160 protein-coding genes, 2 tRNA genes and 1 riboswitch (1 of these 163 running past the window's edge) are annotated in these 184,565 nt (G+C 70.3%); of the genes, 67 read left to right on the forward strand and 95 right to left on the reverse strand.

The genetic code is table 11. The features are described 5' to 3' along the window. From ACH34Q_RS11985 to ACH34Q_RS12000, 4 genes are all read right to left on the reverse strand, one after another. Positions 1-6, reverse strand: partial view of an ABC transporter substrate-binding protein gene (locus tag ACH34Q_RS11985; protein ID WP_395982912.1) — the beginning only. The gene continues 966 nt to the left of window position 1, outside the view; the window shows 6 of its 972 coding nt (coding positions 1-6); the start codon lies at positions 4-6; the stop codon falls past the left edge of the window. Between the two features lie 213 nt (positions 7-219). Continuing rightward, complete coding sequence (locus ACH34Q_RS11990) at positions 220-3,819, reverse strand: WD40 repeat domain-containing serine/threonine protein kinase (RefSeq protein WP_395982913.1); 3,600 nt, start codon at positions 3,817-3,819, stop codon at positions 220-222. Between the two features lie 155 nt (positions 3,820-3,974). Further along, entirely contained in the window at positions 3,975-4,316 is a 342-nt protein-coding gene (locus ACH34Q_RS11995; RefSeq protein WP_395982914.1) for a hypothetical protein, read from the reverse strand. A gap of 61 nt (positions 4,317-4,377) precedes the next feature. Further along, on the reverse strand, positions 4,378-6,000 hold the full coding sequence (locus ACH34Q_RS12000) for an ABC-F family ATP-binding cassette domain-containing protein (protein ID WP_395982915.1): 1,623 nt from the start codon (positions 5,998-6,000) through the stop codon (positions 4,378-4,380). Between the two features lie 300 nt (positions 6,001-6,300). On the opposite strand from ACH34Q_RS12000, the gene ACH34Q_RS12005 reads away from it, so the two are divergent. After that, positions 6,301-6,666 carry an MmcQ/YjbR family DNA-binding protein gene (locus tag ACH34Q_RS12005; RefSeq protein WP_395982916.1) on the forward strand — a complete coding sequence of 122 codons (366 nt, stop codon included), beginning with the start codon at positions 6,301-6,303 and terminating at the stop codon, positions 6,664-6,666. Positions 6,667-6,673: 7 nt separating this feature from the next. On the opposite strand, the gene ACH34Q_RS12010 is transcribed toward ACH34Q_RS12005, so the two are convergent. The 4 genes from ACH34Q_RS12010 to ACH34Q_RS12025 form a co-directional block, all read right to left on the reverse strand. After that, the gene (locus ACH34Q_RS12010; protein ID WP_395982917.1) at positions 6,674-7,528 is read right to left on the reverse strand and encodes an SAM-dependent methyltransferase; all 855 of its coding nucleotides are present in this window, start codon (positions 7,526-7,528) and stop codon (positions 6,674-6,676) included. Positions 7,529-7,610: 82 nt separating this feature from the next. After that, positions 7,611-9,125, reverse strand: a complete 1,515-nt coding sequence (locus ACH34Q_RS12015; RefSeq protein WP_395982919.1) for a protein kinase — start codon at positions 9,123-9,125, stop codon at positions 7,611-7,613. Positions 9,126-9,203: 78 nt separating this feature from the next. Further along, entirely contained in the window at positions 9,204-10,202 is a 999-nt protein-coding gene (locus ACH34Q_RS12020) for an LLM class flavin-dependent oxidoreductase (RefSeq protein ID WP_395982920.1), read from the reverse strand. Positions 10,203-10,219: 17 nt separating this feature from the next. Continuing rightward, positions 10,220-10,519: an ArsR/SmtB family transcription factor gene (locus tag ACH34Q_RS12025; protein WP_395982921.1), complete on the reverse strand. Its 300-nt coding sequence runs from the start codon at positions 10,517-10,519 to the stop codon at positions 10,220-10,222. An 81-nt stretch (positions 10,520-10,600) separates the two neighbouring features. Here ACH34Q_RS12025 and ACH34Q_RS12030 point away from each other — a divergent pair, with 81 nt between their 5' ends. The 3 genes from ACH34Q_RS12030 to ACH34Q_RS12040 all read left to right on the forward strand — a co-directional run bounded on the left by ACH34Q_RS12030 (position 10,601) and on the right by ACH34Q_RS12040 (position 11,891). After that, complete coding sequence (locus ACH34Q_RS12030) at positions 10,601-10,738, forward strand: hypothetical protein (RefSeq protein ID WP_395982922.1); 138 nt, start codon at positions 10,601-10,603, stop codon at positions 10,736-10,738. 119 nt (positions 10,739-10,857) lie between these two features. Further along, positions 10,858-11,358, forward strand: coding sequence for a hypothetical protein (locus tag ACH34Q_RS12035; RefSeq protein ID WP_395982923.1), 501 nt, complete (start codon positions 10,858-10,860; stop codon positions 11,356-11,358). Further along, entirely contained in the window at positions 11,358-11,891 is a 534-nt protein-coding gene (locus ACH34Q_RS12040; protein WP_395982924.1) for a hypothetical protein, read from the forward strand. Before ACH34Q_RS12035 ends, ACH34Q_RS12040 begins: the two co-directional genes overlap by 1 nt. Positions 11,892-11,928: 37 nt before the next feature. Here ACH34Q_RS12040 and ACH34Q_RS12045 read toward each other — a convergent pair whose 3' ends face one another. Continuing rightward, complete coding sequence (locus tag ACH34Q_RS12045) at positions 11,929-12,552, reverse strand: TetR/AcrR family transcriptional regulator (protein ID WP_395982925.1); 624 nt, start codon at positions 12,550-12,552, stop codon at positions 11,929-11,931. A gap of 148 nt (positions 12,553-12,700) precedes the next feature. Here ACH34Q_RS12045 and ACH34Q_RS12050 point away from each other — a divergent pair, with 148 nt between their 5' ends. Together ACH34Q_RS12050 and ACH34Q_RS12055 are read left to right on the forward strand one after the other, a co-directional pair. Then, positions 12,701-14,206 carry an LVIVD repeat-containing protein gene (locus tag ACH34Q_RS12050; RefSeq protein ID WP_395982926.1) on the forward strand — a complete coding sequence of 502 codons (1,506 nt, stop codon included), beginning with the start codon at positions 12,701-12,703 and terminating at the stop codon, positions 14,204-14,206. Further along, entirely contained in the window at positions 14,203-14,853 is a 651-nt protein-coding gene (locus tag ACH34Q_RS12055; RefSeq protein ID WP_395982927.1) for a DUF305 domain-containing protein, read from the forward strand. The genes ACH34Q_RS12050 and ACH34Q_RS12055 overlap by 4 nt, the downstream gene beginning before the upstream one ends. A gap of 164 nt (positions 14,854-15,017) precedes the next feature. On the opposite strand, the gene ACH34Q_RS12060 is transcribed toward ACH34Q_RS12055, so the two are convergent. Together ACH34Q_RS12060 and ACH34Q_RS12065 are read right to left on the reverse strand one after the other, a co-directional pair. Continuing rightward, on the reverse strand, positions 15,018-15,491 hold the full coding sequence (locus tag ACH34Q_RS12060) for a hypothetical protein (protein WP_395982928.1): 474 nt from the start codon (positions 15,489-15,491) through the stop codon (positions 15,018-15,020). A 140-nt stretch (positions 15,492-15,631) separates the two neighbouring features. After that, positions 15,632-16,876, reverse strand: coding sequence for a hypothetical protein (locus ACH34Q_RS12065; protein WP_395982929.1), 1,245 nt, complete (start codon positions 16,874-16,876; stop codon positions 15,632-15,634). A gap of 410 nt (positions 16,877-17,286) precedes the next feature. Here ACH34Q_RS12065 and ACH34Q_RS12070 point away from each other — a divergent pair, with 410 nt between their 5' ends. From ACH34Q_RS12070 to ACH34Q_RS12095, 6 genes are all read left to right on the forward strand, one after another. Next, the gene (locus tag ACH34Q_RS12070; protein ID WP_395982930.1) at positions 17,287-18,237 is read left to right on the forward strand and encodes an acyl-ACP desaturase; all 951 of its coding nucleotides are present in this window, start codon (positions 17,287-17,289) and stop codon (positions 18,235-18,237) included. An 84-nt stretch (positions 18,238-18,321) separates the two neighbouring features. After that, positions 18,322-19,932, forward strand: a complete 1,611-nt coding sequence (locus ACH34Q_RS12075; RefSeq protein WP_395982931.1) for an SLC13 family permease — start codon at positions 18,322-18,324, stop codon at positions 19,930-19,932. Positions 19,933-20,307: 375 nt separating this feature from the next. After that, entirely contained in the window at positions 20,308-20,580 is a 273-nt protein-coding gene (locus ACH34Q_RS12080) for a hypothetical protein (protein WP_395982932.1), read from the forward strand. Beyond that, positions 20,570-20,980 (forward strand): TerD family protein, encoded by a 411-nt coding sequence (locus tag ACH34Q_RS12085; RefSeq protein WP_395982933.1) that lies wholly within the window; start codon positions 20,570-20,572, stop codon positions 20,978-20,980. Before ACH34Q_RS12080 ends, ACH34Q_RS12085 begins: the two co-directional genes overlap by 11 nt. Positions 20,981-21,193: 213 nt before the next feature. Further along, the gene (locus ACH34Q_RS12090) at positions 21,194-21,883 is read left to right on the forward strand and encodes a lytic polysaccharide monooxygenase (protein ID WP_395982934.1); all 690 of its coding nucleotides are present in this window, start codon (positions 21,194-21,196) and stop codon (positions 21,881-21,883) included. Continuing rightward, complete coding sequence (locus ACH34Q_RS12095; RefSeq protein WP_395982935.1) at positions 21,880-22,443, forward strand: DUF305 domain-containing protein; 564 nt, start codon at positions 21,880-21,882, stop codon at positions 22,441-22,443. The genes ACH34Q_RS12090 and ACH34Q_RS12095 overlap by 4 nt, the downstream gene beginning before the upstream one ends. On the opposite strand, the gene ACH34Q_RS12100 is transcribed toward ACH34Q_RS12095, so the two are convergent. The 20 genes from ACH34Q_RS12100 to ACH34Q_RS12195 all read right to left on the reverse strand — a co-directional run bounded on the left by ACH34Q_RS12100 (position 22,434) and on the right by ACH34Q_RS12195 (position 43,001). Beyond that, on the reverse strand, positions 22,434-23,546 hold the full coding sequence (locus ACH34Q_RS12100) for a polysaccharide pyruvyl transferase family protein (protein WP_395982936.1): 1,113 nt from the start codon (positions 23,544-23,546) through the stop codon (positions 22,434-22,436). The two genes, ACH34Q_RS12095 and ACH34Q_RS12100, sit on opposite strands and share 10 nt — an antisense overlap. A gap of 38 nt (positions 23,547-23,584) precedes the next feature. Beyond that, positions 23,585-24,097, reverse strand: a complete 513-nt coding sequence (locus ACH34Q_RS12105) for a hypothetical protein (RefSeq protein ID WP_395982937.1) — start codon at positions 24,095-24,097, stop codon at positions 23,585-23,587. An 8-nt stretch (positions 24,098-24,105) separates the two neighbouring features. Beyond that, on the reverse strand, positions 24,106-24,660 hold the full coding sequence (locus tag ACH34Q_RS12110) for a hypothetical protein (protein ID WP_395982938.1): 555 nt from the start codon (positions 24,658-24,660) through the stop codon (positions 24,106-24,108). A gap of 16 nt (positions 24,661-24,676) precedes the next feature. After that, a complete protein-coding gene (locus tag ACH34Q_RS12115) occupies positions 24,677-25,228 on the reverse strand; it encodes a hypothetical protein (protein WP_395982939.1) in 552 nt (183 codons plus the stop codon). An 18-nt stretch (positions 25,229-25,246) separates the two neighbouring features. Next, complete coding sequence (locus ACH34Q_RS12120; protein WP_395982940.1) at positions 25,247-25,741, reverse strand: hypothetical protein; 495 nt, start codon at positions 25,739-25,741, stop codon at positions 25,247-25,249. Then, on the reverse strand, positions 25,738-26,988 hold the full coding sequence (locus ACH34Q_RS12125) for an MlaD family protein (RefSeq protein WP_395982941.1): 1,251 nt from the start codon (positions 26,986-26,988) through the stop codon (positions 25,738-25,740). Before ACH34Q_RS12125 ends, ACH34Q_RS12120 begins: the two co-directional genes overlap by 4 nt. Beyond that, positions 26,985-28,067 carry an MCE family protein gene (locus ACH34Q_RS12130; protein ID WP_395982942.1) on the reverse strand — a complete coding sequence of 361 codons (1,083 nt, stop codon included), beginning with the start codon at positions 28,065-28,067 and terminating at the stop codon, positions 26,985-26,987. Before ACH34Q_RS12130 ends, ACH34Q_RS12125 begins: the two co-directional genes overlap by 4 nt. After that, positions 28,067-29,086 carry an MCE family protein gene (locus tag ACH34Q_RS12135; protein WP_395982943.1) on the reverse strand — a complete coding sequence of 340 codons (1,020 nt, stop codon included), beginning with the start codon at positions 29,084-29,086 and terminating at the stop codon, positions 28,067-28,069. The genes ACH34Q_RS12130 and ACH34Q_RS12135 overlap by 1 nt, the downstream gene beginning before the upstream one ends. Next, entirely contained in the window at positions 29,086-30,171 is a 1,086-nt protein-coding gene (locus tag ACH34Q_RS12140; protein WP_395982944.1) for an MCE family protein, read from the reverse strand. The genes ACH34Q_RS12135 and ACH34Q_RS12140 overlap by 1 nt, the downstream gene beginning before the upstream one ends. Next, on the reverse strand, positions 30,168-31,208 hold the full coding sequence (locus ACH34Q_RS12145) for an MCE family protein (RefSeq protein ID WP_395982945.1): 1,041 nt from the start codon (positions 31,206-31,208) through the stop codon (positions 30,168-30,170). The genes ACH34Q_RS12140 and ACH34Q_RS12145 overlap by 4 nt, the downstream gene beginning before the upstream one ends. Further along, positions 31,205-32,488 carry an MCE family protein gene (locus tag ACH34Q_RS12150; protein WP_395982946.1) on the reverse strand — a complete coding sequence of 428 codons (1,284 nt, stop codon included), beginning with the start codon at positions 32,486-32,488 and terminating at the stop codon, positions 31,205-31,207. Before ACH34Q_RS12150 ends, ACH34Q_RS12145 begins: the two co-directional genes overlap by 4 nt. Then, complete coding sequence (locus ACH34Q_RS12155; protein WP_395982947.1) at positions 32,485-33,330, reverse strand: MlaE family ABC transporter permease; 846 nt, start codon at positions 33,328-33,330, stop codon at positions 32,485-32,487. The genes ACH34Q_RS12150 and ACH34Q_RS12155 overlap by 4 nt, the downstream gene beginning before the upstream one ends. Positions 33,331-33,333: 3 nt before the next feature. Continuing rightward, on the reverse strand, positions 33,334-34,035 hold the full coding sequence (locus tag ACH34Q_RS12160) for an MlaE family ABC transporter permease (protein ID WP_395983070.1): 702 nt from the start codon (positions 34,033-34,035) through the stop codon (positions 33,334-33,336). Positions 34,036-34,115: 80 nt separating this feature from the next. Beyond that, on the reverse strand, positions 34,116-34,649 hold the full coding sequence (locus ACH34Q_RS12165) for a hypothetical protein (protein ID WP_395982948.1): 534 nt from the start codon (positions 34,647-34,649) through the stop codon (positions 34,116-34,118). Between the two features lie 77 nt (positions 34,650-34,726). Beyond that, positions 34,727-35,974, reverse strand: a complete 1,248-nt coding sequence (locus tag ACH34Q_RS12170) for a lipase family protein (RefSeq protein ID WP_395982949.1) — start codon at positions 35,972-35,974, stop codon at positions 34,727-34,729. A 143-nt stretch (positions 35,975-36,117) separates the two neighbouring features. Continuing rightward, on the reverse strand, positions 36,118-37,275 hold the full coding sequence (locus tag ACH34Q_RS12175; protein WP_395982950.1) for a DUF6801 domain-containing protein: 1,158 nt from the start codon (positions 37,273-37,275) through the stop codon (positions 36,118-36,120). Positions 37,276-37,394: 119 nt separating this feature from the next. Continuing rightward, positions 37,395-38,600 (reverse strand): DUF6801 domain-containing protein, encoded by a 1,206-nt coding sequence (locus tag ACH34Q_RS12180; protein WP_395982951.1) that lies wholly within the window; start codon positions 38,598-38,600, stop codon positions 37,395-37,397. Between the two features lie 223 nt (positions 38,601-38,823). Continuing rightward, entirely contained in the window at positions 38,824-39,831 is a 1,008-nt protein-coding gene (locus tag ACH34Q_RS12185; protein ID WP_395982952.1) for a cupin-like domain-containing protein, read from the reverse strand. A 126-nt stretch (positions 39,832-39,957) separates the two neighbouring features. Further along, the gene (locus ACH34Q_RS12190) at positions 39,958-41,316 is read right to left on the reverse strand and encodes a DUF6801 domain-containing protein (RefSeq protein WP_395982953.1); all 1,359 of its coding nucleotides are present in this window, start codon (positions 41,314-41,316) and stop codon (positions 39,958-39,960) included. A gap of 80 nt (positions 41,317-41,396) precedes the next feature. Continuing rightward, the gene (locus tag ACH34Q_RS12195) at positions 41,397-43,001 is read right to left on the reverse strand and encodes a dolichyl-phosphate-mannose--protein mannosyltransferase (protein ID WP_395982954.1); all 1,605 of its coding nucleotides are present in this window, start codon (positions 42,999-43,001) and stop codon (positions 41,397-41,399) included. Between the two features lie 208 nt (positions 43,002-43,209). On the opposite strand from ACH34Q_RS12195, the gene ACH34Q_RS12200 reads away from it, so the two are divergent. From ACH34Q_RS12200 to ACH34Q_RS12230, 7 genes are all read left to right on the forward strand, one after another. Then, on the forward strand, positions 43,210-44,634 hold the full coding sequence (locus ACH34Q_RS12200) for a helix-turn-helix domain-containing protein (RefSeq protein WP_395982955.1): 1,425 nt from the start codon (positions 43,210-43,212) through the stop codon (positions 44,632-44,634). 208 nt (positions 44,635-44,842) lie between these two features. Then, the gene (locus ACH34Q_RS12205) at positions 44,843-46,012 is read left to right on the forward strand and encodes an ABC transporter substrate-binding protein (RefSeq protein WP_395982956.1); all 1,170 of its coding nucleotides are present in this window, start codon (positions 44,843-44,845) and stop codon (positions 46,010-46,012) included. A 10-nt stretch (positions 46,013-46,022) separates the two neighbouring features. Further along, positions 46,023-46,895, forward strand: coding sequence for a branched-chain amino acid ABC transporter permease (locus ACH34Q_RS12210; protein ID WP_395982957.1), 873 nt, complete (start codon positions 46,023-46,025; stop codon positions 46,893-46,895). Further along, the gene (locus tag ACH34Q_RS12215) at positions 46,892-47,830 is read left to right on the forward strand and encodes a branched-chain amino acid ABC transporter permease (protein WP_395982958.1); all 939 of its coding nucleotides are present in this window, start codon (positions 46,892-46,894) and stop codon (positions 47,828-47,830) included. The genes ACH34Q_RS12210 and ACH34Q_RS12215 overlap by 4 nt, the downstream gene beginning before the upstream one ends. Beyond that, complete coding sequence (locus tag ACH34Q_RS12220; protein WP_395982959.1) at positions 47,827-48,609, forward strand: ABC transporter ATP-binding protein; 783 nt, start codon at positions 47,827-47,829, stop codon at positions 48,607-48,609. Before ACH34Q_RS12215 ends, ACH34Q_RS12220 begins: the two co-directional genes overlap by 4 nt. Beyond that, positions 48,606-49,310: an ABC transporter ATP-binding protein gene (locus ACH34Q_RS12225; RefSeq protein ID WP_395982960.1), complete on the forward strand. Its 705-nt coding sequence runs from the start codon at positions 48,606-48,608 to the stop codon at positions 49,308-49,310. The genes ACH34Q_RS12220 and ACH34Q_RS12225 overlap by 4 nt, the downstream gene beginning before the upstream one ends. 122 nt (positions 49,311-49,432) lie before the next feature. After that, on the forward strand, positions 49,433-50,290 hold the full coding sequence (locus ACH34Q_RS12230) for a PaaX family transcriptional regulator C-terminal domain-containing protein (RefSeq protein WP_395982961.1): 858 nt from the start codon (positions 49,433-49,435) through the stop codon (positions 50,288-50,290). Positions 50,291-50,307: 17 nt separating this feature from the next. Here ACH34Q_RS12230 and ACH34Q_RS12235 read toward each other — a convergent pair whose 3' ends face one another. The 8 genes from ACH34Q_RS12235 to ACH34Q_RS12270 all read right to left on the reverse strand — a co-directional run bounded on the left by ACH34Q_RS12235 (position 50,308) and on the right by ACH34Q_RS12270 (position 59,169). After that, positions 50,308-51,048, reverse strand: a complete 741-nt coding sequence (locus ACH34Q_RS12235) for an enoyl-CoA hydratase/isomerase family protein (RefSeq protein ID WP_395982962.1) — start codon at positions 51,046-51,048, stop codon at positions 50,308-50,310. Between the two features lie 35 nt (positions 51,049-51,083). After that, positions 51,084-51,605 carry a gamma carbonic anhydrase family protein gene (locus tag ACH34Q_RS12240; RefSeq protein WP_395982964.1) on the reverse strand — a complete coding sequence of 174 codons (522 nt, stop codon included), beginning with the start codon at positions 51,603-51,605 and terminating at the stop codon, positions 51,084-51,086. 4 nt (positions 51,606-51,609) lie between these two features. Continuing rightward, positions 51,610-53,028 carry a benzoyl-CoA 2,3-epoxidase subunit BoxB gene (boxB, locus tag ACH34Q_RS12245; RefSeq protein ID WP_395982965.1) on the reverse strand — a complete coding sequence of 473 codons (1,419 nt, stop codon included), beginning with the start codon at positions 53,026-53,028 and terminating at the stop codon, positions 51,610-51,612. Position 53,029: 1 nt separating this feature from the next. Further along, the gene (gene boxC, locus ACH34Q_RS12250; RefSeq protein ID WP_395982966.1) at positions 53,030-54,721 is read right to left on the reverse strand and encodes a 2,3-epoxybenzoyl-CoA dihydrolase; all 1,692 of its coding nucleotides are present in this window, start codon (positions 54,719-54,721) and stop codon (positions 53,030-53,032) included. 95 nt (positions 54,722-54,816) lie between these two features. Beyond that, positions 54,817-55,746 (reverse strand): LysR substrate-binding domain-containing protein, encoded by a 930-nt coding sequence (locus ACH34Q_RS12255; RefSeq protein ID WP_395982967.1) that lies wholly within the window; start codon positions 55,744-55,746, stop codon positions 54,817-54,819. A gap of 123 nt (positions 55,747-55,869) precedes the next feature. Beyond that, positions 55,870-57,135 (reverse strand): nitrate/nitrite transporter, encoded by a 1,266-nt coding sequence (locus ACH34Q_RS12260; RefSeq protein ID WP_395982968.1) that lies wholly within the window; start codon positions 57,133-57,135, stop codon positions 55,870-55,872. Between the two features lie 36 nt (positions 57,136-57,171). Continuing rightward, positions 57,172-57,987, reverse strand: a complete 816-nt coding sequence (locus tag ACH34Q_RS12265; protein WP_395982969.1) for an alpha/beta fold hydrolase — start codon at positions 57,985-57,987, stop codon at positions 57,172-57,174. 9 nt (positions 57,988-57,996) lie between these two features. Then, positions 57,997-59,169, reverse strand: coding sequence for an FAD-dependent oxidoreductase (locus ACH34Q_RS12270; protein ID WP_395982970.1), 1,173 nt, complete (start codon positions 59,167-59,169; stop codon positions 57,997-57,999). A 222-nt stretch (positions 59,170-59,391) separates the two neighbouring features. On the opposite strand from ACH34Q_RS12270, the gene ACH34Q_RS12275 reads away from it, so the two are divergent. Both ACH34Q_RS12275 and ACH34Q_RS12280 read left to right on the forward strand, forming a co-directional pair. After that, positions 59,392-60,231: a 2-keto-4-pentenoate hydratase gene (locus tag ACH34Q_RS12275; protein ID WP_395982971.1), complete on the forward strand. Its 840-nt coding sequence runs from the start codon at positions 59,392-59,394 to the stop codon at positions 60,229-60,231. Positions 60,232-60,353: 122 nt separating this feature from the next. Then, a complete protein-coding gene (locus tag ACH34Q_RS12280; protein WP_395982972.1) occupies positions 60,354-61,328 on the forward strand; it encodes an amidohydrolase family protein in 975 nt (324 codons plus the stop codon). A 58-nt stretch (positions 61,329-61,386) separates the two neighbouring features. Here the strand turns inward: ACH34Q_RS12280 and ACH34Q_RS12285 are convergent, their stop codons facing one another. From ACH34Q_RS12285 to ACH34Q_RS12310, 6 genes are all read right to left on the reverse strand, one after another. Next, positions 61,387-62,541: a N(5)-(carboxyethyl)ornithine synthase gene (locus tag ACH34Q_RS12285; protein ID WP_395982973.1), complete on the reverse strand. Its 1,155-nt coding sequence runs from the start codon at positions 62,539-62,541 to the stop codon at positions 61,387-61,389. A 425-nt stretch (positions 62,542-62,966) separates the two neighbouring features. Then, the gene (locus tag ACH34Q_RS12290; RefSeq protein ID WP_395982974.1) at positions 62,967-64,007 is read right to left on the reverse strand and encodes a hemolysin family protein; all 1,041 of its coding nucleotides are present in this window, start codon (positions 64,005-64,007) and stop codon (positions 62,967-62,969) included. Continuing rightward, positions 64,000-65,382: a hemolysin family protein gene (locus ACH34Q_RS12295; protein ID WP_395982975.1), complete on the reverse strand. Its 1,383-nt coding sequence runs from the start codon at positions 65,380-65,382 to the stop codon at positions 64,000-64,002. Before ACH34Q_RS12295 ends, ACH34Q_RS12290 begins: the two co-directional genes overlap by 8 nt. Before the next feature lie 194 nt (positions 65,383-65,576). Next, positions 65,577-66,500 carry a cation diffusion facilitator family transporter gene (locus ACH34Q_RS12300; protein WP_395982976.1) on the reverse strand — a complete coding sequence of 308 codons (924 nt, stop codon included), beginning with the start codon at positions 66,498-66,500 and terminating at the stop codon, positions 65,577-65,579. After that, entirely contained in the window at positions 66,500-66,880 is a 381-nt protein-coding gene (locus ACH34Q_RS12305; protein ID WP_395982977.1) for an ArsR/SmtB family transcription factor, read from the reverse strand. Before ACH34Q_RS12305 ends, ACH34Q_RS12300 begins: the two co-directional genes overlap by 1 nt. A 23-nt stretch (positions 66,881-66,903) precedes the next feature. Beyond that, on the reverse strand, positions 66,904-67,476 hold the full coding sequence (locus ACH34Q_RS12310; protein WP_395982978.1) for a hypothetical protein: 573 nt from the start codon (positions 67,474-67,476) through the stop codon (positions 66,904-66,906). Here ACH34Q_RS12310 and ACH34Q_RS12315 point away from each other — a divergent pair. After that, entirely contained in the window at positions 67,469-67,972 is a 504-nt protein-coding gene (locus tag ACH34Q_RS12315; RefSeq protein ID WP_395982979.1) for a hypothetical protein, read from the forward strand. The genes ACH34Q_RS12310 and ACH34Q_RS12315 overlap by 8 nt on opposite strands. A 131-nt stretch (positions 67,973-68,103) precedes the next feature. Then, a complete protein-coding gene (locus tag ACH34Q_RS12320) occupies positions 68,104-68,856 on the forward strand; it encodes a formylglycine-generating enzyme family protein (RefSeq protein WP_395983071.1) in 753 nt (250 codons plus the stop codon). 8 nt (positions 68,857-68,864) lie between these two features. Here ACH34Q_RS12320 and ACH34Q_RS12325 read toward each other — a convergent pair whose 3' ends face one another. The 3 genes from ACH34Q_RS12325 to ACH34Q_RS12335 form a co-directional block, all read right to left on the reverse strand. After that, positions 68,865-69,629, reverse strand: a complete 765-nt coding sequence (locus tag ACH34Q_RS12325) for a hypothetical protein (RefSeq protein ID WP_395982980.1) — start codon at positions 69,627-69,629, stop codon at positions 68,865-68,867. A gap of 96 nt (positions 69,630-69,725) precedes the next feature. Then, positions 69,726-70,733, reverse strand: coding sequence for an alpha/beta fold hydrolase (locus ACH34Q_RS12330; protein WP_395982981.1), 1,008 nt, complete (start codon positions 70,731-70,733; stop codon positions 69,726-69,728). A gap of 45 nt (positions 70,734-70,778) precedes the next feature. Then, on the reverse strand, positions 70,779-71,831 hold the full coding sequence (locus ACH34Q_RS12335) for a substrate-binding domain-containing protein (RefSeq protein WP_395982982.1): 1,053 nt from the start codon (positions 71,829-71,831) through the stop codon (positions 70,779-70,781). Between the two features lie 66 nt (positions 71,832-71,897). On the opposite strand from ACH34Q_RS12335, the gene ACH34Q_RS12340 reads away from it, so the two are divergent. Genes ACH34Q_RS12340 through fmdA form a run of 3 tightly spaced genes read left to right on the forward strand, consistent with a single transcriptional unit; the run spans position 71,898 to position 73,949 of the window. Continuing rightward, entirely contained in the window at positions 71,898-72,335 is a 438-nt protein-coding gene (locus ACH34Q_RS12340) for a MarR family winged helix-turn-helix transcriptional regulator (RefSeq protein ID WP_395982983.1), read from the forward strand. Between the two features lie 58 nt (positions 72,336-72,393). Further along, positions 72,394-72,669: an FmdB family zinc ribbon protein gene (locus tag ACH34Q_RS12345; RefSeq protein ID WP_395982984.1), complete on the forward strand. Its 276-nt coding sequence runs from the start codon at positions 72,394-72,396 to the stop codon at positions 72,667-72,669. Between the two features lie 32 nt (positions 72,670-72,701). Further along, positions 72,702-73,949 carry a formamidase gene (fmdA, locus tag ACH34Q_RS12350; protein WP_395982985.1) on the forward strand — a complete coding sequence of 416 codons (1,248 nt, stop codon included), beginning with the start codon at positions 72,702-72,704 and terminating at the stop codon, positions 73,947-73,949. Positions 73,950-73,958: 9 nt separating this feature from the next. Here the strand turns inward: fmdA and ACH34Q_RS12355 are convergent, their stop codons facing one another. Genes ACH34Q_RS12355 through ACH34Q_RS12380 form a run of 6 tightly spaced genes read right to left on the reverse strand, consistent with a single transcriptional unit; the run spans position 73,959 to position 80,793 of the window. Next, the gene (locus ACH34Q_RS12355; protein ID WP_395982986.1) at positions 73,959-74,708 is read right to left on the reverse strand and encodes an SDR family NAD(P)-dependent oxidoreductase; all 750 of its coding nucleotides are present in this window, start codon (positions 74,706-74,708) and stop codon (positions 73,959-73,961) included. Then, positions 74,705-75,829 carry an acyl-CoA dehydrogenase family protein gene (locus ACH34Q_RS12360; protein WP_395982987.1) on the reverse strand — a complete coding sequence of 375 codons (1,125 nt, stop codon included), beginning with the start codon at positions 75,827-75,829 and terminating at the stop codon, positions 74,705-74,707. Before ACH34Q_RS12360 ends, ACH34Q_RS12355 begins: the two co-directional genes overlap by 4 nt. Next, positions 75,826-77,013: an alpha/beta hydrolase family protein gene (locus tag ACH34Q_RS12365; protein ID WP_395982988.1), complete on the reverse strand. Its 1,188-nt coding sequence runs from the start codon at positions 77,011-77,013 to the stop codon at positions 75,826-75,828. Before ACH34Q_RS12365 ends, ACH34Q_RS12360 begins: the two co-directional genes overlap by 4 nt. After that, positions 77,010-78,119 carry a homogentisate 1,2-dioxygenase gene (locus ACH34Q_RS12370; protein ID WP_395982989.1) on the reverse strand — a complete coding sequence of 370 codons (1,110 nt, stop codon included), beginning with the start codon at positions 78,117-78,119 and terminating at the stop codon, positions 77,010-77,012. Before ACH34Q_RS12370 ends, ACH34Q_RS12365 begins: the two co-directional genes overlap by 4 nt. A gap of 34 nt (positions 78,120-78,153) precedes the next feature. Beyond that, complete coding sequence (locus tag ACH34Q_RS12375) at positions 78,154-79,404, reverse strand: acyl-CoA dehydrogenase family protein (protein ID WP_395982990.1); 1,251 nt, start codon at positions 79,402-79,404, stop codon at positions 78,154-78,156. A 6-nt stretch (positions 79,405-79,410) separates the two neighbouring features. Further along, positions 79,411-80,793, reverse strand: a complete 1,383-nt coding sequence (locus ACH34Q_RS12380) for a 4-hydroxyphenylacetate 3-hydroxylase N-terminal domain-containing protein (protein WP_395982991.1) — start codon at positions 80,791-80,793, stop codon at positions 79,411-79,413. Positions 80,794-80,993: 200 nt separating this feature from the next. Here ACH34Q_RS12380 and ACH34Q_RS12385 point away from each other — a divergent pair, with 200 nt between their 5' ends. Next, complete coding sequence (locus ACH34Q_RS12385) at positions 80,994-81,605, forward strand: TetR/AcrR family transcriptional regulator (protein WP_395982992.1); 612 nt, start codon at positions 80,994-80,996, stop codon at positions 81,603-81,605. Between the two features lie 45 nt (positions 81,606-81,650). Here the strand turns inward: ACH34Q_RS12385 and ACH34Q_RS12390 are convergent, their stop codons facing one another. Next, positions 81,651-83,216 (reverse strand): class I adenylate-forming enzyme family protein, encoded by a 1,566-nt coding sequence (locus tag ACH34Q_RS12390; protein WP_395982993.1) that lies wholly within the window; start codon positions 83,214-83,216, stop codon positions 81,651-81,653. 111 nt (positions 83,217-83,327) lie between these two features. After that, positions 83,328-83,861: a flavin reductase family protein gene (locus ACH34Q_RS12395; RefSeq protein WP_395982995.1), complete on the reverse strand. Its 534-nt coding sequence runs from the start codon at positions 83,859-83,861 to the stop codon at positions 83,328-83,330. 90 nt (positions 83,862-83,951) lie between these two features. Between ACH34Q_RS12395 and ACH34Q_RS12400 the strand changes: the two genes are divergently transcribed. Further along, on the forward strand, positions 83,952-84,962 hold the full coding sequence (locus ACH34Q_RS12400) for an LLM class flavin-dependent oxidoreductase (RefSeq protein WP_395982996.1): 1,011 nt from the start codon (positions 83,952-83,954) through the stop codon (positions 84,960-84,962). Positions 84,963-85,005: 43 nt separating this feature from the next. Further along, on the forward strand, positions 85,006-85,734 hold the full coding sequence (gene pepE, locus ACH34Q_RS12405) for a dipeptidase PepE (RefSeq protein WP_395982997.1): 729 nt from the start codon (positions 85,006-85,008) through the stop codon (positions 85,732-85,734). Position 85,735: 1 nt separating this feature from the next. On the opposite strand, the gene ACH34Q_RS12410 is transcribed toward pepE, so the two are convergent. The 6 genes from ACH34Q_RS12410 to ACH34Q_RS12435 are packed head-to-tail and all read right to left on the reverse strand — an operon-like array spanning position 85,736 to position 92,213. Next, entirely contained in the window at positions 85,736-86,674 is a 939-nt protein-coding gene (locus ACH34Q_RS12410; protein WP_395982998.1) for a DUF1177 domain-containing protein, read from the reverse strand. A gap of 43 nt (positions 86,675-86,717) precedes the next feature. After that, positions 86,718-87,392, reverse strand: coding sequence for an AroM family protein (locus tag ACH34Q_RS12415; RefSeq protein ID WP_395982999.1), 675 nt, complete (start codon positions 87,390-87,392; stop codon positions 86,718-86,720). Continuing rightward, positions 87,386-88,675, reverse strand: coding sequence for an alpha/beta fold hydrolase (locus ACH34Q_RS12420; protein WP_395983000.1), 1,290 nt, complete (start codon positions 88,673-88,675; stop codon positions 87,386-87,388). Before ACH34Q_RS12420 ends, ACH34Q_RS12415 begins: the two co-directional genes overlap by 7 nt. Then, the gene (locus ACH34Q_RS12425) at positions 88,675-89,766 is read right to left on the reverse strand and encodes a hypothetical protein (RefSeq protein WP_395983001.1); all 1,092 of its coding nucleotides are present in this window, start codon (positions 89,764-89,766) and stop codon (positions 88,675-88,677) included. Before ACH34Q_RS12425 ends, ACH34Q_RS12420 begins: the two co-directional genes overlap by 1 nt. Positions 89,767-89,772: 6 nt before the next feature. Next, complete coding sequence (locus ACH34Q_RS12430; protein ID WP_395983002.1) at positions 89,773-91,422, reverse strand: OPT/YSL family transporter; 1,650 nt, start codon at positions 91,420-91,422, stop codon at positions 89,773-89,775. A gap of 11 nt (positions 91,423-91,433) precedes the next feature. Next, complete coding sequence (locus ACH34Q_RS12435; RefSeq protein WP_395983003.1) at positions 91,434-92,213, reverse strand: IclR family transcriptional regulator; 780 nt, start codon at positions 92,211-92,213, stop codon at positions 91,434-91,436. A 186-nt stretch (positions 92,214-92,399) separates the two neighbouring features. Between ACH34Q_RS12435 and ACH34Q_RS12440 the strand changes: the two genes are divergently transcribed. Beyond that, positions 92,400-93,233 carry an alpha/beta fold hydrolase gene (locus tag ACH34Q_RS12440; RefSeq protein WP_395983004.1) on the forward strand — a complete coding sequence of 278 codons (834 nt, stop codon included), beginning with the start codon at positions 92,400-92,402 and terminating at the stop codon, positions 93,231-93,233. Between the two features lie 21 nt (positions 93,234-93,254). Here ACH34Q_RS12440 and ACH34Q_RS12445 read toward each other — a convergent pair whose 3' ends face one another. The 5 genes from ACH34Q_RS12445 to ACH34Q_RS12465 form a co-directional block, all read right to left on the reverse strand. Next, on the reverse strand, positions 93,255-93,659 hold the full coding sequence (locus ACH34Q_RS12445) for a VOC family protein (protein ID WP_395983005.1): 405 nt from the start codon (positions 93,657-93,659) through the stop codon (positions 93,255-93,257). Between the two features lie 65 nt (positions 93,660-93,724). Next, positions 93,725-94,135: a hypothetical protein gene (locus tag ACH34Q_RS12450; RefSeq protein ID WP_395983006.1), complete on the reverse strand. Its 411-nt coding sequence runs from the start codon at positions 94,133-94,135 to the stop codon at positions 93,725-93,727. 115 nt (positions 94,136-94,250) lie between these two features. After that, positions 94,251-95,033, reverse strand: coding sequence for a TSUP family transporter (locus ACH34Q_RS12455; protein WP_395983007.1), 783 nt, complete (start codon positions 95,031-95,033; stop codon positions 94,251-94,253). Then, the gene (locus tag ACH34Q_RS12460) at positions 95,027-95,596 is read right to left on the reverse strand and encodes a rhodanese-like domain-containing protein (protein ID WP_395983008.1); all 570 of its coding nucleotides are present in this window, start codon (positions 95,594-95,596) and stop codon (positions 95,027-95,029) included. The genes ACH34Q_RS12455 and ACH34Q_RS12460 overlap by 7 nt, the downstream gene beginning before the upstream one ends. Then, complete coding sequence (locus ACH34Q_RS12465) at positions 95,593-96,966, reverse strand: rhodanese-like domain-containing protein (RefSeq protein WP_395983009.1); 1,374 nt, start codon at positions 96,964-96,966, stop codon at positions 95,593-95,595. Before ACH34Q_RS12465 ends, ACH34Q_RS12460 begins: the two co-directional genes overlap by 4 nt. Before the next feature lie 144 nt (positions 96,967-97,110). On the opposite strand from ACH34Q_RS12465, the gene ACH34Q_RS12470 reads away from it, so the two are divergent. The 4 genes from ACH34Q_RS12470 (at position 97,111) to ACH34Q_RS12485 (ending at position 99,733) form a co-directional block, all read left to right on the forward strand. Continuing rightward, positions 97,111-97,380 (forward strand): metal-sensitive transcriptional regulator, encoded by a 270-nt coding sequence (locus ACH34Q_RS12470; protein WP_395983072.1) that lies wholly within the window; start codon positions 97,111-97,113, stop codon positions 97,378-97,380. An 88-nt stretch (positions 97,381-97,468) separates the two neighbouring features. Beyond that, positions 97,469-97,924 carry a hypothetical protein gene (locus ACH34Q_RS12475; RefSeq protein ID WP_395983010.1) on the forward strand — a complete coding sequence of 152 codons (456 nt, stop codon included), beginning with the start codon at positions 97,469-97,471 and terminating at the stop codon, positions 97,922-97,924. A 196-nt stretch (positions 97,925-98,120) separates the two neighbouring features. Then, positions 98,121-98,843 (forward strand): DsbA family protein, encoded by a 723-nt coding sequence (locus tag ACH34Q_RS12480; RefSeq protein WP_395983011.1) that lies wholly within the window; start codon positions 98,121-98,123, stop codon positions 98,841-98,843. Continuing rightward, positions 98,840-99,733, forward strand: a complete 894-nt coding sequence (locus ACH34Q_RS12485; protein WP_395983012.1) for a cytochrome c biogenesis CcdA family protein — start codon at positions 98,840-98,842, stop codon at positions 99,731-99,733. The genes ACH34Q_RS12480 and ACH34Q_RS12485 overlap by 4 nt, the downstream gene beginning before the upstream one ends. A 4-nt stretch (positions 99,734-99,737) precedes the next feature. Here ACH34Q_RS12485 and ACH34Q_RS12490 read toward each other — a convergent pair whose 3' ends face one another. Both ACH34Q_RS12490 and ACH34Q_RS12495 read right to left on the reverse strand, forming a co-directional pair. Further along, complete coding sequence (locus tag ACH34Q_RS12490) at positions 99,738-100,400, reverse strand: response regulator (protein ID WP_395983013.1); 663 nt, start codon at positions 100,398-100,400, stop codon at positions 99,738-99,740. Continuing rightward, positions 100,388-101,503, reverse strand: coding sequence for a sensor histidine kinase (locus ACH34Q_RS12495; protein WP_395983014.1), 1,116 nt, complete (start codon positions 101,501-101,503; stop codon positions 100,388-100,390). Before ACH34Q_RS12495 ends, ACH34Q_RS12490 begins: the two co-directional genes overlap by 13 nt. A 153-nt stretch (positions 101,504-101,656) precedes the next feature. Between ACH34Q_RS12495 and ACH34Q_RS12500 the strand changes: the two genes are divergently transcribed. Then, on the forward strand, positions 101,657-102,787 hold the full coding sequence (locus ACH34Q_RS12500) for an alpha/beta hydrolase (RefSeq protein ID WP_395983015.1): 1,131 nt from the start codon (positions 101,657-101,659) through the stop codon (positions 102,785-102,787). Here the strand turns inward: ACH34Q_RS12500 and ACH34Q_RS12505 are convergent. From ACH34Q_RS12505 to ACH34Q_RS12515, 3 genes are all read right to left on the reverse strand, one after another. Continuing rightward, on the reverse strand, positions 102,784-104,181 hold the full coding sequence (locus tag ACH34Q_RS12505; RefSeq protein WP_395983016.1) for a cytochrome: 1,398 nt from the start codon (positions 104,179-104,181) through the stop codon (positions 102,784-102,786). The genes ACH34Q_RS12500 and ACH34Q_RS12505 overlap by 4 nt on opposite strands. A gap of 135 nt (positions 104,182-104,316) precedes the next feature. Next, positions 104,317-104,673 (reverse strand): roadblock/LC7 domain-containing protein, encoded by a 357-nt coding sequence (locus ACH34Q_RS12510; RefSeq protein ID WP_395983017.1) that lies wholly within the window; start codon positions 104,671-104,673, stop codon positions 104,317-104,319. Positions 104,674-104,745: 72 nt separating this feature from the next. Beyond that, complete coding sequence (locus ACH34Q_RS12515; protein WP_395983073.1) at positions 104,746-105,081, reverse strand: hypothetical protein; 336 nt, start codon at positions 105,079-105,081, stop codon at positions 104,746-104,748. 216 nt (positions 105,082-105,297) lie between these two features. Between ACH34Q_RS12515 and ACH34Q_RS12520 the strand changes: the two genes are divergently transcribed. From ACH34Q_RS12520 to ACH34Q_RS12530, 3 genes are all read left to right on the forward strand, one after another. Beyond that, complete coding sequence (locus tag ACH34Q_RS12520; RefSeq protein ID WP_395983018.1) at positions 105,298-106,113, forward strand: hypothetical protein; 816 nt, start codon at positions 105,298-105,300, stop codon at positions 106,111-106,113. 240 nt (positions 106,114-106,353) lie between these two features. Further along, entirely contained in the window at positions 106,354-107,493 is a 1,140-nt protein-coding gene (locus ACH34Q_RS12525; RefSeq protein ID WP_395983019.1) for an FKBP-type peptidyl-prolyl cis-trans isomerase, read from the forward strand. 384 nt (positions 107,494-107,877) lie between these two features. Further along, positions 107,878-110,490: a transglycosylase domain-containing protein gene (locus ACH34Q_RS12530; RefSeq protein ID WP_395983020.1), complete on the forward strand. Its 2,613-nt coding sequence runs from the start codon at positions 107,878-107,880 to the stop codon at positions 110,488-110,490. Positions 110,491-110,598: 108 nt separating this feature from the next. Here the strand turns inward: ACH34Q_RS12530 and ACH34Q_RS12535 are convergent, their stop codons facing one another. Next, positions 110,599-110,979, reverse strand: a complete 381-nt coding sequence (locus tag ACH34Q_RS12535; protein ID WP_395983021.1) for a hypothetical protein — start codon at positions 110,977-110,979, stop codon at positions 110,599-110,601. Between the two features lie 51 nt (positions 110,980-111,030). Next, a riboswitch (SAM riboswitch) is annotated at positions 111,031-111,146 on the forward strand. Positions 111,147-111,202: 56 nt separating this feature from the next. Here ACH34Q_RS12535 and ACH34Q_RS12540 point away from each other — a divergent pair. The 4 genes from ACH34Q_RS12540 to ACH34Q_RS12555 all read left to right on the forward strand — a co-directional run bounded on the left by ACH34Q_RS12540 (position 111,203) and on the right by ACH34Q_RS12555 (position 117,646). Then, complete coding sequence (locus tag ACH34Q_RS12540) at positions 111,203-112,534, forward strand: aminotransferase class V-fold PLP-dependent enzyme (protein WP_395983022.1); 1,332 nt, start codon at positions 111,203-111,205, stop codon at positions 112,532-112,534. A gap of 179 nt (positions 112,535-112,713) precedes the next feature. Continuing rightward, positions 112,714-116,166 carry an SseB family protein gene (locus ACH34Q_RS12545; protein WP_395983023.1) on the forward strand — a complete coding sequence of 1,151 codons (3,453 nt, stop codon included), beginning with the start codon at positions 112,714-112,716 and terminating at the stop codon, positions 116,164-116,166. Further along, a complete protein-coding gene (locus ACH34Q_RS12550; protein ID WP_395983024.1) occupies positions 116,163-116,531 on the forward strand; it encodes a hypothetical protein in 369 nt (122 codons plus the stop codon). Before ACH34Q_RS12545 ends, ACH34Q_RS12550 begins: the two co-directional genes overlap by 4 nt. 134 nt (positions 116,532-116,665) lie before the next feature. Next, positions 116,666-117,646, forward strand: coding sequence for a hypothetical protein (locus tag ACH34Q_RS12555; protein ID WP_395983025.1), 981 nt, complete (start codon positions 116,666-116,668; stop codon positions 117,644-117,646). Positions 117,647-117,837: 191 nt separating this feature from the next. Here the strand turns inward: ACH34Q_RS12555 and ACH34Q_RS12560 are convergent, their stop codons facing one another. Continuing rightward, positions 117,838-118,659: a TrmH family RNA methyltransferase gene (locus tag ACH34Q_RS12560; RefSeq protein ID WP_395983026.1), complete on the reverse strand. Its 822-nt coding sequence runs from the start codon at positions 118,657-118,659 to the stop codon at positions 117,838-117,840. A 62-nt stretch (positions 118,660-118,721) separates the two neighbouring features. Beyond that, positions 118,722-119,678, reverse strand: a complete 957-nt coding sequence (locus ACH34Q_RS12565) for an endonuclease/exonuclease/phosphatase family protein (RefSeq protein ID WP_395983027.1) — start codon at positions 119,676-119,678, stop codon at positions 118,722-118,724. Positions 119,679-120,837: 1,159 nt separating this feature from the next. On the opposite strand from ACH34Q_RS12565, the gene ACH34Q_RS12570 reads away from it, so the two are divergent. The 3 genes from ACH34Q_RS12570 (at position 120,838) to ACH34Q_RS12580 (ending at position 126,157) form a co-directional block, all read left to right on the forward strand. Further along, complete coding sequence (locus tag ACH34Q_RS12570; protein WP_395983028.1) at positions 120,838-122,532, forward strand: substrate-binding domain-containing protein; 1,695 nt, start codon at positions 120,838-120,840, stop codon at positions 122,530-122,532. Between the two features lie 317 nt (positions 122,533-122,849). Continuing rightward, positions 122,850-124,379: a sigma-70 family RNA polymerase sigma factor gene (locus ACH34Q_RS12575; protein WP_395983029.1), complete on the forward strand. Its 1,530-nt coding sequence runs from the start codon at positions 122,850-122,852 to the stop codon at positions 124,377-124,379. Positions 124,380-124,684: 305 nt separating this feature from the next. Continuing rightward, positions 124,685-126,157, forward strand: a complete 1,473-nt coding sequence (locus ACH34Q_RS12580) for an RNA polymerase sigma factor (protein ID WP_395983030.1) — start codon at positions 124,685-124,687, stop codon at positions 126,155-126,157. 126 nt (positions 126,158-126,283) lie between these two features. Here the strand turns inward: ACH34Q_RS12580 and ACH34Q_RS12585 are convergent, their stop codons facing one another. After that, positions 126,284-127,369, reverse strand: coding sequence for a phosphotransferase family protein (locus ACH34Q_RS12585; RefSeq protein ID WP_395983031.1), 1,086 nt, complete (start codon positions 127,367-127,369; stop codon positions 126,284-126,286). A 540-nt stretch (positions 127,370-127,909) separates the two neighbouring features. On the opposite strand from ACH34Q_RS12585, the gene ACH34Q_RS12590 reads away from it, so the two are divergent. Next, positions 127,910-128,869, forward strand: a complete 960-nt coding sequence (locus tag ACH34Q_RS12590; protein ID WP_395983032.1) for a hypothetical protein — start codon at positions 127,910-127,912, stop codon at positions 128,867-128,869. On the opposite strand, the gene ACH34Q_RS12595 is transcribed toward ACH34Q_RS12590, so the two are convergent. Continuing rightward, positions 128,814-130,193: a PLP-dependent aminotransferase family protein gene (locus ACH34Q_RS12595; protein ID WP_395983033.1), complete on the reverse strand. Its 1,380-nt coding sequence runs from the start codon at positions 130,191-130,193 to the stop codon at positions 128,814-128,816. The two genes, ACH34Q_RS12590 and ACH34Q_RS12595, sit on opposite strands and share 56 nt — an antisense overlap. 67 nt (positions 130,194-130,260) lie before the next feature. Here ACH34Q_RS12595 and ACH34Q_RS12600 point away from each other — a divergent pair, with 67 nt between their 5' ends. From ACH34Q_RS12600 to ACH34Q_RS12630, 7 genes are all read left to right on the forward strand, one after another. Further along, a complete protein-coding gene (locus tag ACH34Q_RS12600; protein ID WP_395983034.1) occupies positions 130,261-130,905 on the forward strand; it encodes a pyridoxamine 5'-phosphate oxidase family protein in 645 nt (214 codons plus the stop codon). A 34-nt stretch (positions 130,906-130,939) separates the two neighbouring features. Further along, positions 130,940-131,539 carry an oligoribonuclease gene (gene orn, locus ACH34Q_RS12605; protein ID WP_395983035.1) on the forward strand — a complete coding sequence of 200 codons (600 nt, stop codon included), beginning with the start codon at positions 130,940-130,942 and terminating at the stop codon, positions 131,537-131,539. Positions 131,540-131,597: 58 nt separating this feature from the next. Next, positions 131,598-131,670: transfer RNA gene (locus ACH34Q_RS12610), tRNA-His, on the forward strand. A 95-nt stretch (positions 131,671-131,765) separates the two neighbouring features. Beyond that, entirely contained in the window at positions 131,766-132,722 is a 957-nt protein-coding gene (locus ACH34Q_RS12615) for a TIGR03557 family F420-dependent LLM class oxidoreductase (protein ID WP_395983036.1), read from the forward strand. A gap of 56 nt (positions 132,723-132,778) precedes the next feature. After that, a complete protein-coding gene (locus ACH34Q_RS12620; protein WP_395983037.1) occupies positions 132,779-133,327 on the forward strand; it encodes a response regulator transcription factor in 549 nt (182 codons plus the stop codon). A gap of 81 nt (positions 133,328-133,408) precedes the next feature. After that, positions 133,409-133,481: transfer RNA gene (locus tag ACH34Q_RS12625), tRNA-Lys, on the forward strand. A gap of 342 nt (positions 133,482-133,823) precedes the next feature. Next, a complete protein-coding gene (locus tag ACH34Q_RS12630) occupies positions 133,824-134,258 on the forward strand; it encodes an NUDIX domain-containing protein (protein ID WP_395983038.1) in 435 nt (144 codons plus the stop codon). 57 nt (positions 134,259-134,315) lie between these two features. Here the strand turns inward: ACH34Q_RS12630 and ACH34Q_RS12635 are convergent, their stop codons facing one another. From ACH34Q_RS12635 to ACH34Q_RS12650, 4 genes are all read right to left on the reverse strand, one after another. Beyond that, positions 134,316-135,089: an MFS transporter gene (locus ACH34Q_RS12635; RefSeq protein ID WP_395983074.1), complete on the reverse strand. Its 774-nt coding sequence runs from the start codon at positions 135,087-135,089 to the stop codon at positions 134,316-134,318. 143 nt (positions 135,090-135,232) lie between these two features. Next, the gene (locus tag ACH34Q_RS12640; RefSeq protein WP_395983039.1) at positions 135,233-136,921 is read right to left on the reverse strand and encodes a tannase/feruloyl esterase family alpha/beta hydrolase; all 1,689 of its coding nucleotides are present in this window, start codon (positions 136,919-136,921) and stop codon (positions 135,233-135,235) included. A gap of 171 nt (positions 136,922-137,092) precedes the next feature. After that, positions 137,093-138,652, reverse strand: a complete 1,560-nt coding sequence (locus ACH34Q_RS12645) for an AMP-binding protein (RefSeq protein WP_395983040.1) — start codon at positions 138,650-138,652, stop codon at positions 137,093-137,095. Between the two features lie 4 nt (positions 138,653-138,656). Further along, entirely contained in the window at positions 138,657-139,649 is a 993-nt protein-coding gene (locus ACH34Q_RS12650; protein ID WP_395983041.1) for an NAD(P)H-dependent flavin oxidoreductase, read from the reverse strand. A 109-nt stretch (positions 139,650-139,758) separates the two neighbouring features. On the opposite strand from ACH34Q_RS12650, the gene ACH34Q_RS12655 reads away from it, so the two are divergent. The 6 genes from ACH34Q_RS12655 to ACH34Q_RS12680 all read left to right on the forward strand — a co-directional run bounded on the left by ACH34Q_RS12655 (position 139,759) and on the right by ACH34Q_RS12680 (position 144,979). Beyond that, positions 139,759-140,946 (forward strand): lipid-transfer protein, encoded by a 1,188-nt coding sequence (locus ACH34Q_RS12655; protein WP_395983042.1) that lies wholly within the window; start codon positions 139,759-139,761, stop codon positions 140,944-140,946. Between the two features lies 1 nt (position 140,947). After that, the gene (locus ACH34Q_RS12660) at positions 140,948-141,403 is read left to right on the forward strand and encodes a MaoC family dehydratase N-terminal domain-containing protein (protein ID WP_395983043.1); all 456 of its coding nucleotides are present in this window, start codon (positions 140,948-140,950) and stop codon (positions 141,401-141,403) included. Continuing rightward, entirely contained in the window at positions 141,400-141,813 is a 414-nt protein-coding gene (locus ACH34Q_RS12665) for a MaoC/PaaZ C-terminal domain-containing protein (RefSeq protein WP_395983044.1), read from the forward strand. Before ACH34Q_RS12660 ends, ACH34Q_RS12665 begins: the two co-directional genes overlap by 4 nt. 18 nt (positions 141,814-141,831) lie before the next feature. Continuing rightward, positions 141,832-142,656: an SDR family NAD(P)-dependent oxidoreductase gene (locus ACH34Q_RS12670; RefSeq protein ID WP_395983045.1), complete on the forward strand. Its 825-nt coding sequence runs from the start codon at positions 141,832-141,834 to the stop codon at positions 142,654-142,656. A gap of 20 nt (positions 142,657-142,676) precedes the next feature. Continuing rightward, positions 142,677-143,918, forward strand: a complete 1,242-nt coding sequence (locus ACH34Q_RS12675; RefSeq protein ID WP_395983046.1) for a TetR/AcrR family transcriptional regulator — start codon at positions 142,677-142,679, stop codon at positions 143,916-143,918. Positions 143,919-144,091: 173 nt separating this feature from the next. Then, a complete protein-coding gene (locus ACH34Q_RS12680) occupies positions 144,092-144,979 on the forward strand; it encodes an alpha/beta hydrolase (RefSeq protein WP_395983047.1) in 888 nt (295 codons plus the stop codon). Between the two features lie 67 nt (positions 144,980-145,046). Here the strand turns inward: ACH34Q_RS12680 and ACH34Q_RS12685 are convergent, their stop codons facing one another. Further along, the gene (locus ACH34Q_RS12685) at positions 145,047-145,307 is read right to left on the reverse strand and encodes an ArsR/SmtB family transcription factor (RefSeq protein WP_395983075.1); all 261 of its coding nucleotides are present in this window, start codon (positions 145,305-145,307) and stop codon (positions 145,047-145,049) included. A 35-nt stretch (positions 145,308-145,342) separates the two neighbouring features. Here ACH34Q_RS12685 and ACH34Q_RS12690 point away from each other — a divergent pair, with 35 nt between their 5' ends. Next, positions 145,343-147,118 (forward strand): DUF262 domain-containing protein, encoded by a 1,776-nt coding sequence (locus ACH34Q_RS12690; protein WP_395983048.1) that lies wholly within the window; start codon positions 145,343-145,345, stop codon positions 147,116-147,118. Between the two features lie 630 nt (positions 147,119-147,748). On the opposite strand, the gene ACH34Q_RS12695 is transcribed toward ACH34Q_RS12690, so the two are convergent. Beyond that, the gene (locus ACH34Q_RS12695; RefSeq protein WP_395983049.1) at positions 147,749-157,204 is read right to left on the reverse strand and encodes a hypothetical protein; all 9,456 of its coding nucleotides are present in this window, start codon (positions 157,202-157,204) and stop codon (positions 147,749-147,751) included. Between the two features lie 48 nt (positions 157,205-157,252). After that, positions 157,253-159,469 carry a CHAT domain-containing protein gene (locus tag ACH34Q_RS12700; protein ID WP_395983050.1) on the reverse strand — a complete coding sequence of 739 codons (2,217 nt, stop codon included), beginning with the start codon at positions 159,467-159,469 and terminating at the stop codon, positions 157,253-157,255. Between the two features lie 654 nt (positions 159,470-160,123). Here ACH34Q_RS12700 and ACH34Q_RS12705 point away from each other — a divergent pair. From ACH34Q_RS12705 to ACH34Q_RS12715, 3 genes are all read left to right on the forward strand, one after another. Next, a complete protein-coding gene (locus tag ACH34Q_RS12705) occupies positions 160,124-160,996 on the forward strand; it encodes a hypothetical protein (RefSeq protein ID WP_395983051.1) in 873 nt (290 codons plus the stop codon). Positions 160,997-161,334: 338 nt separating this feature from the next. Beyond that, a complete protein-coding gene (locus ACH34Q_RS12710; protein ID WP_395983052.1) occupies positions 161,335-164,688 on the forward strand; it encodes a type ISP restriction/modification enzyme in 3,354 nt (1,117 codons plus the stop codon). Positions 164,689-165,417: 729 nt separating this feature from the next. After that, positions 165,418-167,427 carry a TerD family protein gene (locus ACH34Q_RS12715; protein WP_395983076.1) on the forward strand — a complete coding sequence of 670 codons (2,010 nt, stop codon included), beginning with the start codon at positions 165,418-165,420 and terminating at the stop codon, positions 167,425-167,427. 3 nt (positions 167,428-167,430) lie between these two features. On the opposite strand, the gene ACH34Q_RS12720 is transcribed toward ACH34Q_RS12715, so the two are convergent. From ACH34Q_RS12720 to ACH34Q_RS12745, 6 genes are all read right to left on the reverse strand, one after another. Next, the gene (locus tag ACH34Q_RS12720) at positions 167,431-168,714 is read right to left on the reverse strand and encodes an MFS transporter (RefSeq protein ID WP_395983053.1); all 1,284 of its coding nucleotides are present in this window, start codon (positions 168,712-168,714) and stop codon (positions 167,431-167,433) included. Positions 168,715-168,820: 106 nt separating this feature from the next. Then, positions 168,821-169,453, reverse strand: a complete 633-nt coding sequence (locus ACH34Q_RS12725; RefSeq protein ID WP_395983054.1) for a DUF2637 domain-containing protein — start codon at positions 169,451-169,453, stop codon at positions 168,821-168,823. 250 nt (positions 169,454-169,703) lie between these two features. Further along, the gene (locus ACH34Q_RS12730) at positions 169,704-171,374 is read right to left on the reverse strand and encodes a tyrosine-type recombinase/integrase (RefSeq protein ID WP_395983055.1); all 1,671 of its coding nucleotides are present in this window, start codon (positions 171,372-171,374) and stop codon (positions 169,704-169,706) included. Positions 171,375-171,381: 7 nt separating this feature from the next. After that, entirely contained in the window at positions 171,382-171,615 is a 234-nt protein-coding gene (locus tag ACH34Q_RS12735; protein ID WP_395983056.1) for a DNA-binding protein, read from the reverse strand. Next, positions 171,612-172,787 carry a TRM11 family SAM-dependent methyltransferase gene (locus ACH34Q_RS12740; protein WP_395983057.1) on the reverse strand — a complete coding sequence of 392 codons (1,176 nt, stop codon included), beginning with the start codon at positions 172,785-172,787 and terminating at the stop codon, positions 171,612-171,614. Before ACH34Q_RS12740 ends, ACH34Q_RS12735 begins: the two co-directional genes overlap by 4 nt. Continuing rightward, a complete protein-coding gene (locus ACH34Q_RS12745; RefSeq protein WP_395983058.1) occupies positions 172,784-173,626 on the reverse strand; it encodes a hypothetical protein in 843 nt (280 codons plus the stop codon). Before ACH34Q_RS12745 ends, ACH34Q_RS12740 begins: the two co-directional genes overlap by 4 nt. Before the next feature lie 261 nt (positions 173,627-173,887). Here ACH34Q_RS12745 and ACH34Q_RS12750 point away from each other — a divergent pair, with 261 nt between their 5' ends. Continuing rightward, the gene (locus ACH34Q_RS12750; RefSeq protein ID WP_395983059.1) at positions 173,888-174,346 is read left to right on the forward strand and encodes a hypothetical protein; all 459 of its coding nucleotides are present in this window, start codon (positions 173,888-173,890) and stop codon (positions 174,344-174,346) included. Positions 174,347-174,616: 270 nt separating this feature from the next. On the opposite strand, the gene ACH34Q_RS12755 is transcribed toward ACH34Q_RS12750, so the two are convergent. Both ACH34Q_RS12755 and ACH34Q_RS12760 read right to left on the reverse strand, forming a co-directional pair. After that, complete coding sequence (locus ACH34Q_RS12755; RefSeq protein ID WP_395983060.1) at positions 174,617-175,447, reverse strand: hypothetical protein; 831 nt, start codon at positions 175,445-175,447, stop codon at positions 174,617-174,619. Between the two features lie 99 nt (positions 175,448-175,546). Then, the gene (locus ACH34Q_RS12760) at positions 175,547-176,563 is read right to left on the reverse strand and encodes a NucA/NucB deoxyribonuclease domain-containing protein (RefSeq protein WP_395983061.1); all 1,017 of its coding nucleotides are present in this window, start codon (positions 176,561-176,563) and stop codon (positions 175,547-175,549) included. A gap of 92 nt (positions 176,564-176,655) precedes the next feature. On the opposite strand from ACH34Q_RS12760, the gene ACH34Q_RS12765 reads away from it, so the two are divergent. Genes ACH34Q_RS12765 through ACH34Q_RS12775 form a run of 3 tightly spaced genes read left to right on the forward strand, consistent with a single transcriptional unit; the run spans position 176,656 to position 181,063 of the window. After that, positions 176,656-176,904, forward strand: coding sequence for a transposase (locus ACH34Q_RS12765; RefSeq protein WP_395983077.1), 249 nt, complete (start codon positions 176,656-176,658; stop codon positions 176,902-176,904). A gap of 8 nt (positions 176,905-176,912) precedes the next feature. Next, positions 176,913-178,271, forward strand: coding sequence for an SWIM zinc finger family protein (locus ACH34Q_RS12770; RefSeq protein ID WP_395983062.1), 1,359 nt, complete (start codon positions 176,913-176,915; stop codon positions 178,269-178,271). Then, positions 178,268-181,063 (forward strand): DUF6493 family protein, encoded by a 2,796-nt coding sequence (locus tag ACH34Q_RS12775; RefSeq protein WP_395983063.1) that lies wholly within the window; start codon positions 178,268-178,270, stop codon positions 181,061-181,063. Before ACH34Q_RS12770 ends, ACH34Q_RS12775 begins: the two co-directional genes overlap by 4 nt. Positions 181,064-181,069: 6 nt before the next feature. Here the strand turns inward: ACH34Q_RS12775 and ACH34Q_RS12780 are convergent, their stop codons facing one another. From ACH34Q_RS12780 to ACH34Q_RS12790, 3 genes are all read right to left on the reverse strand, one after another. Then, positions 181,070-181,759 (reverse strand): HEAT repeat domain-containing protein, encoded by a 690-nt coding sequence (locus ACH34Q_RS12780; RefSeq protein WP_395983064.1) that lies wholly within the window; start codon positions 181,757-181,759, stop codon positions 181,070-181,072. 502 nt (positions 181,760-182,261) lie between these two features. Continuing rightward, the gene (locus ACH34Q_RS12785; protein WP_395983065.1) at positions 182,262-182,744 is read right to left on the reverse strand and encodes an Arm DNA-binding domain-containing protein; all 483 of its coding nucleotides are present in this window, start codon (positions 182,742-182,744) and stop codon (positions 182,262-182,264) included. A gap of 450 nt (positions 182,745-183,194) precedes the next feature. After that, the gene (locus tag ACH34Q_RS12790) at positions 183,195-184,316 is read right to left on the reverse strand and encodes a hypothetical protein (protein ID WP_395983066.1); all 1,122 of its coding nucleotides are present in this window, start codon (positions 184,314-184,316) and stop codon (positions 183,195-183,197) included. Positions 184,317-184,565: the final 249 nt, after the last annotated feature.

Below are 184,565 nucleotides of genomic sequence, written 5' to 3' on the forward strand. Positions count from 1 at the left end.
CAGCACCGCACACCCTCGTCGCATCCCGATGAGTCCCTTTCGCTCGACGTGCGCCGCCGCCCGCTAAGAGCGTTTCTCTAACTTGAGCGCTTGTCGATGCCTCCCCGGGTCCTACTTCGGCCCCGGCGTGGGCCTGTTCGGGAATGCGCGGAAGCCGTGCCACCCCCGCCCGGGGCGCGGGGGGGGGGGGGGCCACGGCCGAAATCCGGTGCCCTCAGGTCAGCAGGTCTTCCGGTACTCGATCCCGTTGCCCTTGCGCACGTACTCGTTCCACTCCTGCCGGGTCAGCGACCCGGTCTTCTTGCAGAGCGTCTCCTTCAGGAGGCGGGGGCCGACGATGTGGGTGACGAGGCTCGCGTCGTCCTGGCCCACGCTGTGGACGCGGGTGCCGTCAGGACTGAACGCCAGCGACTGGATCACCGTGTCGTAGCTCGTCGTGTGGCCGGTCAGCGCGAGCCCGAGGTGGCGCTGGGTCCGCACGTCCCAGATATCGATCCTGCCCTTGACGTCGGCGGTGGCGGCCAGCCGCCCGTCCGGTGAGATCGCCGTGATCGGGGTCTTGCTCTTCGGCAGCCGGATCGCGTTGCCCTTCTGCTTGAGGGTCCCGGCGTCCCAGAAGATGAGGGAGGTCTGGTCGCCTCCGCCCTCGACGGTGGCCAGGGTGGCCTGCGGGCCGAGCGCCTGTACGGACCGGCCCACCACCAGGTCGCCCGGCGGGATGATCGTCTTGCCGGACGGGAACGCGACCACCCCGAGATCGTGCCCCGCGGTGACCCGGCGGCCGTCCTTGCTCCAGGCGAGCCTCGTGGTCGATTCCATGGGTGTCACGGCGGGTTTCGGGGACCGTGCCTCGCCGAGCCGGCGCCCGGTGGAGGTGTCCCAGAACGCCAGTACGGTCGGCTTGGTGGACGCCACGACGGCCACCGCCTTGCCGTCGGGCGAGAACGAGGGCAGCGGCCTGCCGCCCAGCACCGGCGGACCGGCGTTGAACGTGGCGCGCTTGGTGCGGGCCCGCACGTCCCAGATCTCGACCGTTCCGTCCTTGCCGGGCAGGGCGAGCAGCCGGCCGTCGGGCGAGAGCGCCATCTCGGGCTCGACGGGATGGCCGATGGCGAGCTCGGCACGGCGGGCGCGGGTCGCGGTGTCCCAGATCTGCACGGCGCTGGGGTCGGTGCCCGTGGTCGTGGGGACGCGGACGGCCAGGGTGGTCCCGTCCTGGCTGATCGTCGAGTGGACGCCGAACGGGGAGAACCGGAGCCGCTGGGTGAAGCCGGACACGTCGATCGACCGGATCCGGTTCTCGTGGTCGACGCAGCGCAGGCTCGTCCCTTCGCGGTCGAACCGGGTGCCGTTGCACATGGCGTCGGGCGTGTACTGCAGATGCGGACCCTCGTTGGTGCCGGGCTCGGTGCTCCACATCGTCATGTCCGTGGCGATGTAGTTGCCGTCCCGGCTGAAGTCCAGGCCCTGCCCATCGACGCCCTTGGGGACCGACAGCGTCGTCCGGATCTCCCGGGTCTGCGCGTTGATGACGACGATCGTGTTCTCGGCGCGGGTCGCGAGGAAGCGGCCGTCCGGGCTGAAGGTCGTGTCACGGAGCTGCCGGGCGTCGGCGAACGGGTACTGGTTGGGGCGGTTGTGCATGCCGCTGACCTCCTTACCGGTGGTCAGGTCCCACCAGGCCAGCCGCACGGTCTTCTTGCCGGTCTCCAGCGCCATGACCATGTACCGCTCGTCCTGGGGAAGGGCCGGGCCCCACACGCCGGACTTCCCCTTGGCGCGGAACAGCTCCCGCCCGGTGGCGGTCTCCAGCACCGTGATCTGGCCGTCGAGCGTCTTGATCAGCTTGTTTCCGGTGGGACTGAGCCAGAGCCCGGAGCCCACCGCGTGCTTGTACGGCAGCGGGCTGGCGGTCCCCTTCGCCACGTCCCAGAACGTCATGGTGCCGTCCCGCTGGAGGACGAAGAGCCGGCCGCCGTCGAGGGTCAGGTCCATGCCCATGATCGGCGCGCCCGGGATGCTGATCGTGCGCAGGACCTTCCGGGCGCCGGGGTCGGCGAAGACGACCTTCCGCTGGTCGCGCTTCCAGAAGACGTTCGGGCCGGCGGCCGGCGGCTCGAAGTGGTTCCACGAGCCGTCCAGGCCCGCCGGCCTCCAGATGTCCTGCTCCCACTGCGAGGACAGGGAGAGCAGCGCGTCGTGCGTCTCCGTGGTGTCCGGGGCGAGGGACCCGGCGGCGACGGCGAGGCGGCGCGCGAGGGTGGGGTTGGTACGCCGCATCTGGACGGCCTGTGTGGCGAGCTGCTTGCCCACGGCCGAGTCGCGCTGCTCGGAGACGCGCGCGTTGGCGCTGCTGAGGTTGAAGCTCTGGACGCCCGCCGCGGTGCCGGCGAGCGTGGCGACCAGGAGCAGGGCGGCGAGCGCGGCGGTCACGATGGTCCTGGTCCGGGCCCGGCTGCGGGTCTGCTCGGCCGACGCCTCCAGGAACGCGCGTTCGGCGAGGTTGAGCGTGAGCTGGCGGCGGCCGGTGGACGCCCAGCTCAGGGCCTCGTCCAGGCTCGATCCCTGGAGCAGGTCGGCGGGCTTGCGGCCGTTGGCGTTCCAGCGGCGCGCGGAGTCGGCCAAAGCGTGGTGGCCGTTCAGTCCGTGGCGTTCGGCCTCCACCCAGTCGCGCATGCGGGGCCACGCGCGCAGCAGGGCGGGAGTGCCGATCCCGACGGCCTGTCCTTCGACGTTGCGGAGCAGGCCGACATCGCCGAAGGCCTGCAGCACGCGTTGCACGGTGTTGTGGTCGGTCTCGCCGTCCGCGAAGTCGCCCAACGGGACCGTACAGAGGACGTCGTCGGCGTTGGGACGGGCGACGACCATCCGGAGCAGGATGCGCGGGACGGCCTGCTGCGTGTGCGGATCGAGCTTGCCGTAGACCTGCTCGGCGAGGTCCGGCAGCGACGGCGGCAGCGTCATCGACGGCTGGACGCTCTCGGCGGCGGCCTGCTTGCCCGCTTCGAGCGGGTTGCCGGTCTCGCCGCCGATCAGGCCGACGAGGATGTCCTCTGGGGACGGCCGTTCGGCCGGGTCCTGGCTGAGCGCGGCCTCGACGAAACCGCGGAGCGGCTCGCTCAGCATGCCGGTGTCCGGCCTGGTGGTGGTGATCTGGTGCATCAGCACCGGCAGGGTCTCGCCGTCGAACGGGGGCCTGCCGTTCGCGGCGAACAGCACGACCGCGCCCCAGGCCCACACGTCGACGGCGGGCGTGGCCCGTTCGCCGCGGAACAGCTCGGGCGCCATCCAGCGCGGGGTGCCCTTCAGCTGCCCGGTGGCGCTGCGCGACATCTCGTCGGTCTTGGCGATACCGAAGTCGATCACGCGCGGGCCGTCCGGGCCGAGCAGCACGTTCGCCGGTTTCAGGTCGCGGTGGATCACGCCCGCGCGGTGGATCGACGACAGCGCGGTCGCGATGCCGATCGCGAGCCGGTAGAGCTCGCCGGAGCCGTACCCGCCGTTGTGGTCGACCCAGCCCTGCAGGTCGGGGCCGGGTACGTACTCGCTGACGATGTACGGGGGAAAGTGGTCCAGGTCGGCCTGGATGATCCGGGCCGTACAGAACGAGGCGACGCGCTGGAGCGTCGCGACCTCCTTGCGCAATCCGCTGCGGACCTTCTCGCTGACCGCGTCGGCGTGCAGTGCCTTGACCGCGACTCGATCGCCCTGCGCGTCATAGCCTTCATAGACGACTCCCTGACCGCCGGCGCCCAGTCGCGCCGCCAGCCAGTAGCCGCCGAGCTGTCGAGGATCTCTCTCCAGCAGGGGGGCAACCATGTATTCGCATCCTCGGGGAAGGTGGGCCGGAGTCCGGCCGTCCGGCCATGCCAAAAGAACATTCTTGTCCTTTTGCCACGTACGACGGAAGCCGGGGGAGTGAAGTTCGGTGAACGTCCGGGAAACTCGCCGTACGGGAGGGCCCGGCGCCGCCGTCAGGTGATCCAGCCGCCGGCGCGCGCCCGGTCGAGCACCTGCTCGGCCTCGCGGCTGTCGAGCATCTCCAGGCCGCGGACGGCCCAGAACCGCAGCGACTCGTCCGTGGCCTGGAGCTGCTCGCCGAACACGCCCAGCGCCTTCGGCGACATGGCCTCGGCGATGAGCTCCAGCAGCCGGCGGCGCAGGCCGTGATCGTCCCGCTCCGCCGCGAACGCCGCGATCAGCTCGTCGACGTACGCGTCGGCGTGCTCGCGCAGGAAGTCGAACGCGTCCTCCCGTACATGCGGGTCGGTCTTCCGCATGAGCTGGACGGCTTGATCGAAACGGCGCTGCGACATAGGAGGAGCTTACGAGCAGCCACCGTCACCCGACCGGCGGCACCGGCGGATCGGCGGTCGTTCAGAGCCGGAGCACGGGCCAGGCCGCGGTGTCGCGCAGCAGTTGCCGGTCGTGCGTGGCCAGGACGACCGCGGCACCCGTCGTGCCGAGCGCCTCGGTCAGCTCCCCCACCAGCGTCATCGACAGGTGGTTGGTCGGCTCGTCCAGCAGCAGGACGTGCGGCCGCGCCGCCAGCAGGACGGCCAGGTCCAGCCGGCGCCGCTGGCCGATCGACAGCTCGCTCACCGGCCGGCGCGCGGCGGCCGAGGGCAGCAGGCCGAGGTGCGCGAGACCGAGCCGTTCGGCCTCCGGCAGCTCGCCCGAGGCGACGAGCCGGTTCACGGCCGCGTCGTACACCTCGTGGGCGCGCCGGTGCGATGGCGGCGCCGACTCCTGCGAGAGCAGCCGGACCCGCAGGCCTCGCTTGCGCTGTACGGTCCCCGCGTCGGGCACGAGCGCGCCCGCCAGGGCCGATAGCAGGCTCGACTTGCCCGAGCCGTTGACGCCGGTCACCACCAGACGATCGCCCGCGCGCAAGAGCACCGGCTCCGGCAAGGAGAACCTGCCCCGTACCGACAGCTCCTCGGCCCGCAGCAGCGGGCCCGCCGGCGTGGTGTCGAGCTTGGGCGGCTGGAAGCGCAGCGGCGGCTCGGGCACGTCCATGACATGCGCTTCGAGCTGCTCCTGGCGCCGATGGACCGCCCGTACGAGCGCGGGCGCCCGGGTCGCGCGCGTGTGCTTGCCGGTCCCCTTCTCAGGCCGCCATCCGGTGGACAGCCGGTTCTGCGCGGACGTGAGGTCCTGCGCCAGCCGCCGGCGCTCGGCCTGCTGATCGCGATACTCGTTCTCCCAGCGTTCCCGCTCGGCGCGATACCCGTCCTGGTAGCCGGCGTACCCGCCGCCGTAGACCCGCGGCCGCCCGTCCCGGGTGGGGTCGAGGTCGAGGACCGCGGTGACGACGTCGGCCAGCAGGACCCGGTCATGGCTGACCAGGACCACCCCGCCCGGATGCTCCCGGAGCCGGACGGTCAGGTGGTCCAGGCCGGAGGCGTCGAGGTGGTTGGTGGGCTCGTCCAGGAGCAGCAGATCGTGTCCGGCGCCCAGCAGGCAGGCCAACCGGATCCGGTAGCGCTCCCCCACCGACAGGGCGTCCAAGGGCCGGGTACGGTCATCGACCGCGCCCAGGGCGGCGAGCGAGATCTCGACCCGCCGGTCGGCGTCCCAGGCGTCGATGGACTCCACGGCCGCCAGCGCGGCGGCGTACTCCCGCTCGGCATCGGGACGGCCCTCGGCGAGCGCGAGCGTCGCCGACTCGAACCCGCCCAGCACCGCGCGTACCTGGGCGAGCTCGACGTCGATCAGATCACCCACCGTGCGGCCGCCGCCGGCGGGCATCTCCTGGTCCGCGACGCCCAGGGTGCCGACCCTGTGCACCGTGCCGGAATCGGGGACGAGGGTCCCGGCGAGCACCTGCAGCAGCGTGCTCTTGCCTCGTCCGTTCTCCCCCACGAGCCCGAGCCGGTATCCGGGAGAGACGGTCAGATCGACACCGGTCAGGACCGGCTTGCCACCACGGGCGAGATGCACATCGGTGGCGTTGAGATGGGCGCGCGAACGAGCCCGTTCCACAGTGACGGTGGACATACTTCCTCCACGGCAGGACTCACCGCGCCGGCACGGGCAGGACACGTGGCGACGGGGAATCCGCAAAGAATCGAGAGATGACAGCACAGGTGATCGGCCGCCTCCCCGGGCCCGTCGAAGGGGCTGCACCGGGGCATGATCGGCGGCCGAGGCCGTCACTCTCAGAGGAAGTAGTGGTACTGCATGCAACCAATGTAACAGACGAGGCCGTACATAACGGGCGCCGAGCACCGCGTCGGCGCGATAGGAAGGCACTGAAGAATGGTCGGTACGCCGGCAGGAACAGAAGGAGCGAACGGCGTGAGTGATGCGATCGCACGACTGCGGGAGATCTGCCTGTCGCTGCCGGAGGCGGTCGAGAAACCGTTCGGCGGGCACACGGCCCCCTCGTTCCGGATCCGCGACAAGCTGTTCGCGATGACCAGCGAGGACGGCCTGACGATGATGGTCAAGGCCGGGCCAGGGGTGCAGGAGGCCTTGGTCGCGGACGCCCCGGAACGCTTCTTCGTCCCGGCGTACGTGGGCGGCAAGGGCTGGGTGGGCGCACGGCTGGACGTGGACCAGGACTGGGACGAGATCGCCGAACTCGTCGAGGACAGCTACCGCCTCATCGCCCCCAAACGCCTCGCCGCGCTCGTGGACCGTCCAAGCCCCGAATCGGACTGAGCCGCCGCTAGGGCTTGTACGCCACTCCCGCGATACCGACGCTCGGGACGTCGTCGTTCTCGGCCTGGACCGGGGCGTCCGGTCGCCAGCGGTGCGGGGGCACCAGCCCGGGCTCGACCGGCTCCAGTCCGTCGAAGAAGCCCTTGAGCTGCTCGATGCCGCGCAGGTGATGGGCCACGGCACCGGTCGCCGCGTACTGGCGCAGCGCCTCCACCGCCCGCTCGTCGCTGTCATCGCCGTCCGCGTGCACCAGGTAGCTGCCCGGCGGAAGCGCGTCCAGCAGCGTCCGCACGATCTCGCGGGCCCGCTCGTACGAGGCGATGTGCCCGGTGATCCCCATCAGCATGAGCGCGACGGGCCGTTCGATGTCCAGAAGCTTCCGGGCCCGGTCGATGATGGCGCCGGGGTCGTTGAGGTCGGCGTCCAGGTAATGGCACTCGCCCTCGGGACTGCTGCTCAGCAGCGCCCGCGCGTGGGCCAGCACCATCGGATCGTTGTCGATGTAGACGATCCGGCATTCCGGGGCGACCCGCTGGGCCACCACGTGCGTGTTGTCGACGGTGGGCAGGCCGCTGCCGATGTCCAGGAACTGCCGGACGCCCGCCTCCCCCGCCAGAAACCGCACGGCGCGCCCCTGGAACCCCCGCGAGATGCGGGCCACCTTGGGCTGGAACGGGAAGATCTCGGCGACCCGCGCGCCCACCTGCCGGTCGATCTCGTAATTGTCCTTGCCGCCCAGCCAGTAGTTCCAGATCCGCGCCGAATGCGGCACGCTGCTGTCGATCTCCGGTGGCAGGCCACCGACCTGCGGATCCATGCTCATCATCGCCCACCCGTCGTCCGGAAGCCCAACACCGATCATCAGTGTGCTTTCCGTCCCGGCACCACGCGCCACCCTGGCCACACCCGGCCGCGTACCGGGCGCCCGGTACGGCGGCGGACCTTCAGCCGGGCAGGGCCAGCAGGGCACCGACCGTGGTCTCGTGACCCCAGCCCGGGAGTACGCGGGTCACCGGCGGCAGTTGGGCGAGCAGTGCACCGTGCTCCCGGCGATGCCTCGGATCGGGCGTCTGGAGCGTGAAGCCCGTGAACAGGACGTGCAGTTCCTCGCTGTAGAGCCAGACGCTTCCTCGAACCTGGCTGGGCACGTCGAGCACCGTGAGCCGCACATCGCCGATCTCGAATTCCTCGCCGCGTTTGAGGAGGGTGTCGGGTCGCGCCTTCCGAAGTGCCCTGCGCAGGCTCGGGTCGGCCGTGTGGACGGAGTGCCGGTCGAAGTGGGCGCGCCAGCCCGGCAGGGCGGCCTGGGGCAGGGCGACGTAGGCGTGGGCGGAGACGTTCCGGGCGTTCTGCACATGGACCTCCTCACCGTCGGTGAGGATGACCGCCACTGCGTCCCGGACCCCGACGACCTGGCCGATGGCGTCCACCCGGTACGCCGGGTCGATCACGAAGACCTCATCGTCGTCGCCCACGATGTAGGTGTTGGCCTCGGCTCCGTACCCGCTGGTGACGACCTTCTCGACGCGTGTGCGGCCAGGCCCGTACGGCAGGTGCGGTGGCGCGGGCGCGGCCGGCGGGAACGCCGCCACCTGTGCGGGCGCCGGCCGGGACGGCGGCGTCCAAGAAGGCTGGACGGTGGCGGCCGCGCGCAGCAGATCCGCGATCGTACGGGCACCGGCCGGACGTGCGCCCGGGTCCTTGGCCAGCATCGCGTCCACCAGCCGGTCGAGCTGATCGGGAAGGTCCGGGCGCAGCGACCGGATCCTCGGCGCCGGTTCGAACACGATGCCGCGGACGAGCACCGGGAACGAGTCGGCCTCGAACGGCGTCCGGCCGGTCAGCAGCGCGAAGAGGAGCACGCCCAGCGCGTACAGGTCGGCCCGGAAGTCCAGATCGCCGCCGCTCTCGAACTGCTCGGGCGCCATGTAGGCGGGGGTCCCGATCACCGCGCCGCCGGTCAGGTCGGTGATCTGGCCGGCGTGCCGCGCGATCCCGAAGTCCAGCACCATCACGTGGTCGCCGGCGAGCAGCATGACGTTGGAGGGCTTGATATCGCGGTGCACGACGCCCTGGTCATGGGCCGCCCCCAGCGCGTCCGCCGCCTGCGCCGCGATCCGCAGCGCCCGTTCGACCGGCAGGCCGCCCGGATGCCGCCGGATCACGGCGGACAGGTCGTCGCCGTCCAGCAGTTCCATCACCAGGAACAGCAGCCGCCCGTCCTCGCCGGCATCGTGGATCACCACGATGTTGGGATGCCGGAGCCGGGCGCTGATCTCGGCCTCGCGCTGGAACCGCTGGGCCAGGCGGAGATCGGTGTCCGCCGGCTCGGCGAGCAGTTTGACGGCCACCGGCCGGCTCAGGCGCGTATCGACCGCGCGCCAGACCTCGCCCATGCCACCGTGTCCCAGCGGGGACTCCAACCGGTATCGGTCCGCCAGTACGAGTCCGCTCCGCACCGGTTCACTAACCTGCCGAGTCCCTCCGCGGTCGTTCGGGGCGTACGCCCCCGTACGGCAACCTACCGGCGATCTCGGTCAGCGCAGCGCATCGGCCATCGCGCCCGCGGTCAGCTCCACCGACCGCACCCGGTCGTCGGGGCGCATCGTGTGGTGCGCCAGGATCAGCTCGTCGGCCTGCGCGGACGCGGCGAAGTCCTCCAGGTACGCGCGGACCTCGGCCGGCGTTCCGGCCGCGGTGTACTGGGCCATGGCGGCGAGGTTCCTGCCGTTGGGCGAGACGAGGAACGCGTCGATCTCGGCATCGGTGAAGTCGACGGGCGACGACCTGCCCTGCGACAGCATCATCCGTGTCCGCGACCGCTGGGCGATGGCCTGCTGCTCGACCGCGTCATCGTGGTCCTCGGCCGCGAACACGTTGACGCCGGCGATGACGTACGGCTCGGCCAGCTGGTCCGACGGCTTGAACGTGTCGCGGTAGACCTCCACCGCGCGGTGCAGGGCGTCAGGGGCGAAGTGGGACGCGAAGGCGTACGGCAAGCCGAGCTGCGCGGCGAGCTGGGCGCCGAACAGCGACGAACCCAGAATGTAAAGCGGCACCACGCCGTCCGCGTGCGGCACGACCCGCACACCCCGGAGGGACTTGCCCTCCAGGTAGGCCCGCAGCTCCAGCACGTCCTGCGGGAACGAGTCCGCCGAGGACGGGTCACGGCGCAGGGCCAGCATCGTCGTCTGGTCGGTGCCCGGCGCGCGGCCGAGGCCGAGGTCGATACGTCCCGGGAACAGCGTCTCCAGGGTGCTGAACTGCTCCGCGATCACCAGCGGCGAATGGTTCGGCAGCATGATCCCGCCCGAGCCGAGCCGGATGGTGTCGGTCTGCGCCGCGACATGGCCGATGACGACGCTGGTCGCACTCGAGGCGATGGACGCCATGTTGTGGTGCTCGGCGTACCAGACCCGCCGGTAGCCGCCGCGCTCGGCCGCCTGGGCGAGCGCGACACTGGCGGCCAGGCTCTCGCGCGCGCTCTGGCCGGGCGCGATCAGCGCGAGGTCCAAGAGGGACAGGACTGGGGACATGGGTCACCTTCCGTGCGTCAGAGGACGCGGTGGAGTCGTTCGGTGAAGGCACGGATGCGCTCTTCGTCCCGCCGGTAGTACGTCCACTGCCCGCGCCGGGTCGCCCGGAGGAAACCGGCGCGCTGCAGGATCGCCAGGTGGGCCGACATGGTCGAGGCCGAGGTGCCCGCCTTCTGCTGGAGCAGGCCGACGCACACGCCGAGTCCGGCGGTCTCCACCGGCCCGGCCGGGAAGTTCGCCTCCGGATCCCTGAGCCACTCCAGGATGCGCAGCCGCGTCTCGTTCGCCAGGGCCTTGCACTCGACGAGCACCCGCACCGCCCTTCGTTATTTCGCTAACTAACGAAATTATCCGCTCCCGGCCCCCGTCGCACCGTGACCCTCTTCACAGTGCCGCGCATGACCTCCGCACGGCACCGACCGGAACCACGAGACCTCGAAGGCGCACCGCTGATTCAGAGCTTCTGGGAGTATTTTTTGTGCAGTGTCACCATCGAGATCATCATTGCCCGGGAACCCAAAGATGACTTCTTCTGATGCGTGCAGCAGTTGCGAAAGAGTTCGGTGTCTTGCAGGGACCGCTGATCACGGAGCCGTACGCAATGCCACGTACTGAGAACGGCAGGGTGATGATGCGGTACGGCCGCTCGGGGGTCGTGATCGGCGCGATCGCTCTGGTGGTGGTCAATGTCTTCGCACTGCCATGGGCCATCTGGAAGCCGTTCGTCTCGCCCGCCTCCATCTCCGCCTGTTCGGTCCTTCCCGCCTCGGCGCTGGAGCGGGTCTTTCCCAGCGGCGCCGTCCGTTCCGGCGACGGGCCCGTGTGCTCGGTGGGGCCTGCCGGTCAAGCCGGCGGAAGGCCACGGCTCGAGGTGACACTCATCGGTGACGGGATCGTCGGCGCCGTCCGAGCGCATGAGGACGGCCTGCGCAGGGACGCCGCTGAGCACGTGGTGCGCCCGGTCTCCTCGGTGGGCGACGCGGCCTATTCATGGGTGTCGATCGAATCGTTGGGCGTCTTCAACGCGGAGGTCAACGGCAGAATGGGCGGCCATCGGCTGAGGGTATCGATCTGGGGTCCCGCGGCGGTCTCCGCCGCCGATGCCGAGGCGCTGGCCGTCTCGGTGGCCGGGGCCGTGGCGCGGCAGGTCCGGTGATGAGACGGCCCCTGGTCTTCGAGCGGAAGGACACCCTGATACTGCTGGCCGCGGTGCTGCTGTCCGCCGCGACCCTGAGTGTCCTGGCCTGCGGTTGGTGGGGGGCAAGGGCGGCGCCGTCACCGGCCGCGATCGCCGTCCCCCCTCCGCTGCCGGACCTGTGCCGGGACTTCCCGCATGCGGTACGGGACGATCTGGTGCCGTCCTCCCGGATCGACCACCAGGTCCTCGACCGCAACAGAACGGCGTGCGGCTGGCGTACGGCCGGTACGCGCCCGGTCTCCCTGAGGCTGGAGATCGTCAGGGCCCGGTCCGTGGACGAGGCCAGGCGGGGCATGACGCGCCGGCAGGACCCTGAGGGTGTCCCGCTGCGGGATGTGGGCGATGAGGCGTTCATCCGGCAGGATGCGGGCGCCGTGGAGATCGTGGCCCGCGAGGGGACGCTGGTGCTGACGGCCGATTACTCCGATGGCGGCAAGACGTCGGCCGTCCAGCGGGTCGCCGCTGAGTTGCTGCGGCTCTCGCGCGGATAGGGGCCAAGGCGCTGCCGTTGCCCGGTCCCGCCTCCCGTCACGATGACGCTCTTACCGGTGAGACCGATGGTGGTAGTCCCAGGGCGGGGGCTATCACGTGGTCCACGTAGCCGTGCAGGAAGGCCGTGTCGAAGGTGTCGCCGAAGAAGTCCTCGCCGCCGAGGGCGCCCAGCAGCATGTTCTTGACGTACGGGATGGCCTTGCAGTCGGTGGCCAGTTCGCCGCGGGCGATGCTGCGGGTGAGCAGGGCCTCGAGGGCGAGGAGCCCCGGCTTCACGAAGTGCTCGCGGAAGGCCGCCATCAGGCGGGGGTCGCGGTGGATGGCCTGCGCCATCGCGCGGTTCATCTCGCGGTCCAGGACCGTGCTGCCCGGGAACCGGTCGACATAGGCCTTCAGATCACCGATCAGGGTGCCGGTGTCGATGTGGGCCTGCAGTTTGCCCAGCGAACGCACGGCCGCGATCACCAGGTCCGGTTTCGCTCCCCACTGCCGGTAGATCGTGGCCTTGCTCATCCGGGCCCGCGCGGCGACCGCCTCCACGCTGAACGTTTCGTAGCCCACCTCCCGCAACTGTTCGAGCACTAGTCCGAACAGCTGTGCTTCGCGGTCGGGTGAGATCCGGCTCCTGCGGGTTCGCGCGGCGTTTGTACCAGGCGCCACAAAACCTCCTCGCCAATACTCACCTGGACCTACTTAACAGTTTGCAAGTAGACCCTTACAGTGAGGTGGTCTCTTAAGAGAACGCTAGCGTTTCGCTAGCGGTTCCATCGTACCGACTCGGGACACCCCCACCGCTCGAGGAGTCGCCATGAGGTCCCTGCCCCGTCCAGCCGCCAGCGGCGCGAGCCCCGCCCGTCCACGAAGGTGGGTGGCCGGGGCACTCGCGCTGGCCGCGGTCACCCTGTCGCTCACGGCCGGTGGCATCGAGCGGGCCGCCGCGGGCGCTCCGGTCGACACCACGGTGGCCCCGGCCGACTGCGGTCCCGGGTCCGCACCCGAGACCGGGCTGCAGGGACAGGTCCCGCTGTCCGACCGCACCAGCGGACGCAGCCAGCGGGGCTACGAGTGCAACATGGAGCTGATCAGCCGGTACCAGGGCCAGGGGCAGGGGACGGTCGGCGCCTCGTACGGTAAGTGCCAGTACCTCGGAACGATCCTGCCGAGCGCCGTGACGGCCAAGCGGCCGGGCGTCAACGTCATCGACATGTCCGACCCGCGCAACCCGAAGCTGACCGACTCGCTGCGGAGTCCGGCGACGCTCGCGGGGACGTGGGAGACGCTCAAGGTCCACGAGGGCCGCGGGCTGCTGGCCGCGGTGTCGGTCGGCGCCCTGACCGGCGGGTTCTTCGTCTCGGTGTACGACATCAAGACCGACTGCGCCCATCCCCGGCTGCTGAACGGGATCCGCGGGACCAAGCTGACCATGCCGGGCCTGTTCCCCGGCCATGAGGCGAGCTGGTCGCCGGACGGCCGCACCTACTGGACGACCGGAACGGTCGGCGGCACCATCGCCGCGCTGGACATGACGAATCCGGCGTCCCCGCGCGTGGTCTACAACGGCATCACCGGCCTCGCGAACCATGGCGTCGGCGTCAGCCCCGACGGCAACCGGGTCTACGTCGCCAATATGCCGACGGGCATCATCACGTTCGACGCCAGTGACGTCCAGCGCCGCAAGCAGCAGCCGCAGCTGCGCCGCGTGTCGGAGGTCTCGTGGCCGGACGGCCTGGTCACCCAGCACGCCATCCCGTTCACCGATCGCGGCCGGCCGTACCTGGTGGCCGTGGACGAGCTGGGCTCGGGCGGGGTACGGATCCTGGACATCTCCGACGAGCGCAAGCCCGCGACCGTCCGGCAGCTCAAGCTGGAGATCAACCGGCCCGAGCACGTCAAGCTGCGCGGAGCCGACAACGCCAAGAACGGGATCTTCGGGTACGACTCGCACTACTGCACCCTCGACCGTCCCACCGATCCGACCGCGCTGGCCTGCGGCTGGGCCCAGTCGGGGATCCGGGTCTTCGACATCCGCGATCTGAAGAGCCCGCGTGAGATCGCCTACTTCAACCCGCCCGCGCAGGTCGGCAAGCGCGACCACCTGCGCAACTCCGCGCACGCGTTCGTGCCGTTCGGGGCCTACTTCTCCGACATCCTCGGCGGCTCGCCCGACACGCCGCCCTACTTCGGCGAGACGGACATGACGGCCGACTGGTGCATGTCACCGCCGCGCTTCGACGGCGACCGGCTCTGGGTCTCGTGCGACGACAACGGCGCGCTGCTCCTGCGGTTCACCAACAACGCCTACCCGTTGCGATGAACGCGCGGCGCAACGCCGGCCGGGTGCTCTCGGCCTTCGCGTTCATGGTGCTCGGTGCCGGGGGCGTGATGCTGCTGCCCGATAACGGGCCGTCGCCGGCCGAGGCGCGCGCCTCGGCCGGCGGCGCGGTCGACATCGGCTTCAGCCAGGACATGATCGTGCATCACCAGCAGGCCGTCACGATGGCCCAGGCCGTCCGCGGCCGGACGAGCCCGTCGGTGTCCCAGCTGGCCGCCACGATCGAGCTCAACCAGATCAAGGAGATCGGCCAGATGCAGGGCTGGCTGGCCCTGTGGAACGCGCCCCAGGTGCCGTCCGGCCCGCCGATGACCTGGATGGCCACCGGCGACCGCGGCCATGCCGGCCACCGCGCGACCGGTGGCGCGATGCCGGGCATGGCCTCGCTGCGGGAGGTGGAGGGCCTCGGCGAGGTCAAGGGCAAGGACGCGGACGTCCGGTTCCTGCAGCTCATGATCCGCCATCACCAGGGCGGCCTGATCATGACCGGCGCGGCGGCCCGTACCGCGGCCAACCCGCAGGTACGCGCCCTCGCGACGCGCATGACCGCCGAACAGCACCAGGAGAACGCCGTGATGGCCGGCCTTCTCGCAGCCCTCGACCACCGCCCTCTCGCTCCACCGGCCTGACCCGAGGCGTCTCAGCACCAGCGGGAATCCGCTCGCTCGCTGGTGCGACGCCCTGCCCGGCCCACGTCCTCACCCGAAGGTGGCGCCGCCCGGCACGTCCGGCCAGGCCACGTCATCGACGGGCGGGACGGGCTGGGCCGGGTCGCGTTGCACCAGGCACGTGGTCAGCAACTCGCTTCGGCGGCCTTCCTGAATTCGGCTGGGCTGTAATACGTATCAGGCTGCGTGCCCGTCTTCGATTCGGATGCGTGGGTCAGCACCGCGCCAGAGCGGAGCCGGGACAGGCTCGCCGCCGTCACCGAGGAGCCGCCGAAGGTGTAGGCGCTGTCACTGTCCCCACTTCGCAGCTTGTAGACCTCGCCCGGCGTGAACGCGCCGAACGGTGCGCCCATCCAGCGCCAATCGCCTGGTGGCGCGTGCAAGGGCACCTCGGCGTGGGTCCCCCGCAACTTCGTGCGCGGCTCTAGCCGGAAATTCCGCACTTTCGAGGAGGGCCCCGTGGTGAGCTCGACATGGTCCGGGGGATGCCCCGGGCACCAGGCCAGTACCACCACCGCGCGGCCCGCCGCATCGACGGTGACGCCGACCGCTCCCTTCTTCGCCGGAGAACACCCGGCCAGCGCATAGCCCGCGACCATGACCGTACATACCGCCCATACCGCCCGTACTGTCCCCATGCCTAGCAGACGCCTGCGTCGGGCCGCGGGTTCGCGAAATGGGCGACCAACATGCCGGGCCACCTGGTGCGGAGCCCTCCTGTCCAGCGCGTGCCCGCCCGTCAGGTTCGCTGAAGTGCCCGGAACGCGTCGGTCCACGTGCGGTTCCGCCCCGGCAGACCGCCGGTGCCGGGCAGCACGGTGTACGGGCAGAACAGGCTGTTGAACAGCCACGGGGTCGATTCCGGGCCGAAATCGCGCACCATCGCGGCGTCCTGCGCCACTCCGTAGGTCGCGACCGCCAGCCTCCCGGTCCGGCGGAAGCCCTCGACCTGGTCCCGCAGGAAGTCCTTGCCGGCCTGGAACCACGGGCACGCGGCAAGGAAGTCGTCCCACTTCCGCTGGGTGAACGGCTGGTCGATGGCGTTCCTGACCACCATCCACACGGGCATGCCCCGGTGCCCCGGGTACCGCTCGGCGAAGGCGTCCGGGACCAGATCGCTCAGGTGCTTCTTCCAGAGCAGCACCAGCGAGAACTCGGTGGCCAGGAATCTCTGCTCGGGACGCATCCGGGGCAGGACGTAGTCGAGATAGCGCTGACCGGCCCCAGGGGACGGCAGATGCGGATGGATGTCCACACCCTCGATGGAGGGCGTGTCACGTACGAACCCCATCCAGCGCTCGACGGCGGGCGTCCGTCCTCGGGGCAGGTCGAGGCGGTTCAGCGCTCCCATGTAGAGCCGGGTTCTGCACCTGTTCCCGAAGTGCTCGGCGCGATAGGCGATGACGTGCCGCGCGACGGTCTCGTAGAAGACGTTGAGCCGGGCGTCGCGATCCTCCATGCGGGTCTCGATGAACGGTTCGTTGCCGATCGCCAGGATGTCGACCCGGTCCAGGACGATCGGCAGCACCTTGTCCAAGCGTTCGAGTTCGGCCGTCAACGCGGCACTGCCGGCGGCCGGGAGCGGCCTGCGGGTGAAGGGGAACTTCAACGACAGCACGGTGCCGTATCCCCTGCCGGAGGCCGTCAGCAGCGTCCGGATCACGGGCCGGTCCGCCGGCGGGCCCTTTCCCGCGTCGGGCATGGCGAAGAATCCTCGCAGCCAGGTCGCCGATACCTCCCGCAGCTGGGAGAAATCCATACCGCTCGGATCCCCGTTGAAATTCGCCCCGAGCACACCCTCGGGAGGAGGGGCTGTGACACGGGCGGTTCCTCTTTCCCGCGAGCCGTCATCGTCCCCGTTCAGCGCGACGAATCCGGCCGTGCCCGCGGCGACCAGGCCCACCCCGCCGGCCGCACCGAGCAGGCGCCGCCGCGAGAACGCGTTCCCTCCGCCGGAGCCGCGCGCCCCGAACCGGTCACTCATCACGCACTCCTCATGTCACCGAGTCGATCGGCGAGAGGCCGCCATGCTGACAGCCATGAACGACGCCCCGCAAACGAGCACGGGCCTGCCGGACCTGCGGCCCCTCGGCTGGAACGAGAAGGAAGGCTCCATCGCCACGTGAGAAATCCAGCACAAGGGATCCAGCACAAGGGGACGGGAACGGGCGTCCCGGGTACTCAGGCGCGAGGTGAGCATCTTTCTTGTCGGGCCGGCACAAAGCACAGGGCACCGGAACGCACGTGAGCGACAAGCCACCCCTGTCGCGGGTGACTACGATGACCGGCCGAGGGTGCGTTCACCACGAAGATCACGGAAGGCCGACCGCCGCGGTCCGGCGGGCGTTCTGCCGCGTGCCCCGCCTCATCGTCCTGTGAATGAAGGGGTCGGGCATGTCGATCGCACCTGTTTCCAAGTCCGAGGTGGAGCTGTTCATCGAGCTGGAGCCGACGGTGGAGAAGGAGGTCAACCGGCATATCTCGATGGCGGAGGAATGGTTCCCGCACCAGTACGTCCCGTACAGCGACGGCCGGACCTATTCGGGCGTCCTCGACGGCGAGGGCTGGGAGCCCGGCGACTCGAAGGTGTCGCCCGAGTCCCGTGAGGCACTGCTGGTCAACCTGCTCACCGAGGACAACCTGCCCGGCTACCACTTCGCGCTGCGGAGCGTGTTCGGGCAGGAGGGCCCGTACGGCTACTGGACGAACCGGTGGACGGCCGAGGAGAACAAGCACGGCATCGTCATCCGCGACTACCTGACGGTGACGCGGGCCATCGACCCGGTCGCGCTGGAGCGGGCCCGGATGCAGCACCTCCAGGTCGGCTACGCCATGCCGCACGGGCAGGACATGCTCCGGGGCGCGACGTACGTGGCGTTCCAGGAACTGGCGACGCGGATCTCGCACCGCAACACCGGCCGGGCGTCCGGCGATCCGCTGTGCGAGCAGATGATGGCGCGGGTCGCCAAGGACGAGAACCTGCACATGATCTTCTATCGCAACTTCATCGGCGCGGCGTTCGAGGCCGCGCCGAGCGAGGCGCTGCGCGCCGTCGCCGACGTGGTGACCACGTTCGAGATGCCGGGCAACACCATCGACGGCTTCCTGCGCAAGTCGGTGTCCATCGCCAACGCCGGCATCTACGACCTGCGGCTCCACCACGACGAGGTGCTCCAGCCCATCCTGCGCAAGTGGGGCGTCTTCGACCTCACCGGCCTGGACGCCGAGGCCGAGCAGGCCCGCGAGAAGCTCGCCGCCTACCTGGAGGGCATCGACCAGGCCGCCGCCAGGTTCGAGGAGCGCCGCGCCGCGCGGCTGGCCCGCAAGGCGGCCCGCCAGGCCTGACCGGCACCTCGGGGGCTTTGGAACGCCACGTCACGGGTATCACGGAAATGCCCGTTCGGGGGGTGAGCTCCTAGAGGTGGCCGGATGACCTCCGACGAGACCGTACCGCGCGCCAGAACGGACGTGGCCAAGGCCCTGCTGGGACAGGCCACCTACCGAAGTCTGGGGGAACAGCGGCTCTCCCCCGCCGAGGAACGGTTCGAGCGGGGCCGCCGGACCACGGGGCTGTGGCTGGCACCGCTGGTGACCGCCGCGTTCCTGGTCCTGCCGCTGGACATGCCGCCCTCCCAGCAGACGCTCGCCGGGATCCTGCTCGGTGTGATCGTCATGTGGGTCACCGAGCCGGTCCCGATCCCGGTCGGCGGGCTCATCGGGGTGGCGGCGATCGTGCTGTTCGGGGTCGTCCCGGCGGACGAGGCGCTCGAGCCGTTCGGGTCCACGACGATCTTCACGTTCATCGGGGCGTTCATCCTCGCGCAGGCGATGCTGAAGCACGGCGTCGCGCGGCGGTTCGCCTTCTTCATCCTGTCGCTGCCCGGCGTCGGCGGGTCCACCTTCCGCCTGATCACCGCGTTCGGCCTGATCACCTGCGTGCTGTCGGCGTTCGTGTCCAACACCGCCACCGTCGCGATGCTGCTGCCGACCGCGCTCGGCATGCTGACGGTCATCGCCAAGATGCTGCAGGACCGGGGCATGGTCGCCGAGGACTTCGACCCGGCCCGGCTGCGCGTCGGCGCGGCGCTGGTGCTGATGCTCGCCTACGGCGCCAGCGTCGGCGGCCTGCTCACGCCGGTCGGCAGCCCGCCCAACCTGATCGGCCGCGGGCTGATCGAGGAGGCAACCGGCGAGCGGATCTCGTTCGCCCAGTGGATGCTCACGGCCCTGCCGCTGTGCGCGCTGATGTTCGTGGTGCTCGTCGTCGTCCTGCTCCTGCTCAACAAGCCCGAGATCCGGCGGATCGAGGGCGTGGAGGAGTACATCCGGCACGAGCGCGCCGAGCTCGGGTCGATGTCGCGGGCGGAGAAGAACACCCTGCTCGCCTTCGGCGTCACCGTCGCGCTGTGGATCCTGCCCGGCATCGTGGCGCTCGCCGCCGGCACCGACTCCCCGGTGTACGAGACGTTCAGCGGACGGCTCAACGAGGGCATCGTGGCGGTACTCGGCGCGTCGCTGCTGTTCCTGCTGCCCACCCATTGGGGCCGCCGCGAGACCACGCTCAACTGGAGCGACGCGGCCCGCATCGACTGGGGCACGATCCTGCTGTTCGGTACCGGCATCATCTTCGGCTCGCTGCTGGAGGACACCGGGCTGGCCAAGACCATCGGCAACGAGGCCTCCGGCGCGCTGGGCCTGTCGAGCCTGTTCGCCATCACCGCCTTCGCCGTGGTGCTCGCGATCGTGATCTCGGAGACCACCAGCAACACCGCCTCGGCCGCGGTGGTGGTCCCGATCATCATCCCGATCGCCGTCGCCGCCGGCGTCGACCCGTTCGTCCCCGCATTGGCCGCCACCTTCGCCGCCTCGTTCGGGTTCATGCTCCCGGTCTCCACCCCGCAGAACGCCATCGCGTACGGCTCGGGCGTCGTCCCGATCACCACGATGATCCGGTCCGGCTTCGGCTTCGACATCTTCGGCGCGATCCTGATCATCCTCGGCCTGCCGCTGATGGTCGCGCTCACCGGGATCGGCGGCTGACCCGGCGGCGGACGGCCGTCCTGGCAGGTAGTGGACAGCGACGGACACGCGCCTGACGTGGAGTGGGAGACTGCCGGGCACGGGAGGCACCAATGGGTTTCGGGTTTCGTGTCGGTGTTCCAGGAATGAGCGTGCGGGTCTCGCCACGAGGGGTGCGCACGTCGGTCGGCCCTCGGGTCGCGCGGATCAGCACGGGCGGCGGCGGTACGCGCGTTTCCAGCGGCATGGGACCGTTCTACGCCTCCACCTCGCTCAGCGGCGGGCGCAAGAGGACGACCACGCGGCGCGCCCCGGCGCGGCGGCCCGCCTCTCCTTCGGCTGCGCAACTGGAACGTGCCAGGCGGTACGCCGAACGCGCCCAGCAGGCGGAGCAGCGTGCGGCCGGCCGCCGGATGCGCCGTGGGCGTCCAGGACGCGGTGCTTTCGGTGGTGATGCGGCAGCAGGACCTCGACACCCTGCCCGAGCAGTCCCCCGGCCTCACGCCCAGCGGGCAGCCGACGCTGAAGAAGCTGACCAACCGCGACCGCATGCTGTGGTGGCTCACCATCATGGGCTCCAACGTCATCGCCACCCTCAAGGAGGCGCTCGCCACCGCGCCCGGCATCGCGGCCGCTGCTGACCGGCGCGGACGGGCGCGTGACCGGTGACGAGGACTTCCTCTTCTACAACCACCCCACCGCAGCGCACGGCGCCGCGCGGCTGCTCGGCAAGCAGATCGAGGGGCCGTACAGGGTCGAACGCGCCGCGCTCCATCTCGCCGCGCTGCCCCCGCACGTCCAGCGCGTGGTGGTGTCCATCAACATGGACGTCGACACCGGATTCGGCTGTGACGCCCTGACGCACGCCTCCTTGATGATCGACTGCATCACCGGTGCCTCATGGCGGTTCCCGGCCCCGGCCGGCCCCGATATCAGGGCGATGGTCATGGCCGAGTTCTATCGGCACATCGTCAACGACGGCCCCGTCTGGAAACTGCGCGCGGTGGGGCAAGGCTGGTCCGACGGCCTGAACGGCTTGGCCCGCGCCCACGGCGTACACGTGGACTGATTCGGCCTCCACCCCTTGGCGAGGATTGCCCCTTCCGGCGCCTGTCCTTGTAGCGGTTTGACGATTTTCGAGGCCGCTCGGGCCTGGTCCGGTGCGCCAACTGGGGTGGTCGTCCGGGCGCCTGAGGACGGGTCTTGCCGGACGGTGACGGGCCGGTTAGCGTGATTAATTAATAAGAAACTTTCCTGTCAGCTCCCGCAGGAAGGAAAGACCATGCGCTCCCCCCGCACGAAGGCCGTCGTCGCGGCCGTCACACTCCCGACCGCGTCCGTGGCCGTACTGGTCGCGTCCGCCGGTCCGGCCGCAGCGCACGGCACCATGTCCGACCCGCCGAGCCGCGTCTACGTCTGCAAGAACGAAGGCCCCGAGAACCCGAAGTCGGAGGCGTGCAAGGCGGCCGTCGCCGCCGCCGGAACGCAGGCCTTCTACGACTGGAACGAGGTGTCGCTGCTGGACGCGGGCGGGCGGCACCGGGAGATCATCCCGGACGGCCAGCTGTGCGGTGCCGGCCGGGCGAAGTACCGCGGCCTGAACCTCCAGCGCACCGACTGGCCCGCCAGGCGCGTCTCGCCAGGGCCGCTCACGATCACCTACCACGCGACCGCCCCGCACTCGAACAGCAACTTCGAGTTCTACATCACGCGCGCGGGATGGGATCCCTCCCAGCCGCTGCGCTGGTCGGACCTCGTCCACCTGAGGACGTTCAACGGCCAGAACCCCACCACGTTCACCAAGTGGACGATCGACATCCCGCAGCGCACCGGACGGCACGTCGTGTACTCGATCTGGCAGCGGGTCGTGGGCAGCGCCGAGGCCTTCTACACCTGTTCCGACGTGGACTTCGGTGGAACGAGCCAGGCCGCCGCCACCCCGCCGGCGGACGGCCAGAGCCCGCCGCGATGAAGTACGCGGCCCTGGCGGTGCTCACCGCCGGCGTCCTGCTGCTGCTCGCCCCGTTCGGAGCCGGTCGTTCATCGAACGGCTCCGCCGGGGCGCGCGGCTTCAACGGCACCGACGTGATGTTCCTGCAGATGATGCTCCCGCACCAAGGCCAGGCGGTGAAGGTGGCCCGCCTGGCCCGCCGGCATCCCGTACGGCCCGAGGTCAGGACACTGGCGGCGGCGATCGAGACCACCCAGCGCGGCGAGGCGCGGCGGATCATGGAACGGCTGCGCGCCTGGGAACGCCCGCAGCGCGCACCCTCGGACGCCCACGCCGCGCACGGCGGCGTCGTCCCCGAGACCACCGACGCGGAGATCGAGGCGCTGGACCGTACCCCGGCCGACCGGTTCGAGCGCGCGTTCCTCAACCTCCTGATCGCCCACCAGGACGACGCCGTACAACTGGCCCGCATGGAGACCGGCCGCGGCCAGGACGCGTGGACCAGGCAACTCGCGAGAACCGTCGACCGATCCCGCTCAGCGCAGATCACCCGAATGCTGGCCCTCGTGGGTCAGGGGTAGATCTTGGTGGCGGTGGCGGCTTTGGCTTCGTGGAGCGCGTGCAGGGCCTTGGCCGGGAATCCGCCTTGTACGGGGCGGTCCGGGATCCGGGACGTGTCGGTCAGGGTCCAGCCGCTGCCGCGTTCGATGAGGGAACGGTGCTTGGTGGAGTAATAGTCGGGATTGACCGACACGGCGATGCCGCTCGCGCCGGCGGCCGCGGCCAGCAGGTGGGGGTGGAAGCGGGTCGAGATCCAGGTCTGGCCGGGGCCGGCGGGCAGGCCGTGCTCCCAGATCCCGGCGAACGGGTAGAACCGCATGCCGGGAAAGTGCGGTTCGAGCATGTCGTAGATCGCCCGGTCGGCTCCCGGGATGCCTTCCACGAGGCCCACCCGGTCACCGGGTACGCCCCAGGCGCGCAGGGTGTCGGCCACGAACGCGGCCAATGCGGGCTGGGGCATGTCCAGCAGGTCCGATTGCAGGCACAGCATGACTTCGCGCAAGGGCTCCTGGCGTTGCCAGTACAGGTGCGGGCCGAGGTCCAGGAAGAGGTCGTCGCCTGTGGAGCCGACCGTCGTGGCATCGCCGAGCAGGCCGGCGGACGGCTCGTCCCGTACGTCGGCCAACTCGAAGTGGGCCGCCAGGCCTCGCAGCATGGGCGTGGCGTGGTCGGCGACCGGCCACAGGCCCTGGCCTGTCATCACCGCGCGGCCGCCCGATCGCTGAACGGCGCCCACGGCCGCGGCCAGCAGGCCGTAGTGCTTGGGCCAGATGGCGTTGATGTATCCGCCGCCGATGATGTGGACGATCTCGGCACGCGCGGCCAGTTCGATGCCGGCCGCCCAGCGGGGTGCCATCCCGGGGTTGTGCATCGCGTCCCGTACCCAGCGGGTGAGTCCCCACGGCTCCTCGCCCGGAGCCTCCCAGCACAGCCGCCAGAACGTGTCGGTGAAGCGGGCCTTCGGATGGATGCCGTCCAGCAGCACCGCCGCCGCGCCGGGGCTCGGGCAGTCCAGCCATACCTCGGTCTCCGGGGCGGTCCGGGCCAGATGGCGGAGCCAGAGGGCGGCGATCAGCTCGTCGCCGTAGTTCGGGAACCCGGTCGTACCGACGAGGTAGATCATCACACCAACCGTTCGTGAGCGGCCGAATCCGACGAAGGCTATCCGCGCGGGGCGGTGAAGGTGTCGATGTCGGAGATCTGCCAGCGTCCGGAGCGGCGTACCGCGTCGACCGCGAGCATGGCGGCGGCGTAGGAGGTACGGCCGTCCGAGCCGCGGGTGCTGCGCTGGTCGGCGAAGATCAGGAGGCGGGCGCGGTCGCCCTGGAGCATCTTCACGGCGCCGTCGGTGACGGTGGTGGTGAGGACCAATCGCTCTTGCGGGGCCTGCCGGCGGACGGGGGCGAACATCGCGTCGTACTGCTGGACGGCCTTGCCCACCAGGAGTGTACGGGCGGCGCGTTCGGTCTTCGCGATGTCGGCGTGGTCGTAGGAGAAGACCGTGTTGACGATGTCGGTGACGCCGCCCTTGACCTCGCTTGTACGGGCGGCATCGGCGAGCGCCGCGTTCCGTGCGGCCGGGGCGTCGCGCAGGCTTTCGGCCTGCTGGTGGGACCAGACGGTCATGCCGCCCAGCAGGACCGTCACTGTGGCAAGGACTGCGGGCCACCGCATGGGTTCTCCTATCCGTTCGCGACGGGGGCCTGGCCGAGGGCGCTGAGTTTCCAGCCCGCGGCGGTCCTGGTCAGTTCGCCGATGAGGCGGCTCTGCTTGGTGGCGGGGTCGCCCTTGGGCGGGGTCACGGTGATCGCGATGGCCACGATGACGCGGGCGCGGCCGGCGTGGGTGTCGAGTTCGGTGACGGCGGCTTCGAGGATCCGGGCGCTGGTGATCGTCCGGGCCTCGCCGACCTGGCGTGCGAAGCCGGCCCGGCCCTGCACGATGTCGCGGTAGAGGTCGCTGGTGGCGGAGTCCTGCCAGCTCTTGAGGCTGCGGTCGAGGGAACGGTAGTCCAGGGTGTTGAGGTTCTGGATCGCCTGCTCACCGTCGCGCAGTACCTGGTCGCGGGTGGCGGCGTAGCGCAGTGAGTCGTCGTGTTCCGCCGCGTACCACGACCATCCCGACCACGTGGCGGCGATCGCGGCGATGGCGGCCAGGGCGATCGCCACGGGCTGGACGTTCCGTGGTTTCCTGCGTGTCGCCGGTTCGGGCTTGGCGACTTCGGTCGTGGCGGTCATCGGGGCCTCCTTCGCATCAGCGGGCCTTCAGTTCGGTGATGCGCCACTGGCCGTCGCGGAGCGCCGCCATCACCGACAGCTGGGCCGGGGCGACCGAGCCGCTGGGTTCGCCCGCTCGGGTGGCCGCCTGGTCGAGGAAGACCAGGAGGCGCGCGGTGTCCCCGGTCAGGGTGACCACTCCGGCCCGTACGACGCGGGTGTTCAGGGCGAGGCGCTGCGCCGGTGCCTGCTGCTTCACCTCGGCGAACAGCCGGCGATGGTCGTCGGCGGCCCGGCCCGCCAGGGTCTGCGACGCGGCCCGCTCGGCGCCGGCGGTGTCCTCGGGGGTATAGGAGAAGACCTTCGTCAGCGCGTTGCTCACATCGCCGATGACCTTGGTCGTCGCGTCGGCATCGGCCAGTGCCCGGTTGGAGGAGGACGGGCGGTCGCTCGCGGGCAGCACCAGCAGGCCGCAGGCGGCGAGGACGATGAGCGATGCCAGGGTGAGGCCTGTCCTGCCGCGCCTCTTCTTGACGACCGGGTTCTTGACGACCGGTTTCCGGGCGATCGGTTCCTTGTCGGTGGGCAACGTGGTCCTCCCTGCCGGTCAGCGGGCGCTGACCGGGATCGCCGTGAGCGAGGTGAGCTTCCAGCCGCCGGGCGTGCGGGCCAGCCCGGCCTCGTAGCGCTTGCGCTGTACGGCCGGTGCGCCGTTCGGCGGGGTGAGGCGGATCTGGACGGTGGCGATGAGCCGGGCGCTCCCGGCCCGTACGTCCAGGGCGGTGAGGGCGGCGTCGTCGACCGTGGCCGTCGCGGTCGTGCGGGCCTTGACGATCTGCTGCTCGCTGCCGGGCGCCTCGCGGACGAGCCGTTCGCGCAGCGGCCCCGTCGAGACGTCCTGCCATTGCCGCAGCCCGGCGTCGCTCTGCGTCCAGGTCATGCTGTTGAGCACCGCGACCTGCCGCTGGCCGGTACGGAGCACCAGGTCGCGGGCCTGTCCGATGTCGTCGCCGTCGGCCTGCTCGGCCTGCGAGTACGTCCAGCCCGACCAGGCGAGGAAGGCGAGCGCGGCCACGATCGCCAAGCGGGCGGCCGCGGTCATCCTCCGGCTCCCGTCAGGCCGAGCAGCCCGCGCATGTCCGGGGCCTCCGACGGGGGAAGGGCGGGCAGTCCGAGCGCGCCCGGCAGCGACGATGACGCGTTCCCCATGAGGGAGCCGGGACGGGCCGGTTCCGGGACGCCGCCGCGCGGGGCGTTGGCGGCGCCGCGTACGCCGACACCGCTGGAGGCGGGCATCGTGCAGCGGGCGGCGGTGTTCAGCGGCGGGCCGGACGAGGTGTCCAGGCCGTTGCGGTACGTCGTGCCGCCGTACCCGCTGGTGCACGGCAGCGGCCGGAAGAAGGTCGCCACCATGCCGTAGTTGAGCCGTCCGCTCTCCACCACGGACGAGCCGGCCGCGACGGCTTGGGGCACCTTGACCAGCAGTTCCTCCAGGCCGTCGACGCGGGTGACGAGGAGGTCGGAGGTGGTGAGCAGGTTGGCGACCACCACGCTCAGGGCGGGGTCGAGGTCGCGGACCAGCCCGGCGAACTGTTCGGACGCTCCGGGCGCGGCGGCGATCAGGCGGCGCAGATCGGTATCGGACGCGCGCAGTTGCCGGGCGAGCAGGCCCGCGTCGCGGCCGAACGCCTTCAGCGCCGCGGCCTCCTCGTTCTGGGTCCGCATGACCGTCTCGGCGTCCACGATCAGCCGCGTGGTCGGCTCGGCGTGCCGGTCGGCCTCGCGGATGAAGGCGCCGCTACTGTCCAAGAGGACCTGGAGGTTCTGGCTCTGCCCGTTGAACGCCGTGCCGAGCTCGTCCACCAGCGTCCGCAGCGAGTCGAGCGGAACGGAGCCGGCCAGATCGCTGACGCTCCTCAGCAGATCGGTCACCGGCGCGGGGGTCTGGGTGGCGGTACGCGGGATCCGCGAGCCGGCGGCCAGGTACGGTCCGCCGCCGGCCGCCGGCTGCAGGTCGATGTACTGCTCGCCGACCGCGGAACGGTTGGTCACCGTGGCCGTGCTGCCGGCCGGAATCTTGGGCGCCGACTTCTCGATGCGCAGGTCGGCGACCACGCCGTCGTGCGTCAGGCGCACCGGACCGACCCGGCCGACGGAGACGCCCCGGTACGTGACGTCGGCGTGTTCCAGCAGGCCGCCAGCTTCACCGAGCTCCACCTGGACGATGTAGTCGCCGTCGAAGCCCACGTACCGGCCGAGGTCGGCGTACCGGATGCCGACGAAGGCGAGCGCGCAGACCCCCAGGACCACGAACGCCAGGACCTTGACCCGAATCGCAAGAGTGATCATTGGTCGGGCACTCCTCGGTCGCCGCCGGCGGGCGGCAGGGGCAGCGGCGGCGCGTCCCCGGCGCCCTTCGGCTTGATCGGCGGGACGATCCGCGTCCCGGGAGGCGCGCTCATCGACAGGTAGACGTTGAGGTAGTCGCCCTTGATCGCGGGCAGCACGGCGTCGGTGAACGGGTACGTGAGCAGCACCTGGAGCGACCGGGGCAGGTCCCGGCCCGAGTCCGCCAGCTCGCGCAGGGTCGGTTCGAGGGCCTTGAGATCGGCGATCATGTCGTCCCTGCTCCGGTCGATGGTCACGACCGCGACGTCCGACAGCCGGTCCAGCGACGTGAGCATCCTGACCAGCGCGCCGCGCTGGCTCTCCAGCACCTTGAGCCCGGGGGCCAGGTCGTCCAGGACGGTGCCGATCTGCCGCTCCTGGCCGTTGAGCGTCGCCGACAGCCGGTTCAGCCCGTCGAGCGCGTCGGTGATGCCCTTGCGGTTGCCGTTCAGCGTCGAGGTCAGCGCGGTGACGCGTTCGAGCATCGACCGGATCTGCGGCTCGTTGCCGTTCAGCGCGTGGTTGAGCTCGGTCGTGATCGTGCGGACCTGGTTGAGGCCGCCGCCGTTCAGCAGCAGCGACAGCGCGCCGAAGACCTCCTCGACCTCGGGGTTGCGGTTGGTCCGCGACATCGGGATCACGGCGCCGGCGGCCAGCGTGCCGGTGGCCGTGCCGCCGGGCGGCGGGGTCAGCGCGATGTACTTCTCGCCGAGCAGGTTGGACTGCCCGAGCTGCGCGTACGCGTTGGCCGGCAGCCGCACGCCGCGGTTGACGAGCATCGTGACCTCGGCGGCCCAGCCGCGCGGCGGCAGCGACACCCTGACGACCCGGCCGACCGCGACGTCGTTCACCTTCACCGCCGACTGCGGGACCAGGTTGAGGACGTTCGCGAACTGCGCGGTCACCGTGTACGGGCGATCGCCCACATCGGCGCCGCCGGGCAGCGGCAGGTCCTGGACGCCCTTCATCCCGGGGATGCCGCAGCCGGTCAGGGCCAGCGAGGCGGTGAGGGCGATGGTCGCGTGGAGGGAGCGGCGCATCAGCGGCCTCCCCCGTCCACGGCCGGCAGGGGCAGCGGCGGACCGCCGGGCCTGCTCAGCTCGTTGAGGTTGGCGCGGCCCATCAGCGCCTTGCGGTCCGGGTCGTACGCGTTGAGGACGTTGCCCACGTTGAGCGGCTGTACGTCCAGGGCCTCGGCGAGCGAGCGGCGCTGGTCGACGAGGACCTGCGTGATCGAGGCCAGCTTGTTCACGTTCGACCGGACCAGTGCCCGGTTGTCCTCGATGAACGCCTTCACCTTGCCGAGGGCATCGGCCAGCTGGGTGAGCGCGGCGGCGAGGTTGTGGCGATCCTCGGCGAGGAATCCCGACACCTCGGCGAGCTGCCGTTCCGCCTGCCTGACCTGCCCGTCGTTGTTCCGCAGCATGGTGGTGAACTTCTGCAGGTTGCCGATGGTGGAGAACAGGTCGTCCTGCGAGCCGGTCAGCGTCTTGGCGGCCTTGCCGAACCGCTCGATCGTGGTGCCGAACGCCTCGCCGTTCCCGTCGAGGTTGGCCGCTCCGGTACGGATCGCGTCCGAGAGCGCGCCGTCCCGGTCGAGACCGTTCGGGCCGAGGTCGGCGGCGAGCTTCGTCACCGTGGCGTAGATCGTGTCGATCTCCATGGGGGTGACGGTGCGCTCGACCGGGATCACCGCGCCGGAGGCGAATCGGGGGCCACCGGTGTAGGCGGGCGAGAGCTGCACGTACCGGTCGGCGACCACGCTCGGCGTGATCACCAGGGCGCGCGCGGCGGCCGGGATCTCGATCCCGTGGTCCACTCGCATGGCCACCCTGACCCGGGCGGGCTCCGGCCGGACGGACTCGATCGTGCCGACCTTCACGCCCAGCACCCGGACGTCGGAGCCCACGTGCACGCCGACCGCCTGCTTGAAGTAAGCGGTGACCTTCGGGCCCGGCGCGTCCCGCAGGACGGCCGCCACCGCGCCCGCCAGCGCCAGGACCGCGACCCCGGCGATCAGCACCAGCGCGGGATGCCGCGCCTTGCGAGGGAATCTCATCAGCGACCTCTCGGCTTGGGGGGCATGCAGCCACGTTCCGGTGACGTGCCGGGCGGGAGGTAGTTCCTGGGGACGACGCCGCACAGGTAGCCGTCCATCCACCGGCCGTTGCCGAGCGAGTTGCCGACCAGCCGGGTGTACGGGCCGGCCAGTGACAGCGCCCGGTCGAGGTCGCCCCTGTTGCGTTCGAGCAGGGCGGTGACCTCTTCGAGGGAGCGCAGCGCGGGCCCCAGCTGCCGCTGGTTGTCGTCGATCAGGCCGGACAGCTCGCTGGACAGCCGCTGGGTCCCGACCAGGAGCCCGTGCACGGCGTCCCGGCGCCGCCTCAGCTCGCCGAGCAGCAGGTTGCCGTCCTTGAGCAGCGTCTCGACCTGGGCGCTCTGGTCGGCCATCGTTCCGGAGAACCGGTCGGCGCCGTCCAGGAGCCGCCTCAGCTCCGCGTCCCGGGACGCGATCACCTTCGACAGCGCGGTCACGCCGTCCAGGGCCGTCCGTACGGCCGGGGGCGTGCCCGCGAACGTCGCCGACAGGGTCTGCAGGCTCTTGCCGAGCTGCGCCGAGTCGAGGTCGACGAGCGACTTGCTCAGATCGTCGAACGCGGTGGTCACGTCGTAGGGCGACATCGTCCGGCTCGACGGGATCCGGCGCCTGGGGTCCTGCGGGCCGGTGCCCAGCGGGTCGACGGCCAGGAACTTGTCGCCGAGCACGGTCTTGATCGAGATCGCGGCCGTGCTGGTGTCACCGATCCAGGCGTCCTTGACCCGGAACGACACATCGACCTTCCCGCGATCGAGCTTGACCCCCATGACCTTGCCGACCTTGACGCCGGCGATCCTGACCTCGTTGCCGGGACGCAGCCCGGCCGCCTCGGTGAAGTGGGCCCGGTAGGTCGTACCGCCGCCGATGAGCGGCAGATCGGCGGCGCGGTAGGCGAGGCTTCCGGCGATCAGCAGCAGGGCCAGGCCGACGGCGCAGACCGTGATCGGATTGCGCTCGCGTACCGGGGTCCAGCGCGGCCACCGTGGGCGCCGACGCTCCGTACGCCGCCCTTCCGGGCGCTGCGGATTCCCGCGTCGCCCGGTCATGAGCGGCACCTCGCGGCGGTGATGGCGATCCCGGTCGGCGGCGGGAGCTGCGCGTCCGGGTACTGCTTGTACGTGGCGCCCGTCAGCTTGGCCTCGCACAGGAAGAGGTTCAGCCAGGAGCCGTACGAGCCGAGGCGGCCGATGGCCTGCGTCTTGACAGGGAGCATGTCGAGGAACTTCTCCACGGTGGCCGACTCGTCGGCCAGGTTGTCCGACAGCCGCCCCAGCTGGGCGATGTCCTTCTTGAGCGGTGCCCGGCCGGCCTGGAGCAGGCCGGCGGTGGTGGTGGCGAGGTCGTCCAGGGCACTGACCGCCTCGCCGATCGGGACGCGGTCGGCCGACAGCCCGGAGATGAGGCGGCGCAGGGTGGTGACCAGGTCGACCAGCCGCCCGCTGCGGGCGTTGAGGGTGTCCAGCAGCCCGTTCAGGTTGCCGATGACCTGCCCGATGACCTGGTCCTTGCCCGCGATGGTGCCGGTGAGCGAGCCGACGGTGGCCAGCAGGCTCTCCATCGTCCCGCCCTCGCCCTGGAACACCTGGATGATCGAACCGGCCAGCTTGTTGACGTCGGCCGGTGACAGCGCCTGCATCAGCGGCTTGAACCCGTTGAACAGCTGCGTCAGGTCGAGCGCCGGCCGCGTCCGCTCCAGCGGGATCGTCGCGCCGGGACGCAGCTCGCCCGGCGCTCCGGTGCCCCGGTCGAGTTCCACGTAGCGCTGGCCGACGAGGTTGACGTACTTGATGGTGGCCGTCGCCGTGGCGGGCAGCGCGCGCTGCCGGTCCACCGAGAACCGCACCAGCGCGGTCCGCCGTCCGGTCAGGCCGACCTCGTCCACCCGGCCGATCTGGACGCCGGCGATCCGTACGCTGTCGCCCTTCCGCAGCCCGGAGGCGTCGCTGAACCTCGCCTTGTACGCGACGGTGTCGCCGACGTTGGTCTGCGCGATGCTGACCGCCAGCACGGCGGTGGCGAACACGGTCACCGCCGTGAACAGCAGCGACTTGACCAGCGGTGTGAGCAGGCCCTTGCGGTTCAACGGACCGTCACCTCCCTGCCCCGGTAGATGGGGCCGACGAGCACGCTGCTCCAGTCCGGCAGTGCGCTGGGGACCTCGTTCATGCCGGGCGCCAGCAGCTCGTTGACCAGGCGGTTCTCCTCCGGGGAGTTGAGCAGGCCGAGCCCGCCACGGGCGATCTTGACCGCGCCGGCGCTCTTCGGCCCGGCCGTGGAGGCGGTACCGCCCGTGTACGGGAGCGGGTAGCAGTCAGGCCCGCTCTTGGCCCGGTAGACCGGCCGGTCCTTGCCGGGCAGGTAGCGTCCGCTGGACGGCATCGTCGTGACGTCCACGTGCAGGCCGGGCTGCTTGGTGCCCTTGCCCAGGACCTTGTCCATCTTCGGGATGAAGTCGTTCAGCATGCGCAGCGTGCAGGGCAGCTCGGGCGAGTACTTCGCCAGCAGCTCCAGGCTGGGCCTGCTGTGCGCCGCCAGCCGGATGATGTTCTGGGAGTTCTCCACCAGGAAGTCGCCGAGGTCCTGGGAGGCGGCGGTCACCGACGAGTAGACCGCGCTCAGCTCGGCCCGCTGGTCGGCCAGGGTCCTGCTGGTGTACGTGGCGTCGCTGAGGGCCTGGATGACCTCGGGAACGGCCTCGCCGTAGTTGCGGGTCAGCCGTACCAGCTCGGTGATGTCGCGGTTGAGGGCAGGCAGGGCCGGGTTGACCTTCTTGAGGTAGGCCTCCAGCTCGACCATGCTCTCCCCCAGTTGTGTGCCCCGGCCGTCCAGTGCCTGGGAGATCGCGCTCAGCGTGGTCGACAGCTCGGCCGGCTGGACGGCGGTGAGCAGCGGCATCAGATCGTCCATCACCTCCTGCAGCTCGATCGCGCTGGACGAGCGGTCCTGGCTGATGACGGCGCCGGCGGCGAGGCGCCGCGGGCTGGGCCGCGAGGGCGGGATCAGCGCCACGTACCGCTGCCCGAACAGCGTCGTGGGCAGCATCTGCGCGGACACGTCGGCGGGCAGCAGGTGCAGCTTGTCCGGGTGCATCGCGAGCTTGAGCGTCGCGCCCGACCCGTTCGCGGAGATCTCCCGTACCTCGCCGACCGTGACGCCGCGCAGCTTGACGTCGGCGTACTGGTGCAGCGCGTTGCCCGTCGCGGCGGTGTGCAGCGTCACCATGGACACCTGGGTGAACCGCTTGTCGTACACCGCGATGGACAGCGCCACCAGCAGCGCCGGGACCAGCAGGAAGGCCACGCCGGCCAGCCGCCGCCCGAACATCTGGGCGGTCTCGCCGTTCCTTCGCCGGGCGCCGCTCATCCGGCCACCTTCACCGTCGTCGTGGTGCCCCAGATCGCCAGGCTCATGAAGAAGTCGGTGATGCCGATCAGCAGGATGGACGTGCGGACCGCCTTGCCGACGGCCCGGCCCACACCGGCCGGGCCACCGGCGGCCCGGAAGCCGTAGTAGCAGTGCGAGACGACCACCATCACGCTGAACACGAAGACCTTGAGGAACGACAGCAGCACGTCGGCCGGCGAGAGGAACAGCCCGAAGTAGTGGTCGTAGGTGCCCGCCGACTGGTCGTTCACGAACACCGTGACCAGCCGGGCCGAGACGTACGAGCTGACCAGGCCGACCGCGTACAGCGGCATGATCGCCACGGTGCCGGCCACGATCCGGGTGGTCACCAGGTACGGCAGGCTCGGGATGCCCATGACCTCCAGCGCGTCGACCTCGTCGTTGATCCGCATCGCGCCGAGCTGGGCGGTGAACCCGGCGCCGACGGTGGCGCTCAGCGCCAGCCCGGCCACCAGCGGGGCGATCTCCCGGGTGTTGGCGTACGCGGAGGCGAACCCGGTGAACGCCGCGGAGCCGATCTGCTGCAGCGCCGAGTGGCCCTGCATGCCGACCACCACGCCCGTCGCGAGCGTCATCGCCATCATCACGCCGAGCGTGCCGCCGACGACGCCGAGCCCGCCGCTGCCGAACGCGACCTCCGCCAGCAGCCGCTGGACCTCCTTGAGGTAGCGGCGGATGACGCGCGGCGTCCACAGCAGCGCGCGCGTGTAGAAGATGAGCTGGTCGCCGGGCTGGTCCAGGAAGGCGAACCAGCGGCCGGGACCGCGCGGCCGGCGGCGGCCCAGGAGCGGGAGACCCATCGGTCACCCTCCCTTCGGGGGAACGACCTGCAGGTAGATCGCGGTGAGGACCATGTTCACGAGGAACAGCGCCAGGAAGGCGAACACGACCGCCTGGTTCACCGCGTCGCCGACGCCCTTGGGCCCCTTGCCCGGGTTCAGGCCCAGATAGCAGGCCACGACGCCGGCGATGAAGCCGAAGATCAGCGCCTTGAACTCGCCGACGTACAGGTCCGGCAGCTGGGCCAGGGCGGAGAAGCTCGCCAGGTAGGCGCCCGGCGTCCCGTCCTGCAGGAACACGTTGAAGAAGTAGCCCGCGCTGACGCCGACCACCGAGACCAGCCCGTTCAGCAGCACCGCGACGGCCATGCAGGCGACGACGCGCGGCACCACGAGCCGCTCGACCGGCGAGACGCCCAGCACCTCCAGCGCGTCGATCTCCTCGCGGATGGTCCGCGAGCCCATGTCCGCGCACATCGCCGCCCCGGCCACGCCGGAGACCAGCAGCGCCACCACCATCGGGCTGGCCTGCTGGATGATCACCAGCACGCTGGCCGCGCCGGTGAACGACTCGGCGCCCAGCTGCTTGATCAGCGAGCCGACCTGCAGCGAGGTCACCGCGCCGAACGGGATCGACACCAGCGCCGCCGGCAGGATCGTCACGCTGACGATGAACCAGAACTGCTCGACGAACTCGCGGAACTGGAACGGGCGGCGGAACAGCATCCCCAGGACCGTCGCGGCGAGCTGGAACACCTCGCCGCCCGTCCGGAACGCCTTCGCCGGGACGGTGATCGCGCGGCTGGTCACGAGGTCTTCTCGGCCTGGCAGCCCGGGGCCTTGGCGAACGCGCTGTTCAGCGCCGGGTTCGCCCGGAGGTCTTGCTGCGGCCCCTGGTAGCCGCTGTACGCGGCGAACGCGGCGCCGACCCGCTTGATCGCCCGCTGCAGCGACTTGGCGTCGGTCACCTTCGCCTTGCGCAGCTGCCTGCTGGCGGTGGTGACGGCCGAGCTCGTACTGGTGAGCCGGCCCATGGCGGTCGCGTGCACGGCCTGCCCGCCCGGCACCGGCGGCGCGCCGAGCCCCTGCATGTCCATCGACAGCGTCTTCAGCCGGGCCGAGATGTCATCGAGCATCGTGACGAGGTTCTGCTTGGACTGCACCACGTCGACGGCATCGATCTTGGGTACCGCCAGCGTCTTGCCCTGGTTCAGGACACCGCACGCCTTCCCCGCCCACGCGACCTCGGGGGCCTCCTTGGGCTCGTCCGAGCCGCATCCGGCCACGGAGAGGGCGGCCGACGAGGCCAGCGCGACTCCGACGATCAAACGGCGAACCATTGCGTTCTCCTTCTCTGCTGGGCACTGCTGCGCTGCTGGGCTCTGCTGCGGTCTGCCGGGCTCGCTGCGCCGCCCGGCTAGCAATTCGGGGTGGCGGGCTTTCCGGCGAACCGGTCGGCGATGAACGCCAGGACGTCCTGGCCGCCGCGCTGGATCAGCGTGATGTGGCTGAGGCCGTCCCAGGTCTTCCAGGTGACCTGCACGCCGAGCCGGCAGTACGCGTCGCGCAGCTCCTTGTGCTGCCCGAACGCGACGATCTCGTCGGCGGTCGAGTGGTACTGGAGGACGGGGACCTCGATGGGCTCGGTGCCCGGGGTGTTCTCGGCGACGCGGTCCAGCCAGGCCGTCGTCCCGTACGGGCTCGTCGTCGTGTAGTCCGGGACGGTCTTGCCCGCGTAGTCCAGCAGGAGTTCCAGCGTGCAGGCGTTCTTCTCGAAGTCGGCGAACATGGTCCGGCCGGCGTCGTTGAGGAACGAGTCGAGCTTGAGCTCCGGGTAGGCGTTGTCCATGCCCAGCAGGGAGTAGAGGAGGAACCCGAACGACTCGGCGCCCTCCAGGCCGATCCCCACGGCCGCGAGGTCCGACGGCACCCCGCCGCCGACGACGCCGGTGAGGTTCAGCTCCGGCGCGTACGCGGGCTGCTGCTGACCGGCCCACACCGCCGCGGCGCCGCCCTGGGAGTAGCCGCGGAAGACCGTCTTGGCGTCCTTCGACAGTCCCGTCTCGGGCAGCCGCTGGGCCGCGCGGACGGCGTCGGTGAGGGAATGGCCCATCGACTTGACGATGTAGGTCGTCTCCGGGTCCTTGTGGTAGCCCTCGTAGTCGGTGACGGCGACCGCGTACCCCTGCGCGAGCATGTCGTTCAGGCCGGCCTGCTCGTAGAAGGCGCCCTGGTCGATGAACCGCGACGGCGCGCACCGGAACGCGGGCCCGCTCGTACCGGGGCCGAACCCGACGATCGGGGCCTTCGCGCGGTCGCCCTTCTTCGGGACCAGGACGATCCCGGTCACGGCGACCGGCTTGCCGAGGGCGTCCGTGGACAGGTACATGACCTGCCACGCGTCGGCCAGCCGCCGCGCGGTCGGTGGTCCCGCCTTCGCGGGCCTGGCCCGGATGACGTCCCCCGGCGCACCCGCCGGCAGGGGCGACGGCGGCGTGTAGAAGTCGTCCCCGGGCGGGCCCGGGTCGGTCAGGGCCGCCGGGGCTCCGGACGGTGCCTGCGGGCTCGCGGCCGCCGTCCCCACCGAGACGAGCAGGGCGAGGGCGACGACGGCGGGCGCGACGAGCCGCGCCCGCCGGCGGCCTCGCGTGGTTTCGGCCAGCATCCTGGACCTCCCTTTTCTCAGTCCCGGCCCACGGTGCCCGGGTGTTGACTCGTGGCGTGTTCGCCTGGAACGGCGTGGCCGGAGGCGAACACGCCACGAGTCAACGGAAGCGAACGGCACGGCGAAGGATCGTGGACACCGCACTAGCGCTCCGGTTTCGGGGTGAGCGACAGCTGGACGGTGTTGCCGGGTCCGGCGATGGACGAGCTGAGCAGGCCGGTGAGCGGCCCGCAGTCGGTGAGCGGCGCCAGCTCGTAGGCGCCCTTGACCGTGCCGCCCTTGGCGGGATCGAAGGTGCCATCCGAGGTGAGGGCGATTTCGGACGGCTTCGCGGTCTGGCACTTCTCGCCGCCACCGATCGGGATGGCACCGAACACGGTCAACGACGGCAGCTTCGTGATCACCTGGCCGGCGGTGGTGAGGGTGCCGTTCGCGAACGTCCCGGTGGTCTTGCCCTGGGCCGCGTACGCGATGTCGGCGGTCACCGGCAGGAAGCCGAGGATCTTGAACTCACCCTTGGCCGGGTCCAGTGCCAGGTCCCCGGTGAGCTTGCCCGTACCGGCGTCCAGCGAGGCGTCCAGTCCGCCGCGCAGCGGGACCGTCCAGCCGCCGCCCGCCTTGATCGTGGACGAGCCGTTCAGCGAGTAGGCGTGCGCGCTCGGCTCGCCGCCACCGGGCTCGGTGATGTCGAACGTGGCCAGGACGTTGTTCTGGCCGGGGTTCTGGGTGCACTCGGACTCGAACGTGCCCAGGCCCGTCTCCAGCCCGTCGGCCGCTCGCGGAGTCAGCGTCAGGACGAGATCGCCGACCGTGACCTTCCCGGGGCCCGCCTGAGTGAACGTGAGGTCCGGGGACTTGCCCTTCCCCTGGACCGTGAAGCCGCCCGAGGCGGGCAGCGTCGTCTTGTCGAGGTCGGAGTCCACCCGGACCTCGAGGCCTTCGGGCGCCTCGGGCACCGTCAGCAGCGCGTCGGCGGCGGCGATCCCTTCGAGGGTCACCGAGTGGACCGCGACCAGGCCGCGGGCCGACGCGGCGTTCACCGTCGACACCGAGTCGACGGCGAATCCGGGCATCACCTCGCCGACCTTGACCGACGCGGGAACGTCCGTACTGATCCGTACCTGCACCGGCTGGGGACCGAGCAGGGGGAAGACGCACTGGTAGTCCAGCGGCAGCGTGACCGGGTCGGCCCCGGCCGGGCCCGCGCCCGCGACGCCGGCGAGACCGGAGGCGGTCACGGCCGCGGCGACGGCCATGGCCAGGACGCCCCTGGTCCTTCCTGATCTGTTCTCGATGCTCACGTGCTACCTCCGGGCCACCCGGCGCTCGCCCCGTGCCGGGCCTGTCTGGGGGATGGTCCCCGCCGCACCGGGGTGCGGCGGGGACCACCGTCTTCCGACCGTTCGCTCGCTACCGGGGGCTAGGCCGCCGGCTTGGGCGTGAGGTTGAGGTCGATGGTGTTGCCCTCACCGGCCGTGAAGATGCTGAGGATGCCGGTGAGCGGGCCGCAGTCGGCGATCGCGGACAGCGCGTACTGACCCTTGATCGAGCCGCCGACGTTGGGGTCGAAGAACTTGCCGTCCTCCGACTTGAGCGTGATGTCGGACGGCGTCTTGGTCTGGCACTTCTCGCCGCCACCGATCGGGATGGCACCGAACGCCTTGAACGACGACAGCTTGGTGATCACCTTGCTGGTGGTGGTGAGCTGCCCGTTCTGGTACGTGCCCGTCGTGGCGCCCTGGGAGGCCAGCGCGATGTCCGCGGCCACCGGCAGGAAGCCGAGGATCTTGAAGTCGCCCTTGGTCGGGTCGAGCTTCAGGTCCGCCGTCACGTCGCCGGTGTCCAGGTTCAGGTCGGCCCCCACGGAGCCGGTCAGCGGCGCCTTCCCGTTCGGCGCCTTCACGAAGGTCTCGCCCTTCAGCGTGAAGTCGTAGTGCTCACCACCAGGCGTGGGGGTGGGCGTGGGAGTAGGCGTGGGGGTGGGGGTGGGGGTGTCCGGGACGATGGAGAACGCGGCGAACGGCTCGTCCTGGCCCGGGTCCTTCGTGCAGGTGACGTCCCGGCCGCCGACCCAGACCGGGGAGCCGTCGGCCTTCGTCGGCTCGATGTGCTGCTTCAGGCCGGTGATGGTGATCTTGCCGTCGCCGGTCTGGGTGAACACCAGCTGCGGGGCGTCGCCCTCGGAGATCAGGTCCCACGACTGGTCCCGGGCCTGGGGGATGTCGACCTCGTTGATGACCACGTCGGTGGCCACCTCGAGGTTGGGGTCCTCCGGCACCGAGACCGTGGAGTCGGCCGTGGCGGTGCCCTTGAGCTTGGTCGCCTTGACCGCGAGGAGCCCGTTGTGGATGGCCGGCGTGATGTGCGCGGTCGCCTTGATGTGGAACGGCGGCGACAGCTCCCCGACCTTGATGGTCTTGGGGAAGTCCGACTCGATGTCGAGCGCGAGCGGCTGGTTGCCGATCAGCGGGAAGATGCAGTGGAAGTTCAGCTTCTGGTGGATCGGGTCGGCACTGGCCGGACCCGCCCCCAGAACGCCGAGCAGGGAGATGCCGAGGCCGCCGACGGCGGCCGCGGCCAGCCCTCTCGACGCGCTCTTGCGCCGCTTGCTGTGCGTGGCTTCCATTTTCTGCCTTTCGTGTCGTCCGAACGACCGTTTCTGGCCGGTAACCTACCGGCGGTAAATTTTGGAGTCTTGGGATTCCAATGACAATTTCCGGTGGCGCAGACTCACCATTGTCAGCAAGTCCATATGGCCGAAAAGCGGGCATGCCGGAATGAACTCTCGAACCATGTGCGTCAATCCACCGCGCTAGCCGAAAGGAGAAAATCGCCTAGGCGGTGAACGGTCAGAGATGCTCGTACGTGGTGTACGAGTCGGCGAAATCGTTGAAGCGCAGGAAGTTGGTGAAACTCATCGTGACGCTCGCGTCGAGCCCTTCGACGTAGTGCCACCATCCGATCGGGATGAACAGCAGCTCGCCCGGCTCCAGCGTGCATTCGAGAACCTGCGCCTTCCGCATGGACGGGAAGCGCTCGTAGTCGACCGCGCTCGCGTCCACCTCCGAATAGCAGTGCAGGTTGTTGTAGATGTACGCGGTGTCGTGCAGCGGGACGAGTTTCACCCGTTTGCGGCCGATGACCTGGGCCATGAAGTTGTTGGTCAGGTCATGGTGGTAGGGGGTCTTCGTGCCGGCCGGGCCGAGCCAGAAGAAGCCCTTGTCGGGCGAGCCGGCGTCGAGGTACTCGCCGATCGGCTCGATGTCGGACCACAGCACGTCCAGGGCCTCGCGGTTGCGGGAGGCGTTGTTGGCCGTCATGTAGAAGTCGTTGGAGGACGCCGTCCGCTCGACCAGGTCGACGTAGTCGCCGAACGGCATCAGCCGCTTGTGCCGCGGCCCGTTGACCTCGTAGTTCTCGTCGGACTCGCGGCCGAACTGCACCTCGACCTCCAGGTCGCCGCAGCGGTCCCGCAGGTAGTCGAAGTCCCATCGGGTGAGCGCCGGCCAGGACTTGAGCATGCCGGTGATGATCACCGGCCGGTTGGCGCAGTAGAACTCCTCGAAGAACTCGTCGGCCGGCAGCCGCTCCCAGCGCTCGATCGCGCCGGAGCCGGCGCGCATCCGGTCGAGGCGGCCATAGACGGTCATCGCCCACTCGCGCTTTCGCAGCCGGTTGGCGATGCGCGACCCTCCCTGCACGTAAGGACTCGCCAATGCGCCGGCGACCTCGCGGGCGGCGTCCTCTTCGGAGAATTGCTCCTGCCGAGCCAGCGCCGCCCGGATCACGTCCGGCGGATTACCGAGGAGCAGGTTCTCGGCGATCCAGCGCCGCCAGTCGTCCATCGGATGATCCACGGCCATCCTCCCTTTTCCGCTCTGGCCCGCCAGTCTCCCATCGGGCCGACGGCGAAAATAGAAAGTGAATTGCGGGTGCCACGGCGGACTTCATTGTCTTTTGACAACCGGCCCGGCCGATGGTGCTCAACCGGTGGCGGCGGTACGTTTCGGCGCCGGCAGTACGGGCGGGCATCCCACCCCGACATCGGCGAGGCAGGAGGAACCGAGCGTCACCCTGAGCAGATTGTCCGGGCCGGCGACCGAGCCGTTGAAGACGGGGTCGAGATCCTCGCCCGCGCCGCATCCCCGGAACGCCGGAATGGTGAACTCCCCTTCGAGGAGCCCGCCTTCGAGGATGTTGGGCATCGTGCCGGTCAGCGTGATGTCGGCGGGAATTCTCGTCTCGCAGCGGCGTCCCACGTTCAGCGGCGTGCCGCCGGCGGTGACGTCGGATATCCGGATCGCCATCTTCAGCCGCGCGCTGACCTTCTGGATCCCCGTCCCGTCGTCGATGGCCTCGAACGTCCCGTAGTCCTTCGGGTCCTGGGGGTCGCCGGGGTCCAGGGGCCGCTGGATCAGTTCCATCGTGGCCGTCGTCGGCACGAAGCCGAACGTCAGGAAGGTCGACCGCGAGCGGATGGGACGGACGAACCGCTGCCGTACGGTCGCGCCGGTGTCGGTGAGCGCGAACGCGAGATTGGTCAGCGCGGGCGCCTGGAACTCCGGATCGTTGAGGATCGTCGCGCCGCTGAGCTTCTGGACGTTGGAGAATCCGGACATGTAGACGCAGCCCGAGATCCAGTCATCGGTCGGGCCGGCGTACTTGCCGCACTCCGGCGGTGTCTCGTCGGCTTCCGGTTTCGGCGCTCCGGGCGCCGCGGGGGCCGGTGCGCCTTCGGCCGCCGACACCCCGACGGTGGCCAGCGTCAGCGGCCGCTCCGGGACCGGTTCGCAGGCGATCGCGAGCTTCGGCGGCGCGGTCGCGCCGCCCTCGGCCGTTCGGGGAACGACCGTCAACTCCAGGGCACCGGCGGAGAAGGCGAGATCGCCCGCACCGGGCGCCGTCACCGGAGGTACCTCGCCCGACGCGGCCAGTACCAGGTGCTTGCCGCCAGGGACGGGTGTCGGCGCGGTGGCCAGGCCGTCCCAGCTCGCCTCCGTCGTCTTTCCGTTCTGGCCGGTCAGCGTCCCCAGCCGTACGGTGCCGGTGACGGAGGCGGCCCCGATTCCGGTCAGGTCGGCGACGGCCGCCGCCGGAATCGTCACCTCGGCCGTGATCCGGCCGGGCTGGATCGGCCGGCCCGTCACCCCCTTGTCGGGGAACGCGCCGCGCACGCGAACGCCGGTCGGCTGGTCCCCGGACGGAAAGCGGCACGTGTAGGCGAGGCCGACATCGGCGTCCTGCGCGCGCGCCGTCCCGCCGCCGGACGCCGGTCCGATCAGCAGCGCGCCCGATCCGATGACCGCGACACCGCGCAACGTTCCGCGTAGCCGGAACCTCATGGTCGGTCACCTTTCCTCAAGGGCTGGCTTCCTCAGGGCTGAATTCCTCGGCGGCTGGCGGCGGATGCGGGCCCCGCCGTTCACTTCCAGCCGTGGAACCACATGCGGGCCTGCCAGGCAGGCTCGGAGATGACCTCGGCGCTGAGGATCGGGTAGAAGTACCGCAGGATCACGGCGGCGACGAGCAGGTAGGCCAGTCCCCCGGCCGCCAGCGCCGCCCGTGCGGACGGCGCGGTCCCGTACCGCTCGATGATCCGCTGGTACAGCAGGACGATCGCCAGGACGGCGAACGGCAGCATCTGCAGCGAGTAGGTCGAGTACATGGTCCGGTCGTCGAAGGCGGCCGGGAACCACGGCAGCCAGGTCGCGAGGTAGCCCACCGCGACCGCGGCGATCCGCCAGTCCCGGACGAGGGGCGCGATCGCGAGCAGCGCGAGCAGGGCGGCGGTCGACAGCCACCAGATCGCCGGGTTGCCGAGATCCACCACCTGGCTGACGCATCGGGCGGCGTCACAGCCGTCCTGGCCGAGGGCCGGGTCGCCGCGGTACATGACGGCCGGCTTGCTCAGCAGCGGCCAGTCCCAGGGCCAGGACTGCGCGGGGTTGCCCGAACGCACGCCGCTGTGAAACTCCAGGGTCATGGCGTGGTAGTGCCACAGCGACCTGAGCGGGTTCAGGAACGTTGGCCAGATGTCACTGGCGTGCTGGTCGGCCCAGTACCGCTGGAACCCCGGCAGGCTCCGGCCGAACATCGCCTGCTGCAGGCCGGTGCCCGAGGCGAACCAGCCCCACCAGCCGGCCAGGTAGACGATCGCGGCGACGGCCCAGACCTGCGCGAACGACGGCAGCAGGTCCAGTTTCAGCATGCCGCGCCACGGGCGTGCCACGCCCGCGTCCTTGCGCGCGTTCAGGTCCCACACCAGTGCCAGCAGCCAGAAGGCGGCCAGAACGTAGATCCCGGACCATTTCGTGGCGCACGCCAGTCCGAAGAACACCGCCGCGCCGATCCGCCATCGGTGCCACAGGAAGGGACCGCCGAGGCCCGCGCCGTCCAGCCTCGCGGTCAGCCCGGTCCGGGTCCTGTCCCGATCCACCACGAGGCACGCGAATCCGGCGAGCGTCCACAGCAGCAGGAAGATGTCGAGCATGGCCGTCCTGCTGGACACCAGCCATACGCCGTCCAGCGCGAGCAGCAGGCCGGCGGCGCAGCCCAGCGGGGTGGAGCCGGTCATCCGGCGGGCCGTGCGGGCGAGGATGAGCACCGCCAGGACTCCGGCGGCACCGGCCGCGAAGCGGAATCCGAACGGGTCGGCGCCGAATACGGCGATGCCCGCCGCGATGAGCCATTTGCCCACCGGCGGATGGGCCGACCACAGCCCTCCTCGCCCCAGCCCGGCCTCCGGGTTCCCGGCGAGGAAGAACATGTTGGCGGGCCGGCCCTCGGCGTCGACGTTCCAGTTGCGTTCGACGCCGTACCGCAGGAGCGACCAGCCGTCCTTGGCGTAGTACGTCTCGTCCCAGATGATCGCGTGCGGCGAGCCCAGCCGGTGGAAGACCACGAGGCCGGCGACGGCGGAGACCAGGAGCGGTCCGAGCCAGCCCCAGGGCAGTGCGGCGAGCCGGTCGCGCATGGACGGCACGCACGCCCGCGCTTCCCGCTCCCCGGCCGTCACCGTGGTGGTCACTCGATCCCACCCCCCTTCGTCCCGGTACGCGGTCGGTTCGGTCGTCGCCGCTTCGTCAAGGACCGTAATGAAGGCGACACCCCGGCGAAATCGACAAATCTACGGAGAACCGGCGCGGCGGACTCAGATGTCTGAGCGTGACCGGCCGGGCCGCGAGGATCCGCCGCAGGGGGGCACGGCCACCCGACCAGGAGGGGGACGCTCGGAGGTGCCCCCGTACGCCAGTAGTTCGGTGAGCGTTTCCCTTCGACAATGCTCGCCTTCAAACAAGAACGGCGGCCGACGGCTGAGTGATACTGCGGTTCGGCACGTACCGGAGCGGCTTCTGATGGGAGTGGTGACCATGGTTCTGCCTCCGCTCGACATCCGCGCGTTCTCCAGAATCCGCCCGCAACTCGCCGGCCGGTTGCGTCCGCGCGTGAACCCGCCGGCGGGAACCGTGATCGATGTCACCGCGGATTCCGTGGAAACCATGGAAACCGTGGAAACCGGAATCGCCGACCAGGCGGATCAGATCTCCCGGTCGCTCCGCGAGGGCGCGGTCAAGACCGTGCACCATTTCTGCGATCTGATCGAGGACTCCCGGGACACCACCTGGGAGCGCATGGGCGGCTGGTACGTGGAGACCGGCGGGTGGATGGCGCTGGAAGGCCGCGGGGCCGAGGAATTCCAGCGGCTGCTCTTCAGTTCGGCCCGCGCGGTGTGGCGCGCGGTGAACGATCTGAGCGAGACCGAGTACCACGCGACCACCCTGGACGCGATCGCGAACGCGCAGTTCGTCTTCTTCGACGCGGTCACGGCGGCGTTCAACCTGGGGTACCGGTCGCAGGGCCCCCGGTTCGCCGTCGACCAGCATCGCGACCGCAGGCTGCTGGCGGAGATGCTGCTCGCCGAGGAGCCCGACCTGGAGGCCGTCGCGGCGCTGGCCCGGCAGATCAACTGGCCGCTGCCGCGCACGATCGCGGCCGTCGCGCTCTCCCCCCGCGAGGGGCGCCACCCGCGGCAGTTGATGCTCCCGGGCGAATTGCTGATCCATCCCCATGGCTCGAAACCGTGGTTGCTGCTGCCCGATCCGGAGAGCGTGGTACGGACCCGTCCGCTGGAGCCGATGACGGGCGACTGGATCGTGGCGGTCGGCCCGGCGGTTCCTGTCGGGCAGGCCTTCCATTCCCTCGCCTGCGCGCGCGACACGCTTTCACTCGTCCAGCAGGGAAGCATTCCGGATACCGGGCTCGTCCGGAGTGACGACCATTTCCCGCTGCTCGTCCTATTCCGTTCCAAGGCCATCATCAACAGCACCGCGTCCGAGCGCCTCGCGCCGCTGGACGAGGTCTCCCCCGCACAACGCGACAGGCTCGCAGAAACACTTCTCGCACTGCTGGAGCGCAATTTCAATGCCACCGCGGCGAGCGCCGATCTGCAGCTGCATCCGCAGACCGTCCGTTATCGCCTGCACCAGCTGCAGGGCCTGTTCGGCGATGACCTGCACGACCCGCGGGCCCGCCTGGAACTCCAGCTGATCCTGCATGCCCGGCTCGCCCTGGAGCCGGACCGCCGGCGCGCCCGCGAGGCGGCGCCGCCGGCCCCGGCGCTGCCCGGCGACACTCCGGACCTCAGCCTGTCCTGCCCGTGATCATCCGTCAACAGTCAGCTGGCGGAACGTCGGTCACCTGTAGTTCTTGACACCCGCCATCCTCGCCCTGACTGCTGACTTTCATGGATGAACGCCCGAATATCCGAGCTCGAATTCATTACAAACTCTTGACGCTGCCACGAACTTCTGTAGATCCTTGGCGCACTCCGTCGGCGCGTCACGCCGGCGTCCGACGCAGGGAGCCGCCATGGGTTACCGCTCGATCATCACGGCACTGTCGGCGAGTGCCCTCGTGCTGGCGGGGTGCGGTGGTTCCAGCCTGGGCCAGTCCGGCGGCGGCCAGTCCGGCGGCGAGGTGAAGATCGGGCTGCTGGTGCCGCTGTCGGGCGTGTACGCGCCGCTCGGCGAGGACATGCGCAACGGCTTCAAGCTCTACCTGGACCAGCACGGCGGCAAGCTCGGCGGCCGTACGATCAAGCTCGTCACCGCCGACGAGGGCGCGGGCCCGCAGACCGGCGTGCCCGCCGCGCAGAAGCTGGTGACCCAGGACCAGGCCGCCGCGGTGGTCGGGGTGGTCAACTCCGCGACCGCGCTCGGCCTGCGCGACTTCTTCCACGAGTCCAAGCGGCCGCTGCTGGTGGCCAACGCCGGTGCCGACGACATCACCGGCGCGCGCAAGTCCGACTACGTCTGGCGGACGAGCTTCGCCAACGGCAAGGTCGGGGCCGCGCTCGGCCCCGCCGTCGCCGAGGACGCCAAGGGCGGCGTCTACCTCATCGCCGCCGACTACGCGGCGGGCCGGGAGATGGTCGGCGGGTTCCGCAAGACCTTCGAGGCCGCGGGCGGCAAAGTCGCAGGCGAGAAGTACACCCCGTTCGGCAAGACCCAGGACTACCAGCCGTACCTGTCGGCGATCCGCGCGTCCGGCGCCAAGGCCGTCTACACCTTCTACGCCGGCGCCGAGGCGGTGAGCTTCGTCAAGCAGTACAAGCAGTTCGGGCTTGCGGGCGAGACTCCCCTGTACGGCACCGGCTTCCTGACCGAGGGCGGCGTGCTGGACGCCCAGGGCGAGGCCGCGGTCGGGGTCAAGACCTCGCTGCACTACTCCACCGAGCTGGACACCCCGCGCAACAAGGAGTTCGTGGCCGCCTACCGCAAGGCGTTCAACGAGCCGCCGACGGTGTACGCGGTCCAGGCCCACGACGCGGCGGCCGTACTGGACAAGGCCCTCGCCAAGGCACCGGGCGCCGAGGGCGACGCGCTGGTCAAAGCGCTGGGAGGCGTCGGGCCGATCGACAGCCCGCGCGGGCAGTGGAGCTTCGACGCCGACCACGACGCCCAGCAGAAGTACTACCTGCGCGAGGTCCGGTCCAAGGACGGCACCGTCGTCAACGCGGTCATCCGCGAGCTGAAATAGGCGCCGCGCCATGGACACCTATCTGGTGAGCGTCCTCAACGGGCTGGCGATGGGCTCGCTGCTGTTCGCGATCGCGCTGGGCCTGTCACTGGTGTTCGGCATGATGGACGTGCTCAACCTCGCGCACGGCGCGGTCTACCTGGCCGGCGCGTACGTCGCGGTCGCGCTGGTCGCCGACGGCGCGGGCCTGATGACGTTCGTGCTGGCGGTGCTGGTCGCGGCCGTGGCCGGGGCAGTCCTCGGCGGCGTGCTGGCCGGGCTGACCCGCGCGACCCGGCACCATCTGGACCAGGCCCTGCTCACGCTCGGCGTCGCGCTGGTGGTCGCCGAGCTGCTGTCGATCGCGTTCGGCAACGAGGTCCGTTCCATCGCCGCGCCCGCGCCGTTCGGCGGCGGCGTCTCGGTGTTCGGCGAGACCTATCCGGTCTACCGGCTGATGGTGATCGGCCTCGGGATCGTGCTGGCGATCGCCGTCTACCTCCTGGTGGAACGCAGCGCGCTCGGCTCGGTGATCCGGGCCACCGTCGCCGACCGGGCCATGGTGTCGGCGCTGGGCGTCAACACGGGCCTGGTGCTGATCGGCGTCTTCGCCGGAGGCGCGGCGCTCGCCGCGGCCGGCGGGGTCCTCGCCGGCCCGATCCTGGGCGCCCAGCCCGGCCTGGACGAGAAGGTCCTGCTGCTCGCGCTGGTCGTGGTGGTCGTCGGCGGCCTGGGTTCGGTACGCGGCGCGCTGCTCGGCGCCATCCTGATCGGGCAGGTGCAGGCGCTCGGTACCACGCTGCTCCCGGAGTACGCCTCGTTCCTGATCTTCGCGGCGATGGCCCTGGTGCTCCTGCTGCGCCCGGCCGGCCTGCTTCCGGCCCAGAAAGCGGTGCGCGCATGAGGTCCAAGCAGGCGGTCGTCGTCGCGGTGCTGGCGCTGCTGGTGGCGGCGCCGATGGTTCTGGGTTCCTATCCGGTGACGACCATGACGCGGATGCTGGCGTTCGCGGTGCTGGTACTCAGCGTGGATCTGCTGACCGGTGTCACGGGCCTGCCCACGCTGGGGCAGGCGGCCTATTTCGGGGTCGGGGCCTACACAGCTGTCCTCGTCGGCATTCACATCACGCCGGACGCGCTGGTGCAGGTGCTGGCGGGCCTGGTCATGGGGCTGGTCGCCGCCGCCCTCACCGGCTGGGTGGCCGTCCGCGTGCGCGGGATCGTGTTCCTGATGCTGACCCTCGCGATCGGCGAATCGGTGCATCAGGTGGCCGATACGTGGTCGGCCGTGGGCGGCAGCAACGGGCTGTCCGGGATGCCGCCGATCAGCCTGTTCGGCGGGCCGCCGATACTCGCGGCGGGGTTCGTCTACTGGTGGGTGCTGGCGGTCGCGATCGCGGTGTTCGCCGCCGTGGCGCTCGTCGTCCGCTCCCCGTACGGGCGGACGCTGCGCGGCATCCGCGACAACGAGGCGCGGATGCGCGCGCTCGGGTACCGGCCGGCGCTGGCCAGGTACGGTGTCTTCTGCCTGGCGGGAGCGGTCGCGGGGGTGGGCGGGGCGCTGTGGGTGGCGCAGGCCCGGTTCGTCTCCCCCGGGGATCTGGGCTTCGAGGTCGCCGCGCTCGCACTGCTCAGCGTCGTGATCGGCGGCGCGGGCAGCCTGTGGGGCCCGTGCCTGGGCGCGGCTCTGGTGCTGCTCGTACGGGACAACCTCTCCACTTACATCGGCGGGCACGGACCGCTGGTGCTGGGCCTGCTGTTCATCGCCGTCGTCTTCCTGATTCCACGCGGCCTGGCGGGCATCAAGGGTGCCCGCCGCCGGAAGGAGAGTCCCGCGTGACCCCCCTCTTGGAGTTGCAGGGCCTCACCCGTTCCTACGGCTCGCTCACCGCCGTCGACCATGTGGACCTGACCGTCATGCCAGGAGAACGGCACGCGCTGATCGGCCCGAACGGCGCGGGCAAGTCGACGCTGTTCGCGACCGTGGCCGGAACGCTCCGGGCGTCCAGCGGGCGCGTGCTCCTCTCCGGTCAGGACGTCACGTCCCTGGCCGAGTCCGAACGGGCCAGGCGCGGCATGCTGCGCACCTACCAGCACGCCAGCCTCTTCCTCGATTGCTCCGTTCTGGACAACGTCGCGCTCGCCGTCCAGCGCGTCCATGGGGTGGCGCACCGTTTCGACCGGGCCGCGCGACGCTTCCGGCGTACCGACGCGGAGGCGCTTCGCCACCTGGAGTCGGTCGGGCTGGACGGCCGCGCTCGCGACAAGGTCGCCGCCCTCTCCCATGGCGAACGGCGGCAGCTGGAAGTGGCGATGGTGCTCGCCGCCGAACCGGCCCTGGTCATGTTCGACGAGCCGACCGCCGGGATGTCCGCCGCTGAGACGGAACGGTTCGTGGAGCTGATGGAACGGCTCCCCGAGAGCCTCACGCTCGTCATCGTCGAGCACGACCTGGACGTGGTGTTCCGCCTGGCCGGCCGCGTCACCGTTCTGCATCTGGGCAAGGTGCTCGCCTCCGGGCCACCGGAGGAGATCCGGGCCGACGAGGCCGTACAGAGCGCCTACCTGGGCTCGGCCAGAACCGAGGACCTGTTCGCCGACGCGGGAGGAGCCCCATGACCGATCTGCTGACCGTGCGCGACCTCCGCGCGGGGTACGCGGGCAGCACGGTGCTCGACGGCGTCGACTTCACTGTGCCCGCCGGTGCCGTCGTGGCGCTGCTCGGGCGCAACGGTGTCGGGAAGACCACGTTCATCCACACGGTCATGGGCATGCTGAAGCCGTACTCGGGCAGCGTCCGCATCGGCGACCGCGAGTTCGCCGGGGCGGCCGCGCACACCGTCGCCCGCAGCGGTGTCGCGATCGTTCCGCAGGGCCGCCGCGTGTTCGCGCCTCTCACGGTGGACGAGAACCTGCGCATCGCGGCGCGGGGCAAGGGCGGCGCTTGGACGCCCGCGCGGGTCTACGAGCTGATGCCGCGCCTCGCCGAGCGCCGTACCAACCGGGGCGACCAGCTGTCCGGCGGCGAGCAGCAGATGCTGGCCATCGGCCGGGCGCTGCTGAACAACCCGCGCCTCCTGCTGCTGGACGAGCCCTCGGACGGCCTCGCGCCCGCGGTCGTCGATCAGGTCGCCGAGCTGCTGGAAGGGCTGCGCGGCGAGGGCATCGCGGCCGTCCTGGTGGAACAGGACCTGCACCTGGCCTTCCGCCTCGCCGACGAGGTCGCCGTGATGCGGAAGGGACGCATCGTGCACCGAGGCACCACCGCCGACTTCCGCGGCGACCGCGCTCGGGCCCATGCGCTCCTCGGCGTGGGCTGACCCGTGCGGGCCGCCGGCCCGCCTCTCGCTACGGACAGCTAACGTCTCGTCGCGTACTTGTAGCATGGACTGTTCTCAGCCCTTGATCGATCATCCCTTGCCCGAGGAGTGTCCCCCGCGCCATGCCCGGTGATGACCAGAGCCCTGCGGCAGCGTCGATGACGCGGCGCCAGCAGGCCGGCTCGAAGAGCGCCCAGTCCCTGCTGATGAGCGTGTTCGGCGAGTTCGTGCTGCCGCAGGGCGAGCCGGTGTGGACCTCGACGCTGCTGCACGTGCTGGCCGGGCTGGAGATCGAGGAGAAGTCGGCCCGGCAGGCGCTGACCCGGATGGCGGCCAAGGGCTGGATCGAGTCCGAGCGGGCCGGGCGGCGGGTGCGATGGGCCCTGACCGGGACCGGCCGTACGCTGCTGCGCGAGGGCGCCGAGCGGATCTACTCCTTCGGCCGCGAGCGCGACTCCTGGGACGGGCGCTGGCTCGTCCTGCTGGCCAGCGTCCCCGAGTCCAAGCGCGACCTGCGCCACCAGCTGCGCAACGGGCTGACGTGGGCGGGGCTGGGCAGCCCGATCCCCGGCGTGTGGATCAGCCCGCACGCCTCCCGGGAGGCCGAGGCCAAGCAGGTGGTGGAGAACCTCGGCCTGGATCCGGTGGTGCTGTCGTTCTGCGGCCCGTTCGCCGGGATCGGGTCCGAGCGCGCCATGGTCGAGCAGGCCTGGCACCTGGACGATCTGGCCGCCGCCTACGAGGAGTTCGTCCGCGAGTTCGCCGGGCTGCGGCCCGCCGCCGGCGACCAGGCGCTATTGGCCCAGATCCGGCTCGTGCACGAGTGGCGGCGCTTCCCCCGGCTGGACCCGCAACTGCCGCTGGAGCTGCTTCCCCCGCACTGGATCGGCGTACGCGCCGCCAACGTCTTCACCGACCTGCACCGGCAATGGCAGGACGCCGCCCAGGAGCGCTGGGCGGCGCTGATCACCGAAGGATAGCCGCAGCGGTACGGGGGTCATCGGTTTCTCCGCTCCAGAAAGGCCGTCATCCGGTCGTGCTTGTCCTCGCCGTCGAACAGCAGGGCTTGGGCGGCGAGGTCGAAGGTCGTGGTCGCGGGACGGCGGCTGCGCAGCGCCAGCTTGGTCAGCTCCAGCGCCCGCCAGGACCGCTTGGCGATGGTGGCCGCCATGGCCCGGCCGCGCTCGTTCAGGTCCTCGGCGCTGTCGGCGACCTCGTCGACCAGCCCGGCGGCGAGGGCCTCCTGCGCTCCGACGCGCGCCCCGGCGTACAGCATCCGGCGGGCCGTACCCAGGCCGGCCAGCTGCGGCAGGCGCCAGTTCGCGCCCGCGCCGGCGATGATGCCCAGCGACAGTTCCGGCTGCGCGAACACCGCGTCCGGCGAGGCGATCCGGAAGTCGCACGCCAGCGCCAGCTCGCAGCCGCCACCGAACGCGGGGCCGTCGACCAGCGCGATCGTCGGCCAGCGGTGCGCCTCCAGCCGCTCGAACAGCCCCGCGTTGATCGCCAGCAGCGCCGCGTCGGCGTCCCGGTCACGCAGTTCGGCGATGTCGGCCCCGGCGGCGAACATCCCCGGCGTGGTCGAGTGGACGATCAGAAGGGACGGCTCCCGCCGAGCCTCGTTCAGGACCGCGTCCAGCTCGTCGACCATCGCCTGGTCGAGGGCGTTGTGCTTGTCCGGCCGGTCGAGGCCGACCCACCAGAGCCGGTCCTCGCGGCGGATGTGGACGAGCGTCATGAGATCGGCTCCAGAGCTAGAGGGATGTTCGCCGTTCAGTCGATCCGGCGCAGGTCGGTGCGGTAGCGCCCGGCCATGCCCTGATACAACCCGACGGCCTCGGTGACCCAGCCGGCCAGGGCCTCGGGAGCGGGCCGGATCTTGGCCGGTACGCCCAGGGCGATGTGCCCCGCAGGGACGCGGGCGCCTTCGGGCACCAGCGCCGCCGCGCCCACGGCCGCGCCGGGCTCGGCCTCCGCGCGGTTCAGCACGATCGAGCCCGAGCCGATCAGGCAGCCGTCGCCGATCGTGCAGCCTTCCAGGTGGGCGTTGTGCCCGACCACGCAGCGATCCCCGATGAGCGTCGGCCAGTCGGCGGTGGTGTGCACGACGGTGCCGTCCTGGACGGAGGTCAGCGCCCCGACCTCGATGCGGCCGTAGTCCGCGCGCAGCACGGCGGCGGGCCAGACGGACGCCTCCGCGCCGATCGTGACCGCTCCGATCACGGTCGCGTCCGGGTGGACGAACGCGTCCGGATGGATGTCGGGGACCAGGTCCCCGAGCGCGTAGATCGCCATCAGCTCAGGCCAGGTGGACGTAGTCGTAGTCGAACGGCTGCCCGTTGATGCCCTGGCGCGGCGGGGCGATCCAGGCGGCGATCTTGCCGCGCTCGTGCACCGGCCGCATCAGCGACCGGACGTGGGTCTTGTCCACCTCGGTCGGCAGCCAGGCGCCCTTGCGCGCCTCCCATTCCGCCCGGGAGAGGACCTGGCCGTCCGGTGCGGCCTGGAGACCGGCGAACGCGCCGACCTGCCGGTTGAACGCCACGTGCGGCAGCCGCAGCCGCTGCGGGACGCCGGCCTCCTCCAGGATGCGGTTCCAGCGGTTCACTCCGTTCTGGCAGTCGCCGATGTACTCGCGGCGCAGGTCGGTGTTCAGCCCGACGAGCGCGGCCACCTCGGTCTGCCCGATCCCGCCGTCGATCAACGCGTCGACCATGATCGCGTCGTCGACGAGCCGGTGGTCGTCCTTGCGGCGGCCCTCGGCCCAGCGGCCCTTGAGCCCGGCGGTGTAGTAGTTGGCGACGTTGGTGGACGTCTCGCCACCGAACAGGTCAAGCGACACCGAGTAGTGGAAGTTCATGTACTTCTGGATCACGTCCAGCGGGATCCCGCCGTGCGCGACGACGTCGTCGGTGTCGTGCTCGCGCATCAGCTGGACGGTCCGTTCCACCACCCGGTCGATCCCGGTGGTCCCCACCATCATGTGGTGGGCCTCCTCCTTCAGCATGAACTCGCAGGTGCGGCTCAGCGGGTCGAACGCCGACTCCTTGAGCGTGCCGAGCTGGTACTTGCCGTCCCGGTCGGTGAAGTAGGTGAACATGAAGAACGAGAGCCAGTCGGGCGTCTCCTCGTTGAAGGCGCCCAGGATCCGCGGCGACTCCTCGCTGCCGGAGTTGCGCAGCAGCAGGGCCCCGGCCTCCTCGCGGCCTTCCCGCCCGAAGTAGGCGTGCAGGAGGTAGACCATCGCCCACAGGTGACGGCCCTCTTCGACGTTCACCTGGAACAGGTTGCGCAGGTCGTACAGGCTCGGGGCGGTCGCGCCGAGGTTGCGCTGCTGTTCCACGCTGGCCGGCTCGGTGTCGCCCTGGATCACGATCAGCCGCTGCAGGTCGGCGCGGTATTCGCCGGGCACCTTCTGCCAGGCGGGCTCGCCCTTGTGCTGCCCGAACCCGATCGTCCGGTCGCGGTCGCGCTCGGCCAGGAAGATGCCCCAGCGGTAGTCCTTCATGGCCACATGGCCGAAGTGGGCCCAGCCCTCGCGGCCCACGTTCACGGCCGTGCGCAGGTAGACGTCCTCGGTCGGAAGGGTGGGGCCCATCTCCTCCCACCAGGACAGGAAGTTGGGCTGCCAGGACTCCAGCGCCCGCTGCAGCCTGCGGTCCTCGTGCAGGTCGACGTTGTTGGGGATCTTGTCGCCGTAGTCGGCCGTGATCGTCATGTCACACTCGCTTCTTGTCGAACTCGGCCCGCCGCCCGGTGCCGTACCGGCGCAGCGCGCCCTCGGGACCGGAGGCGTTGGGACGGTTGAAGATCCAGTTCTGCCACGCGGTGAGCCGTCCGAAGATCTTGGTCTCCAGGGTCTCCGGCCCGGCGAAGCGGTAGTTGGCCTCCAGGCCGGTCAGCGCGTCCGGGCTGAACCCGGCCCGCTCCTCGACCGCGATCCGGACCTCCTCGTACCAGTCGATGTCGTCCGGCGCGAACGTGACCAGCCCGAGCCGCTCGGCGTCGGCCGCCTCCAGCGGCTCGCCCTCGACGGCCTCCGCGCCCGCCAGCGCCTCGGCGTCGCCGAAGAAGCGGGTGGCGGTACGGGTCAGGCCGTTGCCCATCGGCAGCGGCCCCAGGTTCATCGCGCCGATCGTGATCGTGGCGGGATCGGCGTCGGGGTCGATGTCCTCGAACACGCCGTCCAGCTGGAACGAGCGATCGGCGGCCAGCGCCAGTTCCAGCAGCGACCCGGCGAAGCAGCCGCCCGGCTCGATCAGCGCGATCAGGCTGCGGCTGGTGACGTCCAGGCGCTTGAGGGTCCGCTTGAGGTAGTGCACGATCTCGTTGGCGAGCCAGTCGCCGGGATCCTTGAGCAGCAGCGCGTCGTGGGCCAGCACCCGCGCGGGGTCGCCCTTGGTCCGCAGCACCCAGGTGCCCAGGCCGGTCTCGTTGGTGCGCAGATCCAGGATCAGATCGTCCAGCTCGCGCGCGACGGCCAGCGGCCAGAAGTCCGTCCCCTGCTCGCGCACGTCCGCGGGCGCGTCGCCCTCGGGGCCCAGCACCGTGATCTCCACGGCGCTTCGCTCGTGGTCCAGGACCGCGCCGACGTGGCGGTAACCGATGTGATCATCGGTCCGGGTCTTGGCCAGCGGAGTCAGCTCGATGCCACTCGCGCCGGCGGGACGGGCCGAGCGCTCGGCGAAGGTCGCGGCGCGCTCCTTGACCGTCCCGTCCCAGGCGGTACGCGGGACGACCTCGTCCACCAGCCGCCACGCCACGGCCTTCTTGCCGCCCAGCCCCTCGGCCCTGGTCGAGAAGTAGTCGGCCAGGTCACGGCGTACGTGCCGCTTGTCCGACACCCGGGTCAGCCCGCCGGTGCCCGGCAGCACGCCCAGCAGCGGCAGCTCCGGCAGCGACACCGCCGACGAGCGATCGTCCACCAGCATGATGTGCTCGCACGCCAGTGCCAGCTCGTACCCGCCGCCCGACGCGGTGCCGTTCAGCGCAGCGACATACGTCTGCCCCGAGTTCGCCGTCGCGTCCTCGATCCCGTTGCGGGTCTCGTTGGTGAACTTGCAGAAGTTCACCTTCCACGCGTGCGTGGACGCCGCCAGCATCCGGATGTTGGCGCCCGCGCAGAAGATCTTCTCCTTGCCGCTGGTCAGCACCACCGTCCGGACCCCGGGATGCTCGAACCGCAGCCGCTGGACGGCGTCGTACAGCTCGATGTCCACGCCCAGGTCGTAGGAGTTCAGCTTCAGCTCGTACCCCGGAACCAGGCCGCCCTGATCATCGACGTCCATCACGAGCGTGGCGACGGAGCCGTCGAACGTCAGCCGCCAGTGCCGGTAGCGGGACGGCTCCGTCCGGAACTCGACCCGGTCACTCCGCTGCTGCGAGACCGGCTCGCCCGGCAAGGTGGTCATCGAAGTGCCTCCAGATGTCTCGACACCCCCAATACTCCACATCTACATGGCGAGTCGTCAAGTATCTGTCGTACTTAAGATGGCCGGGCGGCCGGTCAGGTGTCCTGGCTGAGCCCTTCGGCGGCCGCGTACAGGGCGTCGATCAGGGCCTGGGCGGCGGGGCTGAGCCGGCGGTGGGCGTCCAGGGTGAGGCCGACGCTGTGCCCGACCGGCTCCAGCGAGAAGCTCAGCGGGGTCAGCCGCGGGTCGTCGGCACCGATCAGGCCCGGCAGGGTCCCGATCATGTCGGTCTCCATCAGCAGCTGCCGGACGGTGAGGAACGACGTCGCCTCGACGCGGTTCTCGGGCAGGTCGGCGCCGTTGCGGACGAAGAAGCCCTCCAGCTCGCGGCGGAGCGTGGTCTCGACGCCGGGCAGGATCCAGGGGTAGTCCCGCAGTTCCTCGAGGCCGATGCCGTCGCGGCCGGCGAGCGGGTGATGGTTCCCGACGACCAGCCGGATGGACTCCTGGTAGAGGCTGCGGCGTACCGTCCCCTCGCTGCTCGGGCGGGACAGCCGTCCCACGATCAGATCGACGCGGCCGGCGGCGAGCTCGACCAGGAGTGCCTCCGGCGTCGCCTCCCGGACGATGACGTTGAGCAGCGGCCGGCCGGCCTTGAGACGGGCGATGGCCCGGGGCAGCAGCAGGTTCGATCCGGCCAGGTGGGTCCCGACGACGACCTCGCCGCGGGACGCCTCGGCGAGTTCCTGTACGTGCCGCGCGGCCTGGGTGAGCTGGGCCAGGACGGCGCGCGCGTGGTCGGTGAACGCCACGCCGAAGTCGGTCGGGGTGATGCCGCGGGGCCCGCGCTCGTAGAGGGTGACGCCGAGGATCGCTTCGAGGTCGCGCAGGCCGCGGGTGACGACGGGCTGGGTGACGTGCAGCGCGGCGGCGGCCCCGACGACGCTGCCGCGTTCGGAGAGCGCGTCGACCAGGACGAGGTGGCGGAGCTTGAGGCGACCGTCGAGCAGGCGTGGGGTCTCCATGCGACGACCGTACTCGGCGTTGGGCATTGCTCCTACCGAGATCCGGCCCTAATGGGCATACCGGCTGGTGAAGCGGGTTGGTCCCCGCCCTCCGCGCGAGAGCGCGCGGAGGGCGGGATGCCGTCAGGCCTCGGCGGCGCCGACCGCCCTGTCCAGGTCGCGGGCGCCGCGCGGCGGGAGGGTGGCCCGGGTACGGGTCCGGCTGAACAGGCAGAACCCGACGGTGAGGGCGCTCACGACGCCCAGGAAGATCCACGCGGCGGTGTAGCCGGGTCCGTCCACGATCAGCCCGAACGCCCACGGCAGCACGAACCCGCCGGCGGCCGAGATCGTGAGCATCAGCCCGACCGCGGTACCGATGTTCTCGGGTGCGATGCTGCGGATGCTGCCCGGTACGGTCTGCCAGATCGCGAAGACGAAGTTGAACATGAAGCCGATGCCGAGGGCCGGGATCCAGAACGTGCCGGGCCCGGCGAACGGGACGGACATGAGGAACACCGCCTCCAGCACGGCCCCGATCATGAACAGGATGCGCGGGGTGAGGTAGCGGTCGGCGAGCCAGCCGGCCGCGATGCTGCCCGGGACGCCCGCGATGCCGATCAGGAAGGCGGCGGCGGCGATCTGGCCGTCGGGGAAGGCGCGGTCCGCGCCGTACCCGGAGATCAGCTGGGACGCGCCGAGGTAGGAGCCGTAGGCACCGAAGAAGGCCAGGCCGAACAGCCAGATCTCCTTGTTGACCAGGGTCTTCTTCAATCCCTCGCGGGTGAGGTGGACACCGGTCAGCGAGTCGAGGCCGCGCGGGACCCGGAAGCAGAGCGCGCTGAGCGCGGCGACGGCCAGGCAGAGCACGCCGCCGGTGACGACCGAGGTGCGCCAGCTCGTGGCGGCGGTGATGTCGGCCCAGGTGTAGAGGCCGAGGGCCGTACCGACGCTGAACGCGGCCGAGGAGACGCCGAGCGCGAGGGCGTGCTGGTGGTCGCGGAACCAGACGCTGACGGCGGCGATGCCGACGGCCGCGAAGATGGAGGCGCCCACGCCGGCGAGCGCGCGCCACACCACCAGCATCTCGAACGACGTGGCGGTCGCCGAGAGCAGCGAGCCCACCGCCTCGATGGCGAGCCCGAGGGCCAGGGTACGGCGGAGTCCCCATTTGGTGGCCAGCAGGCCGCCGGGGATGTGCAGGATCCCGTACGCCGCGACGAAGATCGAGATGAGGAACGCGACGTCCGGGATCGCCACCCCGAACTCCTCGCCGATCGCGCCGAACCCGGTCGAGATGTTGAACCAGTTGACGGTCATGGCGACGAAGCCGGCCGAGACGATCGCGAGCATGAACCACTTGGTGGCGGGCGGGTCGCTCCCGGCCACGGCGGGGCCTGTACTGCGCATGGGGACTCCTAGCTGGGGGGAGGGCGGAGGTCCTGGTCAGGTCCGGCCGGCGTACGCGCGGATCTCGGCCGCGACCTTGCCGGGCGAGTCGAGCGTCGGGAAGTGGGTCGGCCCGCCGAGGGTGCGGTAGTCGAACCAGGGGTGCTCGGCCCGGAAGTCGATCTGCGCCCGCTCGTAGGCCGGATCGGTCGGCTGCGAGAACAGGTGCTTGACGGGACGGGTCTCGCTCAGCCCGGTCATCCGCTCCAGCGGCGAGCCGAACGCGGCGTACGCGTCGGCGATCACCCGGCAGGAGCGGGCCCACATCTCGAAGTCGAAGCCGGCCATCTCCACATCGAGGTGGCGCTGCACGCGCTCGTGCCGCCGCCCGTTGATCCACACGTCGAACAGTCCCTGCCGGCCCGCGATCCAGCGGTCCGGGTCCTGGATGGCGGCGAGCCCCTCGGCGAACTCGGGCGCCGGCGGGGTCATCAGCCAGTCGATGACGATCAGCCGGGGCGCGCGCGCCGTCCCGGCCCGCTCGGCGATCTCCAGGTTCGCCCAGCCGCCGTGCGAGTGGGACACCGGGAGGAACCGGTCCACGCCGAGCGCGCCGAGCACGGCGAGCGTGTCGGAGGCCTGCTCGGCGTAGCCGAAGTCGGCCACCGGGGTACGGTCCTCGCCGTGCCCGCGCCAGTCGACGCACAGCACCCGCAGGTCGTCGCTGAGATGCGGGACGAGCTGGTCGAACAGCCGGTGGTCATGGCACCAGCCGCTCATCAGGACGACGGCGGGCGCGCCGACCGGGCCCTGGTCCTGGTAGGAGATCGGGTTCCCGGCGACGGTGATGGTCTTGAGGTCCGCGGAGGTCATGTCTTCCTTTCAGCTACCGGCGGGGGCGGAGCCGGCGAACCGGCCGGCGCCGGTGGGGATCGTGCGGGCCGCGCGCATCCGGGACGCGCCGAGGGCGGGCAGGAGGCCGCTCCCCTTGAGCAGCGGCGTCCGGGCGGCGTCCGGGACGTAGTTGAGCTGCCCGAGCCGGTACGACCAGCGCTGGGTGTGCTCGACGGTCGGCCGCTCGGCGTACTCCCAGTCGCGCAGCCGCTGGTCGACGGGCGCGTCGGAGCCGCTGAGGGCGTCCGCGAGGCCGAGCGCGCTCATCATCGCGCAGCCGCCGCCCTGTCCGAGGTACGGCGGTTGCGGGTGGGCGGAGTCGCCGAGGAACGCCAGCCGGCCCATGGACCAGCGGGTCAGCGTGTGGAACTGGAAGGTGTCCCAGCGCCCGGGAACGCCGGCGCAGGCGCTCAGCAGCTTCTCCAGGTGCGGGAACGAGCGGATCCAGGACGCCGTGTCGACCGGGATCCGGCTGGCCGGGCGGTCGTCCTCGTCCGCGACGAGCGCGACGTACAGGCTGGTCTCGCTGCTGGGGGTGTAGAGCACGCGGCGCCGGCCGCTGAAGTACTCGATGTACTTGCCCTGGTCCTCGGCGGGCACGAAATCGGCCGAGCGGGGGACGGTGAGCCGGGTCGCGCCCTGCTTCATCGAGGCGCGGTGGGCGACGACGTCGTACTGGCGCCGGATGCGGGAGTTGACGCCGTCGGCGGCGAGCACGGCATCGGCGCGGGAGGTCTCGCCGGACCGCAGCACGAGGCTGCCGTCGGGCGCCGCCTCGACCACCTCGGAGCCGGTACGGATCTCGACGCCGGCCTCCTTCGCCCCGCCGATCAGCGTGTCGATCAGGCGGTCGCGCATGATCGTCAGCACCCGCGCCTGCCCGGGTCCGTTGATCGGGATCTCCTCGACCACCCGGTCGCGGTGGTCGCGGGACTCCAGCACCTGCCCGACATGCGCGCCGACGGCGGCCTGGTCGTACAGGCCGAGCGCCTCCAGGGTGGCCAGGCCGTTGCCCCACACGTAGATGCCGGCGCCGATCGCGCGGATCTCCGACTCGCGCTCGTGCAGCCGTACCGACCAGCCGCGCTGGGCCAGTGCCGTCGCTGCGGTGAGGCCGGCGAGGCCTGCTCCGATCACGTCCGCGGTCTTGTTCGGCGCCACGGTTGTTCCTCTCGGTCGGTCGGGTGGGGCGGATGCGTCCGTTGCGCATGCGGTTCGGTGACTGCCGTCCATCTTGTGACCTGCTGCCATGCCTGGCCAATACTCATTTGGCTGGCAGGAATGCCTGAATGGGCATATCAGCGTCGCTATGCCCGGACGAGCATGGCGATTCCGGCAATGAGCATTGGCCAGGCATGGCACCTGATCCTTAGGCTCGCTGCCATGCAGGCAAAAGTGACCGACATCGAGACCCTCGCGGGGACGCTGGACGACGCCACGCGCGCGGCGTCCGCCGTACCGCAGCTCACCACCGGCGCCCCGCTGACGGTGGACGAGGCGTACGCGGTCCAGGCCGCCGGCATCGCGCTCCGGGCAGGGCGCGGCGACACGCAGGTCGGGCTGAAGCTGGGCTTCACCAGCAAGGCCAAGGCCGAGCAGATGGGCGTGCACGACGTGATCGTGGGCGTGATCACGTCCTCGATGGCGATCCCGGACGGCGGCGAGGCCGAGCTGGGCCGGTACGTCCATCCCCGGATCGAGCCGGAGGTCGCGTTCCGGCTCGGTACCGCGATCGACCCGTCCGATCCCGAGTGCGACGTGCACGCCGCCACCACGGATGTGGCTCCGGCGCTGGAGATCATCGACAGCCGGTACCGCGACTTCACGTTCAGCCTCGCCGACGTCATCGCCGACAACACCTCGGCCGCCGCCTTCGTGATCGGGCCGTGGCGTCCGTACCGGAAGTCCGACGATCTCCGCGATCGTGCGGTGACGCTCGCCTTCGACGGGGACGCGGTCGGGCAGGGCTCGACCGCCGACATCCTCGGCGATCCCACCCGCGCGCTGGACGACATCGTCCGGATGGCGCGCGAGCACGGCCTGACGCTGCCCGCAGGCTCGATCATCCTGGCGGGCGCGGCGACTGCGGCGGCCGCGCTCACGCCCGCGACGACGGTGACCGCCCGGGTCGCCGGGCTCGGCGAGGTGTCGGTCCGTACGGCTGGTGTCGAGATGCAGGCCGTCGCCCGCGAACCGGCTCCCAGCACGGAAGAAAGCCGATGACCTCCCTTCCCGAGAACGTGCACCTGCTGCGGCCGCCGGTCTTCGAGCCGTTCTACACATCCGAAGAGGCCCCTACCTGCGGTAACTGCGGTGCCCTGCACCCCGGAAAGGGCTGAGCCGCCGTGACCATCGACGTGCACACCCATTTCGTGCCCAACGGCTGGCCCGACCTGGGCGACGGCCGGCCCTGGCTGCGGCCCGACTCCGAGCGCGAAGCCATGATCATGGTCGGCTCGTCGGAGTTCCGCCGGATCAGGTCCGACTGCTGGGACGCCCCGCTGCGCCTGGCCGACATGGACGAGGACGGAATCGACCTCCAGGTCGTGTCCCCCACGCCCGTCTTCTTCGGCTACGACGCGCCGGCCGGCGAGGCCGAGAAGATCTCCCGCATCTTCAACGATCTCGCCCTGGAGATCTGCGCGCCCGGCGAGGGGCGGCTGATCCCGTTCTGCCAGGTACCCCTGCAGGACACCGACGCCGCCTGCCGCGAACTGGAACGCGCCGTCGCCGCCGGGCACCGCGGCGTGGAGATCGGCAACCATGTCGGCGACCGGGACCTGGACGACGCGGGCATCGTCACGTTCCTCCAGCACGCGGCGAGCCTCGGCGTGCCGGTGTTCGTGCACCCCTGGGACATGCCGGCCGGCCCGCGCCTGGACCGGTGGATGGCGCGCTGGCTCACCGGGATGCCCGCCGAGACGCACCTGTCGATCATCGCGATGATCCTCGGCGGCGTGTTCGACCAGGTGCCCGAGTCGCTGCGGATCTGCTTCGCGCACGGCGGCGGCTCGTTCGCGTTCTGGCTCGGCCGCTTCGACAACGCCTGGCGGGCCCGCCAGGACATCATCGGCACCTCGGAGCGGCCGCCCGCCGCGTACACCGGCCGGTTCTCCGTCGACTCCGTGGTCTTCGACCCGGCGGCGCTGCGGACGCTCGTCGACGTCCTCGGCCCGACGCAGGTCATGGTCGGCAGCGACTACCCGTACCCGCTGGGCGAGCGGCCCGCCGGTGATGTCGTCCGGCGGGCCGATTTCCTGAGCGATGCGTCCCGCGAACTGATCCTGCGGGGCAACGCGCGCCGCTTCCTCGGGCTCTGATTCCTCGGCGCTGATCCGTCGGCGCTGGCCCTCGGGTTCTGGACGGGCCGCGCCCGCCCTACTCCGCGCGCTCGATGGCGGCGTGCGGGTAGTCCGGCGACCGGTCCTGGAAGCTGAGGATGGCCGGGTTCCGGATCCCGCCGTCGCGGATCTCGATGGCCTTCCGGATGGTCAGGTCGGCGTCCCAGGCCGTGGGCCCGGCCAGGACCGTCGGCAGGTGCGGCAGCAGGGCCTCGCTGATCTCCCAGGTGGTGGAGTCCCACAGGTACGACGGGCTGTGGTCGACGCCGTAGTGGTGGACGTTGTCGCCCACCGTGTACATCGGGTCGTCGAACGACGTCGGCCGCGCCCAGCCGAAGCCCATCCCCTCGTCGCAGGACACGTCGACGATGAGCGTCCCCGGCGCGAACAGCGGCAGGTCGTCGCCGGACGCGAACATCAGCGGGGCGTCGGTGTCCTGCAGCACGCAGTTGACGATGATGTCGTGCTCGGCGAGGAAGGCCGCCGTGGGCATCGGGCCGTCGTCGGTGAGCGTGATGGTGCGGGTCGGGTCCTCGTCGTCGCGGTCGAAGTGGACGATCCGCGCCGAATGGATCGGTGACGCGACCGCGCTCACGCCGCGGTGGGTGAGCACGTTGACGTCATGGACGCCGTGGGCGGCGAGCGCGGTGACCGCACCGCGCGCGGTGGCACCGAAGCTGATGACGGCCGCGCGCCGGCGGCGGCCGTAGACGCCGGTGGAACCGGTGAGGGCCAGGGCGTGCAGCACCGAGCAGTAGCCGGCGAGCTCGTTGTTCTTGTGGAACACGTGCAGGGCGAACCCGCCGTTGGGCGACCAGTGGTTCATCGCCTCGAAGGCGATCAGCGTCAGCCGCCGGTCGATGGCGAGCTGGGTGATCTCCCGGTCCTGGACGCAGTGCGGCCAGCCCCACAGGATCTGGCCGGGGCGCAGCTCCTTGAGGTCCTCGGGCTGCGGCTTGAGCAGCAGGATGACGTCGCAGCGCTCGATCAGCGCCTCGCGCGAGAGCAGCCCGGCCACATGGGGCGCCAGCCGCTCGTCCGGTACGCCGAAGCCCTCGCCGTACCCGCTCTCGAGGTAGATGTTCGCGGCCAGGTCGGGCTCGATCCGGCCCATGTGCAGCGGGTGGATCGGCAGCCGGTGCTCGTTCTCCTTGCCCGATCGTCCGAGGACTCCGATGGTCAGCGGGTACACGCGGGCTCCTGACTGCAGGCCGGGATACCAATGGGCGTGGTGCTCATGAAGTTGTCCGTTCATTGGGGTGTAGCTGCATGGGGTGTAGCTGCATGGGGTGAAGCGGAGAGGGGTGGAGCGGCGATCCGGAACCGTGCCGGGATCGTCCGCGAAGAGAGGCGCCGCCGGGCCTGCCGGCCGGGCGCAACCGTGGCCGCGGTAGCTAAGGCGGCGAGAGGGCTGATCGCCGGGCCGGCCGGGAGATGGTGCACACGACCACCGCCGGGACGGGACGGGACGGGCGCTGGGTGCGATGCAGCGTGGGCATCGCATCCGCCTTCCGTGGCTGAACCGGCGTGGCGGGCCGGCCCGAATGGGGCCGCCGCCGTTGCCGGAGTGCTTTCGAGGTTACACGCCCGCGCTCGGCGGCCGTCTCCCAGCGGTCCTCACAGCCTGAGGAGGGTGCCGCCGTTCGGCCTGCTCCCCGCCCCGGGGAAGAGCCGGCGAAGGATGTCGGTGATCGAGACGACGCCCCGGACGTCCTCCCCCTCGATGACGAGGATGAGCTGGTTGCCGGTCTCGCGCATCCGCGTCAGGGCCGCGTAGACCGGTGTGTCGGCGGGGAGCCGGTACGCGGGCCGCGTGAGCCGCGCGATGCCGGCGGAGTCGGGTTCGGTCAGGGTGTCGCGCACGTGCACCACACTCCACGCGGCGTCCTCGGAGCCGGTCACCAGGATGCGCAGGTGGCCGGAGGCCTGGCCCGCGGCCTGGACGTCGGCGACCGTGGCGCTGGGCGGCACCGCCGTGAGCTCGGCGTCCGGGCCGATCAGGTCACCGAGCCGGAGATTGCGCAGGTCCAGGGCCTCGGAGAGCTGGGCCGAGTAGCCGGCGTCCAGGGCCCCGACGTTGGCGGAGTGCTCGACGAGGTGGCGCAGGGCCTCCGGGTTCTGCCCCGAGGCGACCTGGTCGGTGGCCTCGACGCCGACCTTGCGCAGGCACCAGTTCGCGGACTCGTTCAGCGCGCGCAGCAGCGGCCGGGTCAGCCACATGAAGCCGCGCATCGGCAGCGCCAGCAGCGTCGCGGACCGCTCCGGGTGGGCGATGGCCCAGGACTTGGGCGCCATCTCGCCGATCACCAGGTGCAGGAACGTCACAATGATCAGGGCGAGCACGAACCCCGCCACGTCGGCGAGCCACAGGGCGAGTCCCCAGGTCTCGAACAGCGGGGTGAGCCAGTGGTGCACCGCCGGTTTGGTGATCGCGCCCAGCGCCAGCGTGCAGACGGTGATGCCGAGCTGGGAGCCGGCGAGCAGCACGGTGAGCTCGGAGGCGCTGCGCAGCGCCGCCCGCGCGGACCGGCTCTCCGGCGCCGCGTCCTCCAGCCGGTGCCGCCGGGCGGCGATCAGCGCGAACTCGGCGGCGACGAAGAACGCGCTCAGCGCGATGATCGCGACCGTCGCGACCAGTACGACCCAAGGGTCATCCACGGCCGCTCTCCTCTCCCCGGTCTGCCGGATCACCCTTGCCCGCGACCCGCAGCCGGACCGACGAGGGCACGTGCTGGTCGACCTCCAGAACCTCCACCTGAACGAACCGGGCCGGTGGATCGTCGCTGAGCACGAGGTCGGCCGGGTCGGCGGGCAGCTCGATGTCGAGCGTGGTGCCCACGCCGGGCAGCGCCCCGTACGCGGCGATCACCAGCCCGGCGATGGTCTCGTAGTCGCCCTCGGGCAGCCGGTGGTCGATGGTGCGCTCCACCTCGTCCACATGGAAGTCGCCCGGGATGATCCAGGCGTCGCCGGCCGCGGTGGCCGTACGCTCGCTCTCGCCGGTGTCGTGCTCGTCGGTGATCTCACCGACGAGTTCCTCGGCGAGGTCCTCCAGCGTCAGGACGCCCGCGAAGCCGCCGAACTCGTCGACGACGCAGGCCAGCTGGTCCCGTTCGGAGGCCAGGCCGTCGAGGGCGTCGGGCAGCGCCATCAGGGTCGGCAGCATCGGCGCGGGCCGCATGATCGACGACACCGGCAGGGCCGGGTCCGCGGCCCTCAGGACGTCGTCCAGATGCACCACACCGCTCACGCGCTCCTCGCCGTCCAGGACGGGATAGCGGGAGTGCCCGGTGCTCATCGCCCGCCTGACCTCGCCGATCGGCTCGTCGTGGCGCACCGTGTCGACCCGCGAGCGCGGGATCATCGCGTGCTCGACGTCCCGCCGGGGGAAGTCCAGGATCCGGTCCAGCAGGATCGACAGGTCGGGCGGCAGGTCACCGCTGCGGCGCGAGTCGGCGACGATGTGCGCCAGGTCCCGTTCGGTCGCCGAATGCTCCACATCGTGCACCGGCTCGATCCGCAGCAGGCGCAGCAGCAGGTTGGACGACTGGTCGAACACCCAGATCAGCCAGCCGAACGCCTTCAGGTAGATCAGCGTGGACCGCGCCAGCCAGCGGGCCACCGGCTCGGGCCGCGCGATCGCGAGGTTCTTGGGGAACAGCTCGCCGAACACCATCTGCACGAGCGTGGAGAAGGCGAGCGCCAGCACCGTACCGATCGCGACGCCCGTGGCCGCCGAGGTGCCCGCCCCGACGAGGTCGCCCAGGGCGCGGCCGATCAGCGGCTCGGCGACGTACCCGACGAGCAGGCCCGTGACCGTGATGCCCAGCTGGGCCCCGGACAGCATGAACGAGGTGCGCCGCGTCACCGCGAGGGCGCGACCGGCCGCCCGGTCCCCGCCGCCGGCCGCGACGTTCAGCCGCGAGCGGTCCACCGACATGTAAGCGAACTCCTGGGCGACGAAGTATCCCGTCACGGCGGTGATCAGCAGGACCACCGCCACTCCCAGCAGCAGCGACAGCGCTGTGATCAACAGCGGTCCCGCCGGTGGTCATCGGTACGGGCGGCCGCCCTGGGGTGAAGATCGGAGTCCATGTCTCTCTCTGCTCGAACGAATCATCCGTACAACGACGACACCGGGCCGCAGGGTTCCCGCGTACCCCGTCTGAGCAGTGCAAACACGCAGCGGCCCGGATCGTCCTGCTACAACTGTAATAGAAGCGGGGGTCACCAGCCGACCTCGTCGCAGCCGGCATGGTCGGACGGCTCGACCTGGAGGGTGGCGTGCGCGATGCCGTGGCGGTCGCGGAGCAGGTCGCGGGCGCGGTCCAGGACCGCGTGCGCGTCCGCCCCCTCGGCGGTCACCAGATGGGCGGTCGCGACGTTCATGCCGGAGGTCAGCGCCCACAGGTGCAGGTCGTGGACATCCTGGACGCCCTCGATGGCGGCCAGTTCCCCGGTGACGGTGTCGACGTCGAGCCCGGCGGGCGCGTGCTGGCCGAGCACCGCGAGCACCTGGCGGCCGAGGGCCAGGGCCCGGACGACCACGAACACGGCGATGGCCAGCGCGACCAGGGTGTCGAAGAGGACCTGGCCGGTGGCGGCGACCAGGATCCCGGCCGCGATCACGCCGACAGAGCCGGCGGTGTCGGCAAGCACCTCCAGATAGGCGCCCTTGACGTTCAGGCTCTCGGCCGCGCCCGCGCGCAGCAGCCCCAGCGCGACGAGATTGACGGCCAGGCCCAGCGCGCCGACGATCAGCATCGGAGCGGTGGAGACCTCGGCGTCCGTACCGATCCGGGACAGGGCCTCGATCATGATGTAGACGGCCGTGCCCAGCATCACCAGGACCGCGAACCCGGAGGCGAACACCTCGGCCCGGTACGACCCGTACGTCCGGCGGCCGGTGCCGTCCGGCCGGGCCGCGATCTTGGTGGCGACCAGCGCCGCGGCCAGCGTCACCACGTCGGCGGCCATGTGCCCGGCGTCCGACAGCAGCGCCAGCGAGCCCGAGATCAGCCCGTACACCAGCTCCACCACGAAGAACGACCCGATCAGGCCGAACGACGCGGCCAGCCGCCACCGGTGCCGCCCTCCGGCGTGCCCGGCGATCGGGGCCGCGCCGTGCCCGTGCCCGTGCCCGGCGCCCATCACAGCTCCCGTTCGGGGTGGACGGCCTCGGTGTGCTCGATGTGGGCGAGGGCGAGGTCCAGCAGCATCCGGACGTGCGCGTCGGCCAGCCGGTAGTAGGCCATCCGGCCGGAGCGGCGCGCCGTGACCACCCGGTGCGCCCGCAGCAGCCGCAGCGCGTGCGAGGCCGCCGACTCCTTCATCCCGCTGACCGCGGCCAGATCGCAGACGCACAGCTCACCGTCCAGCAGCGCCATCAGCAGCCGCAGCCGGCCGGGGTCCGACAGCAGCGCGAACACCTCGGCGGTATCGGCCAGATCCTGGTCGGCGGGCATCCGCTCGCGGACGGACGCCACGCGCGGCGCGTCCACCACCCGGACCGCGCACCCGTCGATGTCCATCACCTGTTCATCTGAAGATCTGTTCACATGTTAGAGCTTCGCCGCTCCTCACCACCGCTGTCAAGCGGCGGCTCCTCCCGGCCAACATGAGCCTTGTTCACTTTTGCTGGAATCGGTGATATCTCTTCCCCCACGCCCTCCAGACGTCCCCCTCGCCGTTCCGCTCCGGTACCGCCCGGCCGCCCCGAGGCGGCGGCGTGACCGGGCGGCTCGGAACGGCCGGGGATCCGGACGTGACCGGCGACGCCCGCGAGCCCGGTCCGGTCGGGCGGCGCCGGCTGCTGTCGTACGGGCTCGCCTGGTTCGGCTACTGGCTGGTCATTCCGCTGCCGCCGCAGTTCATGACGCCGCACCTCATCAAGCACATCGAGCCGGACCAGAAGGTCGGCGTACTGTCGTACCTGCTGATCCAGAACGCCCTCGTCGTGGTGGTCTGCGTGCCGATCGCCGGGATGGCCTGCGACCGGACGCGGACCCGCTTCGGCCGCCGGCGCGTCTGGGCACTGGGCGGCTTCCTCCTCGCCACCGTCCCGTTCGCCCTGATCAACGCCGGCAACAGCGTTCCCCTTCAGCAAGGGCGTCGCGCCCTTGCGCATTCCCGGTTTCTCGTACACCGACCCCTATGCGTTCGGCACGCTGCTCTACGACCTCGCGAACGATCCCGAACAGCGGAAGCCCCTGATCGACGACGCGCTCGAGTTGCGTATGGTCGCCCTCATGACCGATCTCATGCGCGCCGACCACGCGCCGCCCGAGCAGTACGAGCGGCTCGGTCTGCCGCCCGAGGGCCCGGTGACCTCCGCGCATCTGCTCGTACGGAAGCAGTGGGACCAGGTGCTCGCCGCCGAACGGCCGCCGCTCACCGCGGCCGAGTTCCCCGCGTCCCGCCTCGGCGTGACCACGCCCCTGCAGGCCCTCCTCGCCGAACCCGCCGCCGAAGCGGTACTCCGCGAGCATCTCGGAGCGCTCATGGACAGCCCGCTCCTGCCCGAGGCGATGCCGTTCTCCCTCCTGGAGATCGCCGACCTGGCGGTGGGCGTCCTCAGCCGCGAGAGCCTGCACGCCATCGCGGACGACCTGGGCCGGCTGTGACCGAGGAACGGCCCTGCTGCGCCCCGTCCCGTACCGGAGAGCCCTCGCCGACAGGCACGCCACATCCTTTGCCCCCTGCCACCGGGTCGGTGAACGACACCCTCGTGCGGATCCCCGGAGGCTCGTTCCTCATGGGCAACGAGGACCGCGACGCCAACCCAGGCGACGGTGAAGGCCCCGTACGGCAGTCCGCCGTCGCCCCGTTCGCCATTTCGGCGTACGCCGTGACCAACGACGAATTCGCGGCCTTCATCGAAGCGACGGGATACCGTACCGACGCGGAGAAGTTCGGCTGGTCGTACGTCTTCGCCGGTTTCCTGCCAGGCCCTCTCCGCCGGGTGTCGCCCCGCCCCGACGGAACGCCCTGGTGGTGCGCCGTACGCGACGCGTGGTGGCGCTATCCGGAAGGACCAGGGTCAACACTCGACGATCGCGGCGACCATCCCGCCGTCCACGTCTCCTGGAACGACGCCGAGGCGTTCTGCCACTGGGCCGGCGCACGCCTCCCCACGGAAACCGAGTGGGAGTACGCCGCGCGCGGTGGCCTGGCGGGAAAGAGCTATCCGTGGGGTGACGACCTCACCCCCGACGGCCGGCACATGTGCAACATATGGCAGGGGACCTTCCCCACCCGCAACACCGCCGAAGACGGCTACAAGGGAACGGCCCCGGTCACCGAGTTCGAGCCCAACGGATACGGCCTCTACAACATGGTCGGCAACGTCTGGGAATGGTGCGCCGATTCGTGGGCCGAGGGCAAAGCCCTGCGCGGCGGCTCCTACCTGTGCCACAAGTCGTACTGCAACCGCTACCGCGTAGCGGCCCGTACGAGCAATTCCCCGGACAGCTCGTCAGGCAACACCGGCTTCCGCTACATCGGCTGACACGGAGGTTAGAGGGGCTCAGTACGCAGGAGGCGGAGGAAGGCCTTGATGCCGGTGATGACCTCCTGGTTGTCGGTGACCCGCGCGATGGTGTCCTCGAAGCGCCGTCCGATCAGGTCGGACTTGCGGGCCAGCGCGTCGATCCGGCGGTTGAGTTCGGTGCCCTTCCGGTCGGCGTCGTGGTCGACGGACTCCAGGCGCCGTTCCAGGGTCAGATCGGCTCCGTGCAGCTGCTCGGTGGTGAGCCGCATCGCCTCGACATGCCCCTCCAGGAAGCGCATCCGATCCACCAGATCGAGGACGTCGTCACGGGGGTACCTGGTTTCGCGCAGCATCGTGCCGAGCCGCCGGCGCAGATGGACGAACCACGCGTGCGCGGGCCGGAAGAACGTGCTGAGCAGGTAGAAGCCGACGAAGTAGTACCCGACCGCCGCACCGGAGAAGTAGGTGATCACGGCCATCACGGCCGCGGAGACCAGGTGCGCGCCGATGGCCGCCGCGCGCATCCGCCCGGCGATCGTGCGGGCCTCGGCCTCGCGCTCCGTGGGGATCTCCAGGCCCCGGTCCCGGCTGATCCCGATCTCCTGGATCACCTGGCGTGCCTGGAAGTAGACGTTCCACGGAACGGTGAGCAGCAGGATCAGCCAGGCGAGGCTGAGCGCGCCGGCGCCGAAGGAGAGGACGTCCGAGAGCGGGACGTCCGCCACGAATATCAGGACGACCGCGCCGACGGCGGCGGCGAACAGGCCGATGGCGAGCAGGTTTCGGAACATGGGCCGGGCTCCTGTCAGGGGACGATGCGTCCATCGTCCAAGCGCCACAGCCTCGTGGCCTGAGTCCGGCTACTCGTCCCGGGTGAGTACGAGCACTCAGCGGGCGAGGTGTTCGCGGAGCGCGGCGTCGATGAACGCGGTGTCCTCGGGGTTGCTGCCATGGCCGGCGAAGTGGCCCCACACGCCGGGGATCACGCGGAGTTCGGCGTCCGGGACGTGCCGGACGGCCCACGCCTCGTCCTCGGGCGGGAAGTAGAGGTCCTTCTCGGCGGGCATGACCAGCGCGCGGGCCTTGATGGAGGCGAGGGCGGCGGTGGTGTCGCCGTTGAATCCGGGAGTACGGCCCACGTCGGCGTTCTGCCATGTCCACAGCATGGTGAGCAGGTTGTTGGCGTCGCGGTCGTCCAGGAAGAAGCCCTCCCAGAAGCCGACGAGGAAGTCTTCCAGGGAGCTGAACCCGAGGCGTTCGTAGAGGCGGTCCCAGTAGAACGCCTGGGAGAAGCCCCATCCGGCGTAGACGCGGGCGGCCGCACGTAGGCCGCGGGTGGGCGGCGTGTCGTACCAGCCGTTGTCGTACGCGGCGTCTGCGGTGAGGGCCGCTCTCACGCCCTCCAGGAAGACCTGGTTGTGGACGCTGGTGTGCGAGGAGCCGCAGAACGGGGCGATGCGTTCGACCATCTCGGGGTGGCTGACGGCCCACTGGTAGGTCTGGCCGGCGCCCATCGACCAGCCGGTCACCAGCGGCAGCCGCTCGATGCCGAAGTGCTCGGTGACGAGCCGGTACTGGGCCTCGACGTTGTCGTACATGGTGACGTTCGGGAAGCGGCCGCGGTCGTACGGCGGCGGGGTGTTGCTGGGCGAGCTGGACAGGCCGTTGCCGAGCATGTTCGGCACGATGATGAAGTAGCGGGCCGGGTCCAGCGCCATGCCTTCGCCGATGAGCCACTCGTTGTCCGGATGCCGGCCGGAGTACCAGGTGGGGTAGACGATCGCGTTGCCCTTGTCGGGCGCGAGGTCGCCGTAGGTCTCGTACGTCAGCTGGGCTCCGCGCAGCGTCGCGCCGCCCTGCAGGACGAAGTCGCCCAGCTCGAAGGTCATGGCCATGTGGCTCCCCCTAGTTATTTTCCCCTGAAAGTATTTCGCTGGGAATCAATGGTCAAGCTCCAGCTGGTGCAGCACGTCGAACTGCAGCCCGTCGGCGGCGGCGAGGAACACCTTCTGCCGCAGGTGCCGGTCCCGTACCTCGACGGGACCGCGCGGGCCGTCGTAGCCGAGGCCCTCGGAGACCGCGTTCATCCTGCGGACGTCCAGGCCGCCGCTGCGGCTCAGCAGCTCGGTGAGCAGCCGCAGTCCTTCGTAGCAGGACTCGCCCATGCTGTTCAGCGTCGGTGCCTGCGGGCCGAAGCGGCGGTGGTAGCGGGCACCGAAGTCCAGTCCGTCCTCGGTCGGCAGCGTCTCGAAGTAGCCGGCCGCGGCGAACAGCCCGCGGGTGCCCTCGGCGCCCGTGGCCAGCAGCATGTTCTCGTCCATCAGCGGGCTGAAGCGCAGGTGCTCCAGGCCGGCGGCCCCGAACGCGCGGTTGAACGCGACCGCGTCGTCGCCGACCAGCAGCATGAGGACGCCGTCGCAGCCGCTGGCGTCGATCCTGCGCAGCGGCTCGGCGAAGTCCTGCGTGCCGAGCCGCACGTAGATCTCGTCGCACAGCGTCGCGCCCTGCTCGTCCAGGAAGGTACGGACGGCGCGGGCGGACGTGCGCGGCCAGACGTAGTCGTCGCCCACGATCGTCCAGCGGCGGACGCCGAGCTCGGAGGCGAGCCAGCGGAGCGCGGGACGGAGCTGGCGCTCGGGCGTCTCGCCGGTGAGGAACACCCCGGGCGAGCGTTCGCCGCCCTCGTACAGCGCGGTGTAGACGTACGGGACGCGGCCCGCGACGCGGGGGGCCAGGACCTGCCGTACGGCCGAGATGTGCCAGCCGGTGACGGCCTGCACGGTGCCCGAGGCGACCAGGGCTCCGACCTGGTCGGCCACTCGCGCGGGCGGCGCGCCACCGTCCACGAGCGTCAGCCGGAGCGCGCGGCCGAGCACGCCGGCCTCGGCGTTGACCTCTTCCACCGCGAGCCGGGCGCACAGCTCGGCGGAGGGCCCGAAGAGTCCCGCGGGTCCCTGAAGTGGCACCACCAGGGCGACGTTCACGTCGTCCATGGTGAGGACGCTATCCGATACCTGCTACGGAAATATTTCCCGAAGGCGGTAATCTTGGGTCTCGCGATGACTACGACCGGTATCCCGCAGGATGAACTCGACCTCCCCCGCGTCCTGACCCTGGTGGAACGCGGCATCGCCGCACGGCTCGGCGCGGCGCTGAAGGCGGCGGGCGCGACCGTCGAGGAGTGGCGGGTGACCTCGCTGCTCGCCGACGGGGCCGGGCACACGATGACCGAGGTCGCCGAGTTCGCGCTGCTGCCGGCGCCGACCCTGACCAAGGTCGTGGACCGCCTGGTGTCGGCGGGCCTGGTGTACCGGCGGGTGGACGACGCCGACCGGCGCCGGGTGCTGGTCTTCCTGTCCGAGCACGGCCGCGAGGCACTGGACCGGCTGACCGCCGCCATCGAGGACGAGTGGGGCCGGGTACGGGACGCGGTGGGCAAGGAGGAACTCGCGCTGCTGCGGGTCCTGCTCACCCGGATGTCGGATCGGCTGCCCTGACGGTTGACTCTTAGTTTCTGGCGGAATAGTTTCGCACGGAAGCAATGGAGGTGTCCTGGTGGCGACCTACCAGTACCGCTGCGCCGGATGCGGCCCCTTCGAGATCTCACGGCCGATCGGTACGGCCGAGCCCGCCGAACCCTGCGCGGACTGCGGTGATCCGGCCGCCCGCGTCTTCACCCCACCACTGCTGGCCCGTACGTCGCGGCCCCTCTCGCGCGCCCTCCGCGCCCAGGAGGCCAGCGCCCACGAACCCGAGGTGGTCCGCCGCGAGCCCATGGCCCGGCCGAAACCGCCGGCCGACCCCAGGCACGCCCTGCTGCCCCGTCCCTGACGACCGCTCTGCCGAGCCATCCGGAGGAAGCCATGCCCGATGTCGTGTTCAGCGTGGACCAGGCGCAGTCGATGCGCGACCAGAAGGCCCCCGGGCACAACCGGTGGCACCCCGACATCCCGCCGGCGATCACCGTACGGCCCGGCTCGGAGATCCGGATCGAGTGCCGGGAGTGGACCGACGGCCAGATCGGCGACAACGACTCGGCCAACGATGTGCGCGACGTGAACCTCAACGTCACCCACATGCTGAGCGGCCCGATCGCGGTCGAGGGCGCCGAGCCCGGCGACCTGCTGATCGTCGACATCCTCGACCTCGGTCCCGTACCGCAGCAGACCGGCGGGATCGCGGGCCAGGGCTGGGGCTACACCGGCGTCTTCGCCAAGCAGAACGGCGGCGGCTTCCTCACCGACCGCTATCCCGACGCGTACAAGGCCATCTGGGACTTCCACGGCCAGGTCGCCACGTCGCGCCACATCCCCGGCGTCCGCTTCACCGGCATCACGCACCCCGGCCTGTTCGGTACGGCCCCGTCCGCCGAACTGCTGGGACGCTGGAACGCGCGCGAGCGGGCCCTGATCGCCACCGAGCCCGATCGCGTACCGCCGCTGGCCCTGCCGCCCGAGCCCGACGGCGTGCTCGCGGGCTCCCTGACCGGCTCCGCGCTCGACGCCGTCGCGCGCGACGGGGCCCGTACGGTTCCGGCCCGCGAGAACGGCGGCAACCACGACATCAAGAACTTCACCCGGGGCGCCCGCGTGTTCTATCCCGTACACGTCCCCGGTGCGCTGCTGTCGGGCGGCGACCTGCACTTCAGCCAGGGCGACGGCGAGATCACGTTCTGCGGCGCCATCGAGATGGGCGGGTTCATCGACCTGCACGTCGACGTCATCAAGGGCGGGATGGAGAAGTACGGCGTCACGACGAACCCGGTCTTCATGCCGGGGAACGTGGAGCCGCGCTACACCGAGTTCATGTCGTTCATCGGCATCTCGGTCGACCACGAGAGCGACACCAACCACTACAACGACGCCACGATGGCGTACCGGAACGCCTGCCTGAACGCGATCGAGTACCTGAAGAAGTTCGGGTACAGCGGTGAGCAGGCGTACCTGCTGCTGGGAGCCGCCCCGATCGAGGGACGGGTCAGCGGCGTGGTCGACATCCCCAACGCCTGCTGCTCCCTCTACCTGCCCACCGCCATCTTCGACTTCGACATCCGTCCCACGGCCGAGGGCCCGCGCCGCGCCGACCGGGGCCGGTGCGCCGTCTCGTCCTGAACGCCCGGTTCAGCGGGCCGTCCAGCCGCCGTCCACGGCGATCGTCTGGCCGGTGATGAACGACCCCGCGTCCCCGGAAAGGAGCAGCAGGACGCCGTCGAGCTCCTCCAGCCTGCCCGTACGGCGCATCGGCGTGTTGCGCTGGATGTAGCGCACCGAACGCTCGTCGGCGAACATCTCCTCGGTGAGCTCGCTGGGGAACCAGCCCGGCGCGATGGCGTTGACCCGGATGCCCTCGCCCGCCCACTCGGCGCCGAGCTGGCGGGTGAGGTTGACGACCCCGCCCTTCGCGGCGACGTACGCGGCCTGCGCGATCGGCCACGAGCCGGACAGCCCGAAGATCGAGGCGAGGTTGACGATGGCGCCGCCCCGGCCGCGCATCGCCTTGGCCGCCAGGACGCTCAGCTCGAACGTGGCGGTCAGGTCCACGTCGAGCGTGCGCCGGAAGTCCTCCATCCGTACCTCGAACGCGGGCACCGGATCGCCGAAGCCCGCCGCGTTGACCAGGATGTCCGGACCGCCGAGCGCGACCGCGCGTGCGATGACGCGTTCGCAGTCCTCGGTGGCGGTGACGTCGCAGGCTTCGGCGACGATCCGGTCGTTGCCCTTGGCCAGCTCTTCGAGGCGGGACGCGCGGCGGGCGGTGGCGACGACCGTGGCGCCCGCGTCCGCCAGCACGCCGCACATGTGCCGGCCGATGCCGCTGGAGGCACCGGTGACGACGGCCACCCGGCCGTCCAGGGCGAAGCGATCGCTCATGAACCGACCTCCATCAAAGCCCCCGCAGGGGTGATCAGTGCGAGGCATCCGGCGACCACGGCGGCGTCCCGCAGCTGCGACGGCCGCCCGTCGAGGACGGCGGTCGCCTTCGCCCGCCGGAAATACAAATGGGCGTCGTGCTCCCAGGTGAAGCCGATGCCGCCGTGCACCTGGACGAGGGCCTCGGCGGCTGCGGCGAACGCCTCGGACGCCTCGGCCTTGGCCAGCAGGACGAGCCGGTGCGCGTTCTCGGCGTCACCCGAGTCGATCGCCTTGGCCGCCGCGAGCACGAGCGACCGCGCGGCGGCGACGGCGACCGCGACCTCGGCGCAGCGGTGCTGGATCGCCTGGTACGTGCCGATGAGCTGGCCGAACTGGCTGCGGACGTTCGCGTACCCGACCGCGTGGCCGAGGCAGCCCTGGGCACCGCCGACCTGCTCGGCCGCCAGCAGCAGCCGGGCGGCGTCGCCCATCTCCGCGACCGCGCCCGGCGGCGCCGCCACGGTCGCGGGGACCGCGTCGAGATGGAGGTCGCCCAGCCGGGCTGTGAGGTCGGTGGCCCTGACCGGCCGCCGGGTGACCCCGCCGGTACCGCCGTCGAGCGAGACGAGCACGGCGGCGGGACCGTCGGGTGTACGGGCCACAGCGAGCAGGACGTCCGCGACCAGTCCGTGGGTCACGCTCTCGACCACACCGGACACGCGGCCGTCCGAGGTCAGGGTCAGGTGGGGCTCGTGCGAGGCGAACCCCTGCGGCATGCCGACGATCGCGGCGCCCGCCAGGATGCTCTCCGCGTGAGCGTCGCCGTCGCCCAGCGCCCGGGCGGCGAGCACCGAGGCGCGCAGCGGCCCCGGATACAGGCACGCGCCCGCTTCTTCGGCCGCCGCGATCACGTGCGCGAGGCCGAGCCCCAGGCCGCCGGCCGCCTCGGGCGCGGCCATCGCGACCAGTCCGACCTCGCCGGCGAGATCGTTCCAGCGCTTGCGGTCGAACCCGGCCTCGTCGAGCGCGGGGTCGGCGTCGCGGAGCAGGCGCGCCTCGTCCAGTCCCGGGTTGGCCGCGAAGTACGCGCGCAGCGCCTCCCTGACCTCGTCGGGACTCAGCAGGTCCGTTCCGGTCACAGCGAACCCGCCCAGCCGCGTTCGGCCAGCCAGCCGGTGATCGTGCCGACGGCCTCGGCGAGCTGCGGGCGCTGGCTCCGGCCCACGTAGTAGTGGTTGGCGCCCTGGACGGTGTGCATCGTCCGGTCCTCGTGCCCGACCGCCTCGTACAGGCGGTTGGTGTGGCTCGGGGTGCAGGCGTCGTCGGCGGAGTTGCCGATGACCAGCGTGGGGACCTTCAGGTCGGCGGCGCAGCGCAGGCCGTCGCCGTGCGCGTCGTCGTAACTCCACTGCGACAGCCAGCTGCGCAGGGTGGAGAAGCGGGCGAGGCCGACCGGGCTCATGTTCACCACCTTGGGGTCGCCGAGGTAGCAGGTGCCCGGGGCCCGGTCGTTGGGGTCCACGGCGGGGTCGAGCCAGCGCGGGTCCGCCATCGTGCCGTGGGTGACGAACGCCCGCTCCTCCAGCGTCCGGCCGGAGGACCGCAGGCCCTCCAGGGTCTCCTTGACCCGGGCCGTGATCTTCCGGTTGCGGGCGATCTGCGCCGCCCGGTACCGCTGCAGGAACTCCTCGGTGTACGGCGGCTGGTTGGGGTTCTCCGGGTCGTACAGGTCCAGCTCGGGGTCGCGCCGCTCCGGGTCGTTCTCGTCCAGGATGGAGGCGTCCAGCCATTCGGTGAACGTGCCGTGCCGGCTGATGTGCGCGGCCAGCAGCATGACGCCGTCGGCGGGCTGCAGGTCCAGCGCGGTCAGGTCCGGCGGCTCGCCCGCCGGGCTGCAGGTGACGGTCGGCGCCTGCGCCTGCTGCTGGTAGTACAGCGACAGCGAGCCGCCGCCGCTCCAGCCCGCCAGAATCACGTTCTTGTACCCGAGCCGCTCGCGCGCGTCCCGTACGCAGGCACCGAGGTCCTGGACGACCTTCTCCATGATGAGCGCGTTGTCGACACCGCGGTACCGGCTGTTGCAGTAGATGACGTGGTGCCCGGCCCTGGGCAGGGCGTTGGTCATCGGCAGGTACGCGCCGCCGCCGATGGGGTGCATGAAGATGGTGACCGTGTCGGACGGCACGCCCTGGGGCTTGAGCAGGTAGCTCTCCAGGACGACGCTCTCGCCGACGCCGCCGTAGGTGTCGCGGAAGGCGGCGCGGTCGTCGAACACGATCAGGTAGGGGATGCGCTCGTACTCGTGGCGGTCGGCGGCGGTCATTTCTGCACCTCGGGGTTCGCCTCGTTCTGGGTCAGGGACAGCAGCGCGTCGCTGGGCGTCAGGCGCCGCCGCAGATCGATCGCGATGATCTTCCATTCGACTCGGGTGTCGACGTCGTGCCGGCGCCGGGACCGCTCGCGGGCGCGCTCGGGGATGCCGTGGTGCAGGCCCTGCGGGGCGTGCGAGATCAGGCCCTCGGGCATGTCGATGCCGAACACGCTGCCGCCGTGGTAGAACGCGATCTCGTCGTAGTCGACGTTGCGGTGGTACCAGGGCATCCGCTCGGCGCCCGCGCGGCCTTCGACCGGACGCGGCAGGAAGTTCAGCACGTACACGCCGGTGGCCTGCATGAACAGGTGCACCGTCGGCGGCAGGTGGACGTCGTTGGACGTGATCACGTCGTAGTCGTCGATGTTGAAGGTGAACGGGACGTTGTCGCCCTTCCAGCCCTCGGCGTCCAGCGGATGGTGCGGGTAGAAGATCGACGTCCGGCCGCCCTCGTGCCGGAGCCGGACCTCGTACTCCTCCTGCCGGGGCTCCTCGAACGCCTCGGCCTCCGGGACGACGACGAGCGAGGAGTCGAACGGGAAGAACCGGCCGAGCGGGCCCGCCTCGGGGACGCGGAACTCCTCCCGCGCCTCGATGACGAGCAGGTGCCCGTCCTCCTCGGGGACCTGCCGGTACGTCGTCGACTTGGGCAGGTAGACGTAGTCGCCGGGGCGGTAGGGCATCCGGCCGAACTCGGTCTCGAAGTGGCCCTGCCCGCGATGCACGAAGTAGAGCTCGTCGCCGTCGATGTTGCGCTCGTAGAACGGCGCCGCCGCCCGCCGCCGGCTGAGCGAGATGCGGCAGTCCTCGTTGCTGAACATCAGCAGCGGCCCGCCGGACGGGTCGTGCAGATCGGTGGGCTCCAGGGCACCGGTCGGGACGTCCAGGGTGCGCAGGGAGCCCTCGACGCGGTACGCGGTCGGGTCGTTGCGGCGGTAGAAGTGGGCGGTACGTCCGGTGAACCCGGCCCGCCCCATCTCGTCGTCCTTGAGTCCGTCGAGATCGCGATGAACCTGCCGAGGTGTGTTCCCCCTGCGCAGCTGGATGAAAGATTCCACTGCTCGTCCTTCGTTCGGATGACGTCGCGGGCGGTTACGTCGCGGCCGGCTGCGTCGCGGGCTTGGGCGGGCGGGGCAGGCCGAGGCCGCGCTGGGCGATGATGTTGAGCTGGATCTCGTCGGTACCGCCCGCGATGTGCAGCGCCGGAGCGCCCAGCACGAACTCCGACCAGGCGAACGTGTCGCGCTCGCCGCGGTCGGTGAACGCGCGCTCGCCGAGCGCCTCGCCCGCCAGCGCCGCGATCCCGTCCACGGCCCTGGTCATCAGCATCTTGAGCACCGAGCCCGACACCGGCTCCAGCCGGTGCCCCCACGAGCCGTCCGGCAGGTCGGCCGAGGCCCGCATCGCGACGATCGCGGCCACGGCCCGGGCGATCTCCTGCCGGAGCACCGGGTCGGCGGCCGTGTCCAGCCGGCCGACCATGGCGGTCAGCCGTTCCAGCACGTACGGGCTGACCGGGCCGTCGTCGCCGATCATGAAGTTGCGCTCGCTGCCCAGGCTGGTGCCCGCGACCCGCCAGCCGTCGCCGACCGCGCCGATGCGGTGGGCGTCGGGGACGCGGACGCCGTCGAGGAAGACCTCGTTGAACGCGACCCCGCCGGTCATCTGCCGGATGGGCCGTACGGTCACGCCCGGCGCGTGCATGTCGACCAGGAACATCGTCAGGCCGCCGTGCCGGGACGTCCCGGGATCGGTGCGTACGAGCGCCTCCCCCACATCGGCCAGGTGGGCGATCGAGGTCCACACCTTCTGGCCGGTGAGGATCCAGTCGTCGCCGTCCCGGACGGCCCGGGTGGTGACGCCCGCGAGGTCGGAACCGGCGCCCGGCTCCGAGAACAGCTGGCAGCCGATGAGGTCCGCGCGGTGCAGCGCGGGCAGCGTCCGCTTGCGGAGTTCGGGGCCGCCGTGCGCGTCGACGGCGGGCGCGACGATCCGCAGCCCGACGAACAGCACCTCCCGGGAGGGCAGGTCCAGCTCGGCGAGCAGATCGTCCAGGACCTGGTCGTGCTCGCGGCTCAGCCCGCGCCCGCCGAGGTCGGACGGGCCGCTCGGCCAGGCCAGCCCGGCGTCGAACAGCCGGGCCTGCAGCTCCCTGGCCCGCTTGAACTGCTGGTCGTACCCCTCCCCCAACTCCTCGACGGCGGCGATGCGGTCGGACGGCGGGTCCTGACCGGCGCCGCCTGCCGCACCGGCGAACTCGCCGGCGATCGACCGCAGGAACCGCTCGGCCTCGTCGCGGAAGGCGTCCGGCGAGAGGGACGGAACGTTCTCGTTGCTCGGCATCGGCCGTCAGCCCTTCGAGAGCCCGGCCAGCTTGAGCGCGAGCTCCTTGGCCTGGTCCATCGGATAGTGCTTGCGGGCGACGAGGCGCTGGGCGAAGAGCCCGCCGCCGGACTGCAGCATGGTGACGAGCTGCCAGCCGCCGTACGCGTCGGCGGTGAAGTCGCGGATCGCGTGGAACAGCCGGGTGCGGTACTCGCCGTCGATGCCGTCCATGGTCCGCATGTACTTGCGGATGTCGGGACCGATCTCCTCGTTCTCCAGGTCGGCGATCGACGGCGCGGTGACGATGGAGCCGCCGCCGATGTCGTGCAGGTGCCGGATCATCAGGCTGAACTCGGCCGCGCCGTAGTGCTTGGCGGCGTTGGTGTACAGCTCGCTGGGGAAGTACCAGCCCTCCGGGCTCGGCTCGGCGTTGGCGATCGCCGCCTCCAGCCCGGCCCGGACGAGGGTGGCGTAGATCACCATCTCGGCGATCTTCTCGCGGATGTGCGAGACCCGCTGGGTCCCGTTCGCCTCGGCGATGAGCTGCGCCAGGCCCACGAGCGTGTCGCCGTACTCGGCCAGGTGCGCGGTGCCGCCCAGGCGCTCCCACAGCCCGAGGGCGTGGGCGAACGTCGCCGAGTGCTCGGTCTCGCCCGCCAGGAACACGCGCTCGTTCGGAACGAACACGTCATCGAGGATGATGAAGCCCTCGGGCATGTTGTGCAGGGAGCTGACCGGGAAGTCCTGGACGCGGTCGCGCGGTGCGTAGTTGGTGTTGACGATCCGTACGCCCGGGGCGTTCACCGGGATGGCGCAGGCGACCGCCCAGTCCTCCTCGCCCGGCTTCATCTTCTTGGTCGGCATCACGACCAGCTCGTGGCTGACCGCGGCCGAGGAGATGTGCAGCTTGGCGCCCCGGATGACGATGCCGTCCGGCCGGCGCTCGACGATCCGGGTGTACAGGTCGGGGTCGTCCTGCCCGGTCGGCGGGAGCGTCCGGTTCCCCTTGGCATCGGTGATCGCCTGCACGCAGCGCAGGTCGTTGTCCCTGCAGTACGCGAAGTACGCCTCGATGCGATCGGCGTACACCGCGCTGGCGGACCGCATCCGGGTCGCCGCCGTGAGCAGCGCGAGCAGGCCCTGGGACGTCGTCACCGTGACCATGTCCCAGCCGAGCAGCGTCTCCAGGAGCCCCTTCATGTCCGCGCTGCTGTGCGGGATCGCGAAGTACGGCCCGCAGGCGTCGTCCCCCGGCCGGTAGTGCCGCTCGTACCCCTCGCCCACCAGCTCGAGCGCGGTGGCGAACTGCGGATGGTCCGCGAGGTCCTTGATCTCCTCGCCGTCGGCGAAGACCCGCCTGCCGTCGCTGAGCGAGGCCAGGTAGCCCGCCCTGGTCATCATCGCCATCGTGCATCCCTCCGATCGGACGGCCGTCACGCCGTGCACTGGAACCGAACACTGGAACCGAACACAATTCTGATGCTAAATTCAGTTTTAGTCAACGGGCGCGGGCGCGGTCAAGCCGGCGGCCGAGCCTCTAAGCTGTGACCCGCCCGCCACGCACGCGCGGCCGGATCCATCCTGAGAAGAGACGGGGGACGCCTCCGATGCCATCGACGCCGAAGGGCCACCGCACGGAGGCGGCGTTCCTGGACGCCGCGCGGCAGGTCTTCGCGGAGAAGGGCTACTTCAACGCCAAGATCTCCGACATCGCGAAGGCCGCGGGCAAGTCCCCCGGGTCGCTCTACAACTACTACGAGAACAAGGAGCAGCTCCTGGAGGCGCTGCTCGAGCGGTTCTCGGGCGAGGTCCTGGAGGCCTCGTTCAGCAGCCAGAGCGACGACCTGATGGAGAGCATCCGCGGCGCCGTCCGGGCGTACTGGTTCGGCTACCGCAAGTACCTCGCGGAGATGGTCGGCCTCTTCCAGATGTCCATGACGGACGAGGCGTTCGCCGAGCGATGGCGGGCGGTCCGCGCCGCCGGGATCCGCTCCGTGCTGTCGGGGATCAAGAACGCGGAGCGCTCGGGCTACCGCATCGGCCTCGACCAGGAGGTGCTCGCCTCGGCGATAGTGGCGATGCTGGAGTCGTTCTGCTGGGTGTGGCTGGCGGCGGGCGGCGACACGGACGTCGCGGCCCCCGACGACGAGACGGCGATCGAGACGCTCAGCACACTCTGGTACCGCACCGTCTACCACGACCGCGCGCCCCAGAACTGACCGGCCGCGGGCCCCGGCCTGAGCCGGAGCCCGCACGAGCCGAGCTCAGGCGTCAGCGCCCGTCCCGGCGGCAGTCGTCTCAGCGGCCTCGGCGGCCTCCTTGACGAGCTGCGGCCGGAGGATCTTCCCGGTGGCGGTACGCGGCAGGCCGGCGACGATCCTGATCAGCTTCGGCACCTTGTACCCGGCCAGATGCGCCCGGCAGTGCTCCGTCATGGCGTCGACGGTGAGGCCGTCCGGATCCCGCAGCACCACCGAGGCGCACACCCGCTGCCCCCACCGCTCGTCCGGGACGGCGTAGACCGCGCACTCCAGGACCTCCGGCAACCGGGCGATCACGTTCTCCACCTCGGCCGGATGGACGTTCTCGCCCCCGGTCACGATCATGTCGTCCGACCGGCCCTGGACGAACACGTAGCCGTCGGGGTCGACGTACCCGACGTCGTGGGTGTTGAGCCAGCCGCCGACCAGCGCGGGCCGGGCGGCGTCACCACCGTTCAGGTAGCCCTCGGTCATGCTGGGCGCCCGGAACCACAGCTCGCCCGGAGTGCCCTGCGGCACCTCGGCACCGGTCGCCACGTCCCGGACGCTGAGGTCGACGCCCGCGCCGGGCCGTCCGGCGGAGGCGAGCCTGCCGGTGTGCTCACCGTTTAGTTGGTGGTCGTCGGAGGTCAGGAAGCAGACCCCGCCGCCGGCCTCGGTCATGCCGTAGACCTGGCAGAACTCGCAGCCGAGCGTCTCCAGCGCCTCGGCCAGCAGCGTCTGCGTGATCGACGAGGCACCGTAGCCGATGTGCTCGAGCCGGGGCAGCGCCACCGGCTCGGCCCTGAGCTGGTCGACCATGGCGCGGATCAGCGTCGGGACCAGGACGGCATGGGTGATCTCGTGCTCGGCGAACGCCCGGACCAGGGCGGGCGGGGCGGCTGCGGTGCTGTAGACCATCGTCGCGCCGGCCGCCAGCCCGTACTGCGTCCAGGTCGCCCCCGCCGCGTGGAACGTGGGCGGGACGATCAGCATCCGGGACTCGGTGCTGAAGTGGTGCACGTCCGCGTACGGGATGGTGGCGTCCACCGCCCGGCGGGTCAGCGGTACCGACTTGGGCGCACCGGTCGTCCCCGACGTGAAGTAGATGATCCCCTCGTCGCCGGGGCTCGGGACGAGCGGCTCCGCGGCCGGGACGTCCGGCCAGGGGACCGCCGTCTGGTCGATCACGGAGACCGCGTCCGGTGCCACGATCCCGCGCGCGGTGTCGGCGAGCTCGGGACCGGCCACGAGGTGCTTCAGGCCGATCGTCTCGGCGGCGGCCCGCAGGTCCGCGACGGGCTGGCGCCAGTTGAGCCCGACCAGCGCGGCCCTGCGGCGCCAGGCACCGAGCAGGATCACCGGGAAGCCGATGTCGTTGTGGCCCAGCCAGCCGACCCTGTCCCCCGGGCCGACGCCGTTCCGGGCCAGGTGGCCCGCGGCCCGGTCGGCGGCCTCGTCCAGCTCGCGCCAGGTCAGGGTGAGCGCCGGGCCGGACACCGCGAGGGCGTCCGGCCGGGTGGCCGCGTGCTCGCGGACGGCGTCGTCGATGGATCGGCCGGGCACACCGTCGTTCTCCTGCATGGTCATTCCATCCATCCCTGCTTCACAGAGGCGGTGCGGTGCGTGGTCGCGCCCGCGGCCGCCGCGGCCCTCCGAGGTTCCTGATGCTAAGTTCAGTTTCAGTAACCTGGCAAGACCTCAGCGGCCGCCGATCAGCGTTCCGTAGCGGCCGCCGAAGTACAGCAGCGGCGTACGGTCGCGGTCGCGCGCCAGGTCCACCACCCGGCCGACGACGATCTCGTGGTCGCCACCGGCATGGATCTCCTCGATCTCGCAGTCGATGTGCGCCACGGCGCCGTCGATCACCGGGGCGCCGGTCGCACCGTGGCGCCAGGTTACGTGGTCGAACTTGTCGTCCCTGCGCTGCGCGAAGACGGCGCTCAACTCCTGCTGATGGTCGGCCAGGACGTTGACGCAGAACGCACCGGCCGGGCGGATCCGTCCCCAGCTCACGGAGGTACTGGACGGGCAGAAGGCGACCAGCGGCGGGTCGACCGACAGCGAGGTGAACGCCTGGCAGGTGAAGCCCACCGGCCCCTCGTCCGCCATGCCGCTGACCAGGACCACCCCGGAGGCGAAGCCGGCGAGGACGTCGCGGAACGCCCGGGGGTCGACACCGCCCTCGGCCGGCGGGGCGGACCGCCCCTGTCGCGTGCCCGTGGGATTCGTCATCGGCGTTCCTTCGCTAGCGCTTGACCGGGAATAAAACTGAAACTAACATCAGTTCTAGTTCGGCACCATACCCCTGCGATCGGAGACAGCGTGGAACTGGGAATCCTCAGCCTGGGAGATCACCTCCCCGACCCCCGGGACGGGCGGAGGGTGTCGCAGGCCGACCGCCTCCGCGCGATCGTGGAGAGCGGGGTCCGAGCCGAGGAGCTCGGATTCGGCATGGCCGCGATCGGCGAGCACCACTTCAACGACTACATCGTCTCGGCGCCGCCGGTCGTGCTGGCGGCGATCGCCGAGCGCACCAGCCGGATCCGGCTGTCCTCGGCGGTGACGCTGCTGCCGATGCTCGACCCGGTACGGGTCGCCGAGGACTTCGCCACGCTGGACCTGCTGTCGGGGGGCCGGATGGAGATGGTGATCGGGCGCGGCATCTCGCCCGACCACTACGCGGCGTTCGGCCAGGATCCCGGCGAGGCGCACGCCACCCTCGACGAGAAGCTCGCCCTGCTGACCGCTCTGTGGTCCGGCGACCAGCCGGTCACCTGGTCGGGCCGGTTCCGCGGCCCGCTGGACGCGGTCACCGTGCAGCCCCGCCCGACCCGTACGCCGCCGCGGATGTGGATGGGCAGCGGCATGAGCGAGGAGTCGGTACGGCGCGTGGCCGAGAAGGGCATGCCGCTGATGCTGCCCAGCATCTTCCGCCGCCCCGAGGACTACGCCGGCCTCGTCACGCTCTACCGGGAGATCATGGCCTCGTCCGGAAAGGCCGACCAGGCCCTCGTGGGCTGCTGCAGCCACCTGCACGTCAAGCCGACGAGCCAGGGCGCCACGTCGGACTGGCGGCCCCACCTGGTGTCGTACGCGGACTGGGCGAACCGGATCCGGGGCGTCGAGATGAAGATCGACTTCGACCGGCTGGTCGACGGGCCGGCGATCTGCGGCAGCCCCGCCGAGGTGTCCGAGCGGCTGCTGGCCATCGGCGAGCTGCTGCGGCCCGACGTCCACCTCTCGGTCTTCGACATCGGCGGCCTGCCGGACGCCGAGGTGGCCCGGACGATGGAGCTGTTCGCCGCCGAGGTCATGCCGAAGCTTCGCAGCTGAGGCCGCCAGCGGACGGTCTCCGGCGGCAGGGTTGAATTGCCGTATGGAGCTTTTGCTGTTGTCGAATTCGCGTACCCATGGACGGCCGTTCCTGGAGCACGCGGCGGAGGAGGTCCGGGCGTTCCTGCCCGGCGGGAAGCCGCTGGTCTTCGTCCCGTACGCGCTGCAGGACCATGGCGGCTACACCGCGACCGTGGCCGAGGCGCTCCGGCCGCTGGGGATCGAGGTGGTCGGCGCGCACACGGCGGCCGATCCGCTGGAGCTCGTACGGGACGCCGCGGCCGTCTTCGTCGGCGGCGGCAATTCGTTCCGGCTGCTGTCGGCGCTGGAGCGTACGGGCCTGCGCGAGGTGATCCGGGAACGGGTACACGGCGGAACGCTGCGCTACATGGGGTCGAGCGCGGGCACGAACATGGCCTGCCCGACGATCCGTACGACCAACGACATGCCGATCGTGCAGCCGGACTCGTTCGAGGCGCTCGGGCTGGTCCCGTTCCAGATCAACCCGCACTTCCTGGACGTCCAGCCGGGCAGCACGCACATGGGCGAGACCCGGGAGCAGCGCATCACCGAGTTCCTGGAGGAGAACGACGTCCCGGTCCTCGGCATGCGCGAGGGCGCGTGGCTGCGGGTGAGCGCGCGCGCGGCCCGGCTCGGCGGGACGACCGGCGCCCGGCTCTTCACGCGCGGAACGGATCCGCGCGAGATCGGGCCGGACGCCGACCTGTCGTACCTGCTGGACGCGGCGCCGGAGTTCGACGCCGCGCCCTGAGTCAGTCCCGCTTGCCGGGGGTCTGCAGGGCCGTCATCGGCCCGTAGAGGGCGACCAGCCGCTCGAACTCGGCCGCGTCGTGGAACCGCAGGGCGCCGCGGCCGAAGTCCTTGGCGACCTCGACGCAGAACCGGGCGGCGGCGTCCACGCTGTGCAGGTCCGTCGCGCCGGTGGCCGAGCCCGCCACCGGCGCCTCGGTCGTGATCGCGACGCCGACGACCGGGGCCCGCGTCGCGGTGGCCGGCTGCAGGATCGAGTTCACGTGGTGGACGCCGTTCCCGTACGGGGTGATGTCCTGCGTCGCCAGCGGCAGCACGACCGGCGCGCGGCCGGTGACCCGCTGCTGGACGGCCAGCAGGTCCTCGCTGATCCGCAGGATCCAGCCCTCCTTGACGGTCGGCGAGATCGCGAAGCCGACATGGTTGACGACCCGGTTGCCCTTGGTCGTGTCGACCGCCAGGATCGCGTCGGCCGTGGCGTCGACCTCGTGCACGTTCATGTCCTCGATCTCGACGGGCGAGTCCATGAACGGGACGGGGTCGTGCGGCTGGGTCGGGGCGTCCGGGCAGATGTGCGTGCCGATCACGACATCGCCGTCCAGCACGTCGCCGCGCCGGCGCATCTGCGCGAGCTTGGCCGCGACGGTCACGGCGGTCAGCGCGCCGTCCCCGTCGGACACGAACCCGATCTGCTCCGGCCGCGCGCCCAGGCCGCCGAGCCGCCCGACCACGCTCAGCGTCGGCGCGTCACCGCCCGCCGAACGGCCCCGGGAGCCGGGGATCACGACGCGTACGAAGTCGGTGCTCCCCTTGTTGCCTGTGACGGGCGTGACGACCGGCTCCTCGGCGCCATGGCGGCGCAGGAAATCGGCGACCGCCGCACCGTTCACCGCCGGATCGTCCAGCAGGTCGAAAGCCTCCAGCACATGCGGCCAGCTCATCTCTATGTCCCCTTCTGTAGTCGGTACGGGCTCGTTCCGGAGGTCATCGGTGCATCTCCCCCGCGAGGCGGGCGACGATCGAGCGGGCGAGCAGGACGGGAACGCCCGCCGCCCGCGCCGCCGCCTCGCGCATCGCTTCCGTGTAGCCCATGCAGTCGAGGACGATCCACCGCGCGCCCCCGTCGGCGAGCGAGGCCGCGGCCCGCGCCACGGATTCGGCCGCTCCGACTGCGTACGGGGTGGCCGGGGCGACGACGGTGTCGCCCACGACCCTCGACCACTTGGTACGGCTCATCGCGTCCTGCTCCGGGAGCGGGCACACGATCCCGACCAGGTCGTCCGGATCGCACAGGCCCGCGACGCCGCTGGTCAGCAGCCGTTCGGCGAACAGCAGCGGGCGGGTGTGGCGCAGCGGCGGGAACTCGCCCGTGCACACGATCACGGTCGCGTCCACGCCCTGGCCCTCGAGCCACTCGACGGCGTCCTGGACGAGCCCGAGCGTCCGGTCATGGTCGAGGACGACCGAGGAGCCGTCGGCGAGCCGGGTGGTCAGGACGTGCCCGCCGGCGGCCGGCGCCAGCTCCGCGATCCGCTCGCGGGACAGGCCGTCCAGGGCGCCGCGTTCGATCACCGAGGCCGGGCCCGCGCCCAGGTGGGGCAGCATCTCCGGGACCATGTCGTCCCGGGGCGACTGGCCGATCGTGACGAGCCCTAGCACCGATCCTCCTCGGCCATGGCGAAGAGGTGGTCGAGTACGGCCGTGCCCTCCTTCAGCCCGTCGTGCTCGTACTCGTTGGTGATCCACGGCCGCAGCCCCCGGACGGCGTCGGCCGTCGCCAGCGAGTACTCGCGCGGGACGAACATGTCGTCGTAGTAGACCGCCGCGTACGTGGGCACCTCGTTGCGCGCGAGGCGTTCGAGGTCGTACAGGCGGGGCCAGTCGTCCTTGTCGGCCAGCAGGTGCGCGGTCTCGCGCAGGGGGACGAGCGCCGGGTCCTCGTCGAAGTGGAACGGGAAGTACGTCTCGCCCGTGAACGAGAACGGCACGTCCCCGTCGAGCCCGAACTCCGGCCGCCGCTGGTGAACGCGCTCGGCGGCCCAGCGGGACGCCCCGCCCTGGCAGTAGATGAGCTCCTGGAACAGCGCGTACAGCGGACGGGCCGCGAGGCTCACGGCACCGCTCACGCCGGCCAGGAACGTGTCCGACAGCTCCGGGCCGTCCGGTCCCGTCACGAACGCCTCTTCCAGGAGGAAGTGCATCGTGTCGAAGCCGGACCGGGTGCCGAGCCCGAGGCCCGCGCCCTGGAAGCGGCGCGGGCTGAGCCGTTCGCCCGTGGGCAGCCGTACGTCGCGGGCCCGCAGGTGCTCGACGATCCGCGCGCAGAGATCGCGGTCGCCGGGATGGCGGGCGAAGTACGCCTCGTTCTTCTCCAGCGTCCGGTCGTAGGTGAGGGGATAGACGTCGTCGGCCGTACCGGTGAGCGTCGGCAGCCCGCCGGTCACGAACGACCGCTCCAGCCCCTCGGGGGCCAGCGACAGGTACGTCATCGTGATGAAGCCGCCGTAGCTCTGCCCGAGCGTCGTCCAGGGCCGGCCGCCGTTGATCTCGTGGCGGAGCAGCTCGGCGTCCCGCACGATGGAGTCCGCGCGGAAGTGCGCGAGGTAGGCGGCCTGCTCGGCGGGCCCGCCGAGGCGGGCGAGGGACTGCCGGTTCGCGGGCGTGGAACGGCCCGTGCCGCGCTGGTCGAGCAGCACGACGCGGTGGTCGTCCAGGGCCCGTCCGACGAAGCCGCTCTTGGACGCCGGCCGTACGGCCTTGCCTCCCGGGCCGCCCTGCAGGAACAGCAGGCGCGGCAGGTCGGCCCCGGCCTTGGCCGCCGTCACGATCTCCCGGGCGAACACCTCGATGCGCGGGCCGTCCGGACGATCGTGGTCGAGCGGCACCTCGATGACATGGTCGGTGTAGGCGAGCCCGTGCTGCCGGAACGTTCCAACGATCATCAGTAGCCCGGGATCCCGAGCCGGTGGCAGATCGCGACCAGGTCCGGATGCACGTACCGGCCCTCCAGCTCGATCGGCTCACCGTCGAGGTAGATGCTCGGGTTGAGCATGCTGCCGTCGGTGTGCGCGGGCGCGATGAACGGGGCGCCGCCGATCCAGGCGCCCTTGGTACCGAGGCCGAGCTCGACGCAGCCGAAGATGCGCTCGTCCTCGACGATCCGCCCGGTCGGCTTGGTGACGCCGGGGTTGAACCCGAGCGACCAGTGCGCGATCCGGTACATGTTGCGGCCCTGCTCCACGTCGGCGGCCGAGTCGGCCTGCTCCTGCATCCAGCGGCGGAAGACCATCGCCTCGGTCCCGTCGCCCTCGATGGAGGTGACGGTGCCCTCGGAGACGTTCATCCGGATCGGCGAGCGCAGCAGGCCCAGCTCGCCGGGCGGCCACACGGCGCCGTCGAAGACCAGCACGCCCTCCTGGGTCTCCTCCAGCGGGTTCCAGGAGATCTGGCCGGCCAGCATCACCGTCTCGCCGGGCCGCTCGGCCGGCTTGCCGCGCAGGTTGATCGGCCGGCCGCCGTTGCGGGCCCGCAGGTCGGTGCCCGCCGGGGTGGTGATGCGCACCTCGTCGGCCTTCTCCAGCAGCGCGACCAGCGCGCGGCCGAGGTCGATCGTGCCCTGGAAGTCGACCCGGGCGACGGTGTCGACGAGCATCTGGACGTCCATGCCGGTGAGGTTGGCGTAGCGGGTACCGCCCGCCATGGCCTCGCGGAACGCCTCCGAATGCATGATGTAGGCGAGCGCGTACTCGATCCACACCTGCGACCTGGCCACCGCGCCCGCGACCGGGCCGGGCGGCTCCATCGCCGAGGACGGGCGGGTCGGGTACCACACGACCGTCGGGGTGGCCCCGGCCGCCGCGACCGCCTGCGCGGTCAGCTCCACGACGCGCGCGTCGGTGGAGGTGTCCCCGGTGATCACCACGTCCTCGCCCGGCTTGACGAGCATGATCTCCTCGACGAGCTTGCGGGCGCCGAGGGCGGCCTCGTACGACAGGTACTCGGGCCTGGCCTCGATCCGGCTGGTCACTTCCATGATTCGTTATCCCTTCACTACTCGGCTGACATCGGTGAGCGAGCTGCCGGCGATCAGCCCGGAGCCGATCAGGTTGAGCTCGCCGCTCGCCTCGGGGCCCCGGACCCGGTTCCAGATGAGCCGGAAGGCCAGCGCGCCGAGCACGAACCAGGTGGCGTACGGGGTCAGGATCAGCAGTCCGGTGGCCAGCAGCACGCCCATCTGGCGTTCCGGGCCGCCGGCGAACTGGATCAGGGCCCCGGGAATGGCCCAGATCAGGATGTTGCGGAGCGTCGAGGTGTCGGTGAGCCCGGCGGCCACGGTGTCGGCGTACACCTTCGACACCGGCGGGATCTGGTTGCCCTCGAAGTAGGACTTCCAGGTCAGCGCGACCACGGCCAGCGCGACGGCGAACCCGACCAGCTGCGCGATGTACTGCTGCTTGCGCCCGGCCCGCTCGATCAGCTTGTACGGGGTCCCGCCCTGGCGCAGGATCCAGCCGGCCTTGAGGTCGTACCCCATGTCGGCGAACGCGGGACCGGTGGAGGCGACGTACGCGACGAACAGTGCCAGCGGCACGGTCGGGATCCCGACCACCAGGCCCAGCACCAGGAAGATCAGCGTGACCGCGAACGCGGGGAACCAGCCGGAGTGCATCGCGGCCAGGCCGACGATCAGCTGGTGCACCAGCGCGGCGAAGCCGGCCAGCAGGCACCAGCCCACCAGCTGGATCCCGGACAGGTCGCCCAGGACGCCGCCCAGCAGCCCGACGACCAGCGCGCCCAGCGTGAACAGGACGTACCCCTCGGACAGCGCCCGGCGCAGCCCGCGCTCGTTGACGGTGTTCTGCATCGCCTCGGGCGCTTCCACGCCCACGGCCGTCGCGTGCTCGGTGCTCTCAGGGGAGCGGCGGGCCAGCAGGATGACGGCCTGGATCAGCGCGACCAGGCCGGCGCCGACCATGAAGCCGTGCGGGATGTAGAGCTCGTTCAGATCGACGTCGAACCACTCCTGGCCGTACTGCCGCACGCCCAGGCCGACCCCGAACATGGCCAGCGCCCAGATGTTGCCGATCAGCGCCACGCCCGCGGCGGAGAACGGCAGCGCATGGCCGGAGATCTTGAGGAACGATCCAATGAAGCCGACCAGGCCGCCGATGCCCAGCACCACGGCCTTGCGGCCGCCCTCGTCGCCCGCGACGATCGTCTCGGCGGCGGCGACCCCCGGCGGCCAGGTGGAACGGGCCGGGAACAGCTTCGAGTCGAAGATCCGGTACAGCACCCAGGAGTCGACGAACAGCCCGATCCCGGCGCCCAGCAGCATCGGCCAGACCAGATCGGGCCGGCCGAGCGCGAACGGCACCGCGATCGGGACGAGCAGCGAGTTCGCGGCGGCGAACGTCGCGCCGGAGATGGCGCTCTGCACCAGGTTCTGCCGGTGCACCGACCGCATGTCGCGCAGCTTGCGCAGCGGGGCCCGCGCGACCAGCATCGCGATCAGCGCCCCGATGACCGAGGTGTTGGCCGAGATGCCGAGCGTCGTCACCAGATGCAGGCCGATGAAGGCGCCGAGCACCGAGAGCACGACGGTGAGGATCAGGACGACCGGCTCGAACGCGCGCGGATGCGACTCCGGCCCGCGCAGCCCGGCGCCCTTCAGGGATGGCGTGGTTGACAAGGTGTTCCTCGCTACTCTTCGGCCCCGCCGCCATCGAGCAGGCGGCTCAGCGTCTCCGCTGTCCCACGTACCCGCGCGACGGCGGTATCGATCTTTTTCGTGACGCTCTGATGCGGGCCGATCACGACCAGCGATCCGATCACCTGCCCGGTGGCGAAGACGGGCGCCGCGACGGAGGTGACGTTCAGGTCGAACTCGCCGTGCGAGATCGCGACGCCCTCGGCCCGGACACCGGCGTACAGCGCGAACAGCTCCTCGGGATCGACGATCGTCTCGTCGCCGAAGCGCTCCAGCGGCCCCGCGCCCAGCAGCCGCCGCACGTCCGCCTCCGGCTGGAAGGCGAAGATCGCGTGCCCGGCGGCGCCGCCGTGGGCGGGGATCGTCTCGCCCACGGTGGCCGAGTACCGCATCGGGCCCGCGGCGTCGACCGCGAGCGCCGTCCGGTAACCGGCGCCGTGCGGCACGTTGAGGATGGCGCTCTCGCCCAGGTCGTGGGCCAGCGTGGTGAGCAGCGGCCGCGCCGCCGCCTCCAGCGCGCCGCCCCGTTCGGCGGACCTGGCGAGCACGCCGATGGTCACGCCGAGCCGGTAGCGGCGGGTCTGCGGATCGGCCAGGACGAACCCGCGGTGCGCCAGCGTGGACAGCAGCCGGTGCGCGACGGCCTTGTCGAGCCCCAGCTCCCTGGCCAGCTCGCTGACCCCCCACTCCGACCGCCGCTGGAAGGCGAGCAGCACGAGCAGGCCGCGGTCGAGGGTCTTCGCCATGCCGCGTCCCGGCTCCCGCTCGCCCACGAAACCCACCCCTAACGTTGCGATAATCGCAACAGCGTTGCAATTTCTGAGCCGAGACTACACAGCGCTCTTCCCTATCGGTCAACCCGTAAAGCGAGTTTTTTACGTTGGGACCGATTCCTTTTCCGGCCCGGCGCCGTCACACGGCCGACAAGAACGGCAGGACGCCCGAACGGAGCGACAGCGATGCCCAAGACCAAGGACCGAGCCCCGGTGAACGCGACGGCCCTCTCCCGCGACGGAACCGAGATCGCCTTCGAGCGGCTCGGCGCCGGGCCGGCGGTGATCCTGGTGCCCTCGGCCCTGGCCGACCGGACCGACACCCGCAAGCTCGCCGGCCTGCTGGCGGACCACTTCACCGTGCTCAACTACGACCGCCGGGGCCGCGGCGCCAGCGGCGACGCGGCGGGCTACGCCGTGGAACGCGAGATCGACGACATCGCGGCACTGATCGAGCACGCCGGCGGATCGGCGTCGCTCTTCGGCAGTTCCTCCGGCGCCGTCCTCGCCCTGCGCGCCGCGGCCGCCGGCCTGGCCGTCGAACGCCTGGCACTGTACGAGCCGCCGTTCGCGGTCGGCGGCGGCGACTTCGGCCCGCCGGAGGGCTTCGCCGGGCACATCGGCACGCTGCTCGCCCAGGGCCGCCGCGGCGACGCCGTCAAGGACTTCATGGTCCAAGCGCAGGGCATGCCGGCGTTCATGGTCACCATGATGCGGCTGATGCCGGGCATGTGGTCCAAGCTCAAGAAGATGGCGCACACGCTGCCGTACGACATCGCGGTGATGGGCGACACCCAGCGGGGCAGGCCGCTGGACGCCGCCCAGTGGTCATCCGCCGCCGCGCCGGCCCTGGTCCTCACCGGCGGCAAGAGCCCGGCCGGCTTCCACAGTGCCGCCGTCGCACTGACGGACGTCCTGCCGGAGGCCGATCACCGTACGCTGCCGGGCCTCAACCACGGCGCCGTGGTCATGGCGCCCAAGAAGCTCGCGCCCGCCCTCATCGACTTCCTTCGCACCTGAAAGGTCAGGCGAGCGGCGGGCTCAGGCGGGCGCGTGCAGGATCTCCAGCAGGTAGCCGTCCGGGTCCTTGCCGAATCCCACCACGGCACCGTCGAGCGCCGCCACCGGGGCGGGCTCGCGAACGATCTCCAGCCCGTCGGCCCGGATCCGCGCCGCCAGCTCCGCCGGATCCGGGACATAGCAAACGATCTTGATGGGCAGGTCGGCATAGCTCCGTTCCGAGCCGTCGGTCCAGTGCATCAGCACCAGCGCCGAACGCGACCGGCCGGGGAAGCCCACGACGACCTCGTCCATGTGCGGCAGCGTGAAGGTCGTCAGCTCCTTCATGCCGACGACACGGGTGTAGAAGTCCCGCGACCGCGCGAGGTCGCTGACACCGATGCCGACGGCACCGAGAACGCTGCGCCGATCATTGTCCGCGGACATGCCACCAGCTCCCATGGGTCGAGTCACCGACCACTATGGAAGCAGATTCTAGAATGTCTTTCTAGTCAGACCTGTGCGGGAGCCTGAGGTTCCGCCCGCTCCCGGTCCGGCCTGCGTACGGTGAAGAACCCGATCACGGCCGCCACCGCGGCGACGCCCTCGCCCACGAGGCTGATCGTCTTCTCCTGGTACCAGGCCGGGTCGTGCATGGCCGGGATCGGGCCCAGCCGCCCGACGTCGACGTAGTAGTAGAGCAGCAGCGCGCCGACCGCGCTCGCCGCCACCACGAACGCCAGCGCGTACGTCCAGCGGCGCGCCCAGAACAGCACCAGAAGGCCCGCGAGCAGGGCCACGATCGCCTGGGCCCTGAACAGGTCGTCGCCCGCGATGGTGCCGGGCGTACCGCCGCCGCCGGGAGCCATGTCGGGCGCGAACCGCCAGTGCACGATCGCATCGGCCACGAGCCCGGCGGCCACGAGTACACGAAGGAGAATCCCCATACTTCATTGAACGGCCGGAACGCCCCGCGCGGATCAAAATCCCCTCAATGAATTCGGCCGACAGTGGACGATCTTGTGCGAAGGGCCCGCGTCAGCCGCTGACAGCCGCTGGATCGAGAAGGGCCTGGGCCGCGACGAAGGCCGCGACGGCGAAGACGAAGTAGGCGAACCAGCGGCCGAGGCGTACGGCGTCCACGCGGGGGGCCAGGCGGGCGGCGGCCAGCGAGCCCGCCACGGCCGCCAGGGTGAAGGACGCGATGATCATCGGGTCCAGGTCGGCGCCGCCGGCGTGGGCGGCGAATCCGGCGGCCGAGTTGACGGCCACGATGACCAGCGACGTGCCGACCGCGGTCCGCATCGGCAGGCCCAGGCCGAGGACCAGGGCGGGGATGATCAGGAAGCCGCCCCCGACGCCGAACAGGCCGGTCAGCAGGCCCACCAGCAGGCCGGCGGTGATCGCCTTGGGCAGGCAGCCGCGCCAGTTCACGCCGCCGCCGGGCAGCGCGCAGGAGCCGCCGGACGGGGCGTCGCCCGCGAGCATCCGCCACCCGGCGATCACCATCAGGAGCGCGAAGCCGAGCAGCACGGCCTGCGGCGGGAGCAACCGGTTGATCGCGGCGCCGCCGAACGCGGCCACCGCGCCCGCGCCGCCGAACACTCCGGCGATCCCCCAGCGCACCTGGCCGGCGCGGCGGCGCGGGAGGACGGCGAAGGCCGACGACAGGCCGACCACCAGCAGCGACGCGGGAATGGCCGAGGCCGTCGGCAGGCCCGCCCCGTACACCAGGGCGGGCAGCGCCAGGATCGATCCGCCGCCGCCGAGCAGGCCGAGCAGGACGCCGATCACGGCGCCCAGGACCAGCACGGTCACCATCGCGGGGCGCCGCCGAGGGCTCCGACCACGGTCTTGAGGTCGGTACGTGGCCCGCGGTTGTACGGGAGCCGGGCCAGCATCATGCCCATGGCACAGGTACCCGACAGCGCGGCGAACGTCAGCCCGGCGCCGATGAACCCGGCGACCCACTTGGCCGGCGGGAACACCACGCTGACCAGGATCGAGACCAGCACGATGCCGCCCGCGACGAGGCGTACCTGCCGTTCCAGGTCCCAGCGGGCGCGGCCCGTACGGACCGGGATGCCGGCGGCCTGCCAGGCGTTGATCCCTCCCTCCAGGACGCGCAGGCCGGGCAGGCCTGTGGAGGCGAGTGCCTGCTCGGCCTGTGCGGCGCGCTGCCCGGAGCGGCAGATCAGCACCACCGGCTCGTCCAGGTGCGTGCTCAACTCCCGGCGGTGCTCGCGCAGCAGGTCCAGGGGGACGTTGTACGAGCCGGGGATGTGGACGGCCTCGAACTCGCCCGGCGTACGGACATCGACCAGCCGGGGTCCGGTTCCGGAGTCGGTGAGTTCGCGGAGCGCGGCAGCGTCGAGGGCGGTCATGCGTTCTCCTGCGGGGTGGTGATGGTCAGGCCGGCGTCGGTGGCGTTGCCGTAGGCGTCGTCGATGTGGACCACGTCCCGGCCGTTCCGGGCGAGCAGGCTGGCCGCCGCGGCGGCCCGGTAGCCCGAGCCGCAGTGCACCCAGACCGTTCCGTCCGGTACGTCGGCGAGGCGGTGCGGGAGTTCGGGCAGGGGGATGTGGGTGGCGCCCTCGATGTGGCCGGCGCGCCATTCGTTGCCCATCCGTACGTCCAGGACGACGTCGGCACGGGCGGTGGCCAGGTCGGCGAACGTGGCGGTGGTCATCTCGGCGAGCCGGTCCTGGTCGCCGCCCGCCCAGGCGCCGGGCTCGCCGGTCGCGGCGGCGGCGGGGCGGTCGATGCCGATGCGGGCCAGTTCGCGCTGGGCCCCGGCGAGCTGCTCGGCCGACTCGCCCAGCAGGGTGATCGGGTCGCCCCACGGCATCATCCAGCCCAGCCAGGTCGCCATCGGCCCGTCCAGGCCGAAGCTGAGCGTTCCGGCCAGGTGCCGGTGGGTGAAGGCCTTGCGCGAGCGCAGGTCGATCACCCATTCCCCGGCGTCGATCCGGGCGCGCAGTTCGGCGGCGCCGGCGCCGCGTGCGGGAGTGAGGTCGATCAGGTCCGCGCCGACAGTGTTACGGGTGCCCATGTGGGCGTAGTACGCGGGATAGGCGTCCAGGCCTGCCAGGATCTCGGTGACGAAGTCGTCGGTCTCCAGCCTCAGCACCGCGTTGACGCTCTTCTCGCGCCCGATGGTGGAGGCGGACGCGTCGGACTGGGTCGCCGAGCAGAAGCTGCCGAACCCGTGCGTGGGCCAGATCTGCGCGCCGTCGGGCAGGAGGTCGGCCAGCCGGTGGGCCGAGGCGTGCTGGTGACGGGCCAGGTCGTGCGCGTGGTCGCCGCCCAGCAGGTCCGTACGGCCGGTCGTGCCGAACAGCAGCGAGCCGCCGGTGAAGACCCCTTCGGGCCCGTCGGGACCGGCCAGCACGTACGAGAGGTGGTGGAACGTGTGCCCCGGGGTGGCCACCGCCGAGAGCCGCATCCGCTCCGACAAGGCGATCTCGTCCCCGTCGGACAACGGCGTACGGTCGAACGCGACGTCATCGGCCCCGGCCATCAAGTAGGCGGCCCCGGTCACCTTAGCCAGGGCCAGGCCACCGGACACGTAGTCGTTGTGCAGGTGGGTCTCGGCGACGTGCGTGATGCGTACGCCCAGCCGTCCGGCCAAGGCGAGCACCCGGTCGATATCGCGCTGCGGATCCACCACCAGCGCCACCCGCCCGTCGTGGGCGAGGTAGCTCCGATCCCCCAGCGAGGACGTCTCCACAACTTCGACCTGAACGTTCGTCATCCTCATTCCACCTTCCGCATCAGCGCCTGAGGCGCTCCTACCCACGTGCAACCTGCATACCCCGGGGGGTATTTCGGAGGCCGGATCGTGCCGTCGGACGCCAGGGTACCCCCGGGGGTATACTGAACCATGGAGGTAGGCATCATGGAGATGGACGCGACCGTTCTCAAGGACGCGGTGACCCGGCTGAAGCGGGCTCAGGGGCAGCTCGGCGGGGTGATCGCGATGATCGAGAAGGGCGAGGACTGCGAGCGCGTGGTGACCCAGCTGGCGGCGGCGTCGCGGGCACTGGACCGGGCCGGCTTCAAGATCATCTCAACCGGGATGCGACAGTGCCAGCTGGCGCGCGAGCGCGGCGAGCAGCCCCCGCTCGACGAGGAGCATCTGGAGAAGCTGTTCATGACGCTGTCCTGAATCGCGGTACGGCCCTGGCCTGAGCCTCGTCGGGCGCGCCCTATAGTGGGCGGCGAATCAGGGCCGTGAGCAGGAAAGGTCGCCCGTCATGCAGTCTCCGGTACGCGCAAGGCCCACGTGGCCTCTGCTGCGGCTGGCACTCGTGGCCCTGGTGACGGTCCTGGCCGCCGGCTGCCTCACGCATCTCGGCCAGAGTGCGAGCGCGCTCGGCACGGGCTCGCTCGGCACGGGCTCGCTCGGCACGGGCACGGCGTCGGCCGAACGGGTTCTTCCGGCCAGCGCGGCCGTGAGCGCCCAGGCATCGCCCGATCAGCCGGACGATTCCGGCGAGGGCGCGGAGCGAGGGCACTGCGTCAGGAAGAAGGCGGTGGCGGAGCAGCCCTCGTTCTCCCCCGCCGCCGAGCCCGCGCAGGCACCACTGGCCGTGATCCCGGTGACCCTCACCGAACGGGTCACGGCGGCCGACCCGATCGCCTGGGTGGCGCGATCCGGCCCACCGCCGCCCCAACCGGACCTCTCCGGCCTCTGCGTTCTGCGGATCTAGAAACCCGCTCCACCCGGCCCTGCCGATCCGACCGGACGGCGTCCTTCCGTCGGCCTCTTCGCGCCCGCCTTCTCTGGCGTGGACCAGCGCGTACGCCTTGACGGCCCGTTCGGTCCGCGCGCCGTTCTGAGCATCCCGCACGCGGCCCTCGCCGCCGCGCGCCCTTCACTTCCCTCTGCCGAGAGGTCCTCGCACCATGCCTGCAACCCGTAAGAAGGCGGCCTCGCGCCGTCCCATCATCACCGGCGCCATCCTCCTGGTCGTCGCCCTGCTGCTCACCCTGGCCGCCCTCGCCCAGGGCGGGGGCGGCGGCAGTACGCCGAGCGCGGCGGGCACCGGATCCGCGGCGCCGTCCCCGTCCCAGGCCCCCGGTCCCGACCTGGCGCGGCGCAAGGACGGCGATCCGTTCGCCCTGGGCCGGACGGACGCGCCCGTCGTCATGATCGAGTACAGCGACTTCCAGTGCCCGTTCTGCGGCCGGTTCGCCCGCGAGACCAAGCCCGAACTGATCCGCGAGTACGTGGACACCGGCGTGCTGCGGATCGAATGGCGGAACATGCCCATCTTCGGCGACGAGTCGAAGTCCGCCGCCGTGGCCGGGTACGCCGCCGCCAAGCAGAACCGGTTCTGGCCCTTCCACGACCGGCTCTACGCCGAGCCCCGCAAGCGCAACTCCGGGGACTTCGCCGACAAGCACCTGATCGCCTGGGCCCGCGAGGCCGGGGTCCCGGATCTGGACCGGTTCCGTACCGACATGGCGAGCGCGGAGGCCGAGGACGCGGTCGTGAACGACCAGGTCGAGGGCTACGAGCTCGGTGCCGCCAGCACGCCGGCGTTCCTGGTCAACGGCCGGCCGATCCTCGGCGCGCAGCCGATCGAGGTGTTCGCCAAGGCGATCGAGGAGGCGAGCGGACGATGAACGGCATCGGCTACCTCGCGGCGTTCCTGGGCGGGATCCTCACCCTGCTCAGCCCGTGCAGCGCCCTGCTGCTCCCGGCCTTCTTCGCGTACTCGTTCAGCGAACGGTCCCGGCTCGTCGGCCGTACGGCGGTGTTCTACGCCGGCCTCTGCGTGACCCTGGTCCCACTCGGCGCGGCGGGAGCGTTCGCCGGACGGCTGTTCTACGGCCACCGCGAGCTGCTGATCGGCATCGGCGGCTGGACGATCATCGCGCTCGGCGCGGCCCAGATCGTGGGGATCGGCTTCGGCTCGTCGCGCCTGCGGCGGCTGGCCGGGCGGCGCGGCAAGGCCGGATCCGTGCTGTCCGTGGGGCTGCTCGGGGCGGTGTACGGGCTGTCCGGTTTCTGCGCCGGGCCGCTGCTCGGCGGGATCCTCACCGTCTCGGCGGTCGGCGGTAGTCCCGTGTACGGGGCGTCGCTGCTGGCGGTGTACGCGCTGGGCATGGCGGTCCCATTGTTCGTCCTGGCGCTGTTGTGGGACCGGTTCGATCTCGGCCACCGCCGCTGGCTGCGCGGCCGTCCGCTCACGCTCGGACGGCTCCGGGTGCACTCGACGTCGCTGATCGGCGGGGTGTTCTTCATCGTCCTCGGCGCGGTCTTCCTGATCTTCGACGGGACCTCGGCGCTGCCCGCCCTGCTGGATCCGGACACCGAGTTCGCCATCGAGGAGCGGATCTCCCGGCTCGGCGCCGCCGTCCCGGACGGGTGGCTGCTCGGAACGCTCGCGGCCGCCGTCGCCGCCGCCGTCGCCGCGGCCGCCGCCGTCCTGCTGTGGCGCGGCACGCGGGCCGAGGACCGTACCGGCGACCCCGCGCCCGACGAGGAACCGGTGCGGGCACCCGGGCGGTGAACGGTCAGGTCAGGTCGGCGTCGTGGGCCAGCAGGGCGATCTGGGTGCGGTTGTCGAGGTCGAGCTTGGTGAGGATGCTGGAGACGTGGGCCTTGACCGTGGCCACGCTCATGAACAGCTCCGTGGCGATCTCGGCGTTGCTGTGGCCCTGGGCGACGGCGAGGACGACGTCGTTCTCGCGCGGGCTGAGGGTCGCCAGCGCGGTGCGGGCCCGCTCGAACGCGCCGGCCTGGACGGCGGCGCGGTCCATCAGCCGGCGGGTGATCCGGGGAGACAGGATCGGCTCGCCCTCCGCGACCTGGCGGACCGCCTGGACGATCCGCGCGGGCGGGGTGTCCTTGAGCAGGAAGCCGCTGGCCCCGGCGCGCAGGGCGTGCAGGATGTTCTCGTCGGCGTCGAACGTGGTCAGCACGATGACCTCGGGCGGGCTCGGCCGGCGGCGGAGCCTGCGGGTCGCGGTGATGCCGTCCACCCGCGGCATCCGCAGGTCCATCAGCACGACGTCGGGGGCGTGCGCGTCGGCGGCGGCGGGGACCTCGTCGCCGTCGGCGGCCTCGCCGGCCACGGAGATGCCGTGGATCCCGTCGAGCATCATGGACAGCCCGGCGCGGACGAGGGCGTCGTCGTCCACGATCAGCACGCGCAGCGGACGGGTCACGCCGGCCATGGTAGCCAGGCGTGCAGCCGGAACTCCCCGGCGGCCATCCCCTTGTCGATGTACTCGTGGTCGAGGTGCCCGCCGGCCAGCCGGACCCGTTCGGTCAGCCCGACGAGCCCGGTGCCGCTGCCGGGCGCGAGCGGCGCGGCACCCGTCAGCGCGTTGCGGATCTCGATGCTGAGATGGTCCCCGGGACGCCCCTCCAGCAGGACGTGAACGGGCGTGCCCGACGCGTGCTTGCGGGCGTTGGTGAGCCCTTCCTGGACGACCCGGTAGGCGGTCCGTCCGATGGTGGCGGGCAGCGCGTCCGGTTCGGTCACCTCGTCGCGCAGCCGTACCTCCGTACCGGCGTCGCGCGATTCCTCGACCAGGCGCGGGAGATCGGCCGGCCCGGGCTGCGGCCGCCCCTCGTCGTCCTCCTCCTCACGCAGCACGATGATCACTTCCCGGAGCTCGTCCAGTGCCTGGTGCACCCCGGCGCGGACGACGCCCGCCGCCTGGGCGAGCTTCTCGGGCGGGGCGTCGGGCCGGTACTCCAGCGCGCCCGCGTACGTGGCCACGAGCGAGAGGCGATGGGCGAGCACGTCGTGCATCTCGCGGGCGATCCGGGCGCGTTCGAGCATCCGGGCCTCGGCCACCCGGCGGCCCTGCTCGGCCTCGGCGCGGCGGGCGCGCTCGCGCAGCGAGATGAGGAGCGCGCGGCGCGCCCGGACCATCGCGCCCCAGCCGATCAGCGCGCCGTAGGCGACGGTGACCAGCAGCATCCACCAGCCGAACGAGATCCCGCCGCTCGGCCGCCACAGGCCCTGGACCGCGTGCGCCGCGATCCCCGCGACGGCCACCGCCGCCGCGACCGGGAACCCCCGGCGCTCGGCGACCTGGAGCGCGCCCATCGTGGCCGGCGGGGTGGCCGCGGGCGACAGGGCCGCGAGCAGGGTGAGCGCGACCGCGCCGGTGACCGGCCGCCACAGCAGTACGGGCGACAGCAGCCAGCCCGCGACGCCGACCGCGATGTCCAGGCCCAGCCGGCGGTCCACCGGGAGGGCCCAGATCGTCAGCGTGATCAGGATGCCCATCGCCGCCAGGACGAGGGCGGCTGCACGGTTCTTCACCGGCGCAGCGTAACTGTGCGTGGCGTACCGCCGACACCTACGAAAGTCGGTGGTGGCACCTCCGCCGGACGGGGGCGATACCGCCGCCCGCCCGATGTGGCGGGGGCTTCACGACGGCAATGGTGATGGACGTCCACCCCGGATTGGAGCCTCATGCCCCTCGGATATCTGATGACCGTCACGCTCGCCGCCTGCGGCACGCTGCTCGCCCTGGCCCCGCCGTCCCGGCCGCGGCCGCTCCGCGAAGTGAGCATGCGCCTCGGCCTGGTGGTGAACGAACTGCCGGCCATCGTGTTCCTCTGGCTGCTCGCCTCGACCGCGCTGGCCGTCGCCGAGGGCGACGCCGGCACGCCGGTCGGCCTGCTGGCGGCCGGCCTGATCGTCCCGACCTCGGCCGGGCTCGCGCTCACCGCGCGCCGAGCGCTCCGGGCGGGACCGGTCGTCGAACGCGCCCTGCACGAAGGCCTCGGCACGGACCTCCGGCCGCGCCGCCGCTCGTACGCCCGCGTCCTGCTCACGCCGTTCCCCGGACGGCCCCGCAATGTCGAGCGGATCGCGAACGTCCGCTACGGCCCGGCGGGAAAGAGGAACCGGCTCGACGTCTACCGCGACCACGCCGGTACGGCCGGCGGTCCCGTCCTGGTCTACTGGCATGGCGGCGGGTACTACAGCGGCCGGAAGAACCGCGAGGCACGGCTCCTCCTGCACCGCCTCGCGAGCCAGGGATGGGTGTGCGTCAGCGCGAACTACCGCCTGCGCCCGGCCGCGACCTTCGCCGACCACATGATCGACGCCAAGAAGGCGATCGCCTGGGCACGCGAGCACGTCCACGAGTACGGCGGCGACCCGTCGGTGCTGGTCGTGGCGGGCAGTTCGGCGGGCGGGCATCTGGCCTCGCTGGCCGCCCTCACGCCCAACGACCCCGCGTTCCAGCCCGGCTTCGAGGACGCGGACACCTCCGTCACGGCCGCGATCAGCCTGTACGGCTACTACGGCCGCTACTACGGCCTCGGCGACGGCACGTCCCAGATGGACCACGACGCCACGGAGGCGCCGCCGTTCTTCATCGCCCACGGCGACCGGGACAACATGGTCCCGGTGGAAGGCGCCCGGCTCTTCGCCGAGAAGCTGCGGAACGCGTCGTCCCAGCCGGTGGTCTACGCCGAACTACCCGGCGCCCAGCATTCGTTCGACCTGTTCCGTTCCGTCCGTTTCGAGACGGTCGTCGACGGGATCGAGTCCTTCGCCACCTGGGTGCACGCGCGCGACGGCCTGCCCCGCTAGGGCTGTTCCTTGCGCAGGCCTCGCAGGAAGCGCCACAGCCGGGAGCGCGTGGCCTGGGCGGGTTCGGCGGCGGGCTCGCGGTCGGCGGGCGCCTCGGAGGCCGGCCGCCTCGGTACGGTGGCTCCGGCGGCGACCTCGTACTCGACCGGGAGCGACCGCAGGCTGCGCATGAACGGCGAGGAGCGCCAGGGCAGCTGGTCGGCGGGCAGCGCCAGCTGGAGGCCGGCGAACCGCTCGAACAGCCGGCCGATGGCGACCGTGGTGATCGACGTGGCCAGATCGCGGCCCATGCATCCGTGCAGGCCCGTGCTCCAGGCCAGATGCGCGCGGGAGCTGGTGATGGAGTCGGCGTTCAGATGGTCGGTGAACACCGGATCGGCGTGCGCGGCCGCGACCGAGACGCACACCGGGTCGCCGGCGGCGATGGTGTAGCGGCCCATCCGGACGTCGGACCGCGCGAAGCGGTAGGAGAGGTTGGCCATCGGCGGGTTGGCCATCGCCACCCGGTTGATGGTCTCCTGCAGCATCCCGGCCGACAGGCTCGCCCGGGCCGCGCGGTCGCCGGTGATCACCTCGGCGATGGTGTTGGCGATCAGCGTGCCGGTCATGTCGCTGAGCATGGACACCGCGAGGGTGAGCTCCTTGCACAGGTCCTCGACGCTCAGCGCGGGATCGGCGGCGATCATGTACGAGGTGAGGTCGTCGGCGGGAGCCGCCTGCCTGGCCTGGATCGTCTCCACCAGCGCCGCATGGATCCGCTGCATCGCCTCCGCCGAGTCGGGCCCGGCGTCGACGATCCGCCAGACGTCCATCAGCAGCTCGTCGCCGCGGCCCTCCTCGAAGCCGACCAGCCGGTTGAGCACCATCAGCGGCAGCGGCCTGGCGTACTGCGCGGACAGGTCGGCGTACCCGGTGCCGGCCGTGCCCTCCGACAGCACCGTGATCAGGTCGTCGGCGTAGCGGCCGACCTGGGCGTCCAGGTCCCGCGCCTGCTGGGACGAGCGGTTCTGGTACGGCCTGAGGCCCGCCGCCCAGACGTTGCGCAGCCGGTCGGCCTTCCAGCCGTCCTGCACGATGACGCAGTCGTTGGCGAACGCGGCGCGCAGCGGCCACTCGGGCGGGATCTCGTCCTCGGCCCAGGCCCGCCAGGTGCTGGTGCTCTTGCTCCACTGCCCCTGCCGGTCGCGCAGGATCTCCAGCGACTGCGGGTAGCCGAGCACCATCCAGACGGGCACCCCCAGGATCTCGACCGGCGCGACCGGGCCGTGCTCCTCGCGCAGGCGCCGGAAGACGTCGGCGGGGCGCGACTCGTACTCCCTGGTCAGCATCGGCTCGGGCGCCAGGGACTCCAGGGACGGCTCGGTCGATCCGGCGCCGGCCAGGCGCATGGTCATCACTCCTCGCTGGTCAGGGCGGGCGGCGGACGCCGGGGGCGGGTGGCGGCGGCACGGCTCGGCTCCCGGGTGAACCTTAGGAGAGATTGCCCCTAAATGGGGGTGATTGCTGCGATCGTGGCGCGGCTCTCGCCGTCAGAGATCGCCGAGCCGGGTGACGGCCGGACGCGACTCGACATGCAGGCGGGCGACGTCCAGGCCCTCGTCCCCCAGCACGACGAGCAGCTTCCCGGAGGAGACCGCGTAGACGACGATGTGACCGCGCTGGCAGCGGGTCACCACCTCGCGCAGCTCTCCCATGCCGACCTCGTTGCCGGTGCTCTTGCCGAGGCCCAGGGCCGCGGCGGCGAGCGCGGCCAGGACGTCGGGACGGACGTCGTCGGTGTCGGAGGCGATCAGCATCCCGTCGACCGTCGCGACCGCGCTGTCGGTCACCCCTGTCACGTTCTCGCGCAGCGCCTGGAGTTCCGCGAGTACGGCTTCCTTGCTCATCCCCGTCGCACTTCTCTCTGCTCGTTCCGGGCCCGCGAGCCTGGCCGTGCCGTCCTGGCGGCTCAGGTCGTCCTAGAGGCTCAGGTCGTGGTCGACGCCGCGCAGCGTGTGGCGCGCGAGCGCGAGATTGGCGCGCGAGCGATCCAGCGCCAGGTACAGGAACAGCTGGCTGCCACCCCGGCTGAGCAGCCGGATCAGGTGGTACTGCCGGTCCAGCGTGATCAGGATGTCCTCGATGGCGTCATCGATCTTCAGGGCCTCCAGGGCCCGCTTCTTGGCCCGGATCACCTCCGCGTTGGCGGCCGCCGCGACCTCCAGATCGAGTTCACCGCTCCCGCCGACCGACCCGAGCGACATCCCGCTCTCGTAGTCGACCAGCGCCACCCCCAGCGCGCCCTCGACGGTCATGGCTTCCCTGAGCGCGGCTTCGATGTTCACTCGGTCCCTCTCACCCACGGCGGAACCGCCCGTGGTCTCCCCGATGGACCCGGTACGGTCTAGTTGATCAGGGCCAACATATCGGTCCGACTTAGGACAGACCGAAATACGCGACGACCCGGAACGGGTGCTTTCCGCCCGTCCTCCGTACCGGCGGGTCAGGATGCCACCTGGCATGATCGTGACGTGACCGCACCTTTCTTCCCTGCCGGGCGGGCGGGCATCCTCGACTCGGCCCTGCACCGGCGCGGCCAGGAGCGCTTCTCCGGAACGCTCCGGATCGAGGGCGCGCAGGACGGGACCGTGACCTTGCGGGACGGCCTGGTCATCGCGGCCGCCACCCCCGCCTCACCCGGGCCGGAGTCGCTGCTGCTGCGTTCCGGCCGGATCTCCGAGGCCGACTGGACGGAGGCGTTCGCCGCCGCCGCGCCCCACGGGCGGATGCCCGCCGAACTGGTCGAACGCGGCCTGCTGGGCACCGCGGGCCTGCAGGTCCTGACCCAGGTCGCGGTCATGGACGCCCTCTTCGCCATGGCCCTGTTCGGCGTCCGTACCTGCACCGCCCAGCCGGACGGCGACGGCGACATCGGGCCGCTGCTGCCCGCCGAACCCGGCCTGGAGGCCGAACGGGTCGTCCGCGAGACCACCCGCAGGCTGGCCGCGGCCACCCGGTGGCGCGAGTCCGGCGTGGAGATCACCGCCCGCCCGCTCCCGGCTCCCCCGGCCGTGGACCAGGACACCGGCACACCGCGCGGCGACGTCCTCACCAAGGTCAACGGCCGCCGCACCGCGCGGGACATCGCCTTCGCCCTGGGCCGCGGCCTCTACTCCGTGATGAACGACCTGGCCACGCTGGCGGAGGACGGCCTGGTGCGCTTCGGTGACCAGGAACCGGGCCAGGGCATGGCCCTCGTTCCGGAACCGCCGTCCCACACCCTCCCCCGCCGCCTTCGCGGCGCCAGCGGGATCGACGACGTCCTGCCCTGGAACGGCCCGAGCTGACCGCCCGGCCCGAGCCGACGGAGGGCGCGGACCATGATCGGAGCGGCCGGGCCGCCGGGACGGGCGGGCGAGCCGAGATGACAGACCGGCCCGTCTCGACCACACTTGCTTGCCGGTGGGCTCCACAGGACCGGTAGATTTCAGGGGCCGGTCTTCTTTGCCCTGTTTTCACAGCCTCCTTAGGTCCGCAGTGGCAGGGTGTGACCTTGGTGTCGTCGAACCCGGAGCGAGTGAGGAAAAATGTCCGACGAAGACAAGCCCCGGGGTGAGCGCGCGGTCAAGGCCACAGCCAAGCTGCCGGCCGCCAAGAACATCCGCAGCCCGGAGTTCAAGCCGCACGGGATCAGCGGAGCCAACCGCAGCCGCGGTCCCCGCCCGTCGGGCAAGACCGCCGCGCAGGCCAAGAAGCAGCGCCGCATCGGGATCGCCGTGGCGGTGGTCGCGGTCCTGGCCATCGCGGGCGGCACCACGTGGTACGTGACCCGGCCCGGCCCCGTGATCACGGCCACCGGCGCGCTCGGCCAGGCACCCAAGGTCCGCATTCCCAAGGACCTCGTCCCGAGCGGCAAGCTGGACGTCGACACTGCGATCAAGGGCAAGGGGCACAAGCTCGCCACCGGCGACACCGCGATCGCCAAGTACACCTTCTTCCAGTGGTCCAAGGGCACCGACGAGAAGGCGGACGAGAGCTCCAACAAGAAGCTGGAGTCCTCCTGGGAGCAGCCGGCCGGCCAGCAGACCATGATGATGACGCTCGGCAAGACCCCGCTCAAGGGCCTGGACAAGGGCCTGGTGGGGCAGACCGCCGGCAGTCGGGTGATCATTGAGATCCCGCCGAAGGACGGCTTCGGCAAGCAGGGCGAGCAGCTCGGCCTGACCGCGAACGACTCGGTGGTCTTCGTCGCCGACCTGCTGGAGGCCTACCCCAAGAACGCCGAGGCCAAGGGCACCCCGAAGGAGCAGGACGACAAGGACCTACCCGCGATCGGGCCCGTCGAGGCCGGCAAGGGCCCGAAGGTCACCATCCCGAAGGCGGACCCGCCGGAGAAGATGAAGGTCGAGACCCTCATCGAGGGCGGCGGCCGGGAGACCACCAAGGACGACACGGCGATCGTCAAGTACAAGGGCCTGGTCTGGCGGAACGGCAAGGAGTTCGACTCCAGCTGGGACGACGGCGTCCCCGCCCCGTTCCCGCTGGCCTCCACCCAGGGCATGACCGGCTTCTTCAAGGGCCTGCAGGGCAAGAAGATCGGCAGCCGGGTGCTGCTCGTCCTGCCGCCCAAGGACGGGTACGGCAAGGCCGGCCAGCCCGAGGCCGGGATCAAGGGCGATGACCACGTGGTGTTCGTGGCCGACATCCTCGGCGTCATGCCCAAGTGACCGGCGTCTAGCGCCACGGCATGATGCGCGAACGGCGGGGCATCCCATCCGGATGGCCCGCCGTTCGGCATTCCAGAGCGAACCCGCGCATTCGCGATTTCGACGGGACAACCGTTCGGGCGTCCAGTTCGTCTTTCTAATGGGAGCCATGGGAGTGTCCATTGACCCGCCGGAACCATCGAACCCCTCGGGTATCGTCGGTCACGAAGAAATCACGGGGGGCTTGTGAGCAGTAGCGATGAGAGCCCGGAAGGCCGCGCGCCCGACGGGACACCGGCGGCCGGATCCGCGGCCACGTCCGGCGATCCGCCGCCCCCGGCGAATGGCTCCGCCCCCGAAACCGACAAATCCCATCAATCCGAGAATGACGGCAGCGCCGCGAACATGAACGAGAACGGCGTCCCCAGCGCCAGCGAGACCGATACCGGAACGCCCGCCGAGACCGAGCCCGAGACCGCCTCCGATTCCGATTCCGAACCCGCGACCGAGGCCGAAGCCGAGGTCGAACCCGCGACCGTGCCCGAGGCCGAGGCCGAGGTCGAGGTCGAGCCTGAGGCCGAGGTCGAGGCCGAGGTCGAGGCGATCGGGGCCGCGGACGAGCCCGACACCGACACCGACGCCGAGTTCGGCGTCGAGGCCGCGGAAACGAACGACGCGCCCGAGGGCGACGCCCCCGCCGATCCCGCGCCCACGGTCGAAGAAGCCCTGGTCACCGACGAGGCCGAGACCGCCCCCGAGACCGAGACCGACGCCGCCGACGCCACCGTGGCGGCCGCGGTTCCCCCCGTTCCCCCCGTCCCGTCCACTCCCAGCGAGGACGCCGGCGTGAAGAACACCACGGGCAAGGGCGATGGCGGCAAGCGACCCAAGAAGGAGCGGACCCGCGCGGCACGGTACGGGCGGCGCGCGCTGTTCACCATGCTCGCGCTGATCGGGTTCGGCGTGGTCGCGTTCGGGGTGGCCTACATCTTCACCCCGGTCCCCTCGCCGCAGCAGGAGGCCGTCGCGCAGGGGCCGACCTACTACTACGCCGACGGCAAGACGGTGATCGCGAAGACCGGCGTCAACCGGGACGCCGTACCGATCGACAAGATCCCCGAGGGCGTCCGGAACGCGGTGATCGCGGCCGAGAACCAGAGCTTCTACGAGGATCCCGGGGTCTCGGTACGGGGCACCGTCCGGGCGTTCTGGTCCACGGCCACCGGTGAGCAGCTGCAGGGCGGCTCCACCATCACGCAGCAGATGGTCCGCAATTACTACGGCGGAATCGGCAAGGAACGCTCGGTCTCCCGCAAGCTCAAGGAGATCATGGTCGCGCTGAAGGTCGGCCGGGAGAAGCCGAAGGACTGGATCCTCGAGCAGTATCTCAACACGATCTACTTCGGCCGCGACGCGTACGGCGTCCAGGCCGCCGCCAAGGCGTACTACGACCAGGACGTGAGCGAGCTCACCCCCGCGCAGGGCGCCTATCTGGCGGCGGCGATCCAGCAGCCGAGCAACTTCGCCGAGCCGCGCACCGACAACCAGGCCTATGTCGAGCAGCGCTGGCGGTCCGTGGTCGGCAACATGGTCGAGAACGGCGCGGTCTCCGAGGCCGAGGCCGCCCGGATGACGTTCCCGATGCCGACCAAGCAGAAGATCACCAATATCTTCAAGGGCCAGAAGGGCTACATGGTCAATGTGGCCAAGAAGGAGCTGATCGACCGCCGCGGCTATACCGAGGACGAGATCAACCGCAGCGGGCTGAAGATCACCACCACCTTCGACAAGCCGTTGATGGACGCCGCCAAGCGCGCGGTGACGAGCAACGCCCCGGACGGGATGAGCAAGAAGATCCGCACCGGGATGGTGTCGGTCGATCCGGAGACCGGGCAGGTGGCCGCCTTCTACGGCGGTCGCGACTACCTCAAGGAGGCGCTGAGCAGTACGTTCGGCGACTGGGCCCAGGCCGGGTCCGGGTTCAAGCCCATCGTGCTGGCGGCCGCGCTCGACGACGGCATGAAGCTGTACGACTCCGTCGACGGCTCGTCGCCGCAGTACTACGGCGGCACCCCGGTGAAGAACAACGACGGCCGCAGCTTCGGCCAGGTCAACCTGGTCGGCGCGACGCAGAACTCGGTCAACACCGCCTACGTCAACATCGGGCAGAAGATCGGCCTCGACAAGGTGACCGAGATGGCCGTGAAACTGGGCATCGGCAAGGACCAGCTCACGGCCAACGGCGCCAACACCGCCCCCACCTTCCCGCTGGGCGTCATCTCGGTCCATCCCGTCCAGCAGGCCGCGGTGTACGCGACGTTCGCCAACGAAGGCGTTTACCACACCCCCTACGTGGTGAAGTCGGTCACCGACGGCGACCAGCACACCCGCAAGTTCAGCGAGAAGGGCAAGCGCGTCTTCAGCGAGCAGGTCGCGCGGGACGCCACGTACGCGATGACCCAGGTGGTCCGCGCCGGTACGGGGACCGGCGCGCAGCTGGCCGACGGCCGGGACGTGGCGGGCAAGACCGGTACCACCGACGAGGGCCGCGCCATCTGGTTCAACGGGTTCATCCCGCAGATGTCCACGTCGGTGTCGATGTTCCGCAGCGACCGCAAGCCGCTGAACATCCCCGGGTACGGGGCGTACGGCGGGCAGCTGCCTGCGCAGATGTGGCGGACCTTCATGTCCGACGCCGTCAACGCCGAGAACTACTCGCCCAAGTCGTTCGGGTCGCCGTCGTCGAGGCCCGGCGGCTACACCGGGCGGCCGTCCAACCGGTCCGACGATCCGTCCCCGACCCGTCCGGGGCCGACCCGGCCGCCGGGTCCGGAAGAGCCCGACCCGACGACGCCGCCTCCGGGCGGCGGCGATCCCGGTCCGGAGCTCCCGCTGCCGCCTGACCCGGGCGACCCCGGAGACCCCGACCCCGGCGATCCGGGCGACCCCGGTAACGGAGGCGGCGGAGGGGGAGGCGGAGGCGGCGACCCCCAACGCGGCCTGACCCGCGAGCCGTAGGCGAACACGGAAACAGACGAGCAGGGGCCCGGCGCGACAGCGCCGGGCCCCTGCTCGTCTGGCAACGCGGGTCGTGCCTGCTGAAGAGTCGCGCCTGCTAAGGAACGGTCACGCGCAGGCCTTGCCGATTCGCTGGGGGGTCTTGGAGATCACGCTGTTGAGCTGGGCCGCGTCGCCCGTGCCGATCGTGGTGGCGGCCTGGCGCAGGCTGCCGGCCTCGGTCTTGAGCGCCTTCTTCAGCTCCGCGTCCTCGGCCTTGGCGGCCAGCCCGTCGATGCGGCCGGCCAACTGCTCGGTGGGCTGCTTCCACTGCGCGGGATCGGCCGCGGAAACGCTCCTCACCTGGGTGACGTACTGCTGGAACGCCTTCTTCGTGTCGGCACAGATCTGGTCGGTGTTACCGCCCAGCAGGCCGCAGCCGCCCAGCAGACCCGAGGCCCCGAGCATCAGCGCTCCCCCGGTGAACGCCCGAACCACCTCGCGTCGCATCGCACCCTCCCATTTCATCCCCGTCGGCATGTGTCATATGATTCCGCACTAGGTCATGAGTGCCAGCGTCAAGCCCCGGCTTGCTGGCCGGCAACCCTTCGTCCGCGATGGGGTGCCCCGGGTGAGGACCTGGCCGGACGTACACCGCGTTCCGGCAAGCGCGGATCCCGCTCTGTGGCCGTACGCCTCACGGGGTCCCTGGACCCTGAGGAGGGCCGTCCGCATGTCTCCTGCCGGTACCGCAACGCTCACCACCCGTCCCGTCCCCGTACCGGACCCGGCACCGTCGCTCGCGCGGAACGCCGACGCTACCGCTCCGGAGATCGCGCCGCGCGTCATCGGCACCGACGCGATCGTCCCGCTGGACGGCGGGGGCGGTGTCGCGTACGCGAACTTCGACTACGCCGCCAGCGCGCCGTGTCTGGAGGCGGTGCACGAGGCCGTCACCCGTGCGCTGCCCCTCTACAGCAGCGTGCACCGCGGGGCCGGGTACGCGTCGCAGGTCACCACACAGGCGTACGAGGACGCGCGGGAGACCGTACGCGGCTTCCTGGGCGTGTGGCAGCGCGACGCGGTCGTCTTCACGCGGAACACGACCGACGCCATGAACCTCCTCGCCCACGCCACGCCGCCCGGCACGACCGTCGTGGTGTTCGAGACCGAGCACCACGCGTCCCTGCTGCCCTGGAAGCGCGCCGTACGGCTGCCCGCCCCGGCGACTCCGGGCGAGGCCGTCGCCGCCGCCGACCGCGCGCTGCGGGACGCTCCGGCCGGGCCGCGGCTGCTGGTCGTGACCGCCGCGTCCAACGTCACCGGCGAGATCTGGCCGATCGCCGAGCTGGCGGAGACGGCCCGGCGGAACGGCGCCCGCATCGCCGTCGACGCGGCCCAGCTCGTCCCGCACCGGCCGCTCGACATGACCGCGCTCGGCCTGGACTACGTCGCGTTCTCCGGGCACAAGCTGTACGCGCCGTTCGGGGCGGGCGTGCTGGCGGGCCGGTCCGACTGGCTGCGCGCGGCCGCCCCGTACCTCAAGGGCGGTGGCGCCAGCGCCTCGGTCACCGGCCATGGCGACACCACCCGCTGGTCCGCCGACGCGCAGCAGCGGCACGAGGCGGGGACGCCGAACGTCCTGGGCGCCCTGGCCCTCGCCGCCGCCTGCGACGCCCTGGCGGCGACCGGCTGGGACGCGCTGATCCGGGAGGAGGAGCGCCTGCTGGCCAGGTTGCGCCGGGGCATCGCGGCTCTTCCCGGCGTGCATGAACTCACACTCTGGGACGGCCGTAACCCGCGGGTGGGAATCGTGTCGTTCATCGTGGACGGCTGGAACGCGCGGGACACTGCGCTTACCCTGTCGGGGACCTATGGCATCGGTGTCCGGGACGGGAAGTTCTGTGCCCACCCCTTCGTTCGGCACCTGCTCGGCGCCGTGCGGGGGCCGGTGGAGGCGGGGGCGACGGCGGTACGGGCGAGCTTCGGCATCGGGACGACGGACGAGCACGTCGACCGGCTGCTGGACGCGCTCGGACGGCTGTCGCGCGAGGCCCGCGCGTAGCGGGCACGGTCCCGTCCGCCCGCCGGCCAGGCCATTGAACGGACACTTTGGCCTGGTTCGTCCATGTAGCGTAGGCGCGTCCGTAACTTACGCGTCAAGAGCCCGGTCACGGGGCCCGGGACGGGCAGGATGGGCCTCGCCGGGTTTCCCGGCGCGACCGGGGATGAAGGCGGCACGGGATGAAACAGGGGGTGGCGACCGTGGCCGACGCGTGGCGACCCACGTCGGAGCTCGAGCGCCGGCTGCAGGAGGCGGTGCGGAACGGGGACCAGGAGGCGTACTTCCGCCTCCTCGCCGGGAGCGAACTGGTGATCCCCGTCCCACCCGACCTCGCCGATGAGGTGGTCGGCGGGCAGGCGCAGCCCAGCTGGCCGGTCCAGGAGGAGGACGGCCGCACCCACGTGCTGGCCTACACCTCGGCGGACGCGATGCGCGAATGCCTCGGACCGGCGTACCGGCACTACCTGAGGCTCAGGTTCACCGACCTCGCCGAGTCGTGGCCGGACGCCCGCTGGTGGCTGGCGGTCGACCTGCCGGCCAACGGCGGGGACGGTCCCGGGCTGCCCATCGAGGCGCGCCTTCCGTCCTGGTTCATCAGGCAGGTCGTGGACGGCGACAGCAGGCCGCCCCAGGCGGGCCGCGGCCTCCGCGCGTACGGCGCCGAGACCGTTCCAGCGCCGCCACAGGCCGCTCACGGTACGGGTGCCCACTCCCTTCCCGCGGACGTGCGGGACGGGGCCGCCTCGCCGCAGCACCCGCACTCGCCCCCGGTCCAGGCTCCGGCTCCGGCGGCCCAGGGAATGGCCGCTCATCCGCAGGACGCGTTCAGCGGCCCCAAGGAGCCGTCCACGAACGCCGATGAGGTCGTGGCCGGGCCGTCCGCCGTACCCGACGACCCCTCCCCCACCATGAACGACCTCCCCGCCATACGGGGGAACCCCGACGGCCAGGTGCACGACGCCGGCCCGGCGGACGCCACGCGCGCCATGCCGACGCTGCCCGGAACGCCTCCGCCGCCCGCGTCGCGCAATGCGGCGCACTCGGCGAGCAAGGGACCGGGCAAGCACGCCGCACCGCCTCAGGACCAGCCCGCGACCGACATGCCGGTGGCCCCGCGCCCCGCCGACGTACCGGCGGCGAACGAGGCGCCCGCGCCCGCTCCTCCGCCCGCGCCCGCGCAGGCCGACGACGAGTCGCAACTGCCCGAGGGTGGGGTCGCCGCGGCCCTCGACGCCGACACCTCCACGCCGCCCAAGGCCGACGTGACGCGTCTCGACAACCCGGCCGTACCGGAAGGCACGGGAACGGACGCGGCGCCGTGGGAGGAGCTCCAGGAGCAGCACAAGGAGCTGCCTCATAAGGAGCGCCGGCCCGAGTTCCAGCCGGCCAACGAGGTGGAACGGGCGCTGCTGCGCGCCGCCGCCGGCAACGACCACGACCTCTTCCTGCAGTCGCTGGCCGACGCCGAGGTCCTGCTGCCGGTCCCCGAGGACATGGACTACACGCTGCGTCCCGGCCGCCCCGGCTTCCCGTGGCAGACCAGCGACGTGGACGGAACGACCGTCATCCCGGTGTTCACGTCGCCGGAGCGCCTGGTCGAGGCCGCGGCAGCCACCGGTACCGGCAGCGAGTTCATCAAGCTGCCGTTCACCGTGGTGCTGCGCTACTGGCCGGGCCGCGGCGAGGCACTGGCGATCAACTCCGGCTCCCCGGCCGGCGGCACGATCCTGGCCGAGCAGCTTCCCGGCCTGGCCACCTGGGCCGACCAGCGGGCCGCCCGGCGGATGGCCGACGGCATCGAGCCGCAGAACGACGTGGAGCAGCGCCTCCTGGACGCCGCCCTGCGCCGCGACACCGACGCGTTCTTCACGATCCTGCTCAGCGCCCAGGTCCTCGTCCCGGCCGAGCAGGAGACGCCGTGGGGCATCGCGCCGGACGACCCCGAGTTCCCGTGGGGACCGGTCGAGGTGCACGGCAAGGTCTCGATCCAGCTGTTCACCTCGCTCAAGTGGATGAACGAGGCGATCGGGTCGTCGCGGTTCGTGATGCCCAGCCTGCAGGAGATGGTGACCGCGTGGCCGGACAGCGAATGGACGCTCGTCCTCAACCCCGGCACGCCCATCGACGCCACGATGCCCGGCGACCAGGTCCGCGCGCTCCGCGGTACGCCCCGTACCGACGCGGCGCCGCCCCCGTCCGTGCCCGCTCCGGCCCCGGCTCCCGAAGCCGTCCAGGAAGCACCCCCGGCGCCGGCCCAGGCGCCCGCGCCTGCGCCCGCTCCGGCGCCGGAAGCCGCGCCGGACGACGTCCCTGAGCCGCCCGCGCCGCATCCCCTCCCCGCCCAGCCGACGCCCACCGAGCCGATCCGTGCCGAGGAACCTCCGGCGGAACGGCCTCCGGAGCCGGAGTTCGAGCCGGGCAACCGGATCGACCAGGAGCTGTACGAGGCCGCGCTCGCCGGCGACTCCGACGCCTTCCTGCGCATCCTGCTCGCGGCCAACGTCCTGGTGCCCATCCCGGAGGACGCGCCGCTGGAGGTCACGCCCGTCCAGCGGGAGTTCCGGTGGGAGGCGTCGCTGCGCGGCGAGAGCGCCGTCCAGGTCTTCACCTCGCTCGTACGGCTTCGCGAGGTGCTGCCGGAGTCCCGGTTCGTGTACGCGGACTTCCGCGAGCTCATCGGCTCCTGGCCGCGTTCCGAATGGGCGATGCTGCTCAACCCCGGGACCCGGATCGGCGCGTCGCTCCGCGGCGACCAGGTGCTCGCGCTCAGCGAGTGGGCCGTCCGGGTGGGACTGGTGCAGGCCCGTCCCGAGGTACCCAACCCGCCCCCGTCCCAGCAGCCGCCTCCGGCTCCCGCCGCGCCGCCCGCTCCGGCCCCGGCCGACGCCACGGTCACCGACCTCCCGCCGGTACCGCCGTTGCCGCCGCAGAACCTGCGCGAGCCCGACGCGGAACCGATCGCGCCCCTGCCCGGACCGCGCCCCGGCGAACCGTCCCTCGTCGGCGAGGCCGAGCCCGTACCGTCCCAGGACCTACGCGCGCCCGCCCGCCCCGAGCCCCTCGCGCCGCTGCCCGAGCCCGAGCCCGACGGCGACCGGACCGCACAGCCCGCGATCATGCAGAAGGTGGTCGCCCACCACCACGTCGCCTGGTACCTGGAGCAGGGGTACGACCGCGTCGGCGGATTCGTGCACCCGACCGTCGACGTCGCCGAACTGCAGACCCCGATCCAGCTGTACGAGGCGCTGGGCCTGCTCTACCAGGACGCGCCGTTCCAGCCGGGCGACGAGGGCGTGCACGTCATCCGCTGGCCCGCGTACTGCCCCGCCCTCTACCGCATCCCGTTCGGCGGCCAGACCGAAGAGGAGCTGGTGGCCTGGGGCGACGCCGGCTGGGTGATCGAGCGCGCACCGTTCCACGGCAGCGGCTTCGCGCCCGGCAGCGCGGGCTCCATCCGCGAGTACAAGGTCGACAGCGTCCGGCTGCCGTACGGCGCCGAGATGTACTTCCTCAGCCTGGACGGCACCGAGCGCTTCGTGGCGATGTACGACCCGGACCGGCTCGCCTGGCTGCGTCCCGAGACCGGTTCCGGACCGCAGGACGACTGGGACGGCCAGGAGGTGCCGCAGTGATCCGGGACGGCTACGTGGCCCGCTGGCTCGGCCGCGACTTCGAGGCGTCCCCCGGCGCCGACGGGGAGATCCGGCTCTACACGCCGGAGCCGACCGACGGGTTCGAGGAACTCCGTCCCGGCCGGTTCCGGCGCATCGTCCCCGCCTCCGAGGTCGAGAACCTCAGCTACATCCGCACGACGTGCTCCTGGCAGGGCGAACCGTTCGTGATCGTGGGCGAGCACGAAGGCTGGCTGCGGGTCGAGTACACCGGCGGCCGCTCCCCGGTCGCCGAACGGCTCGGTCTCGACCGGATCGACCAGGGCGTATGGCAGACCTGGGCCCCGAACGCGGAGATCGAAGACATGCGCGAAGAATTCATGTGATCACATAGGATCCGGGGACGGGGGTTGCTTTGCCCCACAGATCCGTGTTCGCATGATTTCTGCGACGACCCCGGGGTAAGGCGTGCCCCGGCGCTCAACGATGACGCGAACGGCGCAACGGAGGTGCTGGGGCTGTGCTCTCCCGATCGGCAGGCAAACCGGTCTTCCTCGCTCTGAGTACGGCGGCCATCCTCGCCGCAGGCACCGTCCACGTCCAAGCAGAGGACATCAAGCCTGCCCTGGAACTCACCGTCACCGTGGATGACAAGGCTCCCGACGCCGGAGAGACGGTGACCATTCCGGCGACCGTCAAGGCCGTGGACAAGGCGGCTTCGGGCGTGCAGGTGTCCATCAAGGTGACCACCCATTCGAGCGAGGGCATCGAAGCGACGCCCGAAGGTTGCGTGCCGGGATGCGGCCTCGAAAGCATCTCCGCGAATGAGAGCAAGTCGAGCGAAGCGAAGGTCACGGTCCCCAAGACCATCAAAAAGTCGACCGTCGTCGTATTGGACATCTCCGCTACAGGCACAGACGCGAACGGCGACAAACTCGAATCCCTTCCTCAGCAGGTTGAGATCACCTACGCGCCGCTGAAGGTCACGCCGAGCCCGTCCCCGACGCCCACCAAGCCGCCGAAGCCCTCACCGACTCCTACGCCGACGAAGACCAAGGCGCCGGACAAGGAGAAGGACGACGGCAAGGACGACAACTCGGGGTCCGGTTCGGGGTCTTCGGGGAGCGGGTCGTCCGGGAGCACCTACACGCCGCCGGCGCCGAACGGGGCGTTCAACACCCCGAACACCGTGCAGAGTCCGCAGGTGGCGCTGCCGCCGATCGCTCCGCCCGCTCCCTCGGTCGCCCCGCAGATGTCGCCGAGTCCGGAGAGCAGGCTGCGTAACAACAAGGCTCCGGTCGCGCAGGATCTGACCTTCGAGCGGATGGCCAGCACGCAGATCGCCTGGCTGGCGGCGCTGCTGGTCGCGTTCTCGCTGCTGATCACCCAACTCAAGCTGGGGCGCCGCCGTCCGGTGCCGGGGACGGCGCGGGCGATCGCGCGTACGGGCCGTCCCAAGGGCGAGCACCGCCGCCCGCGCCGCGGCGTGTTCGGCAAGTAGAACCGGGCCCGTGAGAACCGGCGGCTAGGGCCTGTCTCAAAGTGGCCTCAGCCACCGCGCGAGCGCGTTACCTGGCCGCGAGAGGCGATGCCGGAGGCGAGCCTCACGCGGGCAGATCGCGAAGCGATGCCGCGCTCGCACAAGAACCGGTCACGGTGCGAGCCGCCAGGCGAGCACCGTGGGCCGGGTCTTTAAAACCCGCGCATCAGGCCGTGGCAGGCGATGGCAGCGGCGGCGACGACGTTCAGGGAGTCGACGCCGTTGGCCATGGCGCGGCCGCTCATCGGGATGCAGACCGCCTCGTCGGCCTCGCCGAGCCAGCGGGAGGAGAGCCCGTCGCCTTCGGCGCCGAGCATGAGCGCGACGCGTTCGCCGAGCGGGGCCTTGTCCAGCGGTACGGCCGACTGGTCCGGGGTCAGGGCCAGCAGGGTGAAGCCGTCGTCGGTACGGAGCGAGCCGAGGCCGGCGCGCCAGTCGGTCATCCGGGCGTACGGGATCGCGAAGACCGCGCCCATGGACACCTTGATCGACCGCCGGTAGAGCGGGTCGGCGCAGCGCGGCGACAGGATCACCGCGTCGATTCCCAGCGCGGCGGCGCAGCGGAAGATGGAGCCGACGTTCGCATGGTCGACGAGGTCTTCCAGCACGAGGATGCGGCGCGTTCCGGCGACGGTCTCGCGTACGGACGGGACGGGGAGCCTTCTCATGGAGGCCAGGGCGCCGCGGTGGACCTGGAATCCGGCGACCGCCTCCACGGTGGCGTCGTCGGCGACGTACAGCGGCGCGTCGACGGTGTCGAGCAGGTCGGACAGCGGTTCCACCCAGCGCCGGGCCATCAGGAAGGAGCGCGCGGGGTAGCCGGTCGCGACCGCGCGCCGGATCACCTTCTCGCCCTCGGCGATGAACAGCCCGTGCTCGGCCTCCAGGCTCTTGCGCAGGTTCATCTCGCGCAGCCGCACGTAGTCGGCGAGGCGCGGATCGCCGGGGTCGGAGACGGGAACCAGGGTGGCCATCCCCCAATTCTGCCCACCGGGCGGAGTGCCCCGGTCGGCGGCGAGGCCGGGGCGGAGCGCGATCAGGGCAGGCGGACCTCGGCGAACACGGCCCGGTGGTCGGTGCCCTGGAGGTCGTGGACCTCGAACTCCCCGACGGCGCAGCGCCGGTCGACCAGGACGTGGTCGAGGGTCAGGGGCGGGCCCGAGCCGCTGGTTCCCCAGGTCGGGGTGAGTCCGGCGCCGGTACGGTCGGCGGCGTCGGCGTAGCCGCGGCCGATCAGGTGCCGGAGGGTGGCGTGGTCGAGGGTGGCGTTGAAGTCGCCGGCCAGGATCCGGATCGGCCGCGCACCCGCCCCGCCGCCCTGCCCGGGGGCCGCACCCCCGGCGGCCGTGCCCCCGGCGCCCGTGCCTTCGGCGGCTCGGGCGGCGGGCAGCGCGGCGATGTCGTGCTGCCAGGCGGCGTACGCGGCGGACGAGATCGGCGGTACGGGGTGGACGGCCGTCACCTGTACGCGCCGGCCCCCGGGGAGGGTGAGCTCGGCCTGCGGGGTGGCCATCCGCATACCCCCTGGAGACGGCAACTCACGCAGCGGGTAGCGCGAGTAAAGGCCGGATCCGGCCGCGCCGGGCCGTGCATCGACGACTTTGTGGGGTAGAAGTCGGGACAAACCGGCCCGTTCGTACCTCTGTACAGCTTCTTGCGGAAGTTCCTGCAGGCTGAGCACGTCCGCGCGGGAGCGCTGCACCAGATCGGCCAGCGCGGCGGCATCGGCCTCGCCGAAGTAGAGATTGGCCGACAGGACCCGTACGGCCGGGCCCCGCGCCGCCGGCTGATCTTCGCCGATCGTCCGCGGAACCACGGTGACCAGCGACGTCACCGCGACCACCCCCGCCGCGGCGGCGGCCGTCCAGCGGCGCAGCAGCAGTGCGGCGACCACCGGGACCGGTACGGTCGCGACGACGAACGGGGTCATCGCGAGCAGCGGTGCCCCGAGCGCCCCGAAACCGGGGATCCGATCGCCGCCGGCGAGCCGCATGACGGCCCAGATACCCCAACTCGCGACGCCCGTCCAGGCCAGAAACGATCTCCATCCGCCGGTCCGCCTCAACTCGGCGTCCGGACGGTACGGCCCCGTCTCCGGCCTAGTCAACGGCCCCTCTGCGGGTGTATTGGCGTCGCTCACGGCATCCCCTCGTCGCCCCCGATCCCCCTGCCCTACAGACGATCGGCAGGGGTGGCGAGTTGCCGCGCCGTCCCGTATCGCCCCGATCGCGGACAGTGACAAGGCACGCCACGGCTGGCGGATCCTACAGTCGCAAGCGGATGACCTGCAGCATTATCCGAAATGAGCTCTTTGTAACCTTCCGTTCGTACTACTACAGTGCCGGGGAACATCGTGGGTTTCTGGTGAAACGAGGGCAGTCGTGAGCGGTCGTCATCGCAATGACATCCCGGAGGGGTCGCCGGGTGACGATGGGCACGACCCTTCGCGGCCCGTGTTCGGGCCGGCCAACGACGGCTCCTCCGACTGGTTCGGCGCGCGGCAGGGCGAGGGTCCACCGTCCCCATCCGGCATGCCGGGAGGTCCTGGCGGCACGGGCGCGCAGCATGCGCCCGGCCAGATGCCTCCCCAGGGCGAACCGGGCCAACTGAACGAGCCGGGCGGCGGCCCGGCGGCGGGCGGCGCTTCGGGCGCGCCCGAATGGCTCGTCCCGCGACCGCAGGGATCGGCGTCGCCGCCACCGCCCGAAGAGGCGGCCTACGGCGCGGGTGGGTTCACCGGCGCCTCTGACGCGGGCGGCTACGGTTTGGGACGTTCTACGGGCGGCTATGGCACGGGTTCCACTCCCTTGGGCGCGCCTACGCCATCGGAGACCCCAGGCTCCACACCACCCGGCAGGTACGGCGCCGCTTCGAGCCCAGGCTCCGGGTACGGAAAGTACGACTCGATCCGTAGTTCCGACGGCGGTCCTGTCGGTCCCTACAGTGGCGGGTCCGGTTCTTATGGAGCAGGTGGCTCGGGCGCTTACGGCGGCGGGCCCGGCGGACCGGGCGGCCCCGGTGGACCGGGCGGACCTGGCGGGCCGGGCGGATCCGGCCCCTACGGTGGCGGCGGCGGTTCGGGCGACTACGGAACCGGCGGATACAACACCCGGCGCAAGAAGCGGCGCAGCGCGAGCGCCCTCATCGGCCCGATGGCCGGCGCCGTTGGCCTGGCGCTGCTGCTGGGCGTCGGCGTGTACGCGTTCGCCGGAACGGGCGGCGGCTGCAGCGGCGACGACTCGGTCAGCCTGAACGTCGCGGTCGCCCCCGACATCCACCCCGCGGTCGTCAAGGCGGCGACGCGCTTCAACGACGCCAAGACCGAGGCCGACGGCAAGTGCGTCAAGGCCACCATCACCAAGACCGAGCCCGCGTCGGTGGCGACGCTGCTGTCCGGCCAGGGTGTGGCCACGGGCGGCAACCAGCGCCCGGACGTGTGGATCCCGGACACCTCCATGTGGACGTCCCTGGTGACCAGTTCGGAGAAGGGCAAGGAGGCCGTCCAGGCCACCCGGACCTCGGTCGCCAGCAGCCCCGTCGTCGTCGGCCTGCCGCAGACCCTGGCCGGTCAGCTCAAGGGCGCGGGGGTCACCGCGACGCCGTCCTGGGACAACCTGCTCAAGGCCGCCGGCGGCACCGCGGGCGGCGGCGTGACCAAGAACCAGATGATCTCGCCGGGAACGGTACGGCTGCTGGTGCCCGACCCGGCCCGCAACGGCTCCGGGATGGGCGCGCTGATGGTCACCAGCACGCTGCTTACCAACGACCCCAACCGCGAGTCGATCTTCACCGGGATCGTCCGTACCGTACGGGAGAGCACGGTCCCGACGGTCGAGGCCCAGTTCGAACTGTTCCGCAAGGGCCGTACCGGCAAGCAGCCGATCTCGCTGTCGTCCGAGCAGGCCGTGTGGGCCTACAACAAGACCGGACCGGCCGAGCCGGCGGTGGCGCTGTACCCGATCGAGGGCACGCTCTCGATGGACTACCCGGTGAACATCACCACCACCGACGACACCAAGCAGCAGGCCGCCACGCTGTTCGAGAAGGCGATGAGCACCGAGGCCACGCGCAGCGACGTGCGGTCCCAGGGCTTCCGTTCCGCCGACGGCAAGGCCCCGGACGGGTTCGGCGCGAAGCTCGGCGTGAGCGCCTCGCGGCCGCGGCAGCTGCCCGCGCCGAAGGCCGCCCAGGTCGAGCAGGTCATGCAGTCCTGGGCCAAGCTGTCGCTCGGCCTGCGCATCCTGACGCTGATCGACGTGTCGGGTTCGATGGCCGAATCGGTGGGGCCGAACACCAACCGGCTGCAGGCGATCGCCCAGGTGTCGCAGGGCGGGCTGAGCATGATGTCGAACGACACCGAACTCGGCCAGTGGCAGTTCTCCACGAACATGCAGGGCAAGCGGGACTGGAAGGAGGCCGTGTCGATCGGTCCGCTCGGCGAGCGGGTCGGCTCGATCACGCGCCGCAACCTGGTGCTGTCGACCCTGCAGCGGATGAAGCCCAAGATGGACGGCGACACCGGGCTCTACGACAGCGTCCTGGCCGCGTACAAGATGATGAACGAGACCTACAAGCCCGAGTTCGTCAACTCGATCCTGCTGCTCACCGACGGCAAGAACGACGACGCCAACGGGCGGACGCTCAAGCAGACGCTGACCCAGCTCAAGTCGATGAAGGACCCGAACAAGCCGATCCAGATCAACATGATCGGCTTCGGCAACGGCGTCGACCGCAACGAGCTGGAGCAGATCGCCAAGGTGACCGGCGGCGGCACGGCGGTCGCGATGACCCCGCAGGAGATCTCCAAGATCTTCCTGCAGATGCTGTCCCGACGGATCGCCGAGTAGCCGGGTCCGACGATTTCCCGGCCGATGGCACCGGCCCTGACCTGGTCGTATCCGGCCAGGGCCGGCGGCCGGGAAATCTCGGAGAATTCTTGGTCATCCCGTGTCAACCGGACGCGGGGGTCGATCGTCTTTTCTTGTGGAGGCCCGACGGGGAGCGGGGCCGTCGGGCCTCCGATCTCACCTCCGGTGATCCATGCCGGGGCAGTCCCCGATCAGGGGCAGGGCACGACGAACCAGCGGATCCCTCGGAACCGTCCGGGATTCTCGCTCACATCGGCCGGTGAACGGCCGCTGTCTCAGCCCCGCAGGAGGACCTTGTGTCCGGTTGGTCCAGTTCTGGTTGGCCCAGTCCCGACCGTGCGGACGACGAGCGCCTGGCCCGGTCCCTGACCGCGGGCGACGACACCGAAGCCCTCATCCAGCTCCTCGACCGTTACGCAGCACGCCTGTACGACTACTGTCACGCTCTGCTGCGCGACCAGGAGCAGGCGGCCGGTGCCCTGCACGACGCCGTACTGGCCGCCTACATCCACGCGGGACGGCTGCGCGAGCAGGACCGGTTCCGCGGCTGGCTGTACGCCCTGGTCCGCAACGAGTGCCTGCGCCGGCTGCGCGACCCCGGCCGCCCCACCGAGCGCGTCGAGGCGCCCGAGGTCGAGGACATGTTCCTGGGCGCCGGCGAGCGGGAGCGGCGGCTGGAGACCCGGCGGCTGGTGCACAGCGCCCTGTCGGGGCTGCGCGGCCGCGAGCGCGAGACCCTCGACCTGCTGCTGCGGCACGGCCTGGACGCCCCGGAGATCGCCGGTGTGCTCGGCATCGACGCCCAGGCGGCCACCGACCTGGCCGGTGAGGCCCGCCGCCGCCTGGACGGCACGCTCGCGGCCGTCATCATCGCCCGTACCGGACGCCAGGAGTGCCCGCACGTCGCGGAGCTGGCCGAGGAGGGCGACGCACCGCTTCCCCCGGCCGTCACCCGCCGGCTGCTCCGGCACATCGAGACCTGCGCGATCTGCACCGAGCGCCGCCACCGCACCGTCTCCACGGCCGGGCTCCTGCAGGCGCTCCCGGTCGCGCTGATGCCCGCCGACCTGCGCGGCCACATCCTCGCCACCGCCACCGACCCGGCGTACATGGGCGACATGCAGGCGATCGCCCAGGGCGCGGAGCCGTTCGACACCTGGGGCTGGCCCATGCCCGCCGAACGCCACGGAGCAGCCGCCGGTGGCGTCGCCGACGACGAGGGCGAACGCCGCCGTCCGCGATCGCCCCGCCTGTGGCCTGCCGTCGCCGCGGCGGCGGCCGTGCTCCTGCTCGCCCTGGGCGCGTTCATGGTGGTGCCCGGTTCCGGCGACAAGACGGGCGCTCAGGGGCCGCGCAACACCACCGCCGCGCCCGATGCGTCCGAGCCGGTCGGCGAGTCCGCCGATCCGAGCGACTCCCCGACGCCCAGCCCCACCCTCACGACGCCGACCCCGACGCCCTCCACCACGTCCCCGACGCCGACGCCGTCCCGCACCCGCGCGTCCCGTACCCCCAAGCCCCCGAAGACCACCCTGCGCCCCGCACGCGGCACCCTGACGGTCAGCAACCCTTGCGGCACCATCGCCGCGGGCTCGGACTGCACGATCTCCATCAGCGCCAGGGGCGGTCCGGTGACCTGGACGGCCAGTGCCGGCGGTGGCCTCAGCGTCTCGCCCAGTGGCGGTCGACTCGCCTCCGGTGCCTCGACCGGGGTGAGCGTGACCGCTCCCGCATGCGGCTCGAGCGGCAGCGGCGGCGTCAGCTTCTCTCCGGGTGGCACGGCATCCGTGAGCTGGACGTGCCCGGAGTCCGGCCCGGACGACTGACGCTCTTCGCGTCCAGGACCCGTCCAGAACCCTGTCCAGGACCTCCTTGGCCTGATCAGGTCCCGGCTTCATGGAACGGTCCACGCCCTCAATGTGACATTCCTCCCCTTCTTTAAGTTTCGACCGCCAAAACCCGTAATGACGTGCCGTTATACGACCACGCCCCGTACCGCACCGGTCACACGAATCCCACAAGGCTCAGCGAACCCCGATTTTTGGTGGCAGTATCTGGCCACTGGAGCGGCCTGACGCGCGTCGGGCCCTCTGAGGGGGCATCGTCACGATCACGATTTGGGGAGGACTCCGTGTCCGCTGGGCCCGGTCCCGGTCAGTTCGATGATCCTCGGCTGGCGGATGCGTTGCGTGCAGGCGACGTCATCGCGCTCAGCGAGGTCTACGACACCTACGCTCCATTCCTCTATGACTACTGCCACGGTCTGCTGCGCGACCGCGTGGAGGCGGCGGGGGCGCTGCGCAACACGCTCATCATGGCGCGCGAGCACGTCGACAACCTGCGCGAGCCCGAGCGGCTTCGCGGGTGGCTGTACGCGCTCGCCCGCAAGGAGTCCATGCGCCGGCGGGACAGCCCCAACCGGCACACCGGCCAGGAGGCTCCCGAGGCCGAGGACGGCGATCTCAGCGAGGAGCAACTCGTCCGGCGCGATGAGCGGCGGGCGCTGACGGTCAGCGCGCTCGCGGCGCTCAGCGGCCGCCAGCGCGAGGCCATCGACCTGTCGGCCCGGCACGAGCTGGACGCCGTCGACCTCGCCGGGCTGTTCGGCATCCCGCCGGACGAGGCCGTCCAGCTGCTGGCCGAGACCGACGAGGATCTCGCCATCTCGCTGCACGCGGCGCTGATCGCGCAGAACCACTGGGAGGACTGCCCCAGCGTCTCCGCGCTGACCGAGTCCTGGCCGCTGTCACCGCAGGCGGCCCGGTCCCTGATCCGGCACGTGCCGAGCTGCCCGGCCTGCGGCGAGCGCGAGACACCGCCGCTGCCCGCCGACCGGCTGCTGGCGGTCCTGCCCATCGCGGCCATCCCGAACGATCTGCGGCTGGACGTCCTGACCGCCGCGACCGCCGCCGACCGCGCGGACAACCGGCACGCCATCGCGGCGTACGCCGAGCCGTTCACCGCGCGCGGCTGGCCCGTCCCGTACCAGCCGGGCTCCCCGCGTACCCGCGACCGGGGCGCGCCCAAGCAGCGCAAGGGCGGCGTGCTGGTCGCCGTGGGCGGCGCCGTGGCGGCCGTGGCCATCGCGGCGGTGGCGATGACCGTCATCGGCGGCGGCGGATCGGGCGACAAGAGCAGCGCGATCGTCGGCCCGGAGAGCCCGAACGCGGCCGGCGACCCGTCCGGCAGCGGCACGCAGGCGCCGCCCACGGTCAGCGACTCACCGACCCGGTCGCCGTCGCCCTCGGCTTCCAAGTCGCCGTCCAAGACCCCGTCGCCGTCCAAGACGCCGACGACGAAGCCACCGACGACCGCGCCCGCCCCGGAACGGCCCCGGCCACCCCGGCCCGGCAACCTCTCGGTGCAGGGCTGCGACATGGAACGGGACGAGTCCTGCACGATCCGGATCACCGCGGTGGGCGGGCCGGTCAGCTGGCGGGTCACCGGAACGTCCGACGGCATCAGTGCGCGGGGCGGAGGCCGCCTGGACTCGGGCGAATCGACTCGGGTCAGGGCCAGCCGGGACGGCGGCTGCTGGCTCATCAACCAGGAGGGCTCGGTCTCGTTCTCGCCGGGCGGCTCGGCGTCCGTCGGCTACTGCTGACCGCGCTCCCGTGGCGTACGGCTGACCGCGCTTCCGTCTCGTACGGCTGACCGCGTCTCCGTCGCGTCCTGCTGACCGTGTTCCCCGCCTCAGTCCTGAACGGGGCCGAGGCGGGGTCGCGGGGAGTTACCAGAGGGAGCCGGCGTCGAGCGTGCGGTGGGCCCGGTCCAGCAGGATCGGGACGCCGCCGCCGATGTTGTCGAAGCCCTCGCCGACCGTGGCCTTCTGCAGGTAGCGGGCGTGGATGCCCTCCAGGATCACGGCGAGCTTGAAGCACGCGAACGCGAAGTAGAAGTCGAGGTCGGCCACGTCGAAGCCGGTCAGCTCCGCGTACCGCTCGGCGAACTCGCGGCGGGTGTGGAAGCCGGGGGCGGCGGTGATCGTGGCGCCGACCGGCAACTGCTCGCCGTCGGTGTCCTCGGCCCAGTAGACGAGGGTGAGCCCGAGGTCGGACAGCGGGTCGCCGAGCGTCGACATCTCCCAGTCGACGACGGCCGCGATCTCGGGTCGCGGCTCCACCCGGGCGAGGGCGTTGTCGAGCCGGAAGTCGCCGTGCACGAGGCCGGTACGGCCTTCGGCGGGGAGGCGCTCGGCCAGCCGGGCGGTGAGGCGGTCGTACTCGGGCAGGTCCCGTTCGGTGCCGGTGGCGCGGATCGCCTCCTGCGAGCTGTCCCACTGCTTGCCCCAGCGCTTGAGCTGGCGGGTCATGTAGCCGCTGGGACGCCCGAAGTCGCCCAGCCCTGTCGCCTCGACGTCGACCAGATGGATCGCGGCGAGCGCCTCGGCCAGTCGCTCGCTGAGCCCGCGCGCCTGCTCGGGGGTGATCTCGGCGGCGTCCTCCCTGGTCCGCAGCACGCGGCCGTCAACGAAGTCCATCAGGTAGAAGTGCGCGCCGATGACCTTCTCGTCGTCGCAGAAGGCCAGGGTGGTGGGCACCGGGACGTCGCTGCCCTTCCCGAGCGCGGACAGCACGCGGTACTCGCGGCTCATGTCGTGGGCGGTGGGCAGCACGTGGCCGAGCGGCGGGCGGCGCAGCACGATGCGGCGCCCGCCGTCGAGCGTGAGCCCGTACGTCAGGTTGGAGCGGCCACCGGAGATCACGTCGATCGCGGTGATCCGGCCCGATCCGGGCAGCGCGCGGGCCAGCCAGTCCGCCAGGCGGGGGACGTCGATGCCGGGGACCCCGGCCGGAAGTTCAGCGTCAACGGTCATGACCCATTATTAGAACGTGACTCGGTCAGCCGTGTGAACCCCACCCCCTCCTTGCCGCCGGGGTACCGTCCGGGACCGCCCGCCGCCCGTGCCCGTCACCGCCCCCGGCGGGCGTTCCGGTAGGCCGCAATCCGCGGATACGGCCACCGTCCCGAACGGGAAAGGGCGCCGTTCTCGCTGGCAGAGCGTGACGAAACGGCCACAACTGGCCGTATTTCGCTTTCCGCCCTATCGGGTGAAATGCCCGCTCACCTGGCATAACCGGACGCGCGCCGATCGGAGACTCGGGCGGCTCGGGGGTAAACGGGTGTCCTCAGGGTGATTCAGCATGCCCGGAGGGTACGCATCAGCGGCGACCGTAGATCAGAATGAGTCCCACCTGGACGAGACCCCAGGGAGCCGTCGCCACAGCCCACGACGGCAGGCTGGACTTATCGGTTCGGCTGGGCTACGAACGAGGAACTGACGCCATTCGGGGCCAGACCGCCCGATTGGGGGGGACACACCGTGGCAGACGCATGGCTGCCGGGAGTCGGCCGCATGCCGGTAAGACGGGACGGTGGAGCGTTGCGGGGAGGTGCTCCCCGTGTCGTCTGGTTCAGCAGCGAATCCGACCCCCGCGTCTTCTCGGCCCGCTCCGTGGCCGCCGATCTCGTCCGGGAGGAGACCCCGGCACACCTGGTTTGGAACCCGTGCTCCGGCGAGATCGTCCAGCTGATCCCGATCACCCGCGCGGGCGGGGTGCTCGGCGAGCCCGTCCGGCACGAGGGCCGCGCGTGCGTCCAGGTGATGGTGGTGGGCCATGCCCGCGATCCGTTCACCGGCACGCTGCTGGCCGGGCTGGAGGTGATCATGGCGTGGCTGGACGCCTGGGGCATCGGCCGGCGCTGGCCCGCCGGCCCGCCGCTGCCCCCTCCGCAGTCGTACAACTCCGGCCGCACCCGCCGCGACTGGGCGCGCGGCGGCCACTTCGGCGCCTCGCAGGTCCCCGGCCCGTACCGGCTCGATCCCGGCGGCATCGACATCCGGCGGATCACCGGTCCCGCCACCCCGGTCACCGCGATCCCGAGGCAGCGTCCGATCCCCGCCCAGGGCACCGTCCCCGCGCAGAACCCCGCCGCACGGAATCCTGCGCCGGGCCCCGATCCCGTACCGGCACAGGGTCCCGCCCCAGTGGAGGAGAAGCCTCGCCCGATCGCGGCTCAGGACCCCTCCGGCCCGGACTCTCCGCGGGACACGCCTCATTCCGTACCCCCGGACCCGCTCCCGCTGCCCGCCGAGGAACCGGCCGCCGCGGTCGTCGTGGGAGCCAACCCCAACGGCGGCACCAGGATCCCCGTCCCCGTTCCGCTACCCCGTACGGCCGAGCCTGTGGGGGCGGCGACAGCCGACTCCCTCAGCAACGGCACCAAGCGACCGTCTCCCTTGGCGACGTCCGCCCCGCCTACGCCGCCCCAGCCCGCCCAACCGTTTCCCGAACCAGCTCGCATGCGCTCCTGAGTGCCCCCAAGCTCTCCGCCGCGCCGTAACCGATCACCAGCCCCGAGACGCGCGGCGTACCGGTGTGATGCCGTTCGAGGGTGTCCAGCAGCACTCCGCGCTGCGCGGCCACCCGTACGGCGCGTTCGGTCACCGGGCCCGGCACCTCGACCACAAGGTGCAGCCCGGCCGTGTCCCCTAGCAAAGGGAGCCCGTCGAGAGCCTGGGCCACCGTCGCGCGGCGCCGGGCATACTCACCGCGCATGCGCCGTATGTACCGGTCCAGATCCCCGCGCTCGAGCATGATGCGTAGGGCCTCCTGTGGGACGACGGCCGTACGGTCGTTGAGCGTCTCTCTGCGTGCCGCGATGGCCTCCACCAGGTCCGGACGGGCCACCAGCCAGCCGACGCCCACGTCCGCGGTCAGGATCTTCGAGGTGGTGCCGAGATAGACCACGACGTCCGGATCGAGACCGTACAGAGCGGGCAACGGCGCGACGTCGTACCGGAACTCCCCGTCGTAGTCGTCCTCGGCGATCAGCGCACCGGCACGCCTCGCCCAAGAGAGCAGAGCCTGCCGGCGCGGTACGGGCAGTACGCCTCCGAGCGGGTACTGGTGGGACGGCGTCGTATAGACGAGCCGTAGGTCGTCGGGGAGCCCGTCCACGATGAGCCCGTGCTCGTCCACTGGGCACGGCACCAGTTCCAGACCACGCGCCTCCAGAACCGACCGTGCCTTGCCGTAGCCCGGTTCTTCAACGCCCACCCGATCCCCATGGCGCAGGACGGTCGCGGCCAGCAGATCGAGCCCGTTCGTCGCTCCTCTTGTGACGAGGAGCCTTTCCGTAGGGCAGACCACACCGCGGCTACGCCGTACATAGTCCGACAGTTGCTCACGCAGCCCGGGAAGCCCGCGAGGGTCGGGACGCATGGCCGGAGGCACCGTCGCGGCCAGCCGCCACGCACGGCGCCACGCGGGCGTGTCCAGGCGCCCGATGAACGGAACGCCAGGCCGCAGGTCGATCACCCCTGGCTCGACGTCCGTGTGCGGCTTGACGGTGCCGCCGGCGCCACCCGTGTCCGGCGAGGGAACGATGTCCGTGACGTAGGTCCCCGAACCGTGCCGGCCCTCCAGCCAGCCCTCCGCGTACAGCTGCTCGAACGCCTCCGTCACGACCGTACGGCTGACCCCGAGGGACACGGCCAGCGTCCGGCTGGAGGGCAGCCGCTCCCCCGCCACGAGCCGTCCCTCCCGCATCGCGGCACGCAACTGCCCGGCGAGCTGCTCGGACATCGGCTCGCCATGCCGGACGACCGTGAACGGGAAATCGAAGGACGCGCGCAAGTGGTCTCCGCTTATTGACGCCGAGTGGCTCTACAGACCAGGCCACTTGCTCCCTAGCGTAGAACCCATGAACAGCACGCCCCTATCCTCGACCCCCCGGACCCGCCTCGGCCGTTCCAAGGACCGCGCCCGAACGGACCGTTCCGCGCTCTACGAGGTCCTGGACGCCGGCCGGATCTGCCACCTCGGCGTCGTCGTCGACGGCTCGCCGATGGTCATCCCCACCGGGTACGGGCGTTCCGGCGACACCCTCTACCTGCACGGCTCCAGCGGGGCCAGTAGCCTCCTCGCGGGCTCCGGCCAGGAGATCTGCGTCACCGTCACGCACTTCGACGGCATCGTGATCGCCCGTTCGGTGTTCCACCACTCGGTCAACTACCGGAGCGCCGTCATCTACGGAATCCCGCAGCCTCTCGCCGGCGAAGAGAAGCTGGCAGGACTCGAGGCCATCACCGAACGGCTCGCCCCCGGCCAATGGAGCACCGCCCGTCTCCCCACCCAGAAGGAACTGGCGGCCACGACCGTACTGGGCCTGTCCCTAGAGGAAGCCTCCGTGAAGGTCAGGCAGGGCCCCCCGAACGACGACGACGAGGACTACGCCCTGGACGTATGGGCCGGCGTCCTCCCCGTACAGCAGACCTTCGGAACCCCCGTACCGGACCCGCGCCTGCGCCCGGGCATCCCCGTCCCGCCGCACCTGGAAGCTGGATGACCCGCCCGCACGCACATGGTCGTAGGGTTGACCCATGAACGAGCGGCTGGTCTGGATCGACTGCGAAATGACGGGACTCGACCTGCGCAACGACGCGCTGATCGAGATAGCGGCGCTGGTGACCGACAGCGAGCTCAACATCCTCGACGCGGGCATCGATCTGGTGATCAAGCCGCCGGAGGAGTCGCTGACCCAGATGACCGGCATCGTCCGGGACATGCACACCACCTCCGGCCTCCTGGACGTCCTCGCCGGCGGCATCACCCTCGCCGAGGCCGAGGAGACCGTCCTCAAGTACATCCGCACACACGTCAAGGACGCCAAGAAGGCCCCCCTGTGCGGCAACTCGATCGCCACGGACCGCTCGTTCCTGGCCCGCGACATGCCCGCACTGGACTCCCACCTGCACTACCGCATGGTGGACGTCTCCAGCATCAAGGAACTGGCCCGCCGCTGGTACCCGCGGGTCTACTTCGCCAGCCCGGAGAAGAAGGGCGGCCACCGCGCCCTGGCCGACATCACCGAGAGCATCCAGGAACTGCGCTACTACCGCGCCGCCCTCTTCGTCCCCCAGCCCGGCCCCGACTCCGAGACGGCCCGCGCCGTGGCCGCCAAGGTGGCCGAAAACCGGTAACCAACCACCCCCGGGGAACCGCTACACTTCTTGAAGCCGGGATCACATCCCGGCCACGGTGGGTGTAGCTCAGTTGGTAGAGCACCAGGTTGTGGTCCTGGATGCCGCGGGTTCAAGTCCCGTCACTCACCCCGAATGTCAGGGCCCGGACGATCGTCCGGGCCCTTTCGCATGGAACGATCTCTCCCGGGCAGACCCTCACGCACCGTCACCAGAGGGGAACCCGATGAAGATCGGCTACAAGCTCTTCGCCGAGGCGTACGACCCCAAGGAGATCGTCCGCCAGGCCCAGCGTGCCGAGGCGGCCGGCTTCGACTTCGTCGAGATCAGCGACCACTACCACCCCTGGCTCTACAGCCACGGGCACAGCGGTTTCGCCTGGTCGATGCTCGCCGCCATCGCCGCCCAGACCTCGAAGATCGAACTCGCCACCGGCGTGACCTGCCCGTTCGTCCGCTACCACCCGGCGATCATCGCCCAGGCCGCCGCCACCACCGCGATCCTGTCCGACGGCCGCTTCATCCTCGGCATCGGCTCCGGCGAGCGCCTCAACGAACACGTCGTCGGCGGCGGCTGGCCCTCGGTCACCGTCCGGCACGAGATGCTGCGCGAGTCCCTGGAGATCATCCGCCTGCTGTGGACCGGCGGCTACCACTCGTACGAGGGCAAGCACCTGGACCTGGACGACGCCCGCGTCTTCGACCTCCCCGACGCTCCCCCGCCCATCATCGTGGCCGCCTCCGGCGACCGTTCCGCCCGCATCGCCGCCGAACACGGCGACGGCCTCTTCGCCACCGACCCCGACGCATCGGTCGTACAGAAGTACGGAGAGACCGGCGGCACCGGCCCCCGCTACTGCGAGGTCCCCTTGGCGTACGCCAAAGACGAGAAGACCGCCGCCGAGTCGGCCCACAACCTCATGCGCTTCTCCCTGCCGGGCTGGAAGGTCATGGCCGAACTCCCCAACCCGATCAACTTCGAGGCCGCCACCGCCTCCGCCACCCAGGACGACATCCGCCGGAACATCTCCTGCGGCCCCGACCCCGACCAGCACGCCGAGTCCACCCGCCCGTTCACCGAAGCGGGCTTCGACCACCTCGCCCTGATGAACGCCGGACCCGACGTCGACGCCTTCTTCGACTTCTACGCGACCGAACTGGCCGGCCGCCTCATTGGCTCCTGATGATCGGCCGGTTATGCTCCGAACCCAACGAACAATGACACCCCACCGGAGACGGGATGAGTGTCGACGAAACGGCCCCCCTGCGCGTCCTCGTGGCGGTCACCGACCCCCACGCGCGCGCCGACGTCATCGCACGCCTCGCTGCCGACCCCCAACTGGACATCGTCGCCGAATCCGACGGCCCCGGCGCCCCCCTCCTCGCCGAACGCCTGCGTCCCGACATCGTCCTCCTCTGCACCACCACCGCCCACCACTCCGCCCCCCTGAGTCGCACGTCCCGCGTCTTCGTCCTCACCTCCGATCCCACCACCGTCCCCGACACCGCCTGCGGCCCCCTCCCCCCGGACTTCACCACCTGCGACCTCCTCCGCCACGTCCGCGACGCCAGCCGCGTCTCCCACGGCCTCTCCGCCCGCGAGGCCGAGGTCATGGACCTCATCGCCACCGGCCGCTCCAACGGCGAGATCGCCCGCCAGCTCTTCCTCAGCGAGAAGACCGTCAAGAACCACGTCAACCGCATCTACGCCAAGCTCGGCGTCACCTCCCGCGCCACCGCCATCGCCCTCTGGCGCGGCCTCATGAGCGTCCTCCCGGCCAGGGATTAACCGATTCGCACTAGGTCCGCAGGTCCTGCTAACCTTCTTCATGTCGCCAGGAGGGGCCACCACCCCCTCCCGCACCGACAGGCGCCGTTAGCTCAATTGGCAGAGCAGCGGACTCTTAATCCGCGGGTTCGGGGTTCAAGTCCCTGACGGCGCACCCCGTCTGACCTGGGCATTCGCAGCAACACAGCGAATGCCCAGCAGTCTTTATAGGGGCATTCGTCCCCCCGTGTTGCTCCATGTTCGCTCGCGGGTCCCAACCCAGACACGACGCGCCCGATAGGCGTCCCGGAACGGCGCCCGATCGTCGGCGCAGTGACCTGGCCAACACTGTTTCTCCCGCGACGCCGGTCCTTCTCCGGTTGATTGTCAGCGCGACGCAACTCCATGCGCCGACTGGCACTATGACCACCCGAGAGGGCGAACCGAGCCTGCTTGCGCGCTACGGCGCTTCTCGGCGAGGGCACTCCAGGAAGCCGGTCGCCGGCAAAGGGGATGAATGACCAACAAGATCATCAAGGACAAGGTGCTTTGCTACATCGTCCGCGACGGGCGGCTCCTGGTCCTGCGGCACATCGACCGCAGCTACGAAGAGGTCGGCATCCAGATACCGGCCGGCAGCATCAAGCAGAACGAGACGCCCGAAGAGGCCGCCCTCCGCGAAGCTCGCGAGGAGACCGGCCTCCCCCAGTTCGAGATCGTTCAGAAGCTGGGCGAGACCACCTACGACATCAGCCCCTACCGCTTCGAGATCCAGCGGCGCCACGTCTTCCACCTGAAGACCACCCAACCGACCCCCGAACGCTGGACCAGCCAGGAACTCCACGACGGAGAACAAGACCCCACGGACTTCGAGTGCTTCTGGATTCCGCTGGAAGCCGGACACGTACTCCAGTCGGGACAAGGCGCACTGCTCGGCGCCCTCTACACCTGACCCCGGCGCCGTCGCTCCACCGCCGCACACCGGCCGCTCCGTGACCACCCCAGCCGTTCAGGGGGCGCTGTTCTCCAGCTTCTCCAACGAGACGGATGGGTTGGCACGGGCCGCGCGGTCCTCCTGAGAGGAACGTCCGCGAAGGACAGAATGCTCCGCGGACACAGCCCGTGTGCTGCGAACCGCCAGCACCCCGACCGTCACGATCAGGACCAGCAACCCGCCGATGCTTGCGGCTTGCTTGGGGCCCAGCATGCCGGCGAGAGGGCCCGCGGTAAGGACGGCGGCGGGGGTGAGGGCGAAGGCTCCGAGGACGGTCCAGCTGTTGACGCGGGCCAGGACCTGGGGTGGGAAGGTGTGCTGGATGGTGGTCCACCACAGGACGGCGTAGATGGTCTGGCAGATGCCGGGCAGCAGCATCGCCGCCGCCAGGACCGGCCAGGGCGTTCCTGCGCCCATCAGCAGCATCGGGACCGCTGCGGTGGCGGGCAGCAGCGCGCAGGCCAGGACCGGACGTGCAGGGCGCCAGCGGGCGGCGATGACGGCGCCGAGCAGGGCACCGGCGGCTTCGGTGGCGGTGATGATGCCCCAGGCTTTGGAGCCGCCGTGGCCGTGTTCGGTGTAGAGCGGGCCGATGACGGCGTTGAACGAGGCGACCGCGACCAGGACCGCGGTGAACTGAAGGGTGAGCACCCACACCCACCGATGTGCGGTGAACTCACGCCATCCCGCGCACAGTTCCTTCAGCACTCCAGAAGCCTCCGCCCGCCAGATCGGTGTGCGGAGACGAGTCAGGAGCAGGGCGGCGATGAGGCTGGCGGCGGCCTCGATGGCGGGGGTATTCGCTCACGAGTTACAAGCTCCCCTCTTCGAGGGAGGACAGGCTGCTAGTCCAGCGGGGGCGGCGGAACCTGGGAGTTCCGCCGCCCTCACGGCACATGATCTGCTAGTTCCCCAGGATGACGCTCATCGGTTCAGGATGAACGGGACGGAGTGCATTTGAGGGTTGTGCCTTCCCAGCGGCAGGTCTGCTGGTAGCCGGAGCGGAACGGTGCGCCGACCCAGGGGTAGCGGTCGTCTGGACGCTTGCTGGGCATGGAAGCGGTGAAGTTCGCGGCGTCATCAATGCTTCCGCTACCGGTGTACTTGGCGCGCAACGGATACGGGTAGGACGGACGGGTGCGGACGGTCTGGTCGCCGTTCTTCTTGCTGGCGATGACCTTCTGTGGCGCGGAGTCCTTCTCAACCCAGTCGTACATCGGAGTGAAGAGGTCGAAGGTGTTGGGGCCGTGGCCTCCGAGGCAGTGGTAGACGCCCGGGAACATGAACATCCGCGCGAAGCGCTGGGTGGCCTGTTCTCCGCCCATCCGCTTGGTGACCGCGTTGTAGTAGGCCAGGCTGCTCTGGGCCGGAATGGCGGGGTCGGACCAGCCGTGCCAGATGATCAGCTTGCCACCGCGGTCGCGGAAGCGGGTCAGGTCGGGATCGGTGGAGTCGTAGATTCCGCTCATGCGTCGGAGTTCGTTGAAGGTTCGCCGGTCGAAGCGGTGGTCCTGGAGAGTGAACGAGGCCGGTGGGTTGTTCCAGGATGCGAAGTACTTGAGGTAGTTCAGTCCGAGGGCTTCGAGGCCACCCGTCTGGCCGGGAGGTGCGATCACATAGCCCAGCCATGCCGGTTCGGTTCCCTTGGGCAGGCCTGATGGGAAGAGTCGCCGACCCTTGTCGTCGACCGGTCCCTGGTAGATCTTCCTGACCACGTCTACCTGCGCGGCGGTGAAGCAGTTCGGCTGCTCAGAAGCGGCGCAGCGCAGTTCTCCGGGGTCAAAAGAACAGTCGCGCGGATCGCCGATCAGCCCGTCCTTGAGCCCGTCGGTGGTGTCGCAGGCGGCCATCACCTTCTCCTGCAGGAGCGGGAGCTTGCCGGGGCCGAGGATCTGCTTGCCGCTGCGGTCGGTGTTGACGGTGGCGATCCAGGGGAAGAACTCGCCGGCCAGCGCGGTGAGGTTGTTGCCGGGGGCGCCTGCGATGATGCCGTCGAAGTCGTCGGGGTAGCGCTGCGCCTCCATCAGGGCCTGCCGGCCGCCGTTGGAGCATCCGGCGAAGTAGGAGTGCTGCGCGGGTTGCCCGTAGTACGCCTTGATGACGGCCTTGGCCGCCAGCGCGGTGACGTGTTCGGAGCGGTAGCCCATGTCGATCCGTAGTTGCGGTCCGGAATGGGCCCACAACCCGTCTCGGGAATCGGTGCCGATGTGGCCGCCGTTGCTGGCTCCGATGACGACGCGCCCATCGTCGGGGGGTGCGCATCCACCGGGCAGGAAGTGGTTCGGGTCGTCGGGGGCGGCGAATCCGCAGAAGCCGCCGCAGCCGAGTTGCACATAGCGGCCGGTCCAGCCCTGAGCCGGCAGCCGCAACTCGAACTGGACCTGCGGAGAGACGTAGCCCTTGACCTGGCAGTAGGCGGGCTTCTGGGCGGTCGCGGCCACCGGTGTGACGCTCAATATCTGGGTGGGCGCGTCCCGCAGTCCGCTGAGATCGAGCTTGCCGAGTTGCTGGCAGGTGACGGCTGGGGCGGCTTCGGCCTGGGTGCTGGCTCTGGCCGGTGTCTCACCGGAGAGCGTCTGTGCGGCTCCTGCGACCAGGGACAGGACCAGAACGCCGTACAAGAAGAGGACAGCTCGCCTACGTACTAGGTGGTCTGTTGGTTTCATCGCGTGTCGTCCTTCCGGCGGGGGGCAGCGGATGGGGCTCCGCTGTGCTCGGAACTCTGGTGAGGACGATGGCAGCGGTGCCCGCCCCGCGTGGCCGTCAGGCTCGCGGGGCGACTCGGCGCCTGTCTAGTTGACCTGGCGGCGCTGGCCGGCCCAGTACGGTGCGCGGAGCGACTTCTTGTCGATCTTTCCGGACGGGTTGGTGGGGAGTACGTCCGTGAAGTCGATGCTCTTGGGTGCCCAGACGCTGCCCTTGTGCTGCTTGACCACGTCGATGAGCGCCTCTGCGGAAACGTCGGACCCGGGCTTGGTCACGACGACCGCCTTGACGGCTTCGCCCCATCGCGGGTCGGGGACACCGATGACCGCGCACTGGGCGACCGCCGGATGGGTGATGAGCAGGTCCTCGATCTGCCGCGGGAAGACATTGAAGCCACCGGTGACGATCATGTCCTTCTGGCGGTCGATGATGAAGACGAATCCCGCTGCGTCGACATATCCGATGTCGCCTGAGCGCACCCAGCCGTCCTGCATCGTCTCGGCGTCCCGGCTTGCGTCGACGTAGCCGACCATCTGCCCTGGCTGCGCGGCACAGATCTCCCCCGGCTCCCCCGGCGGCAGGACGTGGCCCGCCGCATCGCGGATGGTGAGGTCGACGTGGTACATCGGCCGGCCGGCCGAGGCCAGGCGCTCGATCCACTCGGGTGAGTCGAGGCGATGGTCCTCTTTGCGCAGGCAGGTCATGTAGCCCGGCTCGGTCCCGGCGTAGGTCTGTACGAAGATAGGCCCGAAGGTCTCCAGCGCGCGGCGCAGGCCGTCAGGAGCCATGGGAGAGCCGGCGTAGACGACCGTCCGGAGGGTCGACAGGTCGACCTTGTCGCGGCGTGGGTGGTCCAGCAGCATGTACACGATCGTGGGGACGACGGCGGTGGCGGTCACGCCTTCGCCTTCGATGGTGTCCAGCAGCAGGTCCAGGTCGAAGCCCGGAAGGATGACGTTGGTGCCTCCTCGCATGAAGGTGGGCATCACGAAGGTCTGGCTGAAGTGGGTGAGGGGCGCGGCGTGGGCGAAGACCTCGCCCGGCCGGATGTCGCCGATCTCCAGTCCCGCCGTCACGGCATAGTGCGACCAGGTCGCATGAGTTTGCAGTACGCCCTTCGGCACCCCTGTCGTACCGGAGGTGAATCCGACGAAGGCCAGGTCGTCCACGTGCGGTTCGATGGCCGGAGTGCTCGCCGACTCCCGCTGGAGCGTTGCGTCATAGTCCAGCGCGCCGGGAAGGGGGTCACCGGCTGAGAGCCGGATGACGTGCTGGAGTCCCGGTAGCCGGTCCCGGATCTGCGCGACCGCCTCATCGAAGGCTTCGTGGTAGATGAGCGTCGAGGCTTGGACATCGTCCAGGTAGTAGTGGAAGTCCTCGGCCGAGGCCCGGGTGGGCATCTGGGTGATCGCCGCGCCCGCCTTCCAGATCCCGCACATCGTGGGGATGAACTCCAGGCAGTTCGGCATCAGCAGCCCGACACGGTCGCCTTTGCCGACCTCGAGGCGTACGAGCGCGTTGCCGACCCGGTTCGCCCAGTCGTGCATCTCGGTGTAGGTCAGGCGTCGTTCGCCGTCGACCAGCGCGGTCCTGTCGGCGTAGTACGAACAGGCCCGGTCAAAGATTCTTGGCAGCGTTCCCCACATGGGTCTACCTCCCTGGTTCGGCGAAGATGGCCGATTCCTTCAGTGCGGTGGCGGTCGCCTGTCGTGCCTGCTCGTACTCCCGGCGGGTCCGGTGTACGAGCTCGTCGACGGTGACGACCTCCGTGATCCCCGAGACGCTGTGGCCGGCGCTCCACACGTTCCGCCGGCTGAGGAGACGGCTCTGCGCGAACCCGGCCGGGGCGGAGGCAGCGGCGTCTTCGAGCGCGGATTCGAGCCACCCGTTGAGGAAGTTCGCGGGCAGTCCGCTCAGCGCCGTCGAGAGCGTGACGTCGTCCAACGTGGACTCGACCAGGGCGGCGCGGAAGGCGTCGTCGGCGAGGCTCTCGGCGGTCGCGATGAACTTGGTCCCCATGTAGGCAAGGTCGGCGCCCAGGACCTGGGCTGCCCACAGTGCCGCGCCATCGGACACTCCCCCGGCGAGCACGAGTGGTCCGTCGAAGCATTCGCGGACGGCTCGTACGAACGACAGCGGGTTGGCCCAGCCCGTCTGTCCGCCTGCTCCGGCCGTGAGCAGGACCAGGCCATCGACGCCCGCCTCGATCGCCCGCTCGACATGGCGCAGGCTCGCGACATCGGCGAAGACCTGACATCCGGCCTCATGCAGTGGTCCGAGCACGGGAACCGGGGAGCCCACGCTCGTGATGACCAGCGGTGTTCCATGCCGGATGAGGCAGGCGACGTCCTCTTGAAGGCGTTCGTTCGATCGGTGCACGACGAGGTTGGCGGCGAACGGAGCCGCCTCCGGCCCCTCGTCCTGGATTCCGGCGGTGATCTGGGTGAGCCAGAGGTCGAGTTCGGTGACCGAGCGGGCATTGTGTGTCGGGAACGATCCGATCACACCGGCGCTGCAGGCCGCGGTCACCAGATCCGGTCCCGACACATCCGTCATCGGCGCCGCCACAAGTGGCAGCGCCACCCGGTCAAGCGGTGAGGACAGGGCCACGGCCCCTCCCGAGGTGAAGTTCCAGTGTTGCATCTGGCAGTTGAAACATTCGGTTGTGGTGCGGTGTTGGTGGCGTAAGTAAATATGGATTAACCTCACGTTGGCAAGAGCAAGCCGTGCTTCAGCCCTACGGAGGTTCTTGATGGACCAAGTCGTCCGGATCGCGGGCGTCGGGATTACCCCCTTCGCCAAACCCAGTGCCAGCGACAGCTACGACGTTCTGGCCGAACGGGCCGTACGGGCGGCGCTGGCGGACGCTGGCCTGGACTACGAGCAGATCCAGCAGGCCTATGCCGGATACGTCTACGGCGACTCGACCTGCGGGCAGGCCGCGCTGTACCGCCTTGGCCAGACCGGCATCCCCATCATCAACGTCAACAACAACTGCTCCACCGGCTCCTCTGCGCTGTGGCTGGCCCGCCAAGCGGTCGCGAGCGGGGCGATCGACTGCGCGCTGGCCGTGGGGTTCGAGCAGATGCGGCCTGGAGCGCTCGCCAACGCGTGGAACGATCGGCCTGGCCCGCTGGAACGCGCGTCGGCGACGATGGCGCGGATCCAAGGGCCGGACGACCTGGCTCCGGTCGCGGCGCAGTACTTCGGCGGAGCCGGCAAGGCCTACGCCGACGCCTACGGCACCGCCCCCGAGACCTTCGCCAAGATCTCCGTCAAGGCGCGCCGCCATGCCGCTCACAATCCCAACGCGGTGTTCCGTACGGCGCTCAGCGAGGAAGAGGTCCTCGCCTCACCGCACATCTACGGGCCGCTGACCCGCCTACAGTGCTGCCCACCCACATGCGGGGCCGCAGCCGCCGTCGTCTGCAGCCCCGCGTTCGCCCAGCGGAACGGCCTGCGCGCCACCGTCGCCATCCGGGCCCAAGCGCTCACCACCGACACGTCGAGCTCCTTCGACGACGGCGACATGATGAAGCTCGTCGGCTACGACATGAGCAAGGCCGCCGCGAACCGCGTCTACGCCGACAGTGGCGTGGATCCCGAGGACATCGATGTCGTGGAGCTGCACGACTGCTTCACCACCAACGAGCTCATCAGCTACGAAGCACTGGGCCTCACCCCAGAGGGCACCGCCGAGAAGTTCATCCTGGACGGCGACAACACCTACGGCGGGAAGGTCGTGACCAACCCTTCGGGCGGCCTGCTGTCCAAGGGGCACCCCCTAGGAGCCACCGGGCTGGCGCAATGCGCCGAGTTGGTGTGGCAACTTCGCGGCCAGGCCGACGGCCGCCAGGTCGAGGGCGCACGGCTGGCCCTCCAACACAATCTCGGGCTCGGTGGCGCATGCGTCGTCACCCTCTACGAGCGGACGGCCTGAGATGACCGCCAGTCCAAACGCCGTGGGGCTGCACACTCCTCCCTCAACGGTCCTGGTGGAACGGGGACGCCTACGCCTGTTCGCCAAGGCGATCGGCGAGTCCGGTCCCGTCTACACCGACGTGGAAGCAGCCCACCAAGCCGGTCACCGCGACCTGCTCGTTCCCCCGACCTTCCTGTTCTGCCTGGAGATGGACCGGCCCGACCCCTTCGCCTTCCTGAAGGAGGTCGGCATCGACCTGAACAACGTGCTCCACGGCGAACAGAGCTTCACCTATCACGCCATGTCCTTCGCCGGCGATGAGCTGACCTTCGAGTCCCACATCTCCGACGACCGTGAACGCAAGGGCCGGACGCTGCGGTTCCTGACCCGCCGAACACGGGTCACCCGGGCGGACGAACCGATCGCCGACCTCAGCAACGTCATCGTCGTACGTCAGCCGGAGGCCGGAACGTGACCCTCTCCACCGACCTGCACGTCGGCTTCGAGTTGCCACCGTTGCCCCTGCCCCGGATCGACCGGACCGCGCTGGCGCTGTACGCGGGAGCCTCCGGAGATCACAACCCGATCCACATCGACATCGACGCCGCTCGCGCCGCCGGGAACGACGATGTGTTCGCCCAGGGAATGCTTTCCATGGCCTACCTGGGCCGCCTTCTGACCTCCTGGGTTCCCCAGGACCGCATCCGCTCCTACCAGGTCCGGTTCACGGCCATAACTCCCATCCACGCGAAACCGCTCTGCACCGGCCAGGTCGTCTCGACCGAGGAGGCCGATGGACAGCGGCAGGCCCAACTCGAACTGCGGGTGACCTTGGCGGACGGCACCGTCACGTTGCAAGGCCAAGCCCTCATCTCACTTGCATGACCTCGGAGAGGACTCCCAATGGGAACGCTCGACGGCAAGATCGCCATGGTCTCCGGCTCCGGACGCGGCATCGGCCGCGCCATCGCCCTCAAGCTCGCTGAGCAGGGCGCGCGGCTCGTCATCAACGACCTCGACCCCGAGCCCGCCGAGGAGACACTGACCACCATCAAGGCGATGGGAGGCGAGGCCGTCACCTGTATCGGAAGCGTCACCGACACCGACTTCGCCGACCGGTTCGTCGCCACCGCCGTCGACAACTACGGCGGCGTGGACATCGTGATCAACAACGCCGGATACACCTGGGACACCGTCATCCAGAAGATGACCGATGAGCAGTGGGACGCGATACTCGACGTCCATCTCAAGGCACCGTTCAGGATCCTGCGCGCAGTCCAGCCGGTCATCAGCGCCAGCGCCAAGGCCGAGCGCGCCGAGGGCCGCACGGTCCACCGCAAGATCGTCAACATCTCCTCGATCGCCGGTCTCGGAGGCAACGCCGGGCAGGCCAACTACAGTGCGGCCAAGGCCGGGATCGTCGGCCTGACCAAGACGCTGGCCAAGGAGTGGGGCCGCTACGGCGTCAACGTCAACGCGATCGCCTACGGCCTCATCCGAACCCGCCTCACAGAGGCGGCGGCCAGGGCCGACGCGACCATCGACGTTCAGGGCCGCGAGATCAAGGTCGGCGTCAACCCCGACCTCCTCACCGCAATGGAACGCATGATCCCCCTGGGCCGGGCAGGCACGCCGGAAGAAGCCGCCGGCGCGGTCTACCTGCTCTGCCTCCCCGAATCCGACTACATCAGCGGGCAGGTCGTCGTGTGCGGCGGCGGCTACTCCTGAAACAGACCTAACATTCCAGCGTGATCTCGGCCGAGGAGAAGAACATGAACGCGCGGGCGACCACCCAACCGGCCCGAGGCCGGCGCCCCCGCGATCGCAAGGAGCAGATCGTCCTGGCCGCCGCCGGTCTCTTCCATCGTTCCGGCTATCACAACGTGACGATGGAAGAGATCGCCGGCGCGGTCGGCATCACCGCCGGAGCCCTGTACCGGCACTTCCGCAACAAGCAGGAGCTGCTCGCCCGTGCGGTCGACGACGGTCTGCTGGCCTTCGAGCTCGCCGTCGAACAAACGCGTCCGGGGGACATCGAAGCCCTGGTCGACACGATGGCGACCGTGACCCTGGACCGCCGTGACCTGGGTGTCCTCTGGCAGCGCGAATCACGCAACCTTCCCGAGGCCGACCGGATCCAACTGCGCAACCGGTTCCGCACCGTCGCCGCCAAGACCACGGCGATCGTCCAGACGGCTCGCCCCGACCTACCCCCCGCAGACGCCGACCTGCTGACCTGGGCTCTCTTCTCCGTCTTCGCCAGCCCGTCACACCACACGGTGCAACTCCCCCGCCCCCGCTTCCAGATCCTGCTCCGGCAACTTGGAACCGCGGTCATCCAAACCCGCCTCCCCACCTCCGAGCAGCCGGAGGCGTCTCCCACACCGCAGGTCCCCAGTGGGCTTCCACGCGCCTCGCGCCGGGAATCTCTCCTGGACGCGGCTGCCCGCCTGTTCAACGAGCGCGGCTACCAGGCCGTCAGCATGGAGGACATCGGCACCGCCGCCGGAATCAGCAGCGCCGGGATATACAAACACGTCACCGCCAAGTCCGAACTCCTGGTGGCTGCTCTGACCCGAGCCGCCGACGCCCTGCAACTGGACACCTCCCAGGCCTTCGCCACAGCGTCCACCGCAGACCAGGTCCTCGAGCTACTCCTCAGCTCCTACATCGACCTGACACTGGCCTCCAGCCACCTCACCGGCGCGCTGATCACCGAGATCATCCACTTGCCCGACGCACAGCGCCACACCATCCGCCGCCTCCAGCACGACTACGTGACCGAGTGGGTGCAGCTGCTCAACAGCAAGGCCCCCGGCCTCGCCGAACCCGAGGCTCGCGTGATCGTCCAGGCCGTTCTCGCCATAGCCAACGACACCGCCCGCATCGACCATCTACGTCAGCGGCCTCAACTCAGCCAGGACCTCATCACCCTGGGCCAGACCCTCATGTCGCTACCGCCGCACGAAACGCCTGAAGTGCCCACCTGAAGTATTTACGACCGCACCCACGCATGGGGTGCCGGCACGGCCGCTGGACGGGCTGCTGGCCAGAGGAAGAACAGGAACCTATATCATCATTTCGCGAAGTGACGATGTTTTGCTCTGCAGCTACGGCTGACCGCTTGGCCAGCCCGTCATTCCGACGATGTGAGGAGCAAACCGTGGTCCAGCACCAGGTTCCAGAGGGCGAAACCGAGCTTGCCCAGTGGGTGGAGCACCAGCGCAGCACGCACGCGGCTTGGATGGCCGCGGTCCCTACTGCCCCCGTGGAGCAGGTCACCAACCTGACGGTGGCCGGGCGGGCAGCCCGGCTGTATCGGCCAAGCGGCGTGGGACGGCCGCCGGTGCTGCTGTACCTGCACGGTGGCGGCTGGGTCATGGGCGACATCGACTGCTACGACGGGGTGGCCCGGGCGCTCGCGGTTGCGAGCGGAGCGGCGGTGGTGTCGCTGGAGTACCGGCGGCCTCCCGAGCATCCACACCCGGCCGCTCTGCACGACACCGTGGACGCGGTCGGCTGGCTTGCCGAGCACGGCGCCGAACTGGACGTGGACAACGAGCGGATCGGAATGGTCGGCGATAGCGCCGGCGGGCAACTGGCAGCCGCGGCCGCGCTGCGCCTGGCCACCACCGGAGGTCCACGCGTTGCCGTGCTGGCGCTGATCTATCCGGCGCTGGACTTGCACGACCAACCGTCCTATCCAGACCTGCTGACCCGCGTGGCGGACTTGTATCTGGGTGACCATGACCGCGGCGACCCCGAAGTGTCGCCGCTGCTGGCCGCCGACCTTTCCGGCCTGCCTCCAACAGTCATCGCCCTGCCGGAGCACGACCCGCTGCGCACTCAGGGCGAGCGCTTCGCCGCGCGGCTGGAGACGGCCGGGGCGCCATTGACACTTCTCGCCGGCACCGGCCTGCAGCATGGCTTCCTCGGCCAACTCGGCACCGTACCTGAGGCCGCCGCCTTCATGACTCGCATCGGCCACCATGTCCGGACCGCGCTGCACGCCACCCACCAGGGGATCGCGCCTACTGAGCCCAATTTGTGAACACTACGGGCGACGTCGGCGTCCGGAGGCTAGATCGTGTGCCTGTGCTTCCGAGTTCCTCCTGCGATCAAGCGGGCGGGCAGCAGGTGCGCAGGTAGGTCTGCAGTTCGGTCAGGCTCTGCTCCACCCTCGGGCTGTCGACGCGGTAGTGGACATGCTTGCCGTCCTTGCGGGAGATGAGCAGGCCGCCGCGCCGCAGCAGGGCCAGTTGCTGGGAGGCGGTCGACTGGGCGATGCCGAGCCGTTCGGCCACGGCCCCGACGGTCAGTTCGATCCCGCCCGCGAAGAGCGACCATCCCCACCTAAACTCAAAGAGCCTCGTAGCGATCTACCTGCCTTCGTAATGCATGGAGGAATCTGAGCATGTCCTTCCAGACACCGCGCAGCGTCGAGGAGATGCTCACCGCGATCCACCGGCACGAGTACCTCATGCCTGCCATCCAGCGGGAGTTCGTGTGGAGCACCGCTCAGATCGTCAAGCTCTTCGACAGCCTCATGCGTGGCTACCCGGTCGGTTCTTTCCTGCTCTGGGATGTCAAGCCTGAGACGGCGCAGTCCTACACGTTCTATAGGTTCCTTACGCACTTCCATGAGCGCGACAACCCGTACGCCGACAAGGCAACAGTGCTTGCGGGCACCGGGACGACCGCCGTCCTTGACGGTCAGCAACGCCTGACGTCGCTCAACATCGCCCTCTACGGCAGCATCGCCGAGAAGAAGAAGTACGCGTGGTGGAACAGCCCGGACGCGTTCCCGGTCAAGAAGCTCTATTTGAACCTCGTCGAGGGGCCCAAGGACGAAGAGCTCGGCCTCAAGTACGATCTGCGGTTCCTCACCGACAAGGAGGCGGCGGCCGAGCAGGACGCGGAGGACAAGTGGTACCGCGTCGGCGCCGCGCTTGATCTTCCCAACGCGGGCCCGGCGATCATGAAGGAGTTGGAGCAGCGGCGGATCGCGAACTCCGGCGACGCGTTCCAGCGGCTCTATGACCTGTACGAAGCGGTCCGAGTCCTCAAGCCCATGAACTACTTCCTCGTCACCGACCAGGACCCCGACAAGGTTCTGGAGATCTTCGTCCGGGTCAACAGCGGCGGCACCACGCTGTCCTACTCCGACCTGCTGCTGTCCATGGCGACCAACCAGTGGAAGGAACGCGACGCCCGCGAGGAGGTCCGCTCCCTCGTGCGCGACCTCAACAGCAACGCGGGGCGCCAGTTCTCCTTCTCCAAGGACGTCGTCCTCAAGACGGCCCTGACCATCGCCGGCGTCGACGTTCGCTTCAAGGTCACCAACTTCACGCAGGCGAACATGGCCAAGGTGGAGGCAGCGTGGCCGCAGATCGAGGGTGCGCTCCTGCGGGCGGCGACGTTGCTTCAACAGTTCGGCTACAACGAACGCAACCTCACGGCCAACAGCGTCATCGTTCCGATCGCCCACTACCTCCACCTGCGGGGGGCAGGCGACGGCTATCTCGACTCCAGTGGCGACGCCGCTGACCGGCTCGCGCTACAGGGCTGGGTCACCCGCTCGCTCATCAAACGGGGCGTGTGGGGCTCCGGTCTCGATACCACTCTCCTCCGGATCCGGGACGTACTCAGCGCCAACACCGGCCGCTTCCCGGTCGCCGAGGTGGAAGCAGCGATGGCCGCAGTCGGCAAGAGCCTGTCGTTCGATGCTGCGGAGATCGATGAACTGCTGAACCTCAAGTACGCCGGGCAGCGGACCTTCCCCGTCCTGTCCGTACTCTATCCAGGGTTGGATCTCAGCAAGAAGTTCCACGAGGACCACATCTTTCCGAGATCACGCTTCACCCAAAAGAAGCTCGCCGCGGCCGGCGTCCCCGTAGCGCAGATCGACGCCTACCTGCAGACGGTCAATCTCCTGCCCAACTTGCAACTCCTTCCCGGCACCGTGAACATCGAGAAGCAGGCCGCGCTACCTGCCGACTGGATCAGTTCCGACACCGTGTTCCCGCTCGCGGAGAAACGCGAGACCTACCTCAAGGAGAACGACCTCGACGGAGTCCCGCTCGACCTCACCGACTATCTCCTCTTCTTCGAGGTGCGCAAGAAGAGGATGAGGAACCGCCTCCTCAAGGCCCTCGGAGCAACGACGGCCCCAGAGGCCGCCAGAGAGTGAAACGCGGCAACGACGAAACCGTCGGCCAGCGGGTTCGACGGCGCTGGTAAGCAGGCTCCGTGACCTTTGCACAGGCTGCCTCGACAGGTGAGCACGTGGCCTGCACCTTGAATATTGGTTCATGCGGTCGGACCTGTGGCTATGCGGCGTGGCGATACTCGCTGAACAAGCCTGTAACGACAGGTTTTCGGCGGACGCTCAGGTCCATGGCCAGGTTGCTGGCCTGCTATGCCGCCGACGCTCCGATCGGGTGCACCACCACGCCGCCCAAGTGGAGTCTGCGGTTTCGGCGCTCATGAACACCAGCACGTACAGCCGTTTGAGCAGTACCGTCTCCCCAACCACGAAGTCGCACACAGTGATCGCGTGAGCCTGGGCGGTGAGGAACTGCCGCCACGTCGGGCCGGGCACGCAGGAGAGCGGGATCTATGCCGGCGGTGTGCCGGATCTCCCATACGGCGAGACGCGGCGATCGTGTACCCAAGCCAGGCGAGTGGCCGAAGTCCGTAAAGATCTCTGCCCACTGGCGACGGTGAACCAGCAGCCACAGCAGCATCCGCGGCCGCTGGAAGTGAAAGCCCTGCCCCACATCCGCGATTCGCCTATGCTGATTCGCTGTGAACACGTAGTTTATTGGGGGCCGCAGGTCCCCACCGCGCCGACTGGCGGCAGCAGGACGAGCGGGCAGCGGGATCGTGTCACCTGGATGAACAGGTCTTCCAGCAGCACGCGCTGGCAGTCCAGCAAGGCGGGTTGCGCCGTGGTGCGCCCGGCACCAGGGGTGAGCCCCCGCCCGAGACCGGCCATGCGCGCCAGAATGGGCGCGTCGTCCACCAGGTGGTCGCCATCGGTGAGCGCGCCGATCGCGGCGAGAAGGGCCCGCGCGATCGGGGCGAGGTCCGACTGGGTGGGCGTCGGGTCGCTTCCCGGCGCCCGGGGGTCCGTCCGCTCCAGGACGCTGCGCGCGAAGTCGTGCACGGCCCCAGGGGATCGCACCTCACGCGGATCGGCGTGCACGTCGCCGGATAGCGGCGACAGCAGTCGCCGTAGCCGTTCCCACGTGCCCGGCTTGGCCCATCTGTCCTGCCTACCGAGCCAGAGGGAGGCGAGCGGTTCCACGTGCATGGAGCGTTCGGCGTACTGGCCGAGGCGGTGGACAAGCCGCACCGCGTCCCGCGCCGACGCCTCGTCCCGGGCGCCGCGCGCGTCCAGGAGCAGGCATGCGGCTAAGGCGGGGGCAAAGTCGATCTCGCCATCAGACGGGGCCGCGCCAAGGATGTCATCGCCGTGCTCGTCCCACCAGTTGTCCAGTGCTTCATGGGCCGTGGTGTCGAGGAGCCGTTCTCGGGGATCTCCAATCGGCCCCAGTACCGCCTCGACGATTGCAGTCACCCGCGTGTCCGCCGTCTCCGCCGTAACAGGCAGGACTGCATCCGCCGGCGGCGTGCGGTCGCGGACGAAGCGCCTGAGCTCCGGCGGGATCTCGGCGCGGCTGTCGTGGACAGGGTTCCAGCGGGCCAGCCGCCGCATCGCCCGCACCGTGTCGAAGGGCAGGTCGGCGATGATGCGGCGCCGTCCCAGCGGCACGACCTGCACATCGGGCGTTTCACCGGGAAGGCACCGGGAGACCTCGGCCAGCAGCGAGGCGCCCGGCAACTCCTCGGCGCCGGAGAGGCGGACGAGGAGCTCACTGAGATGAATCCGGCACAGCCCCTGGTGCCCGGCAGCGCTGCCGGCGCCGGGTCCGCAGTGATCGACGCGCACCGTGCTGCCGAGCGACAACCCCGCGAACATGCGCCGGGTGCCCGTTGCCTGGTTCAGCGAGACAGTCTCGTCCGCGCGCACGGCGACGCGGAGCCGCCGGCCGGTCAGGTGGGCCTCCATCTCCGCTTCGGACAGTCCGGTCCACGCGGCCTGCGCAGCCGGGAGCCAGCGGTGGGCGGAGGTGTCCTCTTCCTGGCACACCATTCCGATCTCACCGCCTGCGGCAAGCAGGGACCGGCGCGGGATCACCGTGATATCGCCGTCCCGGTCCTTGGCCGCGGGACGGCCGGCGCGAAGCCGTCCGCGCTCGTCGGCGTGCATCCAGACCCAGTCATCCTGCTCCCAGGCCGTGCCAGCCAGGTCGGAGGGGACGCCGGGAAGCAGGACGCCTGGGTCGGCGGCGAGCAGAGACCCGCCAGCGGCGAGGATCAGCCGCATGCCTGCGCCCGTCTTGAGCCCGCCAAGGAAACACGCCCACACCAAGCTTCCGCGCGGCACCCGGCCCATGGGCTGCCGCCGCCGCGACACCGTGATCCGGACGGTACCCTCTGGGGCCTGTGCCGTCTCCTCGACGGTAACGGCCAGTGCGCCCCCGAACAGCCCCAGCAGCTCACGGCTGCGCTCCCGGTCGGTGATGGCTTCAAGGAGCCAGCGGTCAGGCCAGCAGACGTCGAGCCGATCGGCGGCCTCCGCGAATACGAGACGCGCCTCCGGTAGGCCGTGAACGATCAGGTCACCGTCCCGGAGGCCGATCAGGACCACGTCATCGCGGACCGGGGGCGAGGCGGCGCCGGTCAGTTCATTGTCGCCGTTCAGCCAGACAGCGGTGCCGGGTGGGAAGGCATCCTGGAGGTCCGGGCCGGCCGGGTAGGCCAACTCGAACCGGCCCACCCCCAGGCGGAGCGCTCCGGACTCGGCGGACGCCTCCCTGACAGGCAGCAGCACGCGACGCCGCGTTCCGTCGATGTCGAATGAGCCGCGTGGCCCGGGAAGCCACCGCTCCAGCCGGATCGACGGAACGGACCGCGGATCGGCCGGGGCGGCGCTCAGCAGCACCCGGTCGCCGGGGCTGAACCGGTTCCACCGCAGATCGCTGACCGACCTGCCGTCGGCATCGTGGAGGATCTCGCCGGTGAGTTCGGCGAGATGCCCCGGGCGCAGTTCGAGCCAGAGGCCGCGGGCGCCGTGGGCGCCGTGGGAGACCGCAGCGACGGTATAGGTTCGCCGACCGTCCTGCGCCGCAACGATGTCGTCGATGAGGTGGTCGGTCGGGAAGCCGAAGCGGAACAGGTCCGCATGCGCATGGCGGAGGGTGGGTGCACCCTTCTGGTAGGAGGCGAACACGACCTCGTCGGCGCCGCGTGGCCCGACCAGCGACGTGTCGCTCAGCCGGACCCCGGCCCGGGATGCCGTGTCCCGCACCCAGTGGCCGGTGGTGGCGTCGCTGTAGCGGAACGTCCCCCGGGCGCAGTCAGTGGCGATTGTCGCCACACCGACGTCCGCGAAGCTCAGCCGGGCCCAGGCGATGCCCATGGGCGCGGGCTCAGCGGTAGCCGAACCGGGGGCGCGCGGTTCCGTCCCGGCCAAAGGCACCAAGGTGGCGTGCGGCGCGGCGCGGTCGGCCTCGATCCGGCCAGCGAGCGGCGGCCGACTCTCCGGCGGGACGGTGACGCGCTTGCCGGTCCGGCGTACCACCGCCGTCTTCGGATGCGGAACCCTCAGCAGGGACCGGCTGACCTGGGACGGCGCGATGATCTCCACTCCGGGAAGCCCGGCAGCCGTGAAGTGCGGGCTATTGTTCCTGGTCTGCCGGTCCCGGCGGACGACATAGTCGAAGGCTCCGTCCCGCAGCAGGGGGCTCTTGGGTAGGACGACCACGGGCCGGCTGCGGCCGTTCTCGGGGATATACCCGAGGTCGGACGGGATCGCCAGCTCCGCAGTGACCTTCCTGTGCTGCCCCAGGACGAGCCGGACGACGGCGCCGGCGTGGGCGTCCGAGGAGAGGCGGACGTCCTCTAGGTCGAACAGCACGCCCGGCCGGACCTCGACGATCCGCTTCCTGTCGTCGTTGCTCACGACCGTCGCCAGGCAGCTTGCGTGCTGGGACTCCAGCACACCCACCAGGTTGCGCAGGGAGCGGGGTTCGGACCGCTTTGTCTCCCCGCCCCACCTTCGTACCTTGCCCTCGGGTGCCTGGGTCAGGGTAACGAGCATGATCTGGGCGTCCGCGGGCTCGCCCGCCTTCTGCAGCTCGTGCAGTTTTACCAGCAGATCGTCGCGGTGCGAGTAGTACCGGCGGGTGACGACGACCTTCAGCCGTCCATCTAGCTGGGCGTTCGCGCTGATCGGCAGGAACTCCATCGCGACGTCGTTGCCGTCGCGCGTGGGCCAGGTGCGGCCGGACAGCAGGAACAGCCGGTCCCCCTTCTGGAGCCCCGGCTCTCCCGGCCGACCGGGAACCGCGGGGATGTAGGCGAATGCCAGGCCCCGGCCCTGATCGGCAGGTTCTTTCCCGGACAACCCCTTGTCGAGCCGACCGAGAATGCGGAGGGTGCGGGACGGCCCGGGCCCGAGTTCGGCCAGCAGGCGTTCCCTGCTCTCCGGGTCCAGTTGGGCGGAGACCGGCAAGTCACGGGCGTGATGGGAACTTGTGCCGCTCGCCGGCTCCCGCGTGCCGGTGAGGACGTTGCGGATCTCGACGGTCCCTGCGTCGGGGTCGGCCGTAACCTCCAACTCGTGCACCACAAGCCGCCGCGCCTCGGCGTAGAGCCGCTGCGGCAGGCCCGGCAGCACATCCGTGCTTCGCACGACCATCTCCAGCCCGCCCCGGTCCTCCCGCAGAACCGCGCCGCGGACAGTGTCACCGTGGAACAGTTCGAGCCGCCTGCCGTCCCGGGTGTTGCGTCGCAGTCGCTCGTCCGGCACCTCGACCCGCCAGCCGTGCCCCCACTCGAAGGTATGGACGGGGACGTCCGCCTCGTCGGCCTCCATGCCCACGTAGCGGAACCTGGGCGGCATCCGGTAGTAGTCGTCCCGCCTGCCGGGGACCCTCGCACCTAGTTCGCCGAGAAACTCCCGCAGGGGCAGCGGCGGCGCGGCGCGGCAGGACGCACGGTAGCCGTCCCCGTCCGGCACGAGAAGGGCGCGCACCCGCTCAGTCGGATAGGTGTCAGCCTCGTCATCCCGGGATATCCACTGGCGGTCCTCGCCGACCCTGGGAACAAGACGGTCATAGCGTCCGTCCGGCAGCCGCGCGGCCGATCCGAGACGCAGGCCGCCCGGTTCGATCGCGCCTGTTATGAGCAGGTCACCGCGCGCTTCCCAGCGTAGGAACCGGTCGACCTCGTTCTGTGGGGAGGAGTCCGTGGAGCTAGGACGGAGCCGCAGTTCGCAGGCGAACTCGCGCTCCACTTCGATCCAGCCACGCGTAGCCTCGCTGATCCTGAGCAGGACCCCGCGCAGAGACGGCATCTGCTCATCGGTGTCGTAGGCCGGGGTGAATCCCTGCAGGACGCGTCGCTCGCCTCCCGACTCGGCGACGGCCGCCATCCCCTGCCGGTCCTTATGCCGTCCCGGGCCGAAGGGCTTCCCCTGCGGTTCCACTCTGAAGCCCGCGAGCCACCGGTCGAAGCGGTTCCGATCGGCCGTGGCCGCACGCCGGTAGGCGAGGCGAGGCTCGTACCGATCCTGGACGATCTCGTACCCATCGATCTCGTGGCCGACGATGTCCCGCACGCTCTCGCGTATCTCCTCCGGGGCGACCAGCCGGTACCAGGCCCGGATCCTGATCATCCGGTTGGCGGCCTCGAACGTCCAGCCGTCCGAGCCGCGCCTCGCGGTCAGCAGGTCTCCGATGCCGGGACCGGTCGGCGCCACCGAGAAGGCGGAGTCGGCCACCTCGCCGTAGCGGACCCGGCCGTCGATCTCCAACCAGACCCCCCAGATGACCCGGGCCTGCCCGCCCTGCCGGGTGTGCAGGCGCCGGACGACGGCGCCTTCCAGCGTCCGCAGGTGCGCCGGGACACCGGGCTCACCCGCCGCCGCGCCGCCCGACCGCTCCAGCGCCGCGTCGAGTTCATCCGGGTTCAGCGGCGTCGCCCTCCGCCTCGGCATCGTGCGGTTGTAGACCCGCAACACCCGCGCACGCCGGCCTTGGACACCCGGAACGCCATGGCCCTGGCCCACCGGCCGGAGCGTCAGCGACTGGGTCTCCGCCTGGAGCACGAGCCCGTCGGGCCCTCGCACCGTGGACAACCCGGCCGGGGAGAGCCTGATCAGCCCTTCCAGGACGAGTTCGTCGTCGCGCTTGATGTCGCGCAGCCACCTCAGCCGCCTGGGGGACGGGTCGTCATGGTCGGCGAGGCCATGCGCGATAAGGGGAACGCCGCGGACCTGCCCCCGTCGGCGTTCGTACTCGTTCCAGGACGTCACCTCGAAGAACAGGCCCGTCTCCCCCGTGTCAAGCGGCAGCCCATCGATCGGGATCCGCTGCGGGAACCCCGCAGGCGCCTCGACCGTGGCGACCCACCCGTCCTGTGTCCGCTCCGCGACCTGCTCCATCAGGTGAAACAGGTTGCCCCACCGGAGGTTGCGGTCGTCAACGGGCGGGGCGTCCCGTTCGTCGCGGCCCAGGGCGTCGGGCAAGACGAGCAGCCCCGTGTCCGTGTCGACGCCAGTGAGCAAGGTCAACCCCACGGGGTCTGTGGCGAGGAACTCTTCCAGCCGACTCGCGTCGGACCAATCGGCCGCCGAGAGCAGATACGTGTGACCGGGCGCAGTGACCATCCGTCGGCCCTCTGCCTCGCCGGTGTCCTCGGCGTCGCGACCGGCGTAGGTGAGCCGTATGAGGCCGTCTCCGGGTCGGGTGGCCAGAAGCTCGGTCAGCCCGCGCTCCACGGGCACCCAGCCAGCGAGTTTCCCGTCGTAACGCGCTGGTACCGCCGTGACCTCACCGGCCGGTCCGCCGAAGCAGCGGGAGAGGTCGGGGTCCCACAGCGTTCGGATCGCGGTCGCCCTCTCATCGTCACCGGCGGGGTAAACGTCCTCCCCATCGATCTGGACACGCAGCCAGGGGAATTGCGGCACTGTGGTGACCGCTGCCGGGCGACGCTCGTCCGGCACGGGACGCGCAGGACGCAACTCCCGGAGAAGGTGCGCCTTCCAGGGATCGGCCGCATTGTCGCGGCCGAGCCGCACGGCGCGCAGTTCCCCCACCCGGGTGTCGGCGCCGACGTCGGCCGCGACCCTCAGCGGGCCGTCGAGCCCGACGTTCACCAGCAGATCGTCGCCACCGTGCGGCACCCCGCGTTCCACCCCGCAGATCACGCCGAGCGTGAGCATCGCGAGGTCACCGTCTCCGGCAGGACGGATGAACAGCGACGTGACCGGCTCCCCAAGCTTCCCGCGGCCGCTGGCGCGCTCGGGATCGACGGGCAGCGGATAGTGAATCCGCGCGTCACTGTGGCGGTCCAGCAGCACGGCCCGTCTCCAGCCCAGCCACTGCCGCACGGCCGCATCGGGCTCCGCGCCGAACGGGACGGCAACGGGCCGCACTAGGGGATCGCTGTGGACGTCGTGCCACAGCGTGATGAACGCCTCGCCCAGGGTCGCGTTGAGATGTGGCAGGCGGCGGCCCGCCGTATCCTTGACGAAACGAGAGAGCTCCCGATCGAGGTTCCGCGCGGAGGCACGCGACTGGACGCGGCCCAGCGGCCCGGACCGCTCGTTCCGGGGATCAGTGCGCCACCGGTGCCGGAAGGCGCCCCGCAGGAGCCGGTGCCGAAGGTCGTCGGCCATCGCGGCGGGAAGATCGGTGTCCCTCAGGCGTTCGAGGAGGAGCAGGATGTAGCGGGGAGCCCGCGAGCTGAACTCGGTGATCGCGTCGACCGCGACGGTGAGGGCCTGCCCGAGCAAGGGCTGCCGCTCTTCATCGAGGAACAGCGGCGGGGCCTGCTGCCCCGGGACCGGAACCCATTCGATCATCTGGCTGCGGACACCGCGGGAGAGTTCCTGCCGGTCGACCATCGCTTCGACCCGGTCGACGAAAGCGACGGCCCAGTCGCCGGCCGGATCGTCGGGCCCGGCCGCCTCCCTCAGCAATGCGCCGAGCCTGGTCACCAAGGCCATCGCGCGCGCGGCCTCGCGGTTGTCGCCCGCAGCCTCCGCCCCATCCGGCACGGCGAGCCACTGCGTCACCTCCGGCATAACGTCCCGCCACTGCTCTACCGTGTACGCGGGAGCGCACATGACGGCGTTGGCGTTCAGGACGACGGCTCTGTCCTTCCCCGCCGCCTTGTTCTTGGCGAACCTGTCGCGGATCTGCTCGCGGCGGGCGACCCAGTCCCAGGTCTCCCGGCGGCGCTCTTCGAACTCGCGCGGGTACATCTCCTGGAGCAGCGCCGCCGCGAACGGGGCCTCGTCCTTCGTATGCGTGTCCAGCGTGGCACTCACCACCCGCAGTGCTGGCGGCTCCCTGGACGGTGCCGTGAGCGGCTGCGTCGCCAGCCATCGCGCCGAGGTGCGGTCGGCTGGAATCGCCGTGCCGTAACCGGACCGAACCTCACCGATCCACCCCGCCGCGATGCCGATGGCGACGGAGTCGAACAACTGCCGCTCCTGAATCCCGGTCGATTCGTCCCGTGCGTCACGGTTCGGTCCCTTGTCCAGGAGAAACTCGGCCAGGGCCGCCGGATCGAACCGGCTGTAGGACCCTTTGCCAGCGTGGTCGAGGGCTTCCTGAACGTGCAGCAGTAGCCCGTGCAGATGCGGCGAGACCATGGTGTGCGTCACCAGGGTGGCGTCGAGGTCTTCGGCGTTCCCGAGCTTCTGGACCAGGAGGCGGAAACGGTGGTCCAGAAGGGTGTCTTTGCCGTGCATGAGCAGCGCCATCAGATGAGCGTCCGGCCGGGCCCCCGTCGGGGTGAGCCGCAGTAGCCGGACCGACAGCATCGCCGCCGCACAGAGCCTGATCAGCGGAATCGGGTCGCGGAGACCAGGGAACAGGCTTTTACGCTGGAACTCGCTCGGTCGGACGGTGCCGAACGACAGGTCGCCGGACCGGCGGTAGGTCCACGGCGAGCAGATCGCCGCGCCGACTTCGGGCGCCGTCTCGGAGACCACTCCCCGGAGGTGGACGATCTCGTACCGGGGGCGCCGCCACGCAGGGCGCGGCCCCTTACGCTTCTTGACGTTCGACTCGCGTCCCTGGAACAGCTCCTTCTGATCTTGGGTGCGCAGCCAGAGCAGGTTCGCCAGATGCTCGTGGGCGTGATCTTTCATCTCGGGCACGACGACGGTCAACACCGGAGGCTCCGCGCCGAACGGACCTTCGTCGGCCTCCGGCGGCGGGCCCCACCAGCGCTGGAGCCGCCTTGCGCAGTCGGCAGGATCCTCGTCCGCCGCCAGCTCCCAGACCGTGAGCTGCCACAGCACCGAGGAGAGCACCGGTGGCGCGCCCGCGGCACCGCCCAGCCGCTGGTACACATTCTGCCGCATGTCCGGCAGACGCGGATGGGCGGCCGGGGCCGGAATCCGGTCGCCGGTGACGGCGGCAGCCTCCAGCTCGTCCAGCAGCCGCGCACGGGCGGCGTCGTCCTGTTCCCGGCGGCGGAAGATGGCACGGGCGTAGCACGCCATGAGGTCGGGTTCCATGTCGGTAACGCCCACGCCAGGGGCTGTGAGCCCCTCGTGCGCGTCGCGGTCCCCGGCGCGGGTGGCCGCCTCGACAGCCAGCAGCAGCGCCTGCCGCCCATACTCGCCTCGGAGCGCGCGCGCAAACCACGGCGGCTGCTGCTCACCGGTAAAACCGGCGCGCACCGAGGCCGGATCGCGCTTGCTCAGCACGCTCAGTATCGTCAGCAGAATCGTCGGGACCGCGAAATCGCCGAGGTCGAGATAAGGGACGGCGGCTGGCGGCGACGGCCGGGTCCGGCCCAGCACCGTCTGGGCCTGGTGCGCGATGTCGGCGGCCGGTTCCCCCGTGGACGGGCGCTCCACGATCCGGCGCAGCAACTCGTAGAGGCGGGCACGCGTCGCCCGGTGGCTGACACAGGTGTCGAGCAATTCTGTGCAGCAGTCGAGCACGGCTCGAGTGCGCCGTTCCGTGGGACGCCGGTGCTGTACCGCCAAAACCAGCGGCAGAGCATGCAGCAGCCGCCACTGCCCCATCTCGGTCAGCATCGTGACGGCCTCGGTGAGGACCTCGTCGTCCTCGGGATCATCGGAGGCCAGCCCGTGGCGAAGCGTGGTGACCACATCAAGGTAGATGGCGGTCTGCTTCGGCGGAAGCTGAAGGGTGGTGCAGAAGTACCAGTCACTCAGCATGTGTTGCCTTTGCTACAGGGGATCGACCACTACAGCGGCGGGTTCAGTTCAGTATCCGAGCGGCGCGGGCCGGTAGGCCGCGCGCAGTTGGGGGAGCCACGCTTCGTATCCATGGTCGGGACGCCGCACGAGGAGCAGGCCCGTGATCGAGGCCAGCGGTGGGCCTAGTTCGTGCAGCCAGAAGACGATGTCGGGCGTGAGCCTGCTGCGGGCGAGCAGGGCCCAGCACCCGGGCATTCGCGCCGCGTCGCGAGGCAGCCGCGCGGGGGCGAACTCGGGACGAACACCCGCCCGCCACGCCACGGCGACCACCTCCGGCCTGGAGCGACACATGAACTCCAAGTGGGAACAGGAGGCCGCAGAGTCGTCCCTCAGGAAGGCGGCGACTGCCTTCACCTGTTCCGACGTGCCGCGCTCCAACAGCGACCACACCACGCGCCAGCCCAGGTCCTCGCGCCTGCGCAAGGCGGCCAGCGCAACGGCGTCGGCATCCTCTCCGGTCAGATCCGCCGCGCGGACAGCCCGCCCGGCATCGACCAGGTCGTCGATGAGGCGATCGAGTCGGGAGTCGACGTCCACCGAGGGGACCGCCGCCGCCAGCACGTCAGGGGTATACGGCAGCTGCCGGGCCAGCGCCAGGGAACGGCGGACGTCGTCCCCCGGACTGCCGCTGACCTGGACCACCGTGGCCGCCGCGGGACGCAGCACATGAATGCCTATGAGGTGCTCAGCGATCCTCTCCTCCTCGCCCTCGGCGGCGAACCAGGTCACGACGAAGCCGAGCCCGGCCCCGTCCGAATCAGCGTCGAGGCATCCCCGCCACCCCTCACGGTTCTGGACAAGCCGGTACAGCGCGTCGATCCCGGCGGCCGGGGCGGCGAACCCGTCGACGCGGAACCAGCCGCGCCGGGGAAGGTCACGGCGGCCCGCGTCGAATGCCCCCTGCCGGACGACCTCCTCGGCCTGGTCGAGCCGGGCGGCGAGATCGGCGCCGTCACCCGCGGCGAAGATTCCCCGGATCGGGCCCCGGTCGAGCCCCCACAGCACGTCCGGGTTCACGAGACCGCGGGGGTCACGTCCCCTCGCGGTTCTGTCCGCAGGCCCCTCACCGGTGATCCGGGGCGGCACGCGGTGGGCGAGCCTGCTCGAAACCGCCCGGGGCGCGCGGACGAAGGGGTCGTTGCCGGCCCGCGAGCAGTGCACCACGATAAGACCCGCCTGGTCGCCCATCTCCCGGCATCCCTCCCCCGCGGCCTCATCCACCGCCGCCCCGTAGGCGAGGTTCCGAAAGAAGGCGGGCGCGAAGCGCAAGCTCGCGCCACTGGTGATCTCGCCCTGCGCCGAGACGACCCAGGGCACACCGGCCGCGGCCAGTTCCTCGGCGTAGGCGCGATGGTCCCCGATCCGCGCGGCACGGTCCCCGTCCACGGTCGCGGTGTGACAGGCCATCAGCACGGCGACGCCGACACCGGCCTCAAGAAGGAGGTCCGCCAGGTCCTCAGCGGCCAACCACTCCGGTCGGCGGTCGCCGTTCCGGTCGTCACCGGCCAGCACGAGTCCGCCGGGGCCGTGGTGGCCCGTGAAGTAGAAACCGGCCGCCCCATCGGCCAGCGCGCCGCGCAGTTCGGGTTCGCTGACACCTTTGCGGCGCCTGGCCGGCCGGATCACCCGCGGCATCAACACGGTTCGGTGCAACTCGTCCCTGATGCCGTCCACGTCGCTGTACGGACCGAGGGTGAGCGGCGCGAGCTCCTTCCCGTCGAGCGAACCGCCGACACCGTACGCGGAGGCGATCACCACCGGGCCGTGTAGTTCGCGTGGTTCGCCGTCCGGGTCGTCCCCGGTCTCCACCTCGCGGACGAGGTGAACGCTGGCGTGCCGGGCGAGTTCGACGGGCACGCCAGCGAATCCGGTGCCGTCCCACTGTTCGAGAAAGCCCAGTTCCCAAGGAACTGCGCGGATCCGTGAGTGCGCGTCACCTGCAGGCACGTCCAGCCGGAGCCGCAGCGGCCGCCTGAACTTCCGGTACTCCTCGGTCAGCAGCCGCCGGACCTCGGGCGCCAGGAGTGCCGTGCTCAGGTCACGCCGGGCGGGCGCGGTCGGGGCCAGAGGCCGGTTCGTCCCCGCCTGTGCGAGGAGCGTCCGCACAGAGGACTCCCGCGGCAGATTGCTACCGACCGTGACGGTGCCGTGCGTGCTCTCGACGGTCACCGTTATACGACAGTCCCCGCCAGTCCCGTCACCGGCCTTGATGTGGGAAGCCATGCGGAGACTCATCCGGACATCCTGGTGCGATTCGATCCCGACCTCCCCACCCGCTTGGGCCACCATTACACCAAGTGACCCTTATTCACAATACGGCAGATTCGGACGATATCCAGGGAAGTCCAAGTCTTCACCTGGAAAGGCGATACGGTCCTGCACACTTGAGGTGTCGGGGTTAATGGGACGACCGCACGTACGCCGGAGGTGGTGGATGACAAGGCAAGACGAAGCCTGGCCGGCGCCCAGCTACGACAGCCCCTACGTCCGGGCCCTCGTGGAGAGTCTCAGTACGCTCCAGGCGCCGATCTCGCCCGAGTTGACTGTCCAATTGCGCGCCATATTGACCGATTCCGGCCTTGCTGGTCCGGATGCCGAGGACGCAATCTCGGATCTCGCCGAATCCGATGAACTCCTCCTGCGCCTATGGAGCGAAGCCCAGCAGGCCACACCCGGCGAACAACATGGCTGGAATACCATCGCCCCTGGTCAAGGCGGTAAGGACGGTGCGACCCACCGATGGATATGCCCGGTGTCAGGCTGTTCCACCGATGAGCCGGGGCTGGCTTGGGCGCCGACAACGAGTACCCACTGCACCAGGCATGAGCCGCCCGTCGCCCTGGAGCCGCATCCGATCTCGCCCGATGGGACCGCTGCGTGATCGACAGCCTCGGCAAACTGCTGCTGGACCCACTGACCGGACGCTGGAAGGGCGTCGCGATCGGCGGCAGCCTGCTCGTGTGGCTGGTGCTGGGGTCGATCGTCCTGTTCACCCAGGAGGCCGGGCCGACGCCGCGAACCTGGCCGGTCGACTGCCGTCGACGCCCAGGCCAGGACCGGCCACTGTGGTGCACGGTGACCGAGGGATCCAACCTGACGGTCACCATCGTCATCCTGGTCGTAGCCGCCGTGATCGGAACCGCTTTCATGTCGATGGCGCTGGCACCGCTGGTCTTGCGGCTCGCCCAGGCGGAAGGCTGGGCCCGCTGGCCACTCCTGCCGGCCCCGCTGAAGTGGTTGCACCGCGGGCTCGCAGCCAGGCGGCCCCGGGCCTACCCGACCGCTGTGTCTCCAGTGGGAGTCCAGCCGACCAGAGTGGCCAATCGATTCGCCGCCCTGGCAGAGCGGGTCGACCAGAAGTTCGGACTGGACATCGGGCTCGCCTGGGACGTTCTCGTCTGCGTCGTGCCACCCGAGGTTCGGGCCCAGTTCGTCGAGAAGTCCCAGATCGCGTTGCTGAACTGCCAACACGTACTGCTGTGCGTGATGGCGACCGCCGGATCCGTCCTGCTTCTCCCCCAGTGGGGCTGGCGCGCCGCTGCCCTGCTCGCGGGCGCCGTCATGTCGCTCGTAATGTGGCGGCGACTCTCCGCGACGATCGATGAATACTGCGACATGGTGATCACGACGCTGCTCCTGCACCACAGCGCGCTGTACAAGGCGCTTCGCCTAGCGCCGCCCGCTGCTGCCGACGACGCACGTCAGCGCGGTAGAAGCCTGGACAAGCTGATCAGAAGCTTTATCGCCTGAACGGGGGTGCCCGCCCTGGAGAAATCCCCCAGTAGGACGCCCAGGCGTGCCACCCGCACGGTGCCACCGTGCCGCCACGATCCGTCGTGGTGTCGTTGGCGAACTCGCATACCCTGCGCCGTCGTCAAGATGGCCAAGTGGCGCTTTTGAGAAGCTCATGCAGGTGCCGCCACGCATCCGGTTCCTTGCACTGCACCCGCCGTGTTACCAGAGAAGCAATTGAGGCCCTTGTTTCTCTTGGGACCGAACTCTCCCTTTTCTGCGGCGGAATCCGGTCACGGTTAGTGACATTCTGCTCGTTCTATGGACTATGAAAGGAGGAGTGCTCGGGAGGGTGCATGGCCGAAGCTGCCGCGAACCGTTCCATGTCAGTGCACGTCGCTGGGCCACCTTCGAGTTTTCCCGGAAAACTGGCCAAGGCCGTCTCCGCATTCGGCGCGGCAGTGCGGGAGCCTCTCTCAGCCGGACTCGGAGGAGAGGAGTACCAGATCCAGGCCCCGGTGGCCCAACTTGTTCGTGCCGCCGGAGACGCTCTCGGGCTGCGGGTGACCATCCATGCGGAAGTCTCCCTCCGTGGTCTGTCGGTGCGTCCCGACTTCGCTGTCGATCTGTCCGGAGGACGGGTCGGGCACATCGAGGTGAAGGCGCCGTCGAAGAGCCCCGACCCGAAGGACTGGCCGGCGCGTTCGCATGACCGCCTCCAGTGGCAGAAACTGAGCCTCCTGCCCAACGTCCTTCTGTGCACGGGGCAATGCTTCGTGCTCTACCGCGATGGCGTCCGCGTCGGGCCGATCGCCAGGCTGGAAGGAGCCCTCGATCGGGCGGGGCGTTCGCTGCGCCCTGCCGACGATGAACTCGCCCGGGTACTCTACGACTTCCTGACTTGGGCTCCCGACCCGCCCCAGGACCTGCGCACCCTGGTCCGGACGGCGGCCCGCCTGTGCCGCTACTTGCGCGAAGAGGTCCTGGAGGTACTCGAACACGAACGGCTAGTCGCCGACCGGCCGTTCACCACACTGGCGGACGAGTGGCGGAGCATTCTGTTCCCGAGAATGACCGAGCCCGCCGACTTCGCCGACTCCTACGCCCAGACGATCACATTCGCGCTCCTGTTGGCGCGTGCCGCCGGGGTTTCGTTCGATGGCCGCGATCTTTCGGCCATCGGGCGGCAGCTCGGAAAGCAGCACGCCCTGATCGGCAAAGCCCTCGGTGTACTCTCCGATCCGGTGGCCGCCGACAACCTCCTCGTAATCGAGACTCTCAGAAAAGTCCTCGGCGCGGTCGACTGGGATCATTTCGACAGTGCCGATATCAACACCCATGCACTCCTGTATGAATTCTTTCTGACTGAATACGACTCGAAACTCCGGCGCCTCAGCGGTTCCTACTACACGCCGGATCGCCTCGCCGACGCAATGGTGCGGTTCACCGACCTCGTCCTGAAGAAGAAACTGGATCGCCCTGACGGGTATGCGGCGGAAGACGTCATCGTGGTCGACCCAGCGATGGGAACGGGAACATTCCTCGTCGAGATCGTCAGAGCGGTGGTGAGGACCGTCCGAGACGTCCAAGGCGACGCGACAGAACAGCGCCTTCGCCACCTCTTCCAGAAGCGGCTAATCGGTTTTGAGCGCCAGGTCACCCCCTATGCCGTCGCCGAACTCCGGCTCCACGACCTCCTCCGCGAGTACGGCGCGGACGTCCCACCGCAGGAGATGCGCTTCCTCGCCGACACCTTCGATGACCCGGACAAGCAGGAGATCGCCTTCGGGCAGATGTACGCTGAACTGCAGAAACAGCGCGACGGCGCCAACAGGGTGAAGCGCGATCTCCCAGTGATGGCCGTCATCGGCAACCCGCCCTACCTCGACCGGGCGCACACACGCGACCCCGCCCCCTGGATCGAGGACAAGCGCGAACCTGGCAAGCCGGACAACATCGTCACCCGTCCGTCCCTGGATGAGTTCCGGCAGCGCAGCAGGCTCGACTACAAACTGGCCGCGACATGGGTCTTCTATTGGAGGTGGGCGATCTGGAAGGCCTTCGAGGCCCATCCGGACGAGCCCGCCGGACTGGTCGCCTTCATCACCCCGTCCTCCTACCTGTCCGGTGCCGCCTTCGCGGGCATGCGCAGCCACCTCCGCGAGGTCGCCGACGAGGGCTGGATCATCGACGTCTCACCAGAGGGCCACCAGCCGCCCGTGCCGACCCGGCTGTTCCCGAAAGTCCAGCAACCGCTGGCCATCGCCGTCTTCGTCAGGTACGCCGACGCCGACCCGGAAACGCCGGCCCAAGTCCGTTACCGCAACGTCGCCGGCCTCCAGGAGCAGAAACTCACAGCGTTGGATTCCCTGGAGCCGACCCCCGACGGCTGGGCTCTCTGCTCAGAGGAGTGGAGAGCTGAATTCCGCCCCACCTCCGGCACCGACTGGCACGCCGCCCCGTCGCTCGCCGACCTGCTGCCCTGGCAGACGCCCGGCACCAGAACGAAGCGGACATGGGTCATCGCTCCCGACGCCGAAGTGCTGGAGCAACGATGGACCGCACTTGTCAACAGCCGTCCGGAACAACGCGATGACCTGATGAAGGTGACCAAGGATCGCAACCCGGACACCACACCAGGGCCGATTCCACGGCAGCCGCATCCGGCTGCATCGCTCAGAGAGGAAGAGGCGCCGCATCCGAACGTGGTCCCCTTCGCTTACCGCAGTTTCGATCGGCAATACCTGATCCTTGATCCGAGAGTAATCGACCGCGCCAGCCCAGACTTGTGGCGGGTCGCCGGAGATGAGCAGGTCTATGCCAGTGAGCAGCACACCAATACCCTGCGCGAAGGCATCGCACTGACCTTCACTTCGTTCGTGCCGGACATGGACCACTTCCAGGGCCATCATGGCGGTCGTGTACTTCCCCTGTACCGGGACACCAAGCAGACAGCCAACGTAACGCCCGGCCTGGCGCGATACCTGTCCGACCTCTTTGAGAGCACGGTCGCCGACGAAGACGTATTCGCCTACATTGCCGCAGTCACAGCGCACTCCGGCTACACGCGACGCTTCCAAGAGCAACTCGTCAACCCGGGGCTACGCATCCCGCTCACCCGCGACAGGGCACTCTGGACACGTGCGGTCGAACTCGGCCGGACGGTCGTCTGGCTGCACACGCGCGGCACCCGCTTCGCTGATGAGAACAAGGGACGTCCCCTCCAAGCCCCTCGCCTCCCGATTGCGGAGAGCCCACGTATCGACCGCGCCATTCCCTACCCGACGGAACGCATGCCGGACAGCGTCGGATACGACGAGGAAACCCAGACGCTCCTCGTCGGAGGCGAAGGGCGGGTGGCTCCAGTCCCCGCATCCGTATGGGCGTACAACGTCGGCGGCATGCGCGTGGTGAACAAGTGGGTCGGGTACCGCCTACGTCATCCCAGGCGCCGGAAAGCCGCCTCGCAACTGGACTTGGTCAACGCGGAGCACTGGACCTACCAGTTCAACAACGACCTTCTCGACCTGTTGCATGTCCTCGGCCTCCTCGTGCGCCTCGAACCAGCACAGGACGCCCTTCTCGGCGAGATCTGCTCAGGTCCTCTGGCCACGGTCGCTGACCTCCGAGTCGCCACAGTGCTCCCCGTTCCCAACGTTGTCCGCGGCCCCATCAAACCCTCCGGTCGCGGAGGTCAAATGCTGTTGTAGGGCTCTGCCGATCCTGCGTCGCCGGCCTTGCGTGGCGATTCGCTGAGCCGCCTTCGCTCACTTGCGGCGCGAACCCGGCCGTCCATGTTCGCTCGTTGTTCACTCGCTGACACCGGCACCGGATGGCAGACGGCGACACAGGCGGGCACGCAAGTGGTGCTGGATGCGGACAAGGTGGTAGCGTTTGATAGTGAGAGCACTGATCTAATGCGAGAGCAGCGGATCTTAATCCACGGGTTCGGGGTTCAAGTCCCTGACGGCGCACCCCGTCTGAGCTGGGCATTCGCAGCAACACAGCGAATGCCCATCAGTCTTTTTGGGGGCATTCGTCTCCCCGTGTTGCGCCATGTTCGCTCGCGGGTCCCAACCCAGACACCGGGCCATCGTTCCTGCCCGTACTAATGGGGCGTTGGCGTGGGTCACACCATTGGCCAGGCGGCTCGTACTCATTCTCTTTCCGGTGCTCCACCGCCATGAGACAGGGCATGGACTCGGGGCTAGGGAATCAGGTTCACCGTCCTGGCGATGGTGACCGGGTGTGGTCCCTGGCCGTGCAGCCGTCCTTGAGAGCTTGTTGATCAGCGTACGCTGGCACTTCGCGTACAGGCGATTGCCCTCCGTCGGCCGACAGCGCGGATGCCTGTCGTGCCTGGACGAATCTGCGGTTGTCACAGCTCCCGCTGTACGCGCGAAGCCATCGCGAGCTGAGGAGCTGACCTAGTGCAGCAGATGTCCAAGGGCGCCAACGTCGACCTGTCCACCCTGACCACGGCGACGGGGCCGTTGACCGTGGCGTTGAGCTGGATCGATCCATCAGGTGAAGGCGAGGCCGATGTCTCGGTGCTCCTGCTCGGCGCCGATGGCAAGGTCGGCGGCGATGCCGACTTCGTCTTCTACAACCAGCCCGCCAGCGCCGACGAATCGGTGCGGCTGCTGGGCAAGACGCCGACCGGGTCCGGTAGCGAGGACCGCATCCTGGTCGACCTGGCCGCGCTGCGCCCTGGGGTGCAGCGGCTGGTGGTGGCGGCCAGCCGGTACGCGGGCGCGACGTTCGGGGCGCTGGACGAGCTGCGGCTGACGGTCTCCGACAGCACCGGTCAGGTGCTGCTGGCCTTCGACATCGAAGGCGCCGACACTGAGACCGCGTTCATCTTCGGAGAGCTGTACCGCCGAGGTGAGGGCTGGAAGTTCCGCGCCGTTGGCCAGGGCTACGAGTCCGGGCTCGCGGGCCTGGCCGCCGACTTCGGCATCAACGCCGACGACAGCGACGAGGAAGAAGCCACCCCGCCACCAGCCCAACCGGCCGACGCCTCCAGTACCGCCGACGCTTCCGGCACCGGCCAGCCGGAACCTCCCGCCGTTGCGGCTGCGAGCGCGCCCGCGCTCGAGGCGCCTGCCGAGTCCGTCGACCGGCCCAAGCGGGTGCGGACGGCGAAGAAGAAGGCGACCGTCGCCAAGGCGGTCAAGGTCAGTCTGGCCGAGCATCCCTCCTGGCAGCAGGCGCGGCTGTTCCCGGTCAACGGCCTGCGCAACGACCAGGAACGCGAAACGCGAGCGACCGCCACGCTGCTGGCGGTGATGGCGCAGGTCCCCGAGTTCGGGCGCCGCCTGACCGCCCGCTTCAACGCCCCGGCCGGCACCATCCAGAACTTCGCCGAAGCCTCGTTCAAGCACGGCGACACCAAGGTCCGGCCCGACGGCGTGCTGCGGGTGGCCAGGGCCGGCAGGATCTGGACCGCGCTGATCGAGACCAAGACCGGCGGCAACCCCCTCAAAGCCGACCAGGTCGAGGCCTACCTCGAAGTCGCCGCCCGGCACGGCTACGAAACCGTCATCACCCTGTCCAACGACCTGGCCCTGGACAACGAACACCCGCTCAAGGTCGACAAGAAACTGCTGCGCAAAGTCTCCCTGCGGCACCTGTCCTGGGCCGAGGTCGCCCACGAAGCCGACATGCTCTGCCACCACGACGGCGTCGCCAACCCCGTCCACGCCTGGCTACTGAGCGAACTGCTGCACTACCTGCGCCAAGACAACGCCGGCTGCCAGGGCTTCCGCGACATGGGCGCCGCCTGGGTCCCGGTCCGCAACGCCGTCACCACCAACACACTCCGGCTGGGCGACCGCCGCGCGATGCAGGTCGCCGAAAGCTGGGAGAAACTCATCCGGCAACTGTGCCTGCGCCTCAGCGGCCAGACCGGCCTGGCCATCGCTCCCGTACTGCGCAAACGACGCGACGGAGACGCTTCCGTACGCCGCCTGCAAACCGTCACCTCCCTCGTGGAGACCGGACGCATGAACGCCGAAATCCGCATCCCCAACACCGGCGGCCCGGTCCTCCTCGAAGCCGACCTGCGCACCGGCCAGATCGACACCACCGTGGAAATCCCCTCTGCGGACCGCGCACGCTCCCTCACCCGCGTCCAATGGCTCCTGCGGCAACTCAACGACGCCCCACCCGAACTCCGCATCGAAGCACTCACCCCGGGAAACCCCACCGGCCCCTGCGACCTGTTGAAAAACCTCATCGCCGAACCCGGCCTCCTCGTACCCGAAGACGGAAAGCAGGTCACCTCCTTCCGGCTGACCCTGGCCACTGGCATGGGGACAAAGCGAGGCACCGAGGAAACCGGCTTCGTCCGCAGCGTCGACACCGCCATGGACCGCCTCCACCAAGAAGTACTCCAACTCCTCAAACTCGACACCGCACCAACCACCGAGGCTCGACCGGCCAGCTGACCTCTACACCAACGAGGCACATGAGTCATCCTTGGCCGTGCTGTCCGGCCGTGAGACGTGGCCGCCGCGCGGCATGGGGTACTCGCTGGATCCGGCACGAATGCTCCGGACCGTCCATACGCCGACCGTCACGATCAGGACCAGCAACCCGCCGATGCTTGCGGCTTGCTTGGGGCCCAGCATGCCGGCGAGAGGGCCCGCGGTAAGGACGGCGGCGGGGGTGAGGGCGAAGGCTCCGAGGACGGTCCAGCTGTTGACGCGGGCCAGGACCTGGGGTGGGAAGGTGTGCTGGATGGTGGTCCACCACAGGACGGCGTAGATGGTCTGGCAGATGCCGGGCAGCAGCATCGCCGCCGCCAGGACCGGCCAGGGCGTTCCTGCGCCCATCAGCAGCATCGGGACCGCTGCGGTGGCGGGCAGCAGCGCGCAGGCCAGGACCGGACGTGCAGGGCGCCAGCGGGCGGCGATGACGGCGCCGAGCAGGGCACCGGCGGCTTCGGTGGCGGTGATGATGCCCCAGGCTTTGGAGCCGCCGTGGCCGTGTTCGGTGTAGAGCGGGCCGATGACGGCGTTGAACGAGGCGACCGCGACCAGGACCGCGGTGAACTGAAGGGTGAGCACCCACACCCACCGATGTGCGGTGAACTCACGCCATCCCGCGCACAGTTCCTTCAGCACTCCAGAAGCCTCCGCCCGCCAGATCGGTGTGCGGAGACGAGTCAGGAGCAGGGCGGCGATGAGGCTGGCGGCGGCCTCGATGGCGGCGGCCCATCCGGGGCCTGCGGCGGCGATGACGATGCCGGCGGTGGCCAGGCCGATGAGCAGGCCGGTGGCGTTGGACTGGTTGAGCAGCGCGTTGGCGGTCTGGCGCTGGGGCCGGGTGACCAGGTCGGCGACGATGCCGCGTTCGGCGGGCATGAACACCGCCCGCGCGGTCCCGGCCAGCAGCGCCAGCCCGCACAGCGTCCACAGCGACGCCTGCCCGGCCAGGAAACACACCGCCAGCGCCGCCCAGGCCACGGCAGCGAGGGTTTCAGCGCCCGCCAGAACGGTGTGACGGCGGAAGCGGTCACCGACCACGCCACCGGCCAAGACCAACAGGGCGGGAAGGGCTTTGCAGGCCACGACCAGGGACATGCCGCCGGGGCCGTGACCGAGGTGCATCGCGCCCCAGGCCAGCGCGAGTTGGCCGTAGCCGTCTCCGGTGCTTCCGACGACGCGGGCCACGAACAGCGGGGCGGTGGCCGGAGTCTTGATCATGCTGATCAGGGTGGGGTTGTCAGACACCGTCGGGACGGTAGAAGGCCGCCGGCCGGGGCCGCCGTAACGGCACGGTGAAATGGCGTTCCGCTATCAAGACCAGAGGACCTCTTGGTGGCTCCAGGTGGAACTCTTATGGTCGCCGCGCGAGGGTGGCCTGGATGCGGGTGGCGCGGTCGTGGCCCAGGTGAAGTTCCCGTTTGAGAGCGCGGAGGGACGGGAGTCGACCGTTGGACAGCAGGTCGGAGAACCGCTCCCGGGCGTGCTCGACCATGGGATCGGGCTGGTCCCGGTCTGCAGGAGCATGCAGACCGGCATCGGAAGCGCGCTCCCCAGCGTCTGTCTCCTGCCGATCGATTGCGCCTGGGGGCGGTTGGCCAGTTCGGTCGCGGAGGAGGCGGATCAGCAACTCGAAGGATCCGACTGCGACCAGTGCGGGCCGCCCCGCGACCACTGCTCCGACCAGGCCGTGCCCGGCGCCATGGGCGACGTTGGCGGCCAGCGTGGCTGCCACCCCGGTGGCCAGCAGGGTCCAGGCGTGCCGGGGTGCGGGGCGATGGCGGCGGGCGCAGTCCAGGAGCACCAGGGAGCAGGTCGCGATCAGCCCGTCCACGGTGAGCGGGAGCACGCGGGCGGCCAGTCCCGACTCTCCGTGCCGGGCGACCAGTTCGTAGGCGTGGGCGTAGCTGATCACGGCGGCGATCACGGTGACGGCGCAGACCGAGAGCGCCGCGCTCCAGCGGATCAGCCGATCAGGGATGGTCAAGGAGCGTCACCCTCCTGCACGGTCACGTGCTCCCGCGTATGGGAGCGGTAGCCAGGGTTGGGAAGTGCTGCGTCTCCGCGACCGGACCTGCGGTCGGTCACGGAGACGCAGCAACGTGCTCAGCCGGACTTCTTTTAGCGCGCCCTGTGCGTGGCAGCGGGCGCCGAGGGCGCGCGGAACCGGTGTCTGAGCGGTTCGCAGGCAGCGGCGGCGGATGAGCACATAGCGCTACCGACGAAGGGCCGGAAGGTCATGACGCCCTGTCCTCCGGCCCTATGTCCTGCTCTTCAACAGGTTGCATGGCCCGTCCCCGAACGGTAGGCAGCCGCGTCACGGAAGGTGGGCTTGGCTGGTGCTTGCGGCGTGGTGCGGCGTTGAGGATGACGGCGGCGGCGTCTTCGGCGGACTGGTGAGCCAGTTCGGGAAGCAGGCTGGTGTAGGTGTCGGCGGCGATGGTGATCGAGGACAGCCGCAGCGTTTCCTGAACGACCTTCATGTCGTACCCGGCCGACAGCAGGATCGAGGCGGCGCCGTGCCGTAGGTCGTGCAGCCGGATCGGCGGTAGCCCGGTCTCCATGCTGAGTTGCTCGAACTGCTCGGTGACGAAGGCCGGATGCAGCGGGTCACCGGTCTGGGTGGTGAAGACGTGACCGGTCTCCCTCCAGGCGTCCCCTGCGGCTAGGCGCTCGGTGTTCTGCCTGGTCTTGTGGGCGCGCAGCGCCTTCACGGTCTGCTTGTCGAGGGAGACCTGTCCTTCGCCGGCCTCGCTCTTGGGCTTGCCCTCCCGGGTCGAGCCACCGAGCTGAGTGATCTGCCACCGCACGTTCAGCACCCGCTTGTCCAGGTCGATGTCGACCCAGCGCAGCCCACAGGCCTCGCCGCGGCGCAGTCCGCGGAAGGCGATCAGGTGGTACAGGGCGTACAGCCGGTGAACTTGGGCGCGTTGAAGGAAGGTGTGGGTGAGTTCGGGCGTCCACACCATGACGCGGGACGGGCGCGGGGCGCCGATGTAGGCGGCGAGCCGGTTGTAGCGGGTGCCGTACCGTGTGTCGGCCTCCAGCTCGGCCAGCCGTCTCTTGCGGGCCTCCTTCTCCTGGATGTGGTCGCGGTACGTGCGTCGCCATTCGGCGATGCGCTCCTCGCTCCACACCAGCGGCTTGGGCGCCCGCCCTGATGGGAGCTCGACCAGCGAAGCCACGTTGACGTCGATCCGGCGTTCCTTGATCGCTCGCGAGAGGGCGGCGCGCATTGTCGCGCGGATGCGGTGCTTGGTCGCCGCTCCCGCCACCCGGCGGCCCTTCACCTTCGCTCGCAGTGCCGGGTCACATGAGTGCCGCGCCGCCGTGACGATCTCGTTGAACTCATCGATGGCCTCGAACAGCGAGTCCACGTCCGCGACGCGGAGCCGGTCGAGCGGGATCGCTCCCAAGTGCGGGGCCAGGTACAGCCGGATGTGGCTCTCGTAGCTGCGCCGGGTCCCCTCCCGCAGCCCTTTGCGGCCCGCCAGCCATTCCTCCAGATAGGCGCCGACCGTCACGGTGCCATCCAGGTCCTGCCCGGTGCGGACCTTGCGGCGCACTTCCTCGGGGACCGGCAACCGCTTGGTCGCTTTGACGGTGGCCGTGACGAGATCGGCGATCTGGATCCGGGTTCCGAGGTCGTCACCGGCTATCGACAGCAGCTCTTTGGCCTGCTCGAGCTCGGCGTCGGCGGCCTCCTGTGTGGCGAAGCCGCCTCTGCGCAGGGGTGTACGCCGACGCCCCTCGGCGGTGGCTGGTAGTTCGAGCTGGTAGTACCAGCGGCCGTGCTTGGCGCTCCAGCGGCCGTCGCTGCGCCGCAGTTTCGGGCATCTGGTGCGCAGCAGCTTGCCGGTCTCGGTGTCGCGGCAGCCGCACATCTTGTAGGTCGTTCCGGTCGCCATCAGCGCATCACCCGTTCTCGGGTTCGGGCCGCCCGTGAGGGTCGAGGCCGAGCAGGGTGAGCAGGTCGGCGGTGGGCACCAGGTAGCTGCCTCCCACGCGCAGCACCCGGCACGGGAACTCCCCCGCGCGGGCCAGCGCGTAGCTCTTGGTGCGCCCCACCCCCAGCGCTCGTCCTGCGGTGACCACATCGACCATCGCGGGCAGCGTACGGATCTCCGCCGGCGTCAATCCCGCCTTCACCGCGCCCCCTTGGAACGGCGCTCGGCTGCCCGGCGGCCGTGCGACCGCCGCGCGGGCGCCGTTCCAGAGATGTACGGATCATGCGGGTCCTCCAGCGGATCGAAGGTGCTCCCGATCGCTGGACGGCGGCTGACGGACGGTGCATGTCGAGCGGCCCGTTCGGTGCCCCGTCCAGACGATCGTGAGCGCCGACATGCACGCTCGGCTCCTGCGGAACGGTCAAGCCCAATCCGCTGGCCCGTATGCGCAGCTGCCGTATCCGCGCTGGACGCAGGGGCGTCCGCCCCACACCCCTTCGGTCCTACTGAACCCGTGGGTGTCTCGGGGACACGGAAGATCAACAGATCCTCGTGAGCGGCGGCGCAGGCGGGGATACGTCGTTCGCGGGCGCGGCGGGCCTCCAGCATCTGGAAGAACGAGGCGCGCGGGACGATCTGCCCGTCCCGCAGCCCGCACAGCAGCGCCACCAGCCGGTCAGCAGGAATCAGCCCGGCCTGTTCGGCAGTCTGGATGACACGGCCGGACAGATCGATCAGCTCGCCCCTGACGCGGATCGGCCGCACCGTCACCGCCACCACGCCACCGGGGCGAAGCACCCGGGCGCAGCCGGCCAGGATCTGCCCGAAGCCCTCGAACAGCTCCTCCAAGCCGCAGTGAGCGAGGTTGCCGCGATCGGCCGAGTACCGCGTATCCCACTTCTGGATACGAGACCGTCCCGAGTCGCGACTGGAGCGCACGTGGCCATGGGTAGAGGCACCGTACGGAGGTGAGGTCAGCACCAGCGCCGCCCGCTCGCATTCCTCGGACAGGATCGTGGTCAGGTGCCGCGAGTCCCCGCAGGCGACCTTCGCCTGACCGGCTGCGCCCTGGGAGCGGGCGTGCTGGATGTTGCGGGCGGCCAGGCGGGCGAAGTCCTCCTCGTACTCCACGCCGGCCGCATCCCGCCCTAGGTGGATGGCCTCCACCAGGGTGGTGCCGATACCGCACATCGGATCCACCACCAACTCCCCCGGATCGGTGTAGGCGGCGATGACCTGCGCGGCGATCTCCGGCAGCATCCGCGCCGGATGCCTCATCGCCTCCGGCACGTACCGGCCCTGCCGCTGGATCCGGGACGGCTTTTGCCCTGTGGCCAGCACCGAGACCCGCAGGCATTGGAGCTGTTCACTCATCGCGCGCTCCTTTCCCGCCCGGCCGACGAGGCCAGGAGCGGCTTGGTGAACAGGCACACGTCGGCATGCACGGTCGCCGCAGGCGGCAGCGCGCGAGACCGCACATCCCGCAACTGGGCCAATTCCTGCGGCCCGGCCTGCACCACGAGCGTGTCCCCGCTGACCGGGACACGCAGCGCAATGGCGTGCTGGCTGTAGCGGAACCCCAGCACGCGGGCCTGCCGGATGACCTGCGGCGCCGGATCCACCATCCGATCGTGCTCGTGCCGAGCCGTGGTGATCACCGCCAGATGCCCGCCGCGCCGCAACGTCCGCCACGCAGCCAGCAGAAACCCCTCCAGCCGCAGTTCCCCGCCGGTCAGCGCATCCGACAGACACGCAGGGCATCCCCTCTGGCCTCGTCGCGAGACCGGCTCCCGATCGGCACCGAGCCGGTAGGGAGGTGGCGCGGCGATCACCAACGCAACTCGCCCGAGCTGATCGGCAAGACCACGGTGCATCTGGTCCGGTCGGCACGGACGGACCACCAGCCGTGACAGTTCCATGTGCGACAGGTCGGTGCGCAGCAGTCCTCCGATGTGCCGCGCCAGCGGCGGATGCGGCACGCAGGCGATCGCGCGCCTTCCGGACAGTGCTCCTGTCCGCAGGACCGCGTCACTGGTGGTGAACGCCTCGGCAACCACGTCACCCTCGCGGGTACAGGTGTCGATCAGGTGCCGGGCCAGTTCGCTCCCCACAGCGCGGCGATGACGTCCGCACAACCGGGTGCCAGAGCCGGTGCCGGCGAGAGCGGTTTCGTGGTCGGTGTCGGGGCACAGCCACACGGTCAGCGGCAGCAACTGCCGCGCCGTACCGGCCGGCCCCGTGCTGGGACGGCCGGAGTCAGGTGTTCCGAAGCTGGGCGGTGAAGTACTCAATACGTGGTGACCCGTCGCGGCCACCCGATCCCCACGCCTCTAAATAACCCCCCGGACGCCGTTCCTGGACACCACGCCCACCAGACCGTGCATCCCAGCCGCCGAGGCCGCAGACCAAATAATCACAAACGGGGACATAGGTCCTGCTCGTAGGCTGAAATCCCCTGTGGTGAGGTGAACAGAATGCCGGAAAGGCTACGGAAGCTTCACATCGACGGGCGCACGTTCGTCTGGAAAGCCACGATCCGGCACGTGCCGGGCGAGGGCGACTGCCATCGGGGTATTCGCCTGCGCGTGTGGGGGTCCGGGAAGAACGGCCGCATCCTGCAAGCCGACCTGCTGTCCAAGAGCTGGCCGGGCCCATGGGGTGCTTGCGCCACCGACGACGCCTACCCGACCCTGGCCGACGTACGGACGGTGATCGGCTACGGGCTCAAGCACGGCTGGGACCCCGACGCCCGAGGCGGCTTCCACCTCCTCACCGAACGGGACCACGACTGGGAACTGCCCGGCTTCCTGCTCACCGACCGACTCCTGGACCCCACAGCGCCGGACCCAACCAACCGCGTCATCCACGCATACGAGCAGCGAACCGCGGGCGCCACCCAGCTTGACGGAAGCGCCGGTCAGGGCTCGATCTAGCCTCGCGACCAGATGGCAGGCCAAAGCAGTAGTAGGCACAACTCTCGGCCGGTGAGCTTCGCCACTTCATCCTGAAAGGCCGGGTCGTCGAAGTCGGTGGAGCTGATTCTAAGCACGTGGGTTGGCCCCACTACCACCGCGTGGCGCGAGATCACCGCGCAGTGTCGCCCGGGTGACCGTACCCCTCCGGTTGTGATCGAGTAACGCGACACTGGGGCGCGCCCGTGCTTTGGAGATAGCCTAGGTTCCGCCGCAAACGCGGCGAAGCCATCAGATCGGCTTGTGAACGGCGGGCGGTGCGGTGTGGGCGGGCCACATCTGCAGTAGGTGGTCTTCTGCGGCGAGGCCGGAAGCGTTGATGCTAAGCCTCATGCGGTAGGTGACGTGCGGCCACAGGTCGGTGGTCAAGTCCCACAGCACCGTGCCGTCCTGACCAGGGACGGCGAGGACCAGTTCGGGGTAGGGGAAGCTGGTCCACTGCTGGGTGATCTCGGCGATCGACTCCCACGCGGCGTAGTCGGGTTCGGGCGCTTCGGGCAGGACCTGGACCTCGACGTTCACTTCGCGGGATCGCACTTGGGCGATGGCCGCCTTGCCGATGCCGATGGTGCTGAGGCTGGGCGTGCCTAGGTCGTCGAGCGTCGGCGCGTTGCCCGACCCGAAGATGTACCGTCCGCGCCGTGAAGGCTGGAACAGGAGGTACCCGTACGCGTCTTCAACGGTGAGGCGGTGCCGTGCTGTGGCATTCTGCCGGGTATGGGAGGGCAAGTGCTCGGCGACCTGGGCGAGCACCGTGTCTCGAGCCTTGGTGAAGGAGTCGGCCACGTCCGGTTCACCGTTGCGCAGGGTGCGGAGAACGTTCCTGTCGAGTGCTGCGACAGTGACGTCCCACTGCCTAGCGGTCAACGCGGCCTCTACCCGGCGGTCCCCCTCTCGAAGCCGCGATCTGATGGCCTGCTTGATCGCTGTGCAGTCGCCGGTAACGTTGCGGGGGTCGCCTCGTTCCGCCTCCACGATGCCCTCCTCCACGGCGAGCATGACAAGGTCATCGGCCTGGGACACGGTGAGGTTCACGGGCCAGGTTTCGGCGGGGATCGTCATTCGGTAATCCTTTTCGAAGGAGAGGATGGACGGCCAGGGTACCGATGTGTGCCGATTCCCTGACCGTCACAGGTCACCTCCGGCAGAGAGCGGGAACCATCAGTAGGTGCTGCATTGCTTCACCGCAGGTGGGTTCACCGGTGCTTCGGTCACCCACACCCAGAAAGGGTCGCCCGGAACGTACGGCGAGCCAACTTCGTTGACTGCGGGAAGAATCCGGTTAGGGACGAAGAACCGGCCGTTCATGTCCCTTCCCTGGCCTTCGTTCTGCTCTTCGTCGGTGAACGCGCAGGAGAAACGTGGGTTGCCGCTGCCTCCCTGCTCGCTGGACGCGTATGGATACTCGTCACAGGACAACCCCATCGCATTCGCCTTGGTCGTGATGCTGCTGGTGCAGATCGAGTCCCGATGCGGCTGGATCAGGTGCGGGTCTTCACGGGTCAATGGGTGGCCGTACTGAATATTTCCGTAATGGTAGACCAGGTCGCCGATGGTCATGCCATACAGGGCGTTCTGGGCGATCTCGGCGTAGGGGCCCGTGTAGCTGAGGGGGTAGCTGGGGATGGCGTCCGCCCCCATGTAGTGGACGCAGCCGCCGGTGCTGCCGATGTAGGACTCGCTGTCGCAGCGGATGTTGAATGGCGTGCTGAGATTGTCCCAAGTTGTGAGGATTGGGTCGATATCATCGTCCTGGAACTGGACGGCGAGCCCAATCCATGGGGCAGAGTAGCGGATGTCGGAGGTTGAAGATGTAACATCCTGTTCGCCGAAGTAGACGTACTCGTTGTTCGAGTTCATGGATTTTTGCTCAGGGTCGGGCAGGTCGCAGTGTCCATTGCACTGCGTGGCGACAGCGGCGGTGGGGCTCGCGCTCGACATGTCCACAGGCATGTCATAGGGCCGGATACCGACGTTCATCTTCCAGGACCGGCCGCCGCTGCTAGGGAGGGTCTCCCACACCCCCCACCAGATGTATCCGGTGAGTTCCTGCACGTTATCTTTGGTGACGGTCAGCTTCAGTGTGCTCTGCTGGCACGCGTTGAACCGGTCATAGTTGACCTGCCCAGGCTTTTTGTAGCACAGGGGAGGCGGAACCGGGTCGTCGGTTTTGGGCATCGGCGGGAGAGGTGGCGCGCTTTTCGGATCCACCTCTTCCAGACATAGCCGTGTCTTTTTTCCTTGCTCGTTCTGTTCGGTAGTGCCGGACAATAGCGCAAGTGGCCAAGGACCTGGGCGTCAATCACGAGACGTTGCGGACCTTGGTGCGCAAGGCTCAGGAGGCCGAACGGCCCGGTGCGGCGGCCGAGACGGCCAAGGACGCTGAGCTGGCGAGGCTGCGTCAGGAAGCGACCGGGCTGGAGCGGGAGATGTGCCGGGTGCCGGGTCTGTCACGTTCGGTCCATCCTGGTCACCCGGCTTTCTTCGGTGATCGTGGATGTCGTCGGGCATCGCTATAGTCCGGGTCGTGTCATCGGATTTGCAGGTCTATGCGTACACGCGGGCATCCGGCCTTTCCAGTAGAGAAGGGCTTGAACTGCAGACCTCGGGTGGGACGAGCAGCCGCGGGGAGGTGGCGCACCCACGGTTCTTCTCGGGGTTCCTGGCTGAGGCCGAGCCTGCGGCGACGGCCTTGCTGGCCTTGGCAAATGTGGCGAGCACCCGCTATTACCAACCACGGCTGTCGGGGATGCGGGACCCTGTGGTCACCTGTGACGGGGAGCGGCTGCGCTTCGAGGCGTTCTCGGCCTGCTGTGGTGTCTACGCGCGTCTTGATGTTCTGAGCGAGGCGCTGGACGGTGAGCGGCTGGCTCGCGGCACCACGAATGTCGATGTGAACGACCCGCTTCGGCTTGCGCTCGCGCGGATACGCGGTGCCGATCCGCTGCGCTTGGAGGTGGGTCCCGAGACGCTGACGGTGACGACCTTCGACGGAACCGTGGTCGAGCGGAAGGTACCGCTTCCGGGTCGATGGTTGCGTGGCTTCGCTGAGGTCCAGGCGATCTGCTCGGCCTTCGATCCACGCGCCCGGCTCGCCGCCGTGGACGCGGCGCGGTTCCTGAGGGGGCTGCCGAGGGCACAGCGCGGGGTGTTGTGGGTGCTTCCGACTGGGCGGACGCTGCGGATCACGTCACGGCCGGCACCAGGTGCCGTCGGTTTATCCGGCACGCATCGGCTCCAGGAACTGCTTCCGCTGTTGCGGTTCGGTGGGCGGCTGACCGTGTACGGGCCGGGTGGTGCGACCGGAACGCAGCCCGCCGCTTCGGCATGGCAGCTAGACCTGCCTGGTATGCGGCTGATCTTGGCCCTCTCACCGGAGGTCGCGCGCGGGTTCTCCGGGGAAGGTGCGGTGCTCGGCGCTCTGGCCGAAGACGCCGTGCTCGACGACGCCGAAACCGTGGCAGCGTTGCTCGACTTCCAGGGCCGGATCGTTCCCGATGACCTGGCCGAGATCTCAGGCTTGTCCCGCGAGCGGGTCCGTACGGCATTAACCCAGCTCGGCACCGCCGGGCGGGTCGGCTACGACGTTGCCGAGGCAGCGTTCTTCCATCGGGAGCTGCCCTATGACGCGCTACGCGCGATCAAGGACAACCCGCGCCTGGCCGCAGCCCGCTCGCTCATCGACATCGGCGCTGTCAGCCGCACGGAGCACCTTTGCACTGTGCGGGCCGGCTCGTACAGCTATCAGGTGCGTTTCGATGGAGACCGCGCCTCGTGCACCTGCCGATGGTGGGCCGAGTACGGCGGCGGGCGCGGGCCGTGCACCCACATCCTCGCGGCGACGCTCGACCGCACCACCCACCCCCAGGAGAACCGGACGATATGACAGCCCGTATCGAGTGGCCTGAACTTCGCGCGTTGATCGCAGCGCGTGTACCGCAACCGGTGATCGCGCGTCTGGGCCCCGTGCCGCCGGCCGAGCTGAAGCATCTTCGGTCCAACCTCAAATCCCTGCGTACGGAACTGCGCCGCGAGCTGCGCTCGCGCGACATGACCAGGTACAAGGAGGCCTACGATCAGCTCGCTCCGCTCTACCTCGCCGGAATCATGAGTTCGGGGAGCCCTGCAGAGGCGTTGAACTGGCTCACCAGCAGCCGGTTGATGGACGCGAGCTGGTGCTTGGAGAACGGCGGCTCCACGAACCCGGACAGCAGAGCGGTGCTGCTGCTTCTGCTCCTCGATCATCGGGACACCGCCTGGCAGCAGGACCTGGCGGTCCGGTTGGCGCACTGGCTTCCCGATCGTGGTGATCCACGGCGGTGGAATCTGCTCGATGGGCTGGCCCTTTGGTCTGGTGCGGTGGCGCCGGCGACGGACGGTTATATCGTCGGGTGGGTCCAAAAGGGCGGGCTTGTGCGCTACTACAACCTGCCTGGCCGCAGGGACCCCTTCGCGTGGCTCGCGAAGCTCGGCTCACACATCTCGATTCCGCACCACGCCACGCTGCTCGAATGGTTGCGCGCGGAGCCACGACTGGCCGAGTTCGTGTCACGCATGTTCGAGGTCGCCGACATCGGCACCGCACTGGCCGACCCGTACGCGGCGCGATTCGGCCCGGACAACGAGTGGCAGAAAGCTCTGCGGAGGCTGACCGATGAGGGTGCGCTGGACCGGGGTGAACTTCTCGATCTGTGTCTGGCCAAACTGCTGCGCGGTGACAGGCCGGGAAATCTGCGCGGCTTCGTCATGCTTTATGAGGAGCTCGCGCCGACGTTGGAAGAGGTCGCGGACCGGCTGAACACCTACATCGGTATCGTCGGCAGCGGCGCCGGTACCGTCGCGAAGATCGCTCAATCGGCGCTACAGGACCTTGACAATGCCGGCCGCCTCGACAGGGAGGCGCTGCTCGACATCGCGGCCGCGGTCCTTGCCCGTCCGGAGAAGAATCTCGCAACAGCACAACTGGCCTGGCTGGACGCCGCCGCCCGCCGGGAACCCGCCGCGGCCGGCCAGCTCATGGGTGTCGCGGCCACCGCGTTCACACATCCTGGCGGCACCGTTCAGGAGCGCGCGGTCCGTCTGGTCGTCAAGCACGCCAAGACCGCCGACACCGCACTCCTGGCCGAACTACACGAAGCAGCGGGAAACCTCAACGCCGCACTACGTGATGAGGCGCGACGCGCTCTCGGCGCCATGGAGAACTCCTCCCATCCGGACATCCAGGTTCCACCTCTGGCTGCGCACCAGCCGCGAGTCATGCCGCCGCCCATCGCGTCGGCCTGGGAACTGGCCGAGCGTTTCGTCCCGGTGCTGGCAGATCGTCCGGTCGATCCGCTCGATGCCGAACGCATCATGGAGGCGGTCGTGGTCGAACACCACCGCGACCCGCAGGCTCTGGCCGAGGCTCTGAGCCCGCTGGCACTGCGCTATCCGGCCGATGCGCTCGCGGGCTGGGAACAGCGCGCCGTCCCCGGGGCGTTGCGCTGCCTCTTCGATGCGGTGCTGGGACAAGATAAGCGAAAAGCGCCCGTCATGGATGAACTCTACCGCGGGCGCAATGGGTTTCTGCCGACTCCCGAATGGGTCACTCTCTACCGGACTCACGAACTCGTCAAGCACTTCGTTAGCGGCAGCGCACGGCTACCGTGCCTGCTCGCCACACCCACCAGCAGTAGCGGCAGCATAGACCCTGCCTTGTTCGTTCAGCGCCTTGAAGCCTACGCCGACTGCTCTGTCGCGCCGCTTCCCCGGGACCTGGAACAGGCATTGATCCGACTGCCCATCGAAGCTGCACGCGAGATAGTCAAGTCCAATCCACTCATTACCGGCCATACCGGCACTACATTAGTTGCCGCCCTCAGGATGGGCAGTCTTAAATTCCCGGTTTTCGAAGACTTTGTCGTTCGGGACGGCGGCGGCACCGAGAGGTTCGGCGAGTATCCGAGGTCCAGTTTGCCCGGATCCTGGATCATGCCCAGTTTCACCGACGCATCCGAGCACGGAGGAGCTTTGCCGTACAGGGTGCTCACGACCACACCGAACCCCTTCCGGCGGGGACCGTACGTGCTGGACTGGACAGGGCCGGGCGCACCCTCGGCCTACTGGCCCTCACTCCTGCCGCATCACCCCGAAATCGCGGCCGCGCACGCGATCCCTGAGCTCTATGAGCAAGCCACCGATGGCTCGCGGAGCATCAATCCGGTTCTGCCCCTGCTGGCGGAGACAGCAGGCCAACCCGGACCGGTCGTCCACCTCGCCGTGGCCTACGGGCTGGCCGCAGGGCGGCCGGAGAACCGAGTAGCCGCGGTAGACGCGATCCACACCCTCGCCGCACGCACCCTGCTGGACACCAAACAACTCGGCGTCCTCCTAGCAGACCTGTGCATCAGCAAGGCGATCAAAGCGAACCGACTGCTCGTCTCGCTCAACGAGGCCGCACGGGCGGGACTGCCGCATGAAATCCTCGGTGTGGTGGCGTCCATGCTGCCGGCTCTGGCCGCCCAGCCCAGCGTGAGGGGCCTGCCCGACTTGCTTGCGCTCGCCTCGGAGTGCGCCGCGGCGACAGGGAGCCCCCTCAAGATCCCTGAGCTGGACGGGCTCGCTGCACTCCGTAAGCCCGCTCGTGTGGCCGCCGAGGCAAGGCGGCTCCAACAGATCCTCGGTCGGGCTGCTGCCTAGGGCAGATCACCAGTACCTGTCCATGAACCGTCCGATGATGGTGCGGCTGATCCGTTGCAGTTCCTCAGCGTCGGCGATACTTGCGAACCGGCCGCCGCCACGTTGAGGCAGAGCCATTTGCGTGCGGAGTTGGGGCAGGGCTGGTTCCGCAGCGAGACCCATCCGGTCCAGGCACCCCACGACATGGTTGGCCGTCGCGGGGTTCTCCGCCCATGCCTGGAGAAGCGCGTCCAGGACGACCGGCGCCTCGCCCTCTCCACCGATCTTCCAGAGCGCGGCCGCGCAGTGGACGCGGAGCCATTCGTAGTGGTGGGTCATCAGTTCACGGATGCGTGGCAGCGCGGTCGCGGCGGGAGGTCCGATCCGGCCGAGGACGTCGGCCGCGTCCGAGACACGGAAAGTGATGTCGTCATCGAGCAGGTCGTGCAGCGGTGGCATGACCTCGTCCCGGTCACCACCGACGGTCCACAGCGCGGTGACGGCGGCGGGCCGGACCTGGGCGTCGTCCGCTGCGGTCAGTGCTCGGATCGTTCCAAGAGCGGCCGCGGGCCCGAAAGCGCCCAGCGCCTGCAGCGCCGAGCACGTGGTGTTCCACTGCTCGTGACGCACCGCTGCTTCGAGGGTTTCAGTGATCAGGGGCAGCGCCGTCCGATCGCCTGGCGTCGCCAGGGCGGACAGCAGGGAACCCGCGCTCATCTCGAAAGGCTGGGGCAGGTCGACGCGGTGTAGGTGATCACACAACCGCGGTACGAGCTCGTCCGCTGCCTCGGGCAGGGGGAGGCACTGGGTGAGGTGCGTCCGGCCAGGGCCCGGTCGGTGTCGTGGCGCGCGCGATCTCTTGCAGCAGGCCGATCGCGGTCGGGACGGCGTCCTCGCTGATCCGTTCCGGTGCACAGCGGGCCTGCTCGACCACGGCCGCAAGCCAGCGTCGCCATCACCTCCACGACCAGCAGCCGCTCAACGATCCCGCGTTCGGCCGACAACCGATCGAGCAGCACCGCTCCGGCCCGGTCCGCATCGTCGAGGAACAACCCAAGCCCGGAATCGCGGCGCGACGCACGCCAGGATCGGCGTCCGCCACGAAACCCGCGACCCCCTCCGCACCCTCACGCACGACCGCCGCGGCCCCGACGAAATCCGCCGGTCGACATAGCGCCCAAGGCGTCCGACGGCACCACTCCCGACGCTGACCAGAAGCTCAACGATCGCGGCACGCCCAGGCGCGGTGAGATCGACGGGCGATCGCGGTGAACATCGCATGCACATGCGCGACCGACAGCTCGGCGAGGAGAAGCTTGCCCAAGTACGGGGTCAGGTAGAGACGGACATGGCTGGTGTAGCCGCGCACGGTGGAGGAGGCGCGGTTGCGGGTCGCGATCCAATGCGACAGCCAGTCCCCCACCGTCAACATGCCCATGCCCACGCCCGCGTCGCCCGCGCTGGGCGTCCGCAGCCGGACCAACGCCTCCTCGGCGGCCTTGCGGGTCGCGAACCCGCCACGGCGGATACGCCGACGGCGACCGTCCAGACAGGCGGGAAGCTCCAGCCGCAGATACCAACTGCCATGCCGCCGACCAAGCATGAGTCTCGGACAGGAACGGCCCCAGGGTTTACCGGTCTCGGGGTGCAGGCAGCCGCCGCATCGCCGGTACACCCCACCAGCACACGTCGAAATCGTCACCGCCGACACCTACACCACGCGCAGCATGGACGGACAGTCAACGGGACGAGCCGCTGGCTCCTTGCTGTGAACGGAAGCCTGGTGGGTTTCAGGGCTCTCCTGGCGGGCGGCCGTCAGGATGGCCGCGACCGCAGGACTCCACCCGGTGACCAGGTCTGGTCGGGGAACCTCGCGTGCGGGCCTTTCGGCGGTGCGAACCTCAGCGAGCCTGTCATGGGCCTGGCAAGCCCGCTCCCCGGCCCGCAGCGGTCGCGCCAGATGACGCCCGCGTCGGCGAGCATGCGCAAGTCGAGTTTCTCTCGAGATCGCCGAGCGGGCCCGTCACACCTCCAACGCCCGGTTTACGTGGGAGCCAGCCCCGCTGAGGGTCATTCCGGTGCCGGCCACCAGATGCTTCATGTCCTTCACACTTCAGATCTTCGCCATTCTGGAAGGAAGCGCATGGCGGCGTCAGGCTCGGCAGCAGCGATCTCGAAGCTCGGAGATGACGGCTCTCTCGAGCTCGTTGACTGGGCCGTCCACAGCGGCCACGCGGCTGGCGACCTCCAAGAGGTCGCTCAGATCCCCTGGCTCGGCGTCCAGGCGTCGCCACACCTCGGCGGGCTCGATATCAACAAGGTGAGCGAACCGTTCGTCGACCACATGGTGCTGATCTCGGACCAGCCTCACCAGATGCCGAATCAACAGTGCCTCATCGTCGGACATTTTATCGCCCGCCGTAATGACAAGCCACGCGACCCACGGCATCAACTCCGGGTGCTTACTCCGCTTGCTCAGACCCTCAGCGACTTCGATCACCCGCGCCTCGTTCCGGAAGATGGCTTGCGCGTGCCGCCCCGCGAGTAGCGTCGTATAGCGGTTCAACGTCACCGCAAGGGGAACGCCCACCAAGGGGATGCCGATCTTGATGACGTTGCGCTGCAGAAGGAACTTCCCGACGAAGGGAAGCCCCTTCGCGGCCGTCAACACCCCCTTGGAGTAGAAGCGCTTGATCACCGGCCGCATCATGGCCGGGACAGTTTTGATCACGCCTCCCCGGACCACTTCCCCGCTCTTGATCGTGAAGGCCACTCGAATGAGCTTCCACATGTCCTCGGGGTCGGACAGGTCGAGCGGAACCCGATAGAGGACTGCGACGTCGTGGGCCAAGCGGAGCTGGAGCCGGGTGATGAACGCGACATCAACCATCACAGTCGCGACGGCGGCCGGGACAGTCGCTGGCGAGGCACCGCCAAGGCTCCCGAGGGTGGCGATGATCGCCGTCGTATAGGCCCCAGCGGATAGCCCACCTTCAAGCGCGGCGTACCGAGCCGCCAACTTGATCCGCTGATCGACAATGGCGTCCGCGGGTACGCCCTTATACCGCTCCTGGAAGTACTGCCAGTCGACCTTGTCGGTGTAAGAACTCAGGGCCTGAGCGAGAAGTTTGGTGAACCAGCCGCCCGACTTGATATCGTCCGGGCTCAACCGATCGATGAACTCCCGTAGCTCGGCTCGCTCGTTCTCGACAACTTCCCGGTCGGCATCGCCGTCGCCGCCAGCGTCGACAGCATCAATCGGAGCTTCGGTCATGACATCTCCCAAGCGGTTCAGCGTCTAGCCAAAGTTGCCGGGGTAGACGACCCCGCTGACGTCTCAACACGGTGACTTGTAAATCAGCACATCTGTCGACAACGTCCCGTTGAGCTGCAACCCTAGTGTCCCGAGTCGTTAATTAGTTGGCAGTATGTGGCGAGGGTTTCGAGGATGTCGTCGGCGTGTTTTGTCCACACGAACGGCTTGGGGTCGGCGTTCCACTCGTTGATCCAGACACGGACGTCC

Origin of the sequence: Actinomadura sp. 9N407, assembly GCF_044326315.1 — a bacterium.
Classification (GTDB): domain Bacteria; phylum Actinomycetota; class Actinomycetes; order Streptosporangiales; family Streptosporangiaceae; genus Spirillospora.

Excerpts from the sequence above, each read along its gene's own strand:
- ACH34Q_RS12260 (WP_395982968.1), bottom strand. The coding sequence starts at position 57,135 with ATGCGCAGTACAGGCCCCGCCGTGGCCGGGAGCGACCCGCCCGCCACC.
- ACH34Q_RS12455 (WP_395983007.1), bottom strand. The coding sequence starts at position 95,033 with ATGGTGACCGTGCTGGTCCTGGGCGCCGTGATCGGCGTCCTGCTCGGC.
- ACH34Q_RS12560 (WP_395983026.1), bottom strand. The coding sequence starts at position 118,659 with ATGGCCACCCTGGTTCCCGTCTCCGACCCCGGCGATCCGCGCCTCGCC.
- ACH34Q_RS12125 (WP_395982941.1), bottom strand. The coding sequence starts at position 26,988 with ATGATCACTCTTGCGATTCGGGTCAAGGTCCTGGCGTTCGTGGTCCTG.
- ACH34Q_RS12355 (WP_395982986.1), bottom strand. The coding sequence starts at position 74,708 with ATGAGCGATCGCTTCGCCCTGGACGGCCGGGTGGCCGTCGTCACCGGT.
- ACH34Q_RS12390 (WP_395982993.1), bottom strand. The coding sequence starts at position 83,216 with ATGACCATGCAGGAGAACGACGGTGTGCCCGGCCGATCCATCGACGAC.
- ACH34Q_RS12500 (WP_395983015.1), top strand. The coding sequence starts at position 101,657 with ATGCCCCTCGGATATCTGATGACCGTCACGCTCGCCGCCTGCGGCACG.
- ACH34Q_RS12310 (WP_395982978.1), bottom strand. The coding sequence starts at position 67,476 with ATGCGCAAGGGCGCGACGCCCTTGCTGAAGGGGAACGCTGTTGCCGGC.
- ACH34Q_RS12755 (WP_395983060.1), bottom strand. The coding sequence starts at position 175,447 with ATGACGATCCCCGCCGAAACCTGGCCCGTGAACCTCACCGTGTCCCAG.
- ACH34Q_RS12300 (WP_395982976.1), bottom strand. The coding sequence starts at position 66,500 with ATGGGCGCCGGGCACGGGCACGGGCACGGCGCGGCCCCGATCGCCGGG.
- ACH34Q_RS12740 (WP_395983057.1), bottom strand. The coding sequence starts at position 172,787 with ATGAGTGAACAGCTCCAATGCCTGCGGGTCTCGGTGCTGGCCACAGGG.
- ACH34Q_RS12150 (WP_395982946.1), bottom strand. The coding sequence starts at position 32,488 with ATGAGCGGCGCCCGGCGAAGGAACGGCGAGACCGCCCAGATGTTCGGG.
- ACH34Q_RS12165 (WP_395982948.1), bottom strand. The coding sequence starts at position 34,649 with ATGGTTCGCCGTTTGATCGTCGGAGTCGCGCTGGCCTCGTCGGCCGCC.
- ACH34Q_RS12425 (WP_395983001.1), bottom strand. The coding sequence starts at position 89,766 with ATGGAAGTGACCAGCCGGATCGAGGCCAGGCCCGAGTACCTGTCGTAC.
- ACH34Q_RS12065 (WP_395982929.1), bottom strand. The coding sequence starts at position 16,876 with ATGAGTGACCGGTTCGGGGCGCGCGGCTCCGGCGGAGGGAACGCGTTC.
- ACH34Q_RS12545 (WP_395983023.1), top strand. The coding sequence starts at position 112,714 with ATGAAACAGGGGGTGGCGACCGTGGCCGACGCGTGGCGACCCACGTCG.
- ACH34Q_RS11990 (WP_395982913.1), bottom strand. The coding sequence starts at position 3,819 with ATGGTTGCCCCCCTGCTGGAGAGAGATCCTCGACAGCTCGGCGGCTAC.
- ACH34Q_RS12305 (WP_395982977.1), bottom strand. The coding sequence starts at position 66,880 with ATGGACATCGACGGGTGCGCGGTCCGGGTGGTGGACGCGCCGCGCGTG.
- ACH34Q_RS12105 (WP_395982937.1), bottom strand. The coding sequence starts at position 24,097 with ATGCGGTGGCCCGCAGTCCTTGCCACAGTGACGGTCCTGCTGGGCGGC.
- ACH34Q_RS12650 (WP_395983041.1), bottom strand. The coding sequence starts at position 139,649 with ATGCAACACTGGAACTTCACCTCGGGAGGGGCCGTGGCCCTGTCCTCA.
- ACH34Q_RS12780 (WP_395983064.1), bottom strand. The coding sequence starts at position 181,759 with ATGAGCGCGGGTTCCCTGCTGTCCGCCCTGGCGACGCCAGGCGATCGG.
- ACH34Q_RS12695 (WP_395983049.1), bottom strand. The coding sequence starts at position 157,204 with ATGCTGAGTGACTGGTACTTCTGCACCACCCTTCAGCTTCCGCCGAAG.
- ACH34Q_RS12750 (WP_395983059.1), top strand. The coding sequence starts at position 173,888 with ATGCCGGAAAGGCTACGGAAGCTTCACATCGACGGGCGCACGTTCGTC.
- ACH34Q_RS12470 (WP_395983072.1), top strand. The coding sequence starts at position 97,111 with ATGGAGATGGACGCGACCGTTCTCAAGGACGCGGTGACCCGGCTGAAG.
- ACH34Q_RS12170 (WP_395982949.1), bottom strand. The coding sequence starts at position 35,974 with ATGCTGGCCGAAACCACGCGAGGCCGCCGGCGGGCGCGGCTCGTCGCG.
- ACH34Q_RS12040 (WP_395982924.1), top strand. The coding sequence starts at position 11,358 with ATGAGACGGCCCCTGGTCTTCGAGCGGAAGGACACCCTGATACTGCTG.
- ACH34Q_RS12460 (WP_395983008.1), bottom strand. The coding sequence starts at position 95,596 with ATGACCGCCCTCGACGCTGCCGCGCTCCGCGAACTCACCGACTCCGGA.
- ACH34Q_RS12155 (WP_395982947.1), bottom strand. The coding sequence starts at position 33,330 with ATGGGTCTCCCGCTCCTGGGCCGCCGCCGGCCGCGCGGTCCCGGCCGC.
- ACH34Q_RS12130 (WP_395982942.1), bottom strand. The coding sequence starts at position 28,067 with ATGCGCCGCTCCCTCCACGCGACCATCGCCCTCACCGCCTCGCTGGCC.
- ACH34Q_RS12420 (WP_395983000.1), bottom strand. The coding sequence starts at position 88,675 with ATGATCGTTGGAACGTTCCGGCAGCACGGGCTCGCCTACACCGACCAT.
- ACH34Q_RS12465 (WP_395983009.1), bottom strand. The coding sequence starts at position 96,966 with ATGACGAACGTTCAGGTCGAAGTTGTGGAGACGTCCTCGCTGGGGGAT.
- boxC (WP_395982966.1), bottom strand. The coding sequence starts at position 54,721 with ATGACCACCTTGCCGGGCGAGCCGGTCTCGCAGCAGCGGAGTGACCGG.
- ACH34Q_RS12210 (WP_395982957.1), top strand. The coding sequence starts at position 46,023 with ATGGACACCTATCTGGTGAGCGTCCTCAACGGGCTGGCGATGGGCTCG.
- ACH34Q_RS12135 (WP_395982943.1), bottom strand. The coding sequence starts at position 29,086 with ATGAGATTCCCTCGCAAGGCGCGGCATCCCGCGCTGGTGCTGATCGCC.
- fmdA (WP_395982985.1), top strand. The coding sequence starts at position 72,702 with ATGCCCGATGTCGTGTTCAGCGTGGACCAGGCGCAGTCGATGCGCGAC.
- ACH34Q_RS12380 (WP_395982991.1), bottom strand. The coding sequence starts at position 80,793 with ATGGCGATGATGACCAGGGCGGGCTACCTGGCCTCGCTCAGCGACGGC.
- ACH34Q_RS12480 (WP_395983011.1), top strand. The coding sequence starts at position 98,121 with ATGCCTGCAACCCGTAAGAAGGCGGCCTCGCGCCGTCCCATCATCACC.
- ACH34Q_RS12140 (WP_395982944.1), bottom strand. The coding sequence starts at position 30,171 with ATGACCGGGCGACGCGGGAATCCGCAGCGCCCGGAAGGGCGGCGTACG.
- boxB (WP_395982965.1), bottom strand. The coding sequence starts at position 53,028 with ATGACGATCACGGCCGACTACGGCGACAAGATCCCCAACAACGTCGAC.
- ACH34Q_RS12585 (WP_395983031.1), bottom strand. The coding sequence starts at position 127,369 with ATGACCGTTGACGCTGAACTTCCGGCCGGGGTCCCCGGCATCGACGTC.
- ACH34Q_RS12325 (WP_395982980.1), bottom strand. The coding sequence starts at position 69,629 with ATGTTCCGAAACCTGCTCGCCATCGGCCTGTTCGCCGCCGCCGTCGGC.
- ACH34Q_RS12030 (WP_395982922.1), top strand. The coding sequence starts at position 10,601 with ATGACCTCCGCACGGCACCGACCGGAACCACGAGACCTCGAAGGCGCA.
- ACH34Q_RS12600 (WP_395983034.1), top strand. The coding sequence starts at position 130,261 with ATGAACAGCACGCCCCTATCCTCGACCCCCCGGACCCGCCTCGGCCGT.
- ACH34Q_RS12255 (WP_395982967.1), bottom strand. The coding sequence starts at position 55,746 with ATGGAGACCCCACGCCTGCTCGACGGTCGCCTCAAGCTCCGCCACCTC.
- ACH34Q_RS12525 (WP_395983019.1), top strand. The coding sequence starts at position 106,354 with ATGTCCGACGAAGACAAGCCCCGGGGTGAGCGCGCGGTCAAGGCCACA.
- ACH34Q_RS12775 (WP_395983063.1), top strand. The coding sequence starts at position 178,268 with ATGACAGCCCGTATCGAGTGGCCTGAACTTCGCGCGTTGATCGCAGCG.
- ACH34Q_RS12530 (WP_395983020.1), top strand. The coding sequence starts at position 107,878 with ATGAACGAGAACGGCGTCCCCAGCGCCAGCGAGACCGATACCGGAACG.
- ACH34Q_RS12475 (WP_395983010.1), top strand. The coding sequence starts at position 97,469 with ATGCAGTCTCCGGTACGCGCAAGGCCCACGTGGCCTCTGCTGCGGCTG.
- ACH34Q_RS12615 (WP_395983036.1), top strand. The coding sequence starts at position 131,766 with ATGAAGATCGGCTACAAGCTCTTCGCCGAGGCGTACGACCCCAAGGAG.
- ACH34Q_RS11995 (WP_395982914.1), bottom strand. The coding sequence starts at position 4,316 with ATGTCGCAGCGCCGTTTCGATCAAGCCGTCCAGCTCATGCGGAAGACC.
- ACH34Q_RS12230 (WP_395982961.1), top strand. The coding sequence starts at position 49,433 with ATGCCCGGTGATGACCAGAGCCCTGCGGCAGCGTCGATGACGCGGCGC.
- ACH34Q_RS12340 (WP_395982983.1), top strand. The coding sequence starts at position 71,898 with ATGACTACGACCGGTATCCCGCAGGATGAACTCGACCTCCCCCGCGTC.
- ACH34Q_RS12565 (WP_395983027.1), bottom strand. The coding sequence starts at position 119,678 with ATGCGGCTCGCCGGCGGCGATCGGATCCCCGGTTTCGGGGCGCTCGGG.
- ACH34Q_RS12630 (WP_395983038.1), top strand. The coding sequence starts at position 133,824 with ATGACCAACAAGATCATCAAGGACAAGGTGCTTTGCTACATCGTCCGC.
- ACH34Q_RS12095 (WP_395982935.1), top strand. The coding sequence starts at position 21,880 with ATGAAGTACGCGGCCCTGGCGGTGCTCACCGCCGGCGTCCTGCTGCTG.
- ACH34Q_RS12000 (WP_395982915.1), bottom strand. The coding sequence starts at position 6,000 with ATGTCCACCGTCACTGTGGAACGGGCTCGTTCGCGCGCCCATCTCAAC.
- orn (WP_395983035.1), top strand. The coding sequence starts at position 130,940 with ATGAACGAGCGGCTGGTCTGGATCGACTGCGAAATGACGGGACTCGAC.
- ACH34Q_RS12265 (WP_395982969.1), bottom strand. The coding sequence starts at position 57,987 with ATGACCTCCGCGGACCTCAAGACCATCACCGTCGCCGGGAACCCGATC.
- ACH34Q_RS12020 (WP_395982920.1), bottom strand. The coding sequence starts at position 10,202 with ATGTCCCCAGTCCTGTCCCTCTTGGACCTCGCGCTGATCGCGCCCGGC.
- ACH34Q_RS12655 (WP_395983042.1), top strand. The coding sequence starts at position 139,759 with ATGGACCAAGTCGTCCGGATCGCGGGCGTCGGGATTACCCCCTTCGCC.
- ACH34Q_RS12710 (WP_395983052.1), top strand. The coding sequence starts at position 161,335 with ATGGCCGAAGCTGCCGCGAACCGTTCCATGTCAGTGCACGTCGCTGGG.
- ACH34Q_RS12620 (WP_395983037.1), top strand. The coding sequence starts at position 132,779 with ATGAGTGTCGACGAAACGGCCCCCCTGCGCGTCCTCGTGGCGGTCACC.
- ACH34Q_RS12335 (WP_395982982.1), bottom strand. The coding sequence starts at position 71,831 with ATGGACGACGTGAACGTCGCCCTGGTGGTGCCACTTCAGGGACCCGCG.
- ACH34Q_RS12075 (WP_395982931.1), top strand. The coding sequence starts at position 18,322 with ATGACCTCCGACGAGACCGTACCGCGCGCCAGAACGGACGTGGCCAAG.
- ACH34Q_RS12205 (WP_395982956.1), top strand. The coding sequence starts at position 44,843 with ATGGGTTACCGCTCGATCATCACGGCACTGTCGGCGAGTGCCCTCGTG.
- ACH34Q_RS12570 (WP_395983028.1), top strand. The coding sequence starts at position 120,838 with ATGGCCGGCGCCGTTGGCCTGGCGCTGCTGCTGGGCGTCGGCGTGTAC.
- ACH34Q_RS12120 (WP_395982940.1), bottom strand. The coding sequence starts at position 25,741 with ATGACCGCGGCCGCCCGCTTGGCGATCGTGGCCGCGCTCGCCTTCCTC.
- ACH34Q_RS12215 (WP_395982958.1), top strand. The coding sequence starts at position 46,892 with ATGAGGTCCAAGCAGGCGGTCGTCGTCGCGGTGCTGGCGCTGCTGGTG.
- ACH34Q_RS12330 (WP_395982981.1), bottom strand. The coding sequence starts at position 70,733 with ATGGCCATGACCTTCGAGCTGGGCGACTTCGTCCTGCAGGGCGGCGCG.
- ACH34Q_RS12645 (WP_395983040.1), bottom strand. The coding sequence starts at position 138,652 with ATGTGGGGAACGCTGCCAAGAATCTTTGACCGGGCCTGTTCGTACTAC.
- ACH34Q_RS12275 (WP_395982971.1), top strand. The coding sequence starts at position 59,392 with ATGCAGGCAAAAGTGACCGACATCGAGACCCTCGCGGGGACGCTGGAC.
- ACH34Q_RS12790 (WP_395983066.1), bottom strand. The coding sequence starts at position 184,316 with ATGACCGAAGCTCCGATTGATGCTGTCGACGCTGGCGGCGACGGCGAT.
- ACH34Q_RS12395 (WP_395982995.1), bottom strand. The coding sequence starts at position 83,861 with ATGACGAATCCCACGGGCACGCGACAGGGGCGGTCCGCCCCGCCGGCC.
- ACH34Q_RS12490 (WP_395983013.1), bottom strand. The coding sequence starts at position 100,400 with ATGGCCGGCGTGACCCGTCCGCTGCGCGTGCTGATCGTGGACGACGAC.
- ACH34Q_RS12510 (WP_395983017.1), bottom strand. The coding sequence starts at position 104,673 with ATGAGCAAGGAAGCCGTACTCGCGGAACTCCAGGCGCTGCGCGAGAAC.
- ACH34Q_RS12160 (WP_395983070.1), bottom strand. The coding sequence starts at position 34,035 with ATGCTGTTCCGCCGCCCGTTCCAGTTCCGCGAGTTCGTCGAGCAGTTC.
- ACH34Q_RS12540 (WP_395983022.1), top strand. The coding sequence starts at position 111,203 with ATGTCTCCTGCCGGTACCGCAACGCTCACCACCCGTCCCGTCCCCGTA.
- ACH34Q_RS12240 (WP_395982964.1), bottom strand. The coding sequence starts at position 51,605 with ATGGCGATCTACGCGCTCGGGGACCTGGTCCCCGACATCCATCCGGAC.
- ACH34Q_RS12225 (WP_395982960.1), top strand. The coding sequence starts at position 48,606 with ATGACCGATCTGCTGACCGTGCGCGACCTCCGCGCGGGGTACGCGGGC.
- ACH34Q_RS12320 (WP_395983071.1), top strand. The coding sequence starts at position 68,104 with ATGGGCAACGAGGACCGCGACGCCAACCCAGGCGACGGTGAAGGCCCC.
- ACH34Q_RS12440 (WP_395983004.1), top strand. The coding sequence starts at position 92,400 with ATGCCCAAGACCAAGGACCGAGCCCCGGTGAACGCGACGGCCCTCTCC.
- ACH34Q_RS12715 (WP_395983076.1), top strand. The coding sequence starts at position 165,418 with ATGTCCAAGGGCGCCAACGTCGACCTGTCCACCCTGACCACGGCGACG.
- ACH34Q_RS12190 (WP_395982953.1), bottom strand. The coding sequence starts at position 41,316 with ATGAGGTTCCGGCTACGCGGAACGTTGCGCGGTGTCGCGGTCATCGGA.
- ACH34Q_RS12445 (WP_395983005.1), bottom strand. The coding sequence starts at position 93,659 with ATGTCCGCGGACAATGATCGGCGCAGCGTTCTCGGTGCCGTCGGCATC.
- ACH34Q_RS12060 (WP_395982928.1), bottom strand. The coding sequence starts at position 15,491 with ATGGTCGCGGGCTATGCGCTGGCCGGGTGTTCTCCGGCGAAGAAGGGA.
- ACH34Q_RS12670 (WP_395983045.1), top strand. The coding sequence starts at position 141,832 with ATGGGAACGCTCGACGGCAAGATCGCCATGGTCTCCGGCTCCGGACGC.
- ACH34Q_RS12090 (WP_395982934.1), top strand. The coding sequence starts at position 21,194 with ATGCGCTCCCCCCGCACGAAGGCCGTCGTCGCGGCCGTCACACTCCCG.
- ACH34Q_RS12010 (WP_395982917.1), bottom strand. The coding sequence starts at position 7,528 with ATGATCGGTGTTGGGCTTCCGGACGACGGGTGGGCGATGATGAGCATG.
- ACH34Q_RS12730 (WP_395983055.1), bottom strand. The coding sequence starts at position 171,374 with ATGGCGACCGGAACGACCTACAAGATGTGCGGCTGCCGCGACACCGAG.
- ACH34Q_RS12690 (WP_395983048.1), top strand. The coding sequence starts at position 145,343 with ATGTCCTTCCAGACACCGCGCAGCGTCGAGGAGATGCTCACCGCGATC.
- ACH34Q_RS12700 (WP_395983050.1), bottom strand. The coding sequence starts at position 159,469 with ATGGCTTCCCACATCAAGGCCGGTGACGGGACTGGCGGGGACTGTCGT.
- ACH34Q_RS12660 (WP_395983043.1), top strand. The coding sequence starts at position 140,948 with ATGACCGCCAGTCCAAACGCCGTGGGGCTGCACACTCCTCCCTCAACG.
- ACH34Q_RS12535 (WP_395983021.1), bottom strand. The coding sequence starts at position 110,979 with ATGCGACGCGAGGTGGTTCGGGCGTTCACCGGGGGAGCGCTGATGCTC.
- ACH34Q_RS12110 (WP_395982938.1), bottom strand. The coding sequence starts at position 24,660 with ATGACCGCCACGACCGAAGTCGCCAAGCCCGAACCGGCGACACGCAGG.
- ACH34Q_RS12070 (WP_395982930.1), top strand. The coding sequence starts at position 17,287 with ATGTCGATCGCACCTGTTTCCAAGTCCGAGGTGGAGCTGTTCATCGAG.
- ACH34Q_RS12515 (WP_395983073.1), bottom strand. The coding sequence starts at position 105,081 with ATGACCGTCGAGGGCGCGCTGGGGGTGGCGCTGGTCGACTACGAGAGC.
- ACH34Q_RS12050 (WP_395982926.1), top strand. The coding sequence starts at position 12,701 with ATGAGGTCCCTGCCCCGTCCAGCCGCCAGCGGCGCGAGCCCCGCCCGT.
- ACH34Q_RS12505 (WP_395983016.1), bottom strand. The coding sequence starts at position 104,181 with ATGACCATGCGCCTGGCCGGCGCCGGATCGACCGAGCCGTCCCTGGAG.
- ACH34Q_RS12410 (WP_395982998.1), bottom strand. The coding sequence starts at position 86,674 with ATGAGCTGGCCGCATGTGCTGGAGGCTTTCGACCTGCTGGACGATCCG.
- ACH34Q_RS12385 (WP_395982992.1), top strand. The coding sequence starts at position 80,994 with ATGCCATCGACGCCGAAGGGCCACCGCACGGAGGCGGCGTTCCTGGAC.
- ACH34Q_RS12485 (WP_395983012.1), top strand. The coding sequence starts at position 98,840 with ATGAACGGCATCGGCTACCTCGCGGCGTTCCTGGGCGGGATCCTCACC.
- ACH34Q_RS12590 (WP_395983032.1), top strand. The coding sequence starts at position 127,910 with ATGCCGGTAAGACGGGACGGTGGAGCGTTGCGGGGAGGTGCTCCCCGT.
- ACH34Q_RS12055 (WP_395982927.1), top strand. The coding sequence starts at position 14,203 with ATGAACGCGCGGCGCAACGCCGGCCGGGTGCTCTCGGCCTTCGCGTTC.
- ACH34Q_RS12760 (WP_395983061.1), bottom strand. The coding sequence starts at position 176,563 with ATGCCCAAAACCGACGACCCGGTTCCGCCTCCCCTGTGCTACAAAAAG.
- ACH34Q_RS12180 (WP_395982951.1), bottom strand. The coding sequence starts at position 38,600 with ATGGAAGCCACGCACAGCAAGCGGCGCAAGAGCGCGTCGAGAGGGCTG.
- ACH34Q_RS12375 (WP_395982990.1), bottom strand. The coding sequence starts at position 79,404 with ATGCCGAGCAACGAGAACGTTCCGTCCCTCTCGCCGGACGCCTTCCGC.
- pepE (WP_395982997.1), top strand. The coding sequence starts at position 85,006 with ATGGAGCTTTTGCTGTTGTCGAATTCGCGTACCCATGGACGGCCGTTC.
- ACH34Q_RS12100 (WP_395982936.1), bottom strand. The coding sequence starts at position 23,546 with ATGATCTACCTCGTCGGTACGACCGGGTTCCCGAACTACGGCGACGAG.
- ACH34Q_RS12365 (WP_395982988.1), bottom strand. The coding sequence starts at position 77,013 with ATGACCGCCGCCGACCGCCACGAGTACGAGCGCATCCCCTACCTGATC.
- ACH34Q_RS12235 (WP_395982962.1), bottom strand. The coding sequence starts at position 51,048 with ATGACGCTCGTCCACATCCGCCGCGAGGACCGGCTCTGGTGGGTCGGC.